The sequence below is a fragment of the Streptomyces sp. 1-11 genome, assembly GCF_007176755.1.
Lineage (GTDB): Bacteria > Actinomycetota > Actinomycetes > Streptomycetales > Streptomycetaceae > Streptomyces.
This window is the reverse complement of record NZ_BJTV01000004.1, coordinates 285,839-516,524: the sequence shown is the minus strand read 5'-3', so window position 1 is coordinate 516,524 and position 230,686 is coordinate 285,839. Positions and strand designations below refer to the sequence as shown.

At 73.3% G+C, this 230,686-nt stretch carries 172 protein-coding genes, 1 tRNA gene and 2 pseudogenes (2 of these 175 cut by a window edge); 101 read left to right on the top strand and 74 right to left on the bottom strand.

The annotated features are described in order from the left end of the window. From TNCT1_RS11815 to TNCT1_RS11780, 6 genes are all read left to right on the top strand, one after another. A protein-coding gene (locus TNCT1_RS11815) for an amino acid adenylation domain-containing protein (RefSeq protein WP_143630823.1) crosses the window boundary here: on the top strand, positions 1-832 show its 3' end. The gene continues 2,639 nt to the left of window position 1, outside the view; only the last 832 of its 3,471 coding nucleotides appear in the window; its start codon lies beyond the left edge, outside the window; it ends in the stop codon at positions 830-832. A gap of 71 nt (positions 833-903) precedes the next feature. Continuing rightward, complete coding sequence (locus TNCT1_RS11810) at positions 904-2,037, top strand: OzmP (protein WP_143630822.1); 1,134 nt, start codon at positions 904-906, stop codon at positions 2,035-2,037. Positions 2,038-2,066: 29 nt separating this feature from the next. Continuing rightward, positions 2,067-4,724, top strand: a complete 2,658-nt coding sequence (locus TNCT1_RS11805; RefSeq protein WP_143630821.1) for a type I polyketide synthase — start codon at positions 2,067-2,069, stop codon at positions 4,722-4,724. A gap of 137 nt (positions 4,725-4,861) precedes the next feature. Continuing rightward, a complete protein-coding gene (locus TNCT1_RS36665) occupies positions 4,862-23,176 on the top strand; it encodes a non-ribosomal peptide synthetase (RefSeq protein WP_268894165.1) in 18,315 nt (6,104 codons plus the stop codon). 38 nt (positions 23,177-23,214) lie between these two features. After that, on the top strand, positions 23,215-26,424 hold the full coding sequence (gene fabD / locus TNCT1_RS11790; RefSeq protein ID WP_143630860.1) for an ACP S-malonyltransferase: 3,210 nt from the start codon (positions 23,215-23,217) through the stop codon (positions 26,422-26,424). Between the two features lie 300 nt (positions 26,425-26,724). Then, positions 26,725-27,459, top strand: coding sequence for a GNAT family N-acetyltransferase (locus tag TNCT1_RS11780; protein WP_143630819.1), 735 nt, complete (start codon positions 26,725-26,727; stop codon positions 27,457-27,459). Between the two features lie 53 nt (positions 27,460-27,512). On the opposite strand, the gene TNCT1_RS11775 is transcribed toward TNCT1_RS11780, so the two are convergent. From TNCT1_RS11775 to TNCT1_RS11750, 6 genes are all read right to left on the bottom strand, one after another. Continuing rightward, positions 27,513-27,917 (bottom strand): hypothetical protein, encoded by a 405-nt coding sequence (locus TNCT1_RS11775; protein WP_143630859.1) that lies wholly within the window; start codon positions 27,915-27,917, stop codon positions 27,513-27,515. A gap of 90 nt (positions 27,918-28,007) precedes the next feature. Then, a complete protein-coding gene (locus tag TNCT1_RS11770; protein WP_143630818.1) occupies positions 28,008-28,361 on the bottom strand; it encodes a hypothetical protein in 354 nt (117 codons plus the stop codon). 113 nt (positions 28,362-28,474) lie between these two features. After that, the gene (gene meaB, locus TNCT1_RS11765) at positions 28,475-29,479 is read right to left on the bottom strand and encodes a methylmalonyl Co-A mutase-associated GTPase MeaB (protein ID WP_143630817.1); all 1,005 of its coding nucleotides are present in this window, start codon (positions 29,477-29,479) and stop codon (positions 28,475-28,477) included. 6 nt (positions 29,480-29,485) lie between these two features. After that, positions 29,486-31,660, bottom strand: coding sequence for a methylmalonyl-CoA mutase (scpA, locus tag TNCT1_RS11760; RefSeq protein ID WP_143630816.1), 2,175 nt, complete (start codon positions 31,658-31,660; stop codon positions 29,486-29,488). Next, complete coding sequence (locus TNCT1_RS11755; protein ID WP_143630815.1) at positions 31,660-33,477, bottom strand: methylmalonyl-CoA mutase family protein; 1,818 nt, start codon at positions 33,475-33,477, stop codon at positions 31,660-31,662. The genes scpA and TNCT1_RS11755 overlap by 1 nt, the downstream gene beginning before the upstream one ends. A 108-nt stretch (positions 33,478-33,585) precedes the next feature. Further along, complete coding sequence (locus tag TNCT1_RS11750) at positions 33,586-35,307, bottom strand: hypothetical protein (RefSeq protein WP_143630814.1); 1,722 nt, start codon at positions 35,305-35,307, stop codon at positions 33,586-33,588. Between the two features lie 268 nt (positions 35,308-35,575). On the opposite strand from TNCT1_RS11750, the gene TNCT1_RS11745 reads away from it, so the two are divergent. The 6 genes and pseudogenes from TNCT1_RS11745 to TNCT1_RS11720 form a co-directional block, all read left to right on the top strand. Next, positions 35,576-35,965, top strand: coding sequence for a cell division protein SepF (locus TNCT1_RS11745; protein WP_143630813.1), 390 nt, complete (start codon positions 35,576-35,578; stop codon positions 35,963-35,965). Between the two features lie 95 nt (positions 35,966-36,060). Beyond that, positions 36,061-37,341 (top strand): ATP-binding protein, encoded by a 1,281-nt coding sequence (locus TNCT1_RS11740; protein WP_143630812.1) that lies wholly within the window; start codon positions 36,061-36,063, stop codon positions 37,339-37,341. Then, positions 37,338-37,682 (top strand): nucleotide pyrophosphohydrolase, encoded by a 345-nt coding sequence (locus tag TNCT1_RS11735; RefSeq protein WP_143630811.1) that lies wholly within the window; start codon positions 37,338-37,340, stop codon positions 37,680-37,682. The genes TNCT1_RS11740 and TNCT1_RS11735 overlap by 4 nt, the downstream gene beginning before the upstream one ends. Positions 37,683-37,861: 179 nt before the next feature. Beyond that, complete coding sequence (locus tag TNCT1_RS11730) at positions 37,862-38,347, top strand: DUF6099 family protein (protein ID WP_143630810.1); 486 nt, start codon at positions 37,862-37,864, stop codon at positions 38,345-38,347. Between the two features lie 118 nt (positions 38,348-38,465). Next, positions 38,466-39,389, top strand: coding sequence for an LLM class F420-dependent oxidoreductase (locus TNCT1_RS11725; RefSeq protein ID WP_143630809.1), 924 nt, complete (start codon positions 38,466-38,468; stop codon positions 39,387-39,389). A 118-nt stretch (positions 39,390-39,507) separates the two neighbouring features. Beyond that, positions 39,508-39,648: pseudogene (locus TNCT1_RS11720) on the top strand (hypothetical protein); the annotation flags it as partial. Positions 39,649-39,877: 229 nt separating this feature from the next. On the opposite strand, the gene TNCT1_RS11715 reads toward TNCT1_RS11720, so the two are convergent. Beyond that, entirely contained in the window at positions 39,878-40,366 is a 489-nt protein-coding gene (locus tag TNCT1_RS11715; RefSeq protein ID WP_143630808.1) for a hypothetical protein, read from the bottom strand. Between the two features lie 192 nt (positions 40,367-40,558). Between TNCT1_RS11715 and TNCT1_RS35535 the strand changes: the two genes are divergently transcribed. From TNCT1_RS35535 to TNCT1_RS11700, 4 genes are all read left to right on the top strand, one after another. Continuing rightward, on the top strand, positions 40,559-40,723 hold the full coding sequence (locus TNCT1_RS35535; protein ID WP_160160393.1) for a hypothetical protein: 165 nt from the start codon (positions 40,559-40,561) through the stop codon (positions 40,721-40,723). A gap of 281 nt (positions 40,724-41,004) precedes the next feature. Then, positions 41,005-41,202, top strand: coding sequence for a hypothetical protein (locus TNCT1_RS11710; protein ID WP_143630807.1), 198 nt, complete (start codon positions 41,005-41,007; stop codon positions 41,200-41,202). 88 nt (positions 41,203-41,290) lie between these two features. After that, entirely contained in the window at positions 41,291-41,866 is a 576-nt protein-coding gene (locus tag TNCT1_RS11705) for a hypothetical protein (RefSeq protein ID WP_235902529.1), read from the top strand. Between the two features lie 388 nt (positions 41,867-42,254). Then, complete coding sequence (locus TNCT1_RS11700; protein WP_143630806.1) at positions 42,255-42,458, top strand: hypothetical protein; 204 nt, start codon at positions 42,255-42,257, stop codon at positions 42,456-42,458. Positions 42,459-42,569: 111 nt separating this feature from the next. On the opposite strand, the gene TNCT1_RS11695 is transcribed toward TNCT1_RS11700, so the two are convergent. The 3 genes from TNCT1_RS11695 to TNCT1_RS11680 all read right to left on the bottom strand — a co-directional run bounded on the left by TNCT1_RS11695 (position 42,570) and on the right by TNCT1_RS11680 (position 44,171). After that, positions 42,570-43,235, bottom strand: coding sequence for a hypothetical protein (locus TNCT1_RS11695; protein WP_143630805.1), 666 nt, complete (start codon positions 43,233-43,235; stop codon positions 42,570-42,572). A gap of 102 nt (positions 43,236-43,337) precedes the next feature. Continuing rightward, a complete protein-coding gene (locus TNCT1_RS11690; RefSeq protein WP_235902526.1) occupies positions 43,338-43,571 on the bottom strand; it encodes a GntR family transcriptional regulator in 234 nt (77 codons plus the stop codon). Positions 43,572-43,859: 288 nt separating this feature from the next. Next, entirely contained in the window at positions 43,860-44,171 is a 312-nt protein-coding gene (locus TNCT1_RS11680; protein WP_143630804.1) for a hypothetical protein, read from the bottom strand. A 164-nt stretch (positions 44,172-44,335) separates the two neighbouring features. Between TNCT1_RS11680 and TNCT1_RS11675 the strand changes: the two are divergent. The 4 genes and pseudogenes from TNCT1_RS11675 to TNCT1_RS11660 all read left to right on the top strand — a co-directional run. After that, positions 44,336-44,713, top strand: a pseudogene (locus TNCT1_RS11675) (polynucleotide kinase-phosphatase); the annotation flags it as partial. Positions 44,714-44,815: 102 nt separating this feature from the next. Next, positions 44,816-46,039: an arginine deiminase gene (locus TNCT1_RS11670; protein ID WP_143630803.1), complete on the top strand. Its 1,224-nt coding sequence runs from the start codon at positions 44,816-44,818 to the stop codon at positions 46,037-46,039. A 61-nt stretch (positions 46,040-46,100) separates the two neighbouring features. Next, positions 46,101-47,108 carry an ornithine carbamoyltransferase gene (gene argF / locus TNCT1_RS11665; RefSeq protein ID WP_143630802.1) on the top strand — a complete coding sequence of 336 codons (1,008 nt, stop codon included), beginning with the start codon at positions 46,101-46,103 and terminating at the stop codon, positions 47,106-47,108. Positions 47,109-47,246: 138 nt separating this feature from the next. Further along, complete coding sequence (locus TNCT1_RS11660; RefSeq protein ID WP_143630801.1) at positions 47,247-48,692, top strand: amino acid permease; 1,446 nt, start codon at positions 47,247-47,249, stop codon at positions 48,690-48,692. On the opposite strand, the gene TNCT1_RS11655 is transcribed toward TNCT1_RS11660, so the two are convergent. Next, positions 48,652-49,104: an ATP-binding protein gene (locus tag TNCT1_RS11655; RefSeq protein WP_143630800.1), complete on the bottom strand. Its 453-nt coding sequence runs from the start codon at positions 49,102-49,104 to the stop codon at positions 48,652-48,654. The two genes, TNCT1_RS11660 and TNCT1_RS11655, sit on opposite strands and share 41 nt — an antisense overlap. Before the next feature lie 314 nt (positions 49,105-49,418). Between TNCT1_RS11655 and TNCT1_RS11650 the strand changes: the two genes are divergently transcribed. Next, positions 49,419-50,246: an enoyl-CoA hydratase family protein gene (locus TNCT1_RS11650; protein WP_143630799.1), complete on the top strand. Its 828-nt coding sequence runs from the start codon at positions 49,419-49,421 to the stop codon at positions 50,244-50,246. Beyond that, on the top strand, positions 50,231-52,537 hold the full coding sequence (locus TNCT1_RS11645) for a bifunctional salicylyl-CoA 5-hydroxylase/oxidoreductase (protein WP_373920468.1): 2,307 nt from the start codon (positions 50,231-50,233) through the stop codon (positions 52,535-52,537). Before TNCT1_RS11650 ends, TNCT1_RS11645 begins: the two co-directional genes overlap by 16 nt. A gap of 60 nt (positions 52,538-52,597) precedes the next feature. Here the strand turns inward: TNCT1_RS11645 and TNCT1_RS11640 are convergent, their stop codons facing one another. Both TNCT1_RS11640 and TNCT1_RS11635 read right to left on the bottom strand, forming a co-directional pair. Then, a complete protein-coding gene (locus TNCT1_RS11640) occupies positions 52,598-53,425 on the bottom strand; it encodes a PaaX family transcriptional regulator C-terminal domain-containing protein (RefSeq protein WP_143630798.1) in 828 nt (275 codons plus the stop codon). 15 nt (positions 53,426-53,440) lie between these two features. Beyond that, positions 53,441-55,033, bottom strand: a complete 1,593-nt coding sequence (locus TNCT1_RS11635) for an AMP-binding protein (RefSeq protein ID WP_143630797.1) — start codon at positions 55,031-55,033, stop codon at positions 53,441-53,443. Between the two features lie 157 nt (positions 55,034-55,190). On the opposite strand from TNCT1_RS11635, the gene TNCT1_RS11630 reads away from it, so the two are divergent. The 3 genes from TNCT1_RS11630 to TNCT1_RS36805 all read left to right on the top strand — a co-directional run bounded on the left by TNCT1_RS11630 (position 55,191) and on the right by TNCT1_RS36805 (position 57,522). Next, entirely contained in the window at positions 55,191-56,330 is a 1,140-nt protein-coding gene (locus TNCT1_RS11630; protein WP_143630796.1) for an acyl-CoA dehydrogenase family protein, read from the top strand. Beyond that, complete coding sequence (locus TNCT1_RS11625; RefSeq protein ID WP_143630795.1) at positions 56,327-56,746, top strand: RidA family protein; 420 nt, start codon at positions 56,327-56,329, stop codon at positions 56,744-56,746. The genes TNCT1_RS11630 and TNCT1_RS11625 overlap by 4 nt, the downstream gene beginning before the upstream one ends. 71 nt (positions 56,747-56,817) lie before the next feature. Beyond that, the gene (locus TNCT1_RS36805) at positions 56,818-57,522 is read left to right on the top strand and encodes a DUF6299 family protein (protein ID WP_216856610.1); all 705 of its coding nucleotides are present in this window, start codon (positions 56,818-56,820) and stop codon (positions 57,520-57,522) included. Between the two features lie 59 nt (positions 57,523-57,581). Here TNCT1_RS36805 and TNCT1_RS11615 read toward each other — a convergent pair whose 3' ends face one another. The 4 genes from TNCT1_RS11615 to TNCT1_RS35530 form a co-directional block, all read right to left on the bottom strand. Further along, positions 57,582-57,773, bottom strand: coding sequence for an acyl-CoA carboxylase epsilon subunit (locus TNCT1_RS11615; protein WP_143630794.1), 192 nt, complete (start codon positions 57,771-57,773; stop codon positions 57,582-57,584). A gap of 10 nt (positions 57,774-57,783) precedes the next feature. Then, positions 57,784-59,328 (bottom strand): acyl-CoA carboxylase subunit beta, encoded by a 1,545-nt coding sequence (locus tag TNCT1_RS11610; RefSeq protein ID WP_143630793.1) that lies wholly within the window; start codon positions 59,326-59,328, stop codon positions 57,784-57,786. Positions 59,329-59,443: 115 nt separating this feature from the next. Then, entirely contained in the window at positions 59,444-60,229 is a 786-nt protein-coding gene (locus TNCT1_RS11605; RefSeq protein ID WP_143630792.1) for a BTAD domain-containing putative transcriptional regulator, read from the bottom strand. Positions 60,230-60,508: 279 nt separating this feature from the next. Further along, positions 60,509-60,602 (bottom strand) — tRNA-OTHER (locus TNCT1_RS35530). Positions 60,603-60,776: 174 nt separating this feature from the next. On the opposite strand from TNCT1_RS35530, the gene TNCT1_RS11600 reads away from it, so the two are divergent. The 6 genes from TNCT1_RS11600 (at position 60,777) to fabI (ending at position 66,069) form a co-directional block, all read left to right on the top strand. After that, a complete protein-coding gene (locus TNCT1_RS11600) occupies positions 60,777-61,784 on the top strand; it encodes a DUF2156 domain-containing protein (protein ID WP_143630791.1) in 1,008 nt (335 codons plus the stop codon). A gap of 32 nt (positions 61,785-61,816) precedes the next feature. Further along, positions 61,817-61,966 carry a hypothetical protein gene (locus tag TNCT1_RS35815; protein ID WP_174266240.1) on the top strand — a complete coding sequence of 50 codons (150 nt, stop codon included), beginning with the start codon at positions 61,817-61,819 and terminating at the stop codon, positions 61,964-61,966. Between the two features lie 322 nt (positions 61,967-62,288). Beyond that, positions 62,289-63,401, top strand: coding sequence for an acyl-CoA desaturase (locus tag TNCT1_RS11595; protein ID WP_143630790.1), 1,113 nt, complete (start codon positions 62,289-62,291; stop codon positions 63,399-63,401). A 175-nt stretch (positions 63,402-63,576) separates the two neighbouring features. After that, the gene (locus TNCT1_RS11590; RefSeq protein ID WP_143630789.1) at positions 63,577-64,947 is read left to right on the top strand and encodes an MFS transporter; all 1,371 of its coding nucleotides are present in this window, start codon (positions 63,577-63,579) and stop codon (positions 64,945-64,947) included. 28 nt (positions 64,948-64,975) lie between these two features. Continuing rightward, positions 64,976-65,305, top strand: coding sequence for a ferredoxin (fdxA, locus tag TNCT1_RS11585; protein ID WP_143630788.1), 330 nt, complete (start codon positions 64,976-64,978; stop codon positions 65,303-65,305). Then, positions 65,302-66,069, top strand: a complete 768-nt coding sequence (gene fabI, locus TNCT1_RS11580) for an enoyl-ACP reductase FabI (protein ID WP_143630787.1) — start codon at positions 65,302-65,304, stop codon at positions 66,067-66,069. The genes fdxA and fabI overlap by 4 nt, the downstream gene beginning before the upstream one ends. Before the next feature lie 89 nt (positions 66,070-66,158). On the opposite strand, the gene serS is transcribed toward fabI, so the two are convergent. The 12 genes from serS to TNCT1_RS11520 all read right to left on the bottom strand — a co-directional run bounded on the left by serS (position 66,159) and on the right by TNCT1_RS11520 (position 78,319). Continuing rightward, positions 66,159-67,436 carry a serine--tRNA ligase gene (serS, locus tag TNCT1_RS11575; RefSeq protein WP_143630786.1) on the bottom strand — a complete coding sequence of 426 codons (1,278 nt, stop codon included), beginning with the start codon at positions 67,434-67,436 and terminating at the stop codon, positions 66,159-66,161. Next, the gene (locus tag TNCT1_RS11570) at positions 67,420-68,898 is read right to left on the bottom strand and encodes an APC family permease (RefSeq protein WP_143630785.1); all 1,479 of its coding nucleotides are present in this window, start codon (positions 68,896-68,898) and stop codon (positions 67,420-67,422) included. The genes serS and TNCT1_RS11570 overlap by 17 nt, the downstream gene beginning before the upstream one ends. Positions 68,899-68,998: 100 nt before the next feature. Next, on the bottom strand, positions 68,999-70,219 hold the full coding sequence (locus TNCT1_RS11565) for a beta-ketoacyl synthase (RefSeq protein ID WP_143630784.1): 1,221 nt from the start codon (positions 70,217-70,219) through the stop codon (positions 68,999-69,001). Further along, positions 70,219-70,449, bottom strand: coding sequence for a phosphopantetheine-binding protein (locus TNCT1_RS11560; protein ID WP_143630783.1), 231 nt, complete (start codon positions 70,447-70,449; stop codon positions 70,219-70,221). Before TNCT1_RS11560 ends, TNCT1_RS11565 begins: the two co-directional genes overlap by 1 nt. A 68-nt stretch (positions 70,450-70,517) precedes the next feature. Then, entirely contained in the window at positions 70,518-71,525 is a 1,008-nt protein-coding gene (locus tag TNCT1_RS11555) for a beta-ketoacyl-ACP synthase III (RefSeq protein WP_143630782.1), read from the bottom strand. Next, on the bottom strand, positions 71,522-72,502 hold the full coding sequence (locus TNCT1_RS11550; RefSeq protein WP_143630781.1) for a VlmB-like protein: 981 nt from the start codon (positions 72,500-72,502) through the stop codon (positions 71,522-71,524). The genes TNCT1_RS11555 and TNCT1_RS11550 overlap by 4 nt, the downstream gene beginning before the upstream one ends. After that, positions 72,499-73,050 (bottom strand): flavin reductase family protein, encoded by a 552-nt coding sequence (locus TNCT1_RS11545; RefSeq protein WP_143630780.1) that lies wholly within the window; start codon positions 73,048-73,050, stop codon positions 72,499-72,501. Before TNCT1_RS11545 ends, TNCT1_RS11550 begins: the two co-directional genes overlap by 4 nt. Next, on the bottom strand, positions 73,047-73,580 hold the full coding sequence (locus tag TNCT1_RS11540; protein ID WP_143630779.1) for a hypothetical protein: 534 nt from the start codon (positions 73,578-73,580) through the stop codon (positions 73,047-73,049). Before TNCT1_RS11540 ends, TNCT1_RS11545 begins: the two co-directional genes overlap by 4 nt. Positions 73,581-73,601: 21 nt before the next feature. Beyond that, the gene (locus tag TNCT1_RS11535; protein WP_143630778.1) at positions 73,602-74,084 is read right to left on the bottom strand and encodes a type II toxin-antitoxin system RatA family toxin; all 483 of its coding nucleotides are present in this window, start codon (positions 74,082-74,084) and stop codon (positions 73,602-73,604) included. 2 nt (positions 74,085-74,086) lie between these two features. Beyond that, positions 74,087-75,391, bottom strand: a complete 1,305-nt coding sequence (locus tag TNCT1_RS11530; RefSeq protein ID WP_143630777.1) for an aspartate aminotransferase family protein — start codon at positions 75,389-75,391, stop codon at positions 74,087-74,089. Positions 75,392-75,509: 118 nt separating this feature from the next. Beyond that, entirely contained in the window at positions 75,510-76,652 is a 1,143-nt protein-coding gene (locus TNCT1_RS11525) for an acyl-CoA dehydrogenase family protein (protein WP_143630776.1), read from the bottom strand. Between the two features lie 35 nt (positions 76,653-76,687). Continuing rightward, positions 76,688-78,319, bottom strand: coding sequence for an aldehyde dehydrogenase (locus TNCT1_RS11520; protein WP_143630775.1), 1,632 nt, complete (start codon positions 78,317-78,319; stop codon positions 76,688-76,690). A gap of 161 nt (positions 78,320-78,480) precedes the next feature. Between TNCT1_RS11520 and TNCT1_RS11515 the strand changes: the two genes are divergently transcribed. The 8 genes from TNCT1_RS11515 to TNCT1_RS11480 all read left to right on the top strand — a co-directional run bounded on the left by TNCT1_RS11515 (position 78,481) and on the right by TNCT1_RS11480 (position 91,804). After that, positions 78,481-78,780 (top strand): acyl carrier protein, encoded by a 300-nt coding sequence (locus TNCT1_RS11515; protein ID WP_143630774.1) that lies wholly within the window; start codon positions 78,481-78,483, stop codon positions 78,778-78,780. An 11-nt stretch (positions 78,781-78,791) separates the two neighbouring features. Further along, positions 78,792-84,506: a type I polyketide synthase gene (locus TNCT1_RS11510; protein WP_143630773.1), complete on the top strand. Its 5,715-nt coding sequence runs from the start codon at positions 78,792-78,794 to the stop codon at positions 84,504-84,506. 22 nt (positions 84,507-84,528) lie between these two features. Next, entirely contained in the window at positions 84,529-86,142 is a 1,614-nt protein-coding gene (locus TNCT1_RS11505) for a fatty acid--CoA ligase (RefSeq protein WP_143630772.1), read from the top strand. A 38-nt stretch (positions 86,143-86,180) separates the two neighbouring features. Continuing rightward, complete coding sequence (locus tag TNCT1_RS11500; protein WP_143630771.1) at positions 86,181-87,182, top strand: LLM class flavin-dependent oxidoreductase; 1,002 nt, start codon at positions 86,181-86,183, stop codon at positions 87,180-87,182. Positions 87,183-87,211: 29 nt separating this feature from the next. Next, positions 87,212-87,979 carry a thioesterase II family protein gene (locus TNCT1_RS11495; RefSeq protein ID WP_143630855.1) on the top strand — a complete coding sequence of 256 codons (768 nt, stop codon included), beginning with the start codon at positions 87,212-87,214 and terminating at the stop codon, positions 87,977-87,979. Between the two features lie 95 nt (positions 87,980-88,074). Next, positions 88,075-89,094 (top strand): ketoacyl-ACP synthase III family protein, encoded by a 1,020-nt coding sequence (locus tag TNCT1_RS11490; protein ID WP_143630770.1) that lies wholly within the window; start codon positions 88,075-88,077, stop codon positions 89,092-89,094. A 160-nt stretch (positions 89,095-89,254) separates the two neighbouring features. Then, positions 89,255-90,274, top strand: a complete 1,020-nt coding sequence (locus TNCT1_RS11485; protein ID WP_143630769.1) for a ketoacyl-ACP synthase III family protein — start codon at positions 89,255-89,257, stop codon at positions 90,272-90,274. Between the two features lie 72 nt (positions 90,275-90,346). Next, a complete protein-coding gene (locus TNCT1_RS11480) occupies positions 90,347-91,804 on the top strand; it encodes an MFS transporter (protein WP_143630768.1) in 1,458 nt (485 codons plus the stop codon). Positions 91,805-91,882: 78 nt separating this feature from the next. Here TNCT1_RS11480 and TNCT1_RS11475 read toward each other — a convergent pair whose 3' ends face one another. Beyond that, on the bottom strand, positions 91,883-92,788 hold the full coding sequence (locus TNCT1_RS11475; protein ID WP_143630767.1) for a maleylpyruvate isomerase N-terminal domain-containing protein: 906 nt from the start codon (positions 92,786-92,788) through the stop codon (positions 91,883-91,885). Positions 92,789-93,093: 305 nt separating this feature from the next. Between TNCT1_RS11475 and TNCT1_RS11470 the strand changes: the two genes are divergently transcribed. The 3 genes from TNCT1_RS11470 (at position 93,094) to TNCT1_RS11460 (ending at position 96,138) form a co-directional block, all read left to right on the top strand. Beyond that, on the top strand, positions 93,094-94,044 hold the full coding sequence (locus tag TNCT1_RS11470; RefSeq protein ID WP_143630766.1) for a diacylglycerol kinase family protein: 951 nt from the start codon (positions 93,094-93,096) through the stop codon (positions 94,042-94,044). A 62-nt stretch (positions 94,045-94,106) separates the two neighbouring features. Further along, positions 94,107-94,475 (top strand): nuclear transport factor 2 family protein, encoded by a 369-nt coding sequence (locus TNCT1_RS11465; protein WP_143630765.1) that lies wholly within the window; start codon positions 94,107-94,109, stop codon positions 94,473-94,475. Between the two features lie 94 nt (positions 94,476-94,569). Beyond that, the gene (locus tag TNCT1_RS11460) at positions 94,570-96,138 is read left to right on the top strand and encodes an MmgE/PrpD family protein (protein WP_143630764.1); all 1,569 of its coding nucleotides are present in this window, start codon (positions 94,570-94,572) and stop codon (positions 96,136-96,138) included. Positions 96,139-96,143: 5 nt separating this feature from the next. Here TNCT1_RS11460 and TNCT1_RS11455 read toward each other — a convergent pair whose 3' ends face one another. Together TNCT1_RS11455 and TNCT1_RS11450 are read right to left on the bottom strand one after the other, a co-directional pair. Then, positions 96,144-97,460 carry a helix-turn-helix domain-containing protein gene (locus TNCT1_RS11455; protein WP_143630763.1) on the bottom strand — a complete coding sequence of 439 codons (1,317 nt, stop codon included), beginning with the start codon at positions 97,458-97,460 and terminating at the stop codon, positions 96,144-96,146. After that, a complete protein-coding gene (locus TNCT1_RS11450; RefSeq protein ID WP_143630762.1) occupies positions 97,457-98,257 on the bottom strand; it encodes a GntR family transcriptional regulator in 801 nt (266 codons plus the stop codon). The genes TNCT1_RS11455 and TNCT1_RS11450 overlap by 4 nt, the downstream gene beginning before the upstream one ends. A gap of 316 nt (positions 98,258-98,573) precedes the next feature. Here TNCT1_RS11450 and TNCT1_RS11445 point away from each other — a divergent pair, with 316 nt between their 5' ends. The 9 genes from TNCT1_RS11445 (at position 98,574) to TNCT1_RS11405 (ending at position 108,668) form a co-directional block, all read left to right on the top strand. Beyond that, positions 98,574-99,851, top strand: a complete 1,278-nt coding sequence (locus TNCT1_RS11445) for an extracellular solute-binding protein (RefSeq protein ID WP_143630761.1) — start codon at positions 98,574-98,576, stop codon at positions 99,849-99,851. A gap of 99 nt (positions 99,852-99,950) precedes the next feature. Further along, positions 99,951-100,949, top strand: coding sequence for a carbohydrate ABC transporter permease (locus tag TNCT1_RS11440; protein ID WP_143630760.1), 999 nt, complete (start codon positions 99,951-99,953; stop codon positions 100,947-100,949). Continuing rightward, complete coding sequence (locus TNCT1_RS11435) at positions 100,946-101,776, top strand: carbohydrate ABC transporter permease (protein WP_143630759.1); 831 nt, start codon at positions 100,946-100,948, stop codon at positions 101,774-101,776. The genes TNCT1_RS11440 and TNCT1_RS11435 overlap by 4 nt, the downstream gene beginning before the upstream one ends. Before the next feature lie 8 nt (positions 101,777-101,784). Then, a complete protein-coding gene (locus TNCT1_RS11430) occupies positions 101,785-103,272 on the top strand; it encodes a glycoside hydrolase family 3 protein (RefSeq protein WP_143630758.1) in 1,488 nt (495 codons plus the stop codon). A gap of 202 nt (positions 103,273-103,474) precedes the next feature. Beyond that, positions 103,475-104,509, top strand: coding sequence for a phytanoyl-CoA dioxygenase family protein (locus TNCT1_RS11425; RefSeq protein WP_143630757.1), 1,035 nt, complete (start codon positions 103,475-103,477; stop codon positions 104,507-104,509). Then, positions 104,506-105,819, top strand: a complete 1,314-nt coding sequence (locus TNCT1_RS11420; protein ID WP_143630756.1) for a DUF6271 family protein — start codon at positions 104,506-104,508, stop codon at positions 105,817-105,819. Before TNCT1_RS11425 ends, TNCT1_RS11420 begins: the two co-directional genes overlap by 4 nt. Further along, entirely contained in the window at positions 105,816-106,997 is a 1,182-nt protein-coding gene (locus tag TNCT1_RS11415; protein ID WP_143630755.1) for a type III PLP-dependent enzyme, read from the top strand. Before TNCT1_RS11420 ends, TNCT1_RS11415 begins: the two co-directional genes overlap by 4 nt. A 1-nt stretch (position 106,998) precedes the next feature. After that, a complete protein-coding gene (locus TNCT1_RS11410) occupies positions 106,999-107,508 on the top strand; it encodes a GNAT family N-acetyltransferase (RefSeq protein WP_143630754.1) in 510 nt (169 codons plus the stop codon). Next, entirely contained in the window at positions 107,508-108,668 is a 1,161-nt protein-coding gene (locus TNCT1_RS11405; protein WP_143630753.1) for an MFS transporter, read from the top strand. The genes TNCT1_RS11410 and TNCT1_RS11405 overlap by 1 nt, the downstream gene beginning before the upstream one ends. 165 nt (positions 108,669-108,833) lie before the next feature. Here the strand turns inward: TNCT1_RS11405 and TNCT1_RS11400 are convergent, their stop codons facing one another. The 3 genes from TNCT1_RS11400 to TNCT1_RS11390 form a co-directional block, all read right to left on the bottom strand. Continuing rightward, positions 108,834-109,121 carry a metal-sensitive transcriptional regulator gene (locus tag TNCT1_RS11400; RefSeq protein ID WP_143630752.1) on the bottom strand — a complete coding sequence of 96 codons (288 nt, stop codon included), beginning with the start codon at positions 109,119-109,121 and terminating at the stop codon, positions 108,834-108,836. A gap of 127 nt (positions 109,122-109,248) precedes the next feature. Then, complete coding sequence (locus TNCT1_RS36240) at positions 109,249-109,431, bottom strand: ATP-binding protein (protein ID WP_235902522.1); 183 nt, start codon at positions 109,429-109,431, stop codon at positions 109,249-109,251. A 17-nt stretch (positions 109,432-109,448) separates the two neighbouring features. Continuing rightward, the gene (locus TNCT1_RS11390; RefSeq protein ID WP_143630751.1) at positions 109,449-110,186 is read right to left on the bottom strand and encodes a helix-turn-helix domain-containing protein; all 738 of its coding nucleotides are present in this window, start codon (positions 110,184-110,186) and stop codon (positions 109,449-109,451) included. A gap of 930 nt (positions 110,187-111,116) precedes the next feature. On the opposite strand from TNCT1_RS11390, the gene TNCT1_RS11385 reads away from it, so the two are divergent. After that, the gene (locus tag TNCT1_RS11385) at positions 111,117-112,454 is read left to right on the top strand and encodes a cation:proton antiporter (RefSeq protein WP_143630750.1); all 1,338 of its coding nucleotides are present in this window, start codon (positions 111,117-111,119) and stop codon (positions 112,452-112,454) included. 87 nt (positions 112,455-112,541) lie between these two features. On the opposite strand, the gene TNCT1_RS11380 is transcribed toward TNCT1_RS11385, so the two are convergent. After that, positions 112,542-114,071, bottom strand: a complete 1,530-nt coding sequence (locus TNCT1_RS11380) for a UDP-N-acetylglucosamine 1-carboxyvinyltransferase (RefSeq protein WP_143630749.1) — start codon at positions 114,069-114,071, stop codon at positions 112,542-112,544. A gap of 64 nt (positions 114,072-114,135) precedes the next feature. Beyond that, positions 114,136-114,333, bottom strand: a complete 198-nt coding sequence (locus TNCT1_RS11375) for a DUF4236 domain-containing protein (protein WP_143630748.1) — start codon at positions 114,331-114,333, stop codon at positions 114,136-114,138. 361 nt (positions 114,334-114,694) lie between these two features. Here TNCT1_RS11375 and TNCT1_RS11370 point away from each other — a divergent pair, with 361 nt between their 5' ends. Continuing rightward, entirely contained in the window at positions 114,695-117,490 is a 2,796-nt protein-coding gene (locus TNCT1_RS11370) for an aconitate hydratase (protein ID WP_143630747.1), read from the top strand. 70 nt (positions 117,491-117,560) lie between these two features. Here the strand turns inward: TNCT1_RS11370 and TNCT1_RS11365 are convergent, their stop codons facing one another. After that, positions 117,561-120,209, bottom strand: coding sequence for a SpoIIE family protein phosphatase (locus TNCT1_RS11365; protein ID WP_143630854.1), 2,649 nt, complete (start codon positions 120,207-120,209; stop codon positions 117,561-117,563). 397 nt (positions 120,210-120,606) lie between these two features. Here TNCT1_RS11365 and TNCT1_RS11360 point away from each other — a divergent pair, with 397 nt between their 5' ends. Both TNCT1_RS11360 and TNCT1_RS11355 read left to right on the top strand, forming a co-directional pair. Further along, positions 120,607-121,701 (top strand): lytic polysaccharide monooxygenase, encoded by a 1,095-nt coding sequence (locus tag TNCT1_RS11360; protein WP_143630746.1) that lies wholly within the window; start codon positions 120,607-120,609, stop codon positions 121,699-121,701. Between the two features lie 343 nt (positions 121,702-122,044). Continuing rightward, positions 122,045-125,311, top strand: coding sequence for a GH92 family glycosyl hydrolase (locus tag TNCT1_RS11355; protein ID WP_143630745.1), 3,267 nt, complete (start codon positions 122,045-122,047; stop codon positions 125,309-125,311). 64 nt (positions 125,312-125,375) lie between these two features. On the opposite strand, the gene TNCT1_RS11350 is transcribed toward TNCT1_RS11355, so the two are convergent. Then, entirely contained in the window at positions 125,376-129,179 is a 3,804-nt protein-coding gene (locus TNCT1_RS11350) for a GH92 family glycosyl hydrolase (RefSeq protein ID WP_174266237.1), read from the bottom strand. A gap of 340 nt (positions 129,180-129,519) precedes the next feature. On the opposite strand from TNCT1_RS11350, the gene ngcE reads away from it, so the two are divergent. From ngcE to TNCT1_RS11295, 11 genes are all read left to right on the top strand, one after another. After that, positions 129,520-130,965 (top strand): N-acetylglucosamine/diacetylchitobiose ABC transporter substrate-binding protein, encoded by a 1,446-nt coding sequence (ngcE, locus tag TNCT1_RS11345; protein ID WP_143630744.1) that lies wholly within the window; start codon positions 129,520-129,522, stop codon positions 130,963-130,965. 60 nt (positions 130,966-131,025) lie between these two features. Continuing rightward, a complete protein-coding gene (locus TNCT1_RS11340) occupies positions 131,026-131,952 on the top strand; it encodes a carbohydrate ABC transporter permease (protein WP_143630743.1) in 927 nt (308 codons plus the stop codon). Between the two features lie 4 nt (positions 131,953-131,956). Then, positions 131,957-132,880 carry a carbohydrate ABC transporter permease gene (locus TNCT1_RS11335; RefSeq protein ID WP_143630742.1) on the top strand — a complete coding sequence of 308 codons (924 nt, stop codon included), beginning with the start codon at positions 131,957-131,959 and terminating at the stop codon, positions 132,878-132,880. Positions 132,881-133,397: 517 nt separating this feature from the next. Further along, positions 133,398-134,609 (top strand): ROK family transcriptional regulator, encoded by a 1,212-nt coding sequence (locus tag TNCT1_RS11330; protein WP_143630741.1) that lies wholly within the window; start codon positions 133,398-133,400, stop codon positions 134,607-134,609. A 134-nt stretch (positions 134,610-134,743) separates the two neighbouring features. Beyond that, on the top strand, positions 134,744-135,847 hold the full coding sequence (locus TNCT1_RS11325) for a substrate-binding domain-containing protein (protein WP_174266248.1): 1,104 nt from the start codon (positions 134,744-134,746) through the stop codon (positions 135,845-135,847). 249 nt (positions 135,848-136,096) lie between these two features. Then, positions 136,097-136,888, top strand: a complete 792-nt coding sequence (locus TNCT1_RS11320; protein WP_174266236.1) for an ATP-binding cassette domain-containing protein — start codon at positions 136,097-136,099, stop codon at positions 136,886-136,888. Continuing rightward, entirely contained in the window at positions 136,885-138,198 is a 1,314-nt protein-coding gene (locus TNCT1_RS11315; protein WP_174266235.1) for a sugar ABC transporter permease, read from the top strand. Before TNCT1_RS11320 ends, TNCT1_RS11315 begins: the two co-directional genes overlap by 4 nt. A gap of 126 nt (positions 138,199-138,324) precedes the next feature. Further along, on the top strand, positions 138,325-140,253 hold the full coding sequence (gene dxs / locus TNCT1_RS11310; protein WP_143630738.1) for a 1-deoxy-D-xylulose-5-phosphate synthase: 1,929 nt from the start codon (positions 138,325-138,327) through the stop codon (positions 140,251-140,253). Positions 140,254-140,467: 214 nt separating this feature from the next. Further along, the gene (locus TNCT1_RS11305; RefSeq protein ID WP_143630737.1) at positions 140,468-141,991 is read left to right on the top strand and encodes an amino acid permease; all 1,524 of its coding nucleotides are present in this window, start codon (positions 140,468-140,470) and stop codon (positions 141,989-141,991) included. Between the two features lie 101 nt (positions 141,992-142,092). Next, a complete protein-coding gene (locus TNCT1_RS11300) occupies positions 142,093-143,619 on the top strand; it encodes a glycosyltransferase family 39 protein (protein ID WP_143630736.1) in 1,527 nt (508 codons plus the stop codon). Positions 143,620-143,722: 103 nt separating this feature from the next. Then, positions 143,723-144,010, top strand: coding sequence for a hypothetical protein (locus tag TNCT1_RS11295; protein ID WP_143630735.1), 288 nt, complete (start codon positions 143,723-143,725; stop codon positions 144,008-144,010). Positions 144,011-144,067: 57 nt separating this feature from the next. On the opposite strand, the gene TNCT1_RS11290 is transcribed toward TNCT1_RS11295, so the two are convergent. Together TNCT1_RS11290 and TNCT1_RS11285 are read right to left on the bottom strand one after the other, a co-directional pair. Further along, positions 144,068-144,460 carry an NYN domain-containing protein gene (locus TNCT1_RS11290; RefSeq protein ID WP_143630734.1) on the bottom strand — a complete coding sequence of 131 codons (393 nt, stop codon included), beginning with the start codon at positions 144,458-144,460 and terminating at the stop codon, positions 144,068-144,070. Between the two features lie 46 nt (positions 144,461-144,506). Next, on the bottom strand, positions 144,507-145,607 hold the full coding sequence (locus TNCT1_RS11285) for an LCP family protein (protein WP_373920467.1): 1,101 nt from the start codon (positions 145,605-145,607) through the stop codon (positions 144,507-144,509). Positions 145,608-145,945: 338 nt separating this feature from the next. Between TNCT1_RS11285 and TNCT1_RS11280 the strand changes: the two genes are divergently transcribed. The 5 genes from TNCT1_RS11280 to TNCT1_RS11260 all read left to right on the top strand — a co-directional run bounded on the left by TNCT1_RS11280 (position 145,946) and on the right by TNCT1_RS11260 (position 156,150). After that, positions 145,946-147,076, top strand: coding sequence for a hypothetical protein (locus TNCT1_RS11280; RefSeq protein WP_143630732.1), 1,131 nt, complete (start codon positions 145,946-145,948; stop codon positions 147,074-147,076). A gap of 180 nt (positions 147,077-147,256) precedes the next feature. Beyond that, positions 147,257-149,065, top strand: coding sequence for a stealth family protein (locus tag TNCT1_RS11275; protein WP_143630731.1), 1,809 nt, complete (start codon positions 147,257-147,259; stop codon positions 149,063-149,065). A 45-nt stretch (positions 149,066-149,110) separates the two neighbouring features. Then, positions 149,111-151,861, top strand: coding sequence for a glycosyltransferase (locus TNCT1_RS11270; RefSeq protein ID WP_143630730.1), 2,751 nt, complete (start codon positions 149,111-149,113; stop codon positions 151,859-151,861). Positions 151,862-151,882: 21 nt separating this feature from the next. Further along, on the top strand, positions 151,883-153,358 hold the full coding sequence (locus TNCT1_RS11265) for a glycosyltransferase family 2 protein (protein WP_143630729.1): 1,476 nt from the start codon (positions 151,883-151,885) through the stop codon (positions 153,356-153,358). Positions 153,359-153,408: 50 nt separating this feature from the next. Then, a complete protein-coding gene (locus TNCT1_RS11260; RefSeq protein ID WP_160160392.1) occupies positions 153,409-156,150 on the top strand; it encodes a CDP-glycerol glycerophosphotransferase family protein in 2,742 nt (913 codons plus the stop codon). An 88-nt stretch (positions 156,151-156,238) separates the two neighbouring features. Here the strand turns inward: TNCT1_RS11260 and TNCT1_RS11255 are convergent, their stop codons facing one another. The 5 genes from TNCT1_RS11255 to TNCT1_RS11235 form a co-directional block, all read right to left on the bottom strand. Further along, positions 156,239-158,368, bottom strand: a complete 2,130-nt coding sequence (locus tag TNCT1_RS11255; RefSeq protein WP_143630727.1) for a 3-hydroxyacyl-CoA dehydrogenase NAD-binding domain-containing protein — start codon at positions 158,366-158,368, stop codon at positions 156,239-156,241. Continuing rightward, positions 158,365-159,585: an acetyl-CoA C-acyltransferase gene (locus tag TNCT1_RS11250; RefSeq protein ID WP_143630726.1), complete on the bottom strand. Its 1,221-nt coding sequence runs from the start codon at positions 159,583-159,585 to the stop codon at positions 158,365-158,367. The genes TNCT1_RS11255 and TNCT1_RS11250 overlap by 4 nt, the downstream gene beginning before the upstream one ends. 326 nt (positions 159,586-159,911) lie before the next feature. After that, a complete protein-coding gene (locus TNCT1_RS11245) occupies positions 159,912-161,207 on the bottom strand; it encodes a ribonuclease D (protein WP_143630725.1) in 1,296 nt (431 codons plus the stop codon). A 169-nt stretch (positions 161,208-161,376) separates the two neighbouring features. After that, positions 161,377-162,036: a response regulator transcription factor gene (locus TNCT1_RS11240; protein WP_061914881.1), complete on the bottom strand. Its 660-nt coding sequence runs from the start codon at positions 162,034-162,036 to the stop codon at positions 161,377-161,379. A 281-nt stretch (positions 162,037-162,317) separates the two neighbouring features. Next, the gene (locus tag TNCT1_RS11235; RefSeq protein WP_143630724.1) at positions 162,318-162,995 is read right to left on the bottom strand and encodes a DUF3000 domain-containing protein; all 678 of its coding nucleotides are present in this window, start codon (positions 162,993-162,995) and stop codon (positions 162,318-162,320) included. 96 nt (positions 162,996-163,091) lie between these two features. Between TNCT1_RS11235 and hemE the strand changes: the two genes are divergently transcribed. Further along, a complete protein-coding gene (hemE, locus tag TNCT1_RS11230) occupies positions 163,092-164,159 on the top strand; it encodes a uroporphyrinogen decarboxylase (RefSeq protein WP_143630723.1) in 1,068 nt (355 codons plus the stop codon). 34 nt (positions 164,160-164,193) lie between these two features. Here the strand turns inward: hemE and TNCT1_RS11225 are convergent, their stop codons facing one another. Beyond that, on the bottom strand, positions 164,194-165,018 hold the full coding sequence (locus TNCT1_RS11225) for a rhomboid family intramembrane serine protease (RefSeq protein WP_143630722.1): 825 nt from the start codon (positions 165,016-165,018) through the stop codon (positions 164,194-164,196). A gap of 122 nt (positions 165,019-165,140) precedes the next feature. Here TNCT1_RS11225 and TNCT1_RS11220 point away from each other — a divergent pair, with 122 nt between their 5' ends. Further along, entirely contained in the window at positions 165,141-165,401 is a 261-nt protein-coding gene (locus TNCT1_RS11220; RefSeq protein WP_143630851.1) for a hypothetical protein, read from the top strand. A gap of 5 nt (positions 165,402-165,406) precedes the next feature. Here TNCT1_RS11220 and TNCT1_RS11215 read toward each other — a convergent pair whose 3' ends face one another. Both TNCT1_RS11215 and TNCT1_RS11210 read right to left on the bottom strand, forming a co-directional pair. After that, positions 165,407-166,807: an FAD-dependent oxidoreductase gene (locus tag TNCT1_RS11215; RefSeq protein WP_143630721.1), complete on the bottom strand. Its 1,401-nt coding sequence runs from the start codon at positions 166,805-166,807 to the stop codon at positions 165,407-165,409. 61 nt (positions 166,808-166,868) lie between these two features. Then, positions 166,869-167,834, bottom strand: a complete 966-nt coding sequence (locus TNCT1_RS11210) for a DUF4349 domain-containing protein (protein WP_143630720.1) — start codon at positions 167,832-167,834, stop codon at positions 166,869-166,871. 173 nt (positions 167,835-168,007) lie between these two features. Between TNCT1_RS11210 and hemG the strand changes: the two genes are divergently transcribed. Beyond that, positions 168,008-169,462 (top strand): protoporphyrinogen oxidase, encoded by a 1,455-nt coding sequence (gene hemG / locus TNCT1_RS11205; RefSeq protein WP_143630719.1) that lies wholly within the window; start codon positions 168,008-168,010, stop codon positions 169,460-169,462. Between the two features lie 4 nt (positions 169,463-169,466). Beyond that, positions 169,467-170,198, top strand: coding sequence for a hydrogen peroxide-dependent heme synthase (gene hemQ / locus TNCT1_RS11200; protein ID WP_143630718.1), 732 nt, complete (start codon positions 169,467-169,469; stop codon positions 170,196-170,198). A 13-nt stretch (positions 170,199-170,211) separates the two neighbouring features. Here hemQ and TNCT1_RS11195 read toward each other — a convergent pair whose 3' ends face one another. The 12 genes from TNCT1_RS11195 to zapE all read right to left on the bottom strand — a co-directional run bounded on the left by TNCT1_RS11195 (position 170,212) and on the right by zapE (position 183,808). Continuing rightward, positions 170,212-171,837, bottom strand: coding sequence for an alpha/beta hydrolase (locus TNCT1_RS11195; RefSeq protein WP_143630717.1), 1,626 nt, complete (start codon positions 171,835-171,837; stop codon positions 170,212-170,214). 147 nt (positions 171,838-171,984) lie between these two features. Then, entirely contained in the window at positions 171,985-172,770 is a 786-nt protein-coding gene (locus tag TNCT1_RS11190) for a TIGR04222 domain-containing membrane protein (RefSeq protein WP_143630716.1), read from the bottom strand. A gap of 96 nt (positions 172,771-172,866) precedes the next feature. Then, positions 172,867-173,637: a DUF4142 domain-containing protein gene (locus TNCT1_RS11185; protein WP_143630715.1), complete on the bottom strand. Its 771-nt coding sequence runs from the start codon at positions 173,635-173,637 to the stop codon at positions 172,867-172,869. A gap of 105 nt (positions 173,638-173,742) precedes the next feature. Continuing rightward, a complete protein-coding gene (locus TNCT1_RS11180) occupies positions 173,743-175,317 on the bottom strand; it encodes a DUF692 domain-containing protein (protein ID WP_143630714.1) in 1,575 nt (524 codons plus the stop codon). A 100-nt stretch (positions 175,318-175,417) separates the two neighbouring features. Then, positions 175,418-176,137 carry a peptidyl-tRNA hydrolase gene (locus TNCT1_RS11175; protein WP_143630713.1) on the bottom strand — a complete coding sequence of 240 codons (720 nt, stop codon included), beginning with the start codon at positions 176,135-176,137 and terminating at the stop codon, positions 175,418-175,420. Positions 176,138-176,225: 88 nt separating this feature from the next. Beyond that, complete coding sequence (locus TNCT1_RS11170) at positions 176,226-176,417, bottom strand: hypothetical protein (protein ID WP_143630712.1); 192 nt, start codon at positions 176,415-176,417, stop codon at positions 176,226-176,228. Positions 176,418-176,435: 18 nt separating this feature from the next. Further along, a complete protein-coding gene (locus TNCT1_RS11165) occupies positions 176,436-177,296 on the bottom strand; it encodes a polysaccharide deacetylase family protein (RefSeq protein ID WP_143630711.1) in 861 nt (286 codons plus the stop codon). Positions 177,297-177,381: 85 nt separating this feature from the next. Further along, a complete protein-coding gene (locus tag TNCT1_RS11160) occupies positions 177,382-178,905 on the bottom strand; it encodes an FAD-dependent oxidoreductase (RefSeq protein WP_143630710.1) in 1,524 nt (507 codons plus the stop codon). A 28-nt stretch (positions 178,906-178,933) separates the two neighbouring features. Beyond that, complete coding sequence (locus TNCT1_RS11155; RefSeq protein ID WP_143630709.1) at positions 178,934-179,767, bottom strand: slipin family protein; 834 nt, start codon at positions 179,765-179,767, stop codon at positions 178,934-178,936. Positions 179,768-179,917: 150 nt separating this feature from the next. Next, positions 179,918-181,435: a SulP family inorganic anion transporter gene (locus TNCT1_RS11150; protein WP_143630708.1), complete on the bottom strand. Its 1,518-nt coding sequence runs from the start codon at positions 181,433-181,435 to the stop codon at positions 179,918-179,920. Between the two features lie 8 nt (positions 181,436-181,443). Continuing rightward, entirely contained in the window at positions 181,444-182,022 is a 579-nt protein-coding gene (locus TNCT1_RS11145; RefSeq protein WP_143630707.1) for a carbonic anhydrase, read from the bottom strand. A 682-nt stretch (positions 182,023-182,704) separates the two neighbouring features. Beyond that, a complete protein-coding gene (zapE, locus tag TNCT1_RS11135) occupies positions 182,705-183,808 on the bottom strand; it encodes a cell division protein ZapE (RefSeq protein ID WP_143630705.1) in 1,104 nt (367 codons plus the stop codon). Positions 183,809-183,845: 37 nt separating this feature from the next. On the opposite strand from zapE, the gene TNCT1_RS11130 reads away from it, so the two are divergent. From TNCT1_RS11130 to TNCT1_RS11105, 7 genes are all read left to right on the top strand, one after another. Further along, positions 183,846-184,619 (top strand): pyrimidine reductase family protein, encoded by a 774-nt coding sequence (locus TNCT1_RS11130; protein WP_143630704.1) that lies wholly within the window; start codon positions 183,846-183,848, stop codon positions 184,617-184,619. 297 nt (positions 184,620-184,916) lie between these two features. Further along, the gene (locus TNCT1_RS11125) at positions 184,917-185,387 is read left to right on the top strand and encodes an indole-3-glycerol phosphate synthase (RefSeq protein WP_174266234.1); all 471 of its coding nucleotides are present in this window, start codon (positions 184,917-184,919) and stop codon (positions 185,385-185,387) included. Positions 185,388-185,489: 102 nt separating this feature from the next. Beyond that, positions 185,490-186,881 carry a UDP-N-acetylmuramate--L-alanine ligase gene (gene murC / locus TNCT1_RS11120; RefSeq protein WP_143630703.1) on the top strand — a complete coding sequence of 464 codons (1,392 nt, stop codon included), beginning with the start codon at positions 185,490-185,492 and terminating at the stop codon, positions 186,879-186,881. A 14-nt stretch (positions 186,882-186,895) separates the two neighbouring features. Next, positions 186,896-187,303: a peptide-methionine (R)-S-oxide reductase MsrB gene (gene msrB, locus TNCT1_RS11115; RefSeq protein ID WP_143630702.1), complete on the top strand. Its 408-nt coding sequence runs from the start codon at positions 186,896-186,898 to the stop codon at positions 187,301-187,303. A 142-nt stretch (positions 187,304-187,445) separates the two neighbouring features. Beyond that, entirely contained in the window at positions 187,446-188,099 is a 654-nt protein-coding gene (locus TNCT1_RS11110; protein ID WP_160160391.1) for an SLATT domain-containing protein, read from the top strand. 261 nt (positions 188,100-188,360) lie between these two features. Continuing rightward, positions 188,361-188,495: a hypothetical protein gene (locus TNCT1_RS36650; protein WP_268894164.1), complete on the top strand. Its 135-nt coding sequence runs from the start codon at positions 188,361-188,363 to the stop codon at positions 188,493-188,495. 137 nt (positions 188,496-188,632) lie between these two features. Then, positions 188,633-190,510 carry an HEXXH motif domain-containing protein gene (locus TNCT1_RS11105; RefSeq protein ID WP_160160390.1) on the top strand — a complete coding sequence of 626 codons (1,878 nt, stop codon included), beginning with the start codon at positions 188,633-188,635 and terminating at the stop codon, positions 190,508-190,510. A 240-nt stretch (positions 190,511-190,750) separates the two neighbouring features. On the opposite strand, the gene fxsT is transcribed toward TNCT1_RS11105, so the two are convergent. The 4 genes from fxsT to TNCT1_RS11085 all read right to left on the bottom strand — a co-directional run bounded on the left by fxsT (position 190,751) and on the right by TNCT1_RS11085 (position 198,928). Further along, on the bottom strand, positions 190,751-195,127 hold the full coding sequence (gene fxsT, locus TNCT1_RS11100) for an FxSxx-COOH system tetratricopeptide repeat protein (protein ID WP_235902521.1): 4,377 nt from the start codon (positions 195,125-195,127) through the stop codon (positions 190,751-190,753). After that, a complete protein-coding gene (locus TNCT1_RS11095; RefSeq protein ID WP_143630699.1) occupies positions 195,124-196,278 on the bottom strand; it encodes a MoxR family ATPase in 1,155 nt (384 codons plus the stop codon). The genes fxsT and TNCT1_RS11095 overlap by 4 nt, the downstream gene beginning before the upstream one ends. Next, positions 196,275-197,765 carry a hypothetical protein gene (locus tag TNCT1_RS11090; protein ID WP_235902519.1) on the bottom strand — a complete coding sequence of 497 codons (1,491 nt, stop codon included), beginning with the start codon at positions 197,763-197,765 and terminating at the stop codon, positions 196,275-196,277. Before TNCT1_RS11090 ends, TNCT1_RS11095 begins: the two co-directional genes overlap by 4 nt. Positions 197,766-197,869: 104 nt before the next feature. Beyond that, positions 197,870-198,928, bottom strand: a complete 1,059-nt coding sequence (locus TNCT1_RS11085; protein ID WP_160160389.1) for a phosphorylase — start codon at positions 198,926-198,928, stop codon at positions 197,870-197,872. Positions 198,929-199,094: 166 nt separating this feature from the next. Between TNCT1_RS11085 and TNCT1_RS11080 the strand changes: the two genes are divergently transcribed. From TNCT1_RS11080 to TNCT1_RS11065, 4 genes are all read left to right on the top strand, one after another. Then, positions 199,095-200,219, top strand: coding sequence for an ABC transporter ATP-binding protein (locus TNCT1_RS11080; RefSeq protein WP_174266247.1), 1,125 nt, complete (start codon positions 199,095-199,097; stop codon positions 200,217-200,219). After that, positions 200,216-200,869, top strand: coding sequence for an ABC transporter permease (locus TNCT1_RS11075; RefSeq protein ID WP_143630696.1), 654 nt, complete (start codon positions 200,216-200,218; stop codon positions 200,867-200,869). The genes TNCT1_RS11080 and TNCT1_RS11075 overlap by 4 nt, the downstream gene beginning before the upstream one ends. After that, positions 200,866-201,534 carry an ABC transporter permease gene (locus tag TNCT1_RS11070; RefSeq protein ID WP_143630695.1) on the top strand — a complete coding sequence of 223 codons (669 nt, stop codon included), beginning with the start codon at positions 200,866-200,868 and terminating at the stop codon, positions 201,532-201,534. The genes TNCT1_RS11075 and TNCT1_RS11070 overlap by 4 nt, the downstream gene beginning before the upstream one ends. A gap of 104 nt (positions 201,535-201,638) precedes the next feature. After that, the gene (locus TNCT1_RS11065) at positions 201,639-202,598 is read left to right on the top strand and encodes an ABC transporter substrate-binding protein (RefSeq protein WP_143630694.1); all 960 of its coding nucleotides are present in this window, start codon (positions 201,639-201,641) and stop codon (positions 202,596-202,598) included. 24 nt (positions 202,599-202,622) lie between these two features. On the opposite strand, the gene TNCT1_RS11060 is transcribed toward TNCT1_RS11065, so the two are convergent. Continuing rightward, positions 202,623-203,057, bottom strand: a complete 435-nt coding sequence (locus TNCT1_RS11060) for a DUF6114 domain-containing protein (RefSeq protein WP_174266233.1) — start codon at positions 203,055-203,057, stop codon at positions 202,623-202,625. After that, a complete protein-coding gene (locus TNCT1_RS11055) occupies positions 203,054-203,734 on the bottom strand; it encodes a DUF6230 family protein (protein ID WP_143630692.1) in 681 nt (226 codons plus the stop codon). Before TNCT1_RS11055 ends, TNCT1_RS11060 begins: the two co-directional genes overlap by 4 nt. Positions 203,735-204,390: 656 nt before the next feature. Between TNCT1_RS11055 and TNCT1_RS11050 the strand changes: the two genes are divergently transcribed. Then, positions 204,391-205,044 carry a Tat pathway signal sequence domain protein gene (locus TNCT1_RS11050; RefSeq protein ID WP_143630691.1) on the top strand — a complete coding sequence of 218 codons (654 nt, stop codon included), beginning with the start codon at positions 204,391-204,393 and terminating at the stop codon, positions 205,042-205,044. Between the two features lie 18 nt (positions 205,045-205,062). On the opposite strand, the gene TNCT1_RS11045 is transcribed toward TNCT1_RS11050, so the two are convergent. Continuing rightward, entirely contained in the window at positions 205,063-205,983 is a 921-nt protein-coding gene (locus TNCT1_RS11045) for a lytic polysaccharide monooxygenase (RefSeq protein WP_143630690.1), read from the bottom strand. Between the two features lie 398 nt (positions 205,984-206,381). Between TNCT1_RS11045 and TNCT1_RS11040 the strand changes: the two genes are divergently transcribed. Together TNCT1_RS11040 and TNCT1_RS11035 are read left to right on the top strand one after the other, a co-directional pair. After that, on the top strand, positions 206,382-207,029 hold the full coding sequence (locus TNCT1_RS11040; RefSeq protein ID WP_143630689.1) for a ScbR family autoregulator-binding transcription factor: 648 nt from the start codon (positions 206,382-206,384) through the stop codon (positions 207,027-207,029). 22 nt (positions 207,030-207,051) lie between these two features. Next, entirely contained in the window at positions 207,052-208,251 is a 1,200-nt protein-coding gene (locus TNCT1_RS11035; RefSeq protein ID WP_143630688.1) for a damage-control phosphatase ARMT1 family protein, read from the top strand. Here TNCT1_RS11035 and TNCT1_RS11030 read toward each other — a convergent pair. Next, positions 208,228-209,490, bottom strand: coding sequence for a cytochrome P450 (locus TNCT1_RS11030; RefSeq protein WP_143630687.1), 1,263 nt, complete (start codon positions 209,488-209,490; stop codon positions 208,228-208,230). The genes TNCT1_RS11035 and TNCT1_RS11030 overlap by 24 nt on opposite strands. A 228-nt stretch (positions 209,491-209,718) precedes the next feature. On the opposite strand from TNCT1_RS11030, the gene cyc2 reads away from it, so the two are divergent. The 4 genes from cyc2 (at position 209,719) to TNCT1_RS11010 (ending at position 214,920) form a co-directional block, all read left to right on the top strand. Then, a complete protein-coding gene (cyc2, locus tag TNCT1_RS11025; protein WP_143630686.1) occupies positions 209,719-211,881 on the top strand; it encodes a germacradienol/geosmin synthase Cyc2 in 2,163 nt (720 codons plus the stop codon). 212 nt (positions 211,882-212,093) lie between these two features. Next, a complete protein-coding gene (locus tag TNCT1_RS11020) occupies positions 212,094-212,681 on the top strand; it encodes a PDZ domain-containing protein (RefSeq protein WP_143630685.1) in 588 nt (195 codons plus the stop codon). Between the two features lie 112 nt (positions 212,682-212,793). Next, positions 212,794-213,921 (top strand): aminopeptidase P family protein, encoded by a 1,128-nt coding sequence (locus TNCT1_RS11015; RefSeq protein WP_143630684.1) that lies wholly within the window; start codon positions 212,794-212,796, stop codon positions 213,919-213,921. Positions 213,922-213,975: 54 nt separating this feature from the next. After that, entirely contained in the window at positions 213,976-214,920 is a 945-nt protein-coding gene (locus tag TNCT1_RS11010) for an aminoglycoside phosphotransferase family protein (RefSeq protein WP_143630683.1), read from the top strand. Between the two features lie 8 nt (positions 214,921-214,928). Here the strand turns inward: TNCT1_RS11010 and treZ are convergent, their stop codons facing one another. After that, positions 214,929-216,674 carry a malto-oligosyltrehalose trehalohydrolase gene (gene treZ / locus TNCT1_RS11005; RefSeq protein ID WP_143630682.1) on the bottom strand — a complete coding sequence of 582 codons (1,746 nt, stop codon included), beginning with the start codon at positions 216,672-216,674 and terminating at the stop codon, positions 214,929-214,931. A gap of 175 nt (positions 216,675-216,849) precedes the next feature. Between treZ and TNCT1_RS11000 the strand changes: the two genes are divergently transcribed. Together TNCT1_RS11000 and TNCT1_RS10995 are read left to right on the top strand one after the other, a co-directional pair. After that, complete coding sequence (locus TNCT1_RS11000; RefSeq protein ID WP_143630681.1) at positions 216,850-217,410, top strand: DUF1707 and FHA domain-containing protein; 561 nt, start codon at positions 216,850-216,852, stop codon at positions 217,408-217,410. Positions 217,411-217,497: 87 nt separating this feature from the next. Then, entirely contained in the window at positions 217,498-217,914 is a 417-nt protein-coding gene (locus TNCT1_RS10995) for an SSI family serine proteinase inhibitor (protein ID WP_143630680.1), read from the top strand. A 71-nt stretch (positions 217,915-217,985) separates the two neighbouring features. Here the strand turns inward: TNCT1_RS10995 and TNCT1_RS10990 are convergent, their stop codons facing one another. The 3 genes from TNCT1_RS10990 to glgX form a co-directional block, all read right to left on the bottom strand. Beyond that, positions 217,986-219,236 carry a M14 family zinc carboxypeptidase gene (locus tag TNCT1_RS10990; protein ID WP_143630679.1) on the bottom strand — a complete coding sequence of 417 codons (1,251 nt, stop codon included), beginning with the start codon at positions 219,234-219,236 and terminating at the stop codon, positions 217,986-217,988. Positions 219,237-219,348: 112 nt separating this feature from the next. Next, positions 219,349-221,718, bottom strand: coding sequence for a malto-oligosyltrehalose synthase (gene treY / locus TNCT1_RS10985; RefSeq protein ID WP_143630678.1), 2,370 nt, complete (start codon positions 221,716-221,718; stop codon positions 219,349-219,351). A 94-nt stretch (positions 221,719-221,812) separates the two neighbouring features. Next, entirely contained in the window at positions 221,813-223,972 is a 2,160-nt protein-coding gene (glgX, locus tag TNCT1_RS10980; RefSeq protein ID WP_143630677.1) for a glycogen debranching protein GlgX, read from the bottom strand. A gap of 197 nt (positions 223,973-224,169) precedes the next feature. On the opposite strand from glgX, the gene TNCT1_RS10975 reads away from it, so the two are divergent. From TNCT1_RS10975 to TNCT1_RS10960, 4 genes are all read left to right on the top strand, one after another. Further along, on the top strand, positions 224,170-224,988 hold the full coding sequence (locus TNCT1_RS10975) for a Tat pathway signal sequence domain protein (protein ID WP_143630676.1): 819 nt from the start codon (positions 224,170-224,172) through the stop codon (positions 224,986-224,988). Between the two features lie 57 nt (positions 224,989-225,045). Further along, positions 225,046-226,389 (top strand): copper amine oxidase, encoded by a 1,344-nt coding sequence (locus TNCT1_RS10970; protein ID WP_143630675.1) that lies wholly within the window; start codon positions 225,046-225,048, stop codon positions 226,387-226,389. Positions 226,390-226,492: 103 nt separating this feature from the next. Continuing rightward, a complete protein-coding gene (locus TNCT1_RS10965) occupies positions 226,493-227,734 on the top strand; it encodes an SAV2148 family HEPN domain-containing protein (RefSeq protein WP_143630847.1) in 1,242 nt (413 codons plus the stop codon). Between the two features lie 102 nt (positions 227,735-227,836). Next, positions 227,837-228,562: a 3'-5' exonuclease gene (locus TNCT1_RS10960; RefSeq protein ID WP_143630674.1), complete on the top strand. Its 726-nt coding sequence runs from the start codon at positions 227,837-227,839 to the stop codon at positions 228,560-228,562. Positions 228,563-228,720: 158 nt separating this feature from the next. Here TNCT1_RS10960 and TNCT1_RS10955 read toward each other — a convergent pair whose 3' ends face one another. Beyond that, positions 228,721-229,584 (bottom strand): phosphotransferase enzyme family protein, encoded by an 864-nt coding sequence (locus TNCT1_RS10955; RefSeq protein WP_143630673.1) that lies wholly within the window; start codon positions 229,582-229,584, stop codon positions 228,721-228,723. Between the two features lie 158 nt (positions 229,585-229,742). Here TNCT1_RS10955 and TNCT1_RS10950 point away from each other — a divergent pair, with 158 nt between their 5' ends. Beyond that, positions 229,743-230,657: a carbohydrate ABC transporter permease gene (locus tag TNCT1_RS10950; RefSeq protein ID WP_143630672.1), complete on the top strand. Its 915-nt coding sequence runs from the start codon at positions 229,743-229,745 to the stop codon at positions 230,655-230,657. Next, a protein-coding gene (locus tag TNCT1_RS10945; protein WP_143630671.1) for a carbohydrate ABC transporter permease crosses the window boundary here: on the top strand, positions 230,654-230,686 show its beginning. The gene runs 804 nt beyond the window's last position; the window shows 33 of its 837 coding nt (coding positions 1-33); its start codon is at positions 230,654-230,656; its stop codon lies off the right edge, out of view. The genes TNCT1_RS10950 and TNCT1_RS10945 overlap by 4 nt, the downstream gene beginning before the upstream one ends.

Sequence of the window (230,686 nt, the reverse complement as noted above, 5' to 3'; positions counted from 1 at the left end):
GCGGGGCCGGCCGGTCCCGCCCGGTGTCCCCGGCGAGCTGTACCTGTCCGGCGACGGCGTCGCCGACGGCTACCTCGGCCGCCCGGAACTGACCGCCGAACGCTTCGTGACCGTGCCCGGGGGCGGCGCCGGCCGGGCCTACCGCACCGGCGACCTGGTGCGGTACCTGCCCGACGGCCGCCTGGAGTACCTGGAGCGCATCGACGGCCAGGTCAAGCTCAACGGCTACCGCATCGAACTCGGCGAGGTCGAGTCCGCGCTGCGGCGGGCCGACGGCGTCACCGCCGCCGTCGCCGTCGTGCGCGAGGACCGGCCGGGCGAACGCCGCCTGACCGCCTACGTCACCGGCTCCGGCGCCCCGGCCCCGGACGAGCTGCGCGCCGGACTGCGCGAGGCGCTGCCCGCCTACATGGTCCCGTCCGACGTCGTCGCCCTGCCGGAACTGCCCCTCACCCCGAACGGCAAGGTGGACCGGTCGGCGCTGCCCCGGCCGGGCGGGGCCCGGGTCGCCGGGAGCGGGGCCGCCGCCCGCACCGACCTGGAACGCCGCATCGCCGGCGTCTGGTGCGAGGTGCTGGGCCTCGACGAGGTCGGCGCCGAGGACAACTTCTTCGACGCGGGCGGCGACTCGCTGCGCCTGACCTCCGTCGTCGCCGCGCTGCGCGAGCGGCTCGGCCTGCGGGTCACCCGCCTCGACATGTTCGGCCACCCGACCGTGCGGGCCATGGCCGCGCACGCCGGGCAGGACGCCGGCGCCGCCGCGCGCCGGCCCCGCCGCTCACGGGACGCCGGCGCGCTCGCCCGGCGCCGCGACCGCAGGCAGCGCCCGTGACGACCGGCCGCCGCACCTCACCGACCGCACACACCGCACAGCCGTATCCGACGGGTTCCACAGGGGGTTCCGTGTCCAGCTGCACCGTCTGCTCACTCAAGGCCGACCACCCCGGGGTGGTGCTCGACGACCAGGGGGTGTGCAACCTGTGCAACCTGGACTTCGCGTCGGACCTCCTCGTCAACTACCGCTACACAAGCGAGGTGTTCACCGAGTTCCAGCAGGCGAAGGCCGGCCCCGGCGAGTACGACTGCCTGTTCATGTACAGCGGCGGCAAGGACAGCACGTACATGCTGGACAAGTTCGCCAACGAGTACGGCAAGCGGGTGCTGGCCTTCACCTTCGACGTGCCCTTCGAGAGCGTGCACGCCGCGCAGAACATCGCGCTCGCCCGGGAGAAGATCCCGGCGACGTTCGTCCTCGACGCCGACGACGACAACATCAAGCTGATGATGCGCGAGGTGTTCAACCGTCCCGCGCCCAAGAAGCCGGGCAAGTACCTCGACGAGAAGCTGCCCTGCGTCTCCTGCCGCACCTTCTTCGTGCTGCGCGCCATCCTCATGGCCTACCGGCAGAAGATCCCCTACATCGCGCTGTGCGCCGACCCGCAGCAGATCCTCACCATGGAGTCCAACGTCCGCGAGATCGTCCGCGACTTCTACCGGACCTTCGGCGAGCGGCTCACCGACACCCTCTTCGGCGGGCAGCTGGAGGAACTGCTCTTCGACGACGACGAGAACCTGCCGAAGATCGTCTTCCCGTTCATCGCGATGCGCCACGACTACGACCCCGACGCGATCGTCGAGGAGCTGCGCGCCAAGGGCCTGTACGAGTCCTCGCCGATGGAGACCCACTGCACCCTGTTCCCGCTCCTGAACTACTACTCGTTCAAGAACTACGACTGCATGTTCTACAAGCTCAACGCGGCCAGCCACGTGCGGTCCGTCAAGCGCAACGCCTCCTACGACCGCAACACCTTCAGCATCAAGTTCCCCCGCTCGCTCGACCTCGCGGACGTCGAGGAGCGGCTCGGCGCCGTGGTCCGGGAGATCGCCGCCGGCGAGGGCGACCGCGACGAGCACGAACGCACCCTGATCGACCTGTTCCAGCGCATGGACGCGGGCGAGGACGCCGCCCGCTTCGTCGCCAGGAGCTTCCTCGACATGCGGTCCGTCGCCGCGGACCTCGGCATACAGCTCGGCTGAGACCCCAGCAGCAACAGGAGACAACCACCATGACCCCTTCCGACTCCGACATCGCCATCGTCGGCATGGCCTGCCGGTTCCCGGGCGCGGACTCCGTCGAGCGGTTCTGGGACGTGCTCAGCGAGGGCCGCGAGACCCTGACCCGCTACACCGACGAGGAACTGCTCGCCGCCGGCGTGCCCGCCGAACGGCTGGCCGACCCCCGCTACGTCCGCGCCGCCCAGACCGTCGAGGGCACCGACCTGTTCGACTCCGAGCTGTTCCAGTTCACCCACGACGAGGCCGAGATCCTCGACCCGCAGCACCGCGTCTTCCTGGAGTGCGCCCTGGAGGCCCTGCAGCGGGCCGGCTACGACCCCGCGCGCACCGACGGGCACATCGGCGTCTACGCGGGCGCCGGCCTCAACACCTACCTGCTGCACAACCTCGGCGAGCGCTACCGGGCCGCGTCCACCGTCGACCACTACCGGCTGATGCTCGCCAACGACAAGGACTTCCTCGCCACCCGGGTCTCCTACAAGCTCGACCTGCGCGGCCCCAGCATGAGCGTCAACACCGCCTGCTCCACCTCCCTGGTGGCCGTGCACACCGCCTGCCTCGCCCTGCTCGGCGGGGAGTGCGACATGGCCCTCGTCGGCGCCGTGCACCTCGCCCCGCCGCGCCAGGGCTACCAGTACCAGGACGGCATGATCTTCTCCCCCGACGGCCACTGCCGAGCCTTCGACGCCGACGCCAGGGGCACCGTCATCGGCAGCGGCGCGGGCGTCGTCGTGCTCAAGCGGCTGTCCGAGGCGCTGGCCGACGGCGACTGGATCCACGCCGTCGTGAAGGGCTCCGCCGTCAACAACGACGGCTCCGGCAAGACCGGTTACACCGCGCCCAGCATCGCCGGGCAGGCCGAGGTCATCGCCGACGCCCAGGACGTCGCCGACGTCGGCCCCGAGAGCGTCGGCTACGTCGAGGCGCACGGCACCGGCACCCCGCTCGGCGACCCGATCGAGGTCGCCGCCCTCACCGAGGCGTTCCGGGAGGGCGGCGCGGAGCACACCGGGTACTGCGCGCTCGGCTCGGTGAAGACCAACATCGGCCACCTCGACACCGCGGCCGGGATGGCCGGCCTGATCAAGACCGCGCTGATGCTGGAACACCGCACGCTGGTGCCGAGCCTGCACTACACCCGGCCCAACCCCGAGATCGACTTCGCGGCGAGCCCCTTCTACGTCAACACCGGCACCACCGACTGGAAGGCCGAGGGCGACCACCCGCTGCGGGCCGGCGTCAGCTCCTTCGGCATCGGCGGCACCAACGCCCACGTCGTCCTCGAGGAGCCGCCGGCCCGCACCGAGGCCGCCCCCGGGCGCGACCCGGAGCTGCTGGTGCTCTCCGCCCGCTCCGCGAACTCCCTGAAGCAGTCCGCCGGAGCGCTCGCCCGCCACCTCAGGGCCCACCCCGGTCTCGACCTCGCCGCCGTCGCCCAGACCCTCGGGCTCGGCCGCCGCGCCCACCCGCACCGGCTCGCCGTGGTCGCCCGCGGCACCCGCGAGGCCGCCATGGCCCTCGCCCTCGGCGACGAGGAGCGCACCCGGCAGGGCGTCGCCGGGCCCGGCGACGCCGGCGCCGTGCTGCTGCTCACCGGCACCGGCGCCGACGCGGCGGACACCGCCGAGCTGTACGGCGCGGTGCCCGCCTACCGGGACGCCGCCGACGCCTGCGCCACCGCCCTCGGCCGGGCCGGCCGGGCCGGGGAGCTGCTCGCCGAAACCGGCCCGCACGCCGCCTTCGCCCACGAGTACGCCCTGGCCGGCGCCCTCACCGCCTGGGGCATCGGCCCGGCCGGCCTCGCCGCGGCCGGCGCCGGAACGGCCACCGCCGCCGCCCTGTCCGGGGCACTCCCGCTCGCCGCCGCCCTCGCCCTGGCCGCCGGGGCCACACCGGAGCGCACCGAGGCGCCCCGTCTGCCCGTGGTCAGCCCGCGCACCGGCCGCTGGATGACCGAGGACGAGGCCCGCGACCCGGCGGCCTGGACCGCCCCGGCCGCCCTGGACGGACCGGACGGACTGGACGCGCTGCTCGCGGACAACGGCCGCTTCGCCCTGCCGCTCACCCCGCCGGACGGCGCCCCCGCCGGCCACGCCCACCTGCTCGGCCTCGCCGCCCAGGCGTGGACGCGGGGCGCCGCCCTCGACTTCGAGGCCGTCCACGCCGGCCGGGACGTCCACCGCGTGCCGCTGCCCACCCAGCCCTTCGAACGCCGCCGGCACTGGGTGGAGCCCGGCGGCCACGGCCCCGCCGCACCGGCCGGCCGGGACGACGACCGGCTGCTGCACCGGTTCGAACCGGACGATCCCGGGCACAACGTGGAGCTCGTCACCGACTACCTCACCGGGGAGATCGGCAAGGTGCTCGGCGGCCGCGACCGGGCCGCCCTCGACACCAACCTCTTCGACCTGGGCCTGGACTCCCTGGTCCTGATCGAGGTCGTCGCCAAGCTCGGCGAGCAGCTCGACTTCGAGGTCCCGGCCACGGCCTTCGTCGAGTTCCCCACCATCCGCTCCTTCGTCGGCAACCTCGCCGAGCTGATGGGCCTCGCCCCGGCCACCGGCGGCGCCCAGGCCGCACCGGCCGAACCGGCCCGTGTCTCCCGGCGCGCCCAGCGGGCCGCGGCCCGGGCCACGGACCGGGCCTGACCCACGGCGGCACCGGACGACCCGCACCGGCCGCCACCCCACCCGGCCCCCCGGCGGCCCCGGCCCCGGCCGGGGCCGCCCCCGGCGGTGAACTCCCGGCCCGCGGCGGCCGGTCGAAGACCTGAGAGAGAGCAACTGTGGACGACAAGCGCAAGCTGCTGCTGAGCCTGCTGGCCGCCCGCGACCCGGGCCAGACCCCGGCGGCAGGCGACGGCGTGGCCATCGTCGGCGTCTCCGGCCGCTACCCGCTGGCCGGCACCGTCGGCGAGCTGTGGGAGAACCTGCGGACCGGCCGGCACTGCATCCGCGAGGTGCCCGCCGACCGCTGGGACGCCGACACCCACTACGACCCCGCCGGCACGCACGGCAGCTACAGCAAGTGGGCGGGGTTCATCGACGACGTCGACAAGTTCGACCCGCTCTTCTTCCAGATCTCACCCGCCGACGCCGAGGCCATGGACCCGCAGGAGCGCCTCTTCCTGCAGACCGCCGCCGCCGTCCTGGACGACGCCGGCCACCCGGCCGCCCGGCTCGCCGCACGCGGCCCGGTCGGCGTCTTCGTCGGCGTCATGAACAACAACTACGAGTGGATGGGCGGCGAGGCGACCGCGCGCGGCGTGCGCACCGACGCCCACTCCAACCACTGGTCGATCGCCAACCGGGTGTCCTACACCTTCGACTTCACCGGCCCCAGCCTCGCCGTCGACACCGCCTGCTCCGCCTCGCTCACCGCGGTCCACCTGGCCTGCGAGAGCATCCGGGCGGGGGAGTGCCGGGCCGCCGTCGCCGGCGGCGTCAACCTGATCCTGCACCCCATGCACCTGCGCATGCTCGCGGACCGCGGGATGATCTCCCACGACGACCGGCTGAAGAGCTTCGGCGCCGGCGCCGACGGCTTCGTGGACGGCGAGGGCGTGGGCGCCGTGCTGCTGCGCCCCCTCGCCGACGCCGTCGCCGACGGCGACCGCGTGCTCGGCGTCATCCGCGGCTCCGCCATCAACGCCGGCGGCAAGACCGGCGGTTACACCGTGCCCAGCGCCGCCGCGCAGGCCGAGGTCATCCGCGGCGCGCTGCGGCGCGCCCGGGTGGACCCGGCCACCGTCGGCTACGTGGAGGCCCACGGCACCGGCACCCCGCTCGGCGACCCCATCGAGATCGCCGGCCTCGCCGAGGCGTTCGGCGGCCGGGGCGGCGCCGAACGCCCCGCCGTCCCGGTCGGCTCCGTGAAGTCCAACATCGGCCACCTGGAGTCGGCGGCCGGCATCGCCGGACTGACCAAGGTGCTGCTCCAACTGCGGCACCGCACGCTGGCCCCGTCGCTGAACTCCGCCCGCCGCAACCCCGGCATCGACTTCACCGGCACCCCCTTCGAGATCCAGCAGTCCCTCGCCCCCTGGACGCCGGCGACGCCGGACACCCCGCTGCGCGCGCTGGTCAGCTCGTTCGGCGGAGGCGGCGCCAACGCCTGCCTCCTGGTGGAGGAGTACCGGCCGGACCCCGCCCGGCAGGCGCCCGACGCCCCGGACGGCGAGCAGTTGCTGGTGCTCTCCGCCAAGAGCGAGGACCGGCTGCGCGCCTGCGCCGCGGACCTGGCCGCCCATCTGCGCCGCACCGGGGAACCGGCGCGCGACGCCGACGCCGCCGGGGCGCTCGCCGAGGCGCAGCGCCTGTGCCTCGACCTCGCCGCGCGCACCGTCGGAGTGCCCGCCGAACACCTCGACCTGGGCACCGACCTGGCCGAGTGCGGGTTCTCCGTCACCGAACGCGCCCGCTACCAGGCGCTGCTCGCCGCCGAACTCGACGGCGAACCCCCCGCCGCCCTCGGCACGGCGGCGACCATCGGCGCCGTCGCCGACGCGTTGGCGGCCGCACGGCGTCCGGCCCCCGCCGCCGCTCCCGCGTCCGGCGCCCCGCGGCTCGCCGACGTCGCCCACACCCTCCAGGCGGGCCGCACCGCCCACGAGTTCCGCCTCGCGCTGCCCGCCCGCCGGCTCTCCGAGGCGGCCGCCGCGCTGGAGGCCTACGCCGCCGGGAAGAGCGACGCCCGGATCACCACCGGCCGCGCCGCCCGCGCCCGGATCGTGCTCACCGGCGCCGAGGCCGAAGCGCTCGAGGAGGCCCTGGACCGGCGGGACCTGACGGCGGTCGCCGAGCGGTGGGTCGCCGGAGCCGACGTCGACTGGTCCCGCGTCACCCCCGCGACGGCCCGGCGGACCGAGCTGCCCGCCTACCCGTTCGCCCGCAAGCGGTACTGGATACCCCGGCCGCCCGCCGTCGCCGCCGAGCCCGCGCCCGAGTCCGCGCCCGAACCCGGCCTGGAACTGCCCGACTTCTACCGCCCGGTGTGGGTGCGCGAGCCCGCCCCCGCCGCCACCGGAGCGCCGGCCGCCGGCCGGACCGTCGTCCTCGTCACCGCCGCCTCACGGTGGCTCGGCGAGGCGGTCGCGGCCCGCGACCCGCTCGCCCGCGTCGACCTGGTCGCGCTCGACGAACAGCCCCCGCAGGCCTGGCTGAAGGCCACCGAGGGCGCCGACCTGGTGATCCACCTCGGCGGCGCGGGCGCCGCCGTCACCGACGCCGTCGGTCTCGGCCAGGCCCGCGAGCACCTTCGGCACGGCCCGCTGTCGCTGTTCCACCTGGCGCGCACCCTCGCCCCCGCCCGGCTCGTCGTGGTCACCAGCGACGTGCACGCCGTCGCGGGCGGCACCGCCGCCAACCCGTTCGCGGCCGGGCTGCACGGACTGCTCCAGGTCGTCGCCAAGGAACGGCCCGACCTGAGCGTGTGCGCCCTGGACTACGCCACCGCAGACCTCGACGGCGACCGGGCCGCCGAAGACCTCGTGGACGCCGTGCTGACCGCCCCCGCCGACCCCGCCGGGCGCACCGTCGCCCTGCGCGGCGGCGTCCGCTACGTCCGCCGCCTCGGCCGGGTCACCCTGCCCGAACCCGGCCCGGTCTTCCGCGACCACGGCGTCTACCTGCTCGTCGGCGGCACCGGGGGCATAGCCCAGGAGCTCAGCCGCCACCTCGCCCGCCGGCACCGGGCCCGCCTGGTCTGGTTCAGCCGGAACGAACCCGGCCCCGCACAGCGCGCCCTCGCCGAGGAGATCCGCGGCCTGGGCGGCGACGCCGTCCACGTCCCCGGCGACGCCTGCTCCGCCGCCGACCTCACCGCCGCCGTCGAGGAGGCGTACCGCCGGTTCGGCGCGCTGCACGGCGTCGTGCACGCCGCCATGGCCTTCGACAACCACCCGCTGGCCGAGCTGGACGAGGCCGCGTTCACCGCCGCCATCGAGGTCAAGACCGTCGGCGCCGCCGCGCTCGCCGCCGCCGTCGCCGGCCGGCCGCTGGACTTCCTCGCCTACTTCTCCTCGGCCGGCTCCTTCGGCAGCTTCGCCGGCAACGGCGCCTACATCTGCGCCTCCGCCACCGAGGACGCCTACGCCCTGTTCCTGCGCGACCGGCTGCCCCACCCCGTCACCGTCGTCAACCAGGGGTACTGGGGCCAGGTCGGCTCCGGCGCCCGGCCGGGCCTCGCCGAGATCTTCGCCGGACTCGGCATCCGCGACTTCGGGCCCGCCGAGGGCATCGCCGCCGTACGGCGCGTCCTCGGCAGCGGACTGCCCCAGGCGATGCCGATCCGCGCCGGCCGGCGCGCCCTGGAGGCCATGGGCCACGACCCGGCCCTGGACGGCGAACTGGCCGGCGGCGGCCACCCCGCCACCCTCGCCGGCGCCGCCGCCGACCTGGCGGCGGGCCCCGGCCCCGACCCCGCCGCCCGGCGCGTCCTCGCCGGGTACGAGGAACTGGAGGCCGTCTCCGCGCCCATGCTGCTCGGCGTCTACCAGCGCATGGGCGTCCTGCGGCGCTCCGGCGAGCGGTACGGCGCCGGTGAACTGCGCACCCGCCTCGGCATCCTCGACCGGTTCGCCCGGCTGCACGAGGCCCTGCTCAACATCCTCACGGCCGCCGGCTACCTCACCCGCGACGGCGACCGCGTCACCGCCACCGCCGCGGTCGACACCGTGGACCAGGCCGAGGCGGCCGGGCGCTGGGAGGCGGAGTTCGACCGGATCGCCGCCGCCCACCCCGACATCGAGCCCACCGTCACGCTCAACCGGCTCTTCCTCGACGCCTACCCGCGCATCCTGCGCGGCGAGGTCGGCGCCACCGAGATCATGTTCCCCGGCTCCTCGATGAAGCTGGTGCAGAACTTCTACAAGGGCAACCCGCTCACCGACTCCTTCAACCTCCTGGTCCGCGACACCGTCCGGCGCTTCCTCGACGCCCGGCTGCCGCAGCTGCCCGCCGGCCGCCGCGTCGAGGTGGTCGAACTGGGCGCGGGCACCGGCGCCACCAGCGAACGCGTCCTGCCCGCGCTGGCGCCGCACGAGGGCCGGGTCGGCTACACCTTCACCGACATCTCGCCCCGCTTCCTCGAACACGGCCGCGAGCGCTTCGCCGAGCAGTACCCCTTCACCCGCTTCCAGGTGCTCAACCTCGAACGCGGCCTGGCCGAACAGGGGTTCACGCCGGCCACCGCCGACCTGGTGCTCGCCACCAACGTCGTGCACGCCACCAGCGACCTGCGGGCCACCCTGCGCAAGGCCAAGGCCCTGCTGCGCCCCGGCGGCTGGCTGGTGCTCAACGAACTGACCTCCGTACGGCCCCTGCTCACCATCGGCGGCGGTGTCCTGGAGGGCTGGTGGGCGTTCGGCGACGGCGAACTGCGGCTCCCGGACTCGCCGCTGGCCTCCCCCGAGGGCTGGACGCGGCTGCTGCACGAGGAGGGCTACGCCCCCGTCACCGCGCTCGGCGCCGACGATCCGGCGCTGGGACAGACCGTGCTGGTCGCCGAGAGCGACGGCGTCGTGCTCACCGCGGACCCGGCCGCCCGCGCCACCGCCCCGGCCCGCGCCGCCGAACCCGGGGCCGGGCCCGCACCCGCCACTGCCCCGGCCGCCGCCGACGCTCCGGCCACCCCGGCCGCCGGCGCCGACGCCGTCGGCGAGCGGCTGCGCGTACTCGTCGAGCGCGTACTGAAGCTGGACGAACGGATCGACCCCGACCGGCCGCTCGCCGACTACGGCTTCGACTCGCTCAGCGGCATGAAGATCGTCGCCGCCGTGGACGAGACGTTCGGCGTCGCCGTGCCGCTCGGCGACTTCTTCGAACGCCCCACCCTGCGCGAGCTGACCGCCCACCTCACCGCCGGCCGGCTGGCCGAAGCGGCGGCCGCCCCGGAGCCCGCCCCGGCCGGCGCCGTACCGGACCGGGCGCCGCGACCGGCCCCGGACGCCGGCCCGGGGGCGGCCAGGGCCGCCGAACTCGTCCTGCGCCCGAGGACCGACGCGGAGCAGTGCACCCACCCGCTGAGCGAGGGCCAGCGCGCGCTGTGGGTCATCGAGCAGATCGCACCCGGCACCTACGCGTACAACCTGCCCCTCGCCCTCTGGCTCGACCGCGACCTCGACGTCCTCGCGCTGCGCACCGTCCTGCAGGACGTCGTCGACCGGCACGACGCGCTGCGCGCGACCATCCGCACCGGCGAGGACGGCACGCCCCACGTCCGGGTCGCGGCCGAACCCGAACTCCCCTTCCAGCAGGTCTTCCTGACCGCCCGCGACGACGACGAGCTGCGCGACCGGATGCGCGCGGAGCTGCGCCGCCCCTTCGAGCTGCCCACCGGACCGCTGGTGCGGGCCACGCTCTACACCCTCGGCGACGGCCGCAACGCCCTGCTGCTCACCTTCCACCACGCGGTCTTCGACGGCGTCTCCATCGCGCTGCTGCTGCGCGAGCTGGAGGACGGCTACCGCGCGGTCCGCGCCGGCCGGACGCCGGACCCGCGGCGTCCCGCCCGCGACTACGCCGGATTCGCCGCCTGGCAGCGCGACCTGCTCGCCGGTGACGAGGGCGCACGGCTGCGCGCCCACTGGACCGAGCGGCTGCGCGGCCGCCGCACCACCGTGCCGCTGCCGCTGGACCGGCCCCGCCCGGCCGTCCCCGGCCACCGCGGGGCGAGCCTGGACGGGCACCTCCCGGCGGACGTCACGGACCGGGCCCGCGCACTGGCGGCGGCGGAACAGACCTCCCTGTTCGGCGTGGTCCTCGCGGCCTGGTTCGCGCTGCTGCACCGCTACGCCGACCAGGACGACATCGCCGTGGGCACCCCCACCGCCGGCCGGCCGCCGAGCGGCTACGACGACGTGCTCGGCTACTTCATGAACATGGTCGTGCTCGCCGAACGCGTCGACGGCGCCGAGGAGTTCCGCGCGCTGCTCGGACGCGTGCACCGGACGGTGCTGGACGCCCTGGAGCACAGCGCCTACCCGCTGATCACCCTCGCCGAGGACCTGCGCCGGGCGGACCCCGAGGCCGGCGCCCCGTTCAACGTCGCCTTCTACTTCCAGAACTGGACGCGCGCCGCCCGGACCGGCGAGGCCGCCGACGCCGTCGTCCTCGGACCCGTCGAAGGCGTCCACCAGGAAGGCGAGTTCGACCTCACGCTCGAGGTGGTCGAACAGGCCGAGGGCTGCCGCTACACCCTCAAGTACGATCCCGATCTCCTCGACGCGGCGACCGTGGCCCGGCTCGGCGAGCACTTCGCCACCCTGCTGGCCGCCGCCGTGGACCGGCCCGGCACCGCCGTCGGCGAACTGGACCTGCTCACCGACGCCGAGCGGGCCCTGCTCGCCCCGCCCGAACCCGCCGACTACCCCGCGGACACCCTCGTCTGGCAGCTCGTACGCCGCCAGGCCGAGGCGCGGCCCGACGCCGTCGCCGTCCGTCACCGCGGCACCGAGCTGACCTACCGCGAGCTCGCCGAACGCGTCGACGCCCTCGCCGCCCGGCTCACCGCGGCCGGCGTCGGCCGCGGCCGCACCGTCGGCGTCCTGCTGCCGCGCGACGCCGGCCTCCCCGTCGCGCTGCTCGCCGTCCAGGCGGCGGGCGGCACCTACGTGCCGCTCGACCCCGCCTACCCGCGCGACCGGCTCGCCTACATGGCCGAGGACGCCAAGCTGCACCTGATGCTGACCCACTCGTCCGTGACCGGCGACCCGGGCGGCGTGCCGCGGCTCGTCACCGACACCGGCGAACAACCGCCCGCGCTGCCCTCACCCGGCCCGGCCGGCCCGTCCGACACCGCCTACGTCATCTACACCTCCGGATCCACCGGCCGCCCCAAGGGCGTGTGCGTCCCGCACCGCGCCCTGACCAACTTCCTGTGGTCGATGGCCCGCGAACCGGGATGCGGGCCGGGCGACACCCTCCTCGCCCTGACCACCGTCTGCTTCGACATCTCCGGCCTGGAGCTGTACCTGCCGCTGATCACCGGCGCCACCGTCGAGATCCTCCCCGCCGAGGACGCCCGGGACGGACTGCGGCTGCGCGAGGCCCTCGAGGCGGGCGCGGCCACCGTCGTCCAGGCGACCCCGGCCACCTGGAGCATGCTGCTCGCGGCCGGCTGGCGGGGCGACGCCCGGCTGAAGGTGCTGTGCGGCGGCGAGGCGCTGCCCGCCGACACCGCCGAGGCCCTGCTCGCCGGGAACCAGGAGGTGTGGAACCTCTACGGGCCCACCGAGACCACCATCTGGTCCGCGGCCCGCCGCCTCGCCCCCGGCGAGCGCGTCACCATCGGCACGCCCATCGCCAACACCACGCTGCACGTCCTGGACGGCTCCCGCAGGCCGGTGCCCACCGGCGTGGCCGGCGAGCTGTACATCGGCGGGCACGGCGTCGCCGACGGCTACCTCGGCCGGCCCGAACTGACCGCCGAGCGCTTCCTGCCCGACCCGTCCGGCGCCGGACCCGACGCCCGCGTGTACCGCACGGGCGACCTGGCGCGCCGCCTCGCGGACGGCCGCATCGAGTACCTCGGCCGGATCGACTCCCAGGTCAAGGTGCGCGGCTTCCGGGTGGAGCTGGAGGAGATCGAGGCGACCCTGCGACGCGTCGAGGGCGTCCGCGAGGCCGTCGTCGTCGCCCGGGGCGGGGCCGCGGGCTCGCACACCCTGCTCGGCTGCTACGTCCTCGACGACGGCGCGGCCGAACCCACCCGCGAGCGGCTCGGCGCCTGGCTGCCCGAGCACATGGTGCCGGAGACCCTGCTGCGCGTCACCGGGTTCCCGCGCACCCTCAACGAGAAGGTCGACCGGGGCGCCCTCGCCGCACTGCCGCTGGCCGAGCTGCGCGCCCGCTTCGGCGCCGGAACCGCGCGGCCGGAGCCGGCGCCCGCCGGGCCGCCCGCCGCCGGAGGCGGCCGGGCGGAACTCGAGGCCGACCTCGCCCGCATGGTCGCCGGCCTGACCGGCCTGCGCCCCGAGGACATCGGCGCGCACACCCCGCTCGGCGAGACCGGCATGAACTCGGTCGGCTTCACCGCGCTCAGCGCCGAGCTGCGCAAGGCGTACGGCATCACCGTCTACCCGACCCTCTTCTACCGCCGCGGCACCCTGCACGCCCTCGCCGACCACCTGCTGCGGGAGCACGCCCACGAGCTGCCGGCCCGCTTCGGCACGGCGGCCACGGACACGGCGGTCCCGGGCAGCGGGACAGCGGGTACGGACAATGGGACGCCGGTCACGGGCACGCCGGTCACGGGCTCGCCGGTCACGGACACGGCGGGCACCGGCGGCGGGACGCCGGGCGCAGGCGGCGCGGCGACGCCCGGGGCGGCCGTGACCGGGGACCGGAGCGCGACCGGCGCCGGGACCCCGGGCGCGCGCGGCGACGGGCGGCACGCCCCGGCCCGCGCCGACGTCGCCGTCATCGGGATGGCCGGCCGGCTGCCCGGCTCCGCCGACCTGGAGGAGTTCTGGGCCCACCTGGCCGCCGGCGACGACCTGGTGGGCGAGATACCCGCCGACCGCTGGGACTGGCGCGACCACCCGCGTTCCCGCTCCCGCTGGGGCGGCTTCGCGCCCGGCGTCGACCGGTTCGACGCCGCGTTCTTCGGCATCTCGCCCCGCGAGGCCGAACTGATGGACCCGCAGCAGCGGCTGATGCTGGAGACGGTGTGGTCGGCCGTCGAGGACGCCGGGTACCGGCCGTCCGAGCTGGCCGGCAGACGCGTCGGCGTGTTCGTCGCGGTCACCAACTCCGACTACCTGGAGGTGCAGCGGGCGGCCGGACGCGGCGCCGAGGGCCACACCCTCACCGGCGCCGCCCTGTCCGTCATCCCCAACCGGGTGTCGTACCTGCTGGACCTGCGCGGCCCCAGCATCGCCGTCGACACCGCCTGCTCCGGCTCGCTGACGGCCGTCCACCAGGCCTGCGCCGCCCTGCGCGACGGCACCTGCGACCTGGCCATCGCGGGCGGGGTCAGCCTCATCCTGGCCCCCGGCGTGTACGAGGCGCTCAGCCAGGGGGAGATGCTCAGCCCCGACGGCCGCTGCAAGGCGTTCGACAGCCGCGCCGACGGCTATGTGCGCGGCGAGGGCGCGGGAGTGGTGCTGCTCAAGCCCCACGACGTCGCCCGCCGGGACGGCGACGCCGTGCACGCAGTCATCAAGGCCGCCGCCGTCAACCACGGCGGCCGGACCACCTCGCTCACCGCCCCCAACCCCGACGCCCAGGCCGACCTGCTCGTCGACGCCTACCGGGGCGCCGGAGTGCCGCTGGACACCGTCGGCTACATCGAGGCGCACGGCACCGGCACCGCGCTCGGCGACCCGATCGAGACCACCGGCCTGAGCACCGCCTTCCGGCGGATCAGGGCCGAGCAGGGCGTCGCGGAGACCGCGCGGCCCTGCGCCATCGGCTCGGTGAAGACCAACATCGGCCACCTGGAGGCCGCCGCCGGCATCGCCGGCCTGTTCAAGGTGGTCCTCGCGCTGCGGCACGGCACGATCCCGGCCAGCCTGCACTTCCGCGAGCGGAACCCCTATCTGGAGCTCGACGGCGGCCCGTTCGAGGTCGCCGCCACCGCCCGGCCCTGGCCGCGTCCGCGGGACGCCGCCGGAGCGGAGCTGCCGCGCCGCGGCGGCGTCAGCTCCTTCGGCTTCGGCGGGGCCAACGCGCACATCGTCCTGGAGGAACCCCCCATGCCGGATGCCCGCGACGACAGCCCGGCCGAGGAGCTGTTCGTGCTGTCCGCCCGCGACGGCGAGGCGCTGCGCCGCTCCGCCCAGCGGCTCGCCGACCACCTCGGGCGGCACGACCTCCCGGCCGCCGACCTCGCCCACACCCTGCAGACCGGCCGCGAGCCCCTGGCGCACCGGCTCGCCGTGGTCGCCGACAGCGCCGCGGGGCTGCGCGCCGAACTGCTGGCGCACCTGGCCGGCCGGCCCTCGGCGGTGCGCACCGGCCACGCGGCCGACGGCCGCCCCGCCGCCCGGACCACCGCCGGACCCGGCGACCTGTGGGGCCTCGCCGCCGACTGGCTGCGCGGCGCCGACGTCGACTGGCCCGCCCTCCACCGGGGCGCCCCCCGCCGCCGGGTCCACCTGCCGGCCTACCCCTTCGCCGGCCCCCGCCACTGGCCGGCCCCCGCCACACCCGCACCCACGCCGACGGCCCCCGCCACACCCGCACCCACGCCGACGGCCCCCGCCTTCGCGACGCCGGGCGCCCACGCCCGTCCAGGCGACCCCGCCCGCCTGCACCCCACCCTCCTGGACGCCGACGTCTCCGCGCCCGGCGAGCACGTCTACGCCAAGACGCTGACCGGGGACGAGTTCTTCCTGCGGGACCACGTCGTCGGCGGCGACCGCGTCCTGCCCGGCGTGGCCTACCTGGAGATGGGCCGGCTGGCCGGTGAACTCGCCGCCGCCGGCGCCCCCGTACGCGGTGTGGACGACCTGGTGTGGGCCGCGCCGGTGCGGCTCCAGGCGGGCCGGGCCGAGCACCGGCTGACCGTCCGGGTCACCGGTGACGGCGCGCACCACTCCTTCGAGGTGTGCGGGGACGGCGTGGGCGCGCCGGTGCACGCCGGCGGCACCCTCCGCCTCGACGCGGCCGGCCCCCGGCCCGCCCCCGCCGACCTGGCCGGCATCCGGGCCCGCTGCCCCCGCGTCACCGCCGGGGCGGACTGCTACGCGGGCTTCACACGGCTCGGCTTCGCCTACGGCCCCTCCTTCCAGGTGATCGAGGAGATCGCCGAGGGTCCGGGCGAGGTGCTGGCCACCTTGGTGCTGCCCGAGGCCCTGCACGCCGACGCGAGCGCGTACGCCTTCCACCCGGCGCTGCTCGACGCCGCCCTGCAGACGGCCGGCCGCCTCGTACCGGGCGCGGGCGACCCCGCGGGCCCGGCGCCGTACCTGCCGTTCTCACTCGGCGCGGCCCGGCTGCACGCCCCGCTGCCGCGGCGGGTGTTCGCCCACGCCACCCCGGCCCCGCGCCCGGCGCCGGACGGTTCGCTCTCCTTCGACGTGGCCCTGCTCGACGAGCACGGCACGGCCGTCGTCACACTCGAGTCCTTCACCCTGCGGGCGCTGCCCACGGCCGGCGCGGTGGCCGCCTTCGAACCCGGCTGGCAGCCCGCGCCCCGGCGCCGCCCGGGCCCGGCCGGCACGGTCCTGCTGCTGGCCCCCGCCGCGGGCACGCCGGACGAGGCCGGACTCGGCGCCGCGCTGCGCGCGGCCGGCGCCGAGGTGCGCCGGATCCCGCTCGGAGCGGACTTCGACGCCGTCGCGGCCGTCCGCGCCGCCGGGGCGGGCCCGGTCCGCGTCCTGCACCTGTCGGCCGGCGAGCCGGAGTGCGACGCGGCGGTGGAGTCCGGCTTCCACACCGCGCTGGCCTTCCTGCGCGCCTGGCAGCTCGACCGACACGACGCGCTGACCTACCTGTACGTCCACCCGGAGCCGGCGGCGTCGCCCGCCGACCCGGCCCTGGCCGGCTTCGCGCGCTCGGTCCGCCTGGAACACCCCGCCATCGCCTTCGGCGTGCTCGCCGTCGCGCCCGGCGCCCCGGCCCGGGACGTCGTCGCCGAACTCCTCGCCGAGGGCGGCCCCGAGACCGAGGCGCGGCTCACCGCGGACGGCCCCGAGCGCCGTTCCTGGCACCGGACCACGCTGCCGGCCGTCTCCGGCTCCGCGTTCACCGGCGCCGGCGCGCACATCGTCACCGGCGGCACCGGCGCGCTGGGCCTGCTCGCCGCCGAGCACATCGCCGCCGCCCGCACCGCGGCCGGGGTGACCGGCGGCGGCCTCGTCCTCGCCGCCCGCACCGCCCCCGACGCCGCGACGCGGGCCCGCGCCGACGCCCTCGGCGCCCGCGTCGTCGTCGCCGACGTCGCCGACCCGCGGGACGTGCGCGCGCTGATCGACGCGGCGCGCGGCGCGTACGGCCACGTCAGCGGTGTCCTGCACGCCGCCGGTGTGCTGCGCGACGGGCTGCTGCGCGGCAAGGAACGCGCCGACGCGGACGCGGTGCTGGCCGCCAAGGTGCGCGGCACCACGCTGCTCGACGAGGCCACCGCGGGCGAGCCGCTGGACTACTTCGTCGTCTACTCCTCGGCCGCGGCCGCGTTCGGCAACGCCGGCCAGACCGACTACGCCTTCGCGGGCGCCTTCCTGGACCGCTTCGCCGAGCGCCGCGAGGAGCGGCGCAGGGCGGGCACCCGCCAGGGCCGGACCCTCTCCGCCGCCTGGCCGGTGTGGTCCGAGGGCGGCATGCGCATCGACGCCAGGGCCGAGGAGTACATGGACCGCGTGCTCGGCATGCGCCCGCTGGCCACCCGGCCCGCCCTGGACGCGCTGGAACGGGCCCTCGCCGGCACCGCCCCGGCCCTGCTGCTCGCCCCCGGCGACCCGGCCCGCGTCCTCACCGCCCTGTCCGGCGGCACGACGGCCCCGGCCCCGGCCGCGCCGCGGCCCGCCGCCGACGCCGCGCCGGGCCCCGATGCTGGCGCGGGCCCCGGCTCCGGTTCGCGCGAGGAGGCCGAGCGGCTGGTCCTGCGGCTGCTGGCGCGGGAGCTGAGGACGCCGGAGGCGGAGATCACCGTCACCGAGCCCTTCGACCGGTACGGCGTGGACTCCCTGATCACCATGAGCCTGATCCGCGGCCTCGAACAGCACGTCGGACCGCTGTCGAAGACCCTGCTCTTCGAGCACGTGACCGTCCGCGACCTGGCCGCCCACCTCGCCGCCGCCCACCCCGCCGCCTTCACCACCGCCCCGCCGGCCCCGCTGCCGCCGGCCCAGGCCCCGGCGCCCGCCGCGACCGTGCCCGCGCCCGCCGCGACCGTGCCCGCGCCCGCCGCGACCGTGCCCGCGCCCGCCGCGACCGTGCCCGCGCCCGCCGCTGCCGTGCCCGCGCCCGCCGCCGCGACCACCGCTGCCGCGACCCCGCCCGCCGCCGTGCCCGTGCCCGCCGTCCCGGCGGCGGTGCCGGCCCCCGCCGGGCCCACCGGCGGCGACGACATCGCCGTCATCGGCGTCGCCGGCCGCTACCCGCGCGCCGGCGACGTCACCGAGTTCTGGCAGAACCTGCGCGAGGGCCGCGACAGCGTCGAGGAGATCCCGGGCGACCGCTGGGACCACGGGGTCTTCTACGACCCGGACAAGTCGGCCACCGGCAGGACCTACGGCAAGTGGGGCGGCTTCGTGCCCGGCGCCGACCGCTTCGACCCGCTGTTCTTCCGGATGTCGCAGATCGAGGCCGAGCACACCGACCCGCAGGAGAGGGTGTTCCTGGAGACCGTCTGGCACCTGCTGGAGGACGCCGGCTACACCCGTGAGCGACTGCGCGGCGGGCGCACCGGCGTGTTCGTCGGCATGATGTACGGCCACTACCAGCTCTACGGCGTGGGCGAGGCGCTGCGCGGCGAGGGCTTCGCCACCTCCTCGTCGTACGCCTCCGTCGCGAACCGGGTGTCGTACTTCTTCGACTTCACCGGTCCCAGCGTCGCCCTGGACACCATGTGCTCCTCCTCGCTGGTCACCATCCACCAGGCCTGCCTGGCCATCCGCAACGGCGACTGCGACGTCGCGGTCGCGGGCGGCGTCAACATCTCCAGCCACCCGGTGAAGTTCCTCCAGCTCGCCCAGCGGGGCTTCCTCGCCGAGGACGGCCGCTGCCGCAGCTTCGGCGAGGGCGGCACCGGCTACGTCCCGGCCGAGGGGTCCGGCGCCGTGCTGCTCAAGCGCCTGGACGCGGCCGTCGCCGACGGCGACCGCGTGCTCGCCGTGGTCAAGGCGTCCGCCGTCAACCACGGCGGGGCGGGCGCCGGTTACAGCGTCCCCAACCCCCGGGCACAGGGCGACCTCGTGCGGTCCGCGCTGGAGCGCGCCGGACTGCGCCCCGGCGACCTCGACTACCTGGAGGCGCACGGCACCGGGACCGCGCTCGGCGACCCGGTCGAGGTCAACGGCATGCTGCGGGCGTTCGAGGGCGACCTGCCCGAGCGGCTGCCCATCGGCTCGGTCAAGTCCAACATCGGGCACGCCGAGTCGGCCGCCGGCATCGCCGCGATCACCAAGGTGCTGCTGCAGATGCGGCACGGCGAGCTGGTCCCGTCCCTGCACGCCGACCGTCTCAACCCGAACATCGACTTCACGTCGACCCCGTTCGAGGTCCAGCGCGAGCGGGCGCCCTGGCCGCGCCGGGTGCGGGAGGACGGCACCGTCCGGCCGCGCACCGCGGGTGTCAGCTCCTTCGGCGCGGGCGGCACCAACGCCCACATCATCCTCCAGGAGCACCTCGGGCCGGACACGCCCGCCCCGGCCGCCCCGGCCGGCGGCCGGCTGGCGGTCCTCTCCGCCCGGGACGCCGGCCGGCTGCGCGCGCAGGCCCGGCGTCTGGCCGGCCACCTGCGCGCGGAGACGGGCGGGGCGACGCCCCAGCAGGTGGCCTGGACCCTGCAGACCGGACGCGAGGCCATGGCCCACCGGTTCGCCGTCCTCTTCGAGGGACTGCCCGAACTCGCTGCGAAGCTGAAGGAGTTCGCGGCCGGCGGCAGCCCGGCGGGCAGTTGGACCGGTGTGGTCGACCCGCGCCGCCCGGCCCCCGGCACCGAGTTGCCCGCGGACCCCGCCGCCCTGGCCGCCGCCTGGACCCGGGGCGAGGGCGTCGACTGGACGGTCCTGCACCCGGCGGGCAGCCCCGGCCCGGTGGCGCTGCCCGGCTACCCCTTCGACGGGGACCGCGTCTGGCTCGCCGCCGCCGACGCCGAACTGGCCGCCCTCACCGGCCGGCCGGCCGACGGCGGCATGCTCCTGACCCGGCGCTGGACGCCCGCCCCGCCCGCCTCCCGCACCGCGCGCCCGGCCCTGACCGCCGTCCTCGCCGCCCCCGGCACAGAGACGCTGGCCGCCCGGCTCGCCGCCGTGCTGCCCGCCGCCGAGGTGCTCACCGCCGACCGGCTGGACGCCGAACTCGCCGCCGACGGCACCCGCTGGGACCGCTTCGACGCCGTCGTCGACCTGGCGGGCTGCGCCGATGCCGGCCCGGCCCCGGACCACACCACGCTGCCCACCTGGCTGCGCTGGCTCCAGCACCTGGTCGACCGCGGCAGCCGCGACCTGCGCGCCCTGCTGGTCACCCGGGTCGCCCCCGACGACACGCCCGGCCTCGGCGGCGCGGCCCGCATCGGCCTGTACCGGATGCTGCAGAGCGAGTACCGCCACGTCCGCTCCCGCCACCTGGAGATCGACGGCGCGGCCGGCGACGAGCGGCTGTGCCGCTGGGTGGCCGACGAACTGAGCTACGACGACGAGCCCGCCGAGGTCGCCTACCGCGACGGCGTCCGGCACCTGGCCCGGCTGGCTGAGGAGCCGGGCGGCGCGGGCGAGGCGCCGCGCTTCCCGGCCGGCCACGTGCTCTGGGTCACCGGCGGCACGCGCGGCATCGGGCTGCTGACCGCACGGCACTTCGTCGCCGCGCACGGGGTGCGCAAGCTGGTCCTCACCGGACGCGAGGAACTGCCGCCGCGTGCCGAGTGGGCCGCGCACATCGCTCAGGACGGCCCGCTGGGCCGCAAGCTCCGCCCGCTGGCCGAACTGGCGGCCCAGGGGGTGGAACTGGAGGTCGTCGCGGTGCCGCTGGAGGAGCGCGAGGCGCTCGCCAAGGCCCTCGCCGACGTCCGCGGACGGCTCGGACCGGTCGGCGGCGTGGTGCACAGCGCGGGCGTCACCGACTTCGAGAACCCGGCGTTCGTGCGCAAGCCGCACTCGGGCGTCGCCCGCGTCCTCGGCCCGAAGGTGTTCGGCCTCGACGCCCTGCTGGAGGTGTTCCGCGACGAGCCGCTGAGCCTGTTCGTCGTGTACTCCTCGGTCGCCGCCGCCGTGCCGGCCCTCGCGGTCGGCCAGAGCGACTACGCCATGGCCAACGCCTACCTGGACGCCGTCGCCCGGCACCGCCCGTACGGGCTGCCCGTGGTCAGCGTGGAGTGGCCGAGCTGGAAGGACACCGGCATGGGCGAGGCCCGCAGCGCCGCCTACCGGGCCTCCGGGCTGGCGGCGCTCTCCGACGAACAGGGACTCGCCCTGCTGGAGCGGGCGCTGGGCAGCGGCGCCAGGGTGGTCATGCCGGTGGTGCCGCGCCCGGACGCCGGCTTCGACCCCGCCCGCCTGACCGCCCGCCGCCTGGACCCGGCCCCGCCCACCGCCACCGCGCCCGCCGCCGTCCCGGCCCCCGCCGGGCCCGCGATCTCGGCCACCGCCCCGGCCACGGAAGCGCCCGCGGTCCCCGGCGCCCCGTTGGCCGCGGCGCCCGCCGCGGGGCCGGACGAGGACGCCCGGGTGCGCGCGGCGGTCGGCGCGGCCGCCTCCTGGCTGCTCGACCGGCTCGCCGAGGAGCTGCGCTTCGACCGGGCCCGGCTCGCCGGCGACGTACCGGTCCAGGACTACGGCATGGACTCGATCATGGTGTCCCAGCTCGTCCAGTCCGTCGCCAAGCGCCTGGACGTCTCCGTCGACCCCTCGGCGCTGCTCGAACACCCGACCGTCGACGCCTTCGCCGGGCACCTGGCCGAGGCGCACCGCACGGAACTCCTGGCCGTCTTCGGCGCTCCGGCGGCGGACACCGGCCCCGCCCCGGCCCCGGCCGGCACCCCGGCGGCCGGCTCCCCGCGCGGCTTGGACACCGCACCGGCGTCCCCGGCGCCCGCGGCCGGTCCGGCGGCGCCGGACATCGCGGTCGTGGGCCTGTCCTGCCGCTTCCCGGACGCCGGTTCCGCCGACGCCTACTGGGAGCTGCTGCGCCAGGGCCGCTCGGCGCTGCGGCCGGTCCCCGACGAGCGCTTCGGCCGCCCGCTCGGTCACCACGCCGGCCTGCTGCCGGGCGTGCTGCGGTTCGACCCGGAGGCGTTCCTGCTCTCCGAGGCGGACGTGGCGGCCATGGACCCGCAGGCGCTGCTGCTGCTCGAAGAGGTGAACAACGCGGTCCACCACGCCGGTTACCGGCCCGCCGAGCTCAAGGGGCGCAAGGTCGGCGTGTACGTCGGCGGACGCGCCACCCACACCCCCGACCCGGACGCGCTGGAACGCTCGAAGAACCCGGTCGTGGTGACCGGGCAGAACTACCTGGCGGCGAACGTCTCGCAGTTCTTCGACTTCCAGGGCCCGAGCCTGGTCGTGGACACCGCCTGCTCCTCCGCCCTGGTCGCGATGGACACCGCCGTCCAGGCGCTGCGGACCGGATCGGTGGAGGCGGCGGTCGTCGCCGGGGTGAGCCTGCTCGCCGACGACCGGGCGCACCAGGTGTTCGGCCGGCGCGGACTGCTGAACCCGGGCCCGGAGTTCCACGTCTTCGACCGCAGAGCCGCCGGACTCGTCCTCGGCGAGGGCGTCGGCGTCGTGGTCCTCAAGCCGCTGGCCGCCGCCCGCGCCGCCGGCGACCGGGTGCTCGCGGTGCTGCGCGGCATCGCCGTCAACAACGACGGCCGCACGGCGGGACCGGCCACCCCCAACCTCCAGGCGCAGAAGGCGGTGATGACCGAGGCGCTCGCCCGCAGCGGCCACGCCCCGGGCGACATCGGCTGGGTGGAGACCAACGGCACCGGGGCCGCCGTCACCGACCTGCTCGAACTCAAGGCGATCGACGGCGTCTACGGCGCCGCCGCGACCCGCTCCTCGCCCGTCGCCCTCGGCTCCGTGAAGCCGAACATCGGCCACCCGCTGGCCGCCGAAGGCATCGCGGCGTTCATCAAGGTGGTGCTGATGCTGCACCACCGCACCCAGGTGCCGTTCCGCTCCGGGCAGCAGCCGCTGCCGCACTTCGACCTGGACGCCTCCGCGCTGTACTTCCCGCGCCAGGCGGCCCCCTGGCCGGCCGCCGCCGAGGCCGCCGCGCTCAACTGCTTCGCGGACGGCGGCACCAACGCGCACCTGCTGCTCGCGCCCGCCCCGGCGGACCACCTCGCCGCCCGCGCCCCGCTGCCCGGCCCGCCGCTCGACCGCAGGACCGTCGTACGGGGCCCCGCCGGACCCGCCGAGTCGACGGCGCCCACCGGACCCGTACCGCCCGCCGAGCCCGCGCCGACGGGCCTGTTCTGGGACACGTACCGGTGAGCGGGACCGGCGGCCAGGGGCCGCTGCCCGTCGTCTTCATGTTCTCCGGGCAGGGCTCGCAGTACTACGGGATGGGCCGGGAGCTCTTCGCCGAGAACGAGGTGTTCCGCGCGGCGCTGCGCCGCCACGACGCCGTCGTGGCCGAGGAGCTGGGCGAGTCCGTGCTCGCCCGGCTGTTCGACCCGGACCGGCGCCGCAACGACCCCTTCACCGACACCCGGCTCACCCACCCGGCGATCGTGATGATCGAACTGGCCCTCGCCGAGACCCTGCGCTCGGCCGGGGTGGAGCCCGACCACCTGCTCGGCTCCAGCCTGGGCGAGTACGCGGCGGCCGCCGTGTCCGGCAGCATCGCCCCTGACGCCTGCCTGCGGCTGCTGGTCCGCCAGGCCGAGGGGCTCGGGGCGGGGCCGCGCGGCGGCATGCTCGCCGTGCTCGCCCGGACCGACGTACTGGACCGGGTGCCGGAGCTGCGGGCCTGCGAGATCGCCGCCCGCAACTACCCCGGCCACTTCGTGGTCGCCGGCACGGACGACGACCTCGACCGGGCCGAGGCCGCGCTGCGCCGCGCCGACGTGCTGCACCAGCGCGTCCCGGTCGAGTACGCCTACCACTCCCGCCTGATGGACGAGGTGCTCGGCGCGTGCCGGGCCTCCCTGGACGAGGCCGAGTTCGCGCCGCCCCGCCTGCCCTGGGTGTCCTGCGTGGACGGGGAACCGGTGGAGCGGCCGGGCGCCGAGCACTTCTGGCAGGTGGCCCGCCGGCCCATCGAGTTCCAGCGCACCATGGACCGGATGCGGGCCCGGGGCGACTTCCTCTACCTGGACCTCGGCCCTTCGGGCACCCTGCACAACTTCGTACGAGGCAACCTCCCGACGGGCACGCGATCGAGGTCGCTCGCCCTCCTCAGCCCGTTCGGCCACGACCCGGGCGTGCTGGACAGGGCGCGGGAACTGGCCGCCCCGGCGACACCGAACCGGGCGAAGACACCAAGGAAGGCACAACGCATGAAGGTCTACGGTTTCCCCGGCCAGGGCTCCCAAGTACGGGGTATGGGCCGGGAGCTCTTCGAGAAGTACCCCGAGCACACCACCACCGCCGACCGCGTGCTCGGCCACTCCCTCGCCGAGCTGTGCCTCGACGACCCCGGGCGGCGCCTGGGCGAGACGCAGTTCACGCAGCCCGCGCTGTTCGCCGTGAGCGCCCTCGGATACCTGGAGCGGCAGGCCGCGGACCCGGTGCCGGCCGACTACCTGGTCGGCCACAGCCTCGGCGAGTACGTGGCCCTGTTCGCCGCCGGCGTCTTCGACTTCGAGACCGGGCTGCGCCTGGTGCAGCGGCGCGGCGCCCTGATGGCCGAGGCCGGCGGCGGCGGCATGGCGGCCGTGGTCGGCCTGGACGAGACGGAGCTGCCGCGGGTGCTGGCCGAGGCGGGCATCGAGGACCTCGACATCGCCAACCACAACGCGCCGGACCAGCTCGTCGTCTCCGGCCCGCGCGAGTCCGTCGAGGCGGCCCGCGCCGCCGTGGAGGCCGCGGGCGCCCGAGCGGTGCGGCTCAACGTCAGCGCCCCCTTCCACTCCCGCTACATGCGCGCGACGGCCGAGGAGTTCGCCCGCTTCCTCGACGGGTTCACCCTGCGGGCGCCCGCCGTGCCGGTGCTGGCCAACGTGGACGGGCAGCCGTACGACCCGGACGCGGTCAAGGAGACGCTGACCGCGCAGATCGTCTCGCCGGTCCGCTGGACCGACACGGTGCGACGGCTGATGGGCCACGGCGACTTCGACTTCGTGGAGATCGGGCCCGGCCGAGTGCTGACCAACCTGGTCGCGAAGATCAGGAACACCGCGCAGCCGCTGCCCGCCCCCGCCCCGCGCCGCGCCCCGGCGCCCGAGCGGCCGGCCCCGGCGTCCCCGGCCGCGACCCCGGCGGCCGCCGCACAGGCGCCGGACACCGCCGCGGACACCGCCGTGGCCGCCGCCGCGGTCACCGCCGACACCCTGGGCGCCGCGACCTTCCGGGAGCGGTACGGCCTGCGCCGTGCCTACCTGCTGGGCTCCCTGTACGGCGGGATCTCCGGCCGCCAGATGCTGGGCGCCGCCTCGAAGGCCGGCCTGCTCGGTTTCCTCGGCACCGGGGGGCTGACCCTGGAGGAGATCGACGGCAGGCTGCGCGAACTGGCCGGCGACCTCGGCCTCGGCGGCGCCTTCGGCGTCAACCTGCTCTACCGGCACGGCGCCCCGCAGGAGGAGTCGGCGCTGGTGGACCTGCTGCTGCGGCACGGCATCGACCTGGTGGAGGCCTCCGGCTTCCCGCTGATCACCCCGGCCCTGGTGCGGTTCCGGCTCAAGGGCGGCCGGATCATCGCCAAGGTCGGCCGCACCGACGTGGCCGCCGAGTTCCTGGCCCCGCCGCCCGAGCGGCTGGTCGCCAGGCTGGTGGAGACCGGTGAGGTCACCGCCGAGGAGGCACGCGCCGCGGCCGGCCGGCCCATGGCGGACGACCTGTGCGTCGAGGCCGACGGCGGCTGGCTGACCAGCAGCGCCGACCTGCTGACCCTGCTCCCCGCGGTGCTGCGGTTGCGCGACGGCGCCGCCCTGCCCGGCGAGCGGGTGCACGTGGGCTGCGCGGGCGGCCTCGGCACCCCGGAGGCGGTGGCGGCGGCGTTCCTGCTCGGCGCGGAGTTCGTGCTGACCGGCTCCGTCAACCAGTGCTCGGTCGAGGCCGCCACCAGCGCCGAGGTGAAGGACGTCCTGCAGGCCGCGCGCGAGTACGACGTGGACACCGCGCCGTGGGGTGAGCTGTTCGAGTTCGGCACCCGGGCCCGCTACCTCAAACGGGGCCTGTTCTTCCCGGCGCGGGCGACCCGGCTGCACGAGCTGTGGCGCCGGCACGTCTCGGCGGCCGAGCTGGACGACGAGACCAAGACCCAGATCCTCGACCGCTACCTGGGCGGCGCGCACCCCGCGCCCGGGGCGCCCGGCGCGGACCCGAAGCAGGAGCTGGCGGATTTCTTCCGGGCCTACTTCACCCGCGGCTTCCGGCTCGCGGTGACCGGCGACGACCGGCACCGGGTTGACTACCTGGTGCACTGCGGACCGGCGATGGGCGCCTTCAACCAGGTGGTCGAGGGCACCGGCCTGCAACAGTGGTCCGCGCGCACGGTGGAGGCCGTCGCCGACACCCTGATGGAGGGCGCGGCCGCCCACCTCACCACCCGCCTGAACGCCTTCCACCGGACCAGCTGACACCTCGGCGCCCGGGCTGGTCCGGCCCAGCTCGATCCGGTCCAGCTCGATCCGGTCCAGCTCGATCCGGCCCAGCTCGGTCCGGTCCGGCTCGCTCTGTCCGGCCCGGTCCGGCTCGGCCCGGCTCGGCTCGCCTGGCCCGACTCGGTCCGGCCTGGTCCGGCTCGGCCCGGCCCGGCGGTGCCCGGGGCCGCCCGGGCACCCCGCCCCCGTACGGGCCGCCCGCGAACCCGGCGCGCGGCTGCCTATGATCGCTGCCCGGGGCACCCGACCCGCGCGCCGGAGGAGAGGGACAGCACGATGGTGAACCACGAGGCCGCGGTGCTCGACGACCCGGTGGGCGCCTCGCTCCGCGGCCACCACGCCCATCTGGCCCGCCGGCTCGGCCGGGCCGCCGGCTACCTGCCGGACGTGGCGACGTTCTGTGCGGTCCCCGCCGACCCCGGCCCGGCGGAGTGGGCCGACCTGGCCCGGCTGCTCGGCCCCGGTCAGCTCGCCGACCTGTTCAGCCGCCCGGTCACCCCGCCGCCGGACTGGGAGCCGGTCTTCACCCTGGAGGGCCGCCGGATGACCTGGTCCGGCACCGGCCCGTCCGGTCCGGCCGGGCCCGACGCGGCGACCGGCGTGGTCGAACTGGGCCCGGAGAGCGTGCCCGAGATGCTGGACCTCGTCGAGCGGACCCGGCCCGGGCCGTTCCGGCCGCGCACCCCGGAACTCGGCACCTACCTGGGCGTCCGCGACGACGGCAGGCTGGTGGCGATGGCGGGGGAGCGGCTGCGGCCCCCGGGCTGGACCGAGATCAGCGCCGTCTGCACCGCTCCCGAGGCACGCGGCCGGGGACACGCCGCCCGGCTGATCGAGGCGCTCGTCGCGCGCGTCCTGGCACGCGGCGAACGTCCCTTCCTGCACGTGGCGGAGGCGAACACCGGCGCGATCGCGCTCTACGAGCGCCTGGGGTTCACGACCGGCGAGTATGTGACCTTCCGCGGGTTCCGCACCCCGTGGCCGCATGATTCACGACCGGCGAGTATGTGACCTTCCGCGGGTTCCGCACCCCGTGACCACCCCGGCGTTCCCGGCGGGGCGCCTCACCCTGGCTTCCGCGCGGCGCGGTGCGCGGGCTCGGGGGCGATCAGGGCGGCGGTCGTCAGGGCGGCCCAGCCCAGGGCCGTGACAGCCGCCCCGGCCCGGCGGACCCTGCCGGGGAGCGCGGTGCCGAAGAGGACGGCGTCCCCGATGTCCGAGGCGATACGCACGGCGGAGGCCGTGACCAGCGCCGGGCCCCGGGGCGCGACGGCCATCGAAAGACCGCTCACCGCGTCCCGCACCGCCAGCGGGCGCAGCACCGTCTCGGTGCGCGGGCCGACCTCGCCGTCCGGGCCGGTCAGCCCGCAGGGCCGGGCGAGCAGCCCCGGCCGGCGGGCCGTCGCGGCTCCGTAGGCGAGTGTCGCCGCCCCGATGATCCGCAGTAGTCCGGTGCGCACTGTCGACACCTCCACACGTCGGCCACCTGTGAGTCCGCCGTCCGGGTACCCGCGCCGCCCCGGCTCAGCCGCGCGCCGGCCGCGGGCGGGCCCGGGGCCTCACGCCGCCGCCGTCAGCGCCGTCGCGGTGGCGATCGCGGTGTCGGCGCGGGCGTGTATGACCAGCCGGGTGCCGTCCGGGTCGGCGTTCGCCTCGAGCAGCCGCCGCACGGGGGCGCTGTGGGCGGCCACCGACATCACCAGACCGAGCCGGCTGCACAGCCGGTGGCTGCGCAGCACCGCGCCGACCGCCGCGTCCGCTTCCGCGTCGTCGCCCAGGACGACGACGAGCGAGACCGGCCTGTGCCCCTCGACCAGGGCGCCGATCCGTTCGTGCAGTGCCGTCCGGCCGCCGGTGCCGGGATCGTCGTGCACCGTGACGACGAGCACGCCCCGGTCGAGTGAGTGGGACATCCCCACGGCTGTCCATCTCCCCTCTGAGACCAAAAGGTTCATATTCGGACTACCCGGATACGAAGGGGTGATGCGGCCTGTTTCCCGTGCGGATCGCCGCGACCGCCGCGGACTCACCGCCCAGGCGCCGTGTCCCGCCGCTGCCCGAACGCCCGCAGGATGCCCTCCGCCGCCAGGGTCGCCGTCAGCGTGCCCTCCCGGACGCGCTGTTCGAGCGCCGGGGCGGCCTCGCGCACGGCCGGATCCGCGTGCAGCCGGCCCAGCAGCTCGTCCCGGACCATCGACCAGGTCCAGTGGACCTGCTGGTCCCGCCGCTTCGCGGCCAGCCGGCCGGTGGAGTCCAGCAGCGTCCGGTGCTGCTCCAGCCGCTCCCAGACCACGTCCAGGCCGGCCGACTCACGGGCGCTGCAGCTCAGCACCGGCGGGGTCCAGAACGCGTCCTTGCCGTGCATCAGACGCAGCGCGCCCGCCAGTTCGCGTGCCGCCGCCCGCGCGTCCCGCTCGTGCGGGCCGTCGGCCTTGTTCACGGCGATCACGTCGGCCAGCTCCAGCACGCCCTTCTTGATGCCCTGGAGCTGGTCGCCGGTGCGGGCCAGGGTGAGCAGCAGGAAGGAGTCGACCATGTCGGCGACCGCCGTCTCCGACTGACCGACGCCGACGGTCTCCACCAGGATCACGTCGTACCCGGCGGCCTCCATCACCACCATCGACTCCCGGGTGGCCTTCGCGACCCCGCCCAGCGTGCCCGCGCTGGGGGAGGGCCGCACGAAGGCGTCCGGGTCGACCGCGAGGCGCTCCATCCGGGTCTTGTCGCCCAGGATTGAACCGCCGGTGCGGGTGGAGGAGGGGTCCACCGCGAGCACGGCCACCCGGTGGCCCTGCGAGGTCAGCAGCGTGCCGAACGCGTCGATGAACGTCGACTTGCCGACCCCCGGCACGCCGCTGACGCCGATCCGCCGCGCCCGGCCGCTGTGCGGGAGCAGCTCGGTGAGCAGCTCCTGCGCCAGCGCCCGGTGCTGCGGGCGGGTGGACTCCACCAGCGTGATGGCCCGGGCCACCAGGGCCCGCCTGCCGTCGAGCACACCCTTCACATACGTGTCGAGATCGATCGCTGCCATACGCGGCTACAGCTCGTGGCCGAGGCCGGCCGACAGCCGCTTCACCAGGTCGTACGCCGCGTCCGGGATCACCGTCCCGGGCGGGAACACGGCCGCGGCGCCCATCTCCAGCAGCGTCGGCACGTCCTGCGGCGGGATCACCCCGCCGACCACGATCACGATGTCCTCGCGGCCCTCCTCGGCGAGCTTCTCCTTCAGCGCCGGCACCAGCGTGAGGTGGCCGGCGGCCAGCGAGGACACCCCGACCACGTGCACGTCGGCCTCGACCGCCTGCCGGGCGACCTCCTCCGGCGTCTGGAACAGCGGGCCGACGTCGACGTCGAAGCCCAGGTCGGCGAAGGCGGTCGCGATCACCTTCTGGCCGCGGTCGTGGCCGTCCTGACCCATCTTGGCCACCAGGATGCGCGGCCGGCGGCCCTCGGCCTCCTCGAAGGAGTCCACCAGGGCGCGGGTGCGGTCCACGGACGGCGACTGGCCTGCTTCGTTGCGGTACACGCCGGAGATCGTACGGATCTGGCTCGCGTGCCGCCCGTACACCTTCTCCAGGGCGTCGGAGATCTCCCCGACGGTCGCCTTGGCGCGGGCCGCGTGCACGGCCAGCTCCAGCAGGTTGCCGTCGCCGCCGGCGGCCCGGGTGAGCGCGTCCAGCGCGTCCCGGCAGGCCTGCTCGTCCCGCTCGGCGCGCAGCCGCCGCAGCTTCTCGATCTGCTGGGCGCGCACCGAGGAGTTGTCGACCTTCAGGACCTCGATCTGCTCGTCGCTGTCCACCCGGTACTTGTTGACGCCGATCACCGGCTGGCGCCCGGAGTCGATGCGGGCCTGGGTGCGGGCCGCCGCCTCCTCCACGCGCAGCTTGGGGATGCCGGCGTCGATGGCCTGCGCCATGCCGCCCGCCTGCTCCACCTCCTGGATGTGCGCCCAGGCCTTGCGCGCGAGGTCGTACGTCAGCCGCTCCACGTACGCGCTGCCGCCCCACGGGTCGATGACCCGGGTGGTGCCCGACTCCTGCTGGATGAGGAGCTGGGTGTTGCGGGCGATGCGGGCCGAGAAGTCGGTGGGCAGCGCGAGGGCCTCGTCGAGGGCGTTGGTGTGCAGCGACTGGGTGTGGCCCTGGGTCGCCGCCATCGCCTCGACGCATGTGCGCGTCACGTTGTTGAACACGTCCTGCGCCGTCAGCGACCAGCCCGAGGTCTGCGAATGCGTGCGCAGCGACAGGGACTTGGTGTTCTTCGGCTCGAACTGCGCGACCAGCTTGGCCCACAGCAGCCGGGCCGCGCGCAGCTTCGCGATCTCCATGAAGAAGTTCATGCCGATCGCCCAGAAGAACGACAGCCGGGGCGCGAACGCGTCCACGTCCAGACCGGCCTCGCGGCCCGCGCGGATGTACTCCACACCGTCCGCGAGGGTGTACGCCAGCTCCAGGTCGGCCGTCGCCCCCGCCTCCTGGATGTGGTACCCGGAGATGGAGATGGAGTTGTAGCGGGGCATCCGCTGCGAGGTGTACGCGAAGATGTCGGAGATGATCCGCATCGACGGCTTCGGCGGGTAGATGTAGGTGTTGCGGACCATGAACTCCTTCAGAATGTCGTTCTGAATGGTTCCGGCCAGCTTCTCGGGCGGTACGCCCTGCTCCTCCGCCGCCACGATGTACAGCGCCAGGACGGGCAGCACCGCGCCGTTCATCGTCATCGACACGGTCATCCTGTCCAGCGGGATGCCGTCGAAGAGCTGCCGCATGTCGAGGATCGAGTCGATGGCCACGCCCGCCATGCCGACGTCACCGGTCACCCGCGGGTGGTCGCTGTCGTAGCCCCGGTGCGTGGGCAGGTCGAAGGCGACCGACAGGCCCTTCTGGCCGGCCGCCAGGTTGCGCCGGTAGAACGCGTTGGACTCCTCGGCGGTGGAGAAGCCCGCGTACTGGCGGATCGTCCAGGGCTGGTTGACGTACATCGTCGGGTACGGGCCGCGCAGGTACGGCGCGATGCCCGGGAACGTGCCGAGGAAGTCCAGGCCCTCCAGGTCACTGCCGGTGTACAGCGGCTTGACCCCGATGCCCTCCGGGGTCTCCCACAGCGGCTCCTCGCTCCCGGTCGCCCGCTTCACGGCCGTGCGCCACTCCTCGGCGCTGCCGTCGGCGGCCGGCGTCCCCAGCTCGATGCCGGCGAAGTCGGGGATTCCCATCAGGACACTCCCATGCGGTCGAGGGTCGCGGACAGCACGTCGATGGCGTCGCAGCCCGCGAAGACGTACGAGTCGACGCCCGGGTGCTCGGCCGGGCGGCCGGCCAGGAACACGTGCCGGGCGCCGGCCGCGCGCAGCGACTCGGCGGCCTGCGCGGCCCGTTCGGCGTAGAGCGCGTCGCTGGAGCACAGCACGGCCTCGGTGGCCCCGCTGTCCTCGAAGGCGCCCCCGGTGACCGGCTCGATGCCGCCCGCCTGGAACAGGTTGGCGGCGAACGTGGAGCGCGCGGTGTACTCGGCGGGGGAGCCGAGGGTGGCCAGGAAGATCCTGGGCCGGGAGCCGGTCGCGGCCAGGTGCGCGTCGGAGCGGGCGCGCAGCGCCTCGAACGCCTCGTCGCGGCGCACCCGGGGCAGTCCGCCGGACGGCGGCTCGGGCGCGGGCTCGCGCTCCACCGGCTTCTCGCCCAGCAGCGGGAACTCGCTGACGCCGGTGATGGGTTCGCGCCGCTTGGCGAGCTTCTTGGAACGCTCCGCCCAGGTCGTCGCCAGGTCCGTGCGGATCCGGCCCGAGCGCAGGCAGGCCGCCTGGCCGCCGTCCCGCTCCACGGACCGGAAGTACGCCCAGCCGGCCTGGGCGAGTTCCTCGGTCAGCCGCTCCACGTACCAGGAGCCGCCCGCCGGGTCGATCACCCGGGCCAGGTGGGACTCCTCCATCAGGATCGTGGAGGTGTTGCGCGCGATACGGCGGGCGAACGCGTCCGGCAGGCCCAGCGCGTGGTCGAACGGCAGCACGGTCACCGCGTCGGCGCCGCCGACCCCGGCGGCCAGCGTGGCCACCGTGGCGCGCAGCATGTTCACCCACGGGTCGCGGCGGGTCAGCATCACCGGCGAGGTCACCGCGTGCTGGACCTGCGCGCCCGCGCCCGGCGCCCCGGCCACCTCGGCGACCCGCGCCCACAGCCGGCGGGCCGCGCGCAGCTTGGCGACGGTCAGGAACTGGTCGGCGGTGGCCGCGTAGCGGAACTCGAGCTGGGCGCAGGCCGTCTCGACCGGCAGCCCGGCCTCGGTCAGCGCCCGCAGGTAGGCCACGCCGGTGGCGATGGAGGCGCCCAGCTCCTGCGCGGCCGAGCCGCCCGCCTCGTGGTACGGCAGCGCGTCCACGGTCAGCGCGCGCAGGCCGGGATACGTCCCGGCGCAGCGCCCGGCGAGGGCGGCGAAGGGGGCGACGTCCAGCGGGACGCCGGTGCGGGCCTCGTGGCCGAGCGGGTCGCCGCCGAGGCCGCCGCGCACCGCCCCGGGATCCACGCCCCTCGCCTCGTACAGCCGCAGCAGCGCCTCGGCGGCCGCCTCGGTGTCGCGGCCGGCGTCCAGCACGACCGGGGCCAGGTCGAGGTACACGCCGTCGAGCGCCCGGTCCAGTCCGGAGACCGGGATGCCGCCCTCGCCGAGCACCAGCCACAGCGAGGTGACGCCGTTCTCCAGGTCGGCCAGCACCGCGCCCTCCGCGCCGCCGCCGAGCGCCGTGTGCCGCTGCCGTACGTCCCAGCCGCCGGCCGTGCCGCCCTCGGGGCGGCCGCCGCGCACGTAGGGCGCGAAGCCGGGCAGGCCGGGGTCGGGCGCGGCGTCGCGCGCGGTGTAGAGGGGCCGGGTGCGCAGCCCGTCCTCGAGCGTCGTGGACAGGGCGTCCTCGACTGCCGCGCCGGAGACTTCCTTGCCCGACTTGCGCAGCACACCCTCGACCAGGCGGTGCCACTGCTCGTGCGTCGCGTCAGGGAACTCGGCGGCCAGTGAGAGCCCGTCGTCAGGCAGGACCGTCATGCTCGGATGCTAGGGCAGGGCGCTCATGTGACAGCAGAGCGAGAGCTGTGACGTTTCCCTCTCTGCGGCTGTGACCTGCACCTCGCCCGGCCCCGGCGGCCCGGTTTCCTACCGTTCGGGTGACTGCTCACGGCCCAGGTCGGCCGGCCGCAGGTCCCGGGTGGACAGCGTCTGCGGGTCCCCGGTGAAGGCGCGCAGGCGGAACCGGGCGCCCGCCTGCGCCGGCAGCGCGAACCTGCCCGACGGGGCGCGCAGTTCGACGGAGGCCGTGGTGTGCGCGGCGATCGTGGCCGGACCGCGCGTCAGCGACCAGTATCTGCTCGCCCCGTGGCTGGTGGTGAGCATGTAGTGCGGGGTGAGCGCGGTGCCGCCGGTGTTGGTCACCCGCAGGCTCAAGCCGGACAGCGACTGCGCCGTGGCCCGCCGGGCCGCCGTGACGTCCATCCGCAGCGGCGGCCGGCCGGTCGCCGCGAGGGCCGCGCTCACCAGCGCGGGCAGCACCAGCAGCGCGGCCGCGCCGGCCAGCGCGAGCCGGCGGCGCGGGCCCCTGAGCCGGCGGGGGCGCGGCTGCCAGGCGTTCGCGAAGTCCGGCAGCGGCACGGTGACCGCCGCCGCGAGCCACAGCGGGGTCATCATCAGGTAGTAGCCGTCCTGGGACCGGGTCGCCAGCCAGAAGGCGCACCAGGGCAGCACCGTCGCCGCCGGACCCAGCCGCCGTACGAACAGCACGTACAGCGCCAGCAGCGCGGCGGCCAGCAGGACGCTGGCGTGGCCGTACCAGTCGAGGCGGTCGCTGCCGTGCGTGAAGTACAGCGAGACGTCCACCAGGCCCTGGCCGTGCAGCACCGCGCCCTGGGTGAGGGGCAGCGCGACGCCGTCGAGCCAGGGACCCGGTTCGCGCACCATGAAGTAGGCGTTGAGCAGCAGCCAGGTCGCCCCGGCGATCCCCAGAAGCCGCGCGCAGACCGCGGTGGCCGCGCGTCCGCCCAGTTCGCCGCGGCGCACCGCGTGGATGCCGGCGAGCAGGAAGGGGGCGACGAACCACGGCAGTTGCTGGGTGGCGCAGGCGGCGCCCAGGCACACGGCCCGGGCGATGCCCGGCGTGCCGAGCCGGCCGCCCCTGCCGATGCGGGACCAGCCCACCACCACCGGGATCAGCAGCACCATCGCCTCGATCGCCGGATAGCCCGAACGGGCGTACCCCGGCAGGAAACCGAAGCCCAGGCACGCCATCGTCGCCGCCGAGCGGTAGGGCGCCGGCAGCATCCGCCACAGCAGCACCGCACCGGTGAGCAGGGCGACCGTCGCCGCCGCCGTCGCCGGGGCGCCGCCGCCGCCCACCCACAGCAGGGGCGCGGCCAGCAGCGGGGCCAGCGGGGGATAGCCGTACGTGAAGTCGTACCCCCCGTCTATCGTCGGCGTCACGGCGACGTTCGGGCCGTGGAACAGCCATGGCCAGGGCTGCCCGTAGACCGCGTGCCCGGCGACCAGTTCGCGCGCGGCCTGGGCGGTGAGCATCGCCTCGTCGCCACCGGCGTGGTTCAGCCACCAGGCGCAGCCGGTGAGCGTGAGCGCGGTGAGCAGCACCATGAGGTCGACCCGGGCCAGCGAGCGCGTCCGGCGGACCGTCAGCGCGAGGACCCCGCCGGCCAGGATCGAGACGTAGCAGACCGACACCACCGCCGTGACGAAGAGGTTGTGGGTCGCTGCCTGGGACCACAGTGACCGGGTCCCGATGAACAGGCTCACGTCGGCGAGCAGGGTCAGGACCCGGTGCCACTGCGCGGGGCCGCGGACTTCTTCGGTGTGACGTCCCGGGGCGGTGGACACCGCCGGCCGTGTCCACCGCCCGGGTGCCACCTGCTGAGTTTCTGCCAAGTGCACGGCACCGGACGCTAGTGGCGGCCGGTGAGTGAGGCGGGGAACGACATGAAGAGACCGGTGTGAGGGCGGTAAGAAGGGGTTTTTTCGTACATGTGCCCCATGGAACAGGACGCTTGAGCGGTCGCGCAGTGTGTCGTTGTTGGGCTGAACGGGTGACTTGGCGTAAGAATTGGCTGGTGCAGGCAATTGGTACGAGTCAGGTCAGGGGGAGCCGGTGAGCCGTTACGACGTCACCGATGAACAGTGGGAGGGGCTCGCCCAGGTCGTGCCGCTGCGGGGCCGGGACGCCTGGCCGTCCGCGGTGGGCCACCGCTCGCTGCCGGACGCCGAGACCGAGACGCGCCGCCGCTTCGTGGTCCTGCGGGTCGACGTCTTCGCCGACGCCCGGGAGGTCGCCGAGACGCTGATGGCCGGGGTGCCGGTGCTGCTGGACCTGTCCGGCGCGGAGGGCGACGTCGCCAAGCGCGTCCTCGACTTCAGCACCGGTGTCGTCTTCGGCCTGGGCAGCGGGATGCACCGGGTCGACCGCAACGTCTTCCTGCTGACGCCGCCCGGCACCGAGGTCAGCGGGCTGATGGAGGGCGCGGGGATGGCAGGCGGCTGAGCCGCCCGCACGCGGCGCGCGGGCGCTCCCCCGATCGTAGGAAGGTGCGGCGGGCAAAACGGTTCGCCGTCCCGGCGGAGGCCTAACGTCCACATATGGCCGTCCCACCCGTGTCCACCTGTTCCGCACCGACCTCCGCATCCCTGGAACCGCCCGCCGCGCCGCCCGGGCCGCCGCCCGCCTCCGCGGACGCCTCCCACCGGGTGCCGGGGCAGGGCGGGTTGCTCGCGGGCGGGCCGGGGGAGCGGTCCGCCGGCGCTCTCGACGTGCGCGCCCGGGTGACCGAGCTGCGGCTGTCCGCCTTCGCCGGGCACCGGCGGGCCGCGTTCCCGCTGGGCGCCGTCACCCTGTTCGCCGGGCCCAGCGGGTCGGGCAAGTCGACCGCGCTCGCGGCGTACGAGGCGCTCGCCCGGCTAGGCGGCGGGGCGCCGCTCGAGGAGGTGTTCCCGGAGCCGGCGGCCTGGGTGCCGGAGCGGGCGCGGCCCGACGCGCAGCGCCGGCGCGGCTTCCGGATCGGCTGCACGGCCGACGGCGCCGAGGGGCCGGTCCGGCTGGACGTCGCCGTGCAGGCCGAGCCGGAGCTGCGGATCGTGGGCGAACGGCTCACCGCGGACGGCGTGGTCCTGCTGGAGACCGCCCTGCGCGACCCGGGCCGCCGGGCGGTGCAGGCCGCCTGGCACACCGCGGGCGCCTCCCCGGTGACCCGTGCCCCACTGCCCGACGACCGGCTCGGCACCCCGCTGCTGCCGCTGCGGGTGGCCGGCAAGACCGACGGGCAGCGGCGGGTGCTCGCCGCCGCCGAGCAGACGGTCGTCGCCCTGCGCTCGGTCTTCGCCTGCGACCCGCGCCCCGAGCGCATGCGCGCCCCCGTCCCCACCGGATCGGGACGGCTGCTGCCCGGCTGCGACAACCTCGCCGACGTGCTGTGGCGCACCCGGTCCGAGTGCGGCCGCCGGCACGCCCTGCTCGTCGAGACGCTGCGCGGCGGCTGCGCGGGCCCGGTGGCCGACCTGGCCGCCGAACCACTGGCCGACGGCACCGTCGGGGCGCTGCTCGACCGCGGCGACGGCTTCCGCACCGAGCTGGCCCGGCTCGGCGACGGCGAGCTGCGCTACGTCGCGCTCGCCCTGGTGCTGCTGACCGGACCCGGCGTGCTGGCCGTGGACACACCCGGCGAGGTGCCCGACGCGCTGCGCACCCTCACCGTGCTCACCGACGGCTTCGACCGCGGCCTCGACCCCGCCCAGCGGCGCGCGCTGCTGCTGACGGCGGCCCGGATGGGCGAGCGGGGCCACATCCGCTGCGTGGGCGCCGTGAGCGACGCCTCCTGGGCCGTGGGGACGGAGGGCGTCACCGTGGTACACCTGAGGCCGTGACGGAACACCAGGACCTGGCCGGACTCCAGCGCAGACTGGCCGAGTTCGCCGCCGCGCGCGACTGGCAGCCCTACCACACCCCCAAGAGCCTGGTGTCCGCGCTCAGCGTGGAGGCCTCCGAACTGGTCGAGATCTTCCAGTGGCTGACGCCCGAGGAGTCGGCCCGGGTGATGGACGACCCCGGCACCGCGCACCGGGTCCGGGACGAGGTCGCCGACGTCCTCGCCTACCTGCTGCAGTTCTGCGAGGTCCTCGGCGTCGACCCGCTGGCCGCGCTCTCCGCCAAGATCGACCGCAACGAGCGGCGCTTCCCGGCGCCGGGGCCGGGCGCCGGCGACTGACGGAGTGTCATCCTCCGCTATCACTCTGTGGAGTCGCATCGCGCCCCGAATCCGAATTGTTGTCCACAATTTCCCGTCTTCCTCTGGCTTTACGTCTCAGGGACCCTCACTCTGGGTAGTGAACAGGGAAGTTCACGCGGGCGTGCGAGGACGCACGGCGGACTGGACGGGGGCAGCGCATGGATGCGGTGCGACTCATCGGGACGAGCAGGCGGGCCCTGGCCCTGGGCGCCGACCGGCCCGAGATCATGGCCGAGGTGTGGCAGGCGCAGGCCCTGGCCCAGGCGATCGGCAGCCGCCTCGCGGTGTCCGGCCCGCCGGAGCTGCGGGGCGAGGCACTGGGCCTGACCGAACTGGCGGGCCGGGGCTGCGGCGTCCTGGACGCCCCGGAACTCGACCCGGGCGACCTGCGCGCCGCCCAGCTCACCGAACTGGACGACGCCCGGCTGACCCTGCTCTGCCTCGACAGCCTGCTCGGCGAGGTCGGCATGGCGCTGGTCGCCATGGCCAGCTCCGCCACCGACGAGACGGCGTACTGGCAGTGCATGGAGGCCATCGACGCGGCCGACGAGTCCCGGGACCGGGTCCTGGAGATGCTGCGCAAACTGGCCGCCCGGGTGGCGGCGTTACCCGAGGGCGCGGAGGACAGTCCGTCGGGCGTGTGACCGGCCGGGCCGGCGCCGACTCTCCGCGCCCGTGACCCAAGGGATTCACCTGATCGGGGACGGCCGCGCCCCCGGTACCGGTGAGGCCGGCGCGGCCGGTGCCGTGCAGGATGGGTGTATGGACCTTCGAATTTTCACCGAGCCCCAGCAGGGGGCCACGTACGACACCCTGCTCACCGTGGCGAAGGCCACCGAGGACCTCGGCTTCGACGCCTTCTTCCGCTCCGACCACTACCTCCGGATGGGCGACACGGACGGCCTGCCCGGCCCCACGGACGCCTGGATCACGCTGGCCGGCCTGGCCCGTGAGACCAAGCGCATCCGCCTCGGCACCCTGATGACGGCCGGCACCTTCCGCCTGCCCGGCGTGCTGGCCATCCAGGTCGCCCAGGTCGACCAGATGTCCGGCGGCCGGGTCGAACTGGGCCTCGGCGCGGGCTGGTTCGAGGAGGAGCACAAGGCGTACGGCATCCCCTTCCCCAAGGAGAAGTTCGCGCGCCTGGAGGAACAGCTAGAGATCGTCACCGGGCTGTGGGCCACCAAGACCGGCGAGACCTTCGACTTCCACGGCGCCTACTACGACCTCACCGACTCGCCCGCGCTGCCCAAGCCCGCCCAGCACCGGATCCCGGTGCTCATCGGCGGCCACGGCGCCACCCGCACCCCGCGCCTGGCCGCCCGGTACGCCGACGAGTTCAACATCCCGTTCGCCTCCGTCGAGGACAGCGAGCGGCAGTTCGGCCGGGTGCGCGCCGCCGCCGAGGAGGCCGGCCGCGGCGCCGGCGCCCTCACCTACTCCAACGCGCTCGTGGCGTGCGTCGGCCGGGACGACCGGGAGGTCGCCCGCCGCGCCGCCGCGATCGGCCGTGAGGTGGACGAGCTGAAGGCCAACGGCCTGGCCGGCTCCCCGGCCGAGGTGGTGGAGAAGATCGGCCGCTACGCCGAGACCGGCTCCACCCGCATCTACCTCCAGATCCTCGACCTGGACGACCTGGACCACCTGGAACTGATCTCCTCCCAGGTCCAGAGCCGGCTCTCCTGACCCGGCCCCTGACCCGGCCCCGGCCCCACGGCCCCTCCGCCCCGAACCGGGCGGAGGGGCCGCGGGACCGCGGAAAACCACTGGTCGGCAGCGCGCGGCAGCGGGGAGACTCGGACATGTGTTCCTGACCATCTCCACGCGCGGCGACGCCGCCCACCCGGCCACCGACCTCGGCTACCTGCTGCACAAGCACCCCGGCAAGGCGCAGACCTTCTCCACGTCCCACGGCACCGCCCACGTGTTCTACCCGCGGGCGGACGAGCGTGGCCCCCGCCGTTGCGCCCTTGGTGGTCGATCAGCAGGACGGCCACCTGCGGGTACTTTGCCGCGAACCGCTCGAAGACGGTCCACAGCGCGACCACACCGGGGTTGTCTTCCTCCAGCCCGGCCAGCTTGGTGATCTTCATGATCGAGTCGACGATCAGCAGCGTCGTGCGCGGGTGCCTCTCCATTAGCCGGTCGAGCATCTCGGGCGTCGCCACCAGGTTCTACCCCTGGTAGTTGTACGGCTGGAAGCGATCTCCCTCCTCCTCGGTGAGGCAGAAGGCATCGAGCTTGCCCCACGTCTGGTCGGCGGCCTCGTCCTCCTGGATCACGACGACCTCTTCGCCCTTGCGCAGCCGCTCGGCCGCCAGCGAGTAGGCCAGCATGGTCTTGCCGACCTCGTAGTCGGCCATGAACAGCGTGATCCACCCCGGCTGGATGAACAGGCCCGGCGCGGTGGTGTCGTAGACCACCCCGGTGCAGTCCTTCCGACGAGAGGGCCGCCCCAACTCCTTGTTGTCGGGCGCGGCCAACACCTTCGCCTTCTCCTCGGTTCGTGCGCGGTTGATCTGCCGCAGCAGCTCGGTGCGCGCGAACGGCGTCGCGTCGAACGCCTCGGCCCGTGGGGTCTCCGGCGGCCTCTCGTGCCCGCGCGGGGCGTCCGGCCGTAGATCTCCAGATGAGGCCCAGGGAGCTCCTGTCTCGGGACTCACAGGCTTTAATGTGCCCAACGCGTTTAAGAGGGGGACTCGGTGCGGCAGACAGCGTTGCAACGATGGGCGGCCCAACATCCCAAGCGAGCGTTAGCGCTATGGGCCTCCATGTTCGTGAACCTGTTCGTTGGGATAATCCTGTTCACAGTCGGCAGTGACGCCATCAATTGTCCCCTTGACGGCGATTCAGCGGTGACGTGTGACGACCCGTCCAAGGCGGGCGATCCGGCCCTCTCCGTGGTTGCATGGGTGGGGTTCGCCATGACGTTCATCGGCGTGGCCTCGATCATCGGCGCAGTCGCCTGGTACATCGTCCTCGTGCTCGTGAAGCGAGAGGTCGACGCGGGCAGGCGCTAACCATCAACACGAGCCCGTTCTTGTAGAGTTGTCGCTCATCGACGTGAAGCCGTGGGCCTGAGTCCGACGTCCAGGTAGGACATGGGGTTGCCCCAAGTCCGTTCCCACAGAGCCTCCGAGTGGGGGGTAGGTAGTGCAGGGTCACCGCAAGCGGTCCTGACCCGGCAATGTCTGAGTCCTGTACGTCGGCATGGCCTCAGCTTGATCACACGTATGTACGTCGTGGTCGGGCTGAGCGCTGCGCACCAACGGTCCGAACCACCGGGAAGGTACGCGGACCGTTGAATCTCTCTCTCGCAGTCAAGCTGCTGATCTTCGTGATCTGCACCCTGATCTCCGTCATCGTCGGCATCGTGGCTGGCCTCATCCACCACAAGCCCACCACGCCTAAGGGCCCGTCGTTCTTGTACGGCGGTGGCGTCTTCGGCGGCTCGCTGACGCTCTGCATGGTCGTGCTGTCGGCGCTCGGCGTGTTCTGAACCCTCGAAGGTCCCGGAGGGTCTGCACAGCCTCCGGGACCTCGCGAGATCTGGCCCATGGCCCGGCGTCCGCGCCTACGCTCACGATGTGACGATCACGCCTGTTGCCCTCGCCCTCCTCGGTATCGGGGCCACCGTGCTTGGCGCCGTCCTCGGGATGGTGGGCACCATCGCATCGACAACGATGGCGCAGCGAGCGACCCGTGACCGTGAGAGCGCCTTCAAGGTGTGGGAGCGTCGAGCCGATGCCATCGAGGAAGCGCACCGGAAGATGCTTGCCCTCGCGAACGCGCGTGACCTCGCCTGGGCTCGCAGGCAGTTGCCTTCGGGCCTGAGCCCTGCGGACCTCGACCCAGATCACCAGACCGAGCAGTTTCGGTTGGTCGTCACCAAGCTGATGCTGTACACCACGCCTGAACTGGTGAAGGCGTACCAGGACTCGAACGCGGCCTTCATGAAGTCGCTGCTCGGCATCCAGAGGGTGGAACTGGCTCTAGCGGGGACCGGCCCGGAGAGCGACCGGCCGAGGCGGCAACGAAACATCAACGCGGCGGTGGCCGTCGCCACTCGGGCTATCGAGGAGGCCAAGGCCGCCGACGAACGCCTTGCCACCGCGCTGCGGGAGGCCGCATCGCTCGGGGTCCCGTCGGCAGGGCGACGGTAACCGCCGGCCCACCTACCCAACGATCCGTCAGCAGACGCCGTGGACACACCATCTATCGGTCTGCGCTACTATCGGTGCGGGGAGCCGCTCGGCGGCTCTCCGCACCTGGGTGTCTCTGCGTATGACGCCGAACCAGGACGCTGCACCGTTGGAGCTGGACCCCCTAGTCCGACAGGGGGTCTGACGCACAGGCTATGAAGACGGAGCAGTCGCCGAATGGGTTTTACTTTCACAACCTGGGCTGATCGTTAGCCCACCCGAGAACATTTGCGCTGCCGTGCGTCGCGCGCAGGTGTCTCGGTCCAACCCGGTATGGGTTTGGATCGAGGCTGCCTGCGCGCAGACCCACCGATCCGAACCATGACAGAGAAGGTCAGGATCAGGGTCGATGGACGCAACAGTCATCCTCCTCTTCATTCTCGCCATCGCTGGCGTGGTCTCCCGGTCGCTGTCCTCCGTGAAGAGACTTCTGGACGAGGTCCCTGAAGTTCTCGACTCAGCCACGGAGGCACGCGACGCGTGGCGACGATTCCGCAGGCCCGAGCTGCCACCCCCGGCGGACGACCAGCAGAAGCCACCTGCCGCCGTATAGGCCGGGGAGGGCTCCCGTGGGGTCTTCCGCCGCACGAGAGCCCGCCCCGGGGCCACCGGCGCAGCCCGCACCGAGAGGCCACGGGAGACACCATCCCTGGCCTCGTGCGGATCAACCCGCTGAGTCGCCCGGCTCGATCTGCTTTGGCTGCTGGTCGGGGAGCAGCCGGTTGGCCATCATCTCTGGCTGCGCCTCCATGCCCAGCGCCTTCAACGCGGCGGCCGAGTTGAGGCGGTCCCTGGTCTGCGGGTCTTCCACACGGTCAATGAACGCCATCGCCGCTTCGTGGTTGCGATCGGTGTCGATCTTCTTCTCGTTGTCTTCGGCCGCCTTGAGCAGGTCGGCCTTAGCCCGCTTCGAGTGGAGCGCCAGCGCGCCGCCGACACCACCTGTGAACACGCCCGTCAAGCCCGTCACAAGCGGTACGTAATTGCGGTCGGGTTTCCCTGCGTGCACCAACGCCAGCGCTGCCCCCGTCAGGACGATCGCCGCACCACCCGCCATGAAACCCACACTCAGGCGGAAGGTCCACTCAGACTGCTTCAGAGTGTGGTTCAGGACGGCGAACTGGAAGTCCTGCCGCTTCTCGGCAAGCCCCTTGGGCTGATCGACGAAGACGTTCTGGATCTGAATGACCCGTTCGGCCTGCTGCTCACCCCGGGGTTGGCTGATGGCTCGCCACACACGTGAGGCAACGGCTTCCGCTGCCTGCCGGGCCAACTGCGCACCAATGGCGCCTGCGATTTCGTAAGCGACCCCGCTTGCCTTCCCCGTCATCGCACTCGCCCCGTCCGCGTGAAGTGACCCTGTATCAACACGCCTCAGGTTAGCGTCAGGAGCCGACACTGGCCGATCTTCGGACCGGTCGACGTTGGCCGGCTACTTCGAGTCGCTGACGAACGTGCCGAGGCCCAACTCCGTGCGCACCTCGCCGGTCTCCCGCAGGTGCGCCAGGGCCTTCTGGGCGGTGCTGGCCGCGATGCCGAACTCGGCGCTCAGCTCCACGATGCCCGGCACCCGGCTGCCGGGCGGATAGGTCCCGTCGGCGATCCGCTTACTGATTCTCTCGGCCACCTGCCGCCACACCGGGCGGGAACGATCAAGGTCACTCACATCGCGAACGTATGACCACGCAGTCACCCGCGCTACCGCAGTCTTATGCGATAACGCGAGATCGCGATATCGTGATACCGCGATACCTACTGGTCAGACCGATGAGGGGGCTCCAATGACCGGGTTAAGCATTCGGGTGTATCGGATCGACGGCGAGACCGGGAAGACCGAGGAGGTCAGCGCGCGGGAGTGGTCGATGGACACCCTCCCGAACCTGCCGCTCATCGACGCGCGATGGCCACTGTGCCAGTGCCACCGCTGCCAGGGTGAGGCGTCGACGCGGCGGTACTAGCTGCTGCCCTTGGCGATGGCCTCGCCGACGAGGTCTTCCCATCCGAGGTCGGCGGCCACCCTCAAGGCGTCCTTGACCACCACCGTGTCGCGCGTGGTCTGGCGCACCTGGTGGCCGCCGACACCTGCGGCGATGAGGAGTGACTTGAGCTTGGCGTCGTGTCCAGGCGCGAACGTGCTCTGGGTCGTCGCGCCGCAGCCGGTGGTCTTCTGCTGCCACACCTTGTCGCCACCGACGTTCTCGTGGATGAGCACCTCGAAGGCATAACTGCCGCAGGCGCAGGGACGGTTGGGGTTCTGTGAAGTCATGGTGAGGATCATAAGAGCGGAATGCGCCAGTCTGTATAGCCATCCGACGGAATGGCCGGATCGTGCGGGCCCCGTCCCGGGCTTCCGTGGGGTCGGAGCACACGAGGGGGCGGCCCGGGGCCAGAGGACCGGCGGGCATGCGAGAGGCCCGGGGACGATGCCGCACGGGCGACCCCGAGTCGGTCGGCGCCGGTGTCGACTGGTGGCTGGAGATGACCGGCCGCGGCGGCGAGGGCATGGTCGTCAAGCCGCTCGGCGCGCTGGTGCGCGACGGCGAGGGCCGGCTGGTGCAGCCCGGCATCAAGTGCCGGGGCCGCGAGTACCTGCGGATCGTCTACGGCCCGGAGTACACCCGCCCGGACAACCTGGCCCGCCTGCGCGGCCGCTCCCTGGGGCACAAGCGGTCGCTGGCGATCCGCGAGTACGCCCTCGGCCTCGAGGCGCTGGACCGGCTCGCGGACGGTGAGCCGCTGTGGCGGGTGCACGAGGCGGTGTTCGGGGTGCTCGCCCTGGAGTCGGAGCCGGTCGACCCGCGGCTGTGAGCCGGCGTCCCGGGGCCCCGCCGGCGGGCGGAACGGAAACAGGAAGCGGCGGAAACGGCCGAGAGGAGCGTGAAGGCGGACATCGGTGGCCAGGATGGAGACATGGCATACCACGTCCACTCCGAGGCCGGGCGGCTGCAGCGGGTGATCCTGCACCGGCCCGACCTCGAGCTCAAAAGGCTCACCCCCAGCAACAAGGACGCCCTGCTCTTCGACGACGTGCTCTGGGTGCGCCGGGCGCGCGCCGAGCACGACGGATTCGCGGACGTCCTGCGCGACCGGGGGGTCGCCGTCCACCTCTTCGGCGACCTGCTCACCGAGACACTGGAGATCCCCGAGGCCCGCGCCCTCGTCCTGGACCGCGTCTTCGACGAGAAGGAGTACGGTCCCCTCGCCACCGGCCACCTGCGGGCCTCCTTCGACCGGATGTCCTCGGGCGAGCTGGCCGAGGCGCTGGTCGGCGGCATGACCAAGCGCGAGTTCCTGGACGGGCACGCGGAGCCCGCCTCCGTCCGCTTCCACGTCATGGACCTGGACGACTTCCTGCTCCGCCCGCTGCCCAACCACCTCTTCACCCGGGACACCTCGGCCTGGATCTACGACGGCGTGTCCATCAACGCCATGCGCCGGCCGGCCCGGCAGCGGGAGACCGTGCACTTCGAGGCGATCTACCGGCACCACCCGCTGTTCCGCGGCGAGGCGTTCCACGTGTGGTCCAGGGGGCAGGCCGACTACCCGTCCACCATCGAGGGCGGCGACGTCCTGGTGATCGGCAACGGCGCCGTCCTGATCGGCATGAGCGAGCGCACCACCCCGCAGGCGGTGGAGATGCTGGCGCACAAGCTGTTCGCGGCGGGCTCCGCGCACACCATCGTCGCGCTCGACATGCCCAAGCGCCGGGCCTTCATGCACCTCGACACGGTGATGACCATGGTCGACGGCGACACCTTCACCCAGTACGCGGGGCTCGGCATGCTGCGCTCGTACACCATCGAGCCGGGCGACGGGGAGCGCGAGCTCAAGGTCACCGACCATCCGCCGGAGCACATGCACCGCGCCATCGCCGCCGCGCTGGGGCTCGGCGAGATCCGGGTGCTCACCGCCACCCAGGACGTGCACGCCGCGGAGCGGGAGCAGTGGGACGACGGCTGCAACGTGCTGGCCGTCGAGCCCGGTGTCGTCATCGCCTACGAACGCAACTCCACCACCAACACCCACCTGCGCAAACAGGGCATCGAGGTGATCGAGATCCCGGGCAGCGAGCTGGGCCGCGGCCGGGGCGGGCCGCGCTGCATGAGCTGCCCGGTGGAGCGAGCGCCTGTATAGAAATGTGGAGCATCGTATAGACTTACATAAGTCCTGACACCCGTACCTCTGGAGCGCCCCCATGGCGACTGTCCCGACCGCCCTCGCCGGGCGCCACTTCCTCAAGGAGCTGGACTTCACCGAGGCCGAGTTCCGCGGCCTGGTGGAGCTGGCCGCGGAACTGAAGGCGGCGAAGAAGGCCGGGACCGAGACCCAGTACCTGCGCGGCCGCAGCATCGCGCTGATCTTCGAGAAGACCTCGACGCGCACCCGCTGCGCGTTCGAGGTCGCCGCCGCCGACCAGGGCGCCGCCACGACGTACCTGGACCCGGCCGGCTCGCAGATCGGGCACAAGGAGTCCGTGAAGGACACCGCCCGCGTCCTCGGCCGGATGTTCGACGCGATCGAGTACCGGGGCGACAGCCAGGCCAAGGTCGAGGAGCTGGCCGCGTACGCGGGCGTGCCCGTCTACAACGGGCTCACCGACGACTGGCACCCCACCCAGATGCTGGCGGACGCGCTCACCATGGCCGAGCACAGCACCCGGCCGCTGCGGGAGACCGCCTTCGCCTACCTCGGCGACGCCCGGTTCAACATGGGCAACTCCTACCTGGTCACCGGCGCCCTGCTCGGCATGGACGTACGGATCGTCGCGCCGAAGTCCTACTGGCCCGCCCAGGAGATCGTCGACCACGCCCGCGGGCTCGCCGAGTCCAGCGGGGCCCGGATCACCCTCACCGAGGACGTCGCCGAGGGGGTCGCGGGCGCCGGCTTCGTCGCCACCGACGTCTGGGTCTCCATGGGCGAGCCCAAGGAGGTCTGGGACGAGCGGATCACCGCCCTCGGCCCCTACGCCGTGACCATGGACGTCCTGCGCGCCACCGGCGACCCGGACGTGAAGTTCCTGCACTGCCTGCCCGCCTTCCACGACCTCGGCACCAAGGTCGGCCAGGAGATCTTCGAGTCCCACGGGCTGACCTCCCTGGAGGTGACCGACGAGGTGTTCGAGTCCGCCCACTCGGTCGTCTTCGACGAGGCGGAGAACCGGCTGCACACCATCAAGGCGGTCCTGGTCGCGACCCTCGCCTGACCTCCCCGGCCCCGGCCGGCACTTGCCCCACCCGCTTCACCTGGCCTTATCCTGAACGGCGGCCCGGACCACCCCCTCCCGGCCGCCGCCGCGCCCCCACCGGGGCGCCCGCACCACCAGAAACGAGCACCACCCCGCATGCCCGCTCTCCGCATCAAGTCCCCGCACCTGCTCGTCGCCGAGTCCGGCGCCGACCGCGAGGGCCACGGCCTCAAGCGCACGATGGGCCTCTTCCAGCTCATCTGCTTCGGTGTCGGCGCCATCGTCGGCACCGGCATCTTCGTCGGCCTCTCCGACTCCGTCGCCCAGGCCGGCCCCGCCGTCGTCGTCTCCTTCGTCCTCGCCGCGATCACCTGCGTCTTCACCGCGTTCTCGTTCGCCGAGCTGGGCGGCGCGATCCCGGTCTCCGGCTCCTCGTACTCCTTCGCCTACGCGGGCCTCGGCGAGTCCACCGCCTTCCTGGTCGGCTGGTGCCTGCTGCTGGAGTACGGCGTCTCCATCTCCGCGGTCGCGGTCGGCTGGAGCGAGTACGTCAACGAGCTGCTGCACAGCCTCACCGGCCTGCAACTGCCCGCCGCGCTGTCCGCGGGCCCGGGCGACGGCGGGATCGTGAACCTGCCCGCCGTGATCGTCATCGCCATGGCGTCCGTGCTGCTGGTGCGCGGGGTGCGGGAGAGCGCCCGGGCGACCGCCGCGATGGCCGCCGTGAAGCTCGTCATCCTGCTGGCCTTCTGCGCCGTCGGCTACAGCGCCTTCAAGCACGGCAACCTGACCCCGTTCTCCCCGGCCGGCCTCGGCGGCATCGGGGCGGGCACCACCGCCGCGTTCTTCTCCTACATAGGCTTCGACGCGATCACCACGGCCGGTGAGGAGGCGAAGAACCCGCGCCGGGACATCCCGGTCGCGATCATGGTCTGCATGGGCCTGGTCACCCTGCTGTACTGCGCGGTCGCGCTCGCCGCGATCGGCGCCATCGGCGGCGAGCAGGTCGCCGGCCGGCCCGCCGCGCTGTCGTACGTCGTCAACGAGGTCACCGGCTCCGCCGTCGGCGGCGGTGTCATCGCCTTCGGCGCGGTCGTCGCCATCGCCTCCGTGGTGCTCGCCGTGATGTACGGCCAGACCCGCATCCTGATGTCGATGTCCCGGGACGGCCTGATCCCGCGCGTCTTCGAGAAGGTCTCGCCGCGCACCTCCACCCCGGTGGCCGGCACGCTGATCGTCGCCGTCGTCTTCGCGGTCCCGGCGGCCTTCGCCTCGCTGGACGCCGTGATGAACCTGTGCACCATCGGCACGCTCGCCATCATGGCCGCCGTGAACATCGCGGTGATCGCCCTGCGCCGCCGCGAGCCGGGCCTCGGCCGCAGCTTCCGGGTGCCGCTCTACCCGGTCGTGCCGCTGCTCGGCGTCGGCTTCTGCCTGTACCTGATGTACGAGACCGGCTGGCACACCTGGATCCAGTTCGCGGTGTTCCTCGCCGCCGGCCTGCTGGTCTACCTCGCCTACGGCCGCCGGCACTCCACGCTCGCCCAGGCGCCCGCCGGGGTCACGCCGGACGCCGCTGAGCGGGAACCACTGGCAGTCTGAACCACACCGCCTTGCCCGAAGCGGTCGGGCGGTGACCGCAGGAGGAGCTGAGGGCGCGGATCAGCAGCAGCCCGCGGCCGCCCTCCTGCCAGGGGTCGGGCTCCTCGATCACCGGACGGGTGAGATGCCCGGGCGGCGCGGGGTCGGGGTCGTGCACCTCGACCTGGCAGCCGCCCGGCCGCAGCTCCACCACCAGCTCGATCGGGCCGCGCCCGGCGGTGTGCTCCACCGCGTTGGCCACCAGCTCCGCCGTCAGCAGCTCGGCGGTGTCGCAGTCGGCCGCGTGCTCCACCTCCGCCAGCGCCGACCGCACCAGCGCGCGCGCCACGGGCACCGCCGCGGTGGTGTGCGGCAGCGCGATGCGCCAGGAGGCCGATTCGGCGGGGCGTTCGTACAAGGCGAGTCCGTTCATGGAGCAGGCTGTCCTGCTTTCGACCGTAGAGATGGTACGGGCCCGGCCGCGGCGATCTTCGGCGGGCACCGTGCGGGACGCCTCGGCCCCGCCACCGGCGGCCTACCCCGCCGCACGCCCCGCCTCGCCCCGGCGGGCCCACTGTTACGCGGCTGTGGACGACCGGTGACGCGTGTGACGGGAGCCGGCCGGCCCGGACGGTGTTGTCGCGCCATCGTGACGACAGTCACAAACAAGTGATAGCTTCATGGGGTACGCACCGTGAGGCATCACCGCGCAACGTGAGGCACCGCCCCCCTAGGAGGCCGCACGTCATGAGTCCCTTCACCGGCTCCGCCGCCCGCACCTCCTCGTGGGAGCACCTGCGGGTCGAGCTCGACGACGGTGTCGCCACCGTCACCCTCGCCCGCCCCGACAAGCTCAACGCGCTCACCTTCGGCGCCTACGCCGACCTGCGCGACCTGCTCGCCGAGCTGTCCCGGGAGCGCTCGGTCCGCGCCCTGGTGCTGGCGGGCGAGGGCCGCGGCTTCTGCTCCGGCGGCGACGTGGACGAGATCATCGGCGCCACCCTGTCCATGGACACCGCCCTGCTCCTCGACTTCAACAGGATGACCGGGCAGGTGGTCCGGGCGATCCGGGAGTGCCCGTTCCCGGTGATCGCCGCCGTGCACGGCGTGGCGGCGGGCGCCGGCGCCGTGCTCGCCCTGGCGGCCGACTTCCGCGTCGCCGACCCCTCGGCCCGGTTCGCCTTCCTGTTCACCCGCGTGGGCCTCTCCGGCGGCGACATGGGCGCGGCCTATCTGCTGCCCCGCTTCGTCGGGCTCGGCCACGCGACCCGGCTGCTGATGCTGGGCGAGCCGGTGCGCGCGGCGGAGGCCGAGCGGATCGGACTGATCAGCGTGCCGGCCGAGGAGGGCCACACGGACGCCACGGCGCTGGAGCTGGCCCGCCGCCTGGCCGACGGACCGGCCCTGGCCTACGCCCAGACCAAGGCGCTGCTCACGGCCGAGCTGGACATGCCGCTGGCCGCGTCGGTCGAGCTGGACGCCGCCACCCAGGCCCTGCTGATGAACGGCGAGGACTACGCGGAGTTCCACGCCGCCTTCCGGGACAAGCGCCCGCCGAAGTGGCGGGGGAGGTAGCCGCGGTGACCGGGTGGCCCCTGCGCGTGGCGGTCACCGGCGGAGGCCCGGGCGGCCTCTACGCGGCCGCGCTGCTCAAACGGCTGGACCCCGAGCGGGAGATCACCGTCTGGGAGCGCAACGCCCCCGACGAGACCTTCGGCTTCGGCGTGGTCCTCTCCGACGAGACCCTGGGCGGCATCGAGCACGCCGACCCGGTGGTCCACGAGGCCCTGCGGCGCGACTTCGTCCGCTGGGACGACATCGACATCGTCCACCGTGGCACCCGCCACACCTCCGGGGGCCACGGCTTCGCCGCGCTGGGCAGGCGCCGGCTGCTGGAGATCCTGCACGAGCGCTGCCGCTCCCTGGGCGTGGACCTGCGCTTTCGCACCGAGGCGCCGCCGGCCGCCCGGCTCGCCGCGGAGTACGACCTGGTCGTCGCCGCCGACGGAGTGCACAGCGGCACCCGCGACGCCTTCGCCCACGCCTTCCGGCCCACGGTGACCGCCCACCGCTGCCGCTACATCTGGCTGGCGGCCGACTTCGCCTTCGACGCCTTCCGCTTCGAGATCGCCGAGACCGAGCACGGCGTGATGCAACTGCACGCCTACCCCTACGCGGCCGACGCCTCCACCGTGATCGTCGAGATGCGCGAGGAGGTCTGGCGGGCCGCCGGGTTCGACGAGGCCGGACCGCAGGAGTCGGTGGAGCGCTGCGCCAAGATCTTCGCCGACGCGCTCGGCGGGCGGCCGCTGCGCTCCAACAAGTCGGCGTGGACGACCTTCCGCACGGTGGTCAACGAGAGCTGGTCGCACGGCGTCGTCGTCCTCCTCGGCGACGCCGCCCACACCGCCCACTTCTCCATCGGCTCCGGCACCAAGCTGGCCGTGGAGGACGCGCTGGCGCTGGCCGCGTGCGTCGAGGAGCAACCCGACGTGCCCCGCGCGCTGGCCGCCTACGAGGCGGAGCGCAGGCCCGTCGTCGCCTCCACCCAGCGGGCCGCCCGGGCCAGCCTGGAGTGGTTCGAGAACCTGGGGCTCTACCTCGGCCAGCCGTCCCGCCAGTTCGCCTTCAACCTGCTCACCCGCAGTCGCCGGGTCACCCACGACAACCTGCGGCTGCGCGACGCGCACTTCACCGGGGCCGTGGAGCGCGAGTTCGGCTGCCCGCCTGGCACGCCCCCCATGTTCACCCCGTTCCGGCTGCGCGGCCTGAGCCTGCGCAACCGGGTCGTGGTGTCCCCCATGGACATGTACTCGGCCGCCGACGGGGTGCCCGGCGACTTCCACCTGGTCCACCTGGGCGCCCGCGCCCTCGGCGGGGCCGGCCTGGTGATGACCGAGATGGTGTGCGTGAGCGAGGACGGCCGGATCACCCCTGGCTGCGCCGGCCTCTACACCGGCCGGCAGGCGGAGGCGTGGCGGCGGATCACCGACTTCGTGCACCGGCGGTCGCCGGGCACCGCGATCGGCGTCCAGCTCGGCCACAGCGGCCGCAAGGGCTCCACCCGGCTGATGTGGGAGGGGATGGACGAGCCGCTGCCCGAGGGCAACTGGCCCGTGGTGGCCGCCTCCCCGCTGCCCTACAGGCCCGGCGGCCAGACCCCGCGCGCCCTCACCCGCGCCCAGCTCACCGATATCCGGGAGCAGTTCGCCGCGGCCGCCGTCCGGGCCGCCCGGGCCGGCTTCGACCTGCTCGAACTGCACTGCGCCCACGGCTATCTGCTCTCCGGCTTCCTCTCCCCGCTCACCAACCTGCGCACCGACGCCTACGGCGGTTCGCCGGAGAACCGGCTGCGGTTCCCGCTGGAGGTGTTCGACGCCGTGCGCGCGGTGTGGCCGGACGAGCGGCCGATGACGGTGCGGATCTCCGCCACCGACTGGGCCGAGGGCGGCACCGGCGCCGAGGACGCGGTCGGGATGGCCCGGGCCTTCGCCGCGCACGGAGCCGACGCGATCGACGTCTCCACCGGGCAGGTGGTGGCCGAGGAGCGGCCGGAGTTCGGGCGGTCGTACCAGACGCCGTTCGCCGACCGCATCCGGCACGAGGTGGGGGTCCCGGTGATCGCGGTCGGCGCGATCTCCTCCTGGGACGACGTCAACTCCCTGATCCTCGCGGGCCGCACGGACCTGTGCGCGCTGGCCCGGCCGCACCTGTACGACCCGCACTGGACGCTGCACGCGGCCGCCGAGCAGGGCTACGAGGGTCCCGGCGTGGCGTGGCCCGACCCCTACCGGGCGGGCAGCCGGCCACCGCAGACCGGCCGCACGGACGCGCCGAAACCCCGGCTGTCGCTCGGCGGCCGGTGACCGCGGGACCCGCGCGGTGCGGGCCGCGCGCCCGGCCGCGGCGCCCGTGACGCGCGGGGCTCACCCCTGCGCGGGCCCCGTCCCCGCGAACGCGGCCCCCGCGTCCCGCAGCCGCTCGTGCAGCCCCCGGAACACCCGCGCCGAGCGGACCCCCGGCCAGTCGGCGGGCAGCAGCCGGGCGGGCAGGCCCGGGTCGGTGTACGGCAGGTGCCGCCAGGAGTCCAGAGCCGGCAGGTAGTCCCGGTAGGCCTCCTCGGGCGGGGTGTCGGTGCGCTGCTCCCAGGCGTGCAGGACGGGCGCGTGGGCGTCCAGGAAGCCCTCGTGCGCCTTGGCGATCGCCGTCAGGTCCCACCAGCGGGTGACGGCCTCCGCGGTGGCGGCGAAGCCGAGGTGCTCGCCGCGGAAGAGGTCGACGTACGGGTCGAGGCGCAGGCGGCGCAGGGTGTGCCGGGTCTCCTCGTACAGCCGGGCCGGGGCGATCCACACCCCGGGCGCCGCCGTGCCGAAGCCCAGGCCGGCCAGCCGGGAGCGCAGGACGTGCCGCTTCTGGCGTTCCGACTCGGGGACGGAGAACACCGCCAGCACCCAGCCCTCGTCCTCGTAGGGCGCCGTCGCGTAGATGCGGCGGTCGCCGTCCTCCAGCAACTGGCGTGCCTCGGCGGAGAGTTCGTATCCGGCGGCGCCGGCAGGGGTGCGGGCGGGCAGCAGCAGCCCGCGGCGTTTGAGCCGGGACACCGAGGAACGCACCGAGGGCGCGTCCACCCCGACCGCGGCCAGCAGCCGGATCAGCTCCGCGACGGGCACCGGGCCCGGCATGAAGCGGCCGTACGCGCCGTACAGCGTGACGATGAGGGACCTGGGGGCGTGCTGCTCGGACACGTTGATCATTTTAGGTCGTCGGTGTCAGCGCCGGTCACCGGCGGTGCGCAGCCGGAACCGCTGCAGCTTGCCGGTGGCCGTGCGGGGCAGCGCGTCGAGGAAGACGAACTCGCGCGGGCACTTGTACGGCGCCAGCTCGGACTTGAGGAAGGCGCGCAGCGGCTCGGGGTCGCGCGCCACCCCGTCCCGCAGCACCGTGTACGCCACCGCCACCTGGCCGCGCACCTCGTCGGGGCGGCCGACCACCGCCGTCTCGACCACGTCGGGGTGGCGCAGCAGGGCGTCCTCCACCTCGGGTCCCGCGATGTTGTACCCGGCCGAGATGATCATGTCGTCCGCGCGTGCCACATAGCGGAAGTAGCCGTCGCCGTCGCGGACGTAGGTGTCGCCGGTGACGTTCCAGCCGTCGCGCACGTACTCCCGCTGGCGCGGGTCGGCCAGGTAACGGCAGCCGACCGGGCCGCGGACGGCCAGCAGCCCCGGCTCGCCGTCCGGCACCGGCTCGCCGTCGGCGTCCTGGATCCGGGCCTGCCAGCCCGGGACCGGCACGCCCGTGGTGCCGGGCCTGATCCGCTCGTCGGCGGCGGAGACGAAGATGTGCAGCAGCTCGGTGGCGCCGATGCCGTTGATGATGCGCAGGCCGGTGCGCTCGTGCCAGGCCCGCCAGGTGGCCGCGGGCAGGTTCTCGCCCGCCGACACGCAGCGGCGCAGCGAGGAGACGTCATGGCCGTCCATGGCCTCCAGCATCGCCCGGTAGGCGGTGGGCGCGGTGAACAGCACCGAGACCCGGTGCTCGGCGATGGCCGGCAGCAGTTGGCGCGGCCCCGCCTGTTCCATGAGCAGCGCGCCGGCGCCCGCCCGCAGCGGGAAGATCACCAGACCGCCGAGACCGAAGGTGAAACCGAGCGGGGGACTGCCGGCGAACACGTCGTCGGACCGGGGCCGCAGCACGTGCGCGGAGAAGGTGTCGGCGACGGCCAGCACGTCCCGGTGGAAGTGCATGCACCCCTTCGGGCGGCCCGTGGTGCCCGAGGTGAAGGCGATCAGCGCGACGTCGTCGGCCGCGGTGCCGACCGCCGGGAAGGGGCGGTCCGGCGCCGGGCGGCGCAGCAGGTCGTCGGGCGCGTCACCGCCGTAGGCCGTGACGCGCAGGTCCGGCACGCCGGCCTTCACCAGGTCGTCCACGGCCCGTATGTCGCACAGCGCGTGCCGGACCCGGGCGATCTCGCACATCGTGGCCAGCTCGTGCGGCCGCTGCTGGGCCAGCACGGTGACCGCCACCGCGCCCGCCTTCAGCACGGCCAGCCAGCACGCCGCGAGCCACGGGGTGGTCGGCCCGCGCAGCAGGACCCGGTTGCCCGGCATGACGCCCAGCTCGCCGGTGAGCACGTGGGCGATCCGGTCGACGCGGGCGCGCAGGTCGGCGTACGTCCACGAAGGGCCGTGCGGGGTGTGGAAGACCGGGCGGTCCGGGGCGCCGTGACGGAGCAGCTCGGCGGCGCAGTTGAGCCGTTCGGGGTAACGCAGCTCCGCCAGGTCGAAGCGCAGCTCGGGCCACTCGTCCGGCGGCGGAAGATGGTCGCGCGTGAAGGTGTCGACATGGGCGGAGACGTTCATGGCGGTGCGCCCCCTTGCCTGACGGCGTCGAGACGGGCGTCCTGACTGCGCTCGCCTCTGGAGCGTATCGTGTTGGTGACGACAGTCAACTGTGCGCGATACCGTCGGCGGAGGACGGGAGGGCCACCGCCGGCCCGCCCCGGAGGGAGGACCGGCAGTGCCCGCATTCTCACTCGGACCGGAGCGCACCGCCTGGCGCGCCGAGCTGCGCGCCCTGGCCGCCGAACGGCTGCGCCCGATCGCGCGGAAGGGGGAGCCGGGCCGGGTCGACCGGGCCCTGCTCGCCGAACTCGGACGGCTCGGCCTGCTCGCCAGACTGTTCACCGCCGGCGCCCTGGACCTGTGCCTGATGCGCGAGTCGCTGGCGCAGGCCTGCACCGAGGCCGAGACCGCCCTCGCCCTGCAGGGGCTGGGCGCCCACCCGGTGCACGCCCACGGCACCGCCGCCCAGCGCGAGCGCTGGCTGCCGCGGGTGGCCGACGGCAGCGCGGTGGCCGCGTTCGCGCTGAGCGAGCCGGGGGCCGGGTCCGACGCGGCCGCCCTGTCGCTCACGGCCGAACCCGACCGCGGCTCCGGCTGGCGGCTCACCGGCGAGAAGTGCTGGATCTCCAACGCCCCCGAGGCCGACTTCTACACCGTCTTCGCCCGCACCACGCCCCGTGCCGGAGCCCGCGGGGTGACCGCCTTCCTGCTCCCCGCCGACCGGCCCGGCCTCACCGGCTCCGCGCTGGAGATGCTCTCGCCGCACCCCATCGGAGCCCTCCACCTGGACGCCGTGCCCGTCACCGCGGACGACGTGCTCGGCGAGCCCGACCGCGGCTTCGCCGTCGCCATGGGCACCCTCAACCTGTTCCGGCCCAGCGTGGGCGCGTTCGCGGTCGGCATGGCGCAGGCGGCGCTCGACGCCACGCTCGAACACACCCGTGAGCGCGAGGCGTTCGGCGGCAGGCTGCGCGACCTCCAGGCGGTCGCCCACCAGGTCGCCGAGATGGCCCTGCGTACCGAGGCGGCCCGGCTGATGGTGTACGCGGCGGCGAGCGCCTACGACGAGGGCGCCCCCGATGTGCCGGGACGGTCCGCGATGGCCAAGCTGCTGGCCACCGAGACCGCGCAGTACGTCGTCGACACCGCCGTCCAGCTCCACGGCGCCCGCGCGCTGCGCCGCGGCCACCTGCTGGAACACCTCTACCGCGAGGTGCGCGCGCCGCGGATCTACGAGGGCGCCAGCGAGGTCCAGCGGGGCATCATCGCCAAGGAGCTGTACGCCGCGCGGCCCGGGCAGGGGGAGGACCGGTGAGCACCGAACGCGTCAACCCGCCCGAGCTGTCGCCCCCCACGGGTTTCTCGCACGCCGTCGTCGCGACGGGCACCCGGGTGGTGTTCCTGGCCGGCCAGACCGCCCTCGACGCCGACGGCGAGGTCACCGGCGACACGCTCGTCGAGCAGTTCGAGAAGGCGCTCGCCAATCTGCTCACCGCCCTGCGCGCGGCCGGCGGCACCCCCGCCGACCTCGCCCGGGTCACCGTCTACACCACCGACGTGGCCGGCTACCGCGCCGACGCCCGCTGGCTGGGCCGCGTCTGGCGGGAGTCGGCGGGCCGCGACTACCCGGCGATGGCGGTCGTCCAGGTGGTACGCCTGTGGGACGAGCGGGCGCTGGTGGAGCTGGACGGGTTCGCGGTGCTGCCGGGGGACGCGCCACCGATGGGGTGACGGTCACTCAGGGCCCTGGGAGCGGCGGGTACGAGTGGAACCCCCACACCCCGTGACCGGGAGGTCCCCCCATGCCCAGACGCCCCGCCCTCGCCGCCGGCCTCGGCGCCGCGGCCCTGCTGTGCGCCGTCGCCGCGCCGGCCGCCGGCGCCGCCCCGTCGGAGCGCCTCACCGTCGACGCCACCGGCCGCATCGCCGCCGACGGCACGATCACCCTCACCGGCACCTACCGCTGCGCCGGCAGCAGCGGGCCGGTGTTCGTCAGCTCCTCCGTCACCCAGGGCGACCCGGACGTCAGGTACGCCATCGGCGGCAGCGAGGCCGTGTGCGACGGAGCCGAGCACCACTGGTCGAACTCCGGGAAGCCCGGCACGGAGGCGGCCGGCACCGGTCGGGGGGCCGTCATGACCGGGACCGCTTCGCCCGGGGCGAAGAAGACGTCCGCCGGGTCCGGGAAGCTGGCGGACGGGGCCGGGAGGACTTCCGCCGGCGCCGCGCGGGCGTCACACGGGTCCGGCGAGGACGCCGCGAAGGCCCGTAAGGCCGACACGGCCCAGAAGGCCGCGAAGGCCCGGAAGGCCGACAAGGCCTTGCCCGCGGCCGGGAAGGGTTCGCACAGGACGGGGAAGGCCGCACGCGGGGCCGGCGCCGGACCGCTCGAGGCCGGCGCGGCGCACGTGGAGGCGACCCTGCTGGAGCTGCGCCCCTCGGGTCTGGTGCCGGTGCCGTACTTCCACGCCGTCCGGCAGCAGGAGGTCAGTCTCGTCGAGGACTGAGCCCGGCCCCGGGGGCCCGGACGCGCCGGGCCGCCGGGGGGACTCGGCGGTCGCCCGGATCAGGCGCGCTGCCAGCTGTGCGGGGCGTGGTAGGCGTGCGGGCGCCAGGAGGTGGTGCCCGGGGAGCCCGGCTCGGTGCCGGCCCCGGCCAGGGCGGTGCGGCTGAGCAGCAGCACCGCGAGGGCGGCCAGCTCCTCGTCGGTGGCCTGGCCCTTCTCGACGCGGATGGGGGGAGTGGGGGACGCGTTCATGGGACCTCCGTCACTGGGGCGGGTTGCCGTGCTTGCGGGCGGGGCGCTCGGCGTGTTTGGTGCGCAGCATCGCCAGCGCGCCGATCAGGACGCGGCGGGTGTCGGCGGGGTCGATCACGTCGTCGACCAGGCCTCGTTCGGCCGCGTAGTAGGGGTGCATCAGCTCGGCCCTGTACTCCTTGACCAGCTCCGCCCGCATCGCCTCGGGGTCGTCGGCCTCGGCGATCCGGCGGCGGAAGATGACGTTGGCCGCGCCCTCGGCGCCCATCACGGCGATCTCGTTGGTGGGCCAGGCGTAGGTGAGGTCGGCGCCGATCGACTGGGAGTCCATCACGATGTAGGCACCTCCGTAGGCCTTGCGCAGGATCAGCGAGATCCTCGGCACGGTGGCGTCGCAGTAGGCGTACAGCAGCTTCGCGCCGTGCCGGATGATTCCACCGTGCTCCTGGTCGACGCCGGGGAGGAAGCCGGGTACGTCCAGCAGGGTGACGATCGGGATGCTGAACGCGTCGCACATCTGCACGAAGCGGGCGGCCTTCTCGGACGCTTCGATGTCCAGCACGCCCGCCAGGGTCTGCGGCTGGTTGGCCACGATCCCGACCACCTGGCCGTCCATCCGGGCCAGCGCGCAGATGATGTTGCGCGCCCAGCGCTGGTGCACCTCCAGGTACTCGCCGTCGTCGACGAGCTCCTCGATGACCCTGGTCATGTCGTACGGGCGGTTGCCGTCGGCGGGCACCAGGTCGGCGAGGCTCTCGCAGCGCCGCCCGGCCGGATCGTCGCACGGCGCGGCGGGCGGGTTCTCGCGGTTGTTGCGCGGCAGGAGGGAGAGCAGGTAGCGCACCTCCTCCAGGCAGGTCTCCTCGTCGTCGTAGGCGAAGTGGCAGACGCCGGAGGTCTCGGCGTGCACGTCGGCGCCGCCGAGCCCGTTCTGGGTGATCTCCTCGCCGGTGACCGCCTTGACGACGTCCGGGCCGGTGATGAACATCTGCGAGGTCTCGCGGACCATGAAGACGAAGTCGGTGAGCGCCGGGCTGTAGGCGGCGCCGCCCGCGCAGGGGCCGAGCATCACGGAGATCTGCGGGATGACACCGCTGGCCTTGGTGTTGCGCTGGAAGATGCCGCCGTATCCGGCGAGGGCGGTGACGCCCTCCTGGATGCGGGCGCCGGCGCCGTCGTTGAGGGAGACCAGGGGCGCGCCGGCCGCGATGGCCATGTCCATGATCTTGTGGATCTTGGCGGCGTGGGCCTCGCCCAGCGCGCCGCCGAAGATCCGGAAGTCGTGGGCGTAGACGAAGACCGTACGGCCCTCCACCGTGCCCCAGCCGGTGACGACGCCGTCGGTGTAGGGCTTCTTGGCCTCCAGGCCGAACCCGCTCGCCCGGTGCCGGCGCAGCGGCTCCACCTCCTGGAAGGAGCCCTCGTCGAGCAGCAGGCCGATCCGCTCGCGCACGGTGAGCTTGCCCTTGGCCTTCTGGGCGGCGGTCGCCTTCTCGCTCGGGCCGGCGAGCACGCGCTCGCGTATGCCGGCCAGTTCCTCGACCTGGGACCTCATGTCTCCCCCTCCGTGGGTAGGGGCGTGGTGGTTCCGTGATTCCACTCGCCCGTCGAGCGTGGCAATGCGGGCTGACCGGGGACTGACGGGCCGCTTACGCGGCGGCGCGGACGCGTCAGACCGGCTGGAGGCGGGCGCCGCCGGTCAGGGCGGGGTCGTGGGAGAGGATCGCGTGCTCGACGCGGCGCAGGGCGGGGGAGGGCTGGATGCCGAGTTCGTCGTCGAGGTGACGGCGCATCCGGTGGAAGACGTCGAGCGCGTCCGCCTGCCGCCCGGAGCCGTACAGGGCGACCATGAGCTGCTCGCAGAACCGCTCCCGCAGGGGGTGGTTGGTGTGCGCCTCGGCCAGTTCGGCGAGGACCGCGGCATGGCGGCCGAGCCGCAGTTCGGCGTCGAAGCGCAGTTCCATGGCGCGCATCCGGTACTCCTCGTAGCGGGCGCCCGCGAGCTGGCACAGGGTTCCGCCGGTGAACCCGCCGAAGACCGGGCCGCGCCACATGCCGAGCGCGTCGGCGAGCAGCCGCGCGGTGCGCGCCGCGTCGGCCGCGGTGGCCGACTCGGCCAGGCGTACGGCCCTGATGAACTCGGCCGCGTCCAGTTCGCCCTCGCCGACGCTCAGCCGGTAGCCGGAGGGGTGCATCGTCAGCCGGGAGGACGGGCGGTCCGGCTCCAGTTCGCGCAGCCTGCGGCGCAGCCGGCTGACGTGGGCCTGGAGGGCGTTGGCCTGGTTGTCGGGGACGGCGTCCCCCCACATCTCCTCGGCCAGCCCCTCACCGGTCACCGGCTGGCCCTCGCTGACCAGCAGCGTCTGCACCAGCGTGCGCTGCAGATCACCGGAGATGTCCGCCGGGCCTTCGGCGGTGAGTATCTGCAGGGCGCCGAGAACGGAGAACCTCAGCATGTCTTCCCCCCTTTGGTGAAAATTCCTGGCGAAGGTTGTTTCTTTCTGGGGTGGTGCTGCGGTGAAAAGAACCGGGTGCTGCAACGCGCCGCGCCCCGGCGGGCGTCTGCTTCCTGGACGTCCCGCCGGGGCGGTTGCTCCGCCGGGACGGGGGGCGGCCGGCGGTTCAGGGGCGTCCGGTGCCGTGCCGCCATTGGCGCGGCACCGGACGGGGGTGAAATCGATCGGCGTGCCGGATCGGCGATTTCTTCATTACCCCGTGCGGAATTCCGGACTCGGCGGAGAGGGCAGGATTCGAACCTGCGCAGGCCGTCGCCGGCCCGACCTCGAGGCGTGCTCCAGGTCCCCGATCAGCCACTCCGGGCACCTCTCCGTGTTTCCGGCCCGGTTTCCCGTGCCGTTCACGGGAACAACATTGGCACCCTGGGCTGACGGAATGCTGACACGCCTCTGACGCAGGCAATGAATTCCTTTCGGCCCTTTTCTCGGACGTCCTCTCGGTGCTGTACTCCTTTCGATGGAAAACGCTCCCGAAAGGGGTACGGGAATGACCGCCACCACCACCGAGACCGTCACGGACAACCCTGTTCTGGACGCCGTCCGCGCGCACACGGCAAGTGAGAACCCGAGTGCGTTCCTCGCCCTCAACAGCGGAAACAGTACGTTCACCGTCCCGGGCGCGGACGGTGTCATCGTGTACCGCCGCACCGGCAGCTGGGCCGTCCAGCTCGGCGGCCCCTTCGCCGCCGGGGAGGACTACGGCACCCTGCTCGACGCCTTCCGCGGCCACGTCCGCGACGAGGGCCTGCGGCTCGTCGGCATCCAGCTCCAGCGCGCCGACGCCGAGCGCTACGCCGAGCTCGGCTTCACCGTCAACCAGGTCGGCGCGTCCTGGGCGGTGAGCCTCGGCGAGTTCACCCTGCGCGGCACCAAGTTCATGCAGCTGCGCAACAAGATCTCCCGCGCGCTGCGCAACGGCCTGCAGATCCAGGAGGTCGACGCCGGCGACGTGGCCGACGCCATCGCCACCATCGACCAGGCCTGGCTCGGCTCCAAGGGCGGCGCCCAGCAACTGGAGTTCCTCGTCGGCCAGATCGGCGGCGAGGCCCAGGCGCACCGCCGGCTGTTCGTCGGCACCATCGACGGCGCACCGGTCGCGTACATCTCGTACTCGCCGGTGTACGGCAGCCGGGCGGGCTGGATGCACGACCTCAGCCGCCGGATCCCCGAGGGATCCCCGGGCCTGATGGAGGCCATCAACGCGCACGCCATCGAGGTGTTCAGGGCCGAGGGCGTCGAGTGGCTGCACTTCGGCTTCACGCCGTTCACCGGCCTGGACGCGAGCCACGAACTCGACGGCCACAGCCCGGCGTTCCAGTGGCTGATGCACGCCCTGTGGGCCGAGGGCGCCGCCCTCTACCCGGCGCAGACCCAGCTCTCGTACAAGCAGAAGTGGGCCCCGGACCTGCTGATCCCGGAGTACGTCGCCTTCGACGGGCCGCAGGCCTCGCTGCCCGGCTTCGCGCACGTCTTCCGCGCCTGCAACGCCTTCTGACCCGCCACCGCGAACGACGAGAGGACACCGAGATGAGCCGGTCCACCGAAGAACTCCAGCACGCCACGGTCGAGCAGCTGATGGCCGTCATCGGCGCACCCGACGACGAGTCGGTCGCCGAGGCCGCCGACGCGGCCGTCCGCGCCCTCGACGAGCGGCTGCGCGCCGAGGCGGCCGCCTGAGCCGGCGCCGGGCGCGCCGGCGGACGCCGGCGCACACCCGGTCAGACCGGTATCAGTGCCACATCAGCGCTCCACGGAACGCTGGACACACGTTCGCCCGGCGGTCCGGACCGGGAGTACCGCACTGTGCTCCCGTCGCCGGGCCCGCCGGGCGAAGCGGGGCCCTGCCGCCGTCCTCCGGGCGGACGCCGGGAGTACGGCGACAGGGCCCATCCCGCGACGGTGACCCACGCGGGAGCCTTGTCGACTCGCGGCGCCCGCAGGTCCGCGGGGCAGCGGCGCCGCCGCCCGATCCGGGCACTTCTCCCAAGGAGAGCAACGCATGCAGCGTCCGCACATACAAGAAGCCGCGGCCCTGGCCGCCGGTGGAGGCGCCGGCGCCGGACAGCGCACCGGTGCCTCGGCGACCTTCGCCGAGCTGCTCAAACGGGTCAAGGCCGAGGGGCTGCTGGACCTCGACCCCCGGTACTACGTGGGCAGGCTGGCCCTCAACACCGTCCTGCTGCTGATCGGGTTCGCCGCCTTCTTCGAGCTGGGCGACTCCTGGTGGCAGCTCCTCACGGCCGTGTGGATGGGCCTGTGCGGCGGCCAGTCGGCGTTCATGTGGCACGACGCCGGCCACAAGGCGATGTTCCGCAGCAAGAAGGCCGCCTCCGCGGTCGGATACGTCCACGCCAACCTGGTCAACGGGGTCAGCTACGGCTGGTGGGTCAACCACCACAACCGGCACCACAGCAACCCCAACCACCTGGACATGGACCCGGACATCGGCCGGCGCACCGCCATCTTCGACATCAAGCAGTACCCGACCCGCACGGGCACCCAGAAGTTCGTCGTGCGCTACCAGAGCGTGCTGTTCTTCGTGCTGCTCGTGCTCGAGGGCTTCAAGATGCTCAGGACGGCCGTCCTGTCCATCGTCCAGGGCAAGACCAAGCGGCCCGCGCTGGAGACCTTCCTGATCGTGCTGCGCACCGCCGTCTACCTCGGTCTCGCCTTCACCGTCCTGTCCCCGGCGCTCGCGGTCGCCTTCATCGTGGTCCAGCACGCCGCCCTGGGCGTCTACTTCGGAATGATCTTCGCCCCGAACCACAAGGGCATGCAGGTGCGCGACGGCGAGGCGGAGACCCTGGACTGGCTGGAGCGCCAGGTCCTCACCTCCCGCAACATCCGGCCCAACTGGCTGGTCGACTTCCTCTACGGCGGGCTCAACTACCAGGTCGAGCACCACCTGTTCCCGGCGATGCCGCAGAAGAACCTGGGGCGCGCCCGGGAGCTGACCATGGCCTACTGCGCCGAGCGCGGAGTGCCCTACCACGAGGTCGGGTTCTGGGCCTCGTACCGCGAGGTCGCCTCCTTCCTGCACGAGGTCAGCGCACCGGTGCGGCGCGGCGACGTGGAGGAGCAGATCCGGCGCCGGGCGATGGAAGCGGCCTGATCCCGGCCGGCGACCCCCGCCCACCCCCCACTTCCCCCACGCGCACACCCCCACATCCCTTCCCCCACGCCCCGGCCCCCGGGCCGCACGCCCGGGCCCGTCGGCGGCCCGGGCGGTTCCCTTCCCGGGAGCGACGCACCACCCGTCCCCAGGAGTCTCCTAAGGAGCCAGCCCCATGTCCCAGACCACCGCGGCGGTGGGTGACGTCACCGCTCCCGCCCCGATCGGTGCCCGCCTGGACCGCATGCCGATCACTCCCCTGCACCGCAGACTCACCGCGGTCATCGGCATCGGCCTGTTCTTCGACACCTTCGAGAACAACCTCTCGGGCACCATCGCCAAGGTGCTGCAGAGCGACTTCGCCTTCGGCGCGACCTCGCTCAAACTCGTCCTGGCCTCCGTGTTCGTCGGCCAGTTCATCGGATCCCTGACGCTCGGCCGGATCGCGGACCGGTTCGGCCGGCGCCGGGCCTTCCTGATCAACCTCGCCATCTACTCCGTCTTCTCGCTGCTCGGCGCGTTCTCCCCGAACGCCACCTGGCTGATCGTCACCCGCTTCCTGGCCGGTGTCGGCATCGGCGCCGAGCAGGCCCTGTCCGACTGCTACCTGGCCGACGTCCTGCCGGCGCGCAAGCGCGGCCGGTTCATCGCCTGGGCCTACACCCTCGCCTTCTGCGGAGTGCCCGCGGTGGGCTTCGCCGCCCTGTGGCTGGTGCCGCTGACCCCGCTGGGCGTGGCCGGCTGGCGCTGGCTGTTCGTGCTCGGCGCGCTCGGCTCGGCCGTCGTGTGGGTGCTGCGCCGGCAGCTCATCGAGTCCCCGCGCTGGCTGGCCGCGGCCGGCCGGACCGACGAGGCGGACCGGCTGGTCTCCCGGATGGAGGCGGAGGCCGCGGGGCGCGGACTGGTCCTGGAGGAGCCCGCGCCGGCCGGACCGGAGCCGGCCGCCGGGAACTCCCGGCTGCGGGACGTGCTGCGCCCCGGCATGCTCCGCCGGACCCTCGTGCTGTGGCTGTTCTGCGTGCTGTCGGTCGTCGGCTACTACGGCTTCGGCACCCTCGCCCCGCAGATCGTCGCCGCCAAGGGCTACGGCATCGTCGCCGGACTCGGCTTCACCGCGCTGTCCTTCCTCGGCTATCCGGTGGGCTCCGCGCTCGTCCTGCCCGTGGTGGACCGCCTGGAGCGGCGCACCCTGGTCGCCCTCTCGGCGGGCGCGATGGTCGTGGCCGGACTCGGCTTCGCCTACGCAGGCTCCGCCGCGGCCATCGTGGCCTGCGGGTTCGCCTACACCCTGTTCAGCAACGTCTTCTCCAGCGTCAGCCATGTCTACCTGTCCGAGCAGTACCCCACCGAGATCCGCGCCAGCGCGTCGGGCGCCGCCTACTCGCTGTCCAAACTCAGCGCCGCCGCACTGCCGTTCGTGCTGCTGCCGGTCCTGGAGGGGCACGGCGCGGGCGCCCTGTTCAGTGTCATCGCCGCCGCCATGGCCGTCCTCGCCGTCACCGTGCTGACCCTCGGCGAGCGCACCACCGGCGTGCCGGTCAAGTGAACCTGTCCGTCAATCCGAGGAGTTGAGCATGGCCTACGTCATCGGACTGCCCTGCGTCGACGTCAAGGACCGCTCCTGCGTCGAGGAGTGCCCCGTGGACTGCATCTACGAGGGCCGCCGCGCCCTGTACATCCATCCCGAGGAATGCGTCGACTGCGGAGCCTGCGAACCGGTCTGCCCGGTCGACGCCATCTACTTCCAGGACGACCTGCCCGAGGAGTGGGGCGAGGACCACGCGGCGTCCAACGCCGCCTTCTTCGCCGGTATCGGCTCGCCCGGCGGGGGCGCCGCCCTCGGCCCCCAGGACCACGACTCGCCGCTGGTCGGCGCGCTCCCGAAGGGGGTGTCGGTGGCATGAGCGGCATCCTCGCCGGCAAGCGGATCCTGGTCACCGGCGTCGTCACGGACGCCTCCATCGCCTTCCACGTGGCCCGTATCGCGCAGGAGGAGGGCGCCGAGGTCCTGCTGACCGGCTTCGGCAGGCTCTCCCTGATCGAGCGGTTCGCGAGCAGGCTCCCCAAGCCCGCACCCGTCATCGAGCTGGACGTCACCGACCAGGGACACCTGGACAGCCTCGCCGAGCGGATCGGCGAGCACACCGACTCCCTCGACGGCGTCGTGCACTCCATCGCCTACGGCCCCCAGGGCGCCTTCTCCTTCCTCGACGGCACCTGGGATGACGTGTCGACGGCCGTGCAGGTCTCGGCGTACTCCCTGAAGTCGCTGACCACGGCCTGCCTGCCGCTGCTCGAACGGCGCGGCGGCTCGGTCGTCGGGCTCACCTTCGACGCGGCCGTCGCCTGGCCGCACTACGACTGGATGGGCGTCGCCAAGGCCGCCCTCGAGTCCACCAGCCGCTACCTGGCCCGGGACCTCGGGGGCCGCGGCGTCCGCTGCAACCTCGTGGCCGCCGGGCCGCTGCGCTCCATGGCCGCCAAGTCCATCCCGGGCTTCGCGGAACTGGCCGACGTGTGGACCACCCACCGCGCCCCGGCGGGCTGGGACCTCACTGACCCCGAGCCGGCCGCACGCGGGGTGGTCGCGCTGCTGTCGGACTTCTTCCCGCGGACCACGGGCGAGATCGTGCACGTGGACGGCGGGGTGCACATGATGGGCGCCTGAACGCACCGCAAAGGGGGCGGGAGCCGAGGGATGGACCTCGGCTCCCGCCCCCTTCGCGTGCCTCCGGGGCCGGCAGGGCGCACCAGGCCCTACTCGGTGGCGCCGCCCGGCAGGATCCGCCGGAAGCCGGTGTACGGCACCAGCGCCTCGGGCAGCACCACGGAGCCGTCGTCGCGCACGCCCTGCTCCAGCAGCGCGGCCACCGTCCGCCCGATCGGCAGCGCCGAGCCGTTCAGCGTGGCCGCCGGCGTCTTGCGGCCGTCCGCGCGCTTCACCCGGATGTCGGCGCGGCGGGCCTGGAAGGTGCCGCAGTCCGACACCGAGGAGATCTCCCGGTACGCGCCGCCGCCGGGCAGCCACACCTCGATGTCGTACGTCATCCGGGCCGAGAAGCCCATGTCGCCCGCCGGCAGCAGGACCGTGCGGAAGGACAGCTCCAGCCGGCGCAGGCACTCCTCGGCGTGCCCCACCATCAGCTCCAGCTGCTCCTGCGCCTGTTCCGGCGCGCAGATCCGCACCAGCTCCACCTTCTCGAACTGGTGCAGCCGCAGCACGCCCCGGGTGTCCCGGCCGTACGCCCCGGCCTCCGCGCGGAAGCAGGGGGTGCGGGCGGTGAAGGCGTACGGCAGCGTGCGCGCGTCCAGGAGCTGCCCGGCCACCAGGTTGGTCAGCGGCACCTCGGCGGTCGGGATCAGGAACAGCTCCCGGTCCGCGACCTTCGTGCGGAACAGGTCCTCCTCGAACTTGGGGAGCTGCCCGGTGCCGGTCATGGTGTCCCGGTTGACCAGGAACGGCACCGACTGCTCGGTGTAGCCGTGCTCGCCGGTGTGCAGGTCGAGGAAGAAGTCGCCGAGGGCCCGCTCCAGGCGCGCGCCGGCGCCGTGCGCGACGGCGAACCGGGCGCCGGACAGCCGGGCCGCCGCGGCGGAGTCCAGGATGCCGAGCGCCTCGCCGATCTCGGCGTGGTGCCGGGCGCCGGCCGCCGGACGCGGCGCCGGACCGCCGCGCCGCACCTCCACCGCCTCCTTCTCCGAGTCGCCGTCCGGTACGGCGTCCAGGGGCAGGTTGGGGATGCCGAGCAGCAGCTCGGTCAGCCCGGCGGCCGCGGTACGCGCGGTGGCCTCGGCCCGCTGGACCTCGGCCCGCAGCGCGCGGGCGGCCTCCTTCTCGGCTTCCGTGGGCGGGCCCGAACGGCGGGCCTTGGCGGTGCGGTTCAGCTCGGTGCGCAGCCGGGTCACCTCCGACTGCGCGGCCGAGCGGGCGCGCAGCGCGGCGGTGAGGGCGTCCAGGTCGAGGTCGTGGCGGCGGCGGGCCAGGCGCCGTACGGCGTCCTCGCCGGCCTCGATCAGCTCACTGGGATCGTGCATGACGGTCTCCTGACAGGACGGGGGAGGGGGCCGGGGCGGGGGCGGCGGTGTGCCGGGTGCCGAGCAGGCGGTAGCGCGCCGGGTGCGCCGAACGCAGCCGGGCTGCGTACAGCAGGCCGCCCGCGGCGACCAGCGGCAGCAGCCAGGGCAGCGCGGCGATCACCGCGGAGGGGGAGCCGGTGAGCATGTCGAAGTTGCCGACCACCAGCCACACCGAGGCGGCCAGGCCGGCGAATCCCAGCAGCGGGGCGACGGTCTCCCGCCACCAGTGCCCGCCGCCGGTGCGCAGCCGCAGCCCGAGCACGGACAGCGCGGCCAGCGCCTGCAGGGCGACGATGCCCAGGGTGCCGAGGCCGAGCATGCTGGTCGTCAGGTCGGCGTACGGGTCGAGCCCGGCGACGGCGAAGCCGGCCACGACCACCGCGGTCAGCGCGCTCTGCGCGAGGCTGGCCCGGTGCGGGGAGCGGTACCGGGAGTGCTCCGCGGCCAGCGCGCCCGGCAGCAGGCCGTCCGCGGCGAGCACCTGGGCGTACCGTCCGGCGGCGCTGTGCAGGGCCAGCGTCGCCGCGAACAGGCTGGTGCACAGCAGGATCTGCAGCCCGGTGCTGCCCGCCTTGCCGAGGAAGTCGTCACCGAGGACGAAGAACAGGTCGCCCATCTGCTTGCCCGCGACCTCGCGCACCCGGTCGCTGCCGACCGCGCCGACCGCCAGCCAGCTGGTGAGCGCGTAGAAGCCGGCGATCAGCACGACGGCCACATAGGTGGCGCGCGGCACGCTGCGCCGCGGGTCCTTCGCCTCCTTGCCGTAGAGCGCGGCCGACTCGAAGCCGATGAAGGAGACGAACGCGAACATCAGCGACACGCCGACGCCGTGTCCGGCGGCGGTGTGCGGGGAGAAGGACGCGGTGGGCAGCGCGTGCAGTCCGTGCCGGACGAGGATCGCGACGTCCAGCGCGGCCAGCACCCCGATCTCGCCGAGCATCAGCAGGGCCAGCACCCGGGCGCTGAGCGCGATCTCCCGGTAGCCGAGCACCGCCATCAGCACCAGCCCGACGGCCGCGCACCACTGCCACGACACGGTCAGCCCGTGTGCGGCGAGCACCAGCTGGGTGAAGTAGCCGAGGGCGCCCGCCAGGCCGATGGTGGCGCAGTTGTAGGAGAGCAGGGCGACGTAGCCGGCGGCGACCGCGGGCGGGCGGCCGAGTCCGTCGGCGACGGAGGCGTAGAAGCCGCCGGAGCCGCCGGTGCGGCGGGCGCTGACCGCGTACCCCACCGAGAAGCACAGCAGGGTGACCCCGGCGAACAGGAACGCGGCCGGCACACCGGCCCCGTCACCGAAGGCGAACGCGAGCGGGACGGTGCCGACCATGGCGGACAGCGGGGCGGCGGCGGCGACGATCAGGAAGAGGATGTGCCCGGTACCGAGCCGGCCGGACGGGGGCGGGGAACCACTGGAGGACATGATGACTCCGAGACAGGGGAGAGGGACGGGGACAGCCGCCCGCCGGGAGTTCTCGGCGGACGGCTGCTGTGACGTGCCGGCGGACCGGACCCGGCGGCGCCTACGCGGGGGCGATCGCCAGGGCCGTGTTCTGCCCGCCGAACCCCAGCGAGTTGCTCAGTGCCAGGTCGATGGGCATCGACGTGACGGTCTGGGCCAGCTTGATCTCGATCCGCGGATCCGGCATGACCAGGCCCGCGACGGGCGGGATGACCTCGTGCTCGACGCTGAGCACGGCGAACGCGGCCTCGACCGCGCCGGCGGCGCCCAGCAGGTGACCGGTGACTCCCTTCGTGGACGTGACCAGCGGGTCCCCGCGCAGGGTCCGCTGGATCATGCGGGCCTCCGACAGGTCGTTCAACGGGGTCGAAGTCCCGTGGGCGTTGACGTGCTGCACGTCGTCCGGATCGGCTCCCGCGTCGGCCAGGGCCGCGCGTACCGCCGCCTCGATGCCGGTGCCGTCCGGGTGCGGCGACGTCATGTGGTGGGCGTCGGCGGTGGCGCCGTAGCCGATGATCCGGCCGTGCACGTGGGCGCCGCGGGCCCTCGCGTCCGCGACCCGTTCCATCACGAGGATCCCGGCGCCCTCCCCGGCCACGAAGCCGTCCCGGTCGACGTCGAACGGGCGGGAGGCGGACGCGGGGTCGTCGTGCCGCTTCGACAGCGCGCCCATCTGGGCGAACCCGGCCATGACCAGTGGGGTGATCATGGCCTCGCTGCCGCCCGCGAGGACGATGTCGCAGCGGCCGAGGGCGAGCAGGTCGCGGGCGGTCCCGATGGCGGTCGCGCCCGAGGCGCAGGCGGTGGCCACCACCAGGTTGGGTCCGGTCGCCCCGAACTCGATGGCCGTCTGACCGGCCAGCATGTTCGGCAGCTGCATGGGCAGCAGCAGCGGCGACACCCGGTCGGCGCCCTGCTCGCGCAGCACGTGGTGCTGCTCCTCGACGGTGCCCGGACCGCCGTCGGCGCAGCCCAGCACCACGCCCACCCGTGCGCCGTCCCAGGTCCGCGGGTCCAGACCCGCGTCGGCCACCGCCTCGTGGGCGGCGACCAGCGCGAACTGCACGAACCGGTCGAGTCGATGGGCGCGCCGCGCACTGAGCAGCGTCTCGGGGTCGAAGCCGGGCACCCGGCAGGAGATCTGTACGGGGTTGTTCGCCAGTACCGGATCGAGGGCGGCGGCCGGCCTGCCGTCGCAGACCGCCGCCCAGCTCGGCCCGACCCCGATGCCGCCGGGGGTGACCAGACCGAGTCCGGTGACGGCGATGTCCATGCCGGCCATCAGACCGTCGCGCTCCGCTCCTCCATCAGCCGGACCATGTCGGCCACGGTCTCGGCCTCCAGGAGGTCGTCGTCGCTGATGTCCAGGTCCAGCTCGGACTTCAGCAGCAGCGACAGCTCCACCACGGCGAGCGAGTCCAGCTCGATGTCCTCCCGGGAGGCCTCCGGAGTGATCGACTCGGGCGACACCTTGAGCTTGTTGGACAGGATTTCCTTGAGCTGCTCCAGCATGTCGGTTCCTTTCGAAGGCGTACGCACCCCGCGTACCGCTGAATTCGGTATGAGTTACTGACGGTCGGTCAGATGGTCTGCAGCTCCGGCCAGACGACGGTGCCCGCGCCCCAGGCCAGCCCGCCGCCGAACGCGGTGAGCAGCACCCGGTGTCCGGCGGTGAGCCGGCCCTCCGCGGTGGCCTCGGCGAGCAGCAGCGGGATCGAGGCGGCACCGGTGTTGCCGACCCGGTCGATGTTGCTCAACTGCCGTTCCTCGGGCAGCCCGAGGCGTTTGGCCACCGCTTCGAGGATCCGGGCGTTGGCCTGGTGCGCGGCGAACCGGTCGACGTCCTCCAGACGCCACCCGGCGCGTTCGGCGGCCTCGGTGGAGACGGAGGTCATCCGCTCCACCGCGTGCCGGTAGGTCTCCCGGCCCAGCATCTGGAAGTACCGGTCCGCCGGGTCGACCGGCCGGTCGGTGGAACGCTGCCGCGAACCGCCGGCCGGCACCTCGATCAGATGGCTCAGCTCGCCGTCGCTGCCGAGCACCAGCGGGCCGATCGCACCGGGCTCGTCGGCGGAGCCGGCCCGCAGCACCACCGCGCCCGCGCCGTCGGCGAAGATCACGGCGGTGGTGCGGTCCTCGGGGTTGATGATGGTGGTGAAGGCGTCCGCGGCGATCAGCAGCACGCTGTCCGCCACCCCGGCCGCGATGAGCCCGGCGGCCGACGCCAGCCCGTACAGGAAGCCCGAGCAGACGGCCGCCACGTCGAAGGCCGGCACCTGCCCGAGCCCCAGCCGGGCCGCCACCTGCGGCGCGGTCGCCGGGCAGGGCTGGTCGGGGGTGGTGGTGGCCAGCACCACCGCCCCGACCTGCTCGTCGCCCGCCGACTTCAGCGCCCTCAGGCCCGCCTCCACCGCCAGGTCGCCGGTGGAGGTGCCGGGGGAGATGAAGCACCGCTCGACGATCCCGGTGCGGGAGCGGATCCACGCGTCGGAGGTGTCGAGCCGCTCGGACAGGTCGTCGTTGGTCACCACGTTGGGCGGGACGTACGAGCCGATGCCCGTGATGACCGCGGCCCGCCCGGTGCTCATGCGCCGGCCTCCGAGGCGAGGACCTCCACCGGGAGGCCCATGTACTCCATGCGGACCTCGGCCATCTCGTCGGTCCACTGCTCGGCCATGTCGTAGCGCTGCTCGGCGGTGGTGTCGAGCAACCGCACGCCCGGCCACACCTCGTAGTCGCCGATTCTGTCGGCGTGCTCGAACATGCCCTGCTGGAACAGCTCCTCGCGGTGGATGACGAACTCCCGGTCCGGGATCTCGTCCCACAGCTTCACGCCCGAGCGCAGGATCTCCAGCAGCCGCGGCTTGTACTCCGGGTGCGCGATCACGTGGTCGCGCAGGATGGTGCTGGCCACGGTGAGGTGGCGGATCTCGTCGATCGCGGTGCCCCGCGAGATCTCGCCGGTCGCCGGGGACAGCGGGGTCCACTTGCGCTCGCTCAGCTCGGCGGCCGGGGCGAGCACACCCTCGATGATGATGGCGAACACCGCGACGCCGCCGGGGAAGTCGGCCTTGTCGCGCACGATGTCCAGGGTGAAGTCCACCACCGGGTCCAGGACCCGCTTGCGGTAGTCCCGGGCCATGTCGTCGATGTCCTTGAGCAGGGTGCCCGCCGGCACGCCCAGGTCCACCAGGTGCTGCCGGAAGACCCGGGCGTGCCGGGCCTCGTCGATCAGCTGGGTGGCGTAGAACTCCATCTCGGGGATGCCGGGCGCGATCGACACGTAGTGGCCGAGCAGCCGGGTGGCCAGCTCCTCCGCCAGCGCGCGGAAGCCGAACTCCAGCACCAGCGCCTCGCGCAGCGGGCCGGGCGCCTTCAGGAAGTCGGGCGTGATCGCGTTCTCGTGGTGGCCGGTCGCCCCGCGGTCGCGCAGGGTTCCCTGGGCCACCGAGGTGATCCAGTAGGCGAGGTCGCACTCCTCGGGGCCGAGGGTGAGCTCCTTCGCGCCGTCGAGCAGACCGGGGGCCTTGTCCCAGTCCGCCTCGGGGGCAACGGGTGCGGTCATGATGCGGCGGCCTCCTTCGCCGGGCGCAGGGAGCCGGCGTACAGCCCGCCGGCGTAGCTGAACAGCGGCAGACCCGGGTCGGCCGTGGCGCGTACGACATGGCCGAGCAGCAGCTCGCTGTCGCCCGCGGCGTGTGCGGAGTGGAACCGGCAGACGTAGTGCGCGAGCGCGCCCGCGATCAGCGGGGCGTGCGCGTACCGGTCCGCCGTCCAGGCCAGGCCCGCGAAGGCCGCGTCGCCGTCCGGACGGCCGCTGTGCGCGAACCGCCGGGCCACGTCGGCCTGGTCGCCGCCGAGCACGTTGATCGCGAACCGGCCCTCGGCGGCGGCCAGCCGGGCGAACGACGAGCCCGCCCGCAGCACCACGCCCACCAGCAGCGGTGAGCGCGAGACGAGGGTGACCGTGCTCGCGGTGGTGCCGTGCATCCGGTCCTCGGGACCGGTGGTCAGCACCGACACCGGGGACGCCAGGTGGTACAGCGCCCGGCGGCGCTCGGCCGGGTCCTGGCGGACCGGCCGGGCGGCGCGTACATCGGTCGCGGTGGTCATCCCACGGCCTCCGTCTCCCGGACGGCCGTCCGCGCCGGGACGTGGCCGACCGGCTCCGGGTCCATGGCGTGCCCGACCGGCTTGGGGTGGGGCAGGCCCAGGTCGTCCAGCAGCCTCAGGTAGCCCTGCTGGCGCACCGGCTCGAAGGGCAGCGCGAAGGACTTCATGAAGTTGCCGAACAGGCCGCGGTCGCCGAACAGGTGGAACGGCAGTACCAGCAGCGCCCACTCCGGCTTGACCAGCCAGCACCACAGCGCGGCCACCACGCCCTGCGTGATGAGGCTGTGCATGACGTTGTAGAGGACGTAGTAGGCCTTGTGGATCGGCCGGCCCCCGCTTTTCTTGAACGCGATGGCGCCGGGGATGTAGCCGATCAGGTCGATGTAGAGGAACAGTCCGATCGCCGGCAGCCAGCGGATGTCGCCGAAGTGGTAGACGATCAGTCCGGTGGTGACGGCGAGGCCCACCAGGTACTCGGCGCGGTGCAGCGAGTACGTGCGTGGTGTCTCGAAGGGGTTCGCCTGGTCCATGGTCAGCTCCTCGCGAGGGTCCTAGGCGCCGACCGCGGCGGGTTCGGTGAGTTCGATGCCGCCCTGGATGCGCACACCCGGGAACAGGCCGGTCAGCGCCCAGGCGACGGTCTCCTTGATGACCCGCTCGGCGATCGGGTCGAGGATGCCCTCCAGGCTCGGGATGCCGAAGTCGAATTCGGCGTCGAAGCGGACGGTGACGTCGTCCCCGGCCTGCTGGACGGACCAGGTCCCGGAGAAGGAGTCGAAGTCGCCGTCGGACTGCTCGAAGCGGATCTCGCCGCTCTCCGGCAGCACCGTGTCGTCCTCGGTCCAGCGCAGCAGGCCGCTGCGGAAGTGCAGCTCCCAGCTGGAGGAGGCCTTGGGGTCGGGGTAGGAGGCGTGCACGGTGGTCGCGTTGACGTGGGGCGCCAGGTCGGGGAAGCGCTCCCAGCGCCGTACGGCGTGCAGGACCGTTTCGGCCTGCTCCGCGGGTATCAGGGCATCGAGTTCGACGTGCCGCACGATCAGTTACCGCCTTCCGGCATTGTGGCCGCGCCCTTGATCAGGTCGCGGGTGGCCAGGTCGAAGGAGTTGACGAGGAAGTCCACGTCGGTGTCGTCCAGCACGGCGGGCGGGGTGAACCGCACCACCGAGCTGCCGTTCATGGAGTGGTTGGCGACCACGCCGTGGTTGAACAGCTCGATCAGCAGCTCGCCGGCCAGTCCGGCCTCGACGAGCTCCACGCCGATGAGCAGGCCCCGGCCGCGCACGTCCACGACCAGCTCGGGGATGTTGCGGTGGGCGACCTCCGCGATCCGCGGCAGCAGCCTGGCGCCGAGGTCCATGGCGCGGGTGACCAGGCGCTCCTCCTTGACCGCCCGGATCGCGCCCTGCACCGCCGCCATCAGCACCGGCTGGCCGGAGAAGGTGGCGGTGTGGACGTAGGGGTCCTTGTCGAAGGGGCGGAACGCCTTGCGGGTGGCGACGGCCGCCGACACCGGCATCACCCCGCCGCCGAGCGCCTTGCCGGTGAGCAGGACGTCGGGGACGACGCCCTCGACGTCCGCGCCCCACCACTCGCCGAGGCGTCCGAAGCCGGACTGCACCTCGTCGAGGATGAGGAAGCCCTCGTACTCCCGGACCAGCTCCTCGACCCGCTTGAGGTAGCCCTTCGGCGGGATGATGACCCCGCCCTCGCCCTGCACCGGCTCGAGGATCACGCAGACCTCGCCGGGATGGGCCCGCAGCTCCTCCTCCAGCGCGTCGGCGTCGCCGAACGGCAGGTGCAGGAAGTCGGGGACGAGCGGGCGGAACGGCGCCTGGTAGACGTCCTTGGCGGTCGCCGACAGGGCGCCCAGGGTCTTGCCGTGGTAGCCGCCGCGCATCGAGACCGTCCGCTTGAACCCGTTCGCGCGGGCCAGCTTCAGGCCCGTCTCCACCGCCTCGGCGCCGGACAGCGCGAAGTGCACGCGGTCGAGGCCGGGCGGCATCACGGAGACCAGGGACTCGGCGGCGCGGGCCACCGTCGGCTCCAGCAGGATGCGGGTCGCGGTGGGGTGGGTGCGCAGCTGGCGCTCCACCTCCTCCATGACGATCGGGTGGCGGGCGCCCATGATGAACACGCCGTAGCCGCCGGCGTTCAGGAAGCGCTCGCCGTCGCTGGTAGTGAGCCAGGCGCCCTCGGACGCCGTCTCCATGTGGCTGCCGAACAGCTCGGCGAGCGTGGCGCGGCCCTTGCTGAGGTGGGCCCGGTAGAGGTTGAGGATGTCCGCCTCTTCGTCGGCGGCGGAGGCCGGCGCCGGCGCCGGGGCGTCCTGGATGACGGTCACGTGTCGCTCACTCCAAGGGTGTGGGTGGTTCACAACGTCGGTGGGGTGCCGCGGCCGGGTGCCGCGCGATCGTGCCGCAGGGATCCGCGGCCGCCCGCCCGGCCCGTCCGGCCGGGCGCTACGCCAGGACCAGCGGTCCCCCGTCGAAGTACGCGAGCAGCGGCTCCGCGGCGGCGAGCCGGGACGGCGGGTGGAAGGCGAGGGCGCGGGTCGCCGCGGCCACCTGGGCGCTCGCCGGGTTCACGATGAAGTCCAGGCCGCCGAGCAGCTCCAGCGCCCGCGCCACGATGTCCGGCAGCGCGTTCTGCACGGCGTACCGGGCGACCAGCACCCGGGCCACCGACTCCTCGTCGCCGGGCTCCTGGCCGGTGCCGCGGGCCACGCCCTCCAGCAGCGACAGGGCCGCCTCCATGTCCACGGCGAGCGCGGCCCGGTCGCCGGCGCTGCCCCGCCGCCGCTCCAGCACCTGCTCCACCAGGGCGGCGGCAGCGCCCGCGTACCCGGCGGAGATCAGCATCTCGAACCAGACGAAACCGGCCGACTGCAGGTCGTCGAGGCGGGTCGGGTCGTCGGCGCCGGCCCGGACGACCATGTCCGCGGGGACGAACACGTCCTCCAGGCGCACCTCGTCGCTCTCCGCGCCGGCCAGCAGGTCGTTGCCCCAGAACGCGTGCACGGACAGCCCCGGCGCGTCGGCCGGCACCAGCGCGAGCGCCAGCTCCGGCTCGCCCCCGTCCTCGCCGTGGATGGCGATGGACGCGGTGAGCAGGCTCATCGAACGGGCCAGGCTGCACGGCTTCTTGGAGCCGGACAGCAGGAAGCCGCCCTCGACGGGCCGCGCGGTCACGGCCGGCTTGAGGATGTTCTGCGCGGTGCGGCCCTCGGCCCAGCCGGAGGCCATCACCTGCTGGTCGGGGACGATCCGGTGCAGCAGTTCGGTCTGCGCGCCGGTGAGCCGGCCGTCCTTGACCGCCAGCGAGTACAGCATCGCGGCGGTGAAGTGGTGCATGGAGACGGCGGCGACCAGCGACGGGGACAGCGCGCCGAGCGCGAGCTGCACCCGCAGCGCCTCCAGCGGGGCGGCGCCGTGGCCGCCGTAGCTCTCGGGTATGAGCAGGCCCACACCGCCGTGGATGCGGAACAGGTCGATCACCGGGCTGCCGGGCTGCTCCCGCTCGGCGTACGGGATCTGCTCCAGCTCCTTGAGCAGTCCGGGATGGAACCGCTCGCACACGGTCCGGGCAGCATCGAGGGAACGCACGGGAAACCTCCGGAAGACGTCGGATGCGAAGACGGTCAGGCGCCGAAGACCGCGTCGTACGGGCTCACGTCGCGGGCGATGCTGACTCCCTGGATGTGGGAGGTCTTGAGCATCGGGTAGTTGGCCTCGCCGAAGGCGCCGCCGGTGCGGCCGGTGCCGCCGTGGCTCGGGAGGTATGGCAGGAAGCCGATGTGGGAGTCGTTGACCTTCAGCAGACCGCCGTTGACCACCCGGCGCACGAAGGTCTCGATGATGCGGTCCGAGCGCGACCACAGGGAGTTGCGCAGCCCGTAGTCGTTGCTGTTGACGAACTGCAGGAAGGCCTCCAGCAGCGCGTCGTCGTTGTCCCGCTCGGGCACCACGATCGGGATCAGCGGGAAGAACGTCTCCTCGCGGACCACGTCGTACGTCCGGGCCCGGTCCAGGCCGTCCACCCGCACCACCGTCGGCTGCAGGAAGACGCCCGTCTCCGACACCGTGCCGTCGACCTCGGTGCGGTTGCCGCCGGTGACCAGCTCGGCGCCGTTGTCCAGCGCCTGGCGCAGCAGCCGGAAGAAGCGCTCGCTGCGCCTGACCGGCGACAGCAGCACGTCCTCCTCCTCGGGCAGGCCCGGCCTGATGCCCTTGACCTGCTCCTTCACCTCGGCGATCAGCGTCTCGGCGATCTCCGGGTGGACCAGGACGTAGTTGGGCACCATGCAGATCTGCCCGGAGCCGTAGAACGACTCGGTGATGGCCTCGGCCGCCCACTTCACGTCGGCGTCCTTCCAGACCACGATGCCGTCGTTGCCGGCGAGTTCGAGGATCGGCTTCTTGCCGTGCGCCACGCAGCTCTGCTCGAAGCGCAGGCCCTCCTGGCTGCCGCCGATGTAGAAGATGTCGTCGATCAGCGGGTCGGCGATCCAGCGGTCCATGGTCTGCTTGGGGTTGGAGCACACCGCGTTCAGCACACCGGCCGGCGCGTCGATCTCCTCCAGCAGCGGGGCGACGATGTCCCGGAGCAACCACATGGTCGACAGCGCGATCGAGCGCGGCGCGCGCACCACCACGGCGTTGCCCGCCATCAGCGCCAGCACGCACAGGGCGGCGCTCGGCAGCGGTGCGTTCTGCGGCGGGTTGAAGGCGACGACGCCGTCCGGCTGGCGGTGCAGGATCAGCTTGCGGCCGTTGTACTCCTTCTCCACCCGCATCTGCTTCAGATACCAGCGCAGGGAGCCCGGGGCGTAGATCTGCAGCAGGCAGCTCAGCTCCCACCGGGCGAGCTTCACGGGGTGGGACTCGGCGACCAGCATCCGCAGGAACTCGTCCTGGTGCTTGATCAGTTCCTCGCGGAAGCGGGTGCCGAGCTGCATCCGCCGCTCCAGCGGAACGGCCGCCCAGTCAGGGGCGGCCGCGGCGGCCGCCTGGGAGGCCAGGTCGATCGCGGAGTCGTCCGCGATCGCGCAGCGCCCCACGACGTAGGGGTGCTTGGCCGCCTCGGACTCAGGGTCCTGTTCGAGGGAGCGCTTCAGGCTGACGCTCGTGAAAACGTCCTCCAGCAGGGAGCGCCCGCTGACGGTGTAGACCCAGCCGTCGCCGGCCACGTCCTTGCCCGCGATGTAGAGGTCGTAACTCTTCAATCCGGAAGGTGCCTCAGCACTCTCCTCCTGCGTGGCTTCGCGAAGCATCTTCAGCCTTTCGGATATGGCGTGTGGATTTCTTGAAGCAATGCGAGCCTGACAGCGGAATCTGACCCGGCGCTGACACGTGACTGACCGCCCCGTTCCGGCCATCCCGGCCGGCTGCCCGCTGTCAGCGGGGCGTCAGCCGGCGCTGCTTGCATGACCGCATGCCACCTGTCGACAGCACGATCCAGCGGTTGCGCGACCTGCCGCGCAGCGAACTCGCCGAAGAGATCGAGTCAATCGTCCTGGAGAAGTTCAGGGCGGTTCTGCTCATGGACGATGCCGAGGAACTTCCCCTCGACATCAGCTATTTCGATCTCGGCCTCACCTCGCTGCGGCTGACCGAGATACGGCAGAGCCTGGAGCAGCTCCTGGACCTGTCGATCAACGCCAACGTGCTCTTCAACGAGCCGACGGTCGCCCATCTCGTGGACCACCTGACCCAGGAAATCCAGGACGCTTGAGGAGTCGTTCCATGCCGCGTACGGAATCAGAGCAGGCGCCCGAGCCGGTCGCGATCGTCGGAATCGGTCTGCGGTTCCCCGGCGGCAGCGGCTCGCCCGACGAGTTCGACGCCTTCCTGCGGGAGGGCCGCAGCGGGATCGGACCGATACCCCGGGACCGCTGGGACGTCGAGGCGTTCACGCCCGAGGGGCCCGACGACAAGGGCAAGATCATCGCCTCGGCCGGCGGGTTCCTCGACCGCATCGACCTGTTCGACGCCGGCTTCTTCAACATCAGCCCGAAGGAAGCCCGTTACATGGACCCCCAGCAGCGGCTGCTGCTGGAGACCGCCTGGCAGGCCCTGGAGCACGCCGGTATCGACCCGGCGCCGCTGCGCCGCGGCAACGGCGGCGTGTACATCGGCGCCAGCTCCATCGACTACGCCCTCGAACTGGACTCGCTGCCGTACGAGGAGCTGGACGGCCACCTCGCCTCCGGCATCACCATGTTCCCGCTGTCCGGCCGGCTGTCCTACTTCCTCGGCTGGCGCGGCCCGAGCATGAGCGTCGACACCGCCTGCTCCTCCTCGCTGGTCGCCCTGCACCTGGCCGTGCAGGCGCTGCGCGCCGGCGAGAGCGACATCGCGCTGTGCGGCGGCGTCAACGCCCTGCACCACCCGCGCATCCCGGTGATGTTCTCCAACGCCCAGATGCTCGCCCCGGACGGCCACTGCAAGACCTTCGACGAGGCCGCCGACGGCTACGCGCGCGCCGAGGGCTGCGGCATCGTCGTCCTCAAGCGGCTCTCCGACGCCCGACGCGACGGCGACCGCGTGCTCGCCCTGGTGCGCGGCACGGCGGTCGGCCAGGACGGCGACAGCGCCGGCCTGACCGTGCCCAACGGCCCCGCCCAGGAGAAGGTCATCCGCAGCGCGCTGGCCGCCGCCCACCTCGGCCCCGAGGACATCTCCTACGTCGAGGCGCACGGCACCGGCACCCCGCTCGGCGACCCCATCGAGTTCGGCGCCATCGGCGACGTGTTCGTCGACTCCCACACAAAGGACCGGCCGGTGCTGGTCGGTTCGGTCAAGACCAACCTCGGGCACATGGAGCCGGCCTCCGGCATCGTCGGCGTCATCAAGACCGTGCTGCAGCTGCGCTCCGGCACGGTCTACCCGCACGTGGGCCTCAACACCCCCTCGGGGCGCATCCCCTGGGACCTGTACCCGCTGCGGGTGCCCACCGAGTGCGAGCCGTGGCAGGCCGACGTCAAGCGGGCCGTGGTCAACAGCTTCGGCTTCGCCGGCACCATCGGCGCGGTCGTGCTGGAGGAGGCGCCGGAGCCGGCCGGGCGCGAGGAGTCCGCGCTCCCGCACGCCGCCCCGGTGTTCACCCTGTCGGCGAAGAGCGCCGGCGCCCTGCGCGAACAGGCGGGCCGCTACCGGCGACTGCTGGAGGACGACCCGGACCTGCCGGTAGACGCCCTCGCGTACACCGCCAACGTCGCGCGCACCCACCACCCCTACCGCGTCGCCGCCCCGGTCGCCGACCGCGCCGCGCTCACCCGGCTGCTGGACCGGGCCGCCGAGGCCGAGCACGAGGGCCCCGCCGGCATCCGCAAGACCGCCTTCATGTTCACCGGGCAGGGCTCGCAGTACGCCGGCATGGGCGCCGCCCTCTACGAGGCGCTGCCCGTCTTCCGCGACCACGTCGACGAGTGCGACCGCCTCTTCGCCGGCCACCTCGGCCGCTCGGTGCGCGAGCTGCTGCTCGGCACCGCCGCCGACCCGGAGGCCATCGACCGCACCGAGTACACCCAGCCCGCCCTGTTCACCCTGGAGTACGCCCTCGCCCAGCAGTGGATGGCCTGGGGGATACGCCCGAACGTGCTCATCGGGCACAGCATCGGCGAGGTCGTCGCGGCCGCCGTCGCCGGCCTGTTCACCCTGCCCGACGCCGTGAAGCTGGTCGCCGCCCGCGCCCGGCTGATGCAGGCGGTGCGCGCCGAGGGCGGCATGGCCGCGGTCGCCGCGCCCGCCGAGGAGGTCGCCCCGCTGCTGGAGGGCCGCGACGACCTGGCGCTTGCCGCGGTCAACGCCCCCGACCAGACCGTCGTCTCCGGCGCCACCGCCGCCCTCGACGAGGTCACCGCCGTCCTCGCCGGCCGGGGCTTCAAGGTGGACCGGCTCAAGGTCTCGCACGCCTTCCACTCTCCGCTGATGGCCGAGGTCTACGACGACTTCCGGGCCGCCCTTGACGGCATCGCCTTCCACGAGCCGAAGATCAGCCTGATCTCCAACGTCACCGGCCGCCTGGCCCGCCTGCGCGAGATCGGCAACGCCGACTACTGGGTGCGGCACATCGGCGAGCCCGTCCGCTTCCTCGACGGCATCCGCGCCGTCGCCAAGCGCGGCCGGCACGCCCTGATCGAGGTCGGCCCGCAGGCCGCGCTCACCGCGCTCGCCCGCCGCGGCGTCACCGTCGAGGACCACCTGTGGCTGGCCAGCCTGCGCCGCCGCGACACCACCACGCGCACCACCCTGACCGCGCTCGCCGACTACTACGCCGCCGGGCTCGGCGTCTCCTGGCAGGGCTACCACGCCGGGTACGCCACCCCGGCCAAGGTGGACCTGCCCACGTACGCCTTCCAGCGCAAGCGCTACTGGCTGCCCTCCGTCACCCCCCGGCGGTCCGCCGCCGGCGGCAGCGCCCGGCACCTGCTGCTCGGCACCGAGGAGCGGTTCGCCAGCGGCGTGCGGGAGTTCACCGCCGAGTTCACCGCCGAGGAGCTCGGCGCGCTCGCCGACCTCGCCGACGGCGGCCGCGCCACCCTGCCCGCCGGCGCCTACGTCGACCTGCTGCTCGCCGCGCAGGACGCGGTCCAGGGCCACGCCCGCTCCGCGATCCGCGACCTCAGGCTGCTCGCCCCGCTGGAGCTGCCCGCCGAGACCACCCTGACCCTGACCACCCGCTGGCGGCCGCGCCCCGCGGGCGGCGCCGACATCGAGGTGTTCACCGTGGTCGGCGGCGAGGAGAACCCGCACGCCACCGCCGTGATCGCCGCCGAACGCGAGGCGCTCGTCCCGGTGTCCGAACTGGCCGAGCTGGAGGCCGCGCTGGCCCCGGCCGGGCAGCGCATCGACGACGAGGACATCTACACCGACCTCGCCTCCGTCGGCCGCCCCGCCGGCCCCCGCATGCGGCTGCTCCAGCACGTCACCCGGCACGGCGACGGCGTCGTCACCGGCGAACTGACCGGCCGCGACGCCACCGCCGTCGAACACGTCCCGGCGGAGCTGCTGGAGGCCGCCGCCCAGGCGCTGGTCGTCCTCGACCCCGAGGGCCCGGTGTTCGTGCCCCGCGAGATCGCCTCCGTGCGGCACTTCCGCAAGCCGCGCGGCGAGGACCTGCGCGTCCTCGCCCGGATCCGCGGCGACCAGGACCGCCGCCTCGCCGACGTGCTGCTGCTGGAGAGCGGCGACCCGGTCGCCGAGCTCCTCGGCGTCCGGCTGGCCCGCCCCGAGGACCGCACCGGCCGCCGCCGCTTCCTGCACCGCCCCGAGTGGATCCGCCGGGCCCTGCCCGCCGACGCCGCCGCCCCCGCCGAACGGCACGCCGTGCTGCTCGACCCGGCCGCCGGCCGCGCCGCCGAACTCGCCGGCGAGCCCGGTCTGAAGGTCACCCGGCTCGCCGACCCGACCGAGCTCAAGACCGTCCTCGAGGACCCGACCGTCACCGACATCGTCCGCGTCTGGCGCACCCGGCCCGGCGAGATGTCCGTGGCCCGGCTGCGCGCCGAGTGCGAGGACAACTACCGCGAACTGCTCGCCGTCGTCGGCGTGCTGGACGCGGCCGGCCTGTCCAGGCCGCCGCGGCTGTGGCTGGTCACCCAGGGCGCCCAGGCGCTGCCCGGCGACCCGGCGGGCGACGGCGGCCACCTCGCCGCCGCCACCCTGTGGGGCTTCGGACGGGTGCTGCTCACCGAGTACCCGCAACTGCGCTCCACCCTGGTCGACCTCGCCCCGGGCAGCGGCCTGGCCCCGCTGCTGGAGGAGTGGCGCACCGAGCCGGCCGGCGAGTACCAGGTCGCCTACCGGTCCGGCCGCCGCTACGTGCGCCGGCTGCTCGCCGGTGACGAGGCGCTCGACTGGAGCGGCGACTTCGAACTGCGCGCCGCCGAGTCCGGCGACCTGTCCGACCTGGCGCTCGCCCCGGCCGCGGTGCAAGAGCCCGCCGAGGACGAGGTGCAGGTCCGGGTCCGCCTGGTCGGCCTGACCGCCGAGGACGCCCGCACCGCGCTGGACACCGGTCGCGCCGACCGCGAGGAGTACGAGGAGGAGGACGCCGGGGACACCCCGCCGCCGTTGCTCGGCCGCACCGCGCACGGCACGGTGCTGGCCGCCGGGGCGGGCACCGGCTTCGCGGCCGGCGACGAGGTCCTCGTCCGCCACGACGGCACCTTCCGCTCCACGCTCACCGTGCCCGCGACCGCCGTCGTGCACGCCCCGGCGCCCGCGGACGCGGCGGCCCGGTTCGGCCTCGACGAGACCGGCGAGGCGCTGCGCACCACGCTGACCGACCCGTCCGGCCCGGTCTGGGTGTCCCTGCCCGAGGACCCGGCGGCCCGGCGGAGCGAGACCGCCGAGCGGCAGCCGGCCGGACTGCGCGACGACCGCACCTACCTCGTCACCGGCGGCCTCGGCGGCCTGGGCCTGGCCACCGCCCGCAAGCTGGCCGCGCTCGGCGCCCGGCACCTGACGCTGGTCAGCCGCAGCGGCAAGGCCGCCCCCGAGGCCGCCGAGCTGCTCGCCGGCCTCGCCGAGGAGGCGGAGGTCGACATCGTCCGCGCCGACCTCGGCCGGGCCGAGGACGTCGCCCGGCTGGTACGCCACATCGAGGCCGGACCGCACCGCCTCGGCGGCATCGTGCACGCCGCCGGCGGCTCCTACGACGAGCGGCTGATCTCCGAACTCACCTGGGAGTCCATCGAGGACCAGCTCGAGGCGAAGGCGTACGGCGGCTGGCTGCTCCACGAGGCCACCGAACAGGCCTTCCCCGACCTGGAGTTCTTCGTGGTCTACTCCTCGGTCTCCTCGGTGCTCGGCGGCTTCGTCGCCCAGGGGCACTACGCCGCCGGCAACGCGGCCCTCGACGGCCTCGCCGACTGGCGCGCCCGCCGCGGCCTGCCCGGACTCGCCCTCAACTGGAGCTCCTGGTCCCGGGTCGGCATGTCCTCCCGCATGAACGACGTCCTCATCCAGGAGCTGGAGCGCGGCGGCGTCCACCTGTTCTCGCCGACCCGGGCCCTGAACACCCTGGTCAGCCTCTGGGACCAGCCGCGCAGCCAGCGCGTGGTGGGCGACTTCGACTGGGACCGCTACATGGCGGGCCGGGTCACCGGAGACCTGTTCTTCGACCGCCTGGCCCGCCGGGCCCCCGAGGAGGACGACGGCCTCGACGTCGCGGCGCTCGCCGCCCTGTCCCCGGAGGAACGCGCCACGGCCGTCACCGCCGTGGTCCGGGAGAAGGTCGCCGCCGTGCTGCACCTCGAGGAGGGCGACGAACTGGATCCGAACACCGAGTTCGTGTCGCTGGGCCTGGACTCGCTGATGGCCCAGCAGGTCAGGTCCGGTCTGGAGCAGGCCTTCCGGCTGCCCCTGCCGGCCTCCCTCACCCACGACCACCCGACGGTACGGCAGCTCGCCGGCTTCCTCGGCGAGCGGATCGGCCCGGCACCGGCCGCGTGACGGACGTTAAGGACGGACGACCATGACTGACATCTCCAGTGGCATACCGAGGGAGCGCTGGACGCTCCACCACTCCGCCCGCGCCCACGCCGGCAGCCGCCCGGACCATCCGGCGATCGTCTGCGAGGGACGCGTCACCACCTACGAGAAGTTCCACCGGGAGAGCAACCGCGCCGCGCACGCCCTGCGCGCCTGCGGTGTCCGGCGCGGCGACCGGATCGCCTACCTGGGCCGCGAGTCGGAGAACTACTACCTGGTGATGATCGCCTGCGCCAAGGCGGGCGCGGTCCTGGTACCGGTCAACTGGCGGCTCACGCCCAGCGAAGTGGACCACATCCTGCGCGACTCCGGCGCCGCCCTGATCTTCGTCGACGACGAGTTCTGGGACACCGTCGCCACCGTCCGCCACCAGCTGCGCGGACTGCGCAAGGTGATCCGGGTCGACGGCACCGACGCCGAGGGCGAGCCCGCCCGCGGCGCCGGACTGCCCGCCTGGGCCGCCGACCAGCCGGACACCGACCTCACCCCGGGCACCGGCCCGGACGACGCGGTCATCCAGATCTACACCAGCGGCACCACCGGTCTGCCCAAGGGCGCCGTCCTCGCCCACCGCAGCTTCTTCACCCTGCCGCACGCCAGCCGGGAGCGGGGCGTCGACTGGATCGACTGGCTGCCCGAGGACGTCGGCCTGATCTCCCTGCCGGGCTTCGGGGTCGCGGGCATCGGCTGGTTCCTGCACACCTTCAACGCCGGCGGCACCAACGTGATCATGCCGCAGTTCGACCCGCAGGAAGCGGTGCGGCTCATCCGCACCCACCGGGTGACCACCACCTTCGCCGCACCCGCCATGCTGCAGGCGATGGCGGCCGAACGCGGCGCGGGCCCGGAGGCGTTCACGTCCCTGCGCAAGATCGCCTACGGGGCGGCCCCGATGTCCGAGACGCTGCTCAAGCAGTGCCTGGAGACCTACGGCTGCGAGTTCGCGCAGATCTACGCCAGCACCGAGACCGGCAGCGTGGCGGTCTGCCTGCCGCCTGAGGCGCACCACCCCGGCAGCACCGTGCTCACCTCGGTCGGCCTGCCCTGCCCGGGCAACGAGATCAAGGTGATAGGGCCGGACGGCGAGACACTCCCGCCCGGCGCCATCGGGCAGATCTGCGTCCGCGCCCCCTCCCGGATGCTCGGCTACTGGAACCTGCCCGAGGCCACCGCCCGCACCCTGGTGGGGGAGTGGCTGCACATGGGCGACGCCGGCTACCTCGACGAGGACGGCTACCTGCACCTGTGCGACCGGATCAACGACACGATCATCGTCGCCGGGCAGAACATCTACCCCGCCGAGGTGGAGAAGGCGCTCGCCGCGCACCCGGCCGTCGCCGACGCCGCCGTGGTCGGACTGCCCGACGAGCGCTGGGGCGAGAGCGTGCACGCGGTCGTCGTCCTGCGGCCCGGCACGAAGGCCACCCCGCGCGAACTCCTGCTGTCCCTGCGCGGCCGGATCGCCGACTACAAGATCCCCGGCACCTACCACTTCGCCGAGTCCCTGCCCCGCAACCCCTCCGGCAAGATCCTGCGCCGCGCGGTCCGGGAACAGCTCGCCGCGCCCGCCCGGGACCCGCTCGCGAGCACCGTATGACACCGAACCGGCACCCCATGCCCGAAAGGGACCTGACCATGAGCACCGAGCCCCTGCGGATCGGCATCCTCCTGCCCACCCGGGAACAGGCCATCAACGGCACCTACGCGGCCGCTCCGCTGCTGGACTTCGCCCGCCAGGCGGAAGCGCTCGGCTTCGACTCGCTGTGGGCCGGGGACTCCCTCACCGCCCGCCCCCGCCTCGACCCGCTCGTCGTGCTGTCGGCCGCCGCCGCGGCCACCGAGCGCATCGCCGTCGGCACCGCCGCCCTCACCCCCGCCCTGCGCCACCCGCTGATCGGCGCCAACATGGCCGCGAGCCTCAGCCATGTCGCCGCCGGCCGGCTGATCCTCGGCCTCGGCTCCGGGTTCCCGATGCCCGAGACCGAGGAGGAGTTCGCCTCGGTCGGCGCCTCCTTCCAGGGCCGGGTGGGCCGCCTGGACGAGATCACCGCGCTGTGGCGCACCGCCTGGCGCTCCGGCGAGGACGGCGAACCCGTCGAGTTCCAGGGCCGGTTCTGGCAGGCCGAGCACCTCGACCGGCTGCCCTCCCCGGCCGTCGCCGGCGGCCCCCCGCTGTGGCTGGCCGGCAGCGACACCCCGAAGGTCCTCGCCCGCGCCGCCACCCGCTACGACGGCTGGCTGCCGTTCCTGCCCGACGTCGAGGCCTACGGCAGCGCCCGCCGCCGTATCGCCGAACTCGCCGAGGAGGCCGGGCGCGGCGCCGGCGCCGTCACCCCCGCGCTGTACGCCACGGTCACCGTGAACAGCGACGAGTCGGCGGCCAGGGCCGAGCTGGAGCACTACATCAGCCACTACTACGGCCGGTCCCTGGACCAGATGCGGACCATCCAGGCCTACGCCTGGGGCAGCGCCGAGAAGTGCGCCGAGTGGCTCGGCGAGTACGTCCGGGCCGGCGCCCGGCACCTGGTCGTACGGATCGGATCCCTCGACCCCGAACCGCAGTTGAAGGAGATCGCCGAGGTGCTGCTGCCCGCGGTACGCGCCCTCGGCCCCACCGTTGGGAGCACCCAGTCGTGACCAGTGCCATCGCCGCCGTCGGCCAGGACATGTCCCGCGCGGGGCAGTGGTTCCACCCCGCCGACCCCTCGCCCGACGCCTCGATCCGGCTGTTCATGCTGCCGCACGCGGGCAGCGGGGCCATCATCTACCGCGACTGGGAGCGCCTGCTGCCGCCCGACATCGCCCCGCAGGCGGTGACCCTGCCCGGCCGGCACAACCGCCGCGAGGAGCGCACGTACGAGGAGTTCGAGCCGCTGCTCGAGGCGCTGCACGAGGCCGTGCTCGACGACCTCGACGACCGGCCGTTCGCCTTCTTCGGGCACTGCCTCGGCGCCCAGCTCGCGTTCCGGCTCACCATCCGCATGGAGGAGGAGGGCGGCCCCTCGCCCATCATGCTCGGCACCTCCGGCTGGTCCCCGCAGGGCTTCTTCAAGCCCACCGAGGAGCAGAGCCGGATGCCCGAGCCGGAGATGGTGGAGTGGATCAAGAAGCTGGGGTCCTTCCCGGCGGAGATCTACGACAACCCCGAGATGCTCGCCCTCGTGGTCCCGGCGCTCCGTGCCGACCTGCGCGTCGCCGCCGACCACGACGACGACGGCGCCGGCGTGGCGTGCCCGCTCGCCTCCTACGGCGGCCGCTCCGACCCGCTGCAGGAGCACCCGGACGCCATGTCCCACTGGGCCGGGCGCACCCCGGCCTACCTGGGCCACAACGAGTACCCGGGCGGCCACTTCTACATCGACACCCACGCCCAGTCCGTCACCGCCCACTTCGCACACCGGCTGCAGCGGATCGCCGCGACCCAGCCCGCCTGATCCCCCTTCTCGGCGGCGGCCGACCGGGCCGGCCGCTGCCGCACGCGCTCGGAGCGAGCCGCGCCGGCGCCCCGAGAAGCGAAAGAGAGAGACACATGAAACTTCCCTCCGACCTGTACATAGCCTCGGCCGCGGCCTGGGTGCCCGGCGCGCGCCCGCTGGCCGACGCCGTCGTCGAAGGCCGCGTCGACGCGGAGCACCGGCACCTCGGCTACGAGTCGATCGCGGTGGCCGACGGCGTCTCGGGCCCCGAGATGGCGGTGCGCGCGGGGCGGCTGGCGCTCGAGCGGGCCGGCACCGACGGCCACGAGGTCGGCCTGGTCCTGCACTCCTCCTGCGGCTACCAGGGCCACGACATGTGGCCTGCGGCGGCGTACGTCGCCAACGAGACCGTGGGCCGTTCGGCGGCCGGGTTCGACGTCCAGCAGCGCTGCAACGCCGGCCTCGGCTCGGTGTGGCTCGCCGCCGGGCAGATCATGGCCGGCTTCACCGAGTCGGTGCTGCTGACCACCGGGGACAACTTCGCGCCGCCGTGGGTGGACCGCTGGAACCTCCAGCTCAACTTCATCTTCGCCGACGGCGGCAGCGCGCTGCTGCTGTCCGGGCGCGGCGGCTTCGCCCGGGTGGTCTCCCTGCGCGTGGGCGCGGACAACTCGCTGGAGCGCTGGAACCGGGGCCTGGAGCCGTTCGGCACCGCGCCCGGCCGGGACCTGCCGCTGCGGCTGCGCGAACGCGGCGTCCAGCACGCCCTCACCCCGGAGGCGGAGGGCTCCTGGGAGCGCTTCGAGGCCGGCCTGCTGGACACCACGACACGGGCCCTCGACGACGCCGGCGTCACCGTCGAGGACATCGCCCGGGCCGTCGTACCGCACATCCACCGGGGCGAGTCCCCGGAGAACTACGAGCTCCTCGGTTTCGCCGAGAAGCAGAGCACCTGGGAGCTGGGCCGCCGGGTGGGCCACATGGGCGCCGGCGACCAGTTCCTCGGCCTCGAACACCTCGTCGCGCAGCGGGCCGTCGGCCCGGGCGACCTGGTGCTGCTGGTGGCCGCCGGCGAGGGCTTCAGTTTCTCCGCCGCCGTGGTCGAGATCCTCGACGTCCCCGACTGGCAGTAGCCGGTGCCGCTCCCGCGGCCCGCCCGGCCGGCGCGTCAGCGCCGTGTCAGCGGGCTGCGGGACAGTGGCCGTCCGACGCACACGGGAGACCGCCGCCGTCCGCGCGCAGGCGGGCAGGGCATGCCACCCCCCTCACCCCTGAGCGAAGGATTCACCAGACATGAAGCTGAACACAGAGCTGTACGTCGCCGCCGCCGCGTCCTGGCTGCCGGACGCCCGCCCGCTGAGCGAGGCGGTCGCCGCGGGCCTCGTCGACGAGGAGCACCAGAATCTCGGCTACGAGTCCATCGCGGTGGCCGAGGCCGACTCGGGACCCGAGATGGCGGTGCGCGCGGGGCGGCTGGCGCTCGAGCGGGCCGGCTCCGACGGCCACGAGGTCGGCCTGGTCCTGCACTCCACGTGCGGCTACCAGGGCCACGACATGTGGCCTGCGGCGGCGTACGTCGCCAACGAGACCGTGGGCCGCGCGGCGGCCGGCTTCGAACTGCAGCAGCGCTGCAACGCCGGACTCGCCTCGCTCACCCTGGCCGCCGGGCAGATCGCCGCCGGCTTCACCGAGTCGGTGCTGCTGACCACCGGGGACAACTTCGCGCCGCCGTGGGTGGACCGCTGGAACCTCCAGCTCAACCTCATCCTCGGCGACGGCGGCAGCGCGCTGCTGCTGTCCGGGCGCGGCGGCTTCGCCCGGGTCGTCTCCGCGCGCGTGAGCGCGGACAACTCGCTGGAGCGCTGGAACCGCGGCCTGGAGCCGTTCGGCACCATACCGGGCCGGGAGATGCCGGTGCCGCTGCGCGCACGCGGCCGCCAGCACGCGCTCACCGCGGAGGCGGAGGGCTCCTGGGCGCGCATCGAGGCCGGGCTGAAGAGCACCACGGCCGGCGCGCTGGCCGACGCGGGCGTCAGCGCCGAGGACATCTCCCGCGTGGTGACCCCGCTGATACACCGCGGCGAGTACCCCGAGAACTACGACGTGCTGGGCTTCAGCGAGAAGCAGAGCACCTGGGAGCTGGGCCGCCGGGTGGGCCACATAGGCGCCGGCGACCAGTTCCTCGGCCTCGAACACCTCGTCCGACAGCGGGCCGTGGGCCCCGGCGACCTCGTCCTCATGGTGGCGGCGGGGGCCGGTTTCAGTTTCTCCGCCGCCGTGGTCGAGATCCTCGACGTCCCCGACTGGCAGTAGCCGCGCGTGTCCGCCGGTTCCGGTCCGCCGCCCCGGCCGGGCACACGCAGGACAAGAAAGGAACCGTCAACCATGTCCCTGCAGCAAGCGCGGACAGCCGGCGCCGAGACCCGGGAGCGGGAGCCGGCCGGCCCGCACTGGGCGACGCTGCCGCTCATCCTGGTCGGCACGTTCGTGATCACGCTCGACGTGTTCATCGTGAACGTCGCCATCCCCGAGACCCAGCGCGACCTGCACGCGAGCGCCTCCGCCGTGGAGTTCGTGGTCGCCGGGTACGCCCTCGCCTACGCCGCCGGGCTCATCACCGGCGGCCGGCTCGGCGACCTGTACGGCCGGCGGCGGATGTTCCTGCTCGGCGTCGCGCTGTTCACCCTGTCGTCCGCGTGGGCGGGCATGGCGCCGACCGCCGGGCAGCTCGTCGTGGCCCGGGTCGCGCAGGGCCTCGCCTCCGCGCTGATGGGTCCGCAGGTGCTGGCCATCATCGGCGTCACCTACCAGGGCCAGGCCCGGGGCCGGGCGTTCAACGCGTTCGGTCTGACCATGGGCCTCGCGGGCGTCTTCGGGCAGCTCATCGGCGGCCTGCTGATCCACGCCGACATCGCCGGCCTCGGCTGGCGGACCTGCTTCCTGGTCAACGTGCCGGTCGGCATCGCCGCGCTGCTGCTCGGACCGCGGCTCATCCCCGAGTCCCGCGCCGAGGGCCGGGCCCACCTGGACCCGCTCGGCATGGTGCTGGTCTCGGCCGGCCTGGTCGCGGTGGTCCTGCCGCTCGCCGAGGGCCAGCAGAAGGGCTGGCCGCTGTGGACGTGGCTGTGCCTGGCCGCCTCGCCCGTGCTGCTCCTGCTGTTCGCGGCCCACCAGCGGCGCCTGGCGAACGGCGGCGGCAGCCCGCTGGTCAACCCCGTGCTGTTCCACAAGCGGCCGTTCACGGTCGGCGTCGTGGCCGGTGTCGTGTACTACTCCGGCATGTCGTCCTTCTTCCTGGTCCTCGCCCTCTACCTGCAGGCCGGGGTGGGGCTGACCGCCCTGGAGTCGGGCCTGGTCTTCCTGCCGCTCGGCGTGGGATTCCTGGCCACCTCGCTGCTGGCCCGCAAGGTGGCCGCGCTGCTGGGCCGCCAGGTCCTCGCGGTCGGCGCCCTGGTGCTGCTGGCCGGGCTCGGCGGACTGTGGGAGGCGGTCGACCACATCGGCACCGAGGGCGCCGTGGCCTGGCTGGTGCCCGGACTGCTGGTCGGCGGCTCGGGCATGGCGATGGTGATGGCCCCGCTGGCCTCCATCGCGCTCGCCGGCACCGACCCGCGCTACGCCGGAGCCGCCTCGGGCGTGCTCTCCACGGCAGCTCAGGTCGGCGGCGCGGTGGGGGTGGCCGCGGTCGGCGTGGTCTTCTACCACGTCCTCGGGCAGGGCAGCGGCCCGCACGCCTACGCCGACGCCTTCAAGGCCAGCGTCTACCTGCTGGCGCCCCTCGCGCTCGCCGTGGCCGCGCTGGTCCAGCTCATCCCGCGCCCGCGGCCGGCCCCCGCGTCCTGAGCGCGCCGGGCCCCGGCCCGGACAGGGGAAGAGGGCGGGCACGCGACGGCGTGCCCGCCCTCTTCACATGTCCCGCGGTCAGGAGACGGCGTGGCTCAGCCAGAAGTCCAGCAGATCGCGGTCGCCCGACACCGTCACGCGCGGGCTGCGGGGCCGCAGCCGGCCCTTGACCACGAGCAGCAGGTCCGCGGGCGAGGCGACCACGGTGACGGCGGCCGGGGCGCCGTCGGGGGCGTCCCGGGTGACCCGCACGCCGTCCGGGGCGCAGGTGACCAGCCAGTCGGAGATCCGGCCCGCGGCGCCCGCAAGCGGCCGGAAGCTCAGCGTCTCACCGCCGCGCGGCACCTCGGCGAACAGCGGGGAGAGGAACGGCCGGGCCTCGGGCACGCCGAACGCCATCAGGCAGAAGTCCACGCAGTCCAGGGCGACGTCGGCGGCCGGCTCGAACGGCCGGCCGGCCAGCAGGTCCACGTCCGCGCGGTGCACGGCCGTCTCGAACATCGCCCAGCGCGGCCAGAACTCCTTGTTCTGCTTGCCGTGCGGCGCCCAGACGGGCACCTCTGCGCCGATCCCGCCGATCGCCTCGGCCAGCCGGCCGGCGCCCTCGAGGACGAATTCCGTCCGCGATCCGGGGTCCCGCAGCCGGCCGTCCACCGCGTCCGTCTCCCGTACCCCGAGCCCGGCCACCCGCTCGGTCCAGCTCGTGCCGTCGCCGTCGCCGTCGCCGTCGCCGGCGCTGTCGGCCTCGGCGAGGTCGCCGCCCGGCAGGACGAGCCCGGTGCTCCGGGTGGCCAGGATCGTCGTGGCCCACTCGTGGCCCTGGCGTAAGTGCCGCACCAGGTCGCCCAGTGTCCATCCGGGACAGGTCGGCACCGGCTGCGTCAGCGGGAGGTCCCGGGCGGCCGCGGCGAAGCGGGCCGCCTCCCGGCGGAGTTCCGCGGTGCAGCGGTCCATGGGCAGCGGAACGTACGGCTGTGCGGTCATGAGTCCTCACTCCGGTCGGGTCGACGTGCGCGGACCGGCGGCGCGGCGGTCTGCCGCGGCGGGCGCACCCGGCCCATTCGAACCGGACACACTGACACGTTACTGATCATTCCGGACGACCCGGTTCACGGCGTCAGGCGCGTGTCAGGGGCGGGTCAGCGGCACTTGGCAGAGTCGTCCCTGTCGCACGCTCCTCCTCGCCCGAGCCGGGGCCGCACCCGTGGCCCGCGTCCGTTCGCGGTGAGGACACCCCATCGTTGCCGTCCCGGTCCGCCGGCGCGTCCGACGTGAGGAGAACGCTCGTCATGGCAGACACCGCAGCCCCGGGGCCGACCCGGGCCCTGATCGTGGCCAACCCGGCCTCCGGCAGTCACAGCCCCGAACTGGTCCGCCAGGTCGCGGAGCTGTGCGAGGCCTGCCTGGAGCGCGCCGAGGTCCACCTGACCAGCGCGCCGGGCGACGCGACCGGCGCGGTGCGCCGGGCGCTGGAGCGCAAGCAGGGCGCACCGGACCTGGTCGTCGCCATCGGCGGTGACGGCACGGTCCGCGAGGTCGTCCAGGGACTCGTCCCCGCGACCGGCCGGGCGTCCCTGGCCGTCGTGCCCGGCGGCACCGGGAACTCCGGCTACAAGATGCTGTGGGGCGAACGCCCCTGGACCGAGTCGCTGAAGGCGGTCCTGACCGACTACGGCATCGGCGGCAGCGCCCGCCTGCGCCGGCTGGACCTGGCCCGCCTCGCCGAGACCCGCAACTACGTCTACCTGGGCGCCTGTTCCGGCGTGATCGCCGACGCGCTGATCACCGCCCGGGAGCTGCCGCTGACCGGACGCGAGCGCTACGCCCGCGCCTTCGCCGACACGGCCGCCGGCTACCGGCCCTACCCGGGCCGGGTCACCGTCGACGGCCGGGTGGTCCACGAGGGCCCCACGGTCCTCGCCAACGTCGGCGGCGGCCGCTACCGGGGCGGCCGGTTCCAGGTGCTGCCCGACTCGCTGCTCGACGACGGACTGCTCGACGTCTGCGTCATAGGCGGCGGCATCCCCGCGGCCGACGTGCCGGGACTGACGCTGGAGGCGGCGCACATGGACCACCCGGCGACCGTGTACGCGCGCGGCCGCCGGATCACCGTGGAGCGCACCGACGGCGGACGGCTGCCGCTGGAGCACGACGGCGAGTACCAGCACGGCATCGGCGACTCGGCCACCTTCGAGGTGCTCCCCGGAGCCCTGCCGGTCTGGGCGCCGGTCACCCCCTGAAGCCCGTACCAGAGCCACCTTCCGGAAACACAACCAGGCAAGTCACGAAGGAGAACGCCCGCATGAGCGACCTGACCACCACCGTCTCCCGCTACCTCGACATCTGGAACGAGGCGGACGCCGACAAGCGCGCCGCGGCCATCGCCGAGCTGTTCACCGCCGACGCTCCGTACATCGACCCGCTCGCCGCGGTCGAGGGCCACGAGGGCTTCGGGGCCGTGGTGGCCGGCGCCCGTGACCAGTTCAAGGGCCTCACCTTCGAACTGCACGGCACCGTCGACGCCCACCACAACCAGGCCCGCTTCCAGTGGGGCCTGGTGACCGAGCCCGGCGCGGAGCCGATCGCCATCGGCTTCGACGTCCTCGTCACCGACGACCAGGGCAAGATCAAGGGCGTCTACGGCTTCCTGGACAAGGTCCCGGCCGCCTGAGCACGCACCCAGCGCGGGAGCACCGGGGCCCCCGGTGCTCCCGCGTTCGCGCGCACACCGCCGACGCACGCACGGCAAGGAAGGTAGCCGCCTCATGACCGCTGTCCTCGGGGAGAGCGTCGCCCAGGCCCTGTGCGCCGACTGGGCCGAGCAGGCACACACCCTGCCCCGGGCCGGCCACGTCCGCGCACCGGCCGACACCCCCTTGCGGGAGCTGTCGCACTGGGCCGCGTCCCTGCGCCCGCAGCACATACCGTGCCGGGTGCTGAAGCTGGCCGCGAGCCAGGTGCTGTCGCAGATCGCGTCCATCCGGGCCGGTCTCCAGCACCCCCTCGGCAGGAAGCTGGTGGCCGCCTTCGGCCACCCCATGCAGCGCGACCCCCGGCAGGCCGCCGGCGTGTTCGCCGCGCTCGGCTCCTGGCTCAACCTGGACGACACCGCCTACGCCGGACACCTGTCGAACTCCACCGTCGCGGTCCCCCTCGCCTTCGCCTACGCCCGCGGGCTCGACGGGCTGTCGCTGCTCACCGCGGTGGTCGCGGCCAACGAGTGCGCGGCCCGCATCACCGCCTCCGCCACCCTGGGCCCGCTGCGCGGCCAGAGCGCCGTGCACACCCATCTGGCCGGCGCCGTCGCGGGGCGGCTGCACAGCGACCGCGCCCCGGCGAGCCTCTACGAGAACGCCTTCGGGCTGGCCTTCGCGATGCCCAACTGGCCGCTGATGCGCGCCTTCCTGGCCAGCGACGCCCGCCTGTTCAACACCTTCACCCCGGTGCGCACCGCGATGGACGCCTGCGACGCGGCGTACGCCGGGCTGCGCGGGGCGCCGGACATCATGGAGCACAGCGACGGCTTCCTGGCCCGGTTCGCCACCGTGCCGCTGCCGCAGGCGGTGGCGAAGGGGCTGGGCCGCCGCTGGCACACCGACACCCTCTCGTTCAAGATGCACCCCGGAGGCCCCGGCATCGACGCCGCCGTGGACTGCGCCGCCGAGATCCACCGCGAACTCGGCGCGCTCAAACCCCGGGACGTGGCCGAGGTGGTGGTCGAGGCCTCGCTGTACACGCTGTTCGCGGGGGAGCGGGCCGCCCGGTACGTCACCGGTCCCGGCTCCCCGCTGGGCGCGCTGGTCCTCGACGTGCCCTACCCGGTGGCCACCACCCTGCTCACCGGCGAGTTCTCGGTGGACGACTTCTCCTCGCCCGCCCTGGACGACCCCGACCGCTGGGCGCTCGCCAAGCGGATCCGGCTGGAGCACGACACCGAGATGACCCGTGAACTGTTCCTGTCCGACGCGCCGTTCGGCGAGGCGGTGCGCGAGGCCGGCGAGTCGGCGGTGCCCTGGCTGCGCGGCTTCGGCGGGGACGAACTGGTCGACCTGGTCGGGGCGTTGCAGGCCGACGACCGGGACTTCTCCCGGTCCACCAAGGCCACCGGCGCCCGGGTCACCGTACGGCTCACGGACGGCCGCACGGTCTCCCGCACCCGGTTGATCCCGGTCGGCGCCGCCGGCCCCGAGACCCGGGCGGACCACACCGCGCTCGTCCGGGAGAAGTTCCTTTCGGTCGGCGGCTCGCACGAGGTCGCCGACACCGTCGGCGGGCTGCACCGGATGCGCCCGCGGGCGGTGCGCCGCTGGATCGAGACGGCGTTCCTGGACTGACCGGCTCACCCGCCGTGCGCCACGTACAGGCGCACCGCCTCGTGCAGCCGGTAGCGGACCCGCCCGGCCCGGTCCGGCGCGCCGGCCAGGACCAGCTGGCGGTGCGCCAGTTCCTCCAGCAGGTCCACGGCGAGCCGCCGGGACGCCGCCACCCGGGCCGGAATATCCTCCACCCCGAACTCGCCTGCCAGATGTTGTAGTTCGTGCAGTGCGGTCTTGAGCGGGGGCGGCAGTGGGCGGTGGTACGCGGCCACGCTCGCCCGCAGCGAGAGGTCCCCGACGCACAGCGTGTCCAGCCGGTCCCGCTCGTCCGCCAGCCGGTCGGCCAGGTCGCGCGGCGACCGGTGCGGGCGGGCCGAGAGCCACAGCCCGGCCAGGTGCAGGGCGAGCGGCAGCCCGCCGCAGTACCGCACGATGTCCAGCGCGGCCGGCCGGTCGCCCCTGATCCGGGCCGCGCCCGCCAGGTCCTCCAGCACCTCGCGGGCCTCCGGCCGGCCGAGCACGCCGATCCGGTGACCCGACCGCCCCGGCAGGGCGGGCAGTTCGCGGCGCGCGGCGACCAGGACGGCGCTGCGCCCGCCGTCCACGAGCAGCGGACGCACCTGCGCCTCGGTGACTACGTTGTCGAGCACCACCAGCACCCGCCGTCCGGCGAGGGCGTCCCGCAGCCGGGCCCGCGCCTCCTCGGGGCCGCGGACGCCGGCGCCGCGGCCGAGGGACCGCAGGACGCGCTGGACGAGCTGGTCGGAGGTGACGGGACGGCAGGAGGCGGGATGCAGGTCGACGTAGACCTGGCCGTCCGGGAACCGGTCGCGTGCCGCGTGCGCGGTGCGCAGCACCAGGGCGGTCTTCCCGGCGCCCGGCGGCCCGACCACCACCGCGGGTGCGCCCCGGCCGGGCAGGCCGGCCGCCAGCGCGGCCGCGAGCGCCTCCCGGCCGGCCAGGCGGTGCCGGGGCGCCGGGGGCAGTTCGGCCGGCGCCGCGGCGGCGTGCGGGGCGAGGGGGCCGTCAGGCCCCGGTGAGCCGGGCGGCGCGGCGGGACCGGCCGGGTGCCCGCCGCCCCGGGGCAGCCGTAACAGCCGCCGCGCCTCGGCGGGCGCCAGCCCGAGCGCCTCGGCCAGCAGCACCAGCGACTGCCTGCGCGGCCGGGCGGTGTGCCCGGTCTCCAGGTTCCGTATGGCCCGCACGCTCAGCCCCGAGCGCACCGCCAGCTCGTCCTGGGTGAGGCAGGCGGCCTCCCGCGCCCGCACCAGCGCCGCCGCGAGGCCGGTCCCGGGCGCCGGCGGGTGCGGTCCGGGTCCGGAGGGGTGCGGGAACGTCACCCGTTCTCCCGGACGGACACCGGGGACGCCGGCCCGGCCGGCGGGCGGCGCAGCGCGGCGACGAACTTGTAGCGCGAGCCCCGGTACACCGAGCGCACCCACTCCACCGGAGTGCCCTCGGCGTCCCGCGAATGCCGGGACAGCAGCAGCATCGGCAGGCCGACGTCGGTGGCGAGGAGATGGGCCTCGCGGGGCGTCGACAGCGAGGTCTCGATGGTCTCGTCCGCCTCGGCGAGGTGCACGCCGTACACCTCGGCGAGGGCGGTGTAGAGCGAGGGGTACGTCGCGAGCGAGCGCCGCAGCCCGGGGAAGCGCCGCACGGACAGGTGGGTCGTCTCGATGGCCATCGGGTCGCCGCTGGCCAGCCGCAGCCGCTCGATGCGCAGCACGCGCTCGCCGGCGCCGATGCCGAGCAGGGCGGACAGCCGGGCGTCCGCGGGCACCTCGCCGATGTCCAGCACCTGCGAGGCGGGCTCCAGGCCCTGGGCGCGCATGTCCTCGGTGTGCGAGGTGAGCCGCAGGCTGCGGTACAGCTTGGGCTGGGCGACGAAGGTGCCCTTGCCCTGGATGCGGTCGAGCCGCCCCTCGCCGACCAGTTCCTGCAGCGCCTGCCGGACGGTGGTGCGCGAGGTGCCGAGCCGCACGGCGAGCAGGCGCTCCGCGGGCATCGCGGAGCCGGGTTCGAGGGCCTGCGTCATCTGCAGGACCTGCTGTTTGATCCGGTAGTACTTCGGCACGCGCGCGGTGCGGCCGGCCGCCCCCGTGGGGTGCTGGGCGCTGCTGACGTCGGTGGCCATGCCTGCCTTCCCGGCTGTGGGTGTGGGGGCTCCCGTTATAGCGACCAACTGCCCTATGGTCTAGTCCAACTGGCCGAGAGGTCTAGTCCAGCCGGCGAGCCCGCCGGGAAGGGGACGAACGCGCTCCGGTGACTTTCTCGTAACGGCCGGAACGCCTTTCCGAACCACCCTTGACACTCAAAAAGGTCTAGGCCAAGCTCCACCGTACTGGTCTACACCATTAGTGACCAGGTCCCGAGCCCTACGTGCAACAGCGTCGTACGCAGGTCACCGCCGAGGGCGTGGGGGGATTAGTGGCATCCCTGAGGAGGGTGGCGTGAAGCGCAAGCTTGCTGCCGCGATCGTGATCGCGGGCATGATGGTCTCCGTCTCGGCGTGTGGCGACGACGACAAGGACACGGGCAAGAACGCGGGACCGGACAGCTTCAAGGGCCAGACCCTGACGGTCTGGACGATGGACGGCTCGGCGCCGCCGCAGTGGTCCAAGGACGTGCAGGCGGCCTTCGAGAAGAAGACCGGCGCCAAGCTCAAGTTCGAGATCCAGAAGTGGGACGGGATCCAGCAGAAGATCACCACCGCCCTCTCCGAGTCCAACCCGCCGGACGTCATCGAGGTCGGCAACACCCAGACCCCGGCCTACGCGGCCACCGGCGGCCTCGCCGAACTGGGCGACCTCAAGCAGGAGATCGGCTCGGACTGGACCCCGTCGGTCTCGCAGTCCTCCGTCTACGAGGGCAAGCAGTACGCCGCTCCCTGGTACTTCGCCAACCGCGTCGTCATCTACAACAAGAAGATCTGGGCCAAGGCCGGCCTCAAGGACACCCCGAAGACCCGGGACGAGTTCTTCAAGGACCTGGACGCCATCGGCAAGAAGACCGACGCCGAGCCGCTGTACCTGCCCGGCCAGAACTGGTACTTCTTCGACGGCCTGACCATCGGCCAGGGCGCCGACCTGGTGAAGAAGCAGGGCGACAAGTACGTCTCCAACCTCGGCGACCCCAAGGTCTCCGCCGCCATGGAGCTCTACAAGAAGTACGCCTCCTACTCCAAGGCCCCCAAGGACAAGGACGAGGCCACCCCGCAGCAGGCCACGATCTTCGCCAAGGGCAAGACCGGCGCCTTCATCGGCATGGGCTGGGAGGCCGGCACGGCGATCCAGGCCAACAAGGCCATCGAGAAGGACCTCGGCTACTTCACCATCCCCGGCGAGAGCGCGGACAAGCCCGAGGGCGTCTTCCTCGGCGGCTCCAACCTCGCCGTCGCGCAGGGCAGCAAGAACCAGGCCCTGGCCAAGGAGTTCCTGAAGATCGCGCTGTCCGACCAGTACGAGGGCCAGCTCGCCAAGCTCAACGGCGTCATCCCGAACAAGGAGTCGCTGGAGAGCAACCTCAAGGGCAACGGCGCCGCCGAGGCCGCCGCTCCCGGCGCCGCGGCCGGCGGCACCACCCCGCTGATCCCCGAGTGGGCCGCGGTGGAGAACACCCCCAACCCGATCAAGTCCTACATGACCGCGGTGCTGAACGGTAAGTCCCCGGCGGCCGCCGCCAAGCAGGTCGAGGGCGAGATCAACAAGCGCCTGGCCCAGCAGAACTGATGACCCGCGCCGGGGGCGTCGGCGGACGCCCCCGGCTCAGTCGTTCGTACAGCCCGTACAGCCCAACGGCCCGTACGGCCACGGAAGAGATGGCAACTCATGTCAGTGCAGACCGAAGGCACGGACACGGCCGGGGAGCCCGCTGTCCGCAAGGCCGGGGCGCCGGCGCCGCCGAGGGGTGAGGGCGGCGGTTCCGCCCCCGCCGCCCGCCGCGGCGCCGCCGCTCCCTATCTGCTCCTGCTGCCCGCGCTGCTGGCGACACTGATCCTGCTCGGCTGGCCCCTGGTGAAGAACGGCATGCTGTCGTTCCAGAACCTCAACCCGCGGCAGCTCATCCAGCACCTCACCGAGTGGAACGGCGGCGACAACTACAAGGAAGTCCTGACCGGTTCGGACTTCTGGCACGTCGTCGGCCGTTCGGTGGTCTTCACCGCGGTCAACGTCGTCCTGATCATGCTGCTCGGCACCCTGACCGGGCTGCTGCTCGCCCGCCTCGGCAGGAAGATGCGGCTGCTGCTCCTGGTGGGCCTGGTGCTCGCCTGGGCCATGCCCGTCATCGCGGCCACCACCGTCTACCAGTGGCTGTTCGCGCAGCGCTTCGGTGTCGTCAACTGGGTGCTGGACAAGCTCGGCTGGCACTCCATGGCCGACTACAACTGGTTCGGCTCCCAGCTCTCCACCTTCGCCGTGATCACGCTGCTGATCGTCTGGATGTCGATCCCGTTCGTGGCGATCAACCTGTACGCGGCCACCACCACGATCCCCAGGGAGCTGTACGAGGCCGCGTCCCTGGACGGCGCCGGCGCGTGGAAGAGCTTCACCTCGGTGACCTTCCCGTTCCTCAGGCCGTTCCTCTACGCCACGACGTTCCTCGAGGTCATCTGGGTGTTCAAGGCGTTCCCGCAGATCTTCGCGATCAACGAGGGCGGCCCCGACCGCCTCACCGAGACCCTGCCGATCTACGCCTTCGTCGAGGGCGTCGGCAACCAGCACTTCGGAGTCGGCGCGGCGATCTCCTTCCTGACCATCGTGGTACTGCTCGTCATCACCTCGTACTACCTGCGCATGGTGCTCAAGCAAGAGGAGGACGAGCTGTGAAGCGCTCGGTCTTCGGCCGTATCTGGCCCAACGCGACCGCCGTCATCCTCTTCGCCGGCTTCGTGTTCCCCGTCTACTGGATGTTCGCGACGGCCTTCAAGCCGACCGGCGACATCATCTCCGAGAACCCGGTGTGGTTCCCGACCGACGTCACGGCCGGCCACTTCGCCAAGGCCGTGGACGCCGACCACTTCTGGACCCTGGTCCTCAACTCCGTCACCGTCACGGTCAGCGCGGTGCTGCTGTCCCTCGTCATCGCCCTGTTCGCCGCCTTCGCGCTGGCCCGGATGCGGTTCAAGGGCCGGCGCGGTTTCATCGTGACCTTCATGCTGGCGCAGATGGCGCCCTGGGAGGTCATGGTCATCGCCATCTACATGCTGGTCCGCGACAACGACATGCTCGACAGCCTGGTCCCGCTCACCGTCTTCTACGCGGTCATGGTGCTGCCGCTGACCGTCCTGACCCTGCGCGGCTACGTGGCCGCCGTGCCGAAGGAGCTGGAGGAGTCCGCGATGGTCGACGGGTGCACCCGCACCCAGGCCTTCGTCCGGGTGATCTTCCCGCTGCTCGCGCCGGGTCTGATGGCCACCTCGCTGTTCGGCTTCATCACCGCCTGGAACGAGTTCCCGCTGGTCCTGATCCTCAACAAGGACATCGAGAAGCAGACCCTGCCGCTGTGGCTGTCCCAGTTCCAGACCGCCTTCGGCGACGACTGGGGCGCCACCATGGCAGCCTCGTCCCTTTTCGCACTGCCCATCCTGATCCTGTTCATCTTCCTGCAACGCAAGGCTGTCAGCGGTCTGACCGACGGCGCCGTGAAGGGATGACGCCCCCGATGACCACACTCGCCACTGGGCCGGACACCCTCACCCGGGACGCGCTCGCGGTGCTGCAGCCGGGGTTCGACGGCACCACCGCCCCGGACTGGGTGCGCCGCCGGCTCGGCGAAGGCCTCGCCTCCGTCGCCCTGTTCGGCCGCAACGTCGTCTCCGAGGAGCAGGTCACCGCACTGACCGCGCAACTGCGCGCGGAGCGGGACGACCTGCTGGTCGCCATCGACGAGGAGAGCGGCGACGTCACCCGCCTCGACGTGCGCACCGGCTCCTCCTTCCCCGGCAACCACGCGCTCGGCGCCGTCGACGACCCCGCCCTCACCCGGGGCGTGGCGCGCGAGCTGGGTCGGCGCCTGGCCGCCTGCGGCGTCAACTTCGACTGGGCGCCCTCCGCCGACGTCAACGCCAACCCCGACAACCCCGTCATCGGCGTGCGTGCCTTCGGCGCGGACACCGCCCTGGTCGCCCGGCACACCGCCGCCTGGGTCGAGGGCCTGCAGTCCACCGGCGTCGCCGCGTGCACCAAGCACTTCCCCGGGCACGGCGACACCAACGTCGACTCCCACCACGCGGTGCCGCGCATCGACGTGGACGCCGAGACGCTGTACGCGCGGGAGCTGCCCCCGTTCCGCGCCGCCATCGCGGCCGGCAGCCGGGCCGTGATGAGCGCGCACATCCTCGTCCCCGCGCTCGACCCGGACCGCCCCGGCACCCTCTCCCGGCGCGTCCTCACCGACCTGCTGCGCGGCGAACTCGGCTACCAGGGCCTGATCGTCACGGACGGCATGGAGATGCGCGCCATCTCCGGCACCTACGGCCTTGAGCACGGGGTGGTCCTCGCCATCGCGGCGGGCGCGGACGCCATCTGCGTCGGCGGCGGCCTGTGCGACGAGGGCACCGTGCTCAGCCTGCGCGACGCGCTGGTGGCCGCGGTGCGCTCCGGCGAGCTGCCGGAGGAGCGGCTGGCCGAAGCGGCCTCGCGGGTGCGGGAGCTGGCCCGCTGGACGGCCGCCTCCCGCGAGGACGCCGGGACCGTCGCGCCCGAACCGGAGATCGGCCTGGCCGCGGCCCGCCGCGCGCTGACCGTGACCCGCGGCGCCGGTGCCGCGCCGGTCACGGAGGCGGTGTACGTCGCCCGGTTCGACCCCGCGCCGAACATCGCCGTCGGCGACGAGACGCCGTGGGGCGTGGCCGCCGAGCTGACGCGGCTGCTGCCGGGCAGCACGGCCGGCTCGTTCACCGGGCCCGGCGCGGGCCGCGAGGCCCTCGCCGCGGCGGGCGGCCGGCGGATCGTCGCCGTGGTCCGCGACGAGCACCGGCACGGCTGGATGGGCTCCGCCGTGGACGCGCTGCTCGCCGACCGCCCGGACACCGTCGTGGTCGAGATGGGCGTCCCGCAGGCCCCGCCGCGCGGCGCCGCGCACATCGCCACCCACGGCGCCGCCCGCGTCTGCGGCGTGGCGGCCGCGGAGGCCGTCGTCGCGGGCTGAGCGGCCGCGCCGGCGCCGACGACACTGCCGGGACCAGGCCCCACCGGGGGCCGGTCCCGGCCTTTCGCATGCCGGACGAGCGGCACTCCACCGGCAGTTGAGCGGCACCTTGGGCGGGTACCGACCGGTAGTCGTTGACACCTTCAATTGGTCTAGTCCAGCTTGGGAGGGCGCTTCTGTTCGATCACCACGGAGTGACGGCATGCACCAGCCCACCACCCCCTACCTCCACCGGGCGGCCTCAGGCCGCCCCTACTTCAGCGCGGACGGCGAGACCTACCTCGCCCCCGTCCCGCTGCGCGACCTGGAGAAGTCCCGGCCCCTGAGGGTGCTGTCCGAGGAGGACTTCGCCTTCTGGCAGACCTACGGCTACGTCGTCGTCCGGGAGGCCATCACCCCCGGCGAGGCCAAGGGCCTGCTCGACCTCGCCCTCGACTTCCAGGGCCTCGACCCGGACCGCCCCGAGACCTGGTACGAGGAACCGGAGTTCCGCTCCGAACTCGACCGGCACCTGTACATCTACGGCTTCGTCGAGGCCTACCACCACCAGCTCATCTGGGACAGCCGCCAGACCCGGCGCGTCCACGACGCCTTCGTGGACGTCTGGGACTGCGAGGAGCTGTGGGTCACCCTCGACCGGCTCAACCTCAACCCGCCCAACGTCGGCACCCGTTCCCGCTCCCTGATCGAGCCCACCGACGAGGGCTTCGACATCGAGCTGCACTGGGACGTCGACACCACCCTCGCCGTACTGCCGCAGCGGGTCCAGGGCATCATCGCGCTCACCGACACCCGCCCCGAACTCGGCGGCTTCCAGTGCGCCCCGGAGCTGTTCCGGCGCTTCGAGGAATGGCGCCTCGCCCAGCCGGCCGGCCGCGACCCGGTCCGCCCGGCGGCCGACCGATCCGAGTTCCCCGTGGTCCGCCCCGACCTCCAGGCCGGCGACCTGCTCATCTTCAACGGGCTGCTGGCGCACGGAGTGGCGCCCAACCGCTCCGAACGGGGCCTGCGGGCCGTCCAGTACCTGTCGATGATGCCCGCCCTTGAGGAGCACACCGAGCTGCGGCGCTCCCGCGTCGAGTCCTGGCGCACGCTCAGCACCCCCGACTGGAACCCGACGCTGCTCGGCGACGCCCGCCGGCCCGAGGCCCTGCGCTACGGTCCCGCCGAACTCGACGCGCTCGGGCGCAGACTGCTCGGCCTGGACTCCTGGTCCGGCACCCAGGGGGCGCCGTGAACCGCGTCTGCCTCTGCCTGCCCACCAACCGGGCCTGCCCCGCCACCATCCGCGCCGTCCACGAGGAAGCCGCCTACGCGGCCGCGCACTTCGGCGCCGACGTCCAGTTGCTGATCCTCGACTCCTGCGACGACCGCACCCGCGCCGCCCACGCCCGCGTGGTCGCGCAGCTCCCGCCGGCCGCCGGTGTCACCGTGCACCACCTGGGCGAGGACGCGCAGGCCGGCTTCCTGCGCCGCGCGATCCGGCGCGCCGGCCTGCCCGACCCCGACGGCGTGCTCGACCTCCTGCTCCCCGCCGGCGTCTCCTACGGCTCCTGCACCGACCGCGCCTTCCTGCTGGCCGCCGCCCTCGGCTGCCGGTCGGTGCACCGCAGGGACTCCGACAGCACCTACCAGATGCGGCACGGACGGAAGGTCTTCCCCGTCCACCACGAGCTCGTCCCGCTCGGCCTGCGGGCCGCCGACGCCGCGGGTCACGTCACCGTCACCGACCTCGCCCCGGACCTCGCCGGCCGGCCGGTGTCCCTGGCCGGAGCCTCCTTCATCGGCGAACTCTCCGTCGACGTGGCCGGGATACGCCGCCTCGACGAGGGGATCTACCACGACGTCGTCGGCCTGTGGGCGCCCGCCGGCTGCTCGCCGGAGGACAGGCGCCGGCTGGTGGAGGAGTCCTTCACCGGAGCGGGCACCACCCCCTTCACCGAGGACCGCTCCACGCTGACCCTGGTGGACCCGATGCGGGTGGACATGTGCAACATCGCCCTCCACCACGACGTCTACGAGCGCATCCCGCTGCCCCCGGCCACCGACACCATCGGCAGCGACTACTTCCTCCTCCACCTGGTCCACGACGCCACGCTCCCCGGCGTCCTGCACAACCGGCACATCGAGAACTTCCACACCCCCGAACGCCGCACCGACACGGGCTTCCTCGCCTACCAGACCCGCTTCGTGAAGTTCCTGCTGTCGATGCTGTACTTCCACCACGTCTACGACCGCATGGCCGCGGCCGGCGCCGGCCTCCTGGACGGCCGGCAGCACGTACGGGCCGAACCGGTCGTGGAGTTCCTGCGCGAGAGCACCGGCCTCGACCGCGCCGAGAACGTGTGGCGCCTGGACCGGATCGACACCGCCTACCGCAAACTCGGCGGACGCTACGAGGAGTTCGCCGAGCGGCTCGCACCACGGCGCGAGGAACTGCTGGACCGCGCCCGCCGGGACGTCGAGGACTTCGCCCGGCTCACCGAGGCCTGGCCCGCGCTGGTCGACGCGGCCCGCGGCACGGCGCCCGGAAGCGGGACGTCGTGACACCCGGCCCGCGGCTGGCCGCCGCACTGGCCGGCGCCCCGGCCGACCGCATCGTCTACGACCTGGCCGGCATCGAGGGCCAGCTCGACCGGCTGCGCGCCGAACTGCCCGGCGTCCGGGTCCGCTTCGCCCTGAAGGCCTGCCCCGTCGACGAGGTCCTGCGGTGCCTGGCCGACCGGGGCGCCGGCTTCGACGCGGCGAGCCCCGACGAGATCCGCCAGGCCCTGCGCACGGGGGTCCCCGCCGACCGCGTGCACTACGGCAACACCGTCAAGTCCGACGCGGACATCGCCGAAGCCCACCGGCTCGGCGTCCGGACCTTCGCCACCGACAGCCTCCAGGACGTCACGGCCATCGCCGAACACGCTCCCGGAGCCGCGGTGTTCTGCCGCCTCGCCACCAGCGGCGACGGCGCCCTGTGGGGCCTGAACCGCAAGTTCGGCTGCTCCGCCGGTGACGCCGTGCGCATCCTCGCCACCGCCCGCGCCCGCGGACTCACCCCGGCCGGCCTCTCGGTGCACGTCGGCTCCCAGCAGATGACCGGCGAGGCCTGGCAGCAGGCCGTCGACCTGCTCGCCGAGGCGCTCGTCGCGCTGGACGGGCTGGGGATCGCGCCGGACCACGTCAACCTCGGCGGCGGCCTGCCCGCGCTCGGCTACCTCGACCGGCACGGCCACCCGCTCGACCCGCCCCTGGACAAGATCCTGACCGTGATCCGCGAGGGCATGGAGCGCCTGCGCGGTCTCACCGCCGGCCCGCTCGCCCTCGTCATGGAACCCGGACGGCACCTCGTCGCCGACCACGGCGCCGTCCGCGCGCACGTGTACCGCCTGACCGAACGGACCCAGCCGGACGGCGGCCGCTCCCGCTGGCTGTACCTCAGCGTGGGCCGCTTCAACGGCCTGTACGAGATGGACCAGGTGAGCCACCGGCTGCTCTTCCCCACCCACCCGGACGGGGACCGCGTGCCCGCCGTCGTCGCGGGCCCCACCTGCGACAGCGACGACGCCTACGGCGGCGGCCTGCACCCCGCGCACGTCCCCCGCGACGCGGCCTCCGGCGACCCGGTCTGGATCCTGTCCGCCGGCGCCTACGCCACCAGTTACACCACCCGCGGCTTCAACGGCATCCGCCCGCTGCCGTGCGTCTGCACGCGCGGCCCGGAAGGACGACACTGACATGACGGACGTGATACGGGGCATCACCGAGGTCGACTGGCCCCAGGTCGCCGCCCTGGAGGCCGGCGCGTACGCCGGCACCCCGCTCACCGAGGGGGAGGCCGGCCTGCGCTCGCGCGCCTCGGCGGGCACCAGCTTCGTGCTCGACCTCGACGGCCGGGTCGCGGGCTACGTACTGGCCCTGCCCTACCCGATGTTCGGCTGCCCGGACCTGACCCGGCCGGAGCGGACCGCCCACCGGTCGCCCAACCTCCACCTGCACGACCTCGTGATCGGCGCGCCCCTGCGCCGCAGGGGACTGGGCAGCCGTCTGGTGCGCCACCTGACCCACGCGGCGGGCGCGCGCGGCCACCGCACCATCTCGCTGATCGCGGTGGCCGGCAAGGAGGCCTTCTGGCGGGCCAACGGCTACCGGCCGCACCCCGAGGCACGGCTGCCCGCCGGCTACGGCGACGACGCGGTGTACATGTCCGCGCGGGTGGCGGCCGGCGCGCACCGGAGGGCCGGCTGATGGAGAACTCCGGCTTCCGCCGCGCCAAGTGGTCCATCGCCGCGCTGTTCTGCTTCCTCGGCCTGCAGTACGCCACCTGGGCCGCCCGGCTCCCCGCGCTCAAGGCGCGGCTGGACCTGGGCGCCGGCGAGGTGGGGCTGCTGCTGATGGCCTGCGGCGCGGGCGCGGCGGCCTCCTTCCCGCTGGTCGCCCACCTGATGCGCAGGCTCGGCTCCCGGCGCCTGTCCCTCGCCTCCGCGCTGGCGCTCGTCGCGCTGCTGGCCGCCCTGTCGGTGGTGCCGGACTACCCGCTGGCGCTGCTGGTCGTCTGCGCCGACGGTGTCGCCGTCGGCTGCCTGAACGTCGCGATGAACGCGCAGGGCGCGGCCCTGGAGACGGCCCACGGCCGCACCGCCATGTCCCAGCTCCACGCCACCTTCAGCGCGGGCCTACTCGCCGCCGCGCTCCTGGCCTCCGGCGTCACCGCCCTCACCCCGTCCGTCCCGGCCCACTTCGCGGTGGCGGCGGCGCTGCTGCTCCTGCTGCTCGCCGCCGCGCGCCGCGGCCTGCCGCCGCACACCGACCCCGGTCCCGAGCCCCCGAGGAAGCGGGCCCGCCTCGCCGCACCGTCCGGGAAGACGCTGCTCATGGGCTGCGCGATGGCGTTCGGCACCATCACCGAGGGCGCCATGAACGACTGGTCCACGCTCTACCTGAAGGACGTCGTCAGGGCCTCGCCCGCGGTGGCCCCGCTGGGCATCGCCGTCGTCTCGGCCATGATGCTGCTGGCCCGGGTGCGCGCGGACCGCTGGCGCGACCGCTGGGGCGACGCCCGCGTGGTGCGCACCGGCAGCGCCGTGGCCGGCCTCGGCCTGGCCCTCGCGCTGACCGCCGGCGGGATCGTGCCCACCCTGCTCGGCTTCGCCTGCGTCGGCCTGGGCGCGGCCGCGGTCACCCCGTGCGTGTACGTGGCCGCCGCCGGGCACGGCTCGAACGCGCTGTCCCTGGTCGCCGCGATGGGCACGACCGGCCTGCTGGCCGGGCCCGCGCTGATCGGCTTCGTCGCGGGCGCGGCCGGGCTGACCCTCGGCATGGCCACGGTCGCGGCGTCGGCCCTGATCGTCACCCTGTCGGCCACCTGGATCCCCTGGCGCGACCGGGCCGGCGCGCCCGCGGCCTAGGCCACGGGCGGGAGCGGAGGGTCCCTCAGCTGTCCGGTGCCGGGGGGCCGTGCGACGCGGCCGTCCGTGGGCCCGACCCCGGCGCCGGGGACGGGGGCGGGCCAGGCGTACGGGCGGCGACGCGCGGAGCCCCGGCGTCCCGCACGGGGTTCCGCCCGGCGCCGGTCAGGCCAGCGACAGGAAGAGCTTCTCCAGCCGGGACCGCATCTGCTCGGGGTCCTCGCCGTCCTTGCGCCCCGCCTCCATGTCCGTGATGCACTGTTGCAGGCCGGTGGCGATGATCGCGAAACCGGCCCGGTCGAGGGCCCGGGACGCGGCGGCGAGCTGGGTGACGACCTCCTCGCAGTCCCGGCCCTCCTCGATCATCCGGATCACGCCCGTGATCTGTCCCTGCGCGCGGCGCAGACGGTTCAGCACGGCCTTGAGCTCCGCGCCAGCGAGATCCAGTTCCACGATCACTCCTCCAAAATACCCCTAGGGGTACTGTACGTCCCGGTTCGGGACGCCGTCGACCACCCACGGACACAACAGCGACGGCCGCCCCGTTCATCCCGGCGGGCCGCCGGAACGTGGGCCGGCCTCACAGCTCCAGGCTGAACCAGGTCGTCCTGCCCTCGTCGGCGGGCCGTACGCCCCAGTCGTCGGTGAGCGCGCGGACCAGCAGCAGACCGCGGCCGTCCGTGTACAGCACGAGGGCGCCGGGCGCGACCGTGGTGCGGCGCTGCTCGTAGATCACACCCCCGACGCCGAGGGGCGCGTTCACCGGCGCCGGGAGCGTCGTCACGCCGCGGCGGGCCGCGAGCCGAAGCCGGGGAGGGCCAGCAGGACCGGCGGACGGGTCCAGTCCTCCCGCCGCAGCGTCACGTCGGCCCGGGTGCGGACGCCGGCGTCCACGTGCAGGGGGCCGACCGTGCCCACGAGCAGGGGGGAGTCGCCCCACTGGTCGCCCGTCGCCCGGGCGCCGGGCGTCACCGCGTGCAGGTGCCAGGCGCCCGGCGGAACGCTCCGCAGCTCGAACGCCTCCGCCCGGTCGAGCGTCGTCCAGGCCACCGGCTGCCCCTGGAGGATGGGGCCGTCGAACAGGCCGAGGCAGACCGGGTACCGGGATCGCTCCGGTGTGCGGACCGTCCCCGCCACGGACCCGAGGGCGCCGCTCCCGGCCGGAGCGGGAGTGATCCGCGGACCCTCCAGCGTGTCGCACCGGCCGGCCCGCCGGAACCGGGTGGGGGAGAGGCCGACGGCGGCCGTGAAACGCCGGGAGAAAGTGCTGGCGCTGCTGTATCCCACCCGTGCGGAAATCTCGGCCACATTCAGGGAGCTGTGTATCAAAAGGGACTTCGCCTCGTGCAGCCGTACGGCGCTCAGAAAGCGGCCCGGCGTCACACCCGTCGTGCGCTGGAAAACCCTGATGAAATGAAACTTGCTCATCATCACCGAACGGGCCAGGTCGTCCAGTGCCAATGGCTCGTGGTAGTTCTCCCGAATGGTCGCGACGGCACGGCGGGTGAGACGCTCCATTGTCCGGGCACTCCCTGATCTGGTCGACGACGGTACGGCGTGGGTGTGTGGCCGTCATGGGGTCCGCGCCGTCCCGCGCGATCGTGTGACGACGGCGCCGGAACGCACCCGTGCGAAGGCAGGGTCACGCTCGCCCGGCCAGATCACCGGGCGGCCGAGGCTCCGCGCGTACTCGTCGCACACCCCGTACCGGGGCCCGCCGGCCGTGCGGCTCGGGCGGTGGTGAGCGGCCCTCCGGTCCGGGGCGGGAAAGGCGGCCGCGCGCAGGGCCGCGCCGTCAGCCGAATACGCCGGGGCGTTACGCTTTCGCCGGGCGGTGGTGCGGGAACTCCGGCCGGGAGACGGGGCGGAGGAATGAGCGGCGAATCAGTGGAACCGGCCGGACGGCCCGGCGTGCCGAACTCTGGTTTGCAGGCGCCTGAGTTCAACCTTGAACATGTGGCAACCCCCCCCGTTGCAATCTGTCACGACGGTTTGAGCTTCGCACATGAGTACGCCTCGGAGCAACCGGTAACACGCCTGCGCGGAAGGGCGGCCGGCGGGGTGCCGCGCCTGTTTCCGGCCGTCAGATTCCGGCCGCTGGACGCCGGCCGGCCGAGCAATCTGGGCGATGACAGGCCGGTGGCCCGGCCGCCATGATGTGGACGCCGACAGGGGACGTCGTTCCCCCGCGCGGAACCGCCGCACGGCCGCCGGACGGGGTGGCCGGCGTGCCGGGTTCGCCCACCGCCCGCGCCTGTCCGTACCGAGGCCGCGCTCCTGTCCCGTACCGGGGACGCGCCGCCGCATGAGGGCGAGGCGCCACGTGAGCCGGTGGCCACGCGGTCAGCCCCCGAACCCCACCGACCGTCGTGCGACCGTGCTCCATCGCGCGGGCGGCGCTCCGCCACCCCCGCTCACCGACGCCAGCCAATCGAGGACGTGCCGGTCATGACCAGTCACCAAGTGCAATTCCTGTTCCTGGACCTCGGGTTGATCGTGCTGCTCGCCCGCGGCCTGGGCGCCCTGGCCGGCCGCATCGGCCAGCCGCCCGTGGTCGGCGAGATCCTGGCCGGCGTCCTCATGGGCCCCACGCTGTTCGGCACCGCGTTCACCGACCGCCTCGTCCCCGCCGACGTGCGGCCGCTGCTGGGCGCACTGGCCGACATCGGCGTGGCGGTGTTCATGTTCGTCGTCGGTCTCGAGGTGGAACACCGCTTCCTGCGCGGCCGGGTGCGGGCCACCCTCGGCGCTGCCGTCGGCTCCACCCTGGTGCCGTTCGCCCTCGGCATCCCGCTCGCCTTCTTCCTGCTGCGCCACCACCCGACCCAGCAGCACGCCGCCTTCGTGGTGTTCGTCGGCCTGTCCGTCTCGGTGACCGCCTTCCCCGTCCTCGCGCGCATCCTGGTCAGCCGGGGCATGTCCCGCCTGGCGATCGGCGGCCTCGCGCTGGCCACCGCGGCGGTCGTCGACGTCTTCGCCTGGACGGCGCTGGCCGGTGTGCAGGCGGCGGTCGGCGGCGCCGACGACTACTGGCAGGTCTCCCTGCTCATCCCGTTCACCCTGCTCCTGCTGGCCGTACGGCCCCTGGTGCGCCGGGTCCTCACCCACGACGGCTCCGGCTCCGTCACCCCGACCGGCATGGCCGTGGTGATGGTCGGCATCTTCCTGTCCGCCGTGGCGACCGAGATGATGGGGCTGCACTACATCTTCGGCGCCTTCCTGTTCGGCGCGCTGATGCCGCGCGAGGGCACGCGGGCGCCGCGCGAGGAGATCTACGAGCGCACCGGTGAGATCACCTCGCTGCTGCTCCCCGTCTACTTCGTGGTCGCCGGCCTCAAGGTCGACCTGCGCGGCCTGGGCCTGAAAGGGCTCACCGAACTCGCCGCCGTCCTTCTCGTCGCCGTCGTGGGCAAGTTCGGCGGCACCTACCTCGGCGCCCGCTCGCAGGGACTGCCCGCCGAGAGTTCGGGCACCCTGGCCGCGCTGATGAACACCCGTGGCCTGACCGAGCTGGTCGTCCTCGGGGTGGGCCTCGAACTCGGCCTGCTGGACGGCCCGTTGTACTCCATGATGGTCGTGATGGCGCTGGTGACCACCGCCATGACGGGACCGGTGCTGAACCTGATCCGCGCCCGGAGTTCGCGGCGCGGCCTGGCCGTGGTGCCCGGGCCGGAGGCCGCCGGCGCCGGACCGGCCGCGGCGGACACGGACGCCGAAGGGCCGGGCGCGCGGGCGGCAGGGGAGGACGCGGACGCCCCCGGACGGGGCACCCGTGCGGCCGGCTGAACGCACAGAGAAGTCCCAGAGGCGCCGCCGCACCCCTTCCAGCCCCGCATTCGTGCAGGTCACATAGGGTGCGGCGGCAGTCGTTCCTCAGATGTCCCGGAAGATCTCGATCTGCGCCCCGACCGAGTTCAGCCGCTCCGCCAGGTCCTCGTAACCCCGGTTGATGACGTACACGTTGCGCAGGACCGAGGTGCCCTCGGCCGCCATCATCGCGAGCAGGACGACGACCGCGGGGCGCAGGGCCGGCGGGCACATCATCTCGGCGGCCCGCCAGCGGGTCGGGCCCTCGACCAGGACGCGGTGCGGGTCCAGCAACTGCAGGCGGCCGCCAAGGCGGTTGAGGTCGGTCAGGTAGATCGCGCGGTTGTCGTAGACCCAGTCGTGGATCAGGGTCTGGCCCGAGGCCACCGCCGCGATGGCCGCGAAGAAGGGGACGTTGTCGATGTTCAGGCCCGGGAAGGGCATGGGGTGGATCTTGTCGATCGGGGCTTCGAGCTTGGAGGGGCGGACGGTGAGGTCGACCAGGCGGGTCCGGCCGTTGTCGGCGCAGTACTCCGGCGACCGGTCGTGGTCGAGGCCCATCTCCTCCAGGACCGCGAGCTCGATCTCCAGGAACTCGATCGGCACCCGGCGCACCGTCAGTTCCGACTCGGTCACCACGGCGGCGGCCAGCAGGCTCATCGCCTCGACCGGGTCCTCGGAGGGGGAGTAGTCGACGTCCACGTCGATGTTCGGCACGCCGTGCACGGTCAGCGTGGTGGTGCCGATGCCCTCCACCTTGACGCCCAGCGCCTCGAGGAAGAAGCACAGGTCCTGCACCATGTAGTTGGAGGAGGCGTTGCGGATGACCGTCACGCCGTCGTGCCGGGCGGCGGCCAGCAGCGCGTTCTCGGTCACCGTGTCGCCGCGCTCGGTCAGGACGATCGGGCGGCCGGGCCGGACGGCGCGGTCCACCTGGGCGTGGTACTGGCCCTCGGTGGCCGCGACGTCCAGGCCGAACCGGCGCAGCGCGATCATGTGCGGCTCGATGGTCCGCGTGCCGAGGTCGCAGCCGCCGGCGTACGGCAGCTTGAAGCGGTCCATGCGGTGCAGCAGCGGGCCGAGGAACATGATGATGGAGCGGGTGCGGACGGCCGCCTCGGCGTCGATCGCCGCCATCTCCAGTTCGGCCGGCGGGACGAGTTCGAGGTCGACGCCGTCGTTGATCCAGCGGGTGCGCACGCCGATGGAGTTGAGCACCTCCAGCAGGCGGTACACCTCCTCGATCCGGGCCACCCGGCGCAGCACCGTGCGCCCCTTGTTCAGCAGTGAGGCGCACAGCAGTGCCACGCAGGCGTTCTTGCTGGTCTTGACGTCGATGGCGCCGGACAGCCGGCGGCCGCCGACCACCCGCAGATGCATCGGACCCGCGTAGCCCAGCGACACGATCTCGCTGTCCAGCGCCTCACCGATGCGGGCGATCATCTCAAGGCTGATGTTCTGGTTCCCGCGCTCGATGCGGTTGACGGCGCTCTGGCTGGTGCCGAGCGCCTCCGCGAGCTGTGCCTGTGTCCAGCCACGGTGCTGCCGGGCGTCACGGATGAGCTTGCCGATGCGTACGAGGTAGTCGTCTGCCATGAGGCTGAGGTTATCTCAGATATGAGATGGCGCCTCTCGGGGGGTCCGTTCGGGTGATGCTCCGTCAATGGTCCCTGGTCGTACGGGTGCGGCGCCACCCGAAAGGTCCAGGCAAATCCACTGATGTCGTACGTCGTCCGGTGCTGCTGTGGGTGTGTCGCGGGCCGTTCTTGCCGCCGGTGGTGATGGACCAGGAGTGCCGGTTGATGTTCAGCCGCACCCCGGGCAGGATCCGGAAGCTCTTGCGGAACGTGAGCGGCATGGATGCCTCCTTCGGTGAGTCGCGGGCCGGGCCGCTCAACCCCGGATACCCCGTAACCGCGCGGAGATGGCGTACGGCCGCGGACGGGTGCGGGGGTGTCCGGTGTGCGCCGGTCCGCCCGGTGCCGGAGTGCCGTGCTGTGGCGGACGCCACCGGAAAACGGCGGGAGCGGGTGCGGCCGGACATGACCAGTCGGCCCCCATGTACTAGAGTTATCTCGACATCGAGATATCTGCCGAGGCGCACCGTAGTCGGCACCCGGGTAAGGCTTGCCTAACTTAGCCTGACCTCACTGGATCGGCCGAGCCCGCGTGGCGGCACGATTGACGGTGGTACGCGCACATCAATGAAGGAGACTGTCGTGTCGGCGAACAGCTTCGACGCCCGCAGCACGCTGCAGGTGGGCGACGAGTCGTACGAGATCTTCCGGCTGGACAAGGTGGAGGGCTCCGCTCGCCTGCCGTACAGCCTCAAGGTCCTGCTGGAGAACCTGCTCCGCACGGAGGACGGCGCGAACATCACCGCCGACCACATCCGCGCCCTCGGCGGCTGGGACTCCCAGGCCCAGCCCTCCCAGGAGATCCAGTTCACGCCGGCCCGCGTGATCATGCAGGACTTCACCGGCGTCCCCTGCGTCGTGGACCTCGCCACCATGCGTGAGGCCGTGAAGGAGCTGGGCGGCGACCCGGCGAAGATCAACCCGCTGGCGCCGGCCGAGCTGGTCATCGACCACTCCGTCATCGCCGACAAGTTCGGCACCAACGACGCCTTCAAGCAGAACGTCGAGCTGGAGTACGGCCGCAACAAGGAGCGCTACCAGTTCCTGCGCTGGGGCCAGACCGCCTTCGACGAGTTCAAGGTCGTCCCGCCGGGCACCGGCATCGTGCACCAGGTGAACATCGAGCACCTGGCCCGCACCGTCATGGTCCGCGGCGGCCAGGCGTACCCCGACACGCTGGTCGGCACCGACTCGCACACCACGATGGTCAACGGCCTCGGCGTGCTCGGCTGGGGCGTCGGCGGCATCGAGGCCGAGGCCGCCATGCTCGGCCAGCCGGTCTCCATGCTCATCCCGCGCGTCGTCGGCTTCAAGCTCACCGGTGAGCTGCAGCCCGGCACCACCGCCACCGACCTCGTGCTCACCATCACCGAGATGCTGCGCAAGCACGGTGTGGTCGGCAAGTTCGTCGAGTTCTACGGCGAGGGCGTCTCCGCCACCTCCCTGGCCAACCGCGCCACCATCGGCAACATGTCGCCGGAGTTCGGCTCCACCGCCGCGATCTTCCCGATCGACGACGAGACCCTGAACTACCTGCGCCTGACCGGCCGCAGCGACCAGCAGGTCGCGCTCGTCGAGGCGTACGCCAAGGAGCAGGGCCTCTGGCTGGACCCGAAGGCCGAGCCGGACTTCTCCGAGAAGCTCGAGCTGGACCTGTCCACCGTGGTGCCGTCCATCGCCGGCCCGAAGCGCCCGCAGGACCGCATCGTCCTGGCCGAGGCCGCCCAGCAGTTCGCCAAGGACGTCCTCAACTACGTCGAGGCCCCCGTCGCCCAGACGCCGGCCGCCGCGGCCTCCGTGGTCGACGAGGCGAGCGCCGAGTCCTTCCCGGCCTCCGACGCCCCGGCCTACGGCCACGAGGAGAACGGCGCCGGCGCCCCGCAGCACGGCCAGGGCACCGGTTCCGTCCCGTCGAACCCGGTCCGGGTGACCGCCCCCGACGGCACCAGCTACGAGCTGGACCACGGCGCGGTGACGGTCGCGGCCATCACCTCCTGCACCAACACCTCCAACCCGTACGTCATGGTCGCCGCCGCCCTGGTGGCCAAGAAGGCGGTCGAGAAGGGCCTGACCCGCAAGCCGTGGGTCAAGACCACCCTCGCCCCGGGCTCCAAGGTCGTCACCGACTACTTCGAGAAGGCGGGCCTGACCCCCTACCTCGACAAGGTCGGCTTCAACCTGGTCGGCTACGGCTGCACCACCTGCATCGGCAACTCCGGCCCGCTGCCGGAGGAGGTCTCCAAGGCCGTCAACGACCACGACCTCGCCGTCACCTCGGTCCTCTCCGGCAACCGGAACTTCGAGGGCCGCATCAACCCCGACGTCAAGATGAACTACCTGGCGTCCCCGCCGCTGGTCGTCGCCTACGCCCTCGCCGGCTCCATGAAGGTGGACATCACCCGTGAGGCGCTGGGCACCGACACCGACGGCAACCCGGTCTTCCTGAAGGACATCTGGCCCTCCGAGGCCGAGGTCAACGACGTCGTCGCCAACGCCATCGGCGAGGACATGTTCTCCAAGTCCTACAGCGACGTCTTCGCGGGCGACGCCCAGTGGCAGTCCCTGCCGGTCCCGACCGGCAACACCTTCGAGTGGGACGCGGAGTCCACCTACGTCCGCAAGCCCCCGTACTTCGAGGGCATGGGCATGGAGCCGGCCCCGGTCGCGGACATCACCGGCGCCCGCGTGCTCGCCAAGCTGGGCGACTCGGTCACCACCGACCACATCTCCCCGGCCGGCGCCATCAAGGCCGACACCCCGGCCGGCCAGTACCTCACCGAGCACGGTGTGGAGCGTCGTGACTTCAACTCCTACGGCTCGCGCCGAGGCAACCACGAGGTCATGATCCGCGGCACGTTCGCCAACATCCGCCTGCGCAACCAGATCGCGCCGGGCACCGAGGGCGGCTACACCCGCGACTTCACCCAGGCCGACGCGCCGGTGGCGTTCATCTACGACGCCTCCCGCAACTACATCGAGCAGGGCATCCCGCTGGTCGTCCTGGCCGGCAAGGAGTACGGCTCCGGCTCGTCCCGCGACTGGGCCGCCAAGGGCACCGCGCTGCTCGGCGTCAAGGCCGTCATCGCCGAGTCCTACGAGCGCATCCACCGCTCGAACCTGATCGGCATGGGCGTCCTGCCGCTGCAGTTCCCCGAGGGCCAGTCCGCCGAGTCCCTCGGTCTGACCGGCGAGGAGACCTTCTCCTTCACCGGCGTCGAGGAGCTCAACGACGGCACCACCCCGCGCACGGTCAAGGTCACCACCGACACGGGCGTGGAGTTCGACGCGGTCGTCCGCATCGACACCCCCGGTGAGGCCGACTACTACCGCAACGGCGGCATCATGCAGTACGTGCTGCGCAGCCTGATCCGCAAGTAAGCGGCACGGCACAGAGCGGACGAGGGCCGCACCCCCGGCACCGGGGGTGCGGCCCTCGCGCCGTCCGCGCTCACTCCCCGAGCAGCGCCGAGAGGTCCGGCAGCGCCACCTCGGCCCAGATCACCTTGCCCTGGGGCGTGTACCGGGTGCCCCAGCGCTCGGTCATCTGGGAGACCAGGAACAGGCCACGGCCGCCCTCGTCGGTGGTCGCCGCGTACCGCAGGTGCGGCGAGGTGCTGCTGCCGTCGGCCACCTCGCAGATCAGCACCCGGTCCCGGATCAGCCGCACGTGGATCGGGTCCGAGCCGTAGCGGATGGCGTTGGTGATCAGCTCGCTGAGGACCAGCTCCATGCCGAAGCCCAGCTCCGACAGGCCCCACTCCTCCAGCTTGGCGGACACGGCGCCGCGCATCCCCGACACGGCCGCCGGGTCCCGCGGCACGTCCCAGTCGGCGACGTTCTCCGGCGGCAGCGCCCGGGTGCGTGCGATCAGCAGGGCCACGTCGTCCTTGGGGCGCTCGGGCAGCAGCTCGTCCAGCACCGCCTGGCAGCTCTCCTCCGGTGAGCGCCCCGGATGGCCGGACAGCGCCAGGCGCAGCAGCTCCATGCCCACGTCCAGGTCGCGCCTGCGGTCCTCGATGAGCCCGTCGGTGTAGAGGACCAGCCGGCTGCCCTCGGGCAGCTCCAGCTCGGCCGTCCTGAACGGCATGCCGCCCAGGCCCAGCGGCGGCCCGGCCGGCACGTCGGGGAAGGTGACCCGGCCGTCGGGGTAGGCCAGCGCGGGCGCCAGGTGCCCGGCCCGCGCCATGACGCAGCGGCGGGTCACCGGGTCGTAGATCGCGTACAGACAGGTGGCGCCGACGATCTCCGCGGCCGCCTCGGCGCGCGCCTCGTCCTGGTCGATGCGGCCGACCAGGTCGTCCAGATGGCTGAGCAGCTCGTCCGGCGGCAGGTCGAGGGTGGAGAAGTTGTGCACCGCGGTCCGCAGCCGGCCCATCGTCGCGGCCGCGTGCAGGCCGTGCCCGACCACGTCGCCCACGGCCAGCGCCACCCGGCCCCCGGGGAGCGGGATCACGTCGAACCAGTCCCCGCTCACGCCGGACTGCGCCGGGAGGTAGCGGTAGGCGACGTCGAGGGCGCTCTGCTCGGGCAGCGCCCGCGGCAGCAGGCTGCGCTGCAGGGTGACCGCGAGGGCGTGCTCGCGGGTGTACCGGCGGGCGTTGTCGATGCTGACCGCCGCCCGCGCCACCAGCTCGTCCGCCAGCGACAGCTCCTCCTCGTCGAACGGCTCCTGTTTGGAGCGGTAGAAGTTGGCCATGCCCAGGACGACACCGCGCGCCTGGATCGGGGCGGCGATGAGCGAGTGGATGCCGTACTCCAGTATTCGCCGGGTGCGCGAGGGGTCCTGGGCCTGCCAGTCCTCGGCGGTCGACAGGCTGGGCACCAGCTCGGAGCGGCCGGCGCCGTAACCGCGCGCCTGCGGGGTGACGGGCAGGAAGTCGATCAGCCGGCCCTTCTCGTAGAGCGGGTGGTCCTCCCGGATGCCGTGCACGGCGACCCGCCGGATGTCCGTCGCGGTGGGGGCCGGCTCCTCGCCGTGCAGCACGTTGTCGGCCAGGTCCACGGTGACGAAGTCGGCGAACCGGGGGACGGCGACCGCGGCCAGCTCGTCGGCGGTGCGGACCACGTCCAGGCTGGTCCCGATGCACAGGCCCGCGTCGTACAGCAGCTCCAGCCGCTCCCTCGCGACCTCGGCCCGGCCGGAGACCGCCTGGAGCTCGGTGGAGTCGCGCAGCGTCACCACGGTCCCGCCGCACGCGCCCGCGCCGTCGGTGGGCCGCTGGTTGACCACGAGCAGCCGCCCGCCGGCGAAGTGCACCTCGTCGCTGGCCTCGCGTCCGGAGCCGAGCAGCTCCACCGTCTCGGGCTCCAGATGGGACAGCTCCCGCACATGGCGTCCCTCGGCCTGCGGGGGCAGCTCCAGCAGCCGCCTGGCCTCGTCGTTGGCCAGCACCAGCCGGCCGTCGGGGCCGACGATGAGCACGCCCTCGCGCACCGAGTGCAGCACCGTGTCGTGGTGCTCGTACATACGGGTCATCTCGTCCGGGGCAAGGCTGTGGGTCTGCCGCCGCAGCCGCCGGCCCACCAGGGCCGTCCCGCCGGTCGACAGCACGAGCGCGCCGGCCCCGGCGCCCAGGATGATCGGGAGCTGCCGGTCGACCTCGCTGGTGACGTTCTTGACCTTCAGACCGGCGGAGACCAGGCCGGTCACCTTGCCGCCGGTGTCACGGACCGGCACCGTCGCCTGCACCTCGTGGCCCAGCGGGCCGTGCACGCTCTCGGTGTAGACCCGGCCGGCCAGCGAGGGGCCGATCCGGCCCACGAACCGTTTGCCGATGCGGCTCGGGATCGGATGGGTGTAGCGGATGCCCTTGGTGTCCATGACCACGATGAAGTCGACACCCGCGGCCTTGCGCCCCGCCTCGGTGAGGGGCTGCAGGACCTTCGAGGGATCGGGGCTGTCCAGCGCCTGCTGGACGCCCGGCGCGTGGGCGAAGGTCTGCGCGACGGCTATGGACCGGCGCTTGGCCTCCGCGGTGGTGTCCCGCTCCGACTGCAGTACCAGGGCGAAGACGGCACAGACGACGAGGAGGATCACGAGGGCCGCCTGCAGGAGGAAGACCTGTCCGGCGACGCTGCGTGGGCTCTTGCCGACCATGGAGCGCCAAGACACGCGCCTGAATCGGCCGAAATGGTCCGACATGCGATATTTCTAGCACTGGGTGATTGGCGGTGGCTACGTCCGTTCCGAGCTGTGGGCCCCCACGTCCCGGCGGCCCCCTGCGCCCCGCCCCTCCCATCAGCGCCGTGTCACAGGTGTCGCGGCAGGCGTTTACAGCGGGTGCCGTGCGCGCTAACTTCACGAGTCAGGGGTGGGAGCGCTCCCATCAACGCGCGGCCCCGGCGGACCGGAACCCGTCTCGGCCGGGCCGGGTCCGCTCCCACTCCGCTCGGCTCCATCCGCTCCGCCCGCTCGCGCACGCTCCGTCCGCTCCTGCCCGCCCCGTCCCGCTCCCGTCCGCGCGCCCGCGGACCCAGTCGGAGGTGTATGTGTCATGTCTGCGACAGCCAGCGCGCCCGGCCGCACCGGGCGCCCGCGATTACCGCACCCCACCCGGGGCCAGGGCCTGTTCCTGGTCCTCCTGGCCCTGCTGACCACCATCCCCGCCCTCGGCCTGATGCTCGCCGCCGGCGTACCGGCCGCGGCCCACGGCACCCCCATGAAGCCGGGCAGCCGCACCTTCCTGTGCTGGCGCGACGCGCTCACCGGCACCGGTGAGATCAAGGCGGTGAACCCGGCCTGCAAGGCGGCCCAGCAGGCCGGCGGCACGACCCCCTTCTACAACTGGTTCTCCGTCCTGCGCTCGGACGGCGCGGGCCGCACCCGCGGCTTCGTGCCGGACGGGCAGCTCTGCAGCGGCGGGAACCCCAACTTCACCGGGTTCGACCTGGCCCGCGACGACTGGCCGGTGACCCATCTGACCGCCGGCGCCACGGTCGACTTCTCCTACAACGCCTGGGCCGCCCACCCGGGCTGGTTCTACGTGTACGTCACCAAGGACGGCTACGACCCGGCCAAGCCGCTCACCTGGTCCGAGATGGAGGACCAGCCGTTCCTCACCGTCGACCACCCGCCGCTGAACGGCACCCCGGGCACGGTCGACGCCGACTACTCCTGGTCGGGCAGGCTGCCGTCGGGCAAGACCGGCCGGCACATCGTCTACATGGTGTGGCAGCGCTCGGACAGCGCCGAGACCTTCTACTCCTGCTCCGACGTCGTCTTCGACGGCGGCAACGGGGAGGTCACCGGCGTCCACGACCCGGGCGCCCCCGGCGAGCCCCCGCCCGGCGCCTGCACCGCCACCCGCCGGACCACCGGCACCTGGTCCGGCGGGTACCAGTCCGAGGTGACCGTGACCAACAGTGGGAGCGTGCCGATGCTCGGCTGGATGGTCGACTGGACCCTGCCCGCCGGCCAGTCGGTGGCCAGCCTCTGGAACGGCGACGCCACCTACACGGGACAGGACGTCATGGTGCACAACGCCGGCTGGAACGGCTCGCTGAGCCCCGGCCGGAGCACGACGTTCGGCTACGTGGTCCAGGGCTCCGGCGGTGACGACTCCGGCAGCCTTCCCTGCCGGGTCGGCTGAGCCGCTCTGGGCGGACCCGGTGGGGTGACGCACCGGGTCCGCGAGCCGGGCAGGTGAGGGGGGTTCGGTCCCTGTCCGGGTGGTGCTGGCTTGTGGTGGCCGGGCCCGCGGGCCCGGCCACGACCGAGTGGAGCGCGACAACGTTGTCTTATGGTCCGTACATGACTCTACCGTGCCAACGGACAACGATGTCAACCCACTTGGGGCAGCCCGGCCGGGCGGCGCAGGCGCGGGCCCGGTCGGCGCACGCGGTCTTCCGCGGTACCGGTGGCGCGCGTTACTGTCCCTGCGGCTTGTGCGACCTGTGGTGCGCGACCCCTCCATCCCGAGGAAGGGCCGCGTCATGCGTTTCCGTCCCACGTCCCTGCTGCTGGCCGCGGTCCTCGCGACCGGCGGGGCCACCCCCGCCCTCGCGGCGACCGCAGCACCACCCGAACTCGTCAAGGACCCGACCCCGTACGTCGATCCGCTGATCGGCACCAGGAACGGCGGCAACGTCTTCCCGGGCGCCGTGGTGCCGTTCGGCATGCTCTCCTGGAGCCCGGAGAACACCAGAGACGACGCCACCCGCACCGCCGCGCCCGGCGGCTACCAGTACGACGCCACCCGCATCCGGGGCTTCAGCCTGACCCACATGTCCGGCACCGGCTGCGCGGGCGGCAGCGGCGACATCCCGTTCTTCCCGTACGCGGGCGAGGTCACCTCCTCCCCGGCGAGCGACACCAAGGACGCCGTGTACGCCTCGGACTTCCGGCACTCCGACGAGCACGCCGAGCCCGGGCACTACAAGGTGGGCCTCGCCTCCGGCGTCACCGCCGACCTCACGGCGACCGCCCGCACCGGCTCGGCCCGCTTCACCTACCCGGCGGACAAGCCCGCCTCGCTGCTCGTGCGCACCGCCAACTCCGAGCTGGGGTCGGAGGACTCCTCGGTCAGCATCGACCCGGCGACCCGCACCGTCTCCGGCTCCGTCACCTCCGGCGACTTCTGCGGCTACCTCGACCCGGAGGGCCGGCGCTCCTACTACACGCTGTACTTCACCGCCCGCTTCGACCGCGCCTTCAAGACCACCGGAACCTGGCAGGACGACAAGCTCCAGGCCGGCTCCACCAAGGCCGGCGGCGGCACCGGCGGCTTCTCGCACGGCGGCCGGCCGGTCGCGGGCAAGGGCGCCGGCGGCTACGTCGAGTTCGCGCCCGGCAGCGGCCCGGTGAACGTCAAGGTCGGCATCTCCTACGTGAGCCGGGCGGCCGCGGAGGCCAACCTCGAGGCGGAGAACCCGCGGAAACGGTCCTTCGACGCGGTCGCCGGCGCGGCCCGCGGCGCCTGGCGGGACCGCCTCGCCGCCGTCCGGGTCGGCGGCGGCACGGACGCGGAGCGGACCACCTTCTACACCGCCCTCTACCACTCCCTGCTGCACCCCAACGTCATCAGCGACGCCGACGGCCGCTACCGGGGCGCGGACGGCGAGGTGCACCGCACCCGCCGCGGTCACCGCGCCCAGTACGGCACCTTCTCCGGCTGGGACGTCTACCGCGACCAGGTGCAGCTGCTGACCCTGCTGGACCCGGACACGGGTTCCGACATCGCCCAGTCGCTGTACGAGCTGGCCCGGCAGAACGGCGGCGTCTGGGACCGCTGGCTGCACGGCGCGAGCGGCACTCACGTCATGAACGGCGACCCCGCGCCGACCGCCCTGGCCGGCATCCGCGCCTTCGGCGGCACCGGCTTCGACCTCAAGGGCGCGCTGAAGTCACTGGTGAAGGCGGCGACCGTGCCCACGGCGCAGGACCTGTCGGCGGCCGGCAAGCCGGTGCTGTCGGTGGGCCAGCGCCCCTCGCTCGACAAGTACCTGAAGCTGCACTACATGCCGAGCGTCTCCAACGCCTGGGGCGGCGCCGCCGAGACCCTGGAGATGTCCACCGCCGACTTCTCCCTCGCCCAGCTGGCCGCGGCGGCAGGGGAGAAGGACACGGCGAGGACCTTCGCCCGCCGGGCCCAGTGGTGGCAGAACAACTTCAACCTCGCCGCCGGCCAGGACGGCGGCTACATCGCCAACCGCAAGGCCGACGGCAGCTGGGTGACGGGCTTCACCCCCGACACGGGCAACGGCTTCGTGGAGGGCTCGGCCGCGCAGTACACCTGGATGGTCCAGCACGACCCGGCCGGGCTGTTCGCCGCGATGGGCGGCACCGGCAAGGCCCTCGAACGGCTCGACGCCTTCTTCCACGACGCCGACGGGAGCTGGGCCCTGACCGGCAAGGGCGGCGCCAAGTCCGAGCTGGACAACGAGCCTTCCATCAACGTGCCCTACCTGTACGACTACGCCGGAGCCCCGTACAAGGCGCAGGAGACCGTCCGCGCCGCGATGCGGCAGCTCTGGTCGACCGGGCCCGGCGGCATCCCCGGCAACGACGACCTCGGCGCCATGTCGTCCTGGTACGTCTTCTCCGCGCTCGGCATGTACCCGCAGGTGCCCTCCCGCGCCGAACTGGTCCTCGCCTCACCGCTGTTCGAGCGGGTGGAGATAGACCGACCGCACGGCAACGACATCTCCGTGCGCGCCGCCGGCGCGGCGGCCGACGCCCCGTACGTCCGGTCCCTCAAGGTCAACGGCCGCGCCGCGGACCGGCCCTGGCTGCCCGCCTCCTTCGTCCGCGACGGCGGCCGGCTGGACTACACCCTGTCCACCACCCCGGACCGCGCCTGGGGCGCGTCCTCGCCGCCGCCGTCCTTCCGGGAGGGCGAACAGCCGTACCAGATCGGCGTCGGACCCACCACCGCCACCGTCGCGCCGGGTGAAGCCACGAGCATCGGCATCCGCGCGCTGGCGCTGAGCGGCGGCACCGGACCCGAGGTGCGCTTCCGGGTCAAGACCCCGGCCGGGGTCACCGCCACGCCCGCCGAGGGCACCGTCACCGACGGCGCCCGGCGGATCACCCTGACCGCGGCCGAGGACGCAGCTCAGGGCTTCTACGACGCCGAGGTCACGGTGACCTCCGGCGACACCTCCTACGACCAGCCGGTCGCCCTGACCGTCGCCGCCCCGGGCACCCTGCTGGCCGCCTACGACAACACCGGCGTCTCGGACGACGCGGGCGACCACGACGAGGCCGACTACGACGGCGGCGGCTGGAGCTACTCCCGCCAGGCCCTCGCCGCGGCCGGTCTGACCCCGGGCGGCCGGGGCACGGTGGACGGCCTCGCCTTCACCTGGCCCGACTCGCCCGCCGGCCGCCCGGACAACGCCTCGGCCGCCGGCCAGACCATCGAACTCGCCGAGCCCGCGGCCCGGTTGTCCTTCGTCGGCAGCGCCGTCAACGGCAACCAGCAGACCAAGGCCACCGTCACCTACACCGACGGCAGCACCGGCACCGTCGACCTCGCCTTCACCGACTGGACCGTCGGCGGCGGGGGCGGCACCGTCGCCTACGGCAACGAGGTGGTCGCCAAGGCCGCCTACCGCAACGTCGCGGGCGCGGACAAGGACCCGGTGGCGACCTACGTCTTCGCCACGAAGCCCGTGGCCGCCCCGGACGGCAGGGCCGTCCGCAGTGTGACCCTGCCGCACGACACCGACCTGCACGTCTTCGCCCTCGCCACCGGCTGAGCGCACCCGCACGCGGAAGGGGGCGGACCCGGCCGGGTCCGCCCCCTCTCGCGCGGTGCGCCGGTCAGCCCAGCAGCTCCACCTCCGCCAGTGTCGCCTCACCGTCGAGGACCAGGCGGTACTTCGCCCAGGCGCCCGGGGCGGCGATGGTGAACGCCCTGGTCTGCCGGTCCCAACGGAACGATTCGCCGGAGCGGCGGTCCAGCGTCTTCCAGGTCGTGCCGTCCGCGGACCCCTGCAGGGTCCAGCCGGCCGGCGCCTTCGTGTGGTCCGCCGCCGAGGTCAGCGTGTACTGGACCGGCTTGGCGCCGTCCGCGGCCGGCAGGTCGACCGTGGTGACCGTCGCACTCGTCGCCGACGTGTTGTCGAACAGGGCGCCGTCGCCCTTCAGCACGTCCGCGCGCGGGGCCGGCACCTTGTCGTCCTGGGTGACGGAGACCGGGGCCGCCTTCGCACCGGTGCCCCACGTCGAGGGCCTTGACCCCATGAAGAACTCCAGCTCCCCGCCCTTGGACAGCAGCGAGTGCGGCAGCGCGGTCGACGTCCAGGGGCTGCCGTTGACCTTCACGCCCTGCACGTACACGTTCTTCGCGCTGTTGTGCGGGGCCTTGATCACCAGGTCGCGGCCGTTCTCCAGGTGCACGGTCGCCTTCTTGAACAGCGGGGAGCCGATGGCGTACTCGCCGCCGCCCATGACCAGCGGGTAGAAGCCGAGCGAGGAGAACAGGTACCAGGCCGACTGCTCGCCGTTGTCCTCGTCGCCGTGGTAGCCCTGGCCGATCTCGCTGCCCGTGTAGAGCCGGGACAGCGCCTCGCGCACGTGTGCCTGCGCCTTCCAGGGCTCACCGGCCGCGTCGTACATGTAGATGACGTGGTGCGCGACCTGGTTGGAGTGGCCGTACATGCCCATCCGGACGTCGCGCGCCTCGGTCATCTCGTGGATGACGCCGCCGTAGGAGCCGACGTGGTCCGGCGAGGCCGTCTCGGGCGTGGCGAAGTACTCGTCGAGCTTGTCCGCGAGGCCCTGCCGGCCGCCGTACAGGTTGGCCAGGCCCCGGCTGTCCTGCGGGGCGGTGAAGGCGTAGCCCCAGCCGTTGGTCTCCGTGTAGTCGTAACCCCACACGCGCGGGTCGTACTTGGCGGAGTCCAGACGCCAGTCGCCCTTGGCGTCACGGCCCTGGAAGAAGCCCGCCTTGGAGTCGAAGAGGTTCACGTAGTCCCGGGCGCGGTTGAGGAAGTACTCCGACTCCTCCTTGTAGTGCTTCTCGCCCGTCTTCTTGTACAGGGCCTCGCCCATCCTGGCGATGCCGTAGTCGTTGACGTAGCCCTCCATCGCCCACGACAGGCCCTCGTGGGTGTCGGTGCTGGTGTAGCCGAGGAACGGCGAGGTGCTCATGCCCTTGCGTCCCACGCCCGAGGAGGGCGGGACGACCGTGGCGTTCTTGACCGCCGCGTCGTAGGCCGCCTTCGCGTCGAACTTCACGCCCTTGACGTACGCGTCGGCGAACGCGACGTCCGACGAGGTGCCGGTCATCAGGTCGGCGTAGCCGGGGGAGGACCAGCGGGAGGTCCAGCCGCCGTCCTTGTACTGCTGCACGAACCCGTCGACCATCTCGCCCGCCTGCGACGGGGTCAGGAACGAGTACGCGGGCCAGGTGGTCCGGTAGGTGTCCCAGAAGCCGTTGTTCACGTACACCTTGCCGTCGACGATCTTCGCGCCGGTGTGCGTCGGGCTGTCCGGGCCCGGCATGGGGGAGAAGGGCGAGGCGTACTGGTCCTTGCCGCCCACCTTCTCGAAGCCGGAGTTCGGGTACAGGTAGAGCCGGTACATGCTGGAGTACAGCGTGGTGAGCTGGTCCGGGGTCGCGCCCTCCACCTCGACCTTGCCGAGCAGCGCGTCCCAGGTCCGCTGGGCCCGCTCCTTGACCGTGCCGAAGGACGTGCCGTCCGGGATCTCCTGCGCCAGGTTGTCCTTCGCCTGGTCCACGCTGATCAGCGAGGTCGCCAGCCGCAGGCCGACCGTGCGGTCGGCGCCCGCGTCGAAGCGCAGGAAGCCCTTCACCCCGCTGGAGTCGCCGCCGGTCACCGGCTTGTCGAACCGGCCGTACACGAACAGCCGGGTCGCGCCCGTGGACAGGCCCGACTTCACGTCCGAGTAGCCGGTGACGACGCCGTGCTCCTTGTCCAGCGTCAGGCCGGCCTGCTCGGTCACGTTGTCGAACACCACGCTCGCGTCGTCACCCGGGTAGGTGAAGCGCAGCGCGGCCGCGTGGTCGGTCGGGGCTATCTCGGCCTTCAGCCCGTTCTCGAACCGGACGCCGTAGTAGTACGGCCGTGCGGTCTCGTTCTCGTGCCGGAAGGCCAGCCCGCGTGCCGCGCGGCCGGTGTCCGGGGTGCCCGCGGCGGCCGACGGCATGAGCTGGAAGGTCTGCCGGTCGCCCATCCAGGGACTCGGCTCATGGCTCGCGCTGAACGCCTGGATCGTCGGCAGGTTGTCGTCGTTGTTCGCATGTGCGTACTCGTAGAGCCAGCTCAGCGAAGACGCGTTGGTCACCGGCGTCCAGAAGTTGAAGCCGTGCGGGACGGCCGTCGCCGGGAAGTTGTTGCCGCGCGAGAAGCTGCCGCTTGAGTTGGTGCCGCGGGTGGTCAGCGCGTAGTCCGACAGGTGCGCCCTGGGCTTCTCGGGCGCCACCCGCTTCAGGGCGACGTCGTCCAACCAGCCGCGGAACTTCGCCGGGCCGTCCGGCGAGTCGTAGGCCACCAGTATCCGGTCCACCGTCTTGCCGGCCGCCACCGAGCCGATCCGGGAGGCCACGTTGTTCCACTGGTTGACGTACAGCGCCTTCGCCGCGCCCTGGCCGCGCGGCGTCAGCGGGAAGCCGTGCTGGTCGGTGGCGCCCAGGTCGCTGAGGTAGGTCCCGTCGGTGAAGGCCAGGTCGACGGCGACGTTGGTGGCGTCGTAGTCCCGGTCGCCGTCGGCCATCGACGGGAAGACCCGGTAGGAGAGCTGGGTGTCGCCGCTCACCTTCACGTTGACGTCGAAGACCTTGTTGTACGAGTACGCCCGCCCGGCGGCCGTGTGCCGTCCGGCGTAGCGCAGGGCACGCTTTCCGGTGAATCCGGCGCCGGCCTTGGCCGTGGGCGAGCCGGCCGGTCCCTTGTCCACCAGGGTGAGCATGTCCTGGGGCACCGGGGCGTCGCCGCCGCCGGTGGAGAACTGCACGTCGGCGAGCTGCAGGATGCCCGAGGCGCCGTTGTTCGCGCTCACGTCGAGGCGGAAGTGCTGGTACTCGGCGGGCTCGGCCAGGTCGTACTTCTTCGTCTGGAACCGCTCCTTGAAGCTCTCACCCGAGCGGGTGTCGAGCGTCTTCCAGTCCTTGCCGTCGGCCGAGCCCTGGAGCGTCCAGTCCTTCGGGTCCCGCTCGGCGAAGTCGTTGGCCGAAGTGAGCGCGTACGTCACCAGCTTGACCGGCTTGTCCAGGTCGAACTCGGCCCAGCCGGTGGGCTGGAAGGCCAGCCACTTGGTACCGGGCTCGCCGTCGACGAGGTTCTCCTTCACCTCGCCCCCGCCCGTGTTCTCCGCGCTGGCCCGGACCTCGGTCACGTGGTCGGTGACGTTGCCCGGGATGCCGGTGCTGTAGCCGCCGTCCACGCCCGAGGCGCGTCTGCCCCCGTCCGCCCCCGTGTCCACGGTGTTCAGCCAGTCCGTCGCCGGGTCGCCCGCCTCGAACGAGGACGCGAACTCCCGGTCGGCGGCCGGTGCCTTCGCCGGCAGGGCGACCGCCGCGCCCTGGGTGCCGACGGCCATGACGAAGGCGGCCGTGAGCACGACCGCCGGACCGTTTCTGAGTCGACTTCTGCGCTGCATCTACAGCTTCCCCTCCTGCGCTCACTCCGGACAACGTTGTCAGCTCGATGCGCAGGAACCAGTAGGTGGTCAAGTGGCCCGTGATGTCAAGGGTGTTGGCCGTGGCATTCAGGGCCTTATGTCGCGACTTTTTCCGGCAGGGCGCCCACAGGCCGCTCATATTTCCGGGAGGTCTCAACTCGGAAAAGACCCACCGGGAACCTTGCATTCGATCTTGCTCCGCTGGCGGGAAGTGGACTATACCTGTCGGCGTTTCCCGCATGACCCTGCACTACCCGACAGCGGTGCCGGGGAGGATCCGGTTCACCGCCTGAGTCCTGGAGAAGGCGAGGACTTGAGCATGGGATCCACTGCGCACCACGGTGGCGAGGGCGTCGGCCGTCGCGATCTGATCAAGCGTTCCGCTGCGCTCGGCCTGGTGGCCGCCCCCGGAATGGGCCTGCTGTCCGCCTGCGCGAGCAGTGGCGGTGACGGACAGGACAAGGCCAAGGCGGGCAAGAAGACCGCGAAGAACCCGCTCGGCGTCAACGACGGCGCGAAGATGGAGTTCGTCCTCTTCGACGGCGGCTTCGGCAAGGAGTACGCCCAGGACGCGGTGAAGATCTACCAGAAGGACTTCCCCAAGGCCACGGTGAAGTTCTCCGCCACCCAGAAGATCCAGTCCACCCTGCAGCCCCGCTTCAACCAGGGCAACCCGCCGGACCTCATCGACAACTCCGGCGCCGAGCAGATGGACATGGGCGTGCTCGTCGGCAAGAACCAGCTCGCGGACCTCACCCCGCTGCTGGACGCGCCGTCGTACGACGACCCGGGCAAGAAGGTCCGCGACACGCTGCGCCCGGGCATCGTGGAGATGGGCCAGTTCGACGGCGACAAGGTCTGGATCCTTTACTACGCCTACACGGTCTACGGCGTCTGGTACTCGCAGAAGGCCCTGGACTCGCTGGACGAGAAGTACCCGGAGACCTGGGACGAGATGCTCAAGGTCTGCGAGAAGGCCAAGAAGAAGGGCATGGCGGGCTGGACGTACGCGGGCAAGTACCCGTACTACCTGCCCTTCTCGCTGTACCCGATGATCGGCAAGGTCGGCGGCCGCGAGGTGCTGGACGCCATCGACAACCTGGAGCCGAACGCCTGGAAGCACCCGGCCGTCAAGGCCTGCTTCGAGGCCTACTACGAGCTCTACAAGAAGGGCTACGTCCTCAAGGGCACCCCGGGCCTGGACCACATCCAGTCGCAGACGGCGTGGGCCAAGGGCAAGGCGCTGTTCATCCCGAACGGCTCCTGGGTGGAGAACGAGTCGGCCAACGTCATCCCGGCCGACTTCAACCTCGCCGTCTCCGCGCCCACCGGCCTCGACGGCTCCGACAAGATGCCCTTCGGCACCATCTGGGCGTCCGGCGGCGAGCCCTTCGTCGTGCCGGCCAAGGCGGCGAACTCCGAGGGGGGCATGGAGCAGCTGCGCATCATGCTCTCCGAGGCCTCCTCGAAGAACTTCACCTCCAAGGTGAAGTCGCTGACCGCCTTCAACGGCGGCACCGACGGCATCTCCCTCACCCCCGGCCTGAAGTCCGGCGTGGCGGCGCTGGACAAGGCCGGAGCCAACGTGGTGAATCCGCGTCTGCAGGACTGGTACGTGCAGCTGCAGAAGGAGAAGATCGGGGTGGCCGGGCTCGGCGAGATGATGGCCGGCCGCCTCACCCCGGCGGAGGCCATCAAGAAGATCCAGGGCTTCGCCGACGAGGCCGCGAAGGACACGTCGATCAAGCACTACAAGCACCAGTAGGCCCGAAGTGAGGGTTCGTCACCAGCGGCAGCACCTGACCGGAGATCGGGGTCGGCAGTAATGCAGCACGGCAAGTACCGGTTCATCGTGGGGTTCCTCGCGGTACCCCTCGGGCTCTACGCGCTTTTCGTCGTATGGCCCTTCATCCAGTCCATCTACTATTCGTTCACGGACTGGACCGGACTGAGTCCCGAATTCAAGATGGTCGGCTTCGACAACTACCGGAGGATGTTCGACGACGACATCTTCTGGAAGTCGTTGCAGCACAGCCTGCTCTTCGCGCTGGTCCTGCCGCTGGTGACGATCGGCCTGGCGCTGTTCTTCGCCTTCATGATCAATGTGGGCGGACGGCGCCGGCGGGGCGGTCCGGTGATTTCCGGAGTCCGCGGCTCCGGGTTCTACAAAATCGTCTACTTCTTCCCGCAGGTGCTGTCGATCGCGATCGTCGCGCTGCTGTTCGCCTTCGCCTACAACCCGGACAGCGGCGCCATCAACTCGTTCCTGCGCGGGATCGGTCTCGACAGCGTCCAGCCCCTGTGGCTGGGCGATCCGGACCTCGCCCTGTGGTGCGTGATGGCCGTGCTGGTGTGGTCCACGGTCGGCTTCTTCGTGGTGCTGTTCTCGGCCGGCATGGCGTCGATCCCGGCGGAGATGTACGAGGCGGCCCTGCTCGACGGGGCGAGCCGCTTCACCACGTTCTTCCGCATCACCCTGCCGCTGCTGTGGGACACCGTGCAGTCCGGCTGGGTCTACATGGGCATCCTCGCGCTCGGCGCCGAGTCCTTCGCGGTCGTCCAGATCATGACGACCGGGCCGGGCGGCCCCGACTACTCGACCACCGTGATGGTCTTGTACGTGTACCAGAAGGCGTTCCGGGACGGTCAGGCCGCCTACGCCACCACCATCGGCGTCGCCCTCCTCGTGGTCACGCTCGCCTTCGCGGCGATCGTGATGCGGCTGGGCCGTCGCGAGCGGCTGGAGTACTGAAGCGATGAAGACGACCGAGACCCCCGCACCGCTGCCGGCCGAGTCCGGCGCGACCGTGTCGAAGGTCGACGTGGCGCCGGCGCGGCCGGCCGTGCAGAAGAGGGAGGGCTCCGTCCTCAACGTCTTCTCCCACGGCATGCTGGTCCTGTGGGCGATCATGGTGGTCCTGCCGCTGCTGTGGGCGGTGATGACGTCCTTCAAGGACGACGCCTCCATCTTCGGCTCGCCCTGGTCGCTGCCGGACCGGCTGCACTTCGACAACTGGTCGAGGGCCTGGACCCAGGCCAACATGAGCGACTACTTCCTGAACACCATCCTGGTGGTCGGCGGCTCGCTCATCGGCACCCTGGTGCTCGGCTCCATGGCGGCCTACGTCCTGGCCCGCTTCGACTTCCCCGGCAACCGCTTCATCTACTTCCTGTTCATCGGCGGCATGAGCTTCCCGATCATGCTGGCGCTGGTCCCGCTGTTCTACGTCGTGAACAACATGGGCCTGCTGAACACCATCCACGGCCTGATCCTGGTCTACATCGCGTACTCGCTGCCGTTCACGGTGTTCTTCCTGACGGCGTTCTTCCGCACCCTGCCCACCTCGGTGGCGGAGGCGGCCTTCGTCGACGGCGCCTCGCACACGCGTACGTTCTTCCAGATCATGCTGCCGATGGCCAAGCCGGGCCTGATCAGCGTCGGCATCTTCAACTTCCTCGGCCAGTGGAACCAGTACATGCTGCCCACGGTCCTCAACACCGACCCCGACAAGCGCGTCCTCACCCAGGGCCTGGTGCAGCTCGCGGTCAGCCAGGGGTACAAGGGCGACTGGTCCGGACTCTTCGCCGGCCTGGTGATGGCCATGCTGCCGGTCCTGGGGGCGTACATCGTCTTCCAGCGCCAGGTGGTGGCGGGGCTGACGGCGGGCGCCCTGAAGTAGCGGCAGGCCCGCGCACGGGCCCGGACCTCCCGCGGGGGAGGCCCGGGCCCGTCCGCCTGCCCGCCGTCCCCGGACCGCCGCCCCACCCGTCCGGCCCGGCCGCCGCGGACCTCCCGCGCCGCTGGGCCGGCCCGCGCCTTCGCACTCGCGATTCGCACCGTCGCCCCGCGGCCCGGCGCCGCGGCGGGTCACGGCCGGGTAACGGGGCGGTCCGCCGGGTTCCGCGGCTGAACGATCGCGGGGAAGCCGGCGACGGGCCGCCGCACCCTCGCCCGCACGTGTCGGAACACCCGCCCCGAGCCCCTTCCGCCCTGCTCGCGGGTGGCCTGTACATGTCGTCGGGGTGTCCTCGGCGCGACCAGAGAAGCGAGAGCGATTTCCGTCAAGGACTTGACTGCGGTAACCCGTACAGCCGAGCTTGGAGTTCATAACTTGTAAGTGGCCCGGTTCCGCAGATGTGACCTGGGCCACGGGCGGCACTGGGGCCGCCCGGCCGATGGCGGGAGTGGATGGGTCGATGGAGACTCCGGGGTCGCAGTCGTCGCTGCACCGAGCCAACCTGGAACGAGTCGTGCGGGCAGTGCGGCTTGCCGGGTCGCTCACGCAGGCGGAGATCGCACGGACGACCGGCCTGTCCGCCGCGACGGTCTCCAACATCGTGCGGGAGCTGAAGGACGGCGGAACCGTCGAGGTCACGCCCACGTCGGCGGGCGGGCGGCGGGCCCGCAGCGTCTCGCTGAGCGGGGACGCCGGCATCGTGATCGGCGTGGACTTCGGGCACACCCACCTGCGCGTCGCGATCGGGAACCTCGCGCACCAGGTGCTGGCCGAGGAGTCCGAGCCGCTGGACGTGGACGCCTCCTCCGCGCAGGGCTTCGACCGGGCCGAGGAACTGGTCAACCGGCTGATCGCGGCCACCGGAGTGGACCGCGCCAAGGTGGCCGGCGTCGGGCTCGGCGTGCCCGGCCCGATCGACGTGGAGTCGGGGACCCTGGGGTCCACCGCCATCCTGCCGGGCTGGACCGGCACCAAGCCCGCCGAGGAGCTGCGCGAGCGGCTCGGCGTGCCCGTGCACGTGGACAACGACGCCAACCTCGGCGCGCTCGGCGAGCTGGTCTGGGGCAGCGGCAAGGGCGTCCGCGACCTGGCGTACATCAAGGTCGCCAGCGGCGTCGGCGCCGGTCTCGTGATCAACGGGAAGATCTACCGCGGCCCGGGCGGCACGGCTGGCGAAATCGGACATATTACACTCGACGAATCCGGCCCGGTCTGCCGATGCGGAAACCGCGGCTGCCTGGAGACGTTCACGGCCGCGCGCTACGTGCTTCCGCTGCTCCAGCCCAGCCACGGCGCCGACCTCACCTTGGAAGGCGTCGTACGGCTGGCCAGGGACGGAGACCCGGGCTGCCGTCGGGTGATCGCCGACGTCGGCCGCCACATCGGCAGTGGAGTGGCCAACCTCTGCAATCTGCTGAACCCGAGCCGGGTGGTCCTCGGCGGTGATCTCGCCGAGGCCGGAGAGCTCGTCCTCGGGCCCATCAGGGAGTCCGTCGGCCGCTACGCGATCCCCAGCGCGGCGCGTCAACTGTCCGTTCTTCCCGGGGCACTTGGTGGCCGTGCGGAGGTGCTCGGCGCTCTCGCTCTCGCGCTCAGCGAGATGGGCGATTCGACCCTTCTGGACGGGTCTGCCGCGGGCACGCTCGCGGCGGCCACCCCTGCCTTCACTTAGAGAACGGATGGCACCGTTGCCATCTCGTTAAGGATTTACTTCTTGACGTCGCACGCGTGGCCGAGTTGACTTCCAGCCACCTCGGCCGCAACGACGCGGCCTCGTCAGGGAGGTTTAACAGAGTGAACACGCGTATGCGTCGTGCCGCCGTTGCCGTTGCCGCTGGTGCGATGGCCGTCTCGCTGGCCGCCTGTGGCAGTGCCAAGGAGTCCAAGGGAGACGACAGCTCTTCGGCGTCCTCCGCCAAGAAGGGCGACAACATCAAGGTCGGTCTCCTGCTTCCGGAGAACAAGACCGCCCGCTACGAGAAGTTCGACAAGCCCCTGATCACGAAGAAGATCCAGGAGCTGACGAACAACAAGGCGGAGATCCAGTACAACAACGCCCGCCAGGACGCGAACCTGCAGGCCCAGCAGGTCGACACCATGATCACCAACAAGGTGGACGTGCTGATCCTGGACGCGGTGGACGCCAAGGCGATCCAGAACTCGGTCCAGAAGGCCAAGGACGCCGGCATCAAGGTCGTCGCGTACGACCGTCTCGCCGAGGGCCCGATCAGCGCCTACACCTCGTTCGACAACGAGGAGGTCGGCAAGACCCAGGGCGAGGCCCTGCTGAAGGCGCTGGGCGGCAAGGCCACCAAGTCCTCCAAGATCGTCATGGTCAACGGCTCGGTCACCGACCCGAACGCCGCCCAGTTCAAGAAGGGCGCGCACTCCGTCCTCGACGGCAAGGTCACCATCGCCAAGGAGTACGACACCAAGGAGTGGTCGCCGGACAACGCCAACTCCGAGATGGAGGCGGCGATCTCCGCGGTCGGCAAGGGCAAGATCGCGGGTGTCTACTCGGCGAACGACGGCATGGCCGGCGGTATCATCACCGCGCTGAAGGCCGCGGGCGTCTCCGTCCCGGTCACCGGCCAGGACGCCGAGCTGGCCGGTGTGCAGCGCATCGTCTCCGGTGAGCAGTACATGAGCGTCTACAAGCCGTACGCCCCCGAGGCCGAGGCCGCCGCCGAGATGGCCGTCGCCCTCGCCAAGGGCGAGAGCCTGGACTCCGTCGCCAAGGACAAGGTCTCCTCCGGCTCCGCCAAGGACGTCCCCTCGGTGCTGGTCCCGGTCACCGCGCTGACCAAGGACAACATCAACGACACCGTCATCAAGGACGGCGTCTACACCGTCGCCGACATCTGCACGGGCAAGTACAAGTCCGCCTGCGACAAGCTCGGCCTGAAGTAAACGGCGCCACCTCCCGCCCCACGTACCGGCGTTCGTCGAGAACGCCGGTACCGGGCCGGACCGGGTGCTCCCAGGCTCCTCCGGCGCCCCGCGCATTCACACAGCCCCGCAAGCTAGGCACGGGGCGCCGGACGGAACTCAGGGCCTGCCGTTCGGATCGTGCCGGGCTCTGTTCCGGCCTGATCCGAACGACAGGCCCTACCCCCCAACTTTCTGCACAACCTCCCGCCGGGTCAGGCGGCGAAGGAGATGGTTCACGTGTCCGCTACGCCCGTGCTGGCGTTGCGCGGGGTCTCCAAGCGGTTCGGTGCCGTTCAGGCGCTCACCGACGTAGAGCTTGAGGTCCACGCCGGTGAGGTGGTCGCCCTGGTGGGCGACAACGGCGCCGGAAAGTCCACGCTGGTCAAGACGATCGCCGGCGTGCACCCCATCGACGAGGGCGCCATCGAGTGGGACGGCAAGCCCGTGTCGATCAGCCGGCCGCACGACGCCCAGGCCCTGGGCATCGCGACGGTCTACCAGGACCTCGCGCTGTGCGACAACATCGACGTCGTCGGCAACCTCTTCCTCGGCCGTGAGCTGAAGAAGTTCGGCGTCCTGGACGAGGTCGAGATGGAGCGCCGCGCCCGCGAGCTGCTCACCACGCTGTCGATCCGCATCCCCAGCGTCCGTATCCCGATCGCCTCGCTCTCCGGCGGCCAGCGCCAGACCGTGGCCATCGCCCGTTCGATGCTCGGCGACCCCAAGCTGGTCATCCTCGACGAGCCCACCGCCGCCCTCGGCGTCGAGCAGACCGCCCAGGTCCTCGACCTCGTGGAGCGCCTGCGCGAGCGCGGTCACGCCGTCATCCTCATCAGCCACAACATGGCGGACGTGAAGGCGGTGGCGGACAAGGTCGCCGTTCTGCGCCTCGGCCGCAACAACGGCGTCTTCGAGGTCAAGACGACCTCGCAGGAGGAGATCATCTCCGCCATCACCGGCGCCACCGACAACGCCGTGACCCGCCGTGCGGCGCGCACGAACGGGGAGGTTTCCAAGTGAGCGTCGACAAGACCTCCGTGAACGTCGACAAGACGCCCGAGCCCGACGGGGACGCGCCCGTCGTGAACCCCGAGGCGGCCACCGCCGCGGTCACCGCGGTCGACCCCCGGCTGCTGGTGCGCGAGCAGGGCCTGCTCGGCTACTGGACCGAGTTCAAGCGGAAGATGAAGGCCGGCGAACTGGGTTCCCTCCCGGTGGTCCTGGGCCTCGCGATCATCTGCATCATCTTCCAGGTCCTGAACTCCGAGTTCCTCTCCGCGCAGAACATCAGCAACATCACGGTCACGATGGTCGGCACGGGCATGATCTCCGTCGGCATCGTCTTCGTGCTGCTGCTCGGCGAGATCGACCTGTCGGTCGGCTCGGTCAGCGGCGCGGCGAGCGCCCTCGCGGCCGTCCTCACGGTCAACCAGGGCTGGCCCGAGTGGGTGGCCGTGCTGGTCGCCATCGCCGCCGGCGCCCTCATCGGCGCGCTGCACGGCTTCTTCTTCGCGGTGCTCGGCGCCCCCGCCTTCGCCGTCACCCTGGCCGGTCTGCTGTTCTGGCTCGGCTTCATGCTGAAGGTGCTGGGCGAGGACGGCACGATCAACCTCGACAGCGACGGCCTGATCGGCAAGCTGACCACGTACACCTTCACCGACCTGGCCGCCGCCTACGGCCTGGCCCTCGTCGTGGTCGTGCTGTTCTTCGTCAGCTCCTTCCTCGGCAACCGGCGCCGCGAGGCCGCGGGCGTCCCGTCCCGGCCGCTCAGCGACACGGTCCTGCGCACCGTCCTGCTGGCCGTGGTCTCCTTCGCCGCGGCGTACATGTACAACCAGTACAAGGGCCTGCCGCTGGCCACGGTGATCTTCCTCGCATTCCTGGTCGGCACCGACTTCCTGCTGCGCCGCACCTCCTACGGCCGCAAGATCTTCGCGCTCGGCGGCAGCGTCGAGGCCTCCCGGCGCGCGGGCATCAACGTCACCGCGGTGCGCATCTCCGTGTTCGGCATCTCCGGCGGGTTCGCCGCCATCGGCGGTCTGTTCCTGGCCTCCAAGATCGCCTCCGCCAACCAGAGCGCCGGTACCGGCGACCTGCTGATGAACGCCATCGCGGCGGCCGTCATCGGCGGCACCTCGCTCTTCGGCGGCCGCGGCCGCACCTGGAACGCCCTGCTGGGTGTGCTGGTGATCGTGTCCATCCAGTACGGTCTCCAGCTCGAGTCCATCGCCGAGCCGGTGAAGTACATGATCACCGCGGCGGTGCTGCTGACCACCGTGGTCATCGACTCCGTCACCCGCAAGACGCAGAAGACCGCGGGCCGCGCGTAGCGCCCTGGCTCGAACCAGTGCCCGGCACCCGGAAGGTGCCGGGCACTGTCGTGTCCCGCAAACCCGGAACATTAGACTCGACAAGCCCGGCAACAGCTCGATCAGCTCTACTGCAAGGAGGCACGGGTGCCGCTGCTGACCCGCATCAGGGGACCGCGCGATCTGGACCGGCTCAGCCTGGAGGAGCTGGACCGGCTGGCAGAGGAGATCCGGACCTTCCTCGTGGACGCCGTCTCCAAGACCGGCGGCCACCTCGGCCCCAACCTGGGCGTGGTCGAGCTCACCATCGCCCTGCACCGCGTCTTCCACAGCCCCAAGGACAAGGTGCTGTGGGACACCGGACACCAGTCCTACGTGCACAAGCTGCTCACCGGCCGGCAGGACTTCTCCCGGCTGAAGATGAAGGGCGGCCTGTCCGGCTACCCCTCGCAGGCCGAGTCCGAGCACGACGTCATCGAGAACAGCCACGCCTCCACGGTGCTCGGCTGGGCGGACGGCATCGCCAAGGCCAACCAGCTCAAGCAGCGGGACAGCCACGTCGTCGCCGTCATCGGTGACGGGGCGCTGACCGGCGGCATGGCCTGGGAGGCGCTGAACAACATCGCCGAGGCCAAGGACCGTCCGCTGGTCATCGTCGTCAACGACAACGAGCGCTCCTACGCGCCGACCATCGGCGGCCTCGCCAACCACCTGGCGACCCTGCGCACCACCGACGGCTACGAGCGCTTCCTGACCCGGACCAAGGAGATCCTCGACCGCACCCCGGTCGTCGGCAAGCCGCTGTACGAGACCCTGCACGGCGCCAAGAAGGGGCTGAAGGACTTCATCGCCCCGCAGGGCATGTTCGAGGACCTCGGCCTTAAGTACGTCGGCCCGATCGACGGCCACGACATCGAGGCCCTGGAGTCGGCGCTGGCCCGGGCCAAGCGGTTCGGCGGGCCCGTCATCGTGCACTGCCTGACCGAGAAGGGCCGCGGCTACCAGCCCGCGCTGCAGGACGAGGCCGACCGGTTCCACGCCGTCGGCAAGATCCACCCCGACACCGGTCTGCCGATCGCCAGCTCGGGCGCCGACTGGACCTCCGTCTTCGGCGACGAGATGGTCAAGCTGGGCGAGGAGCGCGAGGACGTCGTCGCCATCACGGCGGCCATGCTCCAGCCGGTGGGCCTCGACCGGTTCGCCAAGCGCTTCCCCGACCGGGTCTACGACGTCGGCATCGCCGAGCAGCACGGCGCCGTGTCGGCGGCCGGCCTGGCGCACGCCGGCGTCCACCCGGTCTTCGCCGTCTACGCCACCTTCCTCAACCGCGCCTTCGACCAGGTCCTGATGGACGTGGCCCTGCACAAGTGCGGGGTGACCTTCGTGCTGGACCGGGCCGGCGTCACCGGCACCGACGGCGCCTCCCACAACGGCATGTGGGACATGTCGATCCTCCAGGTCGTGCCCGGCCTGCGGCTGGCCGCCCCGCGCGACGCCGACCAGGTACGGGCGCAGCTCCGCGAGGCGGTCGCCGTCGAGGACGCGCCGACCGTGGTCCGCTTCTCCAAGGGCGCCGTCGGCCCCGCCGTACCGGCAGTGGGCCGCGTCGGCGGCATGGACGTGCTGCGCGAGCCCGGCACCGACCGCCCGGACGTGCTGCTGGTCTCGGTGGGCGCGCTCGCGCCGATGTGCCTGGAGATCGCCGGCCTGCTGGAGCGGCAGGGCATCTCCACCACCGTGGTCGACCCGCGCTGGGTCAAGCCGGTCGACGAGGCCATGGCCCCGCTCGCCGAGCGGCACCGGGTCGTCGTCACCGTCGAGGACAACAGCCGGGTCGGAGGTGTCGGCTCCGCGATCGCCCAGGCCCTGCGCGACGCCGGGGTGGACGTGCCGCTGCGCGACTTCGGCATCCCGCCGCGCTTCCTCGACCACGCCTCCCGGGCCGAGGTCATGGCCGAGATCGGGCTGACCGCGCCCGACATCGCCCGCCAGGTGACCGGCCTGGTCTCCAAGCTCGACGGCAGGTTCGACCGTACGGCGGCGGAGGTCGACTCCGTCGAGCCCGCGCGCGACTAGGGCCTCTCGTTCGGATCACGCCGCTCGCGGGCCCTGGTGCCTGATCCGGCCTGATCCGAACGAAGGACCCTGGGACGAAGCAGTTCCCGGGCCGGTTCCGCCCCCCTCTCCCGGTGGCGGAACCGGCCCTTTTGCGTGAACCTGCCTGTGCCGGGCATACGCAACCCCGGCCCTCTCGATCATGTCGAGGACGACAAGCGTGGGAGGTAGGCACGTGAGCAGCGCGCTCTTCAGGACGAAGAACGTCGAACAATCCATCCGGGACACCGAGGAACCCGAGCATTCCCTCAAGAAGTCCCTCTCCGCCCTCGACCTGACCGTCTTCGGCGTGGGTGTCATCATCGGCACCGGCATCTTCGTCCTCACCGGACAGGTGGCCAAGAACAACGCGGGCCCGGCAGTGTCCCTGGCCTTCGTCGTGGCCGGCGTGGTCTGCGCGCTCGCCGCGCTCTGCTACGCCGAGTTCGCCTCCACCGTCCCCGTGGCGGGCTCCGCGTACACCTTCTCGTACGCCTCCCTCGGCGAACTGCCCGCCTGGATCATCGGCTGGGACCTCGTCCTGGAGTTCGCCCTCGGCACGGCGGTGGTGGCCGTCGGCTGGTCGGGCTACATCCGCTCACTGCTCGACAACGCGGGCTGGCACCTGCCGGGCTACCTCGCCGGCCGGGACGGGGCCCACGGCTTCGGCTTCGACATCCTCGCCGCCGCGCTCGTCCTGGTGCTCACCGGCATCCTCGTGCTCGGCATGAAGCTGTCCGCGCGGATCACCTCCATCGTGGTCGCCATCAAGGTGGCCGTCGTCCTCATCGTGATCATCGCCGGCGCCTTCTTCGTCCACGGCCAGAACTACAAGCCGTTCGTCCCGCCCGCCCAGCCGGTGCCGGCGGGCGGCAGTCTCAAGGCCCCGCTCATCCAGCTCATGATCGGCTGGGCGCCGGCCAACTTCGGCGTGATGGGCATCTTCACCGCCGCCTCGGTGGTGTTCTTCGCTTTCATCGGCTTCGACATCGTCGCCACGGCCGCCGAGGAGACCCGCAACCCGCAGCGGGACATGCCGCGCGGCATCCTCGGCTCGCTGGTCATCTGCACCGTGCTCTACGTCGCGGTGTCCATCGTCGTCACCGGCATGGAGAAGTACACCCGCCTGTCGGTCGAGGCCCCGCTCGCCGACGCCTTCAAGGCCGTCGGGCACCCCTGGTACGCGGGCGTGATCAGCTTCGGCGCCGCCGTCGGCCTGACGACGGTGTGCATGATCCTGCTGCTGGGCCAGACCCGGGTGTTCTTCGCGATGAGCCGCGACGGGCTGCTGCCGCGCTTCTTCTCCCGCGTCCACCCGCGCTTCAAGACCCCGCACCGGCCGACCATCCTGCTCGGCGTGATCATCGCGGTCGTGGCCGGCTTCACCAGCCTGAGCGAACTGGCCGAACTGGTGAACATCGGCACGCTGTTCGCGTTCGTCGTCGTCGCGATCAGCGTGATCATCCTGCGCAGGACGCGTCCGGACCTGCCCCGGGCGTTCCGCACCCCCTGGGTGCCGGTGGTCCCCATCGTGTCCGTGTGCGCCACGCTGTGGCTGATGCTCAACCTGCCCGCCGAGACCTGGCTCCGCTTCGCCATCTGGATGGTGATCGGCATCGCCGTCTACCTCCTCTACGGCCGCAGCCACAGCATCCTCGCCCTGCGCGAGAAGGCCCCGGCGGGCGAGGTGCCCGGACCGCCGCCCGGCACCCGGAGCTAGAACCCGTCGCGAAAACGGCTCGCCGCCCGAAGGGCGGCCGCTCCCGCTCCCGCGCCAGGCCCCAGGGCCCCGCCAGCGCCGACGGCTCCCCGCGGCCCCGTATGTTCCGCTTCGCCGGAACTGCGGGGCCGTATAGCGTGCTGTCCGTGTTGTCCACGCTCGCCGCCCCGCCCAGCCCCGCACGGCCCGCGCTCACCCGGACGGCGTACTGGATACGGCTGCTGCCCGCCCTTGCCGCGCTGGCCTGCGTCACCCGGGTGCCGTCCTTCGTCCGCCCGCTGTGGAACCCCGACGAGGGCTATCTCGCCGTCCAGGCGGGCCTGCTCGCGCACGGCGGCCGGCTGTACGAGACGGTCGTGGACCGCAAGCCGCCCCTGGTGCCCTGGCTGTACGAGGCCGCCTTCGCGGTCTGCGGCTCCGGTTCGCTCACCCCGCTGCGGGTGCTGGCCGTCGCCGCCCAACTGCTCACCGCGGCCCTGCTGGCCTCCGTGGCCCGCCGCCGCTGGGGCGACACCGCCGGGCGCACCGCCGGGGTGCTGTACCTGCTGGTGTCGGTCGGGCTCAACCCCGAGGACGCGCAGGCGGCCACCTTCGAGGTGTTCATACTGCCCGGCACCGCGGCCGCCGTGTGGTGCGCGGACCGCGGCCGCTGGGGCGCGGCCGGAACCGCCGTCGCCTGCGCCTTCCTCGCCAAGCAGACCGGCGGCGCGGTACTGCTGCCGGTCCTCTGGCTGCTCCACCGGCGGGCCGGGGCGGGGGCGGGGCCGGACGCCCCGGCGCGGGCGGGCGCCGTGCGGCTCGTGGCCGGGTTCGCGGCACCCGTCCTGGGCGCGGCCCTGGTCACCGACCCCGCCGGGTTCCTGTTCTGGACGGTCACCGGAAGCACCGCCTACGCCTCCCTCGCCGGTTCCGGACCGCACGTCCTCGGCCGGGCGCTGGCCAACACCGCCATCCTGGCCGTGGCCTGCGCGGGCCTGGTCCCGCCCGTCCTGCGGGTGCTGCGCGCCACCCGGGCCACGGCGGCCGACCTGTGGCTCTGGCTGGCCTCCTCGGCCGCCGCCGTCGTGCTGGGCTTCCACTTCTTCGGGCACTACTACCTGCAACTCCTGCCGCCCGCGGCCCTGCTGGCCACCGCGGCGCTGCAACTGCTGCCTCGCGCACGCCTGACGTCCGCCGTGCTCACCTCGGCCTGCTGCTGCGCCCTGTTCCTCGCCTGGGGCCTGTACGCCCCACGCCCCGAACTCGCCCACGCCCAGCGCCTCGCGAGCGCGCTCGCGCAGCGCACCACGCCGGCCGACCGGGTCCTGGTGTGGGGCATGCACCCCGAGACGTACTGGCTGGCGGACCGCACCCCGGCGAGCCGCTACCTCACCGCCGGCCTGCTCACCAACTACAGCGGCGGCCGCGACGGCCCCCGGGTCGGCGAGCGGTACGCGGTGGCGGGCGCCTGGCCCGTCTTCCGCGCGGAGATGACCGCGCGGGCCCCGGCCCTGGTGGTCGACGACTCACGGGGCGAGCCGTACCGCCCCGACCGCCTCCCCAGCCTGCGCCGGCTGCTGACCGGGCGCTACGAGGAGGTGGGCCGGGTCGACGGGGCGGTGCTCTACGCCCGGATCCCGCGCGGTTGACGGGGATTCGACCCGGGCTGAGCCATGCCGCCGTGCCCTGTTGCCCCCGTGCCCTGTTATGCTCGCGACAAGTATTTGAACACGTTCAAATCAGGGGGATCACATGTCTGCGCCGACCGCACCGGACCCCGACGACACACCCGCCGTCGCCCTCGGCCCCATCGCGCTCGTCCTCGGGATCATCGCCGCCCCGGGCGTCTGGCCCGGCCTCATGTTCATCGTGATGCCGTGGTCGTGGCTGGCCGGCGCCTTCGCCGTCACCTCCGGCCTGGCGGGCATCCACTACGCCCGCCAGGGCATCGGCCGCATGTGGCCCGCCGTGGCCGGCACCGTCCTCGGCGCCCTCGGCCTGTCCGGCTTCTTCGTCCTGCTGGCGATGTTCAGCGGCTGAGCCGGCCCGCCGTCCGGCCCGGGGGAGGCGGACGCCCGGCGGCCGCGACCCGCGAGCTCAGCCGAGCACCGCGCGCGGACCGGTCACCTCCGCGCCCAACTCGGTCACCCGGCGCCGCAGTTCACGGTCGGCCGTGACGACGAGGCGGCGCCGGCCGGCGTACCGCGCCGTCAGCTCCACGATCAGGTCGTCCCCGCTGCCGGGCGCCGGCTCCACCCGCACCCCCGGCACGGACTCCACACCGCGCGCCGCGCCCTCGACCACCAGCACGATCTCCACCGCGCCGTCATGCCCGGGCAGCCCCTCGGCGGCCAGCCGGTCGCGCAGCCGCCCGGCGGCGCCCCGGCGGTCCCGCCACCACCCGTCCGGCCGCGACCCGACGACGTTCGCGCCGTCGACGATCAGGAGCAGGGGGGCGGCCGGGGCCGGGGAGCCGAGGTGGTCCGTCATGATCCAAGGGTCCCACGCCCGCGACGGCGTGCGAGGTGCGGCGAGGTCAGGAGGAGCCGCCGCCCGTGGCGGGGGACTTCTTCGCGGACTCCGGGATCGTGCTGTCGCTGCGGATCGCCTTCCACAGCCGCGACGCCTGCGGCTCGGCGGCCACCACGCGGTTGGGGTCGACCTTGTCGTACTGCACCGGCAGCATGATCGTCTCCATGGAGGAGGGGTCGACGCCGTTGAGGCTGCGCCCGAACTCCGCCAGCTTGGTCAGCGAGGCGAGGTCGGAGTCGGTGGTGAGGGCGGCCGTGAGCTTGTCCGCGATCTTGTAGGTCTTGGTGGGGCTGCCCAGCAGGTCCTGCTTCTTGATCTCGCTCAGCAGGGCGAGCATGAACTGCTGCTGCAGACCGATGCGGCCGAGGTCGCTGCCGTCGCCGATGCCGTGCCGGGTGCGCACGAACTGGAGCGACTGGGTGCCGTTCAGCCGGTGGGTGCCGGCGGTCAGGTCGAGGCCGCTGGACTTGTCGTGGATGTCCTGGTCGACGGTGACGGTGACTCCGCCGATCGCGTCCACGAGCCCCTTGAAGCCGGCGAAGTCGATCTCGACGTAGTGGTCCATGCGGACCCCGGAGATCTGCTCGACGGTCTTGACCACGCAGGCCGGACCGACCTGCGAGTAGATGGAGTTGAACATCACGCGCTTCGCGGACGCGACCGTGGAGCCGTCCGACTTGGCGCACTCGGGCCGGGTGACCAGGGTGTCGCGGGGGATGCTGACGGCGACGGCCTTGGTGCGGCCCTCGGGTATGTGCATCACCATCGCGGTGTCGGAACGGGCCCCGGACACCTTGGCCTTGTCCAGCGAGGCGTTGGCACCGGCCCGTGAATCGGAGCCCAGGATCAGGATGTTCTGCCCGGAGGTGGGCAGCTTCTCGGGCCGGTCGTCGCCGATCGCCTTGTCGATGTCGACGCCCTTGATGTTGCCGTCGAGGCCGCTGTAGAGCCAGTAGGCTGTCCCGCCCAGTGCGAGGACGAGGACGAGCAGGGACAGCAGCACGATCCGGCCGGTACGGCGCTTCTTCTTCTGGCCCCTGCGGCCGCTCTTGTCGGGTGGGGACTGGCGGGCAGGCGGCACAGGGGTGCTCAGATCGTGACTCACGGCGGGGTCCTCGCAACTCATGCCCGGAGGGCAGGTGCAGCAGGCCGCTCCCGTGAGGGGCCGGGTCGGTGCTGCTCGGCTGACACTTGGTTGGCATTGAACTATAGACGCGGACTCGCACACTCGTATGAGTGATGTGCCCGGTTGTCCGCGCTTCGAGGGCGGCGAACGGTGGCGCGGCCCGGCCCTTTCGCGCCGCCGGAACGGTCCCGGAGGCCGTGCCCCGAGGCCCGTGCGGCTCCGACGGGGCAGCGGGACGCTTGTTCGGGCGTGCTTATGATGTGGCGGATTCTGGAGTCTTCTGTGGGCGATGCGCCTGGGCTGGGAGGGCGGCACACATGCGCGGCAGAGGTGCGCAGGCGGTGGACCGGCGGTCCCGAGCCGGTGTCGAGACCGAGGCGCGGCCCCAGCGGGCGTCCGTGACGGCGGTGGCCACGGGATCGTGGCTGCTGCGCGGGAACGACGAACGCCTCGCCGTCTACGCGCTCGTGGCGGGCGGGGTGCGCCGCTGGACGGAGACGGCCGTCGGCAGCGGACGCTGGAGCGGGCCCGACTTCTTCCCCGTCGACGGGCTGACCGCCCTCACCGTTGCCCAAGGGGCCAACCGCTATGTGCACTTCCTCGGGCGCAGGCGGACGCGGCCGGCCTCGGGCGAGCCTAAGACGGACCTGCTCTACGCCGTGCAGTACCAGTCGGGCAGGACGCTGGGGGAGTGGCGTTCCCTGGGCAACCCCTACCGCGACCCGAAGGACGCAGCCTCACTCGGCGTGCCGGCCGCCGCCATTGACGGACAGGGCTCGGTCCACGTCTTCGTCTCCGGCGCTCCCGGCGGGGTCATGCTCCGGCGTGAGTCCAAGAGCGGGGCGTGGGAGGCCTGGCAGGACCTGCGCGGCGGTGCGGTCGCGGGCGGGCTGGCCGCGGCGGCCAACTCCGCCGGACTCCTGGAGGTCCTCGCGCCGGGGAACCGGTCGGTCATGCGCTGGGTGCAGACGGAGCCCGGAGCGGTGCTGCGCCGGGCGCAGGACCTCATGCCCGCCGCGGTGCCCGGCTCGGCCGCGCTCCTGGAGACCGCCCCTGGGGTGTTCACCGCGTACTGGTCCGAGCAGAGCGGGACGGGCGTCTACGCGCAGCGGCCCGGTGAATGGGCCGTGCCCGCGGGCGGGGCTCCGGGGGAAGGGCCCCATGCCACGCTCCGTGCCGCCGTCGACGGTTACGACTGCACGCTCCTGGCCCACCAGGGGCGTACCGGCACGGCGGTGCTCGGCGTCTGCGGCACCGGCGGGGAGTCCGGCGGACTGTGGTGGACCGACACGGGGGTGACCTGCGCCGGCACTCCGGCGCTGGCGCTCGACGGGCTGGGCCGGGTGGTCATGGCGATGGTCGCCGCTGACGGCACGGTCCTGGTGAACCGGCAGCGGCCGGAACCCGGGCTCACCCTGTCCGACTGGGAGCCCCTGCCGGGCGACTGAGCCGCGCCCGCCCCATTACATCAAACGCGTCGGCATGTCCAGGACATAAAAGGTTGTACCGCTCATCAAGTGATGATTGACACGTGCCGCAACCTGTCCATGGGCTGTCATGGGCCGAACTTTTAGGAGATCATTATGTGAAAGTTTGACGGGTAGCTGGGTGTGGATGGTGGATGCCGCGTGGTTGGCTCGGACAACCCCGAAGCCGGGGCGCTGGTGTCGGCGTACCGGTCTGCGGTTCCGACCGGCGCCAGGCGGCGCATCGTCCGCGGCGTGCCCACCCCCGTCCGCAAGGCGGTGAAGTCCTCGCTCACCGCGGCGGACTCCGTGCGCTCCGCCACGGTGGTCTGGGCGATGGGCGGCAAGCGGAACGCGCCCCGGCACAGCACCGCCTACAGCCGGCGGGTCGTCCGCGTAGGCCGCCGCCACATGCGTGCGCTGCTGGTCGAGGGGGCCACGGACTGGGCGGCCCGCGCCCGGAACCTGAACATCGTGGTCTCCGTCCTGGAGGCGGCCGGTGTCGACTACTTCTGCGTGCGCGGCACGAACAGCGGACTGCCCGCCGTGGCCGTCCCCGCCGCCTCCCGCCCGCTGGTCGAGGAACTCCTCCGGGCGGCCTTCGCGCAGGCTCCCGGCTACGTGGGACCGGCCGACGGCAACGAGGCCCGCATGGAGCCCGGCGACGAGGAGCGGTCCTGGCGGCAGCTTCGCAAGCACAAGGTGCTGCGGGTCGCCTGGTACGTGTGCGACCCGACCCAGCAGCTCGTCTTCGGCGCGGCCTCCGGATGCGATGTCGAGGTCTGGGCGGAGCGGGAAGGGGAGCTGCGGGCTCCGCGCCCCAACCGGGTCATCGACGCGGTCCCGGCGAGCGCCCCGCGCAAGTCGGCGCCGCAGAGCCTGTTCAGCCCCATACCTCCCGCGTACCACACGGGGGACGCCAGGACGCTGGCCGAGTTCGCGGTGCCGCTCCCCGAGGACCACCGGTTCCCCATCGACGTCGTCTACACCTGGGTGGACGACTCGGACCCGGTCTGGCGGGCGTCGCGCGACCGCGCGCGCGGGCGGCTGTCCTCGGACGGGCTGCACGAACAGGCGGCGAACGACTCGCGGTACACCAGCCGTGACGAACTGCGGTACTCGCTGCGGTCGCTCCACCAGAACGCCCCCTGGGTGCGCAACATCTACCTCGTGACGGCCGGCCAGGTCCCCTCCTGGCTCCACGCCCAGCACGCGAACCTCCGCGTGGTGGACCACCGGGAGATCTTCTCCGACCCCGCGGCGCTGCCCACGTTCAACTCGCACGCCATCGAGAGCCAGCTCCACCACATCCCCGGGCTCTCGGAGTGCTTCCTCTACCTGAACGACGACGTGTTCTTCGGCCGGCCGGTGACGCCCGCGCACTTCTTCCACCCGAACGGCATCACCAAGTTCTTCACCTCGCCCGCGCTGATACCGGGCGGCGGCGTCTCCCCGGCCGACCTGCCGGTCAACGCGGCGGGCAAGAACAGCCGGTGGCTCATCGCGCAGAAGTTCGGCACCGCCATCTCCCAGAAGATGAAGCACACGCCGCACGCGCTGCGCAGAAGCGTGCTACAGGAGATCGAGGAGACCTTCGCCGAGCAGCACGCCGAGACGCAGAACTCGCGTTTCCGCTCGCCCGAGGACGTGCCGATCGCCTCGTCACTGCACCACTACTTCGCGTACCACTCCGCCCGGGCCACGGTGGGGGACATCCAGTACCGGTACATCGACCTCTCGGCCGACCTGGCCGAGCGGCGCCTGAACACCCTCCTGGCCAACCGGAACATGGACACCTTCTGTCTCAACGACACGGTGGAGGCGGCCGACCCGGAAGCGCAGCGGGACATGCTCGCGCGTTTCCTCGAGGCCTACTTCCCGGTGCCCAGTCCTTACGAGGCCGCGGAGCACGAGAACGCCCTCGAGCGGGGTGCCGAGGCAGGGAGGAGCATCGATGCCGCCGACCGATGACGTTCCCCGCCCTGTCGTAACGCCTGCAAGTGGGTCCCGCCGTACATGAATCCCTATGACGTCACGCTGGTCGTGCCGGTCTACGACGTGGAGCAGTACCTCCCGGAGTGCCTGGACTCGATAGCGGCCCAGACGGTGTTCGAGCGCTGCGAGGTCATACTCGTCGACAACGGCAGCACGGACGGCTCCTACCGGCTCTGCGCCGAGTTCGCGGACCGGCACGCCAACGCCACGGTGCTGGTGCGCCTCGGCGGCGGCGCCGGAGCGGCCCGCAACCTCGGCATGGACCGGGCGACCAGCCCGCGCATCACGTTCTGCGACTCCGACGACGTGCTGCCGCCGGCCGCGCTCGAACGTATGCTGGACGCCGCCGCGGCGACCGGCGCCCAGGTCGTGGTGGGCGCGATGGAGACGTTCCCCAAGGCGACCAACTGGGCGTGGAAGGAGCACTTCGGGAAGGGCGACCGGACACTCGCCGGCCTCGCCGAGGCGCCCGAACTGGTGCACAGCGCGAGCGCCTGCAACAAGCTCTTCGACCTCGCCTACCTGCGCTCCCACGACATCCGCTTCGCGGAAGGCGTCCACTTCGAGGACGCCTACGTCGGCGTGCCCGCGCTCGTTCTGGCCGCCCGGATCGCCCTGGTCGACGCGTGCGTCTACCGGTACCGAAAGCGCGCCGCGGGGAACTCGACCATGGACGCGATCTGGACGCGGCGGCAGAACTACCTGGACCACCTCCAGCTCGTGGAGCACCTGCACCGCATGGGCGCCGGCCTGCCGGAGTCCTCGCGCGCCGTGCTGGACCTGTTCCTGGTGCGGAGCTACCAGGGCTTCGCGCTCCGGGCGCCCGACCTCTTCCAGGGGGCGGAGCTGGAGGAGATCTACTCGCGGTGCCGCGCGGTCTACTGGGACGTCCCGCCCGACGTGGTCGTCCGGGCCACCGCCGACGCGCGTCACCGCGTGGCCTACCTCTCCTTCATCACCGGGGACTTCGGCCTCTTCGCGGACCGCGCGGCCAGACTGCGCAAGCTGTCCGTGCGCGACGGCCGCCCGTACCTCGCCGACGGACTGCCGAACCGGCTGGCTCCGCTGGCGCACGCCACCCCCTTCACCGCCCACCTGGAGCACGTCCGCCTGCTGCCCGGGACCGGGACGCTGCGGCTCGCCGGACGGTTCGAGATCAGCGGCATGCCGCTGGTCCGGCCCCTGCGCGCGCGGCTCGGCCTGCGCGTGCGCGGCAGCCGCCTCACCGTCTCCGCCACGCAGATCCGCCGCCGGGACCTGAGGAACACCCGGCCCGACACGGAGTGGGGCGGCTTCACCGCCGACCTGCCCCTGGACGCGCTGCGGCCGGGCGTCCACGACCTCGAACTCGTCCTCGACACCGGGGACGGCGAGGCGGTCACCCCGTGCCTGGTCGCCGCGGGCTACCTGCGCGGTGCGCGCGTCGTCGAGCACGACGGGACGCGGGTGGTGCCGCACTGGAAGGGGCGGAACCGGGCCGTCCTCATGGTCTCCGGCAAGGCGCGCCGGTTCGGGCCGCGCGCCGTCCTGGACAGCCTCCTCGTCAAGGACGCCAAGCACGTGCTGCGCCGCCGGCCGTTCTGGAAGCAGCGCCTGGCACGCCTGTTCACCAAGCCGCTGGCGCCCATGTTCCTCGGCCGGGACGTCCTGCTGTTCGCGGAGCGGGGCGACACCGCGCAGGACAACGCCTGGCACCTGTTCCGGCACGCCCGCACCGCCGGCAAGCGGCGCGGGGCGTACTACGTCATCAGGCCGGACAGCCCCGACCGGGCCCGCCTGGCGGGGCTCGGGCACGTCGTCGCGCACAGCTCCTGGAAGCACAAGCTGCTGATGCTGCACGCGGCCGCGCTCGTCAACGCCTACGACATCGACACCTACATGCTGCCCGACGGCTGGGACCGGACCCGCTACCTCAAGCACCTGAACTGGCGCGTCGGCGCCCGCCGCGTCTTCCTCCAGCACGGCGTGACGGACAAGGACGTCAGCAAGGGCCTGCACCGCAACCGCACGGGCGTCGACCTCATCCTCGCGGTCAGCCGGCACGAGGGGTGGTTCCTGTCGGAGGAACTCGGCTACGAGGGACAGGTGGAGGTCGTCGGCTTCCCCCGGTTCGACGCGCTGGTCCCCGGCCGCGGCGGGCGCACCATCCTGTTCATGCCGACGTGGCGCGCCTATCTCGCCGTCGCCTCCTACAGCCGCGACGGCGGCCGCGAGGCGCGGCAGGCGGCGCGCGACCGGTTCCTCGCCTCCAGCTACCGGGACTTCATGGTCCGCTTCCTGAACGACCCGGAGCTCCTCGCGGCCCTGGAGCGGTACGACTACACACTGGACTTCCTGCCGCACTACGAGATGCGCGCGATGGTCGGCGAGATGGTTCCGGACCGCGACCGCGTCCGCGTCGTCGACCAGAACGAGGTCGGTGTGCAGGACGCCATGCGGCGCTGCGACCTGTTCGTCACGGACTGGTCGTCCACCGCCTTCGACGTCGCCTACCTCGGGACCCCCCTGGTCTACGCGCAGTTCGACGCCGAGGAGTACTGGGACGGGCACTACCAGAAGGGCTGGTTCGACGCCCGCCGGGACGGATTCGGGCCGGTCGGTGAGACCGTCCGGCAGGTCGTGGGCGAGGTGGTCCGCTACCTGCGGGGGGAGTGCGCCAGGGAGCCCGAGTACCTGCGGCGGGTGGAGAAGTTCTTCGAGTACCGGGACCAGGGGAACAACGCGAGGGCGCTGGAGGCGATCGACCGCCTCGTTCAGGGGCCGAATCATTGATGTGGTGTGCCAGGAGGAGCAATGTCCCAAGCCAGCCGTGACGTGACGGTCGTCGTGCCGTTCCGCGACGTCCAGACCTTCTTCGCCGAGTTCCTGCAGTCGGTCGCCGCGCAGACGGCCTTCGCGCGCGCCCACGTGATCCTCGTGGACAACGGCAGCAGCGACCAGTCCGTGGCGATCGCGGGCGAGTTCGCCGACCGGCACCCGAACGTCGACCTGGTCTCGCAGCCCCAGGGTCGGGCCGGCGACGCGCGCAACATGGGCATGGACATGGCCACGACGCCGTACATCGTCTTCTGGGACGCCGACGACACCGTGCCCGAGGGGTCCCTGGAGGTGCTGCGGAACACCATCGTCAAAACCCGGGCCACGGTCGTCGTGGGCCGCGAGAAGCACGTTCCGAAGCCGGTCAAGGCGCCGTGGCACAAGTACTTCGGCAAGAGCGTCAAGACCGTGAGCAGCGTCGTCGACATACCCGACCTGATCCACTCGGCCTCCTGCTGGAACAAGATCTTCGACCTCGACCTGCTGCGCTCCCAGGGCATCCGGTTCGGTACCGGCACCGCCTTCGAGGACGCCTACGTCTCGCTGCCCGCGCTGCTGCTGTCGGAGCGCATCGCGCTGGTCGACGCGCCCGTCTACGAGTACCGCAGGCGCGGCGACGGCACCTCCGTCATGGACACCATCTGGGACCTCCCGCAGAACTACGCCGACCAGCTGGTGATGCTGGAGTACCTCGCGGGCATGCGCCAGCAACTCACGCCGTACGAGCAGGAGACGCTGGAGCGGTTCCTCGTCCGCAGCATGCAGGGCTTCCTGCTGCGGGCGCCGCGGGTCTTCGGCGAGGCCGACTGCCGGCAGCTCTTCGAGCGCTGCCGCACGCTCTACTGGGGTATCACCTCGGAGCAGTTCGCCCGCAGCACGAACGACACCCGGCACCGCATCCCCTACCTCGCCCTGCACTACGGGGACTTCGACCTCTTCTACCGTCCGGCGTCCGTCCTCGGCTCGGTCTTCGGACGCGAGGGGGACCTCTACGTCGACTATCCGGGGACGTCCTGGGGGCTGCCGCTCACCAAGGTCACCTCGGTCCCGGCCCGGATCGAGGGAATCACCGCCGGTGAGGGCGGTACGGCGGTGATCCACGGCCGCTTCTCGCTCAACGGGTTCCCCGACGAGCTGCTGGCCAAGCTCGAACTGCAGGTGTGGTTCGAACGCAGCGGCAAGACCGTCCCCGCGGTGAACCACGGGCAGGCGCACGACCGGCCGGGCGAGGCGGGTGCCGTCTTCAGCGTCACCGTCGACCCCCGGGACTTCCCGGCCGGGTCCTTCCCCGTGCGCCTGGTGCTGTGCACCAGGGGCCGGGACGTCTCGCGCCCCTGCGCCATCTCCCCGGCGCTGGTCCAGCAGCAGGGCGCCGGCGGGCTCCACGGCCTGGCACGCCTCACCGCCGAGGGCGGGAACGCCCAGCTCGTCATCGAGTCCACCCAGCACTGATCAGGGTCCGCTCCAGAAATGGGGTCTGCGGCAGAAAACAGGAGTCATACGTGTTCGATCCCCTCTACGACGTCGCCGTCGTCGTGCCCGTCTTCAACGTCGCGAGATACCTCCAGGAGTGCCTCGACTCGCTGGCGCGGCAGACCATCTTCAGCCGCTGCCAGGTGATCCTCGTCGACAACGGCAGTGACGACGACTCGCCCGCGATCGCCGCGGACTTCGCCGCTCGGCATCAGAACGTGTGGGCGCTCGTGCACCCCGAGGGAAAGGCCGGCGGCGCCAGGAACGCGGGTCTCGAACTGGTCAGCGCCCGCTACGTCACCTTCTGCGACTCCGACGACGTCCTGCCCGACGACGCCCTGGAGACCATGTGGCGCACGGCGGTCAAGGAGCGCGTGCCGCTCACGATCGGACGCATGGAGACCTTCCCGGAGGAGACCAACTGGCCCTGGCTCCGCTACTTCGCCAAGCATGTCCAGGTGCATCCCGGGATCGAGAACATCCCGGAGATGATCCACGGCGGCAGCGCCTGCCACAAGCTCTTCGACGTCGAGTTCATCCGCGCGAACGACATCCGGTTCCGCGAGGGAGTGCACTTCGAGGACGCCTTCTTCTCTGTTCCCGCCATGCTGCTCGCGGACCGCATCGCGATGGTGCCGAACGTGGTCTACCGGTACCGCAAGCGCGCTGCCGCGGACTCCACCATGGACAAGCTGTGGGAGCGCACGGAGAACTACTGGGACCACCTCCTCCTGGAGGAGTACCTGATGACGCTCCGCCCCCGCCTCTCCGGCCACCGGCAGGAGGTCCTCAACCGGTTCCTGGTGCGCAGCTACCAGGGCTTCGCCCTGCGCGCGCCGCAGGTGCTGCCGGAGGAGGAACTGCTCAGGCTCTTCTACCGGGCCCGCGCCGTCTACACGCAGGTGCCGCCCGACGCGGTCCTGGCCTCCACCCACGACACCCGCCACCGGGTGCCGTTCCTGGCGATGTACATGAACCTCTACGAGCTCTTCGCGCGCCCGGAGCAGGAGATCAGCGGGGTGTACGGGCGAGGCGGCGACCTCTACCTCGACATCACGGTGCCGAGCGCGCTGCTCCCGCTGACCAAGATCTCCGCCACCAGCGTGCACGTGGAACGGATCCAGCCGGATCCCGGGTCCGGCGGGATCCTCGTGGCCGGCCGGTTCGTGCTCAACGGGTTCCCGATGGGCCGGCCCATGCGCAACCCCATGCAGCTGTGGGTGGAGAAGAGCGGGCAGCTGGTGACCGCGCAGCAGGTGTGGCGCAGCGACCTGCTGGCGACGCGCGACGACCTCGCCTGGGGCGGCTTCGAGGCGCTCGTCCCGGCAGACGCCCTCAAGGACGGCGAGTTCCCGCTGAAGCTGGTGTTCTGCACCGCCGGCCGCGACGTCTCGCGCCCGTGCATGACCACCACCGCGATGCTGCGCGCCGCCCGCCCCATGAAGGTCGCGGACCGGTGGATCCTCCCGCTGTCGAAGGGGAAGGACAACGCGGTGCTGGTGGTCAAGGAGGCGCTGGGCCGGGACGGCGACCGGGCCTGGGAGAAGTTCCTCGAGGGCATGGACGAGGAGCAGAAGCAGCGCAAGGCGCCCTTCTGGCGCGCCCGCGCCATCCGGCGGGCCACGCTCAGGTTCTACCGCCGCAAGGAGATCTGGCTGGTCGGCGAGCGCAAGGACACCGCGCAGGACAACAGCCTGCACCTGTTCAGGTACCTGCGCACGCACGAGCGGCGCCGCAAGGCCTACTACGTCATCGACAAGGACAGCGCGGACCGGGCCAAGCTGAAGCGCCTGGGGAACGTGGTGGCGCACAGCTCCTGGAAGCACAAGCTGCTGATGCTGCACGCGTCGCTGCTCATCAACGCCTACGACATCGACTCGTACATGCTCCCCGACGGCTGGGACCGCACGAAGTACCTCAAGCACCTGAACTGGCGCGTGGGGGCCCGGCGGGTCTTCCTGCAGCACGGCGTCACCGACGAGGACGGCAGCAAGGCCCTGCACCGCAACCGCACCGGTGTGGACCTGGTGTTCGCCACCAGTGACCGGGAGGCCCGGTACTTCTCCGAGCACATGCACTACGGGGACCAGGCCAAGGCGCTGGGCTTCCCGCGGTTCGACGCGCTGCAGCCGGACCGCGGCCGGCGGCGTGTGCTGCTGATGCCGACCTGGCGCAAGTACCTGACCGTCCCGTCCTACCTCCAGCAGGACGGCGCCGGCCAGGACGCGGTCGACGAGATCTTCCGGGAGTCGACCTACCGGGAGTTCCTGGTGCAGTTCCTGAGCCACCCGAAGCTGATGGAGGCGCTCGAGCACTACGACTACGTGCTCGACTTCCTGCCGCACTACGAGATGCGCAACATGGTCGGCGGGGTCGTACCGGACCACCCCCGGGTGCAGCGCCTGGACCAGACGAAGGTCAGCGTCCAGACGGCGCTGCGCCAGTGCGACCTGTTCATCACCGACTGGTCCTCGGTCCACTTCGACATGGCCTATCTCGGCACGCCGCTCGTCTACGCCCGGTTCGACCCGGACGAGTACTGGGCGAAGCACGCCAGGAAGGGATACTTCGACGCGGCGCAGGACGGGTTCGGACCGGTGTGCGGCAACGTGGAGGAAGTGGTCAACGAAGTGATCCGCTACCTCGGCAACGGGTGTGTCCGCGAGCCGGAGTACGACTACCGGGCGCGCGCGTTCTTCGCCTTCGAGGACCGCGACAACTGCGCCCGCGCGACGGCCGCGATCGCGGAGCTGGCCGCGTCGGACGTGTGAGACACGAAGAGGCGTGGGGGGACCACGCGACCGGCCGCAGCCGGTCCGCGGTCGCCCCACGCCTCGGAGCTTCGCGCGGGCGGAACGCCTACGCCGGCACGCTCGCCACGCCCGCCGCCAGGAACCGCTTCCCGTTCACCCGCTCGGAGACACCCTCGCGGTCCAGGTACGGCGTGATGCCGCCCAGGTGGAAGGGCCAGCCGGCGCCCGTGATCAGGCAGAGGTCGATGTCCTGGGCCTCGGCGACGACGCCCTCGTCGAGCATCAGGCCGATCTCCTGGGCCACCGCGTCGAGGACGCGGGCGCGGACCTGCTCCTCCGTCAGGACGGAGTCGCCCTGCTTCAGCAGCGCGGCGACCTCCGGGTCCAGCTCGGGCTTGCCGCTGTCGTAGACGTAGAAGCCGCGCTTGCCCGCCTTGACGACGGCCGCGAGGTTCGGGGAGACCGTGAAGCGGTCCGGGAAGGCCCGGTTGAGGGTCTCCGAGACGTGCAGGCCGATCGCCGGGCCGACCAGCTCCAGCAGGACCAGCGGGGACATCGGCAGGCCGAGCGGCTCGATCGCCTTCTCGGCGACCTCGACCGGGGTGCCCTCGTCGATCACGTTCTGGATCTCGCCCATGAAGCGGGTCAGGATGCGGTTCACGACGAACGCCGGGGCGTCCTTGGTGAGGACCGCGGTCTTCTTCAGCTTCTTGGCGACGGCGAAGGCCGTGGCCAGCGAGGCGTCGTCGGTCTTCTCGCCGCGGACGATCTCCAGCAGCGGAAGGATCGCGACCGGGTTGAAGAAGTGGAAGCCGACGACCCGCTCGGGGTGCTTCAGCTTCGACGCCATCTCCGACACCGACAGCGAGGAGGTGTTGGTGGCGAGGATCGCGTGCGCCGGGGCGACCGCCTCGACCTCCGCGAACACCTGCTGCTTGACGCCGATCTCCTCGAAGACCGCCTCGATGACGAAGTCGGCGTTCGAGAAGCCCTCGGCCTTGTCCAGGACACCGGTCACCAGCGCCTTGAGGCGGTTGGCCTTGTCCTGGTTGATCCGGCCCTTGCCGAGCAGCTTGTCGATCTCGGCGTGGACGTAACCCACGCCCTTGTCGACGCGCTCCTGGTCGATGTCGGTCAGGACGACCGGCACCTCCAGGCGACGCAGGAACAGCAGGGCGAGCTGGCTGGCCATCAGACCGGCGCCGACGACGCCGACCTTGGTGACCGGGCGGGCCAGGTTCTTGTCCGGGGCGCCCGCGGGACGCTTGCCGCGCTTCTGGACGAGGTTGAACGAGTAGATGCCGGCGCGCAGTTCGCCGCCCATGATCAGGTCCGCGAGGGCCTGGTCCTCGGCGTCGTAGCCCCGCTGCAGGTCGCCGTCCTTGGCGGCCGCGATGATGTCCAGGGCGCGGTAGGCGGCCGGGGCCGCACCGTGCACCTTGGAGTCCGCGACGAAGCGGCCCCGGGCGACGGCCTGGTCCCAGGCCTCGCCGCGGTCGATCGCCGGGCGCTCGACGACGATCTCGCCCTTGAGGACGGCCGCCGTCCAGATCAGCGACTGCTCGAGGAAGTCGGCGCCCTCGAAGATCGCGTCGGCGATCCCGAGCTCGTAGACCTGCTCGCCCTTGAGCTGCTTGTTCTGGTTGAGGCTGTTCTCGATGATGACCGAGACGGCCTTGTCGGCGCCGATCAGGTTCGGCAGCAGCGCGCAGCCGCCCCAGCCGGGGACCAGGCCGAGGAAGACCTCGGGCAGCGAGAACGCCGGGATCGCCGCGGAAACGGTCCGGTAGGCGCAGTGCAGGCCGACCTCGACGCCGCCGCCCATCGCCGCGCCGTTGTAGTAGGCGAAGGTGGGCACGGCCAGCTTCGACAGGCGCTTGAAGACCTCGTGGCCGCCCTTGCCGATGGCCAGCGCGTCCTCGTGCCGCGTCAGCAGCTCGACGCCCTTGAGGTCGGCGCCGACCGCGAAGATGAACGGCTTGCCGGTGATGCCGACGCCGACGATGCCGCCGTCCGCGGCCTCCTTCTCGACCTGGTCGATGGCGGTGTTCAGGTTCGCCAGCGAGGCCGGGCCGAAGGTGGTCGGCTTGGTGTGGTCCAGGCCGTTGTCCAGGGTGATGAGCGCGAAGCGCCCGGCGCCCATGGGCAGGTCGAAGTGGCGCACGTGCGCCTGCGTGACGACCTCGTCCGGGAACAGCTCGGCCGCACCCTTCAGGAGTTCAGCGGTGGTGCTCACTTGTCGCCTCCGTCGAAGTGCGGGTTCTCCCAGATGACCGTCGCGCCCATGCCGAAGCCGACGCACATGGTGGTCAGGCCGTAGCGGACGTGCGGCTGCTCCTCGAACTGGCGGGCCAGCTGGGTCATCAGCCGGACGCCGGAGGAGGCGAGCGGGTGGCCGAAGGCGATCGCGCCGCCGTACTGGTTGACGCGCTCGTCGTCGTCCGCGATGCCGTAGTGGTCCAGGAAGGCCAGCACCTGGACGGCGAAGGCCTCGTTGATCTCGAACAGGCCGATGTCGGAGATGGACAGACCCGCCTTGGCGAGGGCCTTCTCCGTGGCCGGGATCGGGCCGTAGCCCATCACCTCGGGCTCGACGCCGGCGAAGGCGTAGGAGACCAGGCGCATCTTGACCGGCAGGCCGTTCTCGCGGGCGAAGTCCTCGCTCGCGATGATCGACGCGGTGGCGCCGTCGTTCAGGCCGGCCGCGTTGCCGGCGGTGACCCGGCCGTGCACGCGGAACGGGGTCTTCAGACCGGAGAGGTTCTCCAGGGTGGTGCCCGGGCGCATCGGCTCGTCGGCGGTGACCAGGCCCCAGCCCGTCTCGCCGGCCTCGGGGCTGGTGCGGCGCACCGAGATCGGGACCAGGTCGGCCTGGATCTTGCCGTTGGCGTACGCCTTGGCGGCCTTCTCCTGCGAGCGCACGGCGTACTCGTCGGCGCGCAGCTTGGTGATGTGCGGGTAGCGGTCGTGCAGGTTCTCGGCGGTCATGCCCATGAACAGGGCGGACTCGTCGACCAGCTTCTCGCTCACGAACCGCGGGTTGGGGTCCACGCCCTCGCCCATCGGGTGGCGGCCCATGTGCTCGACGCCACCGGCGATGACGGCGTCGTAGGCGCCGAAGGCGATCGAACCGGCGGTGGTCGTCACGGCGGTCAGGGCGCCGGCGCACATGCGGTCGATCGAGTAGCCGGGGACGGACTGCGGCAGGCCCGCGAGGATGCCGGCCGTGCGGCCGAGGGTCAGGCCCTGGTCACCGATCTGCGTGGTCGCCGCGATGGCCACCTCGTCGATCTTCTTCGGGTCCAGACCGGGGTTGCGGCGCAGCAGCTCCCGGATCGCCTTGACGACGAGGTCGTCGGCACGGGTCTCGTGGTAGATGCCCTTCGGGCCCGCCTTGCCGAACGGGGTGCGGACGCCGTCTACGAAGACGACGTCCCTGACGGTACGAGGCACGATGGCTCTCCTCCAGGGTGCGGGATGCTGAGCGCTTGCTTACGGGCCATGCTACTTGTGAGTAACGTGACTGCCCAGTCCTCCCCCCGGCGGGAGCGGTGAACGTCACACCGATGGAGGCGCCGAGTCCTCGCGGCAGCCGTCGCGTACCGGGTGCGGGCCGCACCCGTTCCCGCCGGCGGCACGGCGAGGGCCCGCGCCCCTCAAGGGGACGCGGGCCCTCGGGCGCCACGCGGCGGGGCGTGCGCGCCGCGTCTCGGAACCGCTGAGCGGGGCGCCCGGACGCACCCAGGATCTTGGCGTGAATTCGACGTTCGGGTTCCGCTTCAGGCGCCCGTGCCCGCGCCGGACAGCGCCGCGACCAGCACGGGGGTCACCTGCTCCACCTGCCAGGGCCGCGCCCCGTGGCCGGCCAGCGCGTCCGCCACCGTCCCGGCGTCCACCGGGGCCGGCGGCTCCCAGCACACCCGTCGCACGGTGTCGGGGGAGACCAGGTTCTCCTGCGGCATGCCGAGCTGCTCGGCCAGCGCCGACACCCCCGCCCGTGCGGCCGCCAGCCGGGCCGCGGCGGCGGGGTCCTTGTCGGCCCACGCCCGCGGCGGCGGCGGTCCGGTGACCGGCTGCCCCGGCTGGGGCAGCTGCGCCTCGGGCAGCGCCCTGGCCCGGTCGACCGCCGCCTGCCACTGCTCCAGCTGCCGGCGTCCCACCCGGTGCCCGAAGCCGTTGAGCGCGGCCAGCGCATGCACGTTGGCCGGGAGCGAGAGCGCGGCCTCCACGATGGCCGCGTCCGACAGCACCTTGCCCGGGGACACGTCCCGCCGCTGGGCGATCCGGTCCCGCGTCTCCCACAGCTCGCGCACGACGGCGAGCTGCCGGCGCCGCCGCACCTTGTGCATCCCGGACGTACGCCGCCAGGGCTCCTTGCGGGGCTCGGCGGGCGGCGCCGCCGCGATCGCCGCGAACTCCTGCAACGCCCAGTCGAGCTTGCCCTGCCGGTCCAGCTCCTTCTCCAGGGCGTCGCGCAGGTCGACCAGGAGTTCCACGTCGAGGGCGGCGTAGCGGAGCCAGGGCTCGGGCAGCGGCCGGGTCGACCAGTCGACGGCGGAGTGGCCCTTCTCCAGGACGAAGCCGAGCACGCCCTCCACCATGGCGCCGAGGCCGACCCGGGGGAACCCGGCGAGCCGGCCGGCCAGCTCGGTGTCGAACAGCCGGGTCGGCACCATGCCTATTTCCCGCAGGCAGGGCAGGTCCTGGGTGGCGGCGTGCAGCACCCACTCGACGCCGGCCAGCGCCTCGCCGAGACCGGAGAGATCGGGACAGGCCACGGGGTCGATCAGCGCGCTGCCCGCACCCTCCCGGCGGAGCTGCACCAGGTAGGCGCGCTGGCCGTAGCGGTAGCCGGAGGCGCGCTCGGCGTCCACGGCGACGGGGCCGGAGCCCGCGGCGAAGGCGGCGATCACCTCGGCGAGCGCCTCCTCGTCGGCGATCACGGGCGGGATGCCCTCGCGGGGTTCGAGCAGCGGAGTCGGCGCCCCCAGCACAGAAGCCCCGGCGTCGTCCGGAGGGGTGGCTCCGGTGGTGCGCACGGAACTGTCTGATGCGGTCTCTTGGGCGTCGGTCACCTGTCAAGGGTATCCGGGCACGGACGGCGCCCGTCGACGGAACGTTCCGTCGACGGGCGCCACAGGGTCGTAAACCAGTCAGGCCGGTGAAACTTCCGGTTCATATGAGTGAACGAATGACGCGCTCACGGGTCGGTACGGAGGAATCGGCAGGGGGTCGGTGGACGGGTCAGTGGATGATGCCGGTCCGCAGCGCCACGGCCACCATGCCGGCCCGGTCGCCGGTGCCGAGTTTGCGGGCGATGCGGGCCAGGTGGCTCTTCACGGTCAGCGCGGACAGGCCCATGGAGACGCCGATGGCCTTGTTCGACTGGCCTTCCGCGACCAGGCGGAGCACCTCCACCTCCCGCCCGGACAGCTCGCGGTAGCCGCCCGGGTGGCTCGGGGCACCCGGGGGGCGGCGGTGCATACGGGCGGCGGCGCCGAGGGGAGCGGCGCCGGGCCGGCTGGGAAGGCCGATGTTGGTACGGGTTCCGGTGACCACGTAGCCCTTGACTCCGCCCGCCAGGGCGTTGCGGACGGCGCCGATGTCGTCGGCGGCCGAGAGGGCCAGCCCGTTGGGCCAGCCCGCGGCGCGGGTCTCGGACAGCAGGGTCAGGCCGGAGCCGTCGGGCAGGTGGACGTCGGCGACGCAGATGTCGCGGGGGTTGCCGATGCGGGGACGAGCCTCCGCGACGGACGAGGCCTCGATGACGTCGCGTACACCGAGCGCCCACAGATGGCGGGTGACGGTGGAACGGACGCGCGGGTCGGCCACGACCACCATGGCGGTCGGCTTGTTCGGGCGGTAGGCGACCAGGCTTGCGGGCTGCTCGAGGAGAACGGACACCAGGCCTCCTGGGTGGGGGGACGGGGCCGGCTTGTGGGGAGGAAGCCGGGACGAAACGTGCTTTCAGGGTCACAGTCGTCTTCGGCAGCGGAGCCGTGCGCCTTTAGGAAATGATCACGATCTAGTGAGTAACAATCCGTTCAATTCGGACATGCTGTCGATCACCCGAAGATCGAATCGGTTCGAGCCGATGCGATTCGAGTGCAGAAAGTGGCCGTATCGACAAAGAGAGAGTCAATGGGACGCCCATCAGGATGAACCCGGCACGGCCGGCGCCCGGGTCACCGTGACTGCGGACCCCTGCGCTGCGGCAGGGTCACCACCGAGGCGTCGCCCGGACCGGCCGGCGGGAGCCCGCCCACCTGCGCCAGCAGATCGCACCAGGAGGCGAGGTGCGCGGCGGTGTCCGGCACCCCGCCGAGGCCCTCGCGCGGCGTCCAGGAGGCGCGGATCTCGATCTGGGAGGCGGCCGGGCGGGCGGAGAGCCCGCCGAAGTAGTGCGAGCTCGCGCGCGTGACGGTGCCGCTCGGCTCGCCGTACGTCAGCCCGCGCGCCTGCAGCGCCCCGGTCAGCCACGACCAGCACACCTCCGGCAGCAGCGGATCGGCCGCCATCTCCGGCTCCAGCTCCGCGCGCACCAGCGTCACCAGCCGGAAACCGCCCTGCCAGGCTTCGTGCCCGGCCGGGTCGTGCAGCAGCACCAGCCGGCCGTCGGCCAGGTCCTCGTCGTCGTCCACCACCGCGGCCTCGAGCGCGTACGCGAAAGGGGCGAGCCGCTGCGGGGCGGGCGTCGGCTCCACCTCGATCTGCGGCCGCAGCCGCGCGGTGCGCAACGCGTCGACCGCGGCCAGGAACGCCGGCGGCGCCCCCGTGCCCGTCCCGCCCTCCGCCTGGGCGGAGTCCTTCGCGTCGTCCATTCCGTCAGCGCCGTCCGACAGTCGTCCCTGAGCCGCAGCCATGCGGGGAAGAGTAAGGGGAACAGCGCCCCCGTGCAGGGAGGACACCCCTTGGGGCGGGCGCACTTCTCGCTTCGCGGGCGTGCGAGACTTGCCGACGTGAGTGCCAACCCAAGCCCCACGGGCAAGCAGCCGACCGCGACGTACGACAGCGCCTTCCTCAAGGCGTGCAGGCGCGAACCCGTGCCGCACACCCCCGTGTGGTTCATGCGCCAGGCCGGCCGCTCGCTGCCCGAGTACCGCAAGGTGCGCGAGGGCGTCGCCATGCTCGAGTCCTGCATGCGGCCCGAGCTGGTCACCGAGATCACGCTGCAGCCGGTGCGCCGGCACGACGTGGACGCGGCCATCTACTTCAGCGACATCGTCGTCCCGCTCAAGGCCATCGGCCTCGACCTCGACATCAAGCCCGGCGTCGGCCCGGTCGTGGAGCAGCCGGTGCGCACCCGCGCCGACCTCGCCCGGCTGCGCGACCTGACCCCCGAGGACGTCTCCTACGTCACCGAGGCGATCGGCATGCTCACCCGCGAGCTGGGCGCCACCCCGCTGATCGGGTTCGCCGGCGCGCCGTTCACCCTGGCCAGCTACCTGGTCGAGGGCGGCCCCTCGCGCACGTACGAGAACGCCAAGGCGATGATGTACGGCGACCCGCAGCTCTGGGCCGACCTGCTGGACCGCCTCGCCGACATCACGGCCGCGTTCCTGAAGGTGCAGATCGAGGCGGGCGCCTCCGCGGTGCAGCTCTTCGACTCCTGGGCCGGCGCGCTGGCCCCGGCCGACTACCGCAGGTCGGTCATGTCCGCCTCGGCGAAGGTGTTCGACGCCGTCGCCGGGTACGGCGTCCCGCGCATCCACTTCGGCGTCGGCACCGGCGAGCTGCTGGGGCTGATGGGCGAGGCCGGCGCGGACGTGGTCGGCGTCGACTGGCGCGTCCCGCTGGACGAGGCCGCCCGCCGGGTCGGCCCCGGCAAGGCGCTCCAGGGCAACCTCGACCCGACGGTGCTGTTCACCGACAAGGACACCGTCGAGGCCCGCGCCGCCGAGGTGCTCGACGCGGCCGCCGGCCTCGAGGGGCACGTCTTCAACCTCGGCCACGGCGTCATGCCGAACACCGACCCGGACGCGCTGACCCGGCTCGTGGACTACGTCCACACCCGCAGCGCCCGCTGAGCGCGGCCGCTCGCCGCGGGCTCACCGCACCGGCTCACCACACCTGGCGGGGCCGCGCCTGCCTGCCGAACACCAGGCGGCGCGGCTCCGGCGGCGGCGGGGTGCCCGGCTTGAGCGGCCAGGCCAGCAGCATGCCCACCACGAAGCCCACCACATGGGCCGAGTAGGCCACCGTCCCGGCCCCGGACACGCCGTGCCCGGAGGAGTACACCGCCTGCAGCCCGAACCAGAAGCCCAGCACCAGCCAGGCGGGCAGCCGCAGCGGCAGGAAGACCAGGAACGGCACCAGCACCCAGACCCGGGCCCTGGGGTACAGCACCAGGTACGCCCCCAGCACACCGGCGATCGCCCCGGACGCCCCGATCAGCGGGTCCGCGGAGGAGGCGTTGAGCAGCGCGAAGCCGTAACCGGCCGCGTAGCCGCAGAAGACGTAGAAGAGGAAGTAGCGGATGTGGCCCATCCGGTCCTCGACGTTGTTGCCGAAGATCAGCAGGAAGAGCATGTTGCCCAGCAGGTGCAGCCAGCCGCCGTGCACGAACATCGCCGTGAACACGGACAGCGCCGGGGACTTGTCGTAGCCGGGCGGCGCCACCACGCAGCCCGGGCCGTGCGGGCCCACTCCCACCGCGCCGGTCGGCACCAGCCGGGGCATCCGGCCGTGGATCAGCTCCCGGGGCACCGCCGCGTAGTGGTCCATGAAGGCCTGCAGATGGCACAGCCGCGCCAGTTCGCCCGAGCCCGGCACGGAACCGGCGCCGCCGGGCATGGCGAGGAAGACGAGCACGTTGGCGGCTATGAGGGCGTACGTCACGTACGGGGTGCGACGTGCCGGGTTCACGTCATGGACGGGGATGACCACACAGGAGTACTGCCCGGGATACGGCGGGTGAATCGGTGAACGCCGCCGGGGCGGGCCCCGTATCTCCTGTCAACCGACGTGAGGATCAGGCGATGAGTGCGAACGCTCCGCAGGTGACGGCGATGCAGGCGCTGCCCGACGGCGAGGCCGAACTGTCCTTGGTGGTACGGCTCCCCTGGGAGGACGTCGCCCGGCTCGGCCAGGAGGCCGGACGGCTGGCGGCGCAGATGCAGCGGCCGGTGACCCTGGACGAGGCGGTGAGCCACCGGCTGCGCTCCACCCGGCCGGCCGCCTCGCACGCGAGGCCCGCGGGGGAGCAGCCCGCCGCGGTGACGGCTGGCGGGGGCGTCACCTCCCTGCCGCGGATCAGCACTACGGCCTGAACCGCCTACCGCTGACCGGCCCGCACCTTCGCCGTCGCCTTTCTCGCCGCCACCAGGACCGGATCCCACACCGGCGAGAAGGGCGGGGCGTACCCGAGGTCGAGGGCCGTCATCTGCTGCACCGTCATCTGCGCGGTGAGCGCCACCGCCGCGATGTCGACCCGCTTGCCCGCGCCCTCCCTGCCGACGATCTGGACGCCGAGCAGCCGGCCCGTGCCGCGCTCGGCGAGCATCTTGACCGTCATCGGGGAGGCGCCGGGGTAGTAGCCGGCCCGGCTGGTCGACTCGACGGTGACCGTCTCGAACCGCAGGCCCACCCGGCGGGCGTCCTTCTCGCGCAGGCCGGTGCGGGCGATCTCCAGGTCGCATACCTTGCTGACGGCCGTGCCCACCACACCCGGGAAGGTGGCGTAGCCGCCGCCCGCGTTGGTGCCGATGACCTGGCCGTGCTTGTTGGCGTGGGTGCCCAGCGGAACGTACTGCTCCTGCCCCGAGACCAGGTTCAGCACCTCCACGCAGTCGCCGCCCGCCCAGATGTCCTCGTGGCCGCGCACCCGCATCGCGAGGTCGGTGAGCAGGCCGCCGTGGGCGCCTACGGGCAGCCCCGCAGCGCGGGCGAGCGAGGTCTCCGGGCGCACGCCGATGCCGAGGACCACGATGTCCGCCGGGTACTCGGCGTCCTCGGTGGCCACCGCGCGGACCCGGCCGTCGTCGCCGGTGAGCAGCTTGGTCACCTCGGCGTCGTTCACCATGGTGATGCCGAGGCCCTCCATGGCCCGGTGCACCATGCGCCCCATGTCCGGGTCCAGGGTCGACATGGGCTCCTTGCCGCGGTTGACGACCGTCACCTCGAAGCCCCGGTTGATCAGCGCCTCGGCCATCTCCACGCCGATGTACCCGGCGCCCACGACCACCGCGCGGCGCCCGGGCGCCCGCTCCAGCGAGTCCAGCAGCGCCTCGCCGTCGTCCAGGGTCTGCACCCCGTGCACACCGGGCGCGTCCACGCCCGGCATGTCGGGGCGGACCGGGCGGGCGCCGGTGGCGATGACGAGCCGGTCGTACGCCGTCCACGACTCCCCGCCGGAATCGACGTCACGCGCGCGCACCCGCTGCCCGGGCACGTCGATCTCGACGACCTCGGTGCGCATCCGCAGGTCGATCCCGCGCGCGCGGTGCTCCTGCGGGCTGCGCGCGATCAGCCCGTCGCGCTCGGGCACGTCGCCGCCCACCCAGTACGGGATCCCGCACGCCGAGTAGGAGCTGAAGTGGCCCCGTTCGAAGGCCACGATCTCCAGTTCGTCCGGGCCCAGCATCCGGCGCGCCTGCGACGCCGCGGACATCCCCGCGGCGTCGCCGCCGATCACCACCAGCCGGCGCCTGCCGTCCCGCCCACCGTTCATGCTCATGCGAACACGCTACGGTGCGCGGTCGTTCCGGCGCCGGGCGGGCCCGCCCGGCGCCGGCGCGTCAGTCCCGGCCGGGCTCGCGCGCCGGGTCCGCCGCCGGACGCGCGTGCGGCAGCGTGCCCGGCGCGGCGGGCACCGGCGCGGGTACCGGCTCCTGGCGGCGCCGCAGCCGCGGGCGGACGAGCCGCGCCCACACCAGCGCCAGCACGGCGGCGAGCGCCGCGAACGGCAGCAGCGCGCCCAGGACGAGGGCGATCCAGCGCAGCATCGTGACGAACGCGTGCCAGCCGCCCGACAGCGCGTCCGCGAAGCCGGGCGTGCCGTCCTCGGCGGCCTTCCGCACCGGCGTCCCGGACAGCGACAAGGTGATGGTCGCCAGGCTGGTGCGGTCCTTCAGGGACGCCTGGCGGGCGAGCAGCGCCTCCAGGTCCGCCTCCCGGCTGCTCAGCTCGCCCTCCAGGGTGACGACGTCGCTCAGCTTGTCCGCCCGGTCCATCAGCGTCCGGATCCGGGCCACGCTCGCCCGCTGCGACTTCACCCGGCTCTCCACGTCCACCACCTGGTCGGTGACGTCCTGTGCCTTGACGGTGCGCTCGACGAGCCGTCCCGTGCCCTGCAGATCGCCCAGGACCTCCTCGTACCGCGCGGCCGGCACTCGCAGCACCACGCGCGTGTACTCGTGGCCGTCGGCGTCCCGGCCGGTGTTCTCGGAGCCGACGTAACCGCCCGCGCTCTCGGCGGTCGTACGGGCCTCGTCCAGCGCCTTGGGCACGTCCTTGACCTCGACGGTGAGCGAGGCGGTGCGGATGACGGCGCTCGGCGCGGCCGCTCCCGCCCGGCGGGCGGACTTCGCGTCCTGCGCCCCGCTGCCGCCGGCGCCCGCCTGCGACGCCGCGCCGTCCGCGGCGGACTTGGCGTCACCGGCGCCCGAGTCCCCGCCGGCGCTGCACCCGGCCAGCGCCAGACAGGCGGCGAGCAGGACCCCGGTGAGGGCCCGGACGGTTCGTACGGGACGTGGTGCGCGCATGGCGTTACCCCCGATGGCGGTGAGACACGACGGCTGTGACCTCTGACGCTCCTTCGACGCCCGGGCGGCCCGGGACGTTGGGGTCCGCCGGTTCCGATGCGGTCACGGTCCGGACTCGTACCGGACACCGGGCCGGGGCGGGACCGCGGGCGGGGTCTGAGAGAGTGGGGGCCATGAGCACAACGGGTACGCGGTACGGGCACGTCGTCGTCGTGGGAGCCGGGATCTCGGGGCTGGCCGCCGCCCACCGGCTGCTGCGGCGCGGCGCCCGGGTGACCGTGCTCGAGGCCTCCGACCGGGTCGGCGGAAAGCTGCTCCCCGGCGAGATCGCCGGCGTCCGGGTGGACCTGGGCGCCGAGTCGATGCTGGCCCGCCGGCCCGAGGCGGTGGCCCTCGCGCGCGAGGTGGGCCTCGGCGAGCGGCTGCAGCCGCCGGCCACCGCGACCGCCTCGATCTGGACCCGCGGCGCCCTGCGCCCCATGCCCAAGGGGCATGTGATGGGCGTTCCCGGCACCGCGGCCGCCCTCGCCGGCGTGCTGTCCGACGAGGGCCTCGCCCGTATCGAGCGCGACGCCGAACTGCCCCGCACCGAGATCGGCGACGACGTGGCGGTCGGCGAGTACGTGGCCGCGCGGCTCGGCCGGGAGGTCGTCGACCGGTTGGTGGAACCGCTCCTGGGCGGGGTGTACGCGGGCGACGCCTACCGCATCTCGATGCGCTCGGCCGTCCCGCAGCTCTTCCGGGCGGCCCGCGACCACGACTCCCTCACCGAGGCCGTGCGCGGCATCCAGGCCGAGGCCGAGGCGAAGCGGCAGACCGGGCCGGTGTTCATGGGCATCGAGGGCGGTGTGGGCCGGCTGCCGCTCGCGGTCGCCGACGCGGTGCGCGCCCTCGGCGGCGAGATCCTCTGCCGCACGCCGGCGACCGGGCTGCGCCGGGAGGCGTCCGGCCGCTGGCGGATCACCGCGGGGGAGCGGACGCTGGAGGCCGACGCGGTGATCGTCGCCGTGCCGGCGCCGGCCGCCGCCGCGCTGCTGAGCGCCGAGGCCCCGGGGGCCGCCGCCGAACTCGCCGCCGTCGAGTACGCCTCGATGGCCCTGGTCACCCTCGCCTACCGGCGCACCGGACTGGCGCTGCCCGAGGGCAGCGGGTTCCTGGTGCCGCCCGTCGACGGCCGCACCATCAAGGCCTCCACCTTCGCGTCCCGGAAGTGGGGCTGGATCGCCGAGGAGGACCCGGACGTGGTCGTGCTGCGCACCTCGGTCGGCCGGCACGGCGAGACCGAGATCCTCCAGCGCGAGGACGCCGAACTGGTCGCCGTCTCCCGGCACGACCTGCGCGAGGCCACCGGCCTTGACGCCGTGCCGCTGGAGACCCGGGTCACCCGCTGGACCGACGGGCTGCCCCAGTACCCGGTGGGCCACCACGCGCGCGTGGCCCGCGTCCGCGAGCACGTCGCCGGGCTGCCGGGCCTCGCGGTGTGCGGCGCGCAGTACGACGGCGTCGGCATCCCGGCCTGCGTCGCGAGCGCCCACGCGGCCGTGGACCAGCTCGGCGGCGACCTCGGCGGTGTGCGCAGGCTGACGGCCGACCCGGTGCAGAGCCTGCACGGCGGAGCGGGAGAATAGGAACATGAGTGACGACGCCCCCTCCACCGAGACCGGCAGGATCCCGAACAAGGGCAAGCTGGCCAAGGACCTCAACGAGGTCATCCGCTACACGCTGTGGTCCGTCTTCAAGCTGAAGGACGTGCTCCCGGAGGACCGCGCGGGCTACGCCGACGAGGTCCAGGAGCTGTTCGACCAGCTCGCCGCGAAGGACGTGACGGTCCGCGGCACGTACGACGTCTCCGGCCTGCGTGCCGACGCCGACCTGATGATCTGGTGGCACGCCGAGACCAGCGACCAGCTCCAGGAGGCGTACAACCTCTTCCGCCGCACCAGGCTGGGCCGCGCGCTGGAGCCGGTGTGGTCGAACATGGCGCTGCACCGCCCCGCCGAGTTCAACCGCTCGCACATCCCGGCGTTCCTCGCCGACGAGACGCCCCGCAACTACGTGAGCGTCTACCCCTTCGTGCGCTCCTACGACTGGTACCTGCTGCCCGACGAGGACCGCCGCCGCATGCTCGCCGACCACGGCAAGATGGCCCGCGGCTACCCGGACGTGCGCGCCAACACCGTCGCCTCCTTCTCGCTCGGCGACTACGAGTGGATGCTGGCCTTCGAGGCCGACGAGCTGTACCGCATCGTCGACCTCATGCGCCACCTGCGCGGCTCCGAGGCCCGCAGGCACGTCCGCGAGGAGGTCCCGTTCTTCACGGGGCGCCGCAAGGACATCGCCGACCTGGTGGCGGGCCTGGCCTGACGGCCCGGCCGGCTCAGGCGGCCTTGCCCTTGAGGGCGTCCCGTTCGGGATGCCGGGCGGCCGCCCGGACCCCGGGTCTCGGCTCCGGGCGCGGCGCGCACGCGGCGCGCCGCCCCGGGACACGGCCTTCGAGCAGGTAGCCGTCCAGGTGGCCGTTCACGCACGCGTTGGGGCCGCCCGCGATGCCGTGCGTGCCGGCGTCCCGCTCGGTCACCAGCGCCGAGCCGGCCAGCCGCCGGCTCATCTCCAGCGCGCCCGAGTACGGTGTGGCCGCGTCCCGCTCGGCGGCCAGGACCAGCACCGGCGGCAGCTCACCGGGCCCGGTCCGCACGTCCAGCGGCTGCTGCCGGGGAGCCGGCCAGTAGGCGCAGGGCAGGTTCGTCCACGCGTTGTCCCAGGTCTCGAAGGGCGCCCTGCGCGCCAGCCGGGTGTTGTCGCGGTCCCACACTCTCCAGTCCGTCGGCCAGGGCGCGTCGTTGCACTCGACGGCCGTGTAGACCGCGCTCGCGTTCTCCGCCCCGGCGGCCGTCGCCCGGTCCGGCGCGGCCAGTGCCACCAGCGCCCTGGCGTCGCCCTTCAGATAGGACGACAGCGCGGCGGCCCGGCCCGGCCAGTAGTCGTCGTAGTACCCGGCCATGAGGAACGCGTCCTGGAGCTGGCCCGGCCCTACGACACCGCCCGCCGCCCTGCCCGCGAGCCGGCCGCGCGCGGTGTCGTAGGCGAGCTGCACCGCGGCGGGCGTGGCCCCGAGCCGGTACACGTCGTCGTGCCGGGCGACCCACTCGCGGAAGTCCGCCCAGCGGTCCTCGAACGCGGCGGACTGGTCGAGGTTGTCGCGATACCAGACCTTCTGCGGGTCCGGGTCCACCGCCGAGTCCAGCACCATCCGCCGCACGTGCGAGGGGAACAGCGTCGCGTACACCGCGCCGAAGTAGGTGCCGTACGAGGCGCCCAGGTAGGTCAGCCGGTCCTCGCCCAGCGCCGCCCGCAGGACGTCCAGGTCACGGGCGTTGTTGAGCGAGTTGTAGAACCGCAGCGCGCTCCCCGACCGCTCGGCGCAGCCGCGCGCGTACGCCTTCGCCCGGGCGATCCGCTGCCGCTTGTACCGCTCCGAGGGGTGCAACGGCGCATCGGTGGGCGCCTGGACGAAGCGATCGGGCGCCACGCAGGACAGCGGCGCCGAACGGCCCACCCCGCGCGGGGCATAGCCGACGAGGTCGTACGCGGCGGCGATCCGCCGCCACTCGGGCCGGGCGCCGGCCGCCGGGAAGTACATGCCGGAGGCTCCGGGGCCGCCCGGGTTGTAGACGAGGGCGCCCTGCCGGGGCACCTTCCGCTTGCTGTTGCGCGGGTCCTTCTGGGTGGCCCGGGCCCGGCTGACGGTCAGCTCGATCTGCCTGCCGCCGGGCCGCGCGTAGTCCAGCGGGACGCGCACCGTGCCGCACTCGAGGCTCCGCGGGGCGTCCCGCCCGTCGCACCGCGTGAACGCGATGCCGGCCTCACGCGCCCGCTGGACGGCCACCGCGGTCCCGCGCGACTCGGCGGACCACGGCGTGCCCGCGGCGCCGTCCGCCGGAGCCGCGGCCAGGGCCGACAGGAGCAGGGACCCGGCGGCCGAGTACAGGGCGGCAGCTCTCATCGCGTATCCCTCCGGTGCGCGGCGGCGGTGGCACGACTGCCACGGCCCGGCGATCACACAAGGGATGGTTCGTCCGTCCCCGGGCGAAGGCAAGCACCGCGCGGCGGTGTCTGCGTCAATACGCCCGGTGCGCCCCGCCGCGCGGTCTCACTCCCCCCGGCGCTGGTCGCGGTGGGCGAAGGCCGCGCGCAGTTCCGGCTCGCCGACCGCCCGGACGCCCCGCACGGCGACGGACGTCAGGAAGGACCGCTCGTCGCCGTCACCGGCCGGCCGCCGGGGCAGCGCGCCCAGCAGCCGCTGGCCGGCGGGCGAGGCCCAGCGCGAGCGGGGGTGCGCCTCGATCCGGGCGATGGCCAGACAGCTCACGGTCAGCACGAGGGGCAGCGCGAACCACAGGGCGACGAGGAACCTCGGCATCCCGGTCTGGGCCGGCATCAGCAGCGCGGCGAGCCCCAGCGCGCACACGGCCAGGGCGGCGGCCCGCACCTGGCGGACGCCGTCCGCCACGGTCGTCCGCGCGCCGTCCGGCACCGCGAGCCCCGCGCGCACCAGCCCGTCGGAGAGCCGCCGTACGGCCTCGGCGCCGGCCGCTGCCGCCCGTACCGGGGCGATCCTCGACTGGCCCTCGGGCCCTATCGCGCCTATGACGGACCGTTCGATGTCGTCGCGGCCGCGCGGGTCCACGACCGTGGCCCAGCCGGTGTGCGCGAGCAGCAGCCGCCGCTGCCGGGCCATGGAGACCATGGTGACGTCGGCGACCCGCGCCGGGCCGCCGGACAGGAACGCGGCCTCGTACAGCGTCAGATCGTGCTCCGGGTCCGTCGGGACGCCGTCGGAGTCGAGGTCCGCCGAGCGGACCGCGGCCAGGCACAGCCGGGTGCACGCGACGCCGGCGAACGCCCAGGCCAGAATCAGCAGAAGGACCCAGAACATGACGTGTTTCTATGCCAGGGGCCTGAGAAACGCCATGGCCGTTCCAGCATCCGGACCGAGTGTGGCCGGTATGTGACGTTCCGTTTGCCTCGCAGGTCAGGGGGCGTCGACCGGGAGCGGGGCCGTGGTGGCGGGCGGCATCGAGTACGGCCCGGACGGCGAGGGCGCGACCGGCACCGCGGATCCGGCGTCGGTGAGCGGGGGCGTCGGCACGGGGGAGGGGGTGGCCGCGAGGTCCCGGGCCAGCGCGGAGAAGTCGACGTACCCGGTCGCCTCCAGGACCTTGATGTGGTCCAGCACGGTCGTGTTGGCGTCGTCGGCCAGATCGCGCACCAGCGCGTTCTGGGTGCCCGCGCGCACCTCGGCGACCAGTGAGAACACCCGGCCGTGGGCGAGGCGCAGCAAGCCCGCGAACTGCCGGTCGAACTCCTGGCCCTGAGCACCGCGAAGCGTGGCCAGCCACTGCTTCTGCTGGACGTTGGGCTCGTCGGGCAGCGGCACGCCGAGGCGGGCGGCGACGGTGCGGTCGTGCGCGTCGAGCGAGGTGTGCCCGTCGATCAGGTGCTGTCCCGCGTCCCGTACGGCCTGCGTGGTGCCCTTCTCCAGGGCCAGCCGGCCGGCCGGCAGCTCCCACAGCCCCGCCAGCCGGACCTTCGTGACGAAGTCCCGGTCCTGTTCGGACAGCGGACCGTACGGCGTCGTCACGGTCCGCGCGGCGAGGACCCGGGCGCCGGCCGTGCCGTCCTGCCGGCCGGCGTAGGACCACAGCGGGAACAGCAGCGCCGCGGCGGTCGCCGCGAGGGCCGTGATGATGAGCCCGGTGCCGCTGAACACACCTCGGCCCTGGACGGGGGGTCGCGGTCGCATGGTGCCTCCTGCACCGCACTCCGGGGCGCTGGGTGCGGGGTTGGCATATTACTGCGGGACCGGGCGAACGGGTCACGGCGGATGGCCCGGGGCGGACCGGGCGGATCAGGACCTGCGCAGCAGCACCCGTGCCCGGGCCGCCAGTCCCCGCGGCCGGGGCGCCGGGCCCGCGCGGTGCAGCCACCACTCGCGCAGCTCACGCCGGGTCCCCGGGTCGTCCGGGCGGCCCAGCTTCAGCAGGTGCCCCGCGAAGTCCAGCGCGTCCCGGCGGTAGCCGCCGCTCATCGGCAGGCTCCGGGCGTACGCCAGGAACGCCGCCCGGTACCCGTCCCCCAGGATCGCCGGCAGCTCGGGCGCCACCTTCGCCACCACGCCCGCCCGCTTCGCCGCGAGCGCCCGCGCCTGCACCCCCATCCGGGCCCGGTCGAACCCCTCCGGCACCGGCGTCCCGGCCACCAGCGAGGACAGCACCGCGGCCTGCGCGACACCGAGCCGCTGCCGGACCCCGTCCCCGGCCGGGACCGTGCCGGCCGTCGTCGCCGCGGCCGTGTCTTCCGTCGCCGTGGCCGCGTCGTCCGCTGCCGCAGTCGGGCCGGCCACTGCCGTGGCCGGGCTGTCCATCGCTGTGGCTGGGCCGTTCACTGCCGCAGCCGGGCTGTTCACTGCGGTGGCCGTGCCGTCCACCGCCGCACTCGGGCCGTTCACCGCCGTGGCCGCGGAGGCGACCGCCGGACCGCCGCCCCCCACCCGGCCACGGCCCCCCACCCGGCTGCCATCCACCGCCGCACCGCCTCCCGCGGTCCGGGCCTCCGGCGTGCCGGGCTTTCCCGTCCCCGTCGAGCGGGCCGCCCCCGCCGCACCCGCGGCCACGGCCTCCCGGACGACGTCCAGCTCCCGCCGCAGCTCGGCCGGCCCGGGGAAGTCGTCGTCGCGTTCCAGCAGCACCCCGGGCGGCGTGACGCGGGACGCGAGGTCGGTCAGGATGTCGAGCACGGCGCGCGGCACGGGGTGCGCGTGGCTGTCGTGCCAGACGCCGTCGCGTTCGAAGCCGCCCGCGACGTGCACGTACGCGATGGCCTCCAACGGCAGTGCGGCGAGGGCCGCCACCGGGTCCTCGCCCCGGTTGACGTGGTTGGTGTGCAGGTTGGCCACGTCGACGAGCAGCCGTACGCCGGTGCGTTCGACCAGTTCGGACAGGAACTGCCCCTCGGTCAGCTCCTCGCCCGGCCAGGAGAACAACGCGGCGATGTTCTCCAGGGCCAGCGGCACCGGCAGCGCGTCCTGGGCGATCCGCACGTTCTCGCACAGCACGTCCAGCGCGTCCCGGGTGCGCGGCACGGGCAGCAGGTGGCCGGCCTCCAGGTGCGGGGAGGCGGTGAGCGCGCCGCCCGCCCGTACGAACGCGATGTGCTCGGTGACCAGGGGCGCGCCGAGCGCCGCCACCCGCTCGGCGAGTGCCGTCAGCCGTCCCGGACCGGGCCGCTCGGCTCCGCCGAGGCCGAGGGAGACGCCGTGCGGGATCACGGTCACGCCCCGCTCGCGCAGCCGCAGCAGCGACTCGGGGAGGTGGCCGGGGCAGACGTTCTCCGCCACGACCTCCACCCAGTCGATGCCCGGCATGGCCTCCACGGTGTCCGCGATCTCCGGCCGCCAGCCGATCCCCGTCCCCAGTCGCGGCATGACCGCACCCCCTCCTCCGAATGACGGGGGTATGGCCCCGCCGGGGACCGCCCAACCCTGAGCGGCGCGCGTTCAGAGCAACATTTGAGCTTCCCGGCGGTTACCGGCGCAGCGCGGGATGGTCGGCGACGACCGTGCAGGAGCCGGGGGCGATCTCTGTGAAGCCCGCGTCGCGGACCAGCGGCAGCGCGCCGTCCGTCAGCCGGGGCCAGTCGGCGGGGGCGGCGGTGCGCACGGAGAGCGGGAAGCCCTCCTCGCGCCAGGTGTCGCGGTCGCCGGGGGACAGGGCCCACCAGGCGAGCTGGGCGCCGTGCCCGGCCTGCGCCATCGTCTTGCCGGCCGACATCTGCAGTTCCGGGTTGAGCCACAGCACGGGCCGGGCGCGGTCGGCGCCGGCCGGCGGCTCCGGGTCGTCCAGCTCCGTTCCCGACACCTGGAGCTTCGCCAGGTCCTTGGGCCAGCCGTCCAGCGGGACCGGCGGGAAGACCCGCACCTCCGCGGACTTGCCGGTCACCGTGATGCCGGGCAGCGCCTCGGCGCGCCGCCACTCCGCGCCGCGGGCCCGCCGCACGACCTTGCGGATCCGGGCGTCCTCCCAGTTCCGTACCGCCTCGGCCCACTCGCCGTCCCCGAGGGCCCGGTCGTCGCTGAGCATGAGCAGCACCGCGCGGGCGGCGGTCTCCAGCGCGTCGGTACGGGCGGGCGGCGCGCTCTTCTCGATCCGCACGACGAGCGGCAGCACGAACTGCGGCGCCTCGTCGCGCGGGTTGCGCTCGGCCTGGAAGGGGCTGTCACCTGGGGCGGCTGCGGCTCGACTCACAAGGGCCCAGCTTACGAGGCGCCCGCTCCGGCCCGGCCCGGGCCCCCGGGCGTGCGTCCGGGTCCTGGCGCGCCGCCCAGGGCCCGGCTCAGCCCGAGCAGGCGGTGCGCTGGGCCTCCTGCCACTCGCACGGCGGGCACAGGGTGATGCCCCTGTACGACTCCGGGTACTCCGTGGGCTCCCGGCACAGTACGCACTCGGCGTACGGCGGTCCGCCGGCCTCGGGCGGCCGGGCGGCGTCGACGATCATGCAGTAGGTCTCGTCGTCCTTCTCGGTCATGCCTTCAGGGTAGGACGGTCACCGGTGACCCTTGGTCTGCCCGATCAGCTCGGAGACCTTGACGAACCGATAGCCCTGTCTGCGCAGCTCCGGGACGACCGCGCGGACCACGCGCTCGGTCGTGGGGGCGGCGCTGCGGGTGCAGTGCATGACGACCACCGAGCCCGGCTTGACGCCGTCCAGGACCTGCTTGGCGACCGCGTCCGCGTCCGTGGCGAACGCGTCCCCGCTCACCACGTCCCACTGCACCGCGGTGACCCCCGTCCCGCTGAGCGCGCGCAGCGCCTGACGGTCGTAGCAGCCGCCCGGGAAGCGGAAGTACGGCAGCGGATTCGACACGCCGGCCTTCCGCAGGGCGGCGTACGCCCGCTCGACGTCCTTGCGCATCCCGGCCGCGGCGACGGTCGGCAGGCCGTAGCAGTCACTGGTGAAGGCGTAGTGGCTGTAGGAGTGGTTGGCGACCTCGAACTGCGGGTCGTGGCCGAGGGAACGGGCCTGGGCCGGGTACTGCTCGGCCCACCGTCCGGTCATGAAGACGGTCGCCGGGACCTTCAGCAGGCGCAGGGTGCCGATCAGGTCCGGGTTGTCGAAGTGCTCGCCGGCGGCGGCGCGGGGGCCCTGGTCGGCGGTCATGTCGGCGTCGAAGGTCAGCGCGACGGTCTTGCCGAGATCGCGCGGGCCGTGCTCGAACACCGGGGTCAGGCCGCCCGGGCCCGGGGCGAGGACCGGGGGCCGCGGGGCGGACGGGGAGACGGAGGGGGCGGGGGCGGGGCCGGAGTGCGCAGGGCGGGCCGGTCCGGGGCTGCCCGCGGTACCGCAGGCGGCGAGGGCCGCGCCGAGGGCGCAGAGGGCGGTGAGGCGGCGTACGGAAGCGATCACCGTATGAAAATAGGACTTAACGGTCCATCGATGGGTGAATCGGCCGCGGCGCGGCGGCGCCGTCACCCGCGCGGCGGGAGCCCCCTCACAGGTCCCGGTGCTCCAGCGGCCGCACCGCCGGACCCTCGATCACCTGGCCGTCGACGTCGAAGCGGGAGCCGTGGCAGGGGCACTCCCAGGCCTGCTCGGCCCCGTTGAACGCGACCAGGCAGCCGAGGTGGGTGCAGCGGGCGGAGAGCGCGCGCAGGGTGCCCTCGGCGTCGCGGTGCACGGCCAGGTGCCTGCCGCCGGACCGGATCACCGCGCCCTCACCGGGCGCCAGGTCCTCCGGGGAGCCCGGCGCGCGCAGCCGGTCGCCGACGAAGTGCCGGGCCACCTCGGCCTGCGTCTTCAGCAGCGCCGGCGCCTCGCGCAGCACCGACTTCACCCGGCGCGGGTCGTACAGCTCGCTCCAGGGGCGGTCCTCGCCGGTGATCAGCGCCGTCAGCAGCAGCCCGGCCATGATGCCGCCGCTCAGCCCCCAGCCGCCGAAGCCGGTGGCGACGTAGGTGTGGCGGGCGCCCGGGTGGAAGGGGCCGACCATCGGCACGGTGTCGGTGGAGTCGATGTCCTGGGTGGCCCAGGCGTACTCCAGTGCCACCCCCGGGAAGTGCTTCTCGGCCCACGCGGCGAGCCGGCCGAAGCCCGCCTCCGGGTCGCCGGTGCCGGGGGTGAAGTGCTCGCCGGTGACGACGAGCAGCCGCCGCCCGTCCGCCCCGTGCGGCGCGGTGCGCACCGAGCGGGTGTTCTCCTCGGGCGTGATGTACATGCCCCCGGGGTCGGGCCCGTCGCCCAGCGGCCCGGCGACGACCAGTTCCCGGCGGGGGGAGAGCCGGGAGAAGAGCAGCGCGCGGTCGAAGACCGGATAGTGCGTGGCGATCACCACGTCCCGCGCGGTCACCGTGTGGCCCGCCGCGGTGGTCAGCCGGCACGGCTCGCCGCCCTCGGCCAGGCCGACGACCCGGGTGTTCTCGTAGACCCGCCCGCCGCGCCCGAGCAGGTCGGCCGTGAGGGCCCGCAGGTACTTCAGCGGATGGAACTGCGCCTGCCCCGCCACCCGCACCGCGCCCGCCACCGGGAACGGCAGCCCGGTCCCGGTGGTGAACGAGGCGTCAAGCCCCGCCTCGCGGGCGGCCTCCGCCTCGGCCCGCACCTCCGCCACCCGCTCCTCGTCCCGGACGAAGGTGTACGCGTCCCGGGCCTCCCACTCGCAGTCGATGCCGAGCCCGGTGACCAGCGCGGCGGCGTGCTCGATCGCCTCCGACTGGGAGCGGGCGTACAGCCGCGCCCCCTCGGGTCCGCGGGTGCGCCGCAGCCGGTCGTAGACCAGCGTGTGCTGCGCGGTCAGCTTCGCGGTGGTGTGACCGGTGACCCCGGCCGCCACCCGGCCGGCCTCCAGCACCGCCACCCGCAGTCCGGCCCGGGCCAGTTCGTGGGCGGTGCTCAGCCCGGCCATGCCCGCGCCGACCACGGCCACGTCGACCTCGGTGTCCTCCGTCAGGGCGGGGTACGACGGCCCGGGGGCGGTCCGCAGCCAGTACGACTCGGTGACCTGTCCGATCTCGCGCATGGGCGCCGGGTACCCCGCCCGGCACGCCTCACGTCTCCTCCGGCAGTCGGGGGACCTGGCGCTGTCCGGCGTCGCCGTTGGGGGTGGGCAACTGCTGCCCGAGCTGCTGGCCCCTCTCCAGGAAGTGCAGCAGTTCCACCGGGATGGGCAGCACCAGGGTCGAGTTCTTCTCGGCCGCCACCGCCATCACCGTCTGCAGCAGCCGGAGCTGGAGCGCGGTCGGGGTGTCGGACATCTGCTGCGCGGCCTCGGCCAGCTTCTTCGACGCCTGCAGTTCGGCGTCCGCGTTGATGATCCGGGCCCGGCGCTCCCGGTCGGCCTCGGCCTGGCGGGCCATCGACCGCTTCATCGTGTCCGGCAGGGACACGTCCTTGATCTCCACCCGGTCGACCTGGACGCCCCAGCCGACGGCCGGGCTGTCGATCATCAGCTCCAGGCCCTGGTTGAGCTTCTCCCGGTTGGAGAGCAGGTCGTCCAGGTCGCTCTTGCCGATGATCGAACGCAGCGAGGTCTGCGCCATCTGGGACACCGCGAACTTGTAGTCCTCGACCTTCACCAGCGCGCTCACCGGGTCGACCACGCGGAAGTACACGACGGCGTCCACCCGCACGGTGACGTTGTCCCGGGTGATGCCCTCCTGGCCGGGCACCGGCATCGTCACGATCTGCATGTTGACCTTGTGCAGCCGGTCCACGAACGGGATCACCAGCGTCAGGCCCGGATCGCGTACGTCGCCCAGCACCCGCCCGAGCCGGAAGAGCACGCCCCGCTCGTACTGCTTGACCACGCGCGCGGCCATCGCGAAGACGACGAGGCCGACGCACGCTGCGGCCACGATCGCCCCCACCAGCTCCTGGAACATGATGACCTCCTCACCCAGAGGTCTGCCGTTTGTCCGCTGCTGCAACCATATGCCCGTGTTCGGGCAGAAGCCACGGCCCGGAGGGACCGGGTGCGGGCCGGGGCGCCGAGGGGCGTCGGCGCCACGGCCCGGGGCCGGTGGCCGCGGCCCTCAGGCCGCCGGCGCCCCGGCACGCTCACCCGGCGCGGCCCGCGCGGCCGGGGCCGTGACCCGGACCGGTTCGGTGCCCGCCGAACTGTGCCGTTCGGCCCAGTTCTCCAGGGCCTTGCGGCAGGCGTGGTCCAGGTGGGTGAGGCCGGACAGGTCCAGCCGGACCGGGCGGTCCTGGGGCAGCGACTCCAGGCTGTCGAGGATCTTCGGCAGCCGCAGGAAGGTCGCGTTGCCCGACAGGTACGCCTCGACCGGGCCCGCGCCCTTGTCGACGACCTCCAGCCTGAGGTGCGAGGCCTCCCAGGCGGTCTTCACCACCGCCAGCGCGAGTCCGACGAGGACGCCCTCGAACATGCTGACCGCCACGATCGACACCGCGGTGACGCCCAGGATCAGCGCCTCCCCCCGGTGCTCGCGCCACAGCGCGGCCAGGGCCCTGACCGGCACCAGCTTGGCGCCGGCGTGGATCAGGACGCCGGCCAGGGCCGGGACCGGGATGAGGGCGAGCACGTCCGGCAGCAGGGCGGCGAACAGCAGCAGCCACACCCCGTGCATCACCCGGGAGGCTCTGGTGCGGGCGCCCGCCTGGACGTTGGCCGCGCTGCGCACGATCACCGCGGTCATGGGCAGCGCGCCGAGCAGCCCGCACACCGTGTTGCCCGCGCCCTGCGCGATCAGCTCCTTGTCGTACGCGGTGCGCGGCCCGTCGTGCAGCCGGTCCACGGCCGCCGCGCTGAACAGCGACTCGGCGGACGCGATCAGCGCGAACGCGACGATCGTGCCGAGCAGCGCGGGACTCGCCAGACCGGCGAAGGCGCTCAGCGGCGGCGGCTGGAGGGAGCCCAGCAGCCCCTGCACCTCGACGGTCGCCACCGGCAGGCTCAACCCGGCCGCGGCCGCCGTGGCCAGGCCCACCGCGGCGAGCGGACCGGGCACCGTGCGCATCCCGGCCGGCGCGAGCCGCCACAGCACCAGGACCGCGACGGTGCCCGCGCACAGGGCGAGCGAGGCGAGCGCCGGCCCGTCGCCGAGGGCCCGCACGAAGGCCCGGGGGAGCCCCGCCACCTTGCCCAGGCCCGAGTCGGGGGCCTTGGCGGCCAGGGCCGGGTAGAGCTGGCCGGCTATCAGCACCAGTCCGATCCCGGCCAGCATGCCCTCGACCACGGAGACCGAGATGGCCCGGAAGTACCGGCCGAGCCCGAGCGTGCCCATGAGCACCTGGAGCAGACCGGTGGCGAGCACGATCACGCCGAGCACCGGCAGCCCGAACTCCTTGACCGCCTCGAAGACGAGCACGGTCAGCCCGGCGGCCGGCCCCGACACCTGCAGGCTGCTGCCGCGCATCAGCCCGGTGACGAGGCCGCCCACGATGCCGGTGACGAGCCCGAGCTCGGCCGGCGCCCCGGAGGCGACGGCCACGCCCACGCACAGCGGCAGCGCGACCAGGAAGACGACCAGGGAGGCGGCGAAGTCCCGCCGCAGATGGGGGAAGCGGGACATGAGCCGGGCGTTCGTCATCGGCGCGCTCACAGGGCTTCGAAGGTGTCGGTCTCAGGGCGGTGCGTCCGAACGGCGCCGGTGTGCACCTCGTAGTACCAGGCGTGCAGGGCGATCCGGCCCGCCGCCAGCCGCCGCTCGACGCACGGGTACGAGCGCAGCCGCAGCAACTGGGTCAGGACGTGGCTCTGGACGCCCTCGGCGACCTCCGGGTCCTCGGCCGCGCCGGCCGGGCGGGCGGCGGCGTGCGCCAGCCAGTCGCGCACGGCGGGCACGGCGGTCAGATCGTCGCCGCGCACCAGCGCGCCGACGGCGCCGCAGTGCGAGTGGCCGCAGACGACGACGTCGCGGACGCCGAGCACCTCCACGGCGTACTCGATGGTGGCGGCCTCGCCGGTGGGCCGCTGCGGGGCGTAGGGCGGGACGATGTTGCCCGCGGTGCGCAGCTCGAAGAGCTCGCCGGGGCGGGCGCCCGTGATCAGGGCCGGGACGACCCGGGAGTCGGAGCAGGTGATGAACAGGACGTCCGGGGACTGGCCCGCGGCGAGCCCGGTGAACTCCTCAGGGCGCTGTCCGAACGTACGGGCGTTGTCGATGAGGGGCTGCATGTGTGTGGTCTCCTCCTGGCGCGCCGCACCGGCGCGTCGGGTTTGCACGACGGTCGTGGGGGGACGAGCCGGCTCTCAGCGGCGGAAGACCTGGAGCGCTGCCGGGGAGTGGGCTCTCGATGATCTCGTGGTGCTCAGGTGCGGGTCGCCGGCCGGGGCCGGCGGCCGCGGGGCGGCCGTGCGCCGGGACATGAGCGGGTGCTCCCGCGCACATCCGGCGGCGGGCGCGCGGTGCCGGTCCCGGGTGCGCGGGGCGCCGGTGGAACCCTTCGCGGCGCCCGGCTCACGGCACGGGTCCGCCTGCTCGGCGGGCGGCTGCGCGGAGGAAGAGATTCCGGCCCAGGCCTTGGCCTCTGCCTCACCATGGGTGTGCGCGGCTGCGAAGATTCCGGCGGCGGCGAGGAGCTGCAGGGCGAGCAGGACGGCGGCGAGCAGGGGGAGCGCGGGCCTGGCCGTCCTGCCTCGGAACATGCGCCCCCTCCCCGGAATCCACACCTCTTGCGCACACCAAGTGTTGGTCAACGAATGGTCAAGAAGTACGTTAGCCCCGCGGAGCCCTTTGCAGGGTTAACAAGCGGTCAAGTGCGTGAGAGAGCGTGAAAAGTGCGGGTCTGATGGCGTGAACCGGCCCCTGACCCACCGGCGTTCGAGCGGACGTTCGGCCCCGCCCCGGGGCGGCGGGCTACCGGTCGACGAGGCCCTTGGCGTCCCGGGCCAGCGCGGTGAGCCGGGATATCGCCCGGAAGTACTTCTTGCGGTAGCCGCCGTTCAGCATCTCCTCGCTGAACAGCCGGTCGAACGGCAGCCCCGAGGCCAGCACCGGGACCTCGCGGTCGTACAGCCGGTCCGCCAGCACCACCAGCCGCAGCGCCGTCGACTGGTCCGGCACCGGGCGCACGTCGGTGAGGCACACCGCTTCCAGCCCGTCCGTCAGCGCGCCGTACCGGCTCGGGTGCACCTTCGCCAGGTGCTCCAGCAGGTGCGGGAAGTCGTCCAGCGAGGCGCCCGGGGTGGCGTAGGCGGCCTTCGTCACCTGCTCGTCGGTGAACGGCGCCGGAGCCTCGGGCAGGCCCCGGTGGCGGTAGTCCTCGCCGTCGATCCGCAGCGCGCGGAAGTGGGCGGACAGGCCCTGGATCTCGCGCAGGAAGTCGGCGGCCGCGAACCGGCCCTCGCCGAGCTTGCCGGGCAGCGTGTTGGAGGTGGCGGCGAGCGCCACGCCCGCCTCGACCAGCCTGCCGAGCAGGGTGGAGACCAGCACCGTGTCGCCCGGGTCGTCCAGCTCGAACTCGTCGATGCACAGCAGGCGGTGGTTGCTGAGCGTCTGCACCGTCTGCTGGAAGCCGAGGGCGCCGACCAGGTTGGTCAGCTCCACGAAGGTGCCGAACGCCTTGAGAGCGGGCTCGGCAGGGGTGGCGTGCCACAGGGAGGCGAGCAGGTGGGTCTTGCCGACGCCGTAGCCGCCGTCCAGGTAGACCCCGCGCGGGCCGGCCGGGGTCTTGGGCGCCTTCGCCCGGCCGAGACCGAAGAAGCCCCGCCTGCCGGCGCCCGTGGCGTGTGCGCCGCCGAGCCCGGCCGCGAAGCCCTCCAGCACCCGTACCGCCTCGGTCTGGCTGGGCTGGTTCGGGTCCGGGATGTAGGTGGCGAAGCGCACCGAGTCGAAGCGCGGCGGCGGCACCATCTCGGCGACCAGCCGGTCCGCGGGGACGTGCGGCTCGCGGGCGGCGAGGGAGAGCGGGCCCGCGTCGGTCAGGGGGCTGGAGCCATGGGCTGCGGTGGAGGACGACACGGTTACCCATGCTAAACGCCGTGTCACACTGCACGGCATGCGACGCCTGTTCCCTGTGACCGACGAAACAGCAGCCCAGGCCCGGGAGTGGAGCCTCGCCGAGCTGGCCGCCGCCTACGCCTACCCGCGGCCCCCCGCCGGCGCCCCGCGGCCGTGGCTGCGCGCCAACATGGTCTCCACCCTCGACGGCGCCGCCCAGCACGAGGGGCACTCCCAGCCCATCTCCAGCGCGGCCGACATGCGTGTCTTCGGCACCCTGCGGGCGCTCGCGGACGTGGTCGTGGTCGGCGCGGAAACGGTACGGCAGGAGGGGTACCGGCCCGCACGCGCGCGTGCCGAGTTCGCGGCGGCCCGGCAGGCCGCGGGCCAGAGCCCGGCCCCGGCGGTCGCCGTCGTCACCGCCGGTCTGGAGCTGGACTTCTCCCTGCCGCTGTTCGCCTCGCCGCTGGTGCCGACCCTGATCCTGACCGGCGCCGCCGCGGCCCCGGACCGGGTCGCCGCCGCCGAGAAGGCCGGCGCCCAGGTGGTCGTCGCCGGTGAGGGCATGGGCGTCGACCCCGCCCGCGCGGTCAGCGCCCTCGCCGGTCTCGGGCACACCCGGCTGCTCACCGAGGGCGGCCCGAGGCTGCTCGGCCAGTTCGTGGCCGCGGACGTCCTGGACGAGCTGTGCCTGACCGTCTCGCCGATGCTCACCGCCGGGGACGCGCAGCGCATCGCCGGGGGGCCGTCCGTCGCCGTCCCGCGCCGCTTCTCGCTGCTGTCCCTGCTGGAGGAGGACGGATTCCTGTTCAGCCGGTACGGCCGGCCCTGAGACGGAGACGGCCGGTCCCTGGGTGGGCACGGCCGGCCCTGAGACGGTCCTGAGACGGGGACGGCCGGTCCTGGGACGGGTATGGCCGGTTCCGAGACGGGCCGGCCGGTCCCGGGACGGCTGCGGCGAGGTCCCGGAACGGCGGAATGCTCCGTTCTGTTCCGTCGCGCCGAGGGCAGACTGGAGCTGCCGGTGTGATCCACCGGACAGCCCCTCCGTGCGGTCTACCCGTGCGATCACGGGGCAGGATGGTTTCCGCAGGGCCCCACAGGGCCCACGGGAGGAGAGAGGCGCCGGGTGTTCACTAGCGTGCTGATGATCGAGAAGGCCTTGTCGTCCGTCGACGTGGAGTTCGTCACCACCCTGCACGGGGACGAGCCGGTCTCGTTCCACGTGCTGCTCCAGCCGCGCGGTGACCAGGACCGCCTGCTGCGGGCCATCGACGACATCGCGCTCGGCGAACTGGACGACGCCGTGCGCGAGGGCAGGACGCCGGAGGGCGAGGCGGCGAAGGAGCCCGCGGAGAAGGCGCTGGCCGTCTCCCTGCGCGCGCTGCGCGCCGCCGGCAGCCAGGCGCAGGGCCGGCTCGTCGAGGACCATCCGCTGGACGCGCTCAAGTCCCTCGTCGGCGAGGTGGGCGCGGACGAGGTGATCGTGCTGACCGCTCCGCACTACGTGGAGGAGTTCTTCCACCGGGACTGGGCCTCCCGGGCCCGGCACAAGGTGGGCGTGCCCGTGCTGAAGCTCTTCGCGCACGGCGAGGACTGACCCGGCGGGGGCCGGGGTCCGGCGCCCGCCTGCGCGGGGGGCCGGGCGCGAGCGCATAGGCTAGGCACGCTCAGCCCGTACCGGATCTTGGGAGAAACGCGCATGGCACCCGGACTTCCTGCCGCCATGGACCGACCGCACTTCATCGGCATCGGCGGCGCCGGGATGTCGGGGATCGCCAAGATCCTCGCCCAGCGCGGCGCCGAGGTGGCCGGCAGCGACGCCAAGGACTCGGCGACCGCCGAGGCGCTGCGGGCGCTCGGCGCGACTGTCCACATCGGGCACGCCGCCGGACACCTCGCCGACGACGCGAGCTGCGTCGTGGTGTCGTCCGCGATCCGCGAGGACAACCCCGAGCTGGCGCGCGCCGCCGAGCTGGGCATCCCGGTGGTGCACCGCTCCGACGCGCTCGCCGCGCTGATGGAGGGGCTGCGGCCGATCGCCGTGGCCGGCACCCACGGCAAGACCACCACCACGTCCATGCTGGCCGTCTCCCTCGGCGAACTGGGCCTGCGGCCGTCGTACGCCATCGGCGGCGACCTGGACGCCCCCGGCTCCAACGCGCTGCACGGCGAGGGCGACATCTTCGTCGCCGAGGCCGACGAGTCGGACCGCAGCTTCCACAAGTACGCGCCCGAGGTCGCCATCGTCCTCAACGTCGAGCTGGACCACCACGCCAACTACGCCTCGATGGACGAGATCTACGAGTCCTTCGAGACCTTCGCCGGCCGCATCGTGCCCGGCGGCACGCTGGTGATCTCCGCCGACCACGAGGGCGCCCGCGAACTCACCCGGCGGCTGTCCGGCAAGGTGAAGTGCGTGACCTACGGCGAGGCCGAGGACGCGGACGTGCGGGTGCTCTCCGTCGTCCCGCAGGGGCTGCGCAGCCGGGTGACCGCGGTGCTCGACGGACAGGAGCTGACCTTCACCGTCTCCGTCCCGGGACGGCACTACGCCCTCAACGCCGTCGCCGCGCTCACCGCGGGCGCCGCGCTCGGCGTGCCCGCCGACGGCCTCGCGTCCGCGCTCGCCGCGTACACCGGAGTCAAGCGGCGCCTGCAGCTCAAGGGCGAGGCGGCCGGGGTGCAGGTGATCGACTCCTACGCGCACCACCCCACCGAGATGACCGCCGACCTGGAGGCCATGCGCGCCGCCGCCGGCGACGCGCGCATCCTGGTCGTCTTCCAGCCGCACCTGTTCTCCCGCACCCAGGAGCTGGGCAAGGAGATGGGCCAGTCGCTGGCGCTCGCCGACGCCTCGGTCGTGCTGGACATCTACCCGGCCCGTGAGGACCCGATCCCCGGGGTGACCAGCGAGCTGATCATCGAGGCCGCGCGCGCGGCCGGCGCCGACGTCACCGCCGTCCACGACAAGGCGGAGATCCCGGCGGTGATCGCGGGAATGGCGAAGCCCGGTGATCTCGTTCTCACCATGGGCGCGGGCGACGTGACAGACCTGGGCCCGAAGATCCTGGACCGCCTGTCGCAGCAGTGAAGGGGCTGAGACTCATGTCGTACAGCGTCGAGAAGCCGGACGAGCAGTGGCGGGCGGAGCTGACCCCGGCCGAGTACGCCGTGCTGCGCCAGTCCGCCACCGAGCCGGCCTTCACCGGTGAGTACACGGACACCAAGACCGAGGGCGTCTACTCCTGCCGTGCCTGCGGCGCCGAACTGTTCACCTCGGACACCAAGTTCGCCTCGCACTGCGGCTGGCCGTCCTTCTACGACCCCAAGGACACCGACGCCGTCGAGCTGATCGAGGACCGCTCGCACGGCATGGTCCGCACCGAGGTGCGCTGCGCCCGCTGCGGTTCCCACCTCGGCCATGTCTTCGAGGGCGAGGGCTACCCGACCCCGACCGACCAGCGGTACTGCATCAACAGCGTCTCGCTGCGGCTGGCGCCCGCCGAGGGCTGACGCCACGGCCCGGCGCGCCCCCGGCCGCCGGGCCGGGCACGTGCCGGGCGGGCACCGCCCCGGCCGCCCGCGGTGACGCGGAACCGGCCGGGTGCGGCCGTTTCCGCTACCCTGCTCGCGATACCCGCCTGGGGAGGGTGAGTTGACGCGGAGCACAGCGGCTGTCCGGCCGGCCGGCGGACGGGCGGGCAAGAGGGATCTGCGGGGCGGGGTCTTCCCGGCGCTCACCACGGGCACGCCGCGCGAGCGGCTGGAGTCCGTCGAGGCGCTGCGAGCCTGGGCCGAGCAGGAGGCCGGGGACGCCATCGAGTGGTACCTGGAGGACAAGCGCCTCAAACGGCTCGGCTCCCGGGCCGTCCGCGCGCTGATGATCGTCCTCGCCACGGCCGGCACGGTGATCCCGCTGGCCGGCGCGGCCACCGGGGCGGACATCCAGAGCTGGGGCTACGTCTTCCTGGCCGCCGCCGCGGGCTGCAAGGGCTTCGACCACTTCTTCGGCCTGTCCACGGCCTGGATGCGGGACATCACGGCGGCGCAGGCGCTGCGCGGCGAGCTGAACGAGTTCCGGCTGGCCTGGTCGGCCGAGCTGCTGCGGGACGTGACCGGGGTGCCGGAGCAGGCCCTGATCGAGCGCCGGATGCGGCTGATCGGCGACCTGGCCGGCAGGATGCGCGCCCACCTGGAGTCCGAGACCGCCGACTGGACGGCCGAGTTCAGCGCCGGGCTCCAGCAGTTCCAGGACCAGGCCGCCGCCGCCCTGCCCGCGCCGCGCGAAGCGGGCGCCGCCGAACGCTGACCGCCGCACCCTCCCGGGAGCGGACGCCACGGCGAGGACGCGAGCCGTCCCCGGCCCGCCCGGCCGGCGAACCACCGTACGGAATGCGGGCGTCGGGCCGGCCCGGGCACCTTCCGGGCGTGGCCGTATGTCGTGGTCCCGGCGTGCGGCCATCTTTCGCAACCCGTTCGATTGGGTAACCATGACAGGGGACGGGTGTGCTGTCGTCAAAAAGGGGGACGAGCCGTGGATCTGTCGGCAGCCGATGTCGAGACCGAGTTGGTGGATCTCTCGGAGGTGCCGTTGGCGGCAGTCGGCTCCCTGGCGTCCGCGGGTCTGACCATGGAGGCCCGGCGCCTGCTCGCGCTCGTCGACAACCCGCCCACGCTGGGGAGTTCGTCGAGCGCCAACTGCTAGCGCGGGTCCTGGACGGTGTGTCGCCGGACGGCCGCGCGGCGAGGCGTCGTGCCGGGCGCCGTGAGCCGGTGAACCCTTTCGGGTCACAGCACCGGGCGGCGACACTCGTCCTGAGCCGGTCCATGGTGAGGAGAACCATGACGGACGCGGGCACCACCCTCTCCGGCGGGAGGAACGGAGCCGGATCCGGCTCGCGCCCGGCCGCCGGACCACGGCACCGGCTGCGGGGCGGGCACTTCCTGCAGCTCGCTCAGGGCGGCGGCGGCCGGGACGCCGTCGCCGCCCTCCGCTCCGCGCAGCGCAGCCGACGGCTGGTGCTGCTGCGCGCGCTGGTGGAGAGCGCGGACCGCCGCGTCCCGTGGCACCCGTCGCTGCCCGCGGCCCAGGAGGCCTGGGAGCTGCTGGCCGCCGCCGAGAGCGCCGACCGTGAGGCCGTGGAATCCGTCCTGCTCCACCCCAGCGTGGGCGGCTGGCTGGCCCGCACCCTGCGCGAGCTGCGCGCCGAGGGCGAGCCCGGGCCGGCGCCCTCGGTGCTGCGGGACGCCGCCCGGGTGCATGCCCTGGCCGCGGCGGCGGCCCTCCGGGCCCGCGTGCCGTTCCGCACCGCCGTCCCGCTCACGGAGCGCGGCGTGCTGCTCCCCGCACTGGGGTACGTGACGCTTCCCGGGCGCCCCGCGGACCCCGTCGCCGAGGTGTTCCGCGACCACCGCGGCTCCGGCGTGCGGTGTTCCTCGGGAACCGTCCCCTTACCCGCCGACCTCACCCGGGACGCCCCCGGCTGGTGGGCGCTGCGGCGGCTGGGGTCACCCGGCGCCGAGCCGGCCGGCGCACCGCTGCTGGACGATCTCGACCCCTGGCGGCACTTCCTGCGCAGACTGCCGGTCGAGCGGCTGGACGAGGACGAGGCGCGGGACTGGCGACGGCTCTACGCGGAGGCCTGGCCGCTGGTGGCCGAGCAGCGCCGGATCGATCCCGAAGGCCTGGCGGACTGCCTGCTGGCCATCACCCCGCTGCCCGACCGCAGCCCGGCGGAGGTCTTCAGCGGCAGTGACCCCGAGGCCTTCGGGGGTCTGCTGCTGACCCGACCCGCCCGGCCCGTCGACCTGGCCGTCGCCCTGGTCCACGAGGCACAGCACAGCAAGCTCAGCGCGCTGATGGACCTGGTCACGCTGGTGCGCGGCGGACGGGAGGAGACGCACTACGCGCCCTGGCGCGCGGATCCCAGACCGCTGCGCGGGATGCTGCACGGCGTCTACGCCTTCCTCGGTGTGGCCGCCTTCTGGTTCGCGTTGCGGGAACGGCCCGGCCTCACGGACGCCGAGCGCGCGACCGCGGACTTCGAGGGCGCGCTGCGCAGGGGGCAGGTGGAGGAGGGCCTGGGCACGCTGTGGGCACGGGCGGAACTGACCGAAGCCGGTGAGCGGTTCCTGCGCGCCGTGGAGGGCTCGCTCGCCGCCGTGCTGAAGGAGACGGTGCCGGCGGCGGCGGCGCGGGCCGCCGAGGAGGCCCGCGACGACCACCGGATGGTCTTCCGCCTCTCCCAGTTGCGCTGCGACGACGCGCAGGCCGAGGCCTGGGCCGACGCCGTCGCCGAGGGCGCACCGGCACCGGCCGCGTTCCCCGGTGCGACCCTGCGGGCGGGACCGCTCACCCCGGACGTCCGCACCCGGCTGGTACGGATCCGCGTCGGCGACCGCGAGCGCTTCGACCGCCTGCGCGCGGATCCGGGCAGCGTCGGCGCCTCCCCGGCGGACTACGCGTGGGCCGCGGGGGACCGCGGCGCGGCACAGCACGGGTACCGCCGGCTGATCGCCGAGAATCCGGCCGACCCCGCCGCCTGGGCCGGACTGGCGCTCAGCCTGCCCGAGGGCCGGGCCCGCGGCCTCCTCCTGCACCGGCCGGAACTGGTGGCCGCCGTGCACCGACTGCTGCTGCGGCGCGGCCGCCCACTGCCGCCGCAGACACTCTCCGCGCTGATCGCCGAGGCGGCCGGCTCCGGCGGAACACCCGCCTGAACGGCGACACGGGCGCCGAGCGGGCGGAACGTCCGGCTGAACCGGCTGAGCGTCCGGCTGAGGAAGTGGCCGCCGAACCGGGGGTACGCCTGGCCGAGCCGCTCGACCTGGCGGAATGTCCGGCTGAACGGCGACACGGGCGCCGAACCGGCGGAACGTCCGGCCGGGCAGGCGGACGGTCGCCGTTCCGAGCCCGGGGCGACGCCGGCGGGCCGCCCGGTGCGGCGGGCGGCCCCGCGGTCAGCGGTGCACCTCCACGTCGCAGTCCGCGCGCATGCCGCGGGCGCATCCCACGGTGGCCGGGTGGCTGTTGCCCAGGACGGAGCGGTAGCGCTCCAGCGTGTCCGCGTGCAGGCGCTGGGCCTCCTCGACGCGGCCCAGGGCCCGCAGGTCGAGCGACAGGTTCATCGAGCACGCGAGCGTGGCCGGGTGGTCGTCCCCCAGCCGCGTCCGGCACAGCGGCAGCGTGCGCTCGTCGAGCGCGAGCGCCTCGGCGTAGTCGGCGAGCGTGTAGTGGTCGCTCGCCAGATTGATCGCGATGCCCAGCGAACCCGGATGCTCCGCCCCCAGAGCGGCACAGTGCGCCTCGTAGGTCTCCTTGTCCGCGGCGAGCGCCTCGTCCACCTCGCCGATCAGCCGCCGCGTCACCGCCAGGTCGGCGGCGGCGGCGAGCGTGTAAGGGTGCCCCGGTCCCAGAAGGTCCCGCAGCGTGTTCAGGCACTGCTCACCCACGGCACGGGCCTGCTCCAGGTCCGCGTTCTGCCGCAGGTCCATCGAGAGGTTGAGCACGGTCGCGGCCACGTTCAGGTTGCGCTCGCCGAACTTGCTCCGGTACTGCCGCAGGGTCTCCTCGTTCAGTTCCAGCGCGCCGGCGTGGTCCCCGGCCTTGCGGCGGGCCACGGCGAGGGTGCGGGCGGCGATCAGACTCACCGGGGCGGCACGGTCCTTGATGACGTTGCGGACCCGGTGGAGGGTCTCCTCCTGCATCTCCCGGCTGCGCAGGTAGTCACCGGACTCCCGCACGTCGATGGACAGGTTGCTGTTGATCAGCAGGGTCAGCAGGGCGTCGTACCCGAGCGACCTGAGGGCGGCGTCCCGGGCCTGGGAGTCGATGTCCCGGGCCTGCGCGTACTTCCCGACCAGCCGCAGTGCCAGGGCGTAGTCGTTGGCGGCGGCCAGCAGCGTGGGGTCGCCGTCCTCGAACACGCGGACGGCGCGGCGCCAGCGGTCCTCCTCCAGCTCCACCGAGGCGCCGAAGTCGCCGCGGATCTGCATGCTCTGGGACACCGAGCCGATGGCGGCGAGCGTGTCCGGGTGATCGTCCCCGACGCTGCCGCGCAGCAGCCGCAGACTCCTGTCGTTGAGGTCCGAGGCCTCCGCGAAGTGGCCGAGGGTGCGAAGGGTGTGTCCGAGCGTCCCGGCCACGTTGAGGGTCTGCAGGTCGGTCTCGCCGCGGCGGGCGTTCCAGGCCTCGACCACCTCACGGCCGTACTCCGCGCAGGTCAGGTTGTCGCCCGAGCGGTGCAGGTAGCGGATGATGTTGACCACCATGTCCCGCACCCAGCCGTCGTCGCACTCCAGGGCGCGCGAGAAGCGGGCGTGGACGAGCAGTTCCGCGTAGCGGGGCCAGTTGGCGGGGGCCACGTCCACCGGGTCGTAGTTGGCGAGCAGGATGTGTGCCGCGTGGCGCATGTCGGCCTGCTCCTGGAGGGACATGCGGCCCACGAGGACGGCGCGCACCAGGCGGTGCATCTGGACGGTGCCGTCGCGGTGGTTGATCCTGATCAGGGAGTACCGGTTGATCTCCCGGATCGCCTCGCCGAGTTTGACCGGGTTGCGCAGCACCTGGGTGAGCTCGGCGGGCAGTTCGACCCCGCGGACGCCGGCGAAGATGCGGCGGGGGATCGGCTCGGGCGCGAAGAAGGAGCAGACCTGCAGCAGCTGATGGGCCCCGGGATGCCGCTCCGCCAGCCGGCCGAGGGACATGTTCCAGGCAGCCGCGACCGGCTCCGGATAGTCCACCGGCACACCGGCGGCGAGGAGTTCACTGCGCTGGGAGTCCAGCTCCGCGCGCTCGTCCTCGAAGATGTGCAGGTACTCGTCCGCGGGCATGCCGGTCTCCGACAGCCAGGCGGCGGCCTGCTCCAGGGCGAGGGGGAGGTTGCCGAGGGCCTGGGCGATCCGCGCCGCCTGCTCCCGCTGCAGCTCGGGGCCGCGCCGCGCGAGCAGCTCGATGCTCTCCTCGGTGGTGAACACGTCGATGTCGACCGTCCGCGCGATGCGGCCCCACTGTGCGTTGCGTGAGGTCACGAGGATCTTGCCGGCGTTCTGCGCGGGGAAGAACCGCCGTACCACGTCGGGGTCCTCGGCGTTGTCGAAGACCAGCATCCAGCGGCGGTAGGGGCGGCCGGAACCGAGCGCGGAGAGCACCGTCGCGATGGTGATCTCCTGCTCGCCGCCCGTCTCCAGGCCGAGCGCCGCGCCGAGCTGGGTGAGCGACTGGCGGATCTGCTCCGGGCGCTCGGCGGAGATCCACCAGATGACGTCGTACTCCAGCGCGTGCTGGTGCACGTACTCGATGGCGATCTGTGTCTTCCCCACGCCGCCGAGGCCGTGCAGCGCCTCGGGCAGCACCGCGGTCGCGCCCTCCGTGGTCAGTCTCTGGTGGAGCGCGGCGAGTTCTCTCGACCGCCCGGTGAAGCTCGGGTTCCGGGGCTGGACGTTCCACACGGCCGGGTCTCCGGCCCGACGCTCCTCCGTCGGCGGAGAGCTCCGGACGAGGGGGACTGACACTGGTGCTCCTCTTATCGAATCATCTGACGCATCGGGCATGTCACGTATGCCGGTCGATGGCGCATCCGCCGTGCGATCGCCCGCCGCCCCGACCTGAGGTCGATCCATGCCCGAATTGCGGCTGTTCGTCACGTCTATCACCTCGGACTGGTCGGTCTGAGCCGGGAATGCGGAAGCGGACTGGTCCAAACGGCGTCCGAGCACGCGCGCCGATTCCAGGTAGGGGCCACTCAGCGCCCGGGCCACCTTCACCTGGACGTGCGCGTAGGGGATGAGCCGTTCGGGTAACGGGAGGTCGCCGGGGGAGGACCTGGGGTCGTCCAGCAGGGCGCCGAGGTCCCGCAGCGGCTGCCACCTGCGGCCCAGCCGCTCCAGGGTGCTGCGCAGGAGATAGCGGGTCTCGTCCCGCGACTCGGCAGCGGAGAGCATCAACTCCCGCACACCGTCATGGAATTCGTAGGCCACGTCCAGCTCGTCGAGCGGGTCGGCGCCGACCCTGCGCAGCAGGCCGCCCAGCATGACCTCGGCCAGTTCGCCGGGGCCCGTCCGTGCCCCGCCGGTGCGCAGCACGTGCTCCATGGTCGGGATGTTGAGCGGGACGGCGGCCAGGCGCGCGGCCAGCTCCCAGGCGGCCGGGCTCGCGTCGGCCCGGAACCGGGACACCCGCTCCACCGGGTCCCGGGGCGGCTCCCCGGCCGCGGCCGGGTCCGGATCGCGGCCCGCGCCGGGCGAGGTCACCCACACGTCGTGCGCGCCGGGCGCCAGCCCCGTGGCCAGCCGGGCCCAGCGGCCGAGCCACGCCGGGGCCAGTTCCAGCACCGGGACGACCGCCGTGCCCGTGCCGCCGCGCACCTGCCAGGCGCTGTTGGGCGCGCCGGGCCCCGGGACACGGACCCGGGCCAGGCGCGCGGGCAGGCCGGTGCGGTGCCACACGGCCTCGCCCAGCACGTTCACGACGGCCACCGAGGAGTGCCGGGTCCACTCGGCGAGCAGCCGGGCCGCCCGCCCGCCGCGCCAGCCGGGCCCGACGCCGTCGGTCACCAGGAACACCACCTGGCGTCCCCGGTCGGGCAGCCGCACGGTCAGCGGCGAACGCCCGACGCGCCAGGACGGCTCCGACTCCTCCATCCGGTCCCCGTCGAGGGTGTGCACCCGGATGTCGCGGAACGCGCCGGTGTGCCGCAGGACCTGCTCGAACTCGCCCACGGTGCGCCGCCAGACGGCCATCGACGAGCTGACGTCGGCGACCAGTACGGCGTCCATCCACCGCTCCCGCAGCGGCCGGAACTGCGGTACCCAGCGCAGGCTGAGGGCCGTGGACTCCGCGGTCGCCTCCTCGTCCAGCTCGGTCTGCGTGGCCGACGAGGTGGCCCGCTTGAAGGGGCGTAACGCCCGGGTCAGCTCACGGGCCCGGATCGGGGGCCAGGCCGCCCTGTGCGCCGACGCGTGCGGGCCGCCGCCGGACGGGACGCCGCCCGGCGCCGGTCCGGCCGGGGCGCCGAGCAGCGCGCCGGCCCGCGCGGCGCCGTCCGGGCTCGGAGCGTACGCCGACGGGTCGCCCCCCTCCTCCCGGGCGGCGCCCGGCTCGGGCGGCGCGGGGGAGGGCGGAGCGCCGTGCTCCTCCTCCGCTCCCCGGGCGTCGGCCGGCGGGTCGGCCGCCTCGGGCTCCGGCCGGGCCGGCGGCGGGCCGGCCGAGCCGCGCTCGCCGGTGCCCTCGCCCGCCCCGACGGCCAGCAGGATCAGCGCGTCGGCGATCTCGGACCACGAGGCGCCGAACGGCCCCGGCTCCACGGGGGCCGGTTCGGCGCCGCCGCCTCGCGTCACGGCTCTCTCACGCCGTCGAGCCGGTGCCAGACGGCTCGCAGCAGTGCCTCCCAGTCGGCGCCACGGGAGTAGGCGCCGGAGGTCGCCAGCCAGATGGAGTTGAGCAGCTGGTCGGTGGCCAGGCCGTTCTCCTGCGCGCTGCGCTCGGCGAACAGGCGGATGAGCTCCGCGACCCGGGGATCGTCGTCCCGTGACCCGAGGTGCGCGGTCACGATGTCGGCCAGCCGGTCCCGCTCGGGTTCCCTGACGTGCAGGTGCAGACAGCGGCGCAGGAAGGCGGGCGGGAACTCGCGTTCGTCGTTGCTGGTGATGACGACGAGCGGGAACTCCCGGCACCGGACCCGGCCGTCCCGGACCGCGACCGTGCGGTCGGGGTCGTCGGACCGCACCTGGACCACCGGCCGGTGGCCGCGCAGCCGGGCCAGCTCGGGGATGGTGAACTCGCCCGCCTCGAAGACGTCGAGGAGGTCGTTGGGCAGATCCATGTCGCTCTTGTCGAACTCGTCGACGAGCAGTACCCGGGGGAGCGCGTGCGGCAGCAACGCCGTTCCCAGCGGGCCGAGTTCGAGGAAGGCGCCGATGTCGGACGACGGCGCGTCAGCGGCGCCGGACGGTCCGCCGGCCGGCGCCGCGGCCCGGGAGTCCGACGTGGCCGCCGCGTGGATCCGGCCCACGGCGTCGTACCGGTAGAGCCCGGAGGAGAGGGTGGTCCGGGAGGTGACCGGCCAGCGCAGCACCCGCCCAAGACCCAGCTCCCGGCTGATGCGGTAGGCCAGCGACGACTTGCCCGTGCCGGGACGCCCGGTGACCAGCAGCGGGCGGCGCAGGATCAGCGCGGCGTTCACCAGGTCGACCTCGGTCGGGTCGGCCACCATGCCCTCGCGGGTCGCCCCGAGCCTGCGCCGCAGCTCGGCCTCGTCCTGCGGCGGCGCGGGCGGTTCCAGCGGCGCCCCCACGCCACCGTCCCCGTGCCCGTCCGCGGACGCGGCGGAGCCCGTGAACGTCCGCCAGGGCGGGGCCGGGGGCAGTACGTCGGCCAGCTCTATGTCGCGCAGCGGCAGGCCGGTGCCCCGGTAGATCCACCAGGGCCGCGGAAGGCGCGCCGAACCGGCCCCCGTGCCGTTCCCCTCGAATTGGGCAGCGCCGGTCATCGACCGTCCACCCCCTGGTCCGGTCCCGTCAACGGCTGAGGGTTCTCGACCGGCCTCGTCGGGTCGTCCCACAGGAGTACCAGATGGCGCCCCGGATGATCGTCGCGGCCGGTCAAGGAACCCCCGTGGGCTTCGGTTCGCAATTCTGTCACGGCCTCGCGGAGCCCTGAAAGGTCGCGGAGCAAGGCGTTGTCGTACTGCACAACGTCCGGCGGTGCGCTCAGGTCACGTGTGTCCCGCGAATCCCACAGGAGGGCGGGCACCCCGCACCGCAGGGCGACGAGTGCTTCCCGCGCCCCCTCGCCCGCGCCCTCCGGCGGCCGGGACAGCACGAGGCAGCCGACCGACCTGTCCCCCTTCAGCCGGGCGTCGAGCCCGGAGACGTCCCCGCACCGCGGGTCCTCGGGCCGGCGTCCGCCCACCACGAGCGGCCGGGCCAGTTCGGGAGTGTCCCGGACCGCCGCCCAGCGCTGCCGCCAGGGGCGGGCCCAGCGGGGTGTCCTGCTGCGCTGCAGGCTGCGCACGACGACGCAGTACCCGACGCTCAGGTAGGACACCGGATCGCTGTCCAGCTCGGTGCGGAAGCGGTGCACCGGCAGTGTCAGGTCGTCCGTGCCCAGCAGGAACTCCACATGGATGCGGTCGGCGTCCCGGGCCCAGTCCTCGTCGGCCTCGAAGACCAGCCGCTCGACCTCGCGTTCCGCCTCGGCCAGCGTCACCTCCACGCTCCCCTCCTGCCGTGGACGCCAGGAGTCCGGGGCGTCCGGGTCGTAGTGGCGCCACGAGGTGAGGAGGTAGCGCCCCGGTTCCTCCCTGCGCAGCAGCCGCACCACCAGGTAGGCGTGGCCCGGCTCCGGGCTGGAGGCGTACGCCGCCTGCTGCCGCAGGCTGCGCAGTTCGGTGAGCAGGGACAGGGCCTGCGCCTGCGTGTCGTTCCAGGCCCGCAGCGCGAAGCTCCGGTCGTGCGGGGCCTCGGCGGCCACGAACTCCACGAAGGCCAGGGTGGGGGGCAGCCCGTCCGGGCGGGCGTTGAGCCGGCTCAGCCCCTCGAAGGCGCTCCAGGCGTCGGGATAGGGGGGCACCGCCCGCAGGTCGGCCACGGCCCTGCGGCACAGCGCGGGCAGGTTGGGCGGCGCGAACCCGAGGAGCAGCGGCCGCAGCGAGAGCACCTCGTCGACCGGGAGGGCGGGGTCGGCGAGCAGGCCGTCGGTCAGCGCACGGATCTCGTCGACGTCCTCGTCGAAGGCGGTGAGCGCCTCCAGCAGCGCGCGCATCGTCCTCGGGTTGTCCAGGCACACCGAGGCCAGTTCCAGCAGGAAGTAGTGCGCCACGTCGTACTCCCGGACCGGCGGAGGGGTGCCGAGCTCCTTGGCCATGAGCCGCAGGCACAGCGCCCTGGAGCCGCGCTCCTGTAAGCTCGCACACCTGCCCAAGGCTTCCGCAAACTCCCGTACGAGTCCGAGACCGCCGCCCCCGTAGGCAGTCATCTCTCATCCCTTCGTGGCCGTGCACTCTTCCACAGCCCTCGACCCGGGCCAAGCGATTCGGGTGAACGCCCGGCAACTGTTCATCTTCCCGACTCACTTGCCGATTACATGAGTTGATGGTCAGTCAGGTACTGCCGCACCTCCTCGACCGCCGGGGTCCCGGGCCACAGCGCGTCCAGTGCCTCCATCAGCGGCTCCCACCCCCGCGCCGACTCGCAGGTCCGCAGCAGCGACAGCGCTTCCAGACGGACGCTGTGCTGGCGGCTGGTGAGGACGCCGATGCCGGGCAGGGCGTCCAGGAGCTGCTGCCAGGCGGCGGGCGCGCCGATGCCCGGCACCTCCAGCAACAGGGTCGCCAGCTCGCCCAGTTGGCGCGTGGACAGGGCAGGCGTCCGGGGTGCCCGCGCCGGGGCGTCGAGGGAGGCCAGCAGTTCGAAGGCGAACGCGGCCGCGTGGCGCGCGGCGACCGGCTGCCAGTGGCGGTCGTGGGCCGCGTCCTTGTCGCCCAGCAGGTCGGACACGCCCCGGACGACGAGGGCCTGGACCCCGGGGTTGGCCCGGGCGGCCGTGAGCAGGCCGAGTCCTTCCGTCTCCACGGCCAGCGCGTCGCCCGCCACCTCGCCGAGCAGCCTGCCGGACGCCGACTCGGTGTGCGCCACCACCTTCGAACCGGCGGCCAGTGCGCCGACGTACGCGGCCGGGGGTTCCCCGGGCGGCGGCGCGATCCGCCGCTGCCAGCGCCGGTCGGCCGCGACCAGCCGGGCCCGCTGCACCAGGGCGAAACTCGACGGCCAGGACTTGATCCGGGGCCGGAAGGCCTCCCGTTCGTCCCGGCCGCCCTCGTAGCCGTAGACGGTGTCCGCCACGACCACGTCCCCGAGCCGCGCGTCCTTGCGTCCGCCCGCGACCCCCACGAGGAGCAGCACCGGGGGACGCAGCCGGGCCACCGCGCGTTCGGCCAGCACCGCCGCCAGCTCGTTGCCGGGACCCGCCAGCTGCACCCCTACGGTGAGCCGGCCGTGCCGTCCGGCGAAGTGGCCGATCTCGTGGACGGCGCCGTCGGCCGTGCGCCTGTCGCGGCCGGGCCCGAGATGGCCGACCACGGCCCGGTACTCGCACTCGATCGCCGTCAGCACGAACGCGTCGACCTTCTCCGCCCGCACAGACCCCCCTCCCCATGCCCGGATCCCCCATGGTGGGGTATCCGGGCGGCCAGGGGGAACCGTCCGGGAGGCGGGCGCTCGTCCGCCGAGGTGGCGGGACGTCCGACGTCTAGACTTTCCCGGCAACGGCCGAGGCTCCGCCAGAAACCGAAGGGTGCGCAACGTCTTGATACGGATCGACGCAGTCACCAAGCGATATCCGGACGGCACGGTGGCCGTCGACCGGCTGTCCCTCGACGTCCCGGACCGCGCGATCACCGTCCTGGTCGGCCCATCGGGCTGCGGCAAGACCACGACGCTGCGGATGATCAACCGGATGGTCGAGCCCACCGAGGGCAGCATCCTCCTCGACGGCGAGGACATCCGGCGCCAGCCGGTCAACACCCTGCGCCGCTCGATGGGGTACGTCATCCAGAACGCCGGTCTCTTCCAGCACCGCACCATCGTCGACAACATCGCCACCGTGCCCCGCCTGCTCGGCTGGAACAAGCGGAAGGCCCGGGACCGGGCGGCGGAACTGATGGAGCGGGTCGGGCTCGACACCGCGCTCGCCAAGCGGTACCCCTACCAGCTCTCCGGCGGCCAGCAGCAGCGGGTCGGCGTGGCCCGCGCCCTCGCCGCCGATCCGCCGGTGCTGCTGATGGACGAGCCCTTCTCCGCCGTCGACCCGGTCGTGCGCAAGGGGCTGCAGGACGAACTGCTGCGCATCCAGAACGAACTGGGCAAGACCATCGTCTTCGTCACCCATGACATCGACGAGGCGATCAAGCTGGGCACGACGGTCGCCGTACTGCGCACCGGCGGCAGGCTCGCCCAGTTCGCCCCGCCCGCCGAGCTGCTCACCGCCCCCGCCGACCCGTTCGTGGAGGACTTCCTCGGCGCCGACCGGGGCATCCGCCGGCTGTCCTTCTTCTCCTCCGCCGGACTCGAGCTGCAGACCGGGCCCGTCGTCCCGCTCGACGCGGACGCCGGGCGGCTGGCCTCCGGCGGCGCCGCCCCCTACCTCCTCGTGACGGACTCCGACGGCAGACCGCTCGGCTGGGGCGCGCCGGAGGAGCTCACCGCCGGGCGGATCGACCGGGACCGGCTGCTGCCCTACGGGAGGCCGTTCGTGCCCGGCACCGACTCGCTGCGCACCGCGCTCGACGGTGCCGTCCTGTCGCCGTCCGGCTGGGCCGTGGCGGTGGACGGCGACGGCCGCGCCGTCGGCGTCGTGTCCCAGCAGGTCATCGGCGAGGCGATTCGCTCCGCCCACACCGAGGACCGCCAGGACGCGAAGGCCGCGCGATGAACGGCTTCTTCGACATCCCGAGCGACCTCCAGTACAGCTGGTTCGGCCTGATCGGGCTGCACCTGCGCGAGGCGCTGCTGCCGGTGCTGGCCGGGCTGCTCGTGGCGCTGCCCGTGGCCCAGCTCTGCGTGCGGTTCCGCTGGCTGTACGCGCCCGTGTTCGGTGTGACCACCGTGCTCTACGCCGTCCCGTCGCTGGCGTTCTTCGTGCTCCTCATCGACTACACCGGCATGACCGAGACCACGGTGATGATCCCGCTGGCCGTGTACAGCCTGGTGGTGCTGGTGCCCGCGATCGTGGACGGCGTCCGCTCGGTGCCGCCGGAGACGCTCGCCGCCGCCACCGCCATGGGGCTGGGACCCGTACGGCGTTATCTCCAGGTGCAGTTGCCCATCGCCGTGCCGGCCATCTTCGCGGGCCTTCGGGTCGCGGCCGTGTCGAGCATCTCCCTGGTGAGCATCGGCATGCTGATCGGCAACCAGGGCGCCCTCGGCAACCTGCTCAACGACGCGCAGATCTACCACCGGCCCCCACTGGCCGTGAACTCCGTGCTGACCACCGCGGTGCTGGGCATCCTCGTCGACGCGGCGCTGGTCCTGGTCCGTAACCTGCTGACCCCCTGGATGCCGCGGAAGGGCGCCGCCCGGTGAACGTACTCGACTTCGCCCACGCCTTCTTCGGCGACGCCGCCCACTGGCACGGCCAGGACGGCATCCCCACCCGGGTCGGCGAGCACATCCTGTACTGCCTGGAGGCCGTCGGGATCGCCGCCGCGATCGGGCTGCCGGTCGGCCTGGTCACAGGCCATCACGGGCGGGGCGGCAACGCCCTCGCCTCCATCGCCACCGCGGCCCGGGCGCTGCCCACCTTCGGCCTGCTGGTGCTGATGTTCACCTGGTTCGGGTTCGGTCTGCTGCCGGTCATGATCCCGCTGGTGGCGCTCGCCGTCCCGCCGATCCTCGTCACCTCCTACGAGGCGGTGCGCTCCGTCGACCCGCCCCCGGTGGACGCAGCGCGGGGCATGGGGATGGCCGAGACGCGCATCCTGTTCCAGGTGGAACTCCCGGTGGCGCTGCCGCTGATCCTCAGCGGCCTGCGGACGGCGGCTATCCAGGTCGTCTCCACGGCCACCATCGCCGCCTACGTCAGCTTCGGCGGCCTGGGCCGGTACATCATCGACGGCCTCGCGCAGAGGGACTACGAGAAGGTGGTCGGCGGCGCCACCCTGGTCGTCGGGATGGCGCTGGCGACCCTGGGGGTGTTCTGGGCCGTGTCCCGGATCGCGGTCTCGCCGGGGGTGCGCAGGAGCGGCTGAGCCGACGGCCCGTCACCTTGCGCCGCCGGCCGGTCGCGGATCGAAGCCAATCGGTGACCCGGGATCGCTTGACTGGGTCGGAACCGGCTGGATTGGATCGGTGGGTGACTTCCACCAACCGCATCAGCAGGTCCATCCGGAGGAACCGAGGCGCGGCCGTTGTCGCCCTCGCGGCGGCGACGGCGCTGCTGGCGGGATGCAACTCCTCCGGCGGCAAGGCCGACAATCCCCTGACGGACAGCAACGCGAGCGGCGACAGCGTCGTCGTCGGATCCAACAACTTCGCCGAGAGCATCCTGCTCGCGGACATCTACGGCGAGGCACTCAAGGCCAAGGGCATCAAGGTCACTTACAAGCCGAACATCGGCAGCCGGGAGACCACCTACGGTCTGCTCAAGAACGGCTCCGTCACCGTGCTGCCCGAGTACAACGGCGCGCTGCTCGCCTACCTGGACCAGAAGGCCGCCCCGAAGACGCTGGCGGAGACCACGTCGGCCATCGAGGCCAAGCTGCACTCGAAGCTGACGCTGCTGAAGCCCTCGCCCGCCGAGGACAAGGACTCGATCACGGTCAACGCGGCCACCGCCAAGAAGTACGGGCTCGACGGGAAGTCCTCGATCGCCGACCTGAAGGACGTGGCGAAGGACCTGGCCATCGGCGCCGCGCCGGAGTTCCAGACCCGTCAGCAGGGGCTGGTGGGCCTGAAGTCCGTGTACGGGCTCGAGTTCAAGTCCTTCAAGGCGCTGGACGCCGGAGGCCCGCTCACCCAGGCGGCGCTGACGAAGAACGCCGTGCAGGTCGCGGACATCTTCACCACGGACCCGGCCATCGCCAAGGAGAAGTTCGTCGTCCTGCAGGACCCGAAGAACCTCTTCGGCTTCCAGAACGTCCAGCCGCTCGTCCGCAAGGGCGCGCTGTCGCAGAAGGGCGCCGACGCGCTGAACGCCGTCTCCGCCAAGCTGGACACGGCGACGCTGCTGGATCTGGACACCCAGGTGCAGTCGCAGAAGAAGGACCCGCTGGACGTGGCCAAGGCCTGGCTGGACTCGGCGGGCCTGAGCTGACCCCCGGACGCCGGGGCCCCGCCGCTAGACGGGTTCCCCGGACGTCCGCACCGGTTCGCCGGTTTCCTGGGCCGTCGCCGCCCGTGCCTGCGCACGGCGCCGGCGGCGGCTCACCCTGGGCGGCTGGTCGGGCAGCCAGCCGAAGGTGAGGCAACTGCCGACGGCGCCGAGGAGCAGGCCGACGAGGAAGCCGCCGAGGTTCGAGGTGAGCCAGCTCCCCAGGGACAGCAGGATCCCGGTCAGGGAGTAGAACAGGCGCTGGCCCGGGCTGAAGAGGATCAGCAGCCCGCAGATGATCATCAGCACCGGCAGCAGATAACCCGCGAGGCCCTGCATGCCGATGTGCAGGATCACCGGCAGCGGCGCCTTCATGGTCACCAGGATCTCGGCGCCGCCCAGCACCAGCAGCAGGCCGCCCGCGAACGGCCGGCGCCCCCTCCACTGCCGGAACCGGTTCACCGGGGGCAGCCGTCGCCGTCGAACCGCATGTGCAGGTTCGGCAGCTTGAACACGGCGGCGGTGGCCGCGTAGTTGTGCTGGTAGAGGTCGGTGATGACGACCTTGTCGGCCTGCTGGCCGTAGACGCCCTTGGGGCCCTGGACGTCCGCCTTGTCGAAGGTGCTGGCGTCCCGGCCGATCTCGATGCCGTTGAACGTGGCGTTGCCCTTGATGTCGTCGGAGTCGATGGCCAGGTTGGTCACGCCGACCGGCTTGGCGCCGCCGCCGGCCGTGAGGACGAGCTGGATGCCGCCGAGGTCGACGCTCTGGCAGAGGTTGGTCAGGGTGCCGTTCTTCACCACCGAGGTGACGACCAGCTCCTGGCCGCCGGTGTCCCCCTGGTTCGGGCTGTCCTCGATCATGTTGTCCAGCGCGCCGAACTGCTCGAACCCGGTGCCCTCCAGCTTGTCCGCGGTGACCACGAACGGCATGCCGGAGATGGCGAACTGCACGCCCAGCGCGCCCTGCGCGGTCAGCACCGCGAGGCCGGCGGCGACCAGGGTGGCCGGCACCGCCATCATCGCGGCCCGGCGTGCCCGGACCCGGCCCCGCCCGGAGGCGCCGGGCACTTCGGGGGAACCGCTTGCGTCGTGCTCGGGGGTGTTGCCGGCGGACGAGAAGTCCGGTGACGAGGCCATGTCTGCTCCCATGGGCGTGGATCGATTGCGGATCGGGCTCCAGTGGTGCGGTGTCCTGGCGCGGACCGGGCTGTCGCGCGCACGCCTCCTCGCACTCCCGGCGGATGCAAGGGCTCTCTCGTTACGCGTCAGTAGCCTTCTCGGAAGTTACCGCCGGTTACTTTGAAGGGTCAAGGGAGTTGTGAAAATAGGGTGTCGGCGCTGCGATCGTACGGCAACTGTCGTTCTCACCCTTGACGTTGACGGTTCATCAGGTCTAAAACTCTGCCTGGTTTCCCCTGGATCCGTGGCGCCGGATCCGCCGAGCGGCGTCGGCCGCGTTCCCGGCCCTTCTGATGCACCGCTCCGCCCGGCACCGCGCCGGGCACGGTACGCACCACCGCTCTTCGCGCCCTGCCCCGTCCTGTCCCGCCGCGTCCGGGTGTTCACCGTCCGGTCCGGCCGGCAGGCCGCTTCCCCCCGGCCCCGCGCCGGTTCCACCGGCCGGCTGCCGCTGCCGGTCCGTCACGTACGGAGAAGGCGTCACGGACCGGCAACGGCGGCCGACCGCAGGGGCGTCACGTCCCGGCAGGCCGCCCGTCCCCCGACCCATCGACGGCACCCCAACCCCCCACCCCCGCCCCACCTCACCCCCACTCGAGAAGAGAGGCACCCGCATGCGTACACGCACCCTCCTCGCCTTAGCCGGAGCGGCCACCGCGCTCACCGTCGCCACCGCCGTCCCGTCCTCGGCGGCGGCCGGCGCCGTCCTGACCAAGGGCAGCGTCGGCGGCACCGCCGTCGGGGTCGGCGACACCCTGACCGCGCCGCTGGCCTCCGGCACCACCGCCACCCTGTACTCCAGCGCGACCGGCACCAGCGGCGTGAGCTGCAAGACCTCCCAGTTCACCGCCAAGGTCACCAGCAACCCGGCCGCCCCCGGCACGGCCACCGAGTCGGTCACCGGGCACACCTTCGGCGCGAGCAGCTGCACCAGCAACGTCACCGGCGTGCTCGGCGTCAGCAGCATCGTGATCGACAACCTGCCCTACACCGCGACGGTCACCTCGGCCGGCGCCCTCACGGTCACCCCGCCCAGCGGCAGCACCATCCAGACCACGGTCAAGCTGAACACCCTGCTCGGCACCGTCACCTGCGTCTACCGGGCCCCGAGCCTGGCCGGCACGGCCAGCAACACCGACAGCAGCATCTCCTTCACCAACCAGCAGTTCACCAAGTTCTCCGGCTCGACCCTGTGCTTCTCCAACGGGTACTTCACCGCCAAGTACGCCCCCGTCACCGACGCCGGCACCCGGGTCTACGTGAACTGAGGGCCGTCCGGCGGACGTTCAGCGCCGCCGTAGCCGCGGGACCAGCACCGCGCCCGCGACGAGCACAAGCACCGCGGCGGCGCCGCCCGCCGCCAACGGAGCCGAGGGGCCCGCGTCCGCGCGGGTCGCCTCGGCCACCGGCGTGCCGTCACCCGCGCCGGCCGGCCGTGCGCCGCCCGGGGCCGCGGCGTGAGCGGACGCCGTAGCCGAGGGCCTGACATCCGGCGTCCGGCCGGGCCGCGCGCTCGCCGGTGAAGGCGGGGCCGTGGCCGTCCGGGTGGCCGCCGCCGCGCTTGCCCGCCGCGGGAAGACCACGTCGGAGCACGAGTAGTAGGTGTCCGGAGTGCTGCTGTTCTGCCAGACGGTGTACAGCACCTGACGCCCCGTCCGGTCCTTCGGCAGGGTGGCCCGGAGGTGGTACGCCCCGTTCGTCAGCGGTGGGTCCTTGACCTCCGCGAAGGGCCGCGAGGGCAGATCGGACCAGGCCAGCGGCTTGAGCGGGTCGTATCCGGGCCGGGTGAGGTACAGCCGGAAGGTCCCGGCGTGCGCGATCGTCGAGGCGTACGTCATCGTCAGCCGGCCGCCCGGAGTGAGCCGGGTCGCCGGCCAGTCCGACCTGGCCAGGTCCAGCCCCCGGTAGGCGGGCAGGTTCCCGCTGCACAGCCTGCCGTCGGGGATCACCTGCCGGTCCCGGCCGGCCACGCCCGCCACCCGCAGGTCGTCCCACGCGGTGAACGGGCCGCCGTTCGCGGCGACCGCCGCCCCGCACGCCGCGGACCGGTTCGCGGCGCCGCCCTCGGGGGAGCAGGCGTACACACGGCTGACCGGGTCCGTGGGGGCTCCGTGTGCCTGGGCGGATCCCGCCACCCACGGCAGCAGCAGGAGCGGGGCCGCCGCGGCGGCCGCCGTGACGCTCAGGCGGGCGGTCGTCCTGGTCATCGGGGAGGTCTCCTCGGCGGGCACGGGAACGAGGTCTGCCGTGTCCAGTACGGGAGACGGCCCGGCCGCGTTCAGCACAGACCGCTTGGGCTGTTTCGGTGCCCGCTCCGCCTCTCGGGGGTACCGCGGACCGGCCGGCCCGCCGCCGACCGCCCGACCCTGTCGCACCTGGCGTCCACTTGGCTTCCGGGAACCGTCGAAGCGGCGGAACAGTCGCTCAACGACGGAAAACGTTTGCGGAACGCAAGGGGCGCCCGAGGGGCGCGCACAGGGCGCGAACCGTCTTCGGCAAAGTTCTGTCAGGTCGACTCCCTTGGCCGCCGGGTGAGTTATCGTGTGCGTGGGGTCAAAACAAACCGCGTGTCCCGTTCGGTCGAGCCGCGAGGAGGGGTCATTCGATGGCGAGGCAGTTACGTGCTGAGCAGACACGGGCGACGATCATCACTGCCGCCGCCGACCTGTTCGACCGGCAGGGCTACGAGTGCACCAGCCTGAGCGACATCGTCGGGCACGCGAAGGTCACCAAGGGGGCGCTCTACTTCCACTTCGCCGCCAAGGAGGACCTCGCGCACGCCATCCTGGATCTGCAGTCCAGGGCCGCGCAGAAGGTGGTCGACGACGTCGAGGGCCGCGGGTACTCCTCGCTGGAGTCCCTGATGCGCGCCACGTTCGCCGTGGCCCGGCTCGCCGTCGAGGACCCGGTGCCGCGCGCCGGACTGCGCCTGGCCACCACGGACGTGCCCGTGCGGCCGCCGATGCGGCATCCGTTCAACGAGTGGCTGGAGTTCGCCGGCCGCAAGTTCACCGGCGCCGTCCGTGAGGCGGATGTGCACTCCGAGATAGACGTGGGCGTCGTCGCGCACTCCCTCGTCTGCTTCTTCATCGGCACCCGGGTCGCCGGCCGTTCCCTCGAACCGGTCGGACGGCTGCCCCGGCGGGTGGCCGAGATGTGGTACCTCATGATCCGGGGCGTGGTGCCGGTGCACCGCCGCCCCCGCTACCTCACCCTCGCCACGCAGCTCGAGCGGGAGATCAGAATCGGCTGACCCGCGGGATACGGTGGCGGGCATGCCCGAGACACCCGCCGCGCCCGTGCTCCTCGCGAACGAACCCGGCTCCTTCCCGCACAGCGTGCTGGCCGAGCGGCACCCCGCGATCATCCAGCGGGTCCGGGACGCCTTCCCCTACGGTCCCGGGCAGCACCGGGCGCTGGACGCCCTGCTGAAGAGCTGCGTCGACGGCGTGATCGAACCGCTGCCCGAGGACGCGGAAGACCTGGAGCGGTGGCGTGCCTGGGGTCTGGACGACCACGTGGCACGGTCCTGGTTCGACGTGCCGTGGCTGTGGTCCGAGAGCTACTTCTACCGCCTGCTGCTGGAGGCCGTCGGCTACTTCGGCCCCGGCGCCTGGCAGGGCGTCGACCCGTTCCGCCCGTTCAAGCGCGCCGAACTCGACGCCCCGGAGACCGGTGCGGAACTGGCCGCGCTCGACGCGCTCCGCGACCGGCCGGAACCGGACCGGGCCCACGCCCTGCTGCACGGCTCCCTCTGGGGCAACCGCGCCGACCTCGGCTTCCGGCTCTCCGCCGGCGGTGCCGAGACCGCCGGACCGGCGCCCGCCCTGGTCGCCGACGACAGCGGGACCCTGTGGTCGCTGCTGCCGCCCTCCGGCACCGGCACGCTCTGCCTGGTCGCCGACAACGCGGGCCGCGAACTCGTCCCCGACCTGCTGCTCGTCGCCCACCTGCTCGGCGCGGGCCGGATCGCCAGGGCGGTGCTCCACGTGAAGCCGTACCCCTACTACGTCTCCGACGCCACCACCGCCGACGTGGTCGACGCCCTGCGGCGGCTCGTCGCGGCGCCCGGAGCGGCGGGGGAGTACGGGCGGCTGCTCTGGACGGCCATGGCCGACGGGCGGGTCACGGTACGCGCCCACCCCTTCGCCGCCGCCCCGCTGCCGTTCGCGGACCTGCCGGACGACCTGCGGGCCGAGTTCGGCCGGGCCACCCTGACCGTCGTCAAGGGCGACCTCAACTACCGGCGCCTGGTGGGCGACCGGCGGTGGCCGCCCACCACCTCCTTCCAGGAGGTGACCGCCGGCTTCCCCGGACCGGTCGCCGCCCTGCGGACCCTGAAGTCCGACGTGATCACCGGTCTCACCGAGGACGCCGAGGCGGCGCTGGTCGCCGCCGAGGGGCAGCGCTGGCGCACCGCGGGCACCCACGCGCTGATCCAGGTGAACGCCTCAGGCCAGGCGCACCGGCAGTGACTTGACGCCGTTGATGAAGTTGGACACCAGCCGGCGGGCCGGGCCGGCCGGCCGCGGGCACGGCAGTGCGCGCAGCACCTCCTCGTGCAGCAGCCGCAGTTGCAGCCGGGCGAAGTGGGCGCCCAGGCAGACGTGCGGACCGTCGCCGAAGGAGACGTGCGGATTGGGCGTCCGGGCCAGGTCCAGCCGGCCGGGGCCGGCGAAGACCCGCTCGTCGCGGTTGGCGGAGGCGTGGAACACCACCACCTTGTCGCCCCCGCGGATCCGGCGGCCCGCCAGCTCGGTGTCCCGCGCGGCCGTCCGCCGGAAGGTCAGCACGGGCGGGTGCCAGCGCAGCAACTCCTCCACCGCCGGGCCGAGTTCCAGCTCCCCGGCGCGCAGCCGCCGGTAGGCGTCCGGATGCTCCAGCAGCGCCAGCAGCCCGCCGGGGGCCGCGCCGCGCACGGTGTCGTTGCCCGCGACGGTGAGCAGGAAGAAGAACATCTCCAGCTCGGCTCCCGCGAGACCCTCGTCGTGCGCGAGGGTCGTCAGGATGTCGTCGGCGGGGAACCGCCGCTTGTGCGCGGCCAGTTCCCGGGCGTAGCCGAACATGTCCCGCAGCGCGGCCGGTGACCGCGGGTTCACCGGTCGGCCCGTGCCGTCCAGCACCGGGGCGGCGGCCTCGTCCGGGTCCTGGTAGCCGATGACCCGCCGCGTCCAGTGCAGCAGCAGGCCCCGGTCGCCCTCCGGAACGCCCAGCAGATCGGCCAGGTTGAGCAGCGCGTACTCGTCGGTGACGGCGGCCACCAGGTCGACCGTGCCGTCGCCCGCGCGCGCCTGCCCGGCCGCCCGCGCGAGCAGCGTGCGCGCCCGCTCACGCGCGACCGCCGCGAACCGGTCGACGCGGCCCGGCGTGAACGCCCGGCTCACCAGGCGCCGCAGCCGGCCGTGGTCCGGCGGGTCCTGGTTGAGCATCATGCGCCGGATGAACGGCAGGTCCTCCGGGTCGGGGTCCCTGATCTGGGTGGCGCCGAGGTGCGAGGAGAAGACCGCCGCGTCCTTGAGCACGCGCACCACGTCGGCGTGCCGGGTCACCGCCCAGAAGCCGGGACCGGCCGGCCAGCCCAGCACCTCGGGCTCCTCCTGCCAGGCCACCGGGTGGTGGTCGCGCAGCACCCGGTAGTCGGCGTACGGCACCCCGTCGGCGTACCGGCGCGGGTCGAAGACGTCGGGCACCGGCGGGGCCTCGCGCACGCTCACGCCGGCCCGCCCCCGTCCGCTCGCGGCAAGGTCGTCACGCTCCTACCGTGGCCCGCGCGCGGGCGTCCGGCAAGAGCACCGACGGGCGCGACGGCGCACACCGGGACCGGGGGCGGCCAACACCGTCACCGTCCACGTCAGTTGTCCCTTTCCATGGCATTTCACGCGATGGTGTGATCATGCGCCGCGTTCCGGATGCCCCCGACGGGCGCCGGGTAGGGCCCCGCCATGACGCAGCCGTTCGAACTCCCGCACTTCTACATGCCGTATCCGGCGCGGCTCAACCCGCACCTCGACGAGGCGCGCGCCCACTCGACCGGGTGGGCGCGCGAGATGGGCATGCTGGAGGGCTCCGGGGTCTGGGACCAGGCCGACCTGGAGGCGCACGACTACGGGCTCCTGTGCGCCTACACCCACCCCGACTGCGACGGGCCGGCCCTCTCGCTGGTCACCGACTGGTACGTGTGGGTGTTCTTCTTCGACGACCACTTCCTGGACATGTACAAACGCACCCAGGACCGCGCCGCCGGCAAGGCCCACCTGGACCGCCTGCCCCTGTTCATGCCGCTCGACCCGGCCGCGCCCGTGCCGGAGCCGGAGAACCCGGTCGAGGCGGGCCTGGCCGACCTGTGGCGGCGCACGGTCCCGTCGATGTCCGTCGACTGGCGCCGCCGCTTCTCCGTGGCCACCGAGCACCTGCTCAACGAGTCCCTGTGGGAGCTGTCCAACATCAACGAGGGGCGGATCGCCAACCCGGTCGAGTACATCGAGATGCGCCGCAAGGTGGGCGGCGCCCCCTGGTCGGCGGGCCTGGTGGAGTACGCCACCGCCGAGGTGCCCGCCGCCGTCGCCGGCACCCGGCCGCTCAGGGTGCTCATGGAGACCTTCTCCGACGCGGTCCACCTGCGCAACGACCTCTTCTCCTACCAGCGGGAGGTCGAGGACGAGGGCGAGAACAGCAACGGCGTCCTCGTGCTGGAGAACTTCTTCGGCTGCACCACCCAGGAGGCCGCCGACACCGTCAACGACATCCTCACCTCCCGGCTGCACCAGTTCGAGCACACCGCGCTCACCGAAGTGCCCGCCGTGGCCCTGGAGAAGGGACTCGCGCCCGGCGAGGCCGCCGCGGTCGCCGCCTACGCCAAGGGCCTGCAGGACTGGCAGTCCGGCGGCCACGAATGGCACCTGCGCTCCAGCCGCTACATGAACGAGGGCGCCCGCTCCAACTCCCCCTGTCAGCCGCCCAGCGGCCCCGGGGCCTTCGCCGCCGACGTCGGCGCGCTGCTCGCCGCGGCCGCGGCGGAACGCCTGCGCGCGTACGCGCACGTGCCCTACCAGAAGGTCGGCCCGTCCCGGCTGCCCGACTTCCACATGCCGTACGAGCTGGCGCTGAGCCCCCATCTGGACACCGCCCGCCGCAATCTCGTCACCTGGTCGCACCGTACGGGCATCCTCGCCGAGGGCGTCTGGGACGAGGACAAGCTCGCCGCCTACGACCTCGCGCTCTGCTCCGCCGGCCTCGATCCGGACGCCACCCCGGAGGCCCTCGACCTCAGCGCCCAGTGGCTCGCCTGGGGCACCTACGGCGACGACTACTACCCCCTGGTGTACGGCCACCGCCGGGACCTGGCCGCCGCCCGGCTGACCACGGCGCGGCTCTCCGCGTGCATGCCGGTCGAGGGCGGACCCGGCGTCGTCCCGGCGAGCGCCATGGAGCGCGGTCTGACCGACCTGTGGGCGCGCACGACCGCGTCCATGACGCCGGACCAGCGGCGCACCTTCAAGGCGGCGGTCGACGCGATGACCGAGAGCTGGGTGTGGGAACTGTCCAACCAGGCGCAGCACCGCGTCCCCGACCCGGTCGACTACCTGGAGATGCGGCGCTCGACCTTCGGCTCCGACCTCACCCTGAGCCTGTGCCGCATGGGCCACGGCCCGGCGATCCCGCCCGAGGTCTACCGCAGCGGGCCGGTGCGCTCACTGGAGAACGCCGCCGTCGACTACGCCTGCCTCCTCAACGACGTCTTCTCGTACCAGAAGGAGATCGAGTACGAGGGCGAGATCCACAACGCGGTGCTCGTGGTGCAGAACTTCTTCGGCGTCGGCTACCCGGCCGCGCTCGGCGTCGTCCACGACCTGACGACGCAGCGCATGCGGCAGTTCGAGCACATCGTCGCGCACGAACTGCCGGTCCTGTACGAGGACTTCGAGCTGTCCGCCGAGGCGCGCGCGGCCATGGACGGCTATGTCCTGGACCTGCAGAACTGGATGGCGGGCATCCTGAACTGGCACCGGGAGGTGGACCGGTACAAGGCCGAGTGGCTCGGCAGCCGCGCCCACGGCTTCCTGCCGGGCCGGGCCCCCGGCGTGCCGGCGCTGTCCCCGGGCTGACCGGCCGGGCGCGGCCACCGGCCGGGCACGACGGCGGGCCGGGCCGGCCCGCCGTCACACCGTCCGGACGGCCGTCCGTGCGGCCCGCGCGCCCGGCGGGCGGGGGTCCGCGCACCGGTCCGTGAGACTGCCACGCGCCGGGCAGTCTCACTCTTTCGTGGCTCGTCACGGCCGGGCGCCCCGGGTAGGCACCATCCGGAGGCGAGTGAACCATGGAACAGACAGCGTTGCGGCCCAGGCCGATGCCCGGCCGGGAGCGGCGGGCGGACACCGCGGCGGACCCCGTCGCCAGGCGGCCGCACGCCGGGAACCGGCGCGGCCGGCGGCTCAGGACCCTGCTGCTCGGACTGCTGGCCGGGACCGTCCTGCTGCTCTGCGGGGCGGTCGTCGGCACGGTGGGCGCCACCGTGGCCGGCCTGGGCCGGCCGGCCGAGCCGCGCCGGCAGGCCGCCCCGGAGCCCGGCCACCCGGCCGCCCCCGCACCCGCCGGCCGCCAGGCGGCCTCCGCCCCGCCGGGCCCCGCCGACTTCAGGACCGGAGCGACGCTGGGCGTGGAGGCCGTGGACGCCGAGAAGGCGGGCGCGCTCGTGACCGGCGTCCATGTGCCCGGCCCCGGCTACACGGCGGGCCTGGTCCGCGGCGACGTCCTGCTGCGGGTCGGCGCCGCGCGCGTGGACACCGCCGCCGACCTGGCCCAGGCGGTGGCCCGGACCCGGCCCGGCACCCCGGTCACCCTCACCGTGCGCCACAGCGGCGGCGGCTACCAGCAGCTCACCGCGGTACCGGGGGTGGTGACCTGACGGGGCACGCGTGCGCGGACTTCGCGATCGGCTCGCGCCGCCCGGTCCGGCCGGGCAGGATGCTGCCCGGAACCGCTTCGCACCCTCACCCCGAACGCGCTCGGAGGCCCGGATGACCGGCAGTACGCCCGCGCCCTTCACCGCCGACGACTACAGGGCCCGCATGGAGCGCGCCGCGCGCTCCGCCGCCGACGCCGGCCTCGCCGGACTGCTCGTCGCACCCGGCCCTGACATGGTCTGGCTGACCGGCTACACGCCCACCGCGGTCACCGAGCGGCTCACCGTGCTCGTGCTCACCCCCGGACGCGACCCCGTGCTCGTCGTGCCCACCCTGGAGGCGCCGGACGCCGAACGGGCGCCCGCCGCGTCCGCGCTCACCCTGCGCGACTGGACCGACGCCAAGGACCCGTACGCCGTGACCGCCGGCCTCCTTCAGGACCACGGCCGCCTCGGCATCAGCGACAACACCTGGGCGATGCACCTGCTGGGCCTGCAGCGCATCCTGCCCGGCACCTCCTACGCCGCCCTCACCGACGCCCTGCCCATGCTGCGCGCCGTCAAGGACGCCGCCGAGCTGGAACTCCTGGCGGCCGCCGGAGCCGCCGCGGACCAGGCGTTCGAGGAGATCCGGAACATGCCGTTCGCCGGCCGCCGCGAGTCCGACGTCGGCCACGACCTCGCCGGTCTGCTGCGCCGATTCGGGCACTCCCAGGTCGACTTCACCATCGTCGGCTCCGGCCCCAACGGCGCCAACCCCCACCACGAGGTCGGCGACCGCGTCATCCGGCGGGGCGACATGGTCGTCCTCGACTTCGGCGGCCTCAAGGACGGCTACGGCTCGGACACCACCCGCACGGTGCACGTCGGCGAGCCGACCGAGGAGGAGCGCCGGGTCCACGACGTCGTCCGCGCCGCGCAGGAGGCCGGCTTCCGTGCCGTGCGGCCGGGGGCGGCCTGCCAGGAGGTCGACCGCGCCGCCCGTGCGGTCATCGCCGACGCCGGGTACGGCGAGTACTTCATCCACCGCACCGGGCACGGCATCGGCGTCACCACGCACGAGCCGCCGTACATGATCGAGGGTGAGGAACAGCCCCTGGTGCCCGGCATGTGCTTCTCCGTGGAGCCCGGCGTCTACCTGCCCGGCCGCTTCGGCGTGCGCATCGAGGACATCGTCACGGTGACCGAGGACGGCGGCCGGCGCCTCAACAACACCACCCGTGAGATGGTCGTGGTGGACTGAGGCCACCGGGAGACAAACCCTCGACGACGGATCGGAAACGGCTGCGCGCGACCCATGACCCAGGCACCGACACCCACCGCGGACACCGTCCGCCGACTGGTCCGTTCACTGCTCCACGACGGCGACGGCGGGGACGGCGACATGACCGGGGGACCGGACGTCCGTCCCGTCGGCGAAGGCCACGAGCACACCTGGTGGGTCGGCACCCGCCACGTGCTGCGCCTCGCCCCCGACCGGGAGGCCTCCGAGCGCCGCCGCCGGGAACTGCGCCTGCGCGACCTGGTCCGCCCGCACGTGCCCGTCACCGTCCCGGTCAGCGTCGCCCACGGCGACTGGGCGCCCGGCCTCGCCTGCACCCTCGACACGGTGGTGCCCGGCGGCACCGCCGACGAGCACGACGTCTCCGCCGTAGGCGAGGCAGACCTCGCCGGGCTGCTCGGCGGCCTGCGCGAGGTGCCGGTGCGGCGGGCCGAGGCGCTCGGAGTGCCGCACGGCGCCCCGCGCTCGCTGGACGCGCTGCGCCGCATGGCCGTGCAGGCGGCCGCGCGGCTCGCCCACGCCGACGAGTTCGACGCCACCCGGCTCCACCTCACTCCGCCCGGCGCCGCCCAGCTCGCCGCACGGCACGGCACCGAGGTGCTGACCCACCACGGCCTCATCGGCGAGCACGTGGTGGTCAGCGCCGATGGCCGGGTGCGCGGCGTGCTGGACTGGACCGAGGCGGTTCTCGGCGACCCCGCCGAGAACATCGCCGGGCTCGCCGTGGCCGTCGGCGCCCCGGCCGCCGTGCGCGCCGCCACCCTCGCCGGCTACGGCCCCCGTCCCTGCCTGCGGGGCCTGTGGCTCGCCCGCTGCGACACCGTCCTGCGGCTCGCCGGCCACCTGGAGGGCCGCGCCCCCGGCCCCCTGCCCCTGCTGCGCAGCCGGCTGCGGCGCGCCTGGGAGCCGATCCTGCTGGAGCGGGTGACCGAGTTCAAGGACGACGACACCGCGCCGTAGCCCCGGCCTCAGGGCTGGATCAGCACCACGCACGACTCCCCGGGCACCTGCAGCAGCCCGTCCGGGCCCGGGGCCCGCACCGGGTCCCACGCGGCGAGGACCTCCACCCGGCCGGTGCCCAGCGGGATCGCGGCCGGCTCCTTGCCCAGGTTCACCGCCACCCGGACGTCCCCGCGCCGGAACGCCAGCCAGCGGGCCTCGGCGTCGTGGGCCACCTTGGTGTCGGCGAGGTCGGGGTCGGTCAGGTCCGGCTGCTCCCGGCGCAGCGCGATCAGCCGCCGGTACCAGGCGAGCACGCGCGCGTGGGGCTCGCGGTCCGGCTCCGACCAGTCCAGGCAGGACCGCTCCCGGGTCGCCGGGTCCTGCGGGTCCGGCACGTCCTCCTCGGCCCAGCCGTGCTGCGCGAACTCCCGGCGCCTGCCCCGGCGCACCGCCTCGGCCAGCTCCGGGTCCGTGTGGTCGGTGAAGAACTGCCAGGGGGTGCCCGCCGCCCACTCCTCGCCCATGAACAGCATCGGCGTGAACGGCGCGGTCAGCGTGAGGGCGGCCGCGCAGGCCAGCAGGCCGGGGGAGAGGTGGGCGGCAAGCCGGTCCCCCTGCGCCCGGTTGCCGATCTGGTCGTGGGTCTGGCTGTAGCCCAGCAGCCGGTGCCCGGCCACCCGGGCGCGGTCCAGCGGCCGGCCGTGGACCCGCCCGCGGAAGCTCGAGTACGTCCCGTCGTGGAAGTATCCGCCGGTGAGCGTCTTGGCGAGGGCCGCGAAGGGGTCCCGCGCGAAGTCGGCGTAGTAGGCCTGGGACTCACCGGTCAGCGCGGTGTGCACGGCATGGTGGAAGTCGTCGTTCCACTGCGCGTGCAGCCCGAGGCCGTTCTCCGTGCGCGGGGTGATGAACCGCGGGTCGTTCAGGTCGGACTCGGCGATCAGCGACAGCGGGCGGCCCAGTTCGTCCGCGAGGCCGTCGACGGCGGCGGACAGCTCCTCCAGGAAGTGCCGCGCGCGCGTGTCGTGCAGGGCGTGCACGGCGTCCAGCCGCAGCCCGTCGATCCGGTAGTCCCGCAGCCACGCCAGCGCGCTGCCCACCAGGAACGCGCGCACCTCGTCCGAGCCGGGCGCGTCGAGGTTCACCGCCGAGCCCCACGGCGTGTGGTGGGTGTCGGTGAAGTACGGCCCGAACAGCGGCAGGTAGTTGCCGGACGGGCCCAGGTGGTTGTGCACGACGTCCAGGACCACGGCCAGACCGAGTTCGTGCGCCCGGTCCACGAACCGCTTCAGCGCTTCCGGGCCGCCGTACGGCTCGTGCACCGCCCACAGCGACACCCCCTCGTACCCCCAGCCGTGCCGCCCCGGGAACGGGCACAGCGGCATCAACTCCACGTGGGTGACGCCCAGTTCCACCAGGTGCTCCAGCCGGGCCGCGGCCGCGTCCAGAGTGCCCTCGCGGGTGAACGTGCCCACGTGCAGCTCGTAGAGCACCGCCCCCGGCAGCCCCCGCCCCGCCCACACGGCACGCCACGCGTATTGCCCGTGGTCGACGACCGCGCTCAGGCCGTCCGGGCCGTCCGGCTGCCGGCGCGAGCGCGGGTCGGGCAGCACCGGACCGTCGTCCAGCGCGAACCCGTACCGCGAGCCGTCCCGGGCCCTCGCCTGTCCCGACCACCAGCCGGCCCGCTGCGGATCGCGCTCCAACGCGCCTGTGGCGCCGTCGCAATGGAGCGTCACACGGTCTGCCTGCGGTGCCCACACCTCGAACTGCACGGACGGTTCCCCTTCGTCTGCTCACCGTGATGTAGTGCGTCCATCGTGCCGCCAAAGCGATCAATCCGCTCTCGAATCACGGCTTTCCCGGCGGATGTCGCGCGGGTACCCGTGCCCCGGCACCGTTTTCCCCGATTCTGGACACCGGGGGTTCACACCCCTGACAATCACCAGCGTGACGTCGTCCTTCGAGTTCCCCCTGCAACCCGCGCGGTTGTCCGACGCGGAGCGCGACAAGGCGCTGCGGGCGCTGCGGGACGGCGCCGCCATGGGCCGTCTCTCGCACGACACCTTCGTGCGCCGCATGGAACTGGCGCTCGCCGCCCGCGGCGCGGACGAACTCGCCGCCCTCACCGCCGACCTGCCCACCGAGAACCGCTTCTCGCGCGCGCTGTTCGGCACCGTCGAGGCCGTCTCCGGCTTCACCGTACGGCTGCGCCGGGCCTGGCAGGCCGAGCGGCTGCCCAAGCTGCTGCTGCCGCACCCGGCGGGCGGCCACCCGCTGCGCATCGGCCGCGATCCCGCCAACGGGCTGCGCCTGAACCACGACACCGTCTCCCGGGTGCACGCCGAGCTGCGCCACCAGGGCGGGGTGTGGATCCTCCGCGACCTCGGCTCCACCAACGGCACCACCGTCAACGGCCGCCGGGTGATCGGCGCCGTCGTGGTCCGCGTGGGCGACCAGGTCGCCTTCGGCCGGACCGCGTTCCGGCTGGCGGCGCACCGGGAGGCCTGACCGGCCCACGCCCGCGTCGTCCGCCCGCGCGGTTCCGTTCGGGTGAGCGGGGTGGGGAACACCGGCCGCCGTGCCGATGCACCGGACATGACCTACATCACCCGAGCGACCGCGGCGGCCGCCGCCGCCGTGCTGGCCGCCGCATGCCTCCTCGCCGCGGGACCGGCCCAGGCCGCCTCCCGCGCCACACCGTCCGGCGACTGGCTCCACCTCACCGTCACCCGCGGCGAGAGCCCCTCCGCCGAGTCCCACGGCACCCTGCTGCTGTGCGACCCGCCCCAGGGGCACCCGCACGCGGCCGACGCCTGCGCCGAACTGGCCGCCGCCGGCGGGGACATCGCGCGCATCCCGCAGAAGAACGTGTTCTGCCCGATGATCTTCGCCCCGGTGACCGCCCGGGCGCACGGGCAGTGGCAGGGGCGGCCCGTGCGGTTCCAGGAGACCTACACCAGCAAGTGCGTCATGAACGCGCGCACAGGTGCGGTCTTCGCCCTGGACGACTGACGGGGACCACAACCCGTCCGGTGGACCGCCGGGGCGCGGTCCGGCGCGCCCGCCCCCGCCCCGGTGGTGCCTCACCCGGTCCGCTCCCGGGCCTGCCGGGCCGCCACCAGAACCGTCCGCGACTGGTGCTCCACCTGATGCGCCAACGGCACCCAGCGGGCCTGGAAGCGCGCCGCGTAGGCCTCGCACCAGCAGGCGACGAGCCGCTCCAGGACGGGGGCCGCCCGGTCGTCCGTCTGCCGCAGCACCCGCAGCAGCATCGCCGCCGCCCGCAGCGGCAGCCGCCGCCCGAAGGCGTCCACACTGCCGACGTAGGCCATCGTCGTGCCGGCCGGCTGGGTCTGGACCCAGTCGGCCGCCAGCCCCGGCATCAGCTCCAGCACCCAGCGCGCGGCCCGCAGCAGCGGCCCGTCGGCGTCCCGCAGCCGGGGCAGCGCGTCCTCGAACACCCGCTCGATCTCCAGTGCGTCCCGCAGCAGCCGTGCCGCCAGCCGCCGCATCGCCGCGGCCGGCGCCGGGTGCGGCGCCGGGTCGCCCACCAGGTCGCTCGCCCACATCGGCACCTCCACCACGGCGGTCAGACCGCCGTAGCGGTGCGCGTGGTACCAGGTGCTGTGCCGGGCGTCGTCCGGCAGGCTCGGGTAGGCGACACCGCTCTCGGGGCCGGGCATCACATGCACCCCGGGCCCCGAGGCCGGCCAGCCCGCCGCGTCCGAGGCGCCCGTCTCCACTGGTATGTGCAGCTCGGCCGCCGACTTGGCGAACGGTTCGGCGAGCCCGGGCACGTCCCTCGTCAACTGCACCCAGCTGCCGCCCAGATCGGTGCCGTGCAGCGTCGCCTGGAGGTAGGGGCGCAGCTCGTCGATCACCCCGGTCAGGGCCCGCGTCTCGGGCGGCAGCCGGTCCGGCGGCAGCACCGCGGGCGACCACTCGGGCTGCTCGGCGCCGGTGGGCCGGTAGAAGCCCCGGTGGTAGTCGAGCAGGCTGCGCGGCGCCGGGGTCACGTGCAGACTGGCGCCGTCCGGGTCCGCGCACAGCAGGAAGTGCCAGGAGGTGTCCGCCCGCAACTCCGGCGCGGCCAGCACCCGTTCGGCCAGCGCCCGCAGGGTGCTGCCGCCGGTGGGCTCGTTGGCGTGGGCGCCCGCCACCACCAGCACCGCCCGGCGGGCGTGCCCCACCGACAGCAGGTGCAGGGGCCGGCCGGCCCGCGAGGCGCCCACCTGCCTGAGCGCGCACAGCCGGGGCTCCGCGGCGGCCAGCGCCCGTGCGGAGGCGACCAATTGGGGAACGCTGGGATAGCGCAGCTCCGGCAGGAGACTCACCCCCGACTTGTCCAACCGGCTTCGCCCTCCCAGTGCCGCACGGCTCGGGGGAACTGTCAAGAACATCGCCGGTGGCCGCACGGGGGCGCCCGGACGCCTCCACCCGAGGGCCTCAGCCCTCCCCGGAACGCTCCAGCAGGGCCACCGGGAACCGGTCGAGGAGGTCCGCCACGCGCGTGTCCCTGGTGAACTCCCGTCCCGGGTTCAGCGCGTCCGTCCACCGCCCGGGCGGCAGCTCCAGCCAGGTGTCCCGCCAGCCGCCCGACTCCGCCAGCCGCAGCGACAGCCGGGTCACCACCGTGACCACCTCACCCGAACGAGTGAACGCCAGGCAGTGCTCCGCCGCGGGCCCGTCCGCCGCCAGCGGGGCGTAGGACGCCGCCGTGCCGAACGCGCCGGGCCGGCGGGCGCGCAGCCGCAGCGCCGCCGCCGTCAGCGCGTCCTTCTCGCCCGGCACCGGCGGCGGGAACGGCGCCGGCCGCCGGTTGTCGGGGTCGACCAGCGCCCGGTACTCGCTCTCCGTGCCCTGGTACACGTCCGGCACCCCCGGCATCGTGAGCTGGACCAGCGCGGTGCCCAGGACGTTCGCCCGGATGTGCGGCTCCAGCGACTTGCGCAGAGCGGCCACCCGCTCGCCGGGCGGACCGCACGGGCCCGCCGTGAGGAAGGCGGCCACCGCCTCCTCGTACGACGGCTCCTGCTCGGTCCAGCTCGTGTACATCCCCGCCTCGCGGACGTGCTTGAGCAGCGCCTGCCGGACCCGTTCCTCCTCCGCCGGGCCGAGCCCGAACACGGTCTGCCAGGCCGCCCAGGCGAGCTGCCCGTCCGGGGCGCCCGCCTCGGCCCGGGACACCTCCGCGAGCACCTTCGCCCAGCGGTCCGGGCACTCGGTGAGCACGGCCAGCGCGGCGCGCACGTCCGCGCTGCGCTTGGTGTCGTGGGTGGTGACGACGGTGCCGGTGGCGGGCCAGTCGCGTTGCACGCGCGCGCAGTACGCGTGGAAGTCGTCCGGGTACACCCCGGGCGAGCCCGGGTCGCCGCCCACCTCGGCCGCCGACAGCAGCGGCACGTAGCGGTAGAACGCGGTGTCCTCCACGGCCTTGGCGCGCAGTGCCGAGGCGGTCTGGGCGAACCGGGCGCAGAACTCGGCCCGGCCGGCGTGGTCCGGCGCCGAGGCGTCGCCCGGCTCCCCGACGAGCAGCCGCCGCACGATGCCGACCGCGTCCGCCTCCTCAGGCACCACGAAGGCGAGCCGGGCCTCCTCGGCGGCCTGCTCGGTGATGACGGCGGCGGCGTCCTCGCAGCCGTAGGGCCGGTAGACCCGCATCCGCACCAGCAGCTCCTCCACGGCCGTGCGCAGCGCCCACGGCGCACGGTCGCGCAGCGACGGGTCCGGCGAGGCGGCGCACAGCCGGGCGGCCACCCGGGTGAGCCGGTCGGTCTCGGTGGCCAGCTCGTGCGTGAGCACCTTGTAGGCGGCGCGCCGGACGGTGGCGTCCCAGTTGCCGCCCCGGTCGGTCTGCGGCGCCGCGAACGCCCGGTAGCGCCCGAGCAGCTCGTAGGCCCCGGTACGGTCGGTGAACAGGCCGTCGACGTGACGCAGGGCGTCGTAGCCCGTGGTGCCCGCCACCGGCCAGTCGGCGGGCAGCTGCTCACCGTCGGCGAGGATCTTCTCCACGACGGTCCAGCGCCCGCCGGTCGCCTCGTGCAGCCGCCGCAGATAGCCGCCCGGGTCCGCGAGCCCGTCGGGGTGGTCGACGCGCAGCCCGTCGACCACGCCCTCGTGGAGCAGCTGGAGGATCTTGGCGTGGGTGGCGCCGAACACCTCCGGGTCCTCCACGCGCACTCCGATCAGCTCGGAGATGCTGAAGAAGCGCCGGTAGTTCAGCTCGGTGCGGGCCAGGCGCCACCACACCGGGCGGTACCACTGCGCGTCCAGCAGCCGGGGCAGCGGGAGATGCGCGGTGCCCTCGCGCAGCGGGAAGACGTGGTCGTGGTAGCGCAGCACGTCCCCGTCGACCACCAGCCGGTCCAGCTCGGAGCCGACCGGGCCGCCGAGCACCGGCAGCAGCACCCGGCCGCCCTGCGCCTCCCAGTCGATGTCGAACCAGCGCGCGTACGGCGATTCGGGCCCCTCGCGCAGCACCTCCCACAGGGCCCGGTTGTACCGGGGCGCCATGGCCATGTGGTTCGGGACGATGTCGAGCACCAGGCCGAGGCCGTGCTCCCGCGCGGTCCGCGCCAGCGCGCGCAGTCCGTCCTCGCCGCCCAGCTCCTCGCGCACCCGCGTGTGGTCCACCACGTCGTAGCCGTGCGTGGACCCCGGGACGGATTCGAGGACGGGGGACAGGTGCAGGTGCGAGACGCCCAGCGACGCCAGGTAGGGGACCGCCGCGGCGGCGGCGGCGAACGGGAACGAGGGCTGGAGTTGCAGGCGGTAGGTGGCGGTGGGTACCTCGGGTCCGGGGCGCGCAGCAGTCATGGAACCCTACGTACCCAGCGCACCGGATTTCGTGTCATCCCCTCCGCACGCGGGGGGCGCACGCCGGAGCGCGCACGCCCCCCGCGGGGCCGGCCTAGGCGGGCCGCTGCAGCACGGTCAGGCTGCGGTCCGGCAGGGTGATGCGGTCGCCGGCCGCCACCTTCGGGCCCGTGCCCGGCGGCACCCCGTCCGGGCGGGCCGTGTCGACGACCACCTGCCACTGCCGGCCGTGGTCGACCGGCACCTGGAAGTCCAGCGGCCCGGGGGAGGCGTTGAACATCAGCAGGAAGGAGTCGTCGGCGATCCGCTCCCCGCGCGGACCGGGCTCGGAGATGGCGTTGCCGTTGAGGAACACGGTCAGCGCGGACGCCGGCGCCGAGTCCCAGTCCTGCTGCGTCATCTCGCTGCCCTCGGGGGTGAACCAGGCGATGTCGGACAGCTCGTCGTGGGTGGTGCCCTCCACCGGACGCCCGTGGAAGAAGCGCCGCCGCCGGAAGACCGGGTGGTCCCGGCGCAGCCACACCATCGCGCGGACGAACTCCAGCAGGTCCCCCTCCGGGGACACCTCCTGCGACGGGTCCCCTTCCGGCGGCTCCCCGTCCGGGACCTGCGGCCACCGGACCCAGGAGACCTCGTTGTCCTGGCAGTAGGCGTTGTTGTTGCCGCCCTGCGTGCGGGCGAACTCGTCCCCGTGGCTGATCATCGGCACACCCTGGGACAGCATCAGGGTGGCGAAGAAGTTCCGCATCTGCCGGGCGCGCAGGCCCAGCACCTCCGGGTCCTCGGTCTCGCCCTCCGCCCCGCAGTTCCAGGACCGGTTGTGGCTCTCGCCGTCGCGGTTCTCCTCCCCGTTGGCCTCGTTGTGCTTGTCGTTGTAGGCGACGAGGTCGTGCAGGGTGAACCCGTCGTGGCAGGTGACGAAGTTGATCGAGGCGAGCGGCCGGCGGCCGTCGTCCTGGTAGAGGTCGGAGGAGCCGGTCAGCCGGGAGGCGAACTCCGCGAGCGCCCGCGGCTCACCCCGCCACAGGTCGCGGACCGTGTCGCGGTACTTGCCGTTCCACTCGGTCCACAGCGGCGGGAAGTTGCCCACCTGGTAGCCGCCCTCGCCCACGTCCCACGGCTCGGCGATCAGCTTCACCTGGGAGACCACCGGGTCCTGCTGCACCAGGTCGAAGAACGACGACAGCCGGTCCACCTCGTGGAACTGCCGGGCCAGGGTCGCGGCCAGGTCGAAGCGGAAGCCGTCCACGTGCATCTCGGTGACCCAGTACCGCAGCGAGTCCATGATGAGCTGGAGCACGTGCGGGGACCGCATGAGCAGCGAGTTCCCGGTGCCCGTGGTGTCCATGTAGTAGCGCGGGTCGTCGGTGAGCCGGTAGTACGAGGGGTTGTCGATGCCCTTGAAGGACAGCGTCGGGCCCAGGTGGTTGCCCTCGGCCGTGTGGTTGTAGACGACGTCCAGAATCACCTCGATCCCGGCCTCGTGCAGCGCCCGAACGGCCGACTTGAACTCGAGCACCTGCTGGCCCCGGTCGCCCCAGGACGCGTACGCGTTGTGCGGGGCGAAGAAGCCGATGGTGTTGTAGCCCCAGTAGTTGTTCAGTCCCATGTCGACCAGCCGGTGGTCGTTCACGAACTGGTGCACGGGCATCAGTTCGAGCGCCGTCACGCCCAGCTTGGTCAGGTGCTCGATGATCGCGGGGTGCGCCAGTGCCGCGTACGTGCCCCGCAGTTCCTCCGGGAGTCCGGGGTGGGTCATCGTCAGGCCCTTCACATGGGCCTCGTAGATCACCGTGCGGTGGTAGTCGGTGTGCGGCGGCCGGTCGTCGCCCCAGTCGAAGTAGGGGTTGATCACCACCGAGGTCATGGTGTGCGGCGCCGAGTCCAGGTCGTTGCGCCGGTCCGGGGCGCCGAAGTGGTAGCCGTACACCTCCTCGCCCCACGACACCGACCCGCTGACCGCCTTCGCGTACGGGTCGAGCAGCAGCTTCGCCGAGTTGCAGCGCAGCCCGCGCGCGGGGTCGTACGGGCCGTGCATCCGGAACCCGTACCGCTGCCCCGGCATCACCCCCGGCACGTACGCGTGCCGCACGAAAGCGTCGCTCTCGCGCAGTTCCACCGCCGTCTCCGAGCCGTCGTCGTGCAGCAGACACAGCTCTACTCGGTGCGCGGCCTCCGTGAAGACCGCGAAATTGGTTCCGGCGCCGTCGTACGTGGCGCCGAGCGGATACGCCTCTCCAGGCCAGACCTGCATGACCACGACTCTTCCAGGTGTGCGGCCCCGCTGGGGGGCGCGATGGCTTCGAGTCTCCCCGAAAGTGAGGGAACCTCCCGAGACTTACTGCCCTCTTACCGGCCGACCAGTGCATACGGCGACTCGTGTACCCGCCGTGTGCCGAATCAGTGGGGATACACGTACCCCCGGGGATCTTGGGGGAGCAGGGGGAGGATGTGCGCGAGACAGTGCACCGGCACCTGGGCAAGGTCGTGGCCGGCGCGGCGCTGGCCGTGGCCGGGACCGCGGTGATGGTGGGGGTCACCCTGCCCGGCACGGCGGGAGCCGGCGAAACGGGCGGGAGCGAGGGCGGCGGCGGCACGCAGGCCGCCCGGCAGGAGGGGCGGGGACCGGGCGAGGTCCCGCCGGGCGTCGTGCGGCAGGCGCCGGCCGAGGGGAAGAAGGGCACGGGCCGCGACCCGCTGACCGACGACGAGATCCGGCGCGTCGAGAGCATCGCCCTGAGCGGACGGACGCTCGGCGCCGGCGAGAACGTGGACGGGCACCCGGGTCCGCAGCGCCTGAGCGTCGACCTGGCCGATCCGGAGACGGACGAACTCGACGACCCGGGAGCGCCGCGCCGGGCCGACGTGAGCTTCTACGACTACCGGAGCGATGCGCTCATCACCAGGACGGTCGACCTGGCGACCGGCAAGGTCGTCGCCACCGTCACCAGCAAGGGAGTCCAGCCGCCGCTGAGCCGGGCGGAGAACGCCGAGGCGGCCCGGCTGCTGATCGCCGACCCGCTGGGCGCGGGCCTCAAGGCGGACTACCGGGACGCCACCGGCCACGAGCTGACCTCCCCGGACCAGTTGCAGCTCAACGGCGCCGTCTACCGCGCCACTCCGGGCGGGCAGCCGGCCGTGCTCGGCAAGTGCGGTGAACACCGCTGCGTGCGGTTGTTCCCCAAGGTCAAGAACGGCCCCTGGATCGACGCCAGGTGGCTGGTCGTCGACCTCAGCGCCCGCAAGGTGGGCCGGCTCGAACGCCACTGAGCCCCGCCCCCGTCCACTTCGTCCGAACCGCATCTCCTGCGAGGGAGCAACTTCGTCATGCGTGTACACAGTTCGACCGGCGGCCACGGGCCGCGGGTGACCAGCCATGCCCGCACGCGGGCGGCCGTCGGCCTCACCGTGGCCGCGCTGGCCGCCGGCGTGGCGGCCGGGGCCGGCCCGGCCGCCGCCCGGCCGCAGGCCGCCCCGGCAGCCGCCGCCGACTGCAGCCCCGCCTACCGGATCGAGCAGAAGCTCTCCAGCGGCACCACCTGGCGGATGTGCTGGCGCTACGACAGCAAGGCCGGGCTGGTCCTGGAGAACGTCTCCTACCAGCCCAAGGGCGAGCCGAAGCCGATCAAGGTGCTCAACAGCGCCCGCCTCGCCCAGATCGACGTCCCCTACGACGACGGCAGCGTCGAGTACGACGACCTGACGGGCTTCGGCTTCGCCCAGGGCCTGGTGAACCTGGCGCCCGGCGAGTGCCCCGGCGGCACCATCACCACCGTCCGGGTGCCCGACTCCTGGGACCCGGACCACCCGGACGTCAAGGGCCTGTGCACCACCACGCGTTCGCGCGGCCACGCCTACCGCATGCAGGGCGACACGGCCAACAAGGTCTTCCAGGCGCAGGGCAAGGACCTGCTCGTCTACACGGTCAACCAGGTCGGCTGGTACGAGTACATGACCGAGTGGCGCTTCCAGGACGACGGCACCGTCAACATGAACGTCGGCGCCACCGGCAGCCTCTCCTACGAGGACTACGACGCCGGCGACGGCCGCGGCTGGCCCATCGGCAAGGGCGCCAAGGCCTACGCCACCAGCCACAGCCACAACGTGTTCTGGCGGCTGGACTTCGGCCTCGACGGCTCCTCGAAGACGAAGGTCGAGCAGTACGACTCGGCCGTCACCCCGGCCGCCCCCGGCCGGCAGGCGCCCACCGCCAAGACCACCCGCACCAAGATCACCAAGGAGCTCGCGGGCGACGCCAAGACCTACCGCTGGTGGCGGGTGGTCAGCGCGTCCGGCAAGAACAAGGACGGGCACGCGCGCTCCTACGAGATCGTCCCCGGCCCCACCACGAGGTACCCGGGCCGCAGCTTCACCAAGCACGACGTGTACTTCACCCAGTACGACAAGTGCGAGCGGTTCGCCAGCAACAACCCCGGCTGTGCGAGCGGTCATCCGAAGTCCGTGGACAAGTGGGTCAACGGGCAGACCCTCACTCACCCGGTGGTCTGGATGAACGTCGGCTTCCACCACATAGCCCGGGACGAGGACCAGCAGCCCATGCCGGTCCACTGGCAGGGTTTCGCCATCGCCCCACGTGATGTGACGGCTATGAATCCGCTCACGCCGGACGAGCTGGCATGGCAGAACGGCCACTGGCGTCCGCGTAGTTGAGAAACCGACCTGTCCATCCGGCTGCATCGCCGACCGCTCCCGGAGTACCCTTCCTTGATCGTTGACGTGGGGAAGGCCCGGGGTGGCGGAAGGCGGTGCGCGGGTGGGCGCGGGAGGGCTGGAGCTGCCCCCTGGTGGCGAGGGTCACGAGGGGAACTCCACGGACGTCCCGCCCGGCGCGGTGTCCCTGGCCCGCCCGATGGACGCCACGGGGTCCATCGGGCCGGAGCTGGACTGGGACGCCGACGCCTGGCTCGAGGTGCGCGTCCGCGCCCAGCGGGCGGGCCGGGCCTACATCTGGCTGAACCTGGTCGAGCAGCGGCTGCGCGCGGTGGTGGCCGCCGTGCTGCGGCCCGTGTACGAACCCGTCCACGGCGACGACTGGGTGGTGGCCGCGGCCGGCCCCGCCGGGCAGGAGTGGGTGCAGCGGGCGGTCGCCGTCCGCGAGGTCAGCCGCCGCAAGGGCTACCTGCTCGACCCGGCCGACGACAACGTGCTCAGCTTCCTCACGCTGCCCCAGCTGCGCGAGCTGATGGTGCAGCACTGGCCGTGCTTCGAGCCGTACTTCGACGAGCGCCGGGACGTCGAACTCGCCCTGGACGAACTCGAGGTGACCCGCAACGTCGTCTCCCGCAACCGGGCCCTGTCCGCGGCGGTGCTGGGCCAGGCCGAGCGGGCCTCGGCCCGGCTGCTGGAGATGCTCGGCGCGGGCGGTGACGTGCCCTCCGCGCGCCGGCTGCCGGTCGACGCGGTGGAGGACCTGGTCGGCGACCGGTACGCGGACGTGGTCGCCGTCCACCCCGACCGGGTGCGGCTGATGCGGCAGTTCCCGGCCGAGGACCTGTTCGGGGGCGCCCGCCGGCTCGACGCCATCGGCATAGGGCTCAACCTGCTGGTGCAGAACTTCTCCGGCCGCCGGCTGGTCCGGCTCGCCGAGTCCGGCTGCCGGGTGCGGCTGCTCTTCCTCAACCCGGCCTCCAGCGCGGTCAAGCGCCGGGAGCGCGAACTCGGGATGAAACGGGGCGAACTGAGCCGGTCCGTCGAGATGAACATCCTGCACATGCGCCGGGTGCGGTCCCGGCTGCGCGACCCGGGCGCCTTCGAGATCCAGGTCTACGACGAGACGCCCCGCTTCACCGCCTACCTGGTGGACGGCGACGGCGCGGACGGCATCGGCGTGGTGCAGTCCTATCTGCGCGGGGCTCGCGGGATGGAGTCGCCGGTGCTGGTGCTGCGGGGCGGCAGCAAGGTGCTCAAGTCGGACGACGCCGACGATGCCGGAATCTTCCCGACATACCGCGAGGAGTTCGAGCTGTCCTGGGCGGATTCGCGCCCGGTGTCCTGAACTGTCCACGCGGGCAAGCGGAACGCGGTCACCGGGTTGTCAGTGCCGCGTGCGATGGTGGGAGCCACTGGGGGAAAGCACCACCAAGAAGGGGGGCCGCCCATGGGCTGGCACCGGGAGCTGCTGATCGGCTTCGACCTGGAAACCACCGGCACGGACCCGCACGAGGCGCGCATCGTCACCGGCGCGGTCATCGAGGTGAGGGCCGGCGAGCCGATGGGCCGCCGGGAGTGGCTGGCGGATCCGGGCGTGGAGATACCGGCCGACGCGGTCGCCGTGCACGGCATCAGCAACGAACGCGCCACTGCCGAGGGCAGCCCGGCCGACCGGGTGGCCGACGCCATGGCGGACGTGCTGGTGTCCTACTGGCGCGGCGGCGTCCCGGTGGTCGCCTACAACGCGGCCTTCGACCTCACCCTGCTCTCCGCCGAACTGCGCCGCCACGGTCTGCCGTCGCTCTCGGACCGCCTCGGGGGCGCGGCCCCCGGCCCGGTGATCGACCCCTACACGATCGACCGCCGGGCCGACCGCTACCGCCGCGGCAAGCGGAACCTGGAGGCGGTCTGCGCGGAGTACGGCATAGTCCTCGACGCGGCCCACGACGCCTGCGCCGACGCCCTCGCCGCGGCCCGCCTCGCCTCCGCGATAGCCGACCGCCACCCCAAGATCGCCGGCCTCGGCGCGGCGGAGCTGCACACCCGTCAGATCGAGTGGTACGCCGAGTGGGCGGCGGACTTCCAGTCCTTCCTGCGCCGCAAGGGCGATGAGACGGCGGTCGTCGACGGCACCTGGCCCATCCGCCCGGTCCCGGACAACGCCCGGGCGTGACCGCGGCCGGCCGGGCCCGCCCGGCCGTCGACGCCCCCGGCCCGCTGGTGGGGGAGGCGCCCCGTGAGCGCCGGGCCGCCGCGATCCCGTGACGCACCACCGGCGCGGGGCCCCGGCACAGGGCGCCGGCACAGGGCGCCGGCACGACACCCGCTCCCTCAGAACGGATACCACCGCACAGCCTCGTCCCCGTCCCGCAGGGACCCGACCCGCCGCCGGAACTCGGCCAGCGCCTTCGGATTGCCGGGCGCGTGCTGAGCCACCCACGCGCAGCTCGCCGTCTCCCGGGCCCCCCGCAGCACCGAGCACCCCTCCCACTCCCGCACATCCCATCCGTACTCCGAGACGAAGGAGTCGTACGCCTCCGCGGGCAGCCCGTAGCGGTCCCGGGACAGGGCCATCACCACCAGGTCGTGCTCGCGCAGGTCCGAGGAGAAGGTCTCCAGGTCCACCAGCACCGGCCCGTCGGGTCCCACGTGCACATTGCGCGGCAGCGCGTCCCCGTGGATCGGCCCGGGCGTCAGACGGGGCGTCAGCGCGGCGGCGGCGGCCGCGAACCCGTCCCGGCGCTCGCGCAGGTACGCGGCGTCCTCCGGGTCGACCGCCTCGCCCGCGAGCCGCAGCCAGCGCTCCACACCGCCCAGCAGTTCCCGGGGCGGCAGCGCGAAGCCGGGCGCGTCGAGCTCGTGCACGGTCCGCAGCAGCCGGGCCAGGTCACGGGGCGCGGCCGGCCGCACGGCATCGGGCAGCCGGTGCCACACCGTCACCGGGTGCCCCTCCACCAGCAGCGGCTCCGGCTCGGCCGCCCGCACCGCGGGCACGTCCGCCCCGGCCAGCCAGGCGGCGATGGCCAGCTCGCGCCGGGCCCGGTCCAGCAGCTCGGCGTCCCGGCCCACCTTGACCACCAGCTCACCGGCGGCGAACACCGCGTTCTCGCCGAGGGCGAGGAGCCGCGCGTCCCCGGCCGGGACCGGCAGGACCTTCGCCGCGCCCAGTACGTCCCGCGCCCGTGCCTCGTCCATCGTCCGCCTCCGTGCCCTCTCCGTACCGTCCTGACCGCCGTGGCCTCCGGCCAGTCTCCCATTCGCACAGGTCGGGGCCGCTGCGCGGTCCCTTGACGACGGCGAGCGGCTTTACGAACATGAACACGCCAAGGTGGGCGGGCGAAGGAGCTGGTCGCATGACGGCAGTGGCCGGAGCACGGCGGCCGGCCGCTCGCGCCTCCGCTCGCGGCCACGGCGCCTGGTTCCTGGTCCTGCCCGCCCTGATCCCCATCCTCCTGCTGAGCGTGGGCCCGCTGCTCTACGGCATCGTGCTGGCCTTCACCGACGCCCAGTCCGGCCGGACGACGGCCACCGCCTGGATCGGCGCGCTCAACTTCCGCGACCTGCTGCACGACACGCTGTTCTGGGAGTCGTTCCGGATCGGGCTGGTGTGGGCGGCCGGGGTGACCGTGCCGCAGTTCCTGCTGGCGCTCGGCCTCGCCCTCCTGCTCGACCGGGACCTGCGGCTCGGCCGCTTCGCCCGCGCTCTGGCGATCGTCCCGTGGGCCATGCCCGAGGTCGTGGTCGGCATCATGTGGCGGCTGGTCTACAGCCCCGACGCCGGCATCCTCAACGAGACCCTGCGCGACCTCGGCCTGGGCGAGGGCCAGGACTGGCTGAGCGGCCTGGCCACCGCGCTGCCCGCGGTCGTCGTCGTCGGCGTGTGGGCGGGCATGCCGCAGACCACCGTGGCCCTGCTCGCCGGCCTGCAGAACACCCCGCGCGAACTGCACGAGGCCGCCGCGGTGGACGGCGCCGGCGCCTGGCGCCGGTTCCGCGCGGTCACCTGGCCCGCCCTGAGACCGGTGGCCCTCTCTATCACCGCGCTCAACCTCATCTGGAACGTCAACTCCTTCGCCCTGGTGTACGTGCTCACCAGCGGCGGACCCGGCGGAAAGACCCGGCTGCCCATGCTGTTCGCCTACGAGGAGGCCTTCCGCTACGGCCAGTTCGGCTACGCGGCGGCCATGGGATGCGTGCTGGTCGCGGTCGTCTCCGTCCTGCTGGCGGTGTTCCTCGTGGGCCGGCTGCGGGGAGGTGAGGACGCATGAGGAGGACCCGGCCCGCGGCCCGCGCCGGC

What these genes read in the sequence shown, in the direction of transcription:
- msrB (WP_143630702.1), top strand. Translation starts at nt 186,896, where the DNA reads ATGTCGTACAGCGTCGAGAAGCCGGACGAGCAGTGGCGGGCGGAGCTG.
- TNCT1_RS11040 (WP_143630689.1), top strand. Translation starts at nt 206,382, where the DNA reads ATGGCGAGGCAGTTACGTGCTGAGCAGACACGGGCGACGATCATCACT.
- TNCT1_RS11015 (WP_143630684.1), top strand. Translation starts at nt 212,794, where the DNA reads ATGACCGGCAGTACGCCCGCGCCCTTCACCGCCGACGACTACAGGGCC.
- fabI (WP_143630787.1), top strand. Translation starts at nt 65,302, where the DNA reads ATGAGCGGCATCCTCGCCGGCAAGCGGATCCTGGTCACCGGCGTCGTC.
- TNCT1_RS11090 (WP_235902519.1), bottom strand. Translation starts at nt 197,765, where the DNA reads ATGACTGCCTACGGGGGCGGCGGTCTCGGACTCGTACGGGAGTTTGCG.
- hemQ (WP_143630718.1), top strand. Translation starts at nt 169,467, where the DNA reads ATGAGTGACGACGCCCCCTCCACCGAGACCGGCAGGATCCCGAACAAG.
- TNCT1_RS11565 (WP_143630784.1), bottom strand. Translation starts at nt 70,219, where the DNA reads ATGGCCGGCATGGACATCGCCGTCACCGGACTCGGTCTGGTCACCCCC.
- TNCT1_RS11590 (WP_143630789.1), top strand. Translation starts at nt 63,577, where the DNA reads ATGTCCCAGACCACCGCGGCGGTGGGTGACGTCACCGCTCCCGCCCCG.
- TNCT1_RS11430 (WP_143630758.1), top strand. Translation starts at nt 101,785, where the DNA reads ATGACCACACTCGCCACTGGGCCGGACACCCTCACCCGGGACGCGCTC.
- TNCT1_RS35815 (WP_174266240.1), top strand. Translation starts at nt 61,817, where the DNA reads ATGAGCCGGTCCACCGAAGAACTCCAGCACGCCACGGTCGAGCAGCTG.
- TNCT1_RS11515 (WP_143630774.1), top strand. Translation starts at nt 78,481, where the DNA reads ATGCCACCTGTCGACAGCACGATCCAGCGGTTGCGCGACCTGCCGCGC.
- TNCT1_RS11340 (WP_143630743.1), top strand. Translation starts at nt 131,026, where the DNA reads ATGCAGCACGGCAAGTACCGGTTCATCGTGGGGTTCCTCGCGGTACCC.
- TNCT1_RS11385 (WP_143630750.1), top strand. Translation starts at nt 111,117, where the DNA reads ATGACCAGTCACCAAGTGCAATTCCTGTTCCTGGACCTCGGGTTGATC.
- TNCT1_RS11330 (WP_143630741.1), top strand. Translation starts at nt 133,398, where the DNA reads ATGGAGACTCCGGGGTCGCAGTCGTCGCTGCACCGAGCCAACCTGGAA.
- TNCT1_RS11475 (WP_143630767.1), bottom strand. Translation starts at nt 92,788, where the DNA reads ATGACCGCACAGCCGTACGTTCCGCTGCCCATGGACCGCTGCACCGCG.
- TNCT1_RS11335 (WP_143630742.1), top strand. Translation starts at nt 131,957, where the DNA reads ATGAAGACGACCGAGACCCCCGCACCGCTGCCGGCCGAGTCCGGCGCG.
- TNCT1_RS11545 (WP_143630780.1), bottom strand. Translation starts at nt 73,050, where the DNA reads ATGACCACCGCGACCGATGTACGCGCCGCCCGGCCGGTCCGCCAGGAC.
- TNCT1_RS11210 (WP_143630720.1), bottom strand. Translation starts at nt 167,834, where the DNA reads ATGCGCGCACCACGTCCCGTACGAACCGTCCGGGCCCTCACCGGGGTC.
- TNCT1_RS11655 (WP_143630800.1), bottom strand. Translation starts at nt 49,104, where the DNA reads ATGAACGGACTCGCCTTGTACGAACGCCCCGCCGAATCGGCCTCCTGG.
- TNCT1_RS11490 (WP_143630770.1), top strand. Translation starts at nt 88,075, where the DNA reads ATGAAACTTCCCTCCGACCTGTACATAGCCTCGGCCGCGGCCTGGGTG.
- TNCT1_RS11270 (WP_143630730.1), top strand. Translation starts at nt 149,111, where the DNA reads ATGAATCCCTATGACGTCACGCTGGTCGTGCCGGTCTACGACGTGGAG.
- TNCT1_RS11470 (WP_143630766.1), top strand. Translation starts at nt 93,094, where the DNA reads ATGGCAGACACCGCAGCCCCGGGGCCGACCCGGGCCCTGATCGTGGCC.
- TNCT1_RS11170 (WP_143630712.1), bottom strand. Translation starts at nt 176,417, where the DNA reads ATGACCGAGAAGGACGACGAGACCTACTGCATGATCGTCGACGCCGCC.
- TNCT1_RS11360 (WP_143630746.1), top strand. Translation starts at nt 120,607, where the DNA reads ATGTCTGCGACAGCCAGCGCGCCCGGCCGCACCGGGCGCCCGCGATTA.
- TNCT1_RS11680 (WP_143630804.1), bottom strand. Translation starts at nt 44,171, where the DNA reads ATGACTTCACAGAACCCCAACCGTCCCTGCGCCTGCGGCAGTTATGCC.
- TNCT1_RS11555 (WP_143630782.1), bottom strand. Translation starts at nt 71,525, where the DNA reads ATGAGCACCGGGCGGGCCGCGGTCATCACGGGCATCGGCTCGTACGTC.
- cyc2 (WP_143630686.1), top strand. Translation starts at nt 209,719, where the DNA reads ATGACGCAGCCGTTCGAACTCCCGCACTTCTACATGCCGTATCCGGCG.
- TNCT1_RS11375 (WP_143630748.1), bottom strand. Translation starts at nt 114,333, where the DNA reads ATGCCGCTCACGTTCCGCAAGAGCTTCCGGATCCTGCCCGGGGTGCGG.
- TNCT1_RS11540 (WP_143630779.1), bottom strand. Translation starts at nt 73,580, where the DNA reads ATGGACCAGGCGAACCCCTTCGAGACACCACGCACGTACTCGCTGCAC.
- TNCT1_RS11300 (WP_143630736.1), top strand. Translation starts at nt 142,093, where the DNA reads ATGTTCCGCTTCGCCGGAACTGCGGGGCCGTATAGCGTGCTGTCCGTG.
- TNCT1_RS11155 (WP_143630709.1), bottom strand. Translation starts at nt 179,767, where the DNA reads ATGTTCCAGGAGCTGGTGGGGGCGATCGTGGCCGCAGCGTGCGTCGGC.
- TNCT1_RS10955 (WP_143630673.1), bottom strand. Translation starts at nt 229,584, where the DNA reads ATGGACGAGGCACGGGCGCGGGACGTACTGGGCGCGGCGAAGGTCCTG.
- TNCT1_RS11160 (WP_143630710.1), bottom strand. Translation starts at nt 178,905, where the DNA reads ATGCGCGAGATCGGACAGGTCACCGAGTCGTACTGGCTGCGGACCGCC.
- argF (WP_143630802.1), top strand. Translation starts at nt 46,101, where the DNA reads ATGGCGACTGTCCCGACCGCCCTCGCCGGGCGCCACTTCCTCAAGGAG.
- TNCT1_RS11280 (WP_143630732.1), top strand. Translation starts at nt 145,946, where the DNA reads ATGCGCGGCAGAGGTGCGCAGGCGGTGGACCGGCGGTCCCGAGCCGGT.
- TNCT1_RS11215 (WP_143630721.1), bottom strand. Translation starts at nt 166,807, where the DNA reads ATGAGCATGAACGGTGGGCGGGACGGCAGGCGCCGGCTGGTGGTGATC.
- ngcE (WP_143630744.1), top strand. Translation starts at nt 129,520, where the DNA reads ATGGGATCCACTGCGCACCACGGTGGCGAGGGCGTCGGCCGTCGCGAT.
- TNCT1_RS11725 (WP_143630809.1), top strand. Translation starts at nt 38,466, where the DNA reads ATGGACCTTCGAATTTTCACCGAGCCCCAGCAGGGGGCCACGTACGAC.
- scpA (WP_143630816.1), bottom strand. Translation starts at nt 31,660, where the DNA reads ATGGGAATCCCCGACTTCGCCGGCATCGAGCTGGGGACGCCGGCCGCC.
- fabD (WP_143630860.1), top strand. Translation starts at nt 23,215, where the DNA reads ATGTTCTCCGGGCAGGGCTCGCAGTACTACGGGATGGGCCGGGAGCTC.
- TNCT1_RS11480 (WP_143630768.1), top strand. Translation starts at nt 90,347, where the DNA reads ATGTCCCTGCAGCAAGCGCGGACAGCCGGCGCCGAGACCCGGGAGCGG.
- hemG (WP_143630719.1), top strand. Translation starts at nt 168,008, where the DNA reads ATGAGCACAACGGGTACGCGGTACGGGCACGTCGTCGTCGTGGGAGCC.
- TNCT1_RS11295 (WP_143630735.1), top strand. Translation starts at nt 143,723, where the DNA reads ATGTCTGCGCCGACCGCACCGGACCCCGACGACACACCCGCCGTCGCC.
- TNCT1_RS11560 (WP_143630783.1), bottom strand. Translation starts at nt 70,449, where the DNA reads ATGCTGGAGCAGCTCAAGGAAATCCTGTCCAACAAGCTCAAGGTGTCG.
- TNCT1_RS11290 (WP_143630734.1), bottom strand. Translation starts at nt 144,460, where the DNA reads ATGACGGACCACCTCGGCTCCCCGGCCCCGGCCGCCCCCCTGCTCCTG.
- TNCT1_RS11320 (WP_174266236.1), top strand. Translation starts at nt 136,097, where the DNA reads ATGGTTCACGTGTCCGCTACGCCCGTGCTGGCGTTGCGCGGGGTCTCC.
- TNCT1_RS11660 (WP_143630801.1), top strand. Translation starts at nt 47,247, where the DNA reads ATGCCCGCTCTCCGCATCAAGTCCCCGCACCTGCTCGTCGCCGAGTCC.
- TNCT1_RS11075 (WP_143630696.1), top strand. Translation starts at nt 200,216, where the DNA reads ATGAACGGCTTCTTCGACATCCCGAGCGACCTCCAGTACAGCTGGTTC.
- TNCT1_RS11045 (WP_143630690.1), bottom strand. Translation starts at nt 205,983, where the DNA reads ATGACCAGGACGACCGCCCGCCTGAGCGTCACGGCGGCCGCCGCGGCG.
- TNCT1_RS11670 (WP_143630803.1), top strand. Translation starts at nt 44,816, where the DNA reads ATGGCATACCACGTCCACTCCGAGGCCGGGCGGCTGCAGCGGGTGATC.
- TNCT1_RS11145 (WP_143630707.1), bottom strand. Translation starts at nt 182,022, where the DNA reads ATGCAGCCCCTCATCGACAACGCCCGTACGTTCGGACAGCGCCCTGAG.
- murC (WP_143630703.1), top strand. Translation starts at nt 185,490, where the DNA reads ATGGCACCCGGACTTCCTGCCGCCATGGACCGACCGCACTTCATCGGC.
- TNCT1_RS11510 (WP_143630773.1), top strand. Translation starts at nt 78,792, where the DNA reads ATGCCGCGTACGGAATCAGAGCAGGCGCCCGAGCCGGTCGCGATCGTC.
- TNCT1_RS11550 (WP_143630781.1), bottom strand. Translation starts at nt 72,502, where the DNA reads ATGACCGCACCCGTTGCCCCCGAGGCGGACTGGGACAAGGCCCCCGGT.
- TNCT1_RS11450 (WP_143630762.1), bottom strand. Translation starts at nt 98,257, where the DNA reads ATGGCCACCGACGTCAGCAGCGCCCAGCACCCCACGGGGGCGGCCGGC.
- TNCT1_RS11390 (WP_143630751.1), bottom strand. Translation starts at nt 110,186, where the DNA reads ATGGAGCGTCTCACCCGCCGTGCCGTCGCGACCATTCGGGAGAACTAC.
- TNCT1_RS11460 (WP_143630764.1), top strand. Translation starts at nt 94,570, where the DNA reads ATGACCGCTGTCCTCGGGGAGAGCGTCGCCCAGGCCCTGTGCGCCGAC.
- TNCT1_RS11650 (WP_143630799.1), top strand. Translation starts at nt 49,419, where the DNA reads ATGAGTCCCTTCACCGGCTCCGCCGCCCGCACCTCCTCGTGGGAGCAC.
- TNCT1_RS11635 (WP_143630797.1), bottom strand. Translation starts at nt 55,033, where the DNA reads ATGAACGTCTCCGCCCATGTCGACACCTTCACGCGCGACCATCTTCCG.
- TNCT1_RS11500 (WP_143630771.1), top strand. Translation starts at nt 86,181, where the DNA reads ATGAGCACCGAGCCCCTGCGGATCGGCATCCTCCTGCCCACCCGGGAA.
- TNCT1_RS11380 (WP_143630749.1), bottom strand. Translation starts at nt 114,071, where the DNA reads ATGGCAGACGACTACCTCGTACGCATCGGCAAGCTCATCCGTGACGCC.
- TNCT1_RS11035 (WP_143630688.1), top strand. Translation starts at nt 207,052, where the DNA reads ATGCCCGAGACACCCGCCGCGCCCGTGCTCCTCGCGAACGAACCCGGC.
- TNCT1_RS11610 (WP_143630793.1), bottom strand. Translation starts at nt 59,328, where the DNA reads ATGAGGTCCCAGGTCGAGGAACTGGCCGGCATACGCGAGCGCGTGCTC.
- TNCT1_RS11235 (WP_143630724.1), bottom strand. Translation starts at nt 162,995, where the DNA reads ATGGCTGCGGCTCAGGGACGACTGTCGGACGGCGCTGACGGAATGGAC.
- TNCT1_RS11605 (WP_143630792.1), bottom strand. Translation starts at nt 60,229, where the DNA reads ATGCTGAGGTTCTCCGTTCTCGGCGCCCTGCAGATACTCACCGCCGAA.
- TNCT1_RS11355 (WP_143630745.1), top strand. Translation starts at nt 122,045, where the DNA reads ATGCGTTTCCGTCCCACGTCCCTGCTGCTGGCCGCGGTCCTCGCGACC.
- TNCT1_RS10960 (WP_143630674.1), top strand. Translation starts at nt 227,837, where the DNA reads ATGGGCTGGCACCGGGAGCTGCTGATCGGCTTCGACCTGGAAACCACC.
- TNCT1_RS11220 (WP_143630851.1), top strand. Translation starts at nt 165,141, where the DNA reads ATGCAGGCGCTGCCCGACGGCGAGGCCGAACTGTCCTTGGTGGTACGG.
- TNCT1_RS11325 (WP_174266248.1), top strand. Translation starts at nt 134,744, where the DNA reads ATGCGTCGTGCCGCCGTTGCCGTTGCCGCTGGTGCGATGGCCGTCTCG.
- meaB (WP_143630817.1), bottom strand. Translation starts at nt 29,479, where the DNA reads ATGGCAGCGATCGATCTCGACACGTATGTGAAGGGTGTGCTCGACGGC.
- TNCT1_RS11095 (WP_143630699.1), bottom strand. Translation starts at nt 196,278, where the DNA reads ATGACCGGCGCTGCCCAATTCGAGGGGAACGGCACGGGGGCCGGTTCG.
- TNCT1_RS11425 (WP_143630757.1), top strand. Translation starts at nt 103,475, where the DNA reads ATGCACCAGCCCACCACCCCCTACCTCCACCGGGCGGCCTCAGGCCGC.
- TNCT1_RS11740 (WP_143630812.1), top strand. Translation starts at nt 36,061, where the DNA reads ATGGCCGTCCCACCCGTGTCCACCTGTTCCGCACCGACCTCCGCATCC.
- TNCT1_RS11185 (WP_143630715.1), bottom strand. Translation starts at nt 173,637, where the DNA reads ATGCGACCGCGACCCCCCGTCCAGGGCCGAGGTGTGTTCAGCGGCACC.
- TNCT1_RS11780 (WP_143630819.1), top strand. Translation starts at nt 26,725, where the DNA reads ATGGTGAACCACGAGGCCGCGGTGCTCGACGACCCGGTGGGCGCCTCG.
- TNCT1_RS11105 (WP_160160390.1), top strand. Translation starts at nt 188,633, where the DNA reads ATGACGGACGCGGGCACCACCCTCTCCGGCGGGAGGAACGGAGCCGGA.
- TNCT1_RS36805 (WP_216856610.1), top strand. Translation starts at nt 56,818, where the DNA reads ATGCCCAGACGCCCCGCCCTCGCCGCCGGCCTCGGCGCCGCGGCCCTG.
- TNCT1_RS11700 (WP_143630806.1), top strand. Translation starts at nt 42,255, where the DNA reads ATGGACGCAACAGTCATCCTCCTCTTCATTCTCGCCATCGCTGGCGTG.
- TNCT1_RS11595 (WP_143630790.1), top strand. Translation starts at nt 62,289, where the DNA reads ATGCAGCGTCCGCACATACAAGAAGCCGCGGCCCTGGCCGCCGGTGGA.
- TNCT1_RS11405 (WP_143630753.1), top strand. Translation starts at nt 107,508, where the DNA reads ATGGAGAACTCCGGCTTCCGCCGCGCCAAGTGGTCCATCGCCGCGCTG.
- TNCT1_RS11020 (WP_143630685.1), top strand. Translation starts at nt 212,094, where the DNA reads ATGGAACAGACAGCGTTGCGGCCCAGGCCGATGCCCGGCCGGGAGCGG.
- TNCT1_RS11770 (WP_143630818.1), bottom strand. Translation starts at nt 28,361, where the DNA reads ATGTCCCACTCACTCGACCGGGGCGTGCTCGTCGTCACGGTGCACGAC.
- TNCT1_RS11440 (WP_143630760.1), top strand. Translation starts at nt 99,951, where the DNA reads ATGTCAGTGCAGACCGAAGGCACGGACACGGCCGGGGAGCCCGCTGTC.
- TNCT1_RS11050 (WP_143630691.1), top strand. Translation starts at nt 204,391, where the DNA reads ATGCGTACACGCACCCTCCTCGCCTTAGCCGGAGCGGCCACCGCGCTC.
- TNCT1_RS11570 (WP_143630785.1), bottom strand. Translation starts at nt 68,898, where the DNA reads ATGTCCTCCAGTGGTTCCCCGCCCCCGTCCGGCCGGCTCGGTACCGGG.
- TNCT1_RS11410 (WP_143630754.1), top strand. Translation starts at nt 106,999, where the DNA reads ATGACGGACGTGATACGGGGCATCACCGAGGTCGACTGGCCCCAGGTC.
- serS (WP_143630786.1), bottom strand. Translation starts at nt 67,436, where the DNA reads ATGCACGATCCCAGTGAGCTGATCGAGGCCGGCGAGGACGCCGTACGG.
- treY (WP_143630678.1), bottom strand. Translation starts at nt 221,718, where the DNA reads ATGACTGCTGCGCGCCCCGGACCCGAGGTACCCACCGCCACCTACCGC.
- TNCT1_RS11615 (WP_143630794.1), bottom strand. Translation starts at nt 57,773, where the DNA reads ATGAACGCGTCCCCCACTCCCCCCATCCGCGTCGAGAAGGGCCAGGCC.
- TNCT1_RS11485 (WP_143630769.1), top strand. Translation starts at nt 89,255, where the DNA reads ATGAAGCTGAACACAGAGCTGTACGTCGCCGCCGCCGCGTCCTGGCTG.
- TNCT1_RS11010 (WP_143630683.1), top strand. Translation starts at nt 213,976, where the DNA reads ATGACCCAGGCACCGACACCCACCGCGGACACCGTCCGCCGACTGGTC.
- TNCT1_RS11505 (WP_143630772.1), top strand. Translation starts at nt 84,529, where the DNA reads ATGACTGACATCTCCAGTGGCATACCGAGGGAGCGCTGGACGCTCCAC.
- TNCT1_RS11695 (WP_143630805.1), bottom strand. Translation starts at nt 43,235, where the DNA reads ATGACGGGGAAGGCAAGCGGGGTCGCTTACGAAATCGCAGGCGCCATT.
- fdxA (WP_143630788.1), top strand. Translation starts at nt 64,976, where the DNA reads ATGGCCTACGTCATCGGACTGCCCTGCGTCGACGTCAAGGACCGCTCC.
- TNCT1_RS11805 (WP_143630821.1), top strand. Translation starts at nt 2,067, where the DNA reads ATGACCCCTTCCGACTCCGACATCGCCATCGTCGGCATGGCCTGCCGG.
- TNCT1_RS11150 (WP_143630708.1), bottom strand. Translation starts at nt 181,435, where the DNA reads ATGACGAACGCCCGGCTCATGTCCCGCTTCCCCCATCTGCGGCGGGAC.
- TNCT1_RS11130 (WP_143630704.1), top strand. Translation starts at nt 183,846, where the DNA reads ATGCGACGCCTGTTCCCTGTGACCGACGAAACAGCAGCCCAGGCCCGG.
- TNCT1_RS11180 (WP_143630714.1), bottom strand. Translation starts at nt 175,317, where the DNA reads ATGCCGCGACTGGGGACGGGGATCGGCTGGCGGCCGGAGATCGCGGAC.
- TNCT1_RS10995 (WP_143630680.1), top strand. Translation starts at nt 217,498, where the DNA reads ATGACCTACATCACCCGAGCGACCGCGGCGGCCGCCGCCGCCGTGCTG.
- TNCT1_RS11055 (WP_143630692.1), bottom strand. Translation starts at nt 203,734, where the DNA reads ATGGCCTCGTCACCGGACTTCTCGTCCGCCGGCAACACCCCCGAGCAC.
- TNCT1_RS11600 (WP_143630791.1), top strand. Translation starts at nt 60,777, where the DNA reads ATGACCGCCACCACCACCGAGACCGTCACGGACAACCCTGTTCTGGAC.
- TNCT1_RS11640 (WP_143630798.1), bottom strand. Translation starts at nt 53,425, where the DNA reads ATGATCAACGTGTCCGAGCAGCACGCCCCCAGGTCCCTCATCGTCACG.
- TNCT1_RS11190 (WP_143630716.1), bottom strand. Translation starts at nt 172,770, where the DNA reads ATGTTCTGGGTCCTTCTGCTGATTCTGGCCTGGGCGTTCGCCGGCGTC.
- TNCT1_RS11755 (WP_143630815.1), bottom strand. Translation starts at nt 33,477, where the DNA reads ATGACGGTCCTGCCTGACGACGGGCTCTCACTGGCCGCCGAGTTCCCT.
- TNCT1_RS10950 (WP_143630672.1), top strand. Translation starts at nt 229,743, where the DNA reads ATGACGGCAGTGGCCGGAGCACGGCGGCCGGCCGCTCGCGCCTCCGCT.
- TNCT1_RS11465 (WP_143630765.1), top strand. Translation starts at nt 94,107, where the DNA reads ATGAGCGACCTGACCACCACCGTCTCCCGCTACCTCGACATCTGGAAC.
- glgX (WP_143630677.1), bottom strand. Translation starts at nt 223,972, where the DNA reads ATGCAGGTCTGGCCTGGAGAGGCGTATCCGCTCGGCGCCACGTACGAC.
- TNCT1_RS11350 (WP_174266237.1), bottom strand. Translation starts at nt 129,179, where the DNA reads ATGCAGCGCAGAAGTCGACTCAGAAACGGTCCGGCGGTCGTGCTCACG.
- TNCT1_RS11195 (WP_143630717.1), bottom strand. Translation starts at nt 171,837, where the DNA reads ATGAGAGCTGCCGCCCTGTACTCGGCCGCCGGGTCCCTGCTCCTGTCG.
- TNCT1_RS11365 (WP_143630854.1), bottom strand. Translation starts at nt 120,209, where the DNA reads ATGGTCGGCAAGAGCCCACGCAGCGTCGCCGGACAGGTCTTCCTCCTG.
- TNCT1_RS11730 (WP_143630810.1), top strand. Translation starts at nt 37,862, where the DNA reads ATGGATGCGGTGCGACTCATCGGGACGAGCAGGCGGGCCCTGGCCCTG.
- TNCT1_RS10970 (WP_143630675.1), top strand. Translation starts at nt 225,046, where the DNA reads ATGCGTGTACACAGTTCGACCGGCGGCCACGGGCCGCGGGTGACCAGC.
- TNCT1_RS11265 (WP_143630729.1), top strand. Translation starts at nt 151,883, where the DNA reads ATGTCCCAAGCCAGCCGTGACGTGACGGTCGTCGTGCCGTTCCGCGAC.
- TNCT1_RS11520 (WP_143630775.1), bottom strand. Translation starts at nt 78,319, where the DNA reads ATGCTTCGCGAAGCCACGCAGGAGGAGAGTGCTGAGGCACCTTCCGGA.
- TNCT1_RS11495 (WP_143630855.1), top strand. Translation starts at nt 87,212, where the DNA reads ATGTCCCGCGCGGGGCAGTGGTTCCACCCCGCCGACCCCTCGCCCGAC.